The organism is Methylovulum miyakonense HT12 (assembly GCF_000384075.1).
Lineage (GTDB): Bacteria > Pseudomonadota > Gammaproteobacteria > Methylococcales > Methylomonadaceae > Methylovulum > Methylovulum miyakonense.
In genome coordinates this window covers 983,356-1,214,041 of record NZ_KB913025.1, presented here as the reverse complement: position 1 = coordinate 1,214,041, position 230,686 = coordinate 983,356, and the positions used below count along the sequence as shown (strand labels likewise).

Sequence of the window (230,686 nt, the reverse complement as noted above, 5' to 3'; positions counted from 1 at the left end):
CCAAGCGTTGCTGGAAACCGCCGGGCAACCTTTGTTTATATTTGTTATCACTATGGAAAACCATGGGCCGCTGCATTTGGAACAACCCGGCCCCAACGCGCACGAACAGTGTTACCACAAGCCACCAGAACAAGGCTGTGAGGATTTGACAGTCTACCTGCAGCATTTGCAAAATGCCGACCTGAAGATAAGGAAGCTGAAAGATAGCCTAGTGGCAAGCCGACGCGAGGGGGTGTTATGCTGGTACGGCGACCATGTGCCGATCATGGAAAAAGTCTACCAAAAGTTTGGCGAACCCGACGGGTTGACAGAATATTTCGTCTGGCGGACTCCGGGGGCAAACAAAGCGCCGCCCGTACAGGAAAACTTAGCGGTCAACGAATTGGCGGTGGCATTGCTTAAGTACGCTGATTTGCATCAATCAAATCAGTCCTAATAGCGCATATGGCGTTTTCTAAACAGGATGGCGCTAGTTTGGCTGGACAATGGAAGCCAAGCAGAATAGCCACCTTGTTTGACGCCAGCAAACCGTTATCGGCCTATTTACACCCATCCCAGAAAAAGCTTCATAATTGAGGGCATCCATGAAAAAACCACTATCCAAACCGCTAAAAACCTCCCTCGGCAGTGCTTTGGTCATTGCCAACGCCTGGGCATTTTCGGGCATGGCCCATGCCGTAGGCGAAACCGTTTCTCTTGGCAGTAAGGCCGGGGACCAGAATGCTTACGCCAGCACAGGCTGGTCATCGCTTTCCGCCGATGGCCGCTATACGACACTAACGGCGGCGGCCAATTTTATCCAACACATATTCCTTTATGATCGCTTTACCAAAACCACGAAAAACTTGACTGCGGCGGGCAACAGCGCGTCTTTTACGGCAGACATTTCTGCTAATGGGCGCTTTATGGCCTTTCGTTCAGCGGCGACTAATTTGGTTGCCAACGATGGCAATGGCTTTACTGCGGATATTTTCGTCCAAGACATCCAAACTGGAAAAAACGAACTGGTTAGCAAGGCTTTTGACGGCACTTCTGCCAATGACATGAGTTATTTTTCCGCCATTTCCGCTGACGGGCAATTTGTCGCCTTTACTTCAGCGGCCAGCAATCTGGTCGCCAATGACGGCAACCATTACGCCGACGTGTTTGTCCGCAACCGTAAAACGGGCAAAACCACCCGCGCCAGCGTGTCTTCGGCAGGCACAGAAGCGGTGACGGGTGTCGGTAGCAGCGGCCTTGTCGACATTTCCGGCGATGGGCGGTATGTGGTGTTCAGTTCTGGCTCGAATAATCTGGTGGCGGGCGACGACACCACCGAAGATGTGTTCTTGCACGACACCAAAAACAAAACGACGGCCAAAATCAGCCAAGCCGTCCGCAGCACCGGATTTAGTGGTGGCAGCAAAACCCCCAGTATTTCCGCCGACGGGCGTTATATCGCGTTTTTGTCAGGCTCTAGCCAATTGCTCGCCAATGATACCGATGATTTCAATGCCGATATTTTTGTCTATGACCGCGTCGGCAAAAAAATGAGCAAAATCACCAATAACGCCACAGGCAGTTCGGTCTATCCGGTCATTTCCGCTGACGGGCGGTTTGTCAGTTTTATGTCCCAAGCTGACAATTTGGTGCTGAATGATAACAACGGAGCTTGGGACACCTTTATCCATGACCGCAAGACCGCCAAAACTTCCCGGATTAACCTCACTCCCCAAGGACAGCAAAGCCTAGGTGACAAGCAATTGCTACAGGCAAGGCCATCGCTTTCTGCGGACGGGCGTTTTGTCGGTTTTGAAAGCGCCGCCAAAGACCTGGCCACGGATGACACCGACTCTGCCGCCACCGACGTGTTTTTACGGGACACCTTGTTAAACAAACAAAAAACCGCCGATGTCGCCTTAGCGGTTAGTGCGCCAACAAACGCTTTACAAGGCCAAGCCTATGCTTATAAGTTTACGGTTTCAAACAAAGGCACGGCAATCGCAAGCCAACCCAATGCCATCATCAACTTGCCAACCAGCTTAACCATTAATTCTGTGGTGCCGTCACAAGGCAGTTGCGTCAAAGGGATGGTGACGGTGTGTCGGTTGGGCGGGATCGGTGTCGGTTTGAATGCGGCAATCCAAGTCAATGTGACACCGTCCGTTAAAGGTGGCATCAGCGTTTCCGCCACGGCCGGATCGGTCGAGAAAGACACGGTATATACCAATAATGCGGTCACTAAGGCGCTTACGGTGAATTGATGGCAACTTAGGTTGTTGTGGGATATAGGGGAAGCGGTTAAGCGCAAAGAATGGAAACCACAAGCATTCCAATAAACCCTATTCAGGCCGGTTTTCCGCTTCCCGTTGACGGTAAAATTCCTTAACAAACGTCCCCAACGCCTGCCGCTCAATCGCATCCCGTAAACCCTGCATCAAACTCAAGTAATAATACAAATTGTGGATAGTATTCAACCGCGAGCCGAGCATTTCCTGGCATTTGTCCAAATGCCGCAAATAGGCGCGGGAATAATTTTGGCAGGTGTAACAGCCGCATTCTTCATCTAACGGGCGATTGTCGAATTCGTATTGGGCGTTGCGGATTTTCACCACGCCAAAACGGGTGAACAAATGCCCGTTGCGGGCATTGCGGGTGGGCATGACGCAATCGAACATGTCGATGCCACGGCATACGGCTTCGACCAAATCTTCCGGTGTACCCACACCCATCAAATAACGCGGTTTGTCGACGGGCATTTTGGTATGCACCACATCCAAGGTCGCCATCATTTCGTCTTTGGGTTCGCCAACTGAGAGGCCGCCAATCGCGTAGCCGTCAAAGCCAATATCGACCAAACCTGCGATGGATTCCTGGCGCAGGTGTTCGTACATGCCGCCTTGGACGATGCCGAACAAGGCGTTGGGATTGTCACCGTGCGCGGCTTTGCTGCGTTGCGCCCAGCGCAAAGATAGGCGCATGGAATCGGCGGCTTGGTCAACGGTGGCGGGGTACGGCGTGCATTCGTCAAAAATCATGACGATGTCCGAGCCTAACTCGCGCTGCACTTGCATGGACTCTTCCGGCCCCATGAAAATTTTGCTGCCGTTGATGGGCGATTGGAAGGTCACGCCTTGTTCGGTGATTTTCCGTAATGCGCCAAGGCTGAACACTTGGAAACCGCCGGAGTCGGTGAGGATGGGTTTTTGCCAGCGCATAAAATCGTGCAAATCGCCGTGCGCTTGGATCACCGCCGTGGTCGGGCGCAACATCAGATGAAAGGTGTTGCCGAGGATGATTTGTGCGCCGATACTGGTCAGGTCTTCCGGCGTTAACGATTTTACCGCTCCGTAAGTGCCGACGGGCATGAAAATCGGCGTTTCCACTACGCCACGGGCAAAGGTCAGCCTGCCGCGCCGGGCGTAGCCGTCGGTGTTGAGTAAGTCAAATTCCATAAATGATGATAGGTTCCGAAGTTTTGCCGGGTGATGGCCTTAACCCAAGGTTAAAAGAGTGTATGCTCAAAGCCATCGCCTAGCGGCTTATGTAGGGATTTTACCGTTGAAGTATAACATTAGTAGGCTGGGATGAAGCGATAGCGTAATCCCAGCTACGAGTTGCCATGATAAAATGCCCCGGATTATCCCAAGCCGCGTTTTGTTGCCACAAAAACACCTCAACTTATTTGGAGCAAGGCCATGTCAGCCGTAATAAAACCTAGCGAATTCATCAGCGTGGAAGACTATTTAAGGGAAGAGTTAGCCAGGCAAACCAAACATGAGCTGATCGACGGCCATGTCTACGCCATGGCAGGTGTCAGTGCCAACCATGAACGGATTGCGGGGAATGTGTATAGAAAATTTGGCGACCATTTGGAAAACTCCCCGTGCGAACCGTTCGGTTCGGACATGAAACTGCGTGTCAAAGACAATTTCTTTTACCCGGATGTGATGGTCGATTGCCAGTTTGACGAGTCCGAACCTTATTACACCGAAACGCCCGTGCTGATTGTCGAAGTCTTGTCCCGGTCAACCCGGAAAAAGGATGAGACATTAAAATTCATGACCTACATCAACCTTCCCAGTGTGCAGGAATATGTCCTGATCGAACAAGACATTGCCGATGTCACGGTGTTGAGAAGACGTGAGGGCTGGTTGCCCAACCATTATTTTTTAGGCGACGGCATCACCTTTGAATCAATCGATTTGACCCTGCCAGTCGCAGACATTTATCGGCGCGTACAAAACCAAGATGTGGCGGCGTTTTTGAGCGGCGAGGCCGAACCGCTGTTATAAATGACGGCGGCGCACCCTGATGGGCGGGTAGCCGTGGCGGGTGATGCGGGCAACGGGGGCTTTAGCACGACAGGGATTACGCCATCGCTTCATCCCAGCCTTATAAGCCGCTGATTTTATAATTCAAACTGAATACTGTTATGTTGAACATCGTCCAAATTCCGGTCTTAACCGACAACTATATTTACCTCATCCATGACCCCGTTTCGACGGAAACCGCGGTGGTGGATCCTGCCGTGGCCCAGCCTGTGCTAGATGAACTGGCGAAACGCGGCTGGCGGTTAAACACTATCTTCAACACCCATCACCACGGCGACCATGTCGGCGGCAATCTGGAATTACAAGCCAAAACCGCTTGCCAAATCATTGGCCCGGCGGCTGACAAGCACCGCATTCCCGGCATAGACCGTTGCGTCAATGACCAGGATATTGTGAGGATAGGCAACCATAGCGCACAAGTGCTGGAGACCCACGGGCATACCAGCGGCCATATTGTTTATTATTTTGCCAGTGAAAACGCGCTGTTTTGTGGTGACACTTTATTTGTCATGGGTTGTGGACGTTTGTTTGACGGGACGATAGCAGACCTTTGGCAATCTTTACAAAAATTGCAAACCTTGCCAGCCACGACACAGATTTATTGCGCCCATGAATACACGCAAAGCAACGGACGTTTTGCCTTGACTTTAGAACCTGAAAATCCGGCCTTGCAGGAAAAAATGGCGTGGGTTAACCAGCTCAGGGCAAACGGACAGCCGACCGTGCCATCGACAATCGCCGAAGAACTGGCGACCAATCCGTTTTTACGTACCGACAGCGTGGAATTGCAAAAATCGCTAGGCTTGCTGGGGAAAAGTTCGCTGGAGATATTTACCGCGATACGGGCATTGAAAGATCGGTTTTGACACATTTATCCACGAAAAACACTAAAAGCACGAAAGGATGAGAGGATAAAAAGCAGAACTTCGAACTAGGACGGGATTGAACGCTGGTTACCAAGCTCCTGCTTGGTAACCCAAGTTTCAGAAGCTCTAGCTTCGAGAGTGACAGGAAGCAAGAGCTTCCCATACCGCATTCCCAAGCAGCAGCTTGGGAACGAGTGCAAAATTAATCATTATTTTTTAAGGTATCCAACATGCGTTTATTCATTTTTCCCCTATTTGTCCTTGCACTACTATCCGCCCGTCCCGCATTTTCTGCACAGGCGTATTGCAATGGCGTGGACTCTTTTGAAACAGTGTTGTCATTGCTATCAAAGCGTTTGGATTTGGCGGCAGATGTGGCACGCTACAAATGGAACCAGAAAGCCGATATTGAAGATAGTGCGCGTGAGCAATTGATTATTAAAAAATTAGTAACTGATGCCACAGCTAAGGACTTGCCTGCCGATTGGTCAGAGCAATTTTTCCGGGCGCAAATTGAAGCGTCGAAAAGTGTGCAACGGCAATTGTTCGGCGATTGGCAAAAAAATCATGCCGGGACATTCGCCGATGTGCCGGATTTAAACAGCCAAACCCGCCCTAAGCTGTATGCGCTGATGTCCGATTTGATTGATGCATTGACCAAAGCTTGGCAGCCCTTGCATCAATCAGAATGCAAAAGTGTATTGGATAGGTTGGTCAGGGAAAAACTGCTTAAGCCGGAATATAAGGCGGCTAGTAAGCCTTTGTTTGAGGTGCGTTGATTTATCTATGTATTTACGAGAAGCCTAGCCATGACGAATATGAGTTATCGTAACTTAATCATTATTGTTCCAATATTATTACTAAGTGTATCGCTAGCTCATGGTTGCAAAAAGCTAGCTTTGGATGCTTGGCTGGAGATGACTCCAGAAGAGTTAAGTCAACATGGCTGTGTAAAAGATCATGTAGAATTAGAAATATTTAGTCTAAAAGGCAATGCGCTGTCATTAATCAAAATTGCCAATAGACTGGATCAAAAAGGATTGCTAGATAAATCTTCACTTCAACGCAAAGCTGAGGCACTTTATAAGCTTGGAAGATTCCAAGAAGCCTTGGATGTTCGTATATTATCCTTAAGCAAACCTAAAAAATGCGAAGTTTTTGTTGAATGTCTTTGGGAGTTTACAGATGCTGTCGTGCATTATGAAAATGCTAGATATTATCGGGCTGCTAAGTATTTATATAAAGCTGAAGAAGAACTGAATGCAGGTGATTTTGAATTCGATAAATCATGTCCTCGATCAGGTAAAAGTGCCAATTATTGCATTGGAATGCGGGAACGCTTACTCGAAGAATTTATTCCAAAACATTAAAGTTTCATTTTATAAGCATTACTATCAAAAACTCATCGAAGCCGTCACCCTGACCATGCGTGGTTCGACCGGATGTTTGATAATACCATCGGTGCTGCCGTCGGCATTCGGCCCCGCCGCTTCACCTTGTAAATGGTAGCCGTAAAAGTAGGCGATATCGTTATTGGTCGATCCAAATAAATTGAACACATCCACTTCAATCTTGTAGGCTTTGTGCTGATAGCCCGTGCCGAAATTGACGATGCTGGTGTCGCCACCCCAAGCACTGCCCGACTCGTTTAGCGGCACGTCGCCAAAATGCCGCAATCTGAGCGAACCGAACAATCCTGATGGCATGTCCACCACCGCACCTACGCTGATCACGCGGCCTACTGAATTGGGGATGTGGTTTTCCGATGCGGGTACGCCAACAAAATGCGAGGCGGTGAAGGCAAAATCAGCATCTAAGGTCAGCCAATCGGTCGGCTTATAATAATTGGTCCACTCAACGCCGTAACGCTCGGATTTGCCGGACGGTTCGGTCGTGCCACCATCGCCGACAAACACCAATTCCGATTGGCTTTCCAGCCACCACACCGCCAGCGTCGAATTCAAGCCTTGCACCGCTTGGCTGCGCACACCAACTTCCGCACCGCGTGAACGCACCAAGGGCGTGACCGAATTTGCCGATTCGCCCGTCGCCGGATCAATCTTTATCGTCGTGCCACGCGCATCGTTGGAATGGTAGCCGTAACCCAGATTGATGAAAAAATCGGTGTCCAACCAGGGTCCGGCAACCAGGCTGAGTTTGGGGCTGGCTAAAGACGCAGCTTGGCTACCGGAATTTGCCGCCAGCGTTTGGCTATGCACATCAAAGCTAAAAAAATCACCGCGCAAGCCAGCAATGGAGCGGAATTTTTCCAGCCAATGGGTTTCGTTTTTGATGTAGATGCCGACACTGGTTTCGGTGATGTCATCTTGGCGCACAGTGTTTAATAACTGGCGTTTTTGGGTGTGGTTTAAGGCGACACCATTAATGTCATCATGGCGAATCTGGATGCCGAGGGTGTTGTCCATTTCCAAGCCGAATAACTGGTCGTAACGGGTGTGTTCGCCCGTACCGCCGACTTGGACGCGGCGTTCTTTTTGCTGGATTTGGTCGCCGTGGACGGTGTCGATATAGCCTGTGAAATTGGAGTACAAGTCCAAATCACTGTACAGCGCGTAAATGCTCAGGTCATTTTTGGCGTGGGCGTTGCGGTTCCAAAAATTGCCGGACAGGCTGTAACGGCTGGTCACGCCACCGTCACTGGGATCGCCTGTGCCGTATAAACCAATGATGCCCGCATCAATCGCCCGCTCCGGTATCTGGTTGGTCGCCGTCCAGGTGTTATGGTAGGCCTTCCCGTTGATCGACATGCCCCAGTCATCTTTATCTATGGTGTAGCGCAACATGCCGTTGTATTTGTTGGTGGCTTCCGGTTGCTGCCAAACGCCATCATAGAAATTCACTTCCGAACCAAACAACAAATCGCCATCGCCCAGTTTGAGCGAGTTTGCCAACACGCCACGGTAATAGCCAAATTCACCGCCCGTAAACTTGAGCAAACCTTCGGATAGCTTATGTAGGGTGTGCATTTTGGCATAACCCGCCGCCGAAAAATCCCCCGCTTCGGCGTAATACGGGCCCTTGCCGTATTCAACCTTATCCACCAATTCAGGGATGACGCTGTTCAAATCCAGATAGCCTTGCCCGTGGGCGTGGCTGGGCATGTTCATCGGGATACCATCGACGTTGACGGAAAAATCCGTGCCGTGGTCGAGGTTAAAGCCGCGTAAGAAATACTGGTTCGCCTTGCCGGAACCGCTGTGCTGGGTCGCCAATGCGCCCGGCACGACTTCCACCAATTCCCCGACCCGCGACAAAGGCCGGTATTTGAATTCCGGCTGCCCGACCACGCCTTGCGATGCCGACGAAGCGATGCCGATCAAATCGGTGGCGCGGCCTTCAATTTCAACCGTTTCCAGTTGTACCGGTTCCTCTTTGCGCTCTGGATCAGGTTGCGGGTGGGCCTGCACGATAATGCAATGCAAGCTGAGATAAACCCCAATGCCAAATGCCAGTGAGCCGGGTGTGATCGCCAAATCCTGAGTTATTTTTTGCATGTGCGTACCTTGGGGTAGATGTGGGATACAAATATCGCACAGGGATTTTAATCCATATATGCGTCAGCCTGTTTGTCAACGATACGGGCAAAAGGATACTTTGGATGCAAATTGGCTGGGTGGCCAAGTATTGGCGTTTAAATGCTTGCTAGGCGATTGCCATAAACACAGGGATATTAATATTTAAAAATAACGCTCAAAATGATTTTATTTTGGCATTTGCAGATTATGTTAGGCGTTAAAAATAATGTCTAACATAAAAAATAAGTATATTTTTATTGACCTAACATATTTTCTCATGATAAAAATTATACCGTTGTTTATGTTTTATAAAACAACCAGCCCACAACTTCTGTTTTGGGTTGCCCCTTAGAGGAAAGGGAAATAACAAAATTAATTTCAATAACCGAGAGAGGATTTAAAAATGAACGAAGTTATTAAAGAAGACAATTCACTGTGGTATATCGTTGGCGGCTGTATTGTTGCCATTATCGCTGTTGTTATTTTCCTAAGAGGCGAAAAATCTGAACACTTAAAAAGTGGTGCCGTTGCCCAATTACAAGCAGAAACTTTTTCTAACTTAGAAAAAAGAAAAACCAGCAACAGCGTTACTGAAGACCAAAAAGCCGGCAAATAAAAACGGCCCTCCGATGACAAGCTTATCGGAGGGTTTTTTTATGCTAAACAAAATTTTTTATCTTGTTCTATTGGGCCGCTGTTTTGCCAGTAGCCAACAGGGGATAGCCGCTAGCATTGAAGCGCTGCGTCCCTATTGCCCCTGGGACACTCATAAAGCTTGGGTGGCTGAAAACCTATTTTAATGGCTTCCGTATGCGGATTATCCTGCTACACGCCTTAAGCGGCTGTCCTAAAAATCAAAATCCTGCTTGTCCCGTCAATTACATCGCTTTGATGTCGGGCTTGCCTTTGTTTGGCTAAGCGGCAAAAAACATTAAAGCGACTTATCCCCAAACCACCGCAAGGTGTCAATGTCTTCTGCCTTCAGCCAGGTAGGGTGGGCAAAAATTTTGCCCACCCATTTTTTGGCATTCCAACCAATCTACATACGGCCTGAGGCGCCAGGCCATTAGGGCTTTTTGATGGAACCCTATTGTGCATAGGTTGCTACAAAAGCATCTTAAAGCGCCATAAGCCAATGCCGACATGTTTTGGTATGATGGCGAACTCAGGCACCATTATGACTTACCCGACCATGCCAGCCATCATCCGATTCGATCAGGTAACCGTTACCGTCCGCGATAAAACCATTTTGTCGGGCATCAGCTTTACGCTCCGCCTTGGTGAAAAAGCGGTGTTATGTGGCAAGTCCGGTTCTGGTAAAAGCACCGTGTTGAAGACCTTGCTGGGCTTGCAAGGCTTAACTGGCGGCAGTATTTTTTTTCAGGAAAAACCGCTGGATGCCGTCACCATCCAAGCTGTCCGGCGCCAAACCGCTTACATTGGCCAAGAACCCGTCCTGGGTGCGGACACGGTACGTGACGCGCTGTTATTGCCCTTCCAATTCAAGGCTCATCGCGGGCATAAACCAACGGACGGGCAACTTAAGGCCGTATTGGCGCAATTGCATCTTCCCGCCGCTATTTTGGATCAAGAAAGCGGCCGGATTTCTGGTGGCGAAAAACAGCGGGTTGCGTTGGCGCGCGGGCTGCTCTTAGGGAAAAATCTGTATTTGCTTGATGAAGTCACCAGTGCCTTGGATTCCGAAAGCAAACAGGCGGTGTTTGCCGTTTTTGCGGATCCCAAGCTGACCGTGCTCTCGGTGGCCCATGATCCGGAGTGGCTGGAACGTTGCGATAGGGTTTTAGCGCTTGAAGAAGGCCGCTTAACCCAGGAGGCTTGTCATGGACACGCTTGATATTGCCTTGCCGCAAATGGCGGTGCTCTACGGCCTTTGCCTGGCGCCTTGGCTGTTGCTTTGGCTAATCGGCCTACGCCTTAGCCGCGATATTGTCATCAGTATCCTGCGCATGGGCGTCCAGTTGGCGTTGGTCGGGTTCTATCTGAAAACCCTATTCAGCCTTAATGAGCCTTGGCTCAATGCCTTATGGATATTGGTCATGCTGGCTGTTGCCGATTTAAGCATTTTGCAAAGGGCGGGGCTGAAGCTAAGGTTTTTTGTGTTGCCCACCTTTATCGCAATAGCCTTGAGCACTTTGTTTGCGACTTTTTATCTGGTGGTGCTGGTCATCCAGCCGCCGCACTTCTACGATGCCCGTTACATTGTGCCCTTGGCGGGCATGATCCTTGGTAACTGCCTGCAGGGCAATGTCATCGCCTTGGAGCGTTTCTATTCGACATTGCGTAAAAACGAGCAAGAATACATGACTTTTTTGCTGCTAGGGGCGACCCGTTGGGAGGCGGTGCGTCCTTATTACCGGGTTGCGGTCAAGGCCGCCGTCAGCCCCAGTATCGCCAGTATGTCGACCATGGGCTTGGTGTCCCTGCCTGGAATGATGACCGGCCAAATCCTTGGCGGGAGCGAACCTTGGGTGGCGGTGAAGTACCAAATCGCCATCATGATCTGTATTTTCACCAGCACCACGCTGGCTTGCGTCATCAACTTGAAGCTCAGTTTGCGGAACGCCTTTAATGCTTATGATGTGTTGAAGGATGAGGTGATGGAACTCCGTAAGTAAGGCGTGCATAATGGCTGCCGCCCTCTTTTATTGCCGACGTTGTCGGGTGGTTTTAGAGGGGGCAACCCCTTTAACTCACAGGAGAATCATCATGGGCTGCTGCGACGATCCCACCGAATCCAATAAAATAGACCCACGGCAATTAGTCCGCGAACAACAGCATTACGGCGAATTGGTACGCGACCTCTTTACCGATGACCCTGAAAAAGTCCTGCTCAGATTGCTCCATGAAGCCAATGCTTATCTAAGGGAATTGGCGGCCTTAAGGGCGCATTACCCTTCCGTGCGCCTGCACGCCATTGAGTTGTTGGACAAAAAAAGCCTGACGGTGCTGAACCAGCTTATCCAAAAAGAACCTGATTCGCCCTTCGGCTTGGCGGCCAAGGCGCGGCTTGGGCATTTGAGTGACGGTACAGGTTTTTTTAAATAAGGCTATGTCGACAAAATATGGGGGCCGAAAGCCTGGCAGATAACAACCCCGTATCTGGCAATTAAATTAGCCCGCCTAGCAGGAAAAATCGTTTCCTGGCCGCTTACCTATTTGTTAGCCATTTATATTTGCCCCGCTAGGCTTCAAGGCGTGATTTTAAATTCTAATCAATAGCCTAAGCATGTATCATATAGGCATCAGCTTTATTATAGCCCTTACCATTATTTCATTATTAAATGCCCTCGAAGTCTAAAAAAGACGTTGATTTCAGTTCAACAAAAGACCCATACGCCCAGCGCGAAGCTGAGAAGTATGAAAACCCCATACCCAGCCGCGAACTCATCCTCCAGTTAATCGAACATGCCGGCAAGCCTTTGTTACGCAAAGAAATTGCCGAAGCGTTCACGATGGAGAGCGAAGACCAGCTGGAAGCCTTGCGCCGCCGTTTGCGGGCGATGGAACGTGACGGGCAATTGCTGTTCAACCGCGAACAACGCTATTGCCTAGTCAACAACAAAGACTTGATCGTCGGGCGCATCATCGGCCATGCCGACGGTTTCGGCTTTATCCGGCCTGATGACGGTTCGGACGATTTGTTTTTATCCCCCCGCGAAATGAACCCCTTGCTGCACAATGACCGCGCCATGGTGCGCATTGTCGGCATCGACAAAAAAGGCCGCCGTGAAGGTGCGGTGGTGGAAATCCTCGAACGCAACACCCACCAAATTGTCGGGCGGCTGTACAAAGAAGACGGCTTCACTTATGTCATCCCTGACAACAAGAACATCTCCCAAACCGTCCTGTTGCAAAAAGACGGGGTCGGCAAAGCCAAGCAAGGGCAAATTGTCATTGCCGAAATTGTCGAACAACCGAGCAAACTACGCCAACCCATAGGCCGCATCATCGAGGTGCTGGGCGACCATCTCGCCCCCGGTATGGAAATCGAGATGGCGATCCGCTCGCACGAGCTGCCGCACATCTGGCCTGATGAGCTGACGGAGGAAATCAAGCGATTAAGCCCCGAAGTGCCGGAAGCGGCAAAAGCCGGCCGTGTCGATTTGCGGGACACGCCATTAGTCACGATTGACGGTGAGGACGCCCGCGATTTTGATGATGCCGTGTATGCCAAGAAAACCCCGAAAGGCTGGAAGCTGTTGGTCGCCATTGCCGATGTCTCGCATTATGTGCAAGTCAACACCGCCCTGGATAATGAAGCCAAAAACCGCAGCACGTCGGTATATTTCCCAGCCCAAGTCATCCCCATGTTACCGGAGATCCTCTCCAATGGCTTGTGTTCGCTGAACCCCCATGTTGACCGTTTGTGCATGGTCTGCGAAATGCTGATAGACGCCGACGGCGAAGTCACCCGCAGCCGCTTTTTTGAAGCCGTAATGCGCTCCCATGCCCGGTTGACTTATACCGAAGTGGCAAAAATGCTGGTTGAAGGCGATACCGAACTGGCGGAAAAACACCAAAAATTAATGCCACATTTGCGCGAGTTGTACGCGTTGTACAAAGTCATGCGCAAACAGCGCGAGCTGCGCGGGGCGATGGATTTTGACACCCAAGAAACCCGCATTATTTTTGGCAAAGACCGGAAAATCGAAAAAATCGTCCCCGTCACCCGCAACGATGCCCATAAATTGATTGAAGAATTTATGATCACCGCCAACAGCACGGCGGCGAAGTATCTCAATGGCAAAAAAATCCCCAAACTGTTGCGTGTCCACGAAGGCCCCAGTGCCGATAAACTGCTCAATCTAAAAACTTTTCTGGGTGAATTGGGCTTGAGGTTTGGTGGTGGCGCACAACCGACACCGTTGGATTACATGCACTTGGTCGAATCCATCCGCGACCGCCCCGATGCGCATCTGATCCAGACCGTGTTGTTGCGCTCGATGTCGCAAGCGGTCTACAGCCCTGAATTGAAAGGCCACTTCGGTTTGGCCCTTGAAGCTTACGCCCATTTCACCTCACCGATCCGCCGTTATCCCGACTTGCTGGTGCACCGCGCCATCCGCCATTGCCTGCAAGGCAAAAACGTCGCCAGTTTTGTCTATGGCGTGCCCGATATGGTCATGCTCGGCGAGCATTGCTCCGCCAACGAACGCCGCGCCGACGATGCCACCCGCGACGTCGTCAGTTGGCTGAAATGTGAATACATGATGGACAAAATCGGCGAAGAATTCAGCGGCATCATCTCCGCCGTCACGTCGTTCGGTTTCTTCGTCGAATTGGCGGAAATTTACGTCGAAGGCTTGGTGCATATCAGCAACCTAGGCCAAGATTATTTCCACTTCGACCCCACCAGCCACCAGTTAAAAGGCGAACGCACCAACACCAATTTCCGCTTGGGTGACACGGTGAAGGTCAGGGTTGTCCGCGTCGATTTGGATGAGAAAAAAATAGATTTTGAATTGGTGCAGAAAGAAAGCTCGGTTAAAAATGCGGTCGCCACCACCGACAAACCTAAGAAAAAACGGCGCAAAAAAGCTAAGCCAAAATCTGACCGGAACACATAGCCAAGCTGATGAAATCCTCTAAACTCTACGGCCTACATTCGGTGCAGGCCGCACTCGATTATTCCCCTAAATCTATCAATAAAGCGTGGATAGACGCGCAACGCCAAGACAAACGGCTGGTGCAAGCGATCGGGGCCTTGCTCGATTTAGGTATAGAACCCGAAAAAACCGAACGCAAAAAACTCGACAAACTAGCCGAAGGCAACAACCATCAAGGCATTGTCATTGAAGTGGACATGCCCGCCGAGTTATCAGAGAGCGATTTGAAAACGGCGGTGCAAAGCTTGGGGGAAACCGCGCTGTTTTTGGTGCTGGACAATGTCCAAGACCCGCATAATCTGGGCGCGTGTTTGCGTACCGCCGACGCCACGGGCGTCCATGGCGTGATCATCACCAAAGACAATGCCACGGGCATCACCCCGACGGTATGTAAAGTGGCGAGCGGCGCGGCGGAAACCGTGCCAGTTTATCAGGTCACGAACTTGGCGCGGACGTTACGCTGGCTGAAAGACCAGGGCATTTGGGTGTTCGGGGCGGCGGGCGAAGCGGAACAAAGGGTTTATCAGGCCGATTTGACCTGGCCGCTGGCGTTGGTCGTCGGTGCCGAAGAAAAAGGCATGCGCCGCCTGACCCGCGAACAGTGTGACGTGTTGGTGAAGCTGCCGATGCTGGGGCAGGTGGATAGCCTGAATTTGTCGGTGGCGACTGGCGTGTTGCTGTATGAAGTTGTCCGGCAGAGAATGACGTGATGGGTGCGGCACGTCCTTTAGTGCTGGAAGGCCAGGGGTTGGGCTGCATCCGGGATGACCGCGTCTTGTTCAGCGGTTTGGATTTTAGCCTGCAAAACCAACAAGCCTTGCTGTTGGAAGGCCGTAATGGCAGTGGCAAAACATCATTATTGCGGATTTTATGTGGTTTCCGTGAGCCGGATGCGGGGGAAGTGCGCTGGTGCGGTGAACCGATAGCCGCCGGGACATATCGCGCCGATATGGCTTATATCGGGCATTTGGACGGCATCAAAAAAGAACTGACCGTATTGGAAAACCTGAAATTTTCTTTGGCCGTGGCGCAAGCGGGCGCGTGCAGCATCGGCGAAGCCTTGGCGCGGGTGCAATTGGCGGGTTTTGATGATGTGCTGGCGCAAGCCTTGTCGGCCGGGCAAAAACGCCGTTTGTCCTTGGCGCGTTTGCTGATGACACAAAACGCGCTGTGGATACTGGATGAGCCTTTCACCGCGCTGGACAGGCAAGGCATTGCTTTGACCGAACACTTGATGTCGGAACATTGTGACCAAGGCGGCATGATTGTGCTAACCTCGCACCATGAATTGAATATCCCTACCGTAGACGTGCAACGTATCCGTTTATCCTGATGTCTTTAACTGCCGCATTTTTTGCCATTATCCGCCGTGATTTAATTCTGGCCTTGCGCCGCCGTTCCGAAATTGCCAATCCGCTGTTCTTTTTTGTGTTGGTCATCACCCTGTTCCCGCTGGGTGTCGGGGCAAAGCCACATTTATTGCAAGCGATTGCCCCTGGCATTATCTGGGTGTCGGCTTTGCTGGCGGCGATGTTGTCGTTGGACAGTTTATTCCGTTCGGATTTTGACGACGGTTCGTTGGAGCAAATGCTGCTAAGCCCCCATCCCATCTCCATCCTAATCCTGGGCAAAGTGTCCGCACACTGGTTAGTGACGGGCTTGCCGTTATTGTTGGTTGCGCCGTTATTGGCGATTTTTTTGGGGATGCCCGGCCAGTCTTTAGGGGTCTTGCTGCTGACGCTGTTGTTGGGTACGCCGGTTTTGAGCCTGATCGGCGCGATTGGTGTCGCGCTGACCGTTGGCTTGCGGCGCGGCGGCATGATCTTGTCGCTGCTGGTGTTGCCGCTGTATGTGCCAGTGCTGATTTTTGCCAGCAATGCCGTGGAAATGGCGGCGGGCGGATTGCCTATCGCCCCGCAAATCAATATTTTGATCGCCATGTTGTTGATGGCGCTGGTGCTGGCCCCGTGGCCTACGGCGGCGGCGTTGAAAATGAGCATCAGTTGAGCGGAAGGCACCACCAACGGGGCTGGTGGTGCGTAAAGGGCTTGGAAACAATTACTGGGCGCAATATTGCCAAGTCGGTACCGCCCTATCTACGATGTAAGGCGTTGATGGCGATAGGATAAACTCGCTAGCCCCTTTTTCTAAAGCCCCGGCGGTTTTAGTGGCGTTTTTCCAGTCGTAGGTATAGCCCAAACCTGTCCAAGGCACTTGGGATGAAGTGCGGAAACTTTTGTAATAGGTGTTTTTGTAAAAAGCCGGGTAGTCCTTGATATTTTTCACTACGGGCGGGGTGCCGCCAAAATCAAGGTTACAACTGGTGTCGGTTGGTTCCGGATCAACGCAAGGACGGAACAGGTCGGACGGGCTGACCCATAATTCGACAAAGACATCGTATTGCCAATCTGGATTCAGCCCTAAGCGTTGTTTAAGGCGGTAATCAAGGGCGGCTTGGTCAGCGTCTGGATGCAAAGTCAAAAAATTGTGACAAAAATTATGTACTTTGGGGGCTAAAGTCACCCAAATCACAAAATCTTCATTGGAAGAGGTTTGGGTATAGGGCAGCAGGAAGTTTTGATAGGCGCTTTGTGATTTCCAAGTGACGACTTTTAACATTGTTTTGTCGGCATTCCAGACTAGCGTACGGTTGTTGGGCGAGACCGCATCAAGGGTGCTGACCAGTTCGTCGGGCGAGGCAATCCCTGCATCTTGGTTTGCCAAATTATATTTGGGCGGAGGGGTCGCCACCGCCGTGTGTGTCACTAGCAAACCAATCAGGACGGATAGCAATAATGGCTTTTTCATAAGTTAATCTCTGGATTAAGTGGAAGGGACTACGCTAAGAACCCGGCAGGGTTCGCCGTCTAGGGTAATAAAAAGGGATTGACAATGCTATGAACTATTACCACTTAACCCGTGTGCAGCTTTATCTACCTTGATAACATTGATCTGGAGCATAGTTTTATGGCATCACCGAAGTATCTGTCCATTTTTACACCCGCAAACAAACAGCAGCGGCAGGAAAATTTTGCCAATTACTGGGAATTTACCCAAAACCATGGTGGCGAGCTTTTCGAAGCGGAAAAGGATTTGGCAAAAAAACGCGCTAAGTTACAAGCCTTTAAAGACAATCCTGTTAGGTTGAGGACACCGCTGGCAAACCCCGATGCGTTTTACCGCAATTACATTGATATGAAGGATGACCCTAAGTCATTGGATCGCTTGACGTTGATGCTAACCAGCATGTATAAGTTTGCCCGCCACGAATGGGTCGGCATCAAGGGCGCGTGGGATGTGGTGCCGGATATGGCCCACTCGCACAGCATCGAAGATAAAATTAGCCGTGTGCATCTGGCGGAAGAATTCTGCCATTGGCGGCTGTTCGACGAAATGCTCCGCACTTGCGGTTTGGACAAGGTTGAATGGGTTCCGTTAAGCCCGCTTAAGGAATGGATTTACGAACAATTCCCTAAAGTGCCAGGCGCGTTCATGGATCCGCCCGCCTTTGTCACCGAACTGATGGGGGTGACGTATTATTTCCATCTACATGGTTTGTTTGACGACATTTTGGCGGACGAGCCGGAAGTCCGCCAACGTTTGCATGAACTGCTGGACGAAATCACCATTGACGAAATCGCCCATGTCGGCCAACGCCGCAATTTCATCGGCCCCATCGGTATGAAAGCCTCAAAAATGATGGTGCGGCCTTTGTATAAAATGTTCTTCGCCGACATCCCTGAAGTCGGGGTGCTGTTTGATGTCGAGCAAATGGTCAAAGATGGGGAAGCGTTTGATTTTAATGAAGTGCCTGAGTATATGGTTGAAAAAAGCTGGATCCCGTCTTATTGCAAAGCCTAAGCAAACCGATGGCATCCACGAAAGGTTCAACGTAAACTGTGGGTTTGCTTTGAACCTTTCGCAGTTTAGCGGGTAATACGTTTCCAGTGGCTATGTCTCCGTTAATTGTACAAAGCTTAAATGATGCGGCTTTGAGCGAAAGCCACAATCCTTAATTAAATAAGGCTTTGCGCCGAAAATAAAAACTTTTCAAATAACGGTGACATAGCCTTTCCAGTAGATTTCACGACTTATTTAAAAACACACTATTTTTATGTCCCTAATTCCTGATCCGGTAGGCCGGTTCTTTCATCGTATGGCATCGCCGCCGTATTTTTACGCTTTCACCGAAAAGCTCATGCCTTGGTTGACCGGTATTTTTTTAATCTTGCTGGCTGGCGGCTTGTATGGCGGCCTTTACCTTGCCCCCACCGACTACCAGCAAGGCGATAGTTACCGCATCATCTATATCCATGTGCCTAGCGCATGGATGTCCTTGTTCATTTATATGGTGATGGCGGCCGCCGGGGCAATCGGCTTGGTCTGGCGTATCAAACTCGCCGAAATCGTCGCCATCAGCAGCGCGTCAGTTGGCGCGAGTTTCACTTTTATCGCTTTGGTGACAGGCTCGCTGTGGGGCAAGCCGATGTGGGGGACCTGGTGGGTTTGGGATGCGCGCCTGACTTCGGAATTGATCCTGCTGTTTTTGTATCTGGGCGTGATCGGCCTGTACAACGCCATCGACGACAAACGCACCGCCTCCAAAGCCGTGGCGATTTTGGCTTTGGTCGGCGTGGTCAATATCCCGATCATCCATTACTCGGTCGAATGGTGGAACACCCTGCACCAAGGCCCGACCGTCACCAAAATGGACAAACCGTCCATCCACGTCAGCATGTTGGTGCCGTTATTGCTGATGGCGGCCGCGTTTAAGTTCTATTATGTCATCGCCATGCTGCAACGGGCGCGGTTGGAATTGCTGCAACGCGAACGCACCGCGAATTGGGTGAAAAAGATGGTTACGGAGCAAAGCCAATGAGCGCACAAGAATTTTTTGCCATGGGCGGTTACGCCTTTTATGTCTGGACTAGTTACGGGCTGTGCTTTGTTGTCCTGCTGGCAAATATCGTCTTGCCCATCATCCAGCGCAGACAATTTTTACGCCAACTCGCCTTAAAACAGAAACGCCAAAACTTATGAAGCCGATAAGAAGACAACGCTTAATCCTGATTATTTTGATGGTGCTGGGCATAGGCACTGCCGTCGGTTTCGCGCTGAAATCGTTTAACGAAAATCTGATGTATTTTTTCTCCACCACCGACGTGCTGGCAGGCAAAGCCCCCAAAGACACGCTGTTCCGCTTGGGCGGCATGGTCGTCAAAGGTTCGGTCGATCGTCCTGGTGATGGCTTGACTGTCCACTTTACGCTCACCGATTTCAGCAAGGAAGTGGCGGTGGAATACACCGGCATCCTGCCGGACTTGTTCCGCGAAGGCCAAGGCATTGTCGCTAACGGTAAATTGGATGGTCGCGGCGTGTTTGTCGCCGAGGAAGTGCTGGCGAAACATGATGAAAATTACATGCCGCCGGAGGTTAAGGCGAGTTTGAAAAAGCAGGTTGAAGGTAAGCAAGCGGACTAAACACCAAACTCACTGGAGGCGTGATGAATTTTCATATTGAATACGAACTCGAAACAGATGGGCGCTGGTTAGCGGAAGTGCCTGAAATTCCTGGTGTGCTAACTTACGGCATGACCGCAACCGAAGCGATGGCTAAAGCAGAGGTTTTGGCGCTTCGCGCCCTTGCCGAGCGGATTGAATCAGGCGAAAGCCAGCCTATGGCTATTAATATTGAACTTGTTGCCGCATGAGCCAATGGCCTTCGGTAAAAGCCAAACGGGTTCTTGCGGCATTATTGGCTATTGGTTGGGAAATCAAGCGTCAATCGGGTTCGCACCGTACCTTATCTCGTGATGGCTGGCCTAATTTTGTGTTCGCCTTTCATGATGGTGAAGAAATTGGGCCGCGTATGTTGGTTCGTATTGCCAAGCATACGGGCTTAACGCCAAATGATTTATAAAGACAAAGACGCAGGACCAGAAAAACTCAACGGAACCCTACCATGATCCCCGAATTAGGCCACTTTTCCCTCATCCTCGCCCTGTGCATGGCTTTCGTGCTGGGGACAATGCCGATTATCGGCGCGTTCCGCAATATTTCCGGCTGGATAGCCATAGCAAAACCCGCCGCCTTCGGGCAATTGTTGTTCATCGCCATCGCCTACGGCTGCCTCACTTACAGTAGCCTAGTCCACGATTTTTCCGTTGCCTATATCGCCCATAATTCCAACACCGCCTTGCCGACGCTATACCTGGTTTCCGGTGTCTGGGGGGCGCATGAAGGCTCGTTGCTGTTGTGGGCTTTAGTGTTGGCGTGTTGGACGGGCTTGGTGGCGCAGTTTAGCAAAACCATCCCCGAAACGACAGTGGCGCGGGTATTGGGCGTGATGGGTTTGGTCTCCATCGGCTTCTTGCTGTTTTTATTGCTCACCTCCAATCCGTTCGAACGGCTATTCCCCGCCCCGCCTGAAGGCCGCGATTTGAACCCCTTGCTGCAAGACCCCGGCCTCGCCATCCATCCGCCGATGTTGTACATGGGCTATGTCGGTTTTTCCGTAGCTTTTGCCTTTGCCATCGCCGCCTTGCTGGAAGGCCGTTTGGATGCGGCATGGGCACGCTGGTCGCGCCCGTGGACGAATATGGCGTGGATGTTTTTGACGTTGGGCATCGCGCTGGGCAGTTGGTGGGCGTATTACGAACTGGGTTGGGGCGGCTGGTGGTTTTGGGATCCGGTCGAAAATGCCTCGTTCATGCCTTGGCTGGTCGGTACGGCGTTGATGCACTCGCTGGCGGCGACCGAAAAACGCGGCGTGTTTAAAACCTGGACAGTGTTATTGGCGATTTTTGCCTTCTCACTGAGTTTGCTCGGCACCTTCCTCGTCCGTTCCGGTGTGTTGACTTCCGTCCACGCTTTCGCCAGTGACCCGACGCGCGGCTTGTTCGTGTTGGTGTTTTTAGCCATCGTCGTTGGCGGCTCGCTGTTGTTGTACGCCATCCGCGCTCCTTATGTCAAAAGCAGCGCGACGTTTGAACTGGTATCCAAAGAATCGGCGATTTTGCTGAACAACGTCCTGCTGGTTGTCACTGCGTCCAGCATTTTGTTAGGCACACTGTACCCGCTGGTTATCGACGCGCTGGGCTTGGGTAAAATCTCCGTAGGCCCGCCGTATTTCAATGCCGTGTTCATCCCGTTGATGGCTCCCTTGTCGGTTGTGGTGGGTTTGGGCGTGTTGATGCGCTGGAAAAAAGACAGCTTGGCGGCCTTGGGTCTTCGTTTGCGTTGGATTATCAGCGGCTGTGCCGCAGGTGGTCTAGCCATCCCTGTGCTGATGCCGTTTTATTCTTGGGGCGCGGTGTTAGGTTTGACGCTAGCTTTATGGACTGTAGCCATCGCTGTACTGGCATTTATTGACCGCGTGGGCAGCCAGGGTTTTTCCATGCAACGTTTGGCAAGCATTCCATCTGGTTTTTATGGCATGACTATCGCCCATCTAGGTATTGCCGTTTTTGTCACGGGCATTACCTTAACCTCCGTGTACAGTGTCGAAAAAGACGTGCGCATGGCCCCTAACGAAAAACTGGACATGTCCGGTTATATTTTTGAATTCCACGGCGTGAAAGAAACCCAAGGCGTCAATTACGTCGCCCAACAAGCCTTCCTGACCGTCAGCCACGACGGCAAACAAGTCGCGCAATTGGAACCGCAAAAGCGCGTCTACCAAGTGCAAACCATGCCGATGACCGAAGCGGCGATTGATGCCGGATTGTTCCGGGATTTATTCGTGGCCATCGGTGAACCGCTAGGCGATGAAGGCGCGTGGAGCCTCAGGATTTATTACAAATCCTTCATCCGCTGGATTTGGCTGGGCGCGGTGTTTATGGCGGTGGGCGGACTGTGCGCGGCTTGTGACCGGCGGTATCGGCTTGCCAAAATACCTACAGGTGGATGATGAACATCAATGAAAACAAAAGGTTTGCCTTATTGATTGACGCCGACAACGCCCAGGCAAAAGCGATAGATGCGATATTGACCGAAGCCGCCAGATACGGGGATGTCACTTCCCGGCGTTGTTATGGCGATTGGACAAACACACGGCTGGGCAGTTGGAAAACCGTGCTGAATAAACATGCCATCCAGCCCATGCAGCAATTTGCCTACACCTCAGGTAAAAACGCCACCGATTCGGCCTTAATCATTGATGCGATGGATTTGCTGTATACCAGTAAATTTGACGGATTTTTCCTGGTTTCCAGCGACAGCGATTTTACTAAATTAGCGACCCGTATCCGGGAAGCCGGGCTTGAAGTGATTGGCATTGGCAGGCGCTTAACGCCCGAGGCTTTTCGGGCGGCGTGTAATAAATTTATTTTTACCGAAACCATCATGGATGAGAACCCCGCTGATGATGCCAAGAAACCAGCCAAGCCCATTGCAACCAACGCCACCGTATCAAAAAAAGCAGATAACGCGGTTGTTTCCACTAGCCAAACTGATAAGAACATCCAATCCACCAAGATTGCGAACCCATCCAAAGACGCCATCTTAAAGAAATTGCTTAAAGAAGCGATAGAGTCCGCCTCTGAAGAAGACGGCTGGGCGAATCTAGGTGGGGTAGGCTCCTATATCCCGCGTGTGGACAGTTCATTTGACCCTAGAAATTACGGCTTTGACAAATTGGGCAAATTGATCCGGTCGCTTGATTACATCGAGGTGCAACAAAAAAACATTGAAAGCGGGTCGAATATTTATATCCGCTATAAAGATACCAATGGGTGAAAATATTTGAGATGGCAAAACTCCAACTGATTTAGCCGACGATTATGACCATTATTTGTACGACATCAAAAAATAACCGCAATGCTTAAATACCTCCTCCCCCTAATCCTTTTCATCGTCATGGCAATCTTCCTTGCCATCGGCCTGGGCCTAAAACCCAACGAAATCCCCTCGCCCTTGCTGAACAAACCCGCGCCCGCTTTTGCCGCGCCCAAGTTGCAAGCCCCAAACGAAAAGCTGGCGGCCGCCGACCTGAAAGGCCAGGTCTGGCTGTTCAATGTCTGGGCTTCGTGGTGCGTGTCCTGCCGTGAGGAGCATCCGGTGCTGAACCAATTGGCGCGGCAACAAGCGGTGGTGATTATCGGCTTGAATTACAAAGACGACCCTGCCGCCGCGAAAAATTGGCTGGATACTTTGGGCAACCCCTACAATGTCAGCATTATGGATCAGGACGGGCGTATCGGTTTGGATTGGGGTGTTTATGGTGTGCCGGAAACCTTTGTGATGGATAAAAAAGGTATTGTGCGTTACAAACACACGGGGCCGGTGATGCCGGATGATGTCCAAACCATTTTCCTGCCCTTGATCGCCCAACTACAAGCGGAGGCTCCATGAAACCCGGCATCCTGATGTTATTACTGCTATTATCGCCATTTGCCGCCCAAGCCATAGATTCGCGGCAGTTTGCCAATCCTGAACAGCAGGAAGCTTATGAGACCTTGACTTCGGAATTGCGTTGCTTGGTCTGCCAAAACCAAACCATCGCCGATTCCAACGCAGAACTGGCGGCGGATTTGCGCAGGCAAGTCCAAGAAATGCTGGAGCAAGGCAAGTCGCGCGAGGAGATCGTGCAATTTATGACCGACCGTTACGGGGATTTTGTGTTGTACAAACCGCCGTTTAAATTAAAAACGGGCTTGCTCTGGTTGGGGCCGATAGTGTTTTTGTTGCTGGGTTTGGTGGCGGTATTTTTTGTCATCCGCCAGCGCCAGCCCCGTTCCCAACAGGGCTTTGGCATACCCACCCTCCCTGGCGATAAAGAAGTGGCGGCCGTAACGGAAAACGGGCAAGCCGAAAAATTGGCGAAAATCCGCCGTTTGTTAGATGAAGGGGATGTTTCTTGACTACGCTATTTTGGCTGCTGGTTGGCCTATTGATTTTAATCGCTTTGGCTTTTGTGTTGCCGCCATTATGGCGGCAACGTCCGGTAGCCGCCGCTGACATGGACAAACGCAATATCGCCATTGCCAAAATGCGGCTGGCGGAACTGCAGGAACAATTGCAATCCGGCGCCTTGACCCAAGCCCAATACCAAGAACAACGCACCGAGCTGGAATTGGCCTTGGGCGATGATTTGGATATTGCCGGAACGGACGCCGTATCGGCGCAAGGCCGCTGGATGGCCTATGTGTTAGTAGTCGCCCTGCCGCTGTTGGCAGCGGGTTTGTATGCGGGGCTGGGCACTTATCAGGCGATTGAACCGACCTCTGAAATGTTGGGTACGGCCCAACCTGCCCAACCGAACATCGAAGATATTAAAAAAATGGTCGCCAAACTCGCCGAGCGCATGAAAACGAACCCTACCGATGCCGAAGGTTGGATGATGTTGGGCAAGTCTTATAAATACCTGAAACAATTCCCCAAGGCTGCCGATGCGCTGGCGAAGGCTTATGCCTTATTGGGGGATCAGCCGGAGATTATGTTGCAATATGCCGATGCGTTGGCGTTTGCCAATGACGAGCAAATGGCGGGCAAGCCAGCGGAACTGGTGTATAGGGTATTGGAACGTGAACCGGACAACATTACCGCCTTATGGTACGCCGGCATGGCGAAAGCGCAGGCTGGTGAAGCCGCAGAAGGCGTCAAATTATGGCGCAAGTTGTTGGCCTTATTGCCGCCTGAATCACAGGCACAACAGGAAGTGAAGCGTTTATTAAGCCAATTGGAAGCGTCACTGCCTAATGGCGTTGCGGGCGGCGCGGCGACCGAAACAGGGTCTGCCGCCCAAACGCCTGCCGTCGCATTGGAAGTGCAGGTCAGCCTTGCCCCTGAGCTTAAAGCTTCGGTTGCTCCGGCCGATACCGTGTTCATTTACGCGCAAGCGTTATCCGGGTCAAAAATGCCGTTGGCGATAGTCCGTAAGCAAGCTTCGGATTTGCCGTTGGCCGTGACCTTGACCGATGCCCAGGCCATGATGCCGAAGATGACATTATCGGCTTTCCCTAAGGTGAAATTATTGGCGCGGGTGTCCAAATCCGGCAATGCCATGTCCCAAGTCGGGGATTTGATCGGCGCGGTGGAACCGGTGGCGACATCCGGCAAAAGTAGCCATACCATTGTCATCAATTCCCAGGTCAAATGACGATGGAAGAACGTATTATCGAGTTGGAAATCAAAGCCGCGTATCAGGAAGATTTGCTACAGGCTTTGAATAATATCGTCAGCCAGCAACAGCAACAGATTGACCGTTTGGAAATGACTTGTACATTGCTTAATGAGCGCATCAAAAGTGTTTCCAATCAGCGGCAAGAGGGTGAAAACACCAGCAATGCCCATGAAATCCCGCCGCATTATTAAACCGTGAAAGCAATGAAAAAAATCCCTATCGGTATCAGCAGTTGTCTGTTAGGCCATCCTGTCCGTTTTGATAGCGGCCATAAACGCGACTCTTATATCGTCGGTACGTTAGGTGAATTTTTCGAGTTTTATCCGTTTTGCCCTGAAGTGGCGATTGGCTTGGGCGTGCCGCGCCCGACACTCCATTTGGTCAAGGCCAATGGCGAGATCCGCTGTGTCGGTGTTAAGGATGCGGGCCATGATGTCACTGGCGATTTGCGGGCTTACGCCACGCGGGAGCAACCCGCATTTGCGGAGTTATGCGGTTATATCTTAAAAAAGGATTCACCCAGCTGCGGCATGGAGCGCGTGAAAGTGTACGCCACCGGACAACCGAACCGCGAAGGGGCAGGGATTTATGCGGCAGAGATGATGCGCAACAATCCCCTGCTGCCCGTGGAAGAAGAAGGCCGTTTGGGTGATGCAGGTTTACGCGAGAATTTCATCCAGCGCGTGTATGTTTTTTACCGCTGGAAACAATTGCTGGCGGAAGGCCTGACCGCCAATGGCCTGATGACGTTTCATGCCCGCCATAAACTGATCATCATGAGCCACGCGGATTACCGCGAATTGGGGCAGTTGTTGGCGGGTATGACCAAAGACAATGTTGCCGAAATGGCCGGAAGTTATATCCGGCAATTGATGGCGATACTGAAAATCGTCGTCAATCGCGGCAATCACGTCAATGTCTTGCAGCACATCCAAGGGTATTTGAAGAAGGAGTTGTCCGCCGATGACAAAGCCGAATTATGTGAAATTATTGAACGCTACCGCGACGGTGAAGTCCCGTTGATAGTGCCATTGACCTTGCTCAAGCACCATTTCCGTAAATCACCTGACACTTATATTGAAAACTCTTACTATATGTCACCTTATCCGCAGGAATTGAGCCTGGTTAACCAGTTGTGACGTTTATTTAAAACCAAATGATTATTGTGAGACATATCACAAAATATTCACTGGATATTCTTCTACGTCGGCCCATGGCCCTTCGGCAGGATACATTCCCTCCCATTATTACCCTCCTTTTAGCAAAAAACCTTTCAATATTATGAACATACAAAACAAAGCCCATCCTTGGCATGGCATCAGTTCGGGCGACAACCCGCCGATCATTGTGACCGCGTTTATCGAGATTGTCCCCTCTGATACCGTCAAGTATGAAATTGACAAAATCAGCGGTTACCTGAAAATTGACCGCCCGCAAAAATTTTCCAATACGGTGCCGACGCTTTACGGCTTTATTCCGCAAACCTATTGCGCGGAACAAGTTGCCGAATTTGCAGAATTAAAATCAGGTAAGGCAGTGGCTAAAGGGGACGGCGATCCTCTGGATATTTGTGTCCTCAGCGAACGCACGGTCACACACGGCAATATCATTTTGCAGGCGATCCCCATCGGTGGGTTCCGTTTATTGGATAAAGGCGAAGCGGACGACAAGATCATCGCCGTTATGAAAGGCGATGAATTTTACCGGCAATGGAATGATGTTTCGGATTGCCCGGAGTCATACATCAACCGCCTGAAACATTATTTTTTGACGTATAAAAATTTGCCAGGTGAACACAGCACCTGTGAAATCACCAACGTCTACGGGCGTGAAGAAGCGCACGAAGTGATCAGGCGGTCCATGCAGGATTACCAAAACCACTATGGCACCAGCCCTTGGGTCAAAAGGCGTTCCACCGATAGCGTGATCTGATGGCCACCCACAGGAAGTGACGTTTTGTCGGGCCACATTGTCGTTGGCCCCGGCATTGTACCGCCCCACATTCCCGCCAAACTGTAAATTCCATTGCGGTTTAACAGCACTTGCGTTTCCTGCCAAGTTAAGATGAAATAGCCAGGATATTCCTTGTCCCTGATTTTGTTAATCCTGCAATGAACGAAAAACATAAAATAGTTGTTGAAGCAACACCGCACTACATAGCGGCCCAATCCGCGCCGCAGCAGCATCGCTATGTTTTTGCCTATACCATCACTATTTCCAACCAAGGCACGGAATCCGCCAAGTTGATAAGCCGGCATTGGCTGATCACCGATGCCAATGGCAAAGTCCAAGAGGTCAGGGGGGAAGGTGTGATTGGCGAGCAACCTTATCTGAAGCCAGGGGAAACCTTCCAGTACACCAGCGGTGCGATGTTGGATACCCCGGTCGGCACGATGCATGGCGAATATACGATGCGCTCCGATGATGGCGGCGAGTTCGATGCGCCTATCCCCAAATTTACTTTATCTATCCCCAGGACACTGCACTGACAAATGGCCATTTATGCTATTGGCGATGTCCAAGGCTGTTTTGATGATCTATTAAAACTCTTGGATTTGATCGCATTCGATAAAACAAAGGATCAATTATGGTTTGCCGGGGATTTGGTCAACCGCGGCCCCAAGTCTTTAGAAACCTTGCGTTTTGTCAAAGGCTTGGGTGATGCGGCGGTCACTGTTCTGGGCAACCACGACATGCATTTGCTGGCGGCTTCTTGCACCCAAAAAATAGCCAACAAAAAAGACGCGCTGACGCCGATATTGGAAGCGCCTGATTGCGGGGAATTGATAGACTGGTTAAGGCATCGGCCGCTGTTCCATTACAACAAAGATTTCTGCATGGTGCATGCCGGGTTGCCACCGCAATGGGATTTTAAAAAAACCCAAAAGATGGCGTTGCTGGCTGAACAGACCTTAAAAAGCCCTGATTACGCCCAATTTTTGAAACAAATGTATGGCAATAAACCGAATATTTGGTCAGCCAACTTAAAAGGCATGTCACGCTTGCGCTTTATCATCAATTGCTTTACGCGGATGCGCTATTGCGATGAGGACGGCCGCTTGGATTTTACCAACAGCGGCCCGATGGGCTCGCAACCTAAAGGCTTGATGCCTTGGTTCCAAGTCCCGAACCGGAAAAGCGCGGGTTTACGGATTATCTGCGGGCACTGGTCGACCCTGGGATATTATGAAGGCGACAACTGTTATGCCATCGACACCGGTTGCCTCTGGGGAGGGCAACTGACCGCGATCAAGCTCGGTTCTCCGGTTGAGCGTTTCAGCATTGATTGCCCGGGTGAAAAAAAGCCCAATAAATTACGCACCATGAAACGGCCTGCACCTGCTTATGCCAGTGAGCCGCCGCTCACGTCAATAGCCGCTCCAGTGAATTAAGTTGTTCATTTTGATGCGCTAAGGAATTTGCGGTAATCAATAGAAATTTTAAGCCCGGCGAAATTGCCCGCCATGATAATCAAGTCCTGGTTCTTTTTGTCGAAACTCAATTTCACTTCATTTAAGGCATGGTCTTCGTAACCTTTTTCAATATGGTGCGTGTCGAGCAGGAATCGGTAGATATACACTTCCTGTTCGGGTTCGTCCTGGATTGACAGCGGTTCGCCGAGTTTCGCCAACACGGCTGATTTTTTCGGCAACTCCGCATTGATCTTGCCAACCAAATCCGCATTGGCTTTAAGCGTCTGTTTCTCTTTGTCAATGTCGGCGCCTGCGATTGAGCGTAAAGAAACTTCCAAAAATTCCGGCGGGGCGATTTGCAAAAATAACGATGAAAACGACCATGCGGTGAGTTTCTTTTCCGCATTAAACGCCATATCTGAATAAAACTTGATTTCCGGTTGGATCAGCATGTTGTCCTTATCAACTTTGCGGAACCAATACCGCCAACGCCTGCCGTTTTCAACGCGGTCATCTTCGCTGGGATAAAGCTTGGCCAGCGAAATAAAATCTTCGCTGTACATTTTAGGTTCTTTAAATTGTAGGGTGAATTCATCGGCGGCCACCACTTTAAAATAATGGTCGAATTCACCCATTTGCAAATAGGTCTGGTAAGCATGCACCCAATACATGCACCCCGTTAGGGAAGCCGCCAGAATTAATAATCCGATGACACGGAACGGTCGTTTAATTTTGTTGGCAGGCATCATAACGGTGGCTCATAAAGGGAAGTTAATGGCGGGTTTCTGAAGTGGTGCCCCAGCCATCCTGGCTCAGGATGCTTTCCACATCGACTTTGTCAAACAAATAATGCGCCCCGCAAAACTCGCAGATCACTTCAATCTGATGTTGCTCCCGGAGAATATCTTCCAGCTCTGGCCTGCCCATGGCGCGTAATGTACGCCCTATGCGTGGGCGCGAACAGGCGCATTGGAAGGCGATCGGTTCGGGATCGAATAAGCGGACTTTTTCTTCATTGAACAAACGGTGCAAGACTTGTTCGCAATCCAGCTCCAATAGTTCCTTACGGGTGATGGTGTTTGCCAACATTTCGATACGTTCCCAGTCAGCCTGGAAATGTTTTTGTGCGGGCAATTCCTGCAACAATAATCCGGCGGCATGGTGTTGGTCGGCAAATAACCACAAACGGGTTTTGAGCTGTTCCGATTGCAGAAAATAGGTTTCCAGTGCGTTTGCCAGATTTTCGCCTTCCAAGGGCACAATGCCTTGGTAAGGGTCGCTATCCCCCATTTCTATTGTCAGCACTAGACGGCCTTGGCCAAACAGCGTGGTCAGGGAGCCTCCATCAACATCCTTATGGCTGCGCACCAAGCCACGGATTTTCCGGTCATGGGTCGCTTGGGCCACCAAGGTTTTGATATTGCCATCACCTTGTGCCTGCAAAATCATTGACCCGCTAAACTTGACGGTGGCGGACAACATTGTCACTGCCGCCAACGCTTGCCCCAAAAGTTCCTGGACAAAGTGCGTGCCCTGCTGGTGCTGGCGGGCGGCTTGCCAGCTGGCGCCCAATTTAATCCATTCCCCGCGTACGCCCAGTTCTTCAAATAAAAAACGGTGTAAAATATCTTGCTTGATCATGTCGGTCTCATAAAAGGTTCAACCTTTATTATAATGCAAATTCCTGATAATCTTGGGATAAACCACAGCCACCCTATGGGGTTCTTATGATTTTCTCCAACAAAAAACAGAGCTTGCCAGATTCTGGCGAAGCCTTGCCGGGCCGGGATACCCCCATGCCCATTTATAACCGGCATTTTGTCACTGGCAATCCGATTGCCCCGCCCTTTCCCGCGCATTTGCAACAGGCCGTTTTCGGCATGGGCTGTTTTTGGGGGGCGGAACGGAAATTCTGGCAACACCCTAATATTTTCAGTACGGCGGTCGGTTATATGGGCGGTTACACGCCGAACCCGACGTATAATGAGCTATGTACCGGGCTTACGGGACATAATGAAGTGGTCAAAGTCATTTACGACCCTGCAAAAACGCTTTATCTGGATTTGTTGAAGCTGTTCTGGGAGTCCCACAACCCCACCCAAGGGATGCGCCAAGGCAATGACATCGGCACCCAATACCGTTCAGGCATTTATGCTTATACGGAAGAACAATTGGACTTGGCGTTAGCCTCCAAAGACCGTTATCAGGCGCAGTTGAGCCGTGCAGGTTTGGGATTGGTCACCACCGAAATCATGCTCGCCAGCGAATTTTATTATGCCGAAGATTACCACCAACAATATCTTGCCAAAGACCCGCAAGGCTATTGTGGCTTGGGCGGATTAGGGGTTTTGTGTGAGTAAATGCAAAAACGGCGGGCAAAAAAAAAGGCGGTCCGCAAAAACCGCCTTAAGAGTATTAGGAAGGATATAACGCAACTTTCAGCCAATTAAGCTCTAAGAGCTTTAAAAGTTAGGTTAATAATATCAACAGATAGTGCAAATAAAAATGTGACATATTGTCGCAGGTTGTTAATTAGGGCTGTTAGGATGGCGGATTTGGGTGAAACAGTGCCTGTTCTGCGAAACTAAGCCCGTGGCGGCGGCCGGGCTTATACCAATAACTTGGTCGGGCGCTCAGTCTCGGTACTGAATTTGGCCACAAACACCGTGGTCGCCCGCGGTATTGAATCGACCCCGTTGCCTTTATTGGGCAGTTTCGGGCATAACCTGTTAATTGGATGGGGTTCCTCCCTTCCCGCTACCTGTCATCGGTTTTGGGTAGTACTTGGATAGGAACTGTTTCTGAAAACTTACCTCAATGTGGACCGGATCCGCTTCGTGGCCTAACGGCCTCGGCAACCCTTGCCGGAAAATAGGGGTCGCGGGTGGACAGCTGTTTTGTAAACACGGCCCTTTTTAGCCTACTATTTGACCATGCTGATTAAAACTTCTTTCAAACCCGCTTGGTGGTTGCGTAACGGCCATTTGCAAACCTTATACCCCGCCCTATTACGCCGAAAAACGGCTGTGCCGCAATTATGGCGTGAACGTTTGGCGACACCCGATGGTGACTTTTTGGATATTGACCATTGCGGTACGGGCACCGGGCCGTTGGTGATTTTATTGCATGGCTTAACGGGCAGCTCTGATTCAGGTTACATCAAAGGCCTACAAATGGTTTTTTTGCGTCAAGGGTGGCGTAGCGTGGCGCTGAATTTTCGCGGTTGTAGCGGAGAACCGAACAACAAGGCGCGTTGTTACCATTCGGGCGAAACTGAAGACATTCAGTTTGTGTATGAAACTTTACGGCAACGCGAACCTAATACACCGTTTGCGGCCATCGGTTTTTCCTTGGGTGGCAATGTCCTGTTGAAATGGCTGGGCGAACAAGGCGGGCGTTTAGCCTTGTCGGCGGCGGTCGCGGTGTCGGTGCCCTTGCTGTTAAACCTGTGCGCCAGCAAATTGGACAAGGGCTTTTCCAAGCTTTACCGCGCCAATTTACTGGATGGGCTAAAAACCTATATGCGCCTGAAACTAGCGCATCTGGAGCGTAACGGGCATCACGCCGAAGCTGAAAAAATCAGGCAGTTAGGCGATTGCTCAAAAATTAGCTCGTTCTGGCAATACGATGACGTTGTCGTTGCCGGGCTGCATGGTTTTAAGGATGTCCACGATTATTACCAACGTTCCAGCTCGCGGCAATTCCTGCAACACATCAAAGTCCCGACTTTGGTGATCCAGGCCGACGATGACCCGTTCATGACCCCGGCGGTGCTGCCCGCTGTAGACGAATTGTCCGGCCACGTCCGGCTGGAAATCACCCGTGGGGGAGGGCATGTCGGGTTTGTCGCCCAGCAGGGGTTGTTTAAGCCGCGTTACTGGTTGGAACAGCGTATCCCGGCGTTTTTGGGCCAGTATTTGTGATTGTGGCATTGTGTGGTCAGCGAGTTCCGCATGGCAAATGGCGTTGCCCGTTGACGCACGGTTTCCTTGCTCCCTGTGTGGCGGGGAATTGCGCTTCTGCGTTGAATCAACGTATGCTGTGCGCAGTTTTGCCAACAGACAGTAAGCTTGATACGGGATAGAAAAATCACATGCAACAGTACCTCGAATTGCTCGACAAAATCCTGGCCGAAGGCCATCAAAAAGGCGACAGGACCGGGACCGGGACCTTGTCCATCTTTGGTCATCAGCTGCGTTTTAATTTGGGGGAGGGCTTCCCTTTGGTGACGACCAAAAAAATCCATTTAAAATCAGTTATCCATGAATTATTGTGGTTCCTAAAAGGCGATACCAATATCGCCTATTTGCAGGGGCATAAGGTCTCGATTTGGGATGAATGGGCTGATAGGCGGGGGGATTTGGGGCCGGTGTATGGCAAGCAATGGCGTTCCTGGCCTACGCCTTCGGGCGAGTCCATCGACCAGATCAGCCAGGTGATGGCGCAGCTTAAAGCCACGCCCAACAGCCGCCGTATGATTGTTTCCGCCTGGAATGTGGCGGAGTTGCCGGATGAACGCGTCAGCCCACAAGAAAACGTCGCGCAGGGCAAAATGGCCCTAGCCCCTTGCCATGCTTTTTTCCAGTTTTATGTCGCGGATGGCAAGTTGTCGTGCCAGCTTTACCAACGGAGCTGCGACACGTTTTTAGGGTTGCCATTTAATATCGCCAGTTACGCACTATTGACGCACATGGTGGCGCAACAGGCTGATTTGCAGGTTGGCGAATTGGTCTGGACTGGCGGTGACGTGCATTTGTACCTGAACCATTTGGAACAGGCTAAATTACAGCTGGCCCGCACACCCTTCAGGATGCCGGAATTAATGCTGAAACGCCGGCCCGAATCCCTGTTTGCCTATGGCTATGACGATTTTGAAATACGCGGTTACCAATCCCACGAGCCCATTAAGGCGGCAATTTCGGTATAGCGGGTGCACGAATTTAAATTTGGGGAAGTTTGCCAGCGCGTGGAAAAACGCTGGATACGGCACAAACTCAGGAAAATTGACATCTACACAGTCCTGTTTTACAGTTCGCCCACTTTAAAACGCATGCTGTTTAAACGCCATACCCATGAAAGCCGATGCTTTGGCCGTGGTTGGTTTATAAAACCGTCAGACATGGCGTTTTATTTTTTGACCGTCCTGAACTTCGCGCCCTTAGTGGTTCTATATTGACGTGGCTATATAATTATAATTAAAAGAGGAGTAACACTCATGGCTAGACCCTTAATACAACTGGCATTGGATTCGCTGGATTTTGACCAAACCCTCAGCCTTGCCGAGCAGACGGCGCCGTATATCGACATTTTCGAAATTGGCACCCCCTGCATCAAGCATAACGGCGTGGAATTGCTGAAAGCCCTACGTGCCAAATTTCCTGACAAACTGATTTTGGTGGACTTAAAAACCATGGACGCGGGCGAATATGAAGCCACGCCGTTTTATGCCGCCGGAGCCGACATTTGTACCGTTTTGGGCGTATCCGGCATGGCGACCATCGCCGGGGTCATCAACGCGGCCAAAGCCCACCGTGCCGAAGCACAAATCGACCTGATCAACGTCCCGGACAAACTCGCCTGTGCCAAAGCCGCCGCAGAATTGGGCGCAAACATCATCGGTGTCCATACCGGATTGGATGCGCAAGCGGCCGGACAAACGCCGTTTGAAGACCTGCAAGCCATTGCCAGCTTAGGCCTGAAAGTGAGGGTTTCCGTCGCCGGTGGCATCAAACAATCCACCGTCAAACAAGTGGTGGAAGCGGGCGCGGACATTATCGTCGTTGGTGCGGCAATTTACGGTGCGGCCTCACCCGCCGAAGCGGCGAAGCAAATCCGCGACATCGCCGATGGCAAATCCACCCATCAACAAATGGTCATCAATAAAATTGGTTCAGTGCTTAGCGCGACTGACCAGGCCAACGCCGTAAGATTGACCCGCATTTTGGACAAAGCCAAGCGCATTTTCTTATCTGGCGCGGGTCGCTCTGGCTTAATCGCCAAATTCTTCGCGATGCGCCTGATGCATAGCGGCTACACCGTCAGCGTGGTCGGCGAAATCGTCACGCCCAGCATCAAGCGTGGCGACTTGCTGATCATCATCTCCGGTTCCGGCGAAACCGAGCAATTGATCGCCTTCACCAAACGCGCCGTTGAACTTCGCGCCGATATTTTGTTGATCACCACCAAAGCCAGTTCAACCATTGGCGATATGGCGGATGACGTGTTCCAAATCGGTGTCCCTGAGCAATACGCTAAAGTCCAAGGGATGCCGATGGGTACGGTGTTTGAACTGTCCACTTTGTTCTTCTTGGAATCCTATATTTCGCAACTGATCCACGAAAAAGGTATCGCCGAAGAAGAAATGCGTTACCGGCATGCAAACCTTGAATAAATAGTGTCAGTCTATTTTTCAATGGCTTAGCAAAGCCAATGATGAAGGGCGCAAAGTTTATGGGCCGATAAACCCGTAAACTTTGTGCCCTTCGTCGTTTTTAAGCTATCTGCACAACCAAGATTGATTTTCCCTAAACTGCCAAATAACTCATGATAACGCTTGAGCTTTGGGTGAAAGTTATTTAGTATTGACCCGATACCAACTGGAGTTCTTGATGATGAAAACACCGACCGCCTATACACGTTTGACCTTGTTAGCCGCAATTACTGCGGTCTTATTGCCTTTAAGCGCTGCCGCCAATGAAGCGGCATTCAATCCGCACCAACTATACGAAGACAATTGCGCCAGTTGCCACGGCTCCGACCACGGCGGTTACCTGGCCCCCGCGCTGAACGCCGATACCTTGAAAGGCCGCAGCCCCACCGCATTGCGTACCATCGTCATGGCGGGCAGTTTCGACACCTTAATGCCTCCGTTCTACGGCAAACTCACCGACGACGAGATTCGCGGGGTCATCAAGCACTTGCAAAGCACACCCAAATTGCCTAATCCGCCGTTCACCATTGACGATATGAAAGCATCGTTAAAAGTCTACGTGAGCGACGAAAGCAAACTGCCGGAAAAGCCCGCTTACGCCATCGACAACATGGATGACGTGATCGGCGTGGCAGCCCGCGGCAAATACGGGCGCGGTGAAGGCTCACGGGCGATTTTTATCAACAGCAAAACCCACCAAAAAATTGGCGAAGTGCCAACCGGAACTGCCGCGCACATCATCGACTACAACCCCGCTAACCCACGTTGGGCTTACGTCAAAACCGACACGGCGGAAATTTTTAAAGTCGATTTATACTCCATGCAAGCCGTCCGCAGCATCAAAACGGGCTGGAATGGCCCTGGCATGGGCGTATCACGCGACGGCAAATACATCATGGCGGGCTCCTTCGTGCCGCACAACGCCGTCATCCTGAACGCCGACACCTTAGAGCCATTAAAAACTTTTGAACTCGAAGGCATAGACCCTGACGGCAAACAAGTCTCGTCTGATTCCGGCATGATTATCGGCACGCCGTTCGCCGACATTTTCGCCATTGCGCTGGAAAACGCCGGACAAGTCTGGGTGGTGGATTTGACTGAGGGCTTCCCTGTCACCCGTATCACCGACGTGGGTCGCCATTTGCACGACGCGTTTTTGACACATGGCGGACAAAAACTGATGATCGCGTCTTACGATGACAGCATCGTCGCCGCCATTGATTTGAAAGAACGCAAAATCATCAAAAAACTCGAAGCGGGCTGTGTGCCACACGTTGGCGGTGGTTCAGCGGTTGTTGTTGATGGGCGTACTTTAGGTTTTGGCACCAACTTTGGCGATTGCGACAAAACCGTCGTCAGTGTTTGGGATTTGGACAAAATGGAAGTCGTTAAACAAGTGCCCGTCGCTGGCGGCACCGAATCGCCCGCCGCCCACGCCAACGCGCCGTATGTCGCCGTGGACATCATCAGCAAAGACCGCCGCGCCCGCACTATCCAATTGATTGACAAGAAAACCTTGGAAGTCGTCAAAACCCTCGATGTTGGCGGCCACGCGTACTTCCCTGAATACAGTGCGGATGGTAAGTTCCTGTACGTCAGCGCGGGCTACAACGGCGATGAAGTCGTGGTTTACGATTCCACCAGCTTGGAAAAAGTCGCTTCGGTCGGCATGGAAAGCCCAGCGGGAATTTTCTCGCACGGTCGCGTCCGCTACATGACCCGTGGCCTGTCGCCTGATGATTTGGCGGCGCGTGACGGTGGCTTGCCAGGAGCAAAAAAATGAACCGCTGGCTACTTTTAGCAGTGCTAAGCTTAGTGGCACACACCGCCCACGCCACCAGCATCTACGCCGGACAAGCACGGGCGGCGGCAGTGTGTTCACAATGCCACGGCATCCGCACCCCATCCAACGATTCGGTATTCCCTACCCTAGCCGGACGCGATGCCGATTACCTGAAAACTGCGCTAGAGCAATACCGCGACAAAACCCGAAAATCTGACATCATGAACTCCATTGCAGGTTCATTGACCGATGACGATATAGCCAATGTCGCGGCGTATTATGCCAAGTTGAAACCGTAACACCGCAAAGACTGCGCGTCCTAACGAGTCCTCAGTCAATATGAATGGTTGGTATTATTTGCGTAGGGGCGAGCGGTTGCTCGCCTGATGGCGTCGGGTTTCGGTACGGACCCTAAAAAAGGCGGACAACCGTCCGCCCCTACACGGTTTATTGACCCAACAAAAAATCATTGACTGAATAGCCCCTGTGGGTAAAGGGCGGGCAATCGTCATACAACCGTCAGGTTTCGACTATCACCAAAAAAATCATGATAAAAAAATTGCTGTTAACAGGCTGCTTAATTGCTACAAGCTTTATCCATGCCAGCCAGGCAGAACCAACCTCTGCACGGCAAACGGAACTGCATAACCTGCTTAAAAATGATTGCGGAGCTTGTCATGGCCTAACCTTGCAAGGCGGCATGGGGCCAGCGTTATTGCCAGAAAAACTCGCCGGAAAACCGGACGAATTATTGGTGACGACGATTTTGGAAGGGCGGAAAGGCACGGCAATGCCGCCCTGGAAACCGTTTATGAATCGGGATGAGGTGGTTTGGTTGGTTGGGGTTTTGCGGAATCGGTAGGCTGGGGTGAGGTACGAACCTCAGCCTACGAGCTGAGGCGTTGAAAATGTTTACTGTCATTTCCATGCTGGGGCGTGGAAATGATGAAAAGAACTTATTAATTTCTCGTCCGACGGGAAGCTAACCGAAATGCGCCCATGCCAATGGCAAACAGGGCCAATTCGCTTGGTTCAGGAACCGAGCTTGATCCTGACACGTCCGCAACAATGTTATCGAGGTATTGGTAAGGTGTGGTTCCCGCGCCGATAGTAAAATGGCGGGTCATGAGAATTTTAAATTCATGTGTGCCTGCGGTTATCGCTGTACTGAATGCCAATGAATTACGAAGTATTGCACTTGAACTGATAGAACCAAGATTAATGCTATTTAAAAGTACGTTGTCCAACAATACGCTAAAAGTCCCTGCGTGGTTATTGCCTCCTGTAAAAAAGTCTTGCACCGAGATATCGAAAGCACCGCTAAATGTTCCGGTTGTACTGGAGAAGTTTTGGAAAATACCGCCACCTTCTTCCGCTCCTGAAACAAAAGAATTTTGACCAACTTGAAAGCGGGCTGCATTGGATGCGCCGCTTCCTGTAACATCAAAGGAAGTAACTGTGGGAGAGCCAATTGTGCCATTTGCAGTAGTAGTGAACGTTGTCCACCCGCTTAGGTCGCCTGTTGAGAAATCGCCATTAGTGATTAAGGTGGCACTTACCGAAGCTGATGTTACTAACAGTAAAAATCCTAGGCTAGTTAATATGCGTTTTTTTGTATTCATTTAGAATAATCCCCCCAAACCTTTAATAAATTAGAGTCAAATTGTTAATAATTAAAACGAAGCTGATTTTTGATGATAGCGTATTAGGGTGAAAATTAAAATTGAATTTATATTGGTTTTCCTTAGCAGGACGGGGTTTGAAGCCTCGTCCTTAAAGTTTCAACATGCGCACATGTTCTAAAATTGTTACGAAACGGGTTACAAACCCGTTCCGGCAAGTGAGCAAGTGAATACAAACTACACCACCATAATAATGAAAACCGCCTATTTCCTGCTATTAATGGCCTTGTCAATCGCCCCAAGCCAAGCCGAAACCCGCATTGCGGTGTTGGATTTTGAGCTGAACGACTTGACCATGAAGCCGCGCATCCCAGAAGAAATGGCGCGGACAGCCGGCATCAAACCGTTGCTGGAAAGGGAATTGCAAAGCGCGGGCTACCACATCATTCCGGTGGCGGCAGAAAAGCAACAACGAGCGGCCAGCGGTTTTGGTTATTTGTTTGACCATGACGAGGTGGTGGCGGAATTGGGTAAAAGCGCCGGGGCGGATTATGTGTTGGTTGGTCGCTTGCATAAACCCAGTTTTTTGTTTGCGTACCTGATGGGGCATTTAGTTAGGGTGAAAGACGGACGTTTGGTTGGCAATTACATTTCCGAATCCAAAGGCGGCGATAAGAAATTGACACGCAAAGCCGTTGAAAGCCTGACGGTGAAAATTGATGCCGATTTGGATAAACGCTATGCCCCACCGCCACCTGGGCAAAGCCATTAAACATCCTCACACACGGAAAAAGCCATGCTGGAAAAAACCATTGATATTTCCTTCCCTATCAACGAAAACATTTTGTTTTCATTAAAAGAGAGCCAGGAACAATTCACCCAAAACTTGCGTTTTTTATCCGCATTGATGCTGTATAGAAAGCGGCGTTTATCTCTAGGTAAAGCTGCCGAATTGGCGGGCTTTTCCAAGCTTGATTTTATTGAAAAACTAAAAATTGAGCAGGAAGCAATTTTTGATTACAACGAGATGGAAATGGACGAAATTTTTGCCGATGTCCAAAAATTGCCATGAAAGTGGTCGCCAATACCACCCCAATTATTTCCTTGGCAGCTATTGGCCGGTTGGATATTTTGGAGAAACTATTTGGACAAATCATCATTGCCGAAGCTGTTTACCAAGAGATAAAAGCCAAAAAAAACCATGCTTATCAAGAAATTGACAGCCATTTTATTCTCGTGCAGACCATTCAAGGCCATTTATACAAGGATTTGTTACTAAGCCAACTTGATCTGGGCGAGGCTGAAACGATTATTTTAGCGAAAGAAATTAACGCTGATTTTGTCATCATTGATGAAAATCTGGGTTATCAATTCGCCAACAGCGTTGGTTTGACGACCATCCGTACCTTGTCAATACTGCTTAAAGCAAAAGAGCAAGGCGAGATTGTTGCCATAAAACCTTTACTGGATGACATGATTGCAAAAGGCCGCTGGTATTCCACATCCGTTTACCGTGCTTTTTTAACGCGCATTGGTGAATTGTAAAGCCGAATAAAAACTAACTTGAATAATTCAGAATCATGAACAAATTATTACTGGCTTCAAATAATGTAGGTTGGGCTGACGATAGGAAGCCCAACAAACTAATGTTGAAAATGTTGTACCCTCTAGGGCATAAAGGCTTCCTATCGTCAGCCCAACCTACGATTCTTGCGTTAATGCTATCTTTCAATGTGCTAGCCGAACCCCGCGCCACGGGCGACTTAGGCTTAATCATCGAACGCGAAGACAGCACGGCCTTGATTATCAACACCACCGAACACAAGCAACTGGCAAAAATCACTGGCTTAGGCGATTTGTCACACGCTACGGTCGTGTTTTCGCGTGACCAACGCTATGCCTATGTGTTCGGGCGCGATGGCGGTTTGAGCAAAATCGATTTGCTGCAAGACCAACTCGCCAAACGTATCGTGCAAGCGGGCAACAGCATCGGCGGGGCGATTTCACAAGACGGCAAATTGATCGCCGTGTCCAATTACGAACCGGGCGGTGTGAAAGTGTTCGCTGCTGACACTTTAGAATTAGTCGCCGATATTCCCGCCGAATATGCGCCCGGCAAACGTTCTAAAGTGGTTGGTTTGGTCGATGCACCAGGGCAAAAATTTGTCTTTAGCCTGTTTGATGCCGGAGAAATTTGGACGCTGGACATGAAAAACCCGCAAAAGCCCGCCATCGCAAAATTCAAGAACATCGGTAAAGAACCGTATGACGCGCTGATGTCGCCGGAAGGGCGTTTTTACATCGCCGGATTGTTTGGCGAAAGCGGCTTGGCTTTGCTGGATTTGTGGGACACTGCCGCTGGCGTGAAGCGCATCTTGCCGACGTATGGCAAAGATGACGACAAATTGCCCGTGTACAAAATGCCGCATCTGGAAGGCTGGGCAATGGCGGGCGATTTGCTGTTTGCACCCGCGATAGGCAAGCATGAGGTGTTGGTCATCAACAAGCGCGATTGGACGTTATTGAAAGCCATTCCCGTGCTTGGTCAGCCTGTGTTTGTCATGGCGCGGCCTGATGCCCGGCAAGTGTGGGTCAATTTCGCCATGCCGGACAACAACCACTTGCAAATCATTGATGTGAAAGACTTGGCGGTCACGAACATGCTCACGCCCGGCAAAGCCGTGTTGCACATGGAATTTACCCCACGCGGCGAACAGGTTTGGGTGGCGTTGCGCGATGACAATCAAGTGGTAGTGTATGACACGGCGACCTTGCAAGAAGCCGCGCCGCGTTTAGCCGCCCAACATCCGAACGGGATTTTTTTCAGCTCACGGGCGCATAAAATTGGTTTTTGATCATGCTGACGGATTTGCATAAACACTTGTTAAATGATTTCCAACGTGATTTCCCGTTGTCGCCCACGCCTTACCGCGACATTGCCGACACGCTGGGCGTGACGGAAACCGACGTGCTGGCCGCGTTGGCAGAATTGAATGAGCAACAATTCATCAGCCGGATTGGCGCGGTGATCCCGCCCAACCAAATCGGCGCGAGCATGTTGGTGGCAATGGCTGTACCAGAAAACGAATTACAGAGGGTCGCGGACCAAATCAGCGCATTTCCTGAGGTCAACCATAATTATGAACGTGAGCATCGCTTTAATGTGTGGTTTGTCGCTGTCGCCGCTACCGTCCAACAATTGCAGGCCGTTATTGAACGCATCGAACAACAAACAGGTTATGCCGCTTTGCGGCTACCGTTGGTGGACGATTTTTTCATTGATTTAGGTTTTAAATTGGATTTACAACATGCTTGAAGCACGGGATTTGGCGGTATTGGCGCAAGTATCGGCGGGCTTGCCTTTGTGTCCGCGTCCTTACGCGCAAATCGGTATGGAACTAGGCATGGACGAGGCGGAAGTCATCAGCCGTGTCACGGCATTGAAAGCCCAAGGCTTGATTAAACGCTTAGGTGTCATCGTCAAACACCGCCCGCTAGGCTATCGCGCCAATGCGATGGTAGTTTGGGATGTGCCTGATGAATTGATTAAGGAATTGGGTATGTACATCAGCCATTTCAGTTTTGTGAACCTGTGTTACCAACGCCCCAGACAGCCGGAATGGCCTTATAACCTGTACTGTATGATCCACGGCAAAGACCGCGCCACGGTGCTGGCGCAATTGGAGCAGCTTAACGAAGCGTGCAGTTTGGCGCGTTACGGGCGGCAGATTTTGTTTAGCCGCCGCTGTTTTAAGCAGCGCGGGGCGGTTTATCAAGCGATGCCAATGGCGGTTGTTGCCAATGGGTAGGATGGGCTGACGTAAGGAAGCCCATCAAAATGTATAAAAAACGATGGGCATCCCTTCGTTCAGCCCATCCTACCTTGCTGTTCGTATAAATACCGTAGCGGCGAGCGGCTGCTCGCTGACAAGCTTTAAGGATTCCAACTGCTAAAAAAGGCGAGCAGCCGCTCGCCCCTACAACATCCGTGTAACAAAATGGACGATACCGACCGCCTGATTATCAATACCTTACAAACGGGCTTCCCGATTTGTGATGCGCCGTATAACAAAGTAGCGGAATCCTTAAGTCTCAGCGAAAGCGACTTATTGGCGCGTCTGCAAGCCTTATTGGCGAACGGCACGCTGACCCGTTTTGGGCCGCTGTACAACGCCGAGCAAATGGGCGGCGCATTAACGTTAGCAGCGGTAAAAATTCCTGCCGAACGTTTTGATGAAGTGACTGAGATCATAAACGCCTTCCCCGAAGTCGCGCACAATTATGCGCGTAGCCATGAATTGAACATGTGGTTTGTGTTGGCGACGGAAACGCCGGAACAACAACAGCACACCATCAACGCGATTGAACAGCAAACAGGCTTGACCGTTTACAACATGCCTAAATTGAAAGAATATTTTGTCAACCTAAGATTGGAAGCCTGACATGGACGACACCGACCGCCGTATCATGCACGCCACCCAAGCGGGTTTGCCGCTCACGCCCGAGCCTTATCAAACCCTAGCCGAACAATTGGGTTTAACTAAAGAAGAAATTATGCAGCGCATGGCGGCGATGCAAACCAGCGGCATTATCCGCCGCATCGGCGCCGTGCCTAACCATTACCAACTCGGCTACCGCTTTAACGGCATGACGGTGTGGGATGTACCGGACGATAAAATTGACGGACTAGGCCAACAAGTCGGGCAACTGCCGTTCGTCAGCCATTGCTACCACCGTCCACGGCATCTGCCCGCTTGGCCTTACAACTTGTTTGCGATGGTGCATGGCAAAACGCAAGAAGAGGCGGATGGGCAAATCATGCAGATCGCGGAGGTGTTGGGTGAATATTGTCGCGGCAGGGATGTGTTGTATAGCACGAAAATATTGAAGAAGACGGGGTTTCGTAGCGCGTAATATAACGCTTCACCGACATTGACCTACCAAAGATTAATCCTTACCATTACGCCTTACTCAAATAAAAAAGTAAGGAATTGTCATGCAACAAACGACGCTCACCAGCAAAGGCCAAGTCACCATTCCGAAAAAAGTCAGGGATGCCTTAGGTTTACATTTTGGCGACAAAATTGAATTTGTCATGACCGACAAAAATGAAGTGTTGCTACGCCCGATCACTAAAAAAGTGGATGACGTGTTTGGCTTGCTCTTTCAGGCCAACAGAAAACCCGTGTCGGTCGAAGAAATGGACGCGGCGATCCGGCAAAAAATGCAGGACGGCTTCAAATGATGGCGTTGGACACCAACGTGTTAATACGCTTTCTGCTTAAAGACGATGAACCACAAGCCCAACAGGTTTACCAGCTCTTTAAGCAAACCGAAGCAAAACAAGCCGTTTTGTTTGTGCCTTTGTTGGTTGTTCTGGAAACGATTTGGGTGTTGCAATCGGCCTATGGCATAGCCGATGCCGCCATCTTAGCCACGTTGGGAGAATTGTTGCTAATGCCCGTCCTAAGGTTTGAAAAGCCTTCGGTCATCCAAGGCCTTATTGCTTCAGGACGGGATAGCAACTTTGATCTGGCTGATTTGTTAATCGCTTATTCGGCAACCTCTGCGAATTGTGATGGGGTTTATACTTTTGATAAAAAGGCGGCGAAATTTAAGTATTTTGAGCGGTTGGCGCTTTAGTATTTTGCTTTAGCTTAATTCGCTGGACTGTATTGATCCAAAATTAAGCCAGGCACAACACTAAAATGTTTGATATTGCCCGTACACAGCACTTCATCTTTCGCCAATGCTGTAGCCGCAATCAAAGCATCGGCCATTTCCATGCTATGGCTGAGGGCATATTGTTTGACCAGTTGGCGGGCTTGGTAGGAAATGTCCGCGTCGATTTCGTGGATGGTAACAGATAAGGCTTTGAGCATTTTTTCAAAAATAACCAGTTCCTGTTTGTTGCGGCAAAAAGGCACCTATTCCAAATAGGTTACGGCTGAAATGGCGCGTTGTGGCGTATTCATAAGCAAATCTCTGGCGGACGCTACGCCCTGGTCTGCATAAATGAAGATATTGGTGTCAAAGATCACGCAAACCCCGGCGATTGGAACGGATGGCCCGCAATTCATCTTCAACCGTATCAATGGAAGCATCACGGTGCATCCCAAAAAAATCTGCCATAGCAACTTCTTGAGCCTTAATATCAACCGCTGTAGGCAATGCCGGATGCACAACACCTAAAATGCGCCCGTGATAAGTGATTTCGACCTTCTCGCCGCGTTTAAGGGCGTCCACCAGTGCTTTATGTTTGGATTGTAATTGCGACGTTGTCAATTGCATGGCTATAAAAATAGTTATTTTAAAGTAGTTATATTTTAGCTACTACTTTGTTGTTCCGCCAGTTTATAAAAACCATAACAAATCATCATGTTCCGACTCAGCCAATACATGCGTGAACTCATCGCGCCCACGCCCTTAAAACCCACGCGCAAACCTGCCGCGCCTGTGGTGATTTGGAACCTGATCCGCCGCTGCAACCTTACTTGCAAACACTGCTACACCACCTCCGCCGATGTGGATTTTCCGGGTGAATTGACCACACCGGAAATTTACACGGTCATGGACGACCTGAAAGCCTTCAAAGTCCCCGTACTGATTTTGTCCGGCGGCGAACCGTTGCTGCATCCTGATATTTTTAACATTTCCCGACGCGCCAAAGACATGGGCTTTTATGTGGCCTTGTCGAGCAACGGCACGAAAATATCCCAAGACAATATCCAGCAAATTGCCGAGCTTAATTACCAATACATCGGTGTCAGTTTGGATGGCATAAAAGGCACGCATGATGAATTTAGGCGGGTCAAAGGCTCGTTTGACGAAGCGATGCGCGGTATCCATTTGTGTTTGGATAAAGGCATCAAAGTCGGCATCCGCTTTACGCTCACAGAAGACAATTACCAGGACTTTCCGGTGTTGTTAGCGTTGATGGACGAGCATGACATCGACAAATTTTACCTGTCACATTTGAATTACGGCGGACGCGGCAACCGCAACCGCAAAGATGACGCGCATTTTGACCGCACCCGCACGGCGATGGACTTGATGTTTGAAACCTGTCACCAGTGGCTCAGCGAAGGCAAGGACAGGGAATTTGTCACGGGCAATAACGATGCCGATGCCGTGTATTTTTTGCATTGGGTACGCCGCCGCTTCCCTGAACAAGCCGATCATATCCAAGCCAAATTGGCGCAATGGGGCGGCAATTCGTCGGGCGTGAATGTCGCTAATATCGACAATCTTGGCAATGTCCATCCCGATACTTTTTGGTGGCACTATCACTTAGGCAATGTCAAAAAACGCCCGTTTTCAGAGATTTGGATGGATGTGTCCGACCCGGTGATGGCGGGGCTTAAGCAAATCCCACGGCCTTTGGAAGGGCGTTGTGGCGATTGCCATTACCAAGCCATTTGTAATGGCAACACGCGGGTTAGGGCGATGCAGACTTCCGGCAATGTTTGGGCGGAAGATCCGGGTTGTTACCTAACTGATGAAGAAATCACTATTTCAACTTATTGAAATGCCGCAGTATCACGCCAATAATCACTACCGGAACCACCAAGGCGGTCGGTTCCCACAAACCCATCGTCACTAAAACCAGCTGGTTGACCAGCAACACCAGCGCATACACCCACGCCGCCCAACGGCGCAAAAACCATAAGCCGCCAATACACACTAAGCTTATTAAGGCGGCGGCACCAAAATACACCGCATATGCCAGACCCAATTGCTTGACCATCGGCGAGAGCAAGACATTGAGCATTTGGATCGCGTTAATCAGGCCGATGATGCAAATGGCGGTGATGGCAAGCGGTTTGGTGGGGTTAAGGTGGGATTCGGTCATGGTCATCTCCTTGTCTGAGTTTTTTTTAAATGGGATTTTTCCTGAAAACAGCTGTTGTGGCAAGCGCTCCCTTGTTGCGGTTGGCAAGCAGTTTATCCAGTGTTTAGCAGGCATAGGGTTAATGCCCGAGCAGTGTTGATGGATAATCAGCTGATTTTCGTGGATAATGGGCGCATTATTTGATTTAACCGTGCAGCGTGGCAATGAAACAAAAGATAGAGGAACTGATCCGGCAAGCCGTCAATACCCTGAAAAACCAAGGTGATTTAGCGCAGGACATCGCGCCCCAAATCGTCATTGAACGTACCCGTGATGCACAACACGGTGATTTTGCTTCTAATCTTGCCCTGATGCTGGCCAAGCCCGCCAAAGCCAATCCCCGGCAACTCGCCGAAAAAATCATCGCCGCCTTACCTGAAGATGCCGCCATCACTAAAGTCGAGTTGGCGGGCCCTGGCTTCATCAATTTTTTCGTCAATCCCAATGCCCAATACCAAATCATCAAGCAAATCCATGAGCAAGGCCCTGGCTTTGGCTTAAGCCAAATCGGCGTAGGTAAAAAAGTCCAAGTCGAATTCGTTTCCGCCAATCCTACCGGCCCATTGCATGTGGGTCACGGACGTGGTGCGGCTTATGGTTCGGTGCTGGCGGATTTGCTGGCGGCGGTGGGTTTTGAGGTGCATCGGGAATATTATGTCAATGATGCGGGCCGGCAAATGGACATTTTGGCGACCAGTATTTGGCTGCGCTATTTGGAGGAATGCGGTGAAGTGTTGCCGTTTCCGAGCAATGCCTATCGTGGCGATTATGTCCGCGACATCGCCCGGGACATCCATCAAAACGCGGGCAATGATTACCGGCGTCCCGCCGCGTTGGTGCAAGAGGAAATCCCCGCCGACGAACCGCAAGGCGGCGATAAGGAAGCGCATATTGATGCCTTGATCGCCCGGGCAAAAACTTTGCTTGGCGGCAATTTGTACCGCGATTTTTTCCAAATCGGCCTGAACAATATCCTGGGCGACATCAAAGACGATTTGCATGAGTTTGGCGTTGACTACCAGCAATGGTTTTCCGAACGGCAATTGATGGATGACGGGTCAGTTGAAAAAGCGTTGGACCGGCTGCGGGCCGGCAATCATTTGTATGAAAAAGACGGTGCGCTTTGGTTCGCCTCCAGCCAGTTAGGCGACGAAAAAGACCGGGTGGTGGTGCGTGAAAATGGCCAATACACGTATTTTGCCTCTGACATTGCTTATCATCACAATAAGCTGGAACGCGGTTTTGACCAGGTTATTGATATTTGGGGCGCAGACCATCACGGTTATATCCCACGGGTCAGGGCGGCCATTTTGGCTTTGGGTGCGGATGCCGAAAAACTGAAGGTGTTATTGGTGCAGTTTGCGACGCTGTACCGTGGTGAAGAGAAAGTGCAAATGTCCACACGCTCCGGCGAGTTTGTCACCTTGCGGCAATTGCGCAACGAAGTCGGTAAAGATGCGGCACGGTTTTTTTATGTGATGCGCCGCTCCGAACAGCACATGGATTTTGATTTGCAACTGGCAACCTCCAGAAGCAATGAAAATCCGGTGTTTTATGTCCAATACGCTTATGCGCGGGTGTGCAGCGTGTTGCGGCAACTGGATGAAAAAGGTTGGCAGCGCGACATTGATTTAGGCATGGACAACTTGCCACAATTGGTGGAAAGCCATGAACTTGCCTTGCTTGCCACATTGGCACGCTACCCCGAAATGTTGGCGAAAGCGGCGTTACAGTATGAGCCACATCAGATAGTGATGTATGTCCGCGAACTGGCGATGGATTTCCACACTTATTACAATGCCCATCCGTTTCTGGTTGAAGATGCCGTGCTGCGCAACGCGCGGCTGAATCTGGTTTGTGCCGTCAAGCAAGTGCTGGCAAACGGCTTGCGCCTTTTAAATATCACCTCCCCCGAAGTCATGTGATGTATGGCCAGAGATTACAAACACCGGGTCACCAGTAAAAAGAAAACTAAACCTAGGCAGGTTGTCGGCACCTGGCAGTGGATGTCAGTTGCCGCTTTGGTTTTGGCTTTTATCCTGTTTTTGATTTACTTGCGGATTACCGCGCCTGATGAAAATGTCAGTCCTGATCCTAAGGAAGCCGCCACTAAACCGGATAAATCAGGCACTCAGGCTAACGCCAAAAAAGCTGAGTCTGCCAGTGCTGACAAAAAAGCCGAGCCGGCCAAACCCAAAGCCCCCCACTTTGAGTTTTATACCGTTTTACCGGACAAAGAAAAAATCGTCCCTGATTATGAAATCAAAACCCGTGAACGCGAAGAACGTATTGGTAAAGCCAAAGAAGCCAAATACATCATGCAGGTCGGTTCTTTTAAAACCTTTAAGGAAGCCGACCAATTACGGGCGAAACTGGCGTTGATGGGAATCGCGTCAAAAGTGGATAAGGCAAAAATTGATGGCGTCCCTTTACATCGCGTCAAGTTGGGGCCTTTTACGCAGATGAAAAGCGTTAACGACATACGGTTACGCTTAAAGTCTATGGGCGCGAATGTGATTGTCACCGAAATTGCGGCGCCCAAGCCGGTTGTCGTACAGCCTATCAAGCAACCCCGTCAACGCGATCCTAAGCCTAGCCAATAGTTGTGACAAGCATTATCGTACGCCAAGCGGTACTGTCAGACCTTGCGGCATTGGCGGTTTTATTTGATGGTTATCGCCAGTTTTATGGCCGTCCAAGCGATGTCGATGCCGCAAAAGAATTTTTGGCGGCACGTTTTGACCATGGTGAATCTGTCTTGTTTATTGCCTTTGAAGAAGGCGTCCCTGTCGGTTTTACGCAACTTTATCCCAGTTTTTCTTCCGTTTCGCTCGCCCGGACTTTCATCCTCAATGATCTTTTCGTTGTTGGTCATGCGCGAAGAAAAGGTGTTGCCTCCCAGCTAATCTCCGCCGCCGTTGACTTTGCCCGCACATTAGGCGCAGCCCGTCTCTCGCTAGCGACGGCAATAGGCAATGAAATAGCCCAATCTCTGTATCAAGCGATTGGGTGGCAGCGTGATGGGCAGTTTTTCGTCTATCATTTTGCTATTCCGGTATAAACCTTTATTTGATGTGGCCGAACTAATTATGGCATCTGTTCTAATCATCGGCTGTGGCGCTATGGGTACTGGCTTGGCAATGGCTTTAGGCGCACAAGGCCATATTGTGACAGGGTTAAAACGAAATCCTCCAAAGGGCGGATCTGGCATTAATTATCTGGCCGCTGACATAACCTCGCCAGAATCCATAAAAACCCTCAATTTAGCCGTTGACGTGGTTTTTTTCATCGTTTCCGCTGACGGGCGTACGGAACAAAGTTACCGGGACATTTACGGGTACGGCTTACAGAATATGCAGGCAAAATTTCCCAGGCAGCCGTGGTTTTTCGTGTCATCGACCAGTGTTTACGGACAAACACAAGGCGAATGGGTTGACGAAGGCTCGCTTGCGGAGCCTGAAGCGGTCACTGGCCAACTCATCCGCCAAGCCGAGCGGCGTGTGCTGGCGTTAAATCCTGATAATGTCGTTATCCGGTTTTCGGGCATTTACGGGCCAGGCCGTGGGCATTTATTGCGTATGGCAGGCCAAGCGCCTAGCATCCAGAAAACCCCGCCGTATTTCACTAACCGTATCCATCAACTGGACTGTATTGGTGTCCTGGCTTTTTTATTACAAAAACGCTTGGATGGTTCTTGCTTGCAACCCTGCTATTTGGCCAGCGACGACGATCCTGCGCCGATGTGGGATGTCATTTCCTGGTTGGCGGAAAAACAGGGTTGCGCCCCTCCGGTTATAAAAATAGTCGGGCAGGACGCCATTAGCAATAAGCGTTGCCGCAACCAACGCTTGAAAGACTTGGGTTACCAGTTCCATTATGCTAGCTATAAAGATGGGTATGGCGAATTAATCCTATGAGCAAAAAAATCAAAACGGCTTTTGTGTGCAGTGAATGCGGTGCCGATTTTCCGCGCTGGGGAGGGCAATGCACGAGTTGCGGCGAATGGAACACCATTAAGGAAGTGCGCTTAGGTACGGCGGCGAATGACCGCAGCAGCCGTGTGGCCGGTTATGCTGGCAGCTTGTCGGAAGTGAAGCTCTTGTCCGAGGTCAATTTATTGCAGGCCGAGAGAATTTTGACCGGCATATCGGAATTTGACCGGGTGCTTGGCGGCGGTATCGTCTTGGGTAGCGTGGTGCTGATTGGCGGCGCACCTGGAGCCGGTAAGAGCACCTTGTTGTTACAGGCCATTGCCAATATTGCCGACCGCAATATCAGCGTGCTGTATGTGTCCGGTGAGGAATCCTTGCAGCAAATCGCCGAGCGGGCGCAGCGGTTGAGGCTGCCCGCCAGCAATATCATGATGGTGGCCGAAACCTCCGTGCAACGGATTTGCGATGTCATGGACAGCATCAAGCCGCAGATTTTGGTGATTGATTCGATCCAGGTCATGCACACCCAAGATGCCGATTCTGCACCGGGTTCGGTGTCGCAAGTGCGCGAATCGGCAAGTTACCTGACCCAATATGCCAAAAAAAATCAAGTCAGCATTTTCATGGTCGGGCATGTCACCAAAGACCAATCTTTGGCGGGGCCGATGACCTTAAGCCATATTGTCGATACCCAAGTGATGTTGGGATCCACCGATGATGCCCGTTACCGGGTGTTGCGGGCGGATAAGAACCGTTTTGGCAGTGTTGGTGAGCTGGGCTTTTTTGCGATGGACAGTTCCGGGCTAAAGGAAGTCAAAAACCCTTCGGCGATGTTTCTTAACCGTGCGGAAATACCTGCATCCGGTAGCGTGGTCACGGTGTTATGGGAAGGCACCCGCCCGTTGTTGGTGGAAATCCAGGCCTTGGTGACTGACTGCCAATACGGGAACCCGCGCCGTTTGGCGGTAGGTTTCGATCAGAACCGGCTGGCGATGTTATTGGCGGTGTTGGCGCGGCATGGCAATATTATGACGGCCCAAGATGAAATTTATGCCAATGTCGTGGGCGGCATCAAGGTGACTGAAACGGGGTCAGATTTGGCGATAGTGATGAGCGTGGTGTCCAGCTTAAAAAACAAGGTGATTCCGCAGGATGTGCTGTTTTTTGGTGAGATTGGTTTGAGCGGGGAAATCCGGCCTGTGGCCAATGGCCATGCGCGGCTTAATGATGCCGCCAAACATGGTTTTAAAAAGGCGGTGGTTCCTAAAGCGAATGCGCCCAAACATAAGCTTGCCGATTTGCGCGTTTATCCGGTGGCCACGTTGGCTGAGGCGCTGGATATTCTGGCGGATTTGGGTTAGCTCAGAAAAAACTGCAAGGAGGTGCCGTTGATGACAATGACGTCATTGTTGTTTAGCTTGATGTTGCTGTCTGCAAAAGGCAGGTCATTCACTTTTAAGGTGCCTTTGTTTTCCAGGGCGGAGATGTAATAAGCGTCTTTCCTTTTTGAAATGACCACTACGCCGCTACCCGCATTACCAAGGCGGGTCATGGATTTTTTTATAGGCAAAACTTTGCCGATATTAATCCCGTTTAAAACTTGCAGGTTAGCGGGGGGCAAGGTCGCTTCCTCTTCCATATCAAAGGTTGCGGGCGTTTTGTTGTAATCGAAATTCTCGTCTTTGGGGTGCGCCGCTTCAGGATCGGCAGATTCGGTGACACTGTAGACAATGTCGTGCTTGCCTATGGTTATGGTGTCATTATGGTTCAGCTCGCATTCTTTGACTTTTTGGCCATTGACAATCAATGGGAAATTTTCATTTAATTGTTTAATGGAGCTGACATTTCCACGGTTAATGATCGCCGCATGGGCAGGAGCGACTGCGAGGCTGTCAATAGTCAAGTCGTTGGTTTCATCACGACCAATATGGACAACACCTTTTTCAAACAAATAGGAGTCGATTGCTTTATATTTAAAAAAAACAGTGAGCTTAGCCATAGATTGGTTTTTTTAGCTTTTAAACAGGTTTTAATTATAGACGTTATTTTTTTAGATACTAAAAAAAACTCAATCTTAAATGGCTAAAACGTCACTGTTTTGATAAATATTAGGGTTTGGGCAAAAATTTGACGAGCTTCACCGCATTTTTATTGCGTTTTATGACTTCCAGATAGTAACCGTGTAAGTCGATGCTGGTGCCGGGTTCCGGGATGGTTTCCACGATTTCAATAATAAGGCCATTAAGCGTTTTTGGCCCTTCGGTGGGCAAAGACCATTGGGTGAGCCGGTTTAGCTCCCTAATGGTGATGCCCGCGTCGACTAAATAGCTGCCATCGCTTTGCAGTTGTGCGGGGGTGGCTTCATCCGTGATCAGCTCGCCGACGATTTCCTGTAACAAGTCGTCTAAGGTGACCAGCCCCTGCACATCCCCGTATTCATCAACGACCAAGCCTATGCGCGTTTTTTCGTTTTTAAAACTGAGCATTTGTGTATGCACGGGAGTGCTTTCAGGAATGAACACCGGTTTGCTTACCAAGTTGATGATGGATTGTTTGTCAAAATGGGCATGGTTGACCTCGACTAACACTTTCCGTAGATGTAAAAAACCAATTATCCGGTCGATGCTTTTTTTGTAAACAGCCAATTGGGTATGGGGGCTAGCTTTAATTTGCCCGATGATTTCTTCGAGCGGGTCTTCCAGGTCTATGCCGACAATTTCATTCCTAGGCGTCATGATGTCTTCAACGGTTGCCGATTCCAAGTCAAGTATGCCCAGCAACATTTTTTGATAACGCGGTGGCATGAGGCTTTCGGCTTCCGTGATAATGCTTTTTAATTCATCGCTATTAAGCGAGTCAGGACTGTTCTTGTTCACATCAACGCCTACGATACGCAGCAACAGGTTGACGAACAGGTTGACGAACCAGACGACGGGGTAAAATATTTTTAGCAACGGCTCATAAATCCAGGCGGCAGGGAAGGCTAGCAGTTCAGGTTTGATGGCCGCCAGTGTTTTCGGTGACACTTCTGAAAAAACCAGCATGACAATCGTTAGGATGCCCGCCCCGATGGCTATGCTGGATTCGTCTTGGGGGAACAGGCGGATGGCGAGGACTGTGGTGATGGAGGCGGCAAAAGTATTGACGAAATTGTTGCAGAGTAGGATCAGGCCGATAAGGCGGTCGGGCCGTTGCAGTAATTTATGGGTCTTAATCGCGCCGGGATTTTTTAGCTTGACCTGGTGCCTTAAGCGATAACGGTTAAGGGACATTAAAGAGGTTTCCGATCCGGCGAAGAAGGCGGAAAGGATGAGCATAAGTGCAAGTATGCCAAATAGCATACTCAGGGGCATTTCGTTCAAAGATGGTACTCTTTAGTTGTTAAAACCGTTTTAGTTTCTACTATGCAGATTTTTTGTCAAGCCTCAATGTCATCATGGTTAATCATTGCCCCTCCATTTTCAGAGTCGTTTAGTATCAATGGTATAGATAATGCTTTGATGAAAGTGGAAAAAACTTTATAATGCGCGGTTCCACGGAGCAATAAGCTCCTCCTTGCTTTACCCTTACCAAAAGGGAAGGCTTTAACCGAAAGGAAAAATAATGCGACATTATGAAATTATCTTTTTAGTTCACCCTGACCAAAGCGCCCAGGTCCCCGCGATGATTGAGCGTTATAAGTCAACCATTGAAGCGGCGGCCGGAAAAATCCACAGGCTCGAAGATTGGGGACGCAGGCATTTGGCTTACCCTATCAAAAAAATCCACAAAGCCCATTATGTGCTGATGAATGTTGAGTGCGACCAGCCAACATTGGAAGAGCTGGAAAGCGGTTTTCGTTTTAACGATGCCATTTTACGGAGCATGACCCTGTTGCAAAAGCATGCGGAGACCGAGCCTTCGCCGATCGCTATCGCAACAGCTGAAGGGAACAAGCAAGCTGAAACTAAGGCCAAAGACTTGGCCGCCAAGGAAGCGGCGGTGACGGATGAGCTGGATATGGATGACATTGACGAAGAGTTCGATGCTAACGAAAGCATTCCTGAATAAACATTAACCATTTATATTTAAGAGAATTACCATGGCTCGTAACATCAGACGCAAAAAAGTCACCCGTTCCTCAGAAAACGGTGTCCAGGTCGATTATAAAGATCTGGATTTGTTAAGCGATTACATTACTGAAACCGGCAAAATCGTCCCTAGCCGCATCACCGGAACCACTGCCAAATATCAACGCGAATTGTGTGTGGCGATCAAGCGTGCGCGTTTTATTGCTTTGCTGCCTTTCTGCGACGCACACAAATAACCGGTAAGGTCGGGCGATGAATTTTTTGGCGGCATACATCATGAAAGGAAGGTTGCAGGCCATGATGGTGGCCTCTTCCTTGGCCTTGTTGTCGCTGATGTTCCCGCCCGTTAGTATCGTAAGTTCAGCCTCGGTGGCTTTGGTCACATTAAGGCTAGGGGCAATTGAAGGCTTGTATGTTTTGGGTTGCTCCAGTTTGGCGGCGGGTTTGCTGGGCTGGCTGTTGTTGGGGCATTTCCAGTTTGCCTTGATGTATGTGATGGTGCTTTGGCTGCCCGTTTGGCTGATTGCAATCGTCCTGCGCGAAGGCCGGCATTTGTCATTGGCGGTGGAAATCGCCATATTCCTCGGTGTGCTGGCTGTTGTGGGGGCTTATCTGTACAACCCTGACCTGGCGGCAATGTGGAATGCCTTGTTTGTGCAAATGATGCCTGCCAATTTGCCTGCTGATGCGTCCCTTGATGATTTTAAGAAGGCGGCGAATGTCTGGGCGCATTATATGACAGGTGTGGTCGCCGCCGGTTCTGTGTTTGGTTTGCTGTTTGGCCTTTTTTTGGGGCGCTGGTGGCAGGCTAATCTCTATAACCCTGGTGGCTTTAAAACCGAATATCTGTCATTGGGCATGCCGCCGCGCTTGGCCATAGGCACACTGGCTGTCATGGCGACCGCAATGGCGGTCACTGGCGTGGTGTCGGAAGCGGCTTGGAATATCACTATCCTGCTAATCGCCCTGTACAGCGTGATCGGGACTGCGGTCATGCATACCCTATTTGCTGGCATGAAACTGGCCCGTTTTACTGTGCCAATGCTATACATCACCTTGTTTTTGATACCCCACGCCATTTTATTGGTGGCGGTGGTGGGCTGGGTCGATGCGTGGTTTAACTTACGAAAATATCAATCTACACATAATACGCCGAAAGCGTAAATAATGGGTTAACCCCCACTGACGAGGATTAAAAGATGGAAGTCATTCTTCTTGAAAAAGTAGCGAACCTAGGTAACCTGGGCGATAAAGTCAACATTAGGTCTGGCTACGGCAGAAATTACCTGATCCCACAAGGTAAAGCCGTCCCTGCCACCAACAGCAAGATCGCTGAATTTGAAGCACGCCGCGCCGAACTTGAAAAAGCCGCTGCGGAAAGGCTGGTTGCCGCACAAGCGCGTGCGGACGCCCTCAGCAAACTGGAAATCATTATCGCCCACAAAGCGGGTGACGAAGGCAGGTTGTTCGGTTCTATCGGCACACATAATATTGCCGAAGCGATTTGTGCGGCGGGCATTGTTGTCGGCAAACACGAAATCCGCTTGCCACACGGCGCAATCCGCCATATCGGTGAATTTGACATCGACATCATGGTGCATTCCGATGTCGTTGTGACCGTCGCCATTAAAGTTGTCGCTGAAGCCTAGGCCCCACTGAGGTGCATTTGCAGTAGAGACTGTGAAAGAATTATTTTATGTCCACGAAAATCACGAAAAAACACGAAAGTGTAAAACCAGATTAAATATAACTTATTGAAAGTTATTATTTAATTGTTTTGTGTTTTTCGTGTTTTTTGTGGATAATCATTAATTCTTAGAGCATTTTGCAATACTTTCACAGTCTCAGTAGCATAATGCGCCTCAACCTGCGGATCTGCCATGTTATTCCGCGACAGGTTGCTAGCTAAATTGGGTTAACGCCATAAAACCAGTCTTGTACGATGGTCAACCTAGTTCATTGGGCTACTGTTTTTATGCGTATCCTTTACACCGTCCTGTTTTACCTGCTGGTGCCCTTTATTTTGTTGCGCTTATGGTGGCGGGGCATTAAAGCCCCTGAGTACCGCCGCCGTTGGCATGAGCGGTTCGCCTTTTATTCGCAACGTTATCCCAATCCGGTGATCTGGTTCCATGCCGTTTCGGTTGGCGAAGCCGAATCCTTGTTCCCGCTGATTAAACGCCTACAACACGCTTACCCCCAAGAACACCTGCTGATCACCACCACCACCCCGACCGGATCGGCGCGGGTGAAAGCCGTGCTGCAAAACACGGTCAGCCATGTTTACCTACCTTATGATTTACCGGATGCCCTGCACCGCTTCACGCGCTGTTTTAAACCTAAGCTGGCGGTCATTATGGAAACGGAAATCTGGCCGAATCTCTACGCCCATTGTGGCAAACAACAAATCCCCCTGTACCTCATAAACGCCCGGTTGTCTGAACGTTCGGCGCGTTCTTACCGGCGCATACCGTGCTTAGTCCATCCCGCCTTGGCGCAGGTCAAACACATAGGCACACAAACCCCTGAAGACGCCCAACGTTTTGCCGCCATCGGTGCCCGTAACCCGGTCACCACAATGGGCAATATCAAATTTGATGTGGAAATTGCCAAAGATACCTCCGAAAATGGCTTGCAGCTAAAAGCCGGCTTATTTTCCGGACGCTTTGTTTGGCTGCTGGCTAGCACCCATAAAGGTGAAGAGGCTTTATTTTTGCCGCTTTACCGGCAGTTAAAGGAGCAGATCCCTGAATTATTGTTGCTGATAGCCCCCCGCCATCCTGAGCGCTTCGAGGAGGTCAAACAATTAAGCAGGCAGCAGCAACTGGATTGCGTCACCCGCACTTCCGGCATGGCTTGCAAGAAGGGCGCTGATGTCTATTTGCTGGATACCCTGGGTGAATTGAAATTGTTTTATGCCGCCGCCGATGTGGCTTTTGTCGGTGGCAGCATGGTGCCAACTGGCGGCCACAATGTCTTGGAGGCGGCTGCGGTGGGTGTGCCCGTATTGTTCGGCCCGTACATGGCGAATTTTAAGGCCATAGCTGCAGGTATCTTAAAACAAGATGCCGCGATCCAATGTCTGACGCTAGGCTCCGTACGCCAAACCATCCTAACGTTGTATGCAGACCCTGCTTTCAGGACGGCGTTGATTGCCAAAGGCCAAGCCTTTGTCCAAGCTAACCAGGGGGCGACCACCCGCGTTTTTGATTTGTTAAAAGAAGCGTTGGCCCAAACGCCATAAACAGGGGTTAACATTTTCTATTAAAACCAAATAAAAAGCCCCGTCCCACGCTTGCTATTGCCCAAGACGGCGGCAACCCCTATCATGTGCCGCTAGCCCGACCCTAAACAACTCAACATCCCTGCTAAGGAGAAACCCGTTTTGAATACCGTGCAAGACATCACTAGCCCCATGACGCCTTCAGAACGCTATGCAACGCTGTCGCTGGCGGGTATTTATGCCCTGCGGATGCTGGGTTTGTTTATGATTCTGCCGGTGCTGTCATTGTTTGCCCAGCAACTGGAAGGCTCCACGCCTGCCTTGCTAGGTTTGGCGATGAGCATATACGGCTTGCCGCAAGTGCTGTTACAAATCCCCTTTGGCTTGCTGTCCGACCGTTTTGGCCGCAAAAAAGTGATTATTTTGGGCTTGCTGCTGTTTTTTGTCGGTAGCGTCATTGCTGCGCTGTCGACCAGCATTTACGGCGTTTTGGTAGGCCGCGCATTCCAAGGGGCGGGCGCGATTTCGTCAGCGGTGATGGCCTTGGTCGCCGATTTGACCCAAGAAGTCCACCGTACCAAAGCCATGGCGACCATCGGCATCAGCATTGGTTTGTCGTTTGGGGTCGGCATCGTCGCCGGCCCCATCCTATCCGGTTTTGGGGGCGTACAAACGGTCTTTTGGGCTACGGCAGGCCTCACCGTGCTGGCGATGGCGACACTCGTGTGGGTCGTCCCTAATCCTGGCCGCCCCAGGTTGCACCGTGATGCGGAATTCGTTCCTGGGCAAATGTTGGACGCCTTGAAAAACCCGGATTTGTTAAGGCTGGATTATGGGATATTTATCCTGCACATGATCTTAATGGCGATTTTCGTGGTAGTGCCTACCGACATGCGTGCCGCCGGTTTACCCAAAGGCAATGAATGGATGGTGTATTTGCCGGTCTTTGTGCTGTCCATGGGGCTTGCCGTGCCGTTCATCATCCTGGCGGAGAAAAAACGCAAGATGAAGCCAGTGTTCTTGGGTGCAATCGCCGTGATTGCCTTGGCGGAATTGGGTTTATCGCAGGCAGGGCCGAACCTGTACACGATCATCGGTGGCCTGGGCGTGTTCTTTTGTGGCTTTAACTTGCTGGAAGCGACATTGCCGTCGCTGGTGTCAAAAACAGCCCCCGCCGATTTAAAAGGCACGGCAATGGGCGCGTATTCCAGTTGCCAATTTATGGGCTTGTTTATCGGCGGGCTGGTGGGTGGTTGGTTTAAGGGGGAGTATGGCGAAACCGCCGTGTTCCTGTTTTGCGCCGCCGCCGCCTTGAGCTGGTTCCTGGTCGCCATGCGCATGAACCCGCCACGCTATCTCGCCAATATGCTGGTTTCCTTGATGGCTATGGATGAAGAAAAAGCCAATGAAATGGCTGAAAAAATGCTGGCGATCAACGGTGTGGCGGAAGTGACATTAAATTTCGCGGATGCGGTGGCGTATCTTAAAGTTGATAACCAACAGCTGGATAAAACGCAGTTGCAGGGTTTGTTGGCGCAGTACAGCTAGCTTAAATAAAAAACTATTGGGTAGTGCGTTTTCCCTTTTATTGACGTTGGTAGGCCTGGGGTTGTCTCTGGAAAAGGGCGGGTTGGTTATGGGAAGAAGGCGTTTAAGGATAGGACGCCGCCCGCCATTTTAGGCGTGTCCCTGGTGGGTTGCCCAGTGGCAAGGCATTGCCCACGCCAACTACCCTATTTTCAAAACCTTGGCGCCCCGGATCGGGCCGTCCTTTAATGCCATCAACGCTTCGTTGGCTTGTTCCAAGCTAAATTCCTGGATTTCTGGCTTAAGCCCCATGTCCGCCGCCAAGCTTAAAAATTCGGTGACATCGGCCTGGGTGATGTTGGCGACACTTTTTATTTCCTTTTCCTGCCACAGATGTTGCGGATAATCCAAATCCAGCAAACTTTGCTTGCCGCCCTCCTTGCGGATCGCGTTGATCACCAACCTGCCACCGGATTCCAGGTTCGCCAGGGCCTCGACGATGGGTTGCCAGGCGGGCGTGGTGTCGATGATGCTGTCCAGCTTATGCGGCGCCCGCTCCGCAGTGCCGCCCGCCCATACCGCGCCCAGTTCAAGGGCAAATTGCCTTTCCACGGCGCTGCGGGCAAACACATAAACGTCAGTGTCCGGATAACGGTGTTTCACCATTTTCAGCACCAAATGCGCGGATGCGCCAAACCCCGTCAAGCCAAGGCGTTGCCCGTCCTTGAGCCCGGTCAGCCGTAATGAGCGGTAACCGATAGCCCCGGCGCATAGCAAAGGTGCGGCTTCCACATCGGAAAATATATCCGGGATGGTGTACGCGAAACCTCTGGCAACCGTCATGTACTGGGCATAGCCGCCATTGGCATCCCGCCCGGTTGCCTGGAATTCAGGGCAGAGGTTTTGCATTCCTGCCAGGCAGAATTTACAGCGCCCGCAAGCGGAAAATATCCAGGCGACACCCATCCTGTCGCCGATGCCAACGTCGCTGACCTGCTTGCCTATGGCTTCTACCCTGCCGATGACTTGATGCCCCAGAATGATAGGCAAGCGTGGCGGTGGTGTCCGGCCTTCAATTTCATCCAGTTCGGTGTGGCAAACCCCACAGCTTGACACTTTAAGCAGGATGCCGTCTGCATCGGGAACCGGGACGGGGATTTCCATAAGTTCCAGCGGGGTTGGGTTCTCCTTGAGGTTGCAGGGCTTGTTCAATACCATGGCTTTCATTAGAGGCTGCTCCTATCCGTTTAAGGTGATGGTGGTGCCGATAATGGGTCAGGCGGCCAACCAAAAGAAGGCCGGTATGGGTGAGGCTATCGGATATGGGGCAATTGAAACATTGATGATGTTTCGGAGGCGACGGGCCGGACGTTTTTGGGCCCGATTAAGTGTGGATATTGCCACATTAAAACCCATCTGGTGAGTTTGGTTGACGGGTTTTGCTTTATGCTCCACCCGTCTTTGGGGCCGGATAAAACGGCAATCAATGGCCCGGCAAATAGTCGGGGAGATGTTTGCGGATATCCGCCGCACTTTCCATTGTGATATTTTTATCGAGTTCGAAACTGACTTGCTTTTTCACTTGTTCCGGTAAGCAATGGCGCAGTAAGCCCAGAAAAGACGGCTCCGCAATAATCAGCAATTGGGCAAATTGCTTGTCGTTGTATGCGGCTTCCAGATGTCGGGCTATTTGGTGGGCAAAATTGTCGGATTCATGTTGTTTGGGATCGGTGGGTTGTTCAAAAGCATGTCCGCCACCGTCAGAACTTTTAATCTTTCCTGGCAGGTCAGAAGTCATTTCCCGGTCATGTAAACGGCCTTCCAGATGGGCCAAGCCTTCGATTTCTTCTAAAGCAGAGGAGGGCGTGTCGGCAGTAAAGATGCGTGCACGGCTGTTATCAGCAACGAGTATCCAAGTTGATTTCATAAGTTTCTCCGGAACAGGTTCAGTTTAATGAAGGCTTGATATGTTCTAAGTGCCAGTCAAGCCATTGGTTTTTATATCCATTTAAGTGGGTGCTAGTCATCGGTTTATTCGGGTCACGGCAATCCGGCCATTATTTTAGTGTTTGGCGGCTGTTTGAGGCCGCCAGAGCTTGGAAACTGCCGTCCGTGTATTCTACGCGCCGTGATGGGTCGATAAAAGGGCTTCATCGTCCAAGTTATAAATCTGGGCTGGAGAAGGTATGGATGGGATGTGTTGGGGTTACGGGTTCCCAAATGCCATTTTAGGAATCCGGATTGTTTGTCCGCTTCATTATTGGCGGCGCGGTCTTCTTTTTGTATATGCACCCATCAGCGAACCCCCCTTATAAGTTTCAGGTAGTCCCGTCAATGCCCAAGCTATTTATTGGCTTTTTGGAGCAACCAAGCGGTTTCCGTGGCTGCAACGCCCCCCTTGAATCCGCCCGTGAGGTTCTGGCTTTCAACAGCTTTCAATTGATAAATATCACCATAATGTTGCTTCACTTCATCCCCGCTAACGGAAAACGGCGGGCCATCCATCAACCCTTGGTCGTATTGGTAAGTAACCAGCAATTGCGGTGCGCTGCCAGTTATGTCCATCAGGTGTGACGTATATGGCCCTCGTATGCCAGCAGGCAAGGCAACTAACGCCGCGCGGTCATATATCGCGTTGACGGGCCCCAAATATTCAGCAGACACGGCAAAAATATCACCCACGAAAATGTCGATAGAGTTGGCACGGTAGCGGGCCAATTCTCCAACTGGGGATATTTCTGGCTCTAAGCCAAGGTCATTAAACAAATCCTGAATGGCGAGTTCGCTCAATTCTGCGCCAACCACCCGATAACCCTTAGCAAGCAACCAGGCAAAATCCCGCGTCTTGCCACACAAGGGCAAAAAGACACGGCTGCCTTGCGGCAGTTTTAATTGTCCAAAATGGGCGGCTAGAAACGGGTTCGCCTCACTTTGATGAAAACCAATCTCACCGCGTTCCCATTTTTGATGCCAAAAATTAGCGTCCATATTTACTCCTTACCGTTTTAAAAATGAATAACAGCCATTCGATTGAATGGCTTTGGTGTTGTATAAAATGGCGTACCCAGCTAGGATACAAGCTCAAGCCAACTTGAAGTCAAGCATTAATTACGGCAGGTGAAATCATGGATATAGCTGAAGTCGCAAAAGCATCGGGATTACCTGCGTCAACCTTGCGATTTTATGAAGAAAAAGGCCTGATCCAGTCCATAGGCCGCAACGGTTTGCGCCGATTATTCAACGCCAATGTGATAGAACGGCTGGCGTTAATATCGCTAGGGCGTAATGCGGGTTTCTCGCTGGATGAAATTGGCGACATGTTTAGGTCTGAAGGGCTGGATATTAACAGAACGCTGCTGTTAGCCAAGGCAAACGAGCTGGACAGCAAAATTAAAGAACTGACCGCCATGCGTGATGGGCTACGTCACGCCGCCGCTTGTAACGCACCCAATCATTTTGAATGCCCTAAATTTCTTCGGCTGCTTCGGGTTGCGGGTAAGAATCGGGTTAGGCTGGTCAATAAATTGAAGGAAAACAAAGTGAAGCATACATAGACCATGTAGGGCGCATTAGCGATAGAGACTGTGAAAGTATTCAAAAATTTCCCGAATACCATATTGTAACGCATTGATTTTTATTAGTAAGCGGAGTAAAAAAACATGTTTTTTTACTCCAAAACCGAATACTTTCACAGTCTCGATAGAGTAATGCGCCGGATGTTTAAAGCCAACATGCGGCTTACGAGTTACATTAGCGCACGTTACGGGTTAAACGTGATAAAACCACCAAAATATAAGCCAGCAAGAGCAATACATATCTCACCGATTGAAAAAATAAGTAGGCATAATTTTTCACGGATTATCTGATCATTCAGATCCCTTTTTCTTAGGAGATGCAAACTTACCGATACACTAGGTCGAAGTGTCTCTACTATTCCCAATACAAGTGCAGCCTCAAATAACACTAACAAAAACAATCTCCACATCATCAGAGAGTTGTCAGAAGACAAACCAACTCCGCTCTGTATTGCAAAAAACACTGGAATACATGCAAAGCATACAAGCACTAGGATATGTGTGAAAAAAGCCTTAATTAGTATGGTAGTCATTCAATACTCCCAGCCCTGTGGGCAAACAGCCTTATCGTTTGCCCACCATTAACCGATAAAAATGGTGGGCAAAAAAGCGTTGCCCACCCTACATAGCTTAACCGTTATCACATTAAAAAAACCGCCGTAAATAAGTCCCCGTATGCGAAGCTGGATCGTCGGCGACGGTTTGTGGCGTACCTTCGGCAACCAACGTACCGCCGCCATCGCCGCCTTCCGGCCCCATGTCTATCAGCCAATCGGCGGTTTTTATCACATCCAGATTATGTTCGATGACGATGACGGTGTTGCCGTGGTCGCGTAGGGTGTGCAGCACGGTGAGCAGTTGTTTGATGTCGTGGAAATGCAGGCCAGTGGTGGGTTCGTCGAGAATGTATAGGGTTTTTCCGGTGTCGCGTTTGGATAATTCTTTCGCCAGCTTGACCCGTTGCGCTTCGCCGCCGGATAGCGTGGTGGCGTTTTGGCCTAGGGTGATGTAGCTGAGGCCGACTTCCACCAGGGTTTGTAATTTCTTCGCCAAGCTCGGCACGGCCTTAAAAAAATCCGCCGCGTCTTCGACGGTCATGTTCAGCACATCGTTGATGGTTTTGCCTTTGTAGCGGATTTCTAAGGTTTCGCGGTTGTAACGCTTGCCGTTGCACTGTTCGCAATGCACGAAAATGTCCGGCAAAAAGTGCATTTCCACCTTAATCACGCCGTCGCCCGTGCAGGCTTCGCAGCGTCCGCCTTTGACGTTGAAACTAAAACGCCCTGGCGTGTAGCCGCGTGAACGGGCTTCCGGCGTGGCGGAAAACAGCTCGCGTATCGGCGTGAACAAGCCTGTGTAAGTCGCCGGATTCGAGCGCGGGGTGCGGCCTATCGGGCTTTGGTCGATGTCCACGACTTTGTCGAAATGCTCCAAGCCTTCAATCGCATCGCAGGGCGCGGGGATGATGCCTGCGCGGTTGATCAGGCGGGCGGCGTGGGCATACAGCGTGTCGTTGACCAGCGTGGATTTGCCGGAACCGGACACGCCCGTGACGCAGGTGAACAAACCCACCGGAAAGGCAATATCGACATTTTTCAGGTTATTGCCGTGGGCGTTGCGGACGATGATTTGTTTGTCGGGGTTGACGGGCGTGACGGTTTTTGGCACGGTGATTTCGGTTTGACCGGATAAATACTGTCCCGTCAAGGAATCGGCGTTGCCCAAAATGTCCGCCAAGGTGCCTTGGGCGATGATATTGCCGCCGTGTATGCCCGCGCCCGGGCCGATGTCGACGATGTGGTCGGCGGCGCGGATCGCGTCTTCGTCATGTTCGACAACGATGACGGTGTTGCCCAAATCCCGCAAGCGGAACAGGGTGCTGAGCAGGCGTTCATTGTCGCGCTGGTGCAGGCCAATGGACGGCTCGTCCAGCACATACATCACGCCGACCAGGCCTGCGCCGATTTGGCTGGCAAGGCGTATGCGTTGCGCTTCACCGCCAGACAGCGTGTCGGCGCTGCGGTCTAAGGTCAGATAATCCAAACCGACATTCACTAAAAACTCCAAACGTTCTTGGATTTCCTTGACAATCTTCACGGCAATTTCGCCGCGTTTGCCCGCCAGATGCAGTCCGGAGAAAAACGCCAAGCTTTTGCGTATCGGCAAACGGGTGAGCTGGTTGATCGGCAAATCATCAATAAACACATTGCGCGCGGCGATATTCAGCCGCGCCCCGTCACAGGCATTACAGACTTTTTGCGACAAGTACTTCGCCAGTTCTTCGCGCACCAAGCTGGAATCGGTTTCGTGGTAGCGGCGATCCATATTGGCAATGATGCCTTCAAACGCATGGCGCTTGGTCTTCATCGGGCCTGTGCCGATGGCGTATTTGAATTCTATGGTTTCATTACCGCTGCCATACAGGATAATGTCCTGAATTTTTTGCGGCAGTTCGGAATACGGCATTTCAGGGTCGAAACTGTAGTGTGCCGCCAAGGACAAGATGAGTTGGTAATAATAGCCGTTACGCCTGTCCCAGCCGCGTATCGCGCCACCCGCCAGGCTAATGTCGGGGTTATGGATAATCAGTGTGGGGTCAAAATGTTGGCGCACACCCAAACCGTCGCAACTGCCGCACGCGCCTTTGGGGTTGTTGAAGGAAAACAAACGTGGCTCCAGCTCGGTCAGGCTATAGCCGCAATGCGGGCAGGCGTAACGTTCGGAAAACAGCAATTCCGTGCCGTCGTCTTCCAGGCTGGCGGCGATGGCGATGCCGTCGGCAATGCGCAAGGCGGTTTCAAACGATTCGGACAGGCGCAGGGCGATGTCGTCGCGGATTTTGAAACGGTCAACGATCACCTCTATCGTGTGTTTCTTTTTTAAATCCAGCGTCGGCGCGTCGTCCAGGTCATACACCACGCCGTCAATCCGGGCGCGGATAAAACCTTGGGCGCGGCAATCGTCCAGCAATTGCACATATTCGCCTTTGCGTTGGTTGACCACGGGCGCGAGCAACATCCAGCGTTGGTCTTGTGGCTGGGCGAGGACTTGGTCAACCATTTGGCTAACGGTTTGTGCTTCCAGCGACACCTGATGCTCAGGGCAGCGCGGTGTCCCGGCACGGGCAAATAATAAACGGAGGTAATCGTAGATTTCGGTGATCGTGCCGACGGTGGAACGGGGGTTGTGCGAGGTGGATTTTTGTTCGATGGAAATGGCAGGGGACAGGCCTTCGATATGGTCGACGTCGGGCTTTTCCATCATCGACAAAAATTGCCGGGCATAAGCCGATAGCGATTCGACATAGCGTCGCTGGCCTTCTGCATAAATGGTGTCAAAGGCCAATGACGATTTGCCGGAACCTGACAAGCCGGTGATGACGATAAGCTTGTCCCTGGGCAAATCCAGGTCTATGTTTTTTAGGTTATGGGTCCGCGCACCGCGTATGCTGATCGTATCCATCAAAAAATCCTGCCGTATAAAGAAGGGCATGATACGTTTAAAAAGGGGCGGGGTGCAAATGCCAGTGTAAGGGGATGGATTGGCTTGGTGTTTTGGGTGCAGCGGCGTTGGCTGTAATTGACTTCCCGAAAACTGAAGGTCTTAGCGTATTGATGGAGCGGGTTAGTAATCCCGGGCAAATTTGCTATCGAAGCGTTTGGGACGGCTTGTCGGAACGGGATTAAAGACGGTTTGATGGTGTTTTATTAGAACAAAGCACACTGTGGCCTCAACGTAATATGGGCGCGAATCTAATCGTGCCCACAAATCATGGCCGGATGGATGTGCTTAGACTAACCAAATTCCACCCGCAGCCAATCCGTTGGTGTTGAGATTGGTTGCTGTCACGCCATTTAGCTGCACTACCATATCATTGTCAGGAATAATGCTTGCTTCATGAAAACTTCCGTCATCTTGGTATAAATAAGTGTTGCCTGCGGCAGTAAAGGCAAAGGTTTCCCCTTTGCCAAAATTATTCTGTAGATACTTAAATACCCCTCCTAGGTTCTCTGCCGTTAAGTCCAATGCGCTGCTGTATGTGTTGGCATCATCAAAACTGATGATGCCGTTTTTGATGGCGTGGCTGCGTATGATGCCAGCATTTACACCATCAACACCTGTGGTGTTAGCTGCAATATTTATGGATTGTATGTCAAGTTGGTCTGCCCCTTTAGTAATTACTCCATTGCTGAGGGTGAAGCCAGTAATGGTATCAACGCTATTGACGTATTTGCCCACAAAAGGGTTGAATACCTTAAGCAGGCTATCCTGTAGGTTAATAATGACAGTATCGGTTGCTGCTATAGTTTCGGTTAAGATGATATTGTCTTTATTAAATCCCCCACTAAAGATATCTTTACCATCACCACCAATCAAAGTGCATCTGCTAAAACTATTACTGAAAATATCGTTGAGAATATCATCCCCTTCACCCCCATATAGCCTGTCATTTTTACCTACTCCGAAACCATCCCCGCCATAAAGGGTATCGTTACCTTTTCCTCCATAAAGCACGTTGTTGCCAGCAAGATCAAAAAGAAAGCCTCCGTACATAATATCATTGCCATCGTCGCCATATAACGTGTCGCTCCCCTCGCCTCCGTACAAGATGTCATTTCCGTTGCCACCATGTAGGATGTCATGGCTGTTATCTTCTGCATCACCGCCGTAAAGGGTATCGTTTCCATCTAAACCAAATAATTTGTCGGTTCCGTCATTGCCGTACAATGCATTTGCACCCCCATCACCAGTCAGTGTATCGTCAAATTGACTGCCCTCGATGTCTTCAATAGTTTTGAGCGTGTCTAAACCTTGGCCAAAGGCCTTACCCATTGTTAGGTTTGCAGTGATTCCATTGGTGGCAGAAGAATAATCGGCATAATCTGCACCGTTACCTCCAATCAGCGTGTCGTTCCCTTCTCCGCCTTCAAGACCATCATTGCCATCACCGCCATCAATATAATCTGCCCCGCCCAAGCCAATGAGCTTATCGTTCCCTGCGTAACCATAGATAAAGTCAGCATTAATGGAGCCAGTAATGGTGTTGTTCGTGTTATCGCCTTTATAAATCGCCATGATGAGATGCCTTTAAATAAATTGGTTTTTGAGAAACAGGAAGGCCATTTAACCGACTTATTCCAGTCATTCGGTTAAATGGCCTTCTGATTGTACTAAAGCAATTAAGATAAAGATGTTAACCCGTTCACTTTTTGTATCAGGTTTGACAATTTAAATCATATTGGCCTACCGTATGCGCCCATGTCTACTTAAGAAAGGTGGCCTACACCACCAAAAAATCCCGCATCATGCCCATATCCTCATGTTCAAGGTTATGGCAATGGTACATGAACAGGCCTTTGAAATCCTGGAACGGTTTGATGATGCGGACGCTTTCGCCGGGCATGACCAGCACGGTGTCTTTTAGGCCGCTGTCGATGAAGCCTTCATGCACAGTGGCGTAATCGGCTTCGTTTCCGTTGGCAATGCTGCGGCTGGCGATTTGGAATGATTGGCCGTGCAAATGGATAGGATGGGCCATGGCCATCATCATGCCCATGCCTCTCATACCGCCACCCATACCACCATGGCGCATACCGCCCATTCCCATGCCGCCGCCCATGCCGCCGTGGCGCATACCTCCCATGCCCATGCCCCCCTGATGCCCGGCTTCTTGCCCCTCGTTTGCCGTGGTTTGGCCATGCCCGCCGCCATGCGCATGGAAAATCTCCATCAGTTGCACGGTGTTGACCGGAATGCGTTCAATATCCTGGACGTCGTTGTAAGCATAAGGCCGCCCATTCAACAACATCGCCATGTGCGCTTCGGAAATGGCGATGGGCACGGGTTTGTTGGGGTTGGCGGTGTCAGTGATGGCGTAGCGGCGGAAGCTGGATAAGGTGTTGGGCAGTTTGGGGCTGTCGCTGACTTTGCGGGTCACTTTGGCGGTAAAGATGGGGTAATCGCTACCGACCGGCAAGCCGCCATGGTTCATCATCATGCCCATTTTGGGCAGCACGCCGCTGAAAGCCAAGCTGCGCATGACCAATTGCGAGCCTTCGGCGCGGCCTGAGAAATCCGCCCAGACATCCAAACGCTCGCCTGGGGCTAGCATCATATAAGGCTTGGTTTCGGGTTTTTCCAGCAACCCCCCGTCCACGCCGATGACGGTGATCGGTGTGCCGTCATCCCATCCTAATTTATAAATCCGTGCCGTGGAGCCGTTCAAAAACCGCAGACGGTAAGCGCGGCTATCGACATCCATCTGGAAATCCGCCCGACCATTGACCAAAATACGGTCGCCGTAAAACCCTGTCATGCGGTCATGCATGTGCCGCACGTAGACCAGCTGGTTTTGGGCATCAAATAAACGGTCTTGGATGACGATGGGTATTTCATAATCCCCCGATGGCAAGCCCAGTGCGGCTTCTTCTTCGTCATTAACGAATAAAGCGCCCGCCAAACCGTGATACACCTGTTTGGCGGTGGTTTCATGCGGATGCGGATGGTAAATGTTCATGCTGGCGCGGTTCAGCACCTCAAATTCATAAACCAATTTTTCGCCGGGATCAATCGCGTACAAAGGATGGCCGTCCTGCTCGGCGGGGACATGCAGGCCATGCCAGTGCGTCACGGTCGGTTCGGACAGGCCATTATGCAAATGGATGCGGACTTTTTGGCCTTTTTGCAGGCGGATGATGGGACCCAGATACGAGCCGGGGATTTCTGTCACCGCCTCTTTCGGGCCGTGTAGCAAGCGGGCGGAATATTGCAGCACTTGTGTTTGCTGCCCGACCAGGATCGCCACTGAGGTGGGTTTGCAAAACAATTCAATTTCCACATCCGCTTTAAAATTGGGGTTGGCGGTATGTGGCGGCAATTTTGGCATGGCCCCCATCCCTTCCATCGCATTTAGCAGGTTTGGCATGCCCGCAAACGCCAATAAGCCTAAGCCAGATTGGGCCAAAAAACGGCGGCGGGAATAGTTGTTATTATTTTTGTTAAACATAAAACCTCCTCAGGCGACAATGTCTTATTTAAGCATCAAGCATAAATACTTAATGTTAGTAGGGATTCTATATTAGCAAATTTTTATATTCAAGCTATTGGGCCGATACTTTTTGGGGGTATTCCTACACCCTGCAAGCGCCGGGCAAGGGAAGCAAAATCGGCAACATTTTGATAGGGGAACACCCCCATTAACGGCGCAGTTAATGCGGCAGCCAAGGTGGCGATATTTTCCTCCGGCATCAGCATGTGTGCATCATTACAAACCGCTATCCAGCCCGCACAGGCCAAACCGGAGGCGGCAATCGCCTGATGCGTGAGTTTGGCGTGGTTGATACAGCCTAAACGGATGGCGACCACCAAAATCACGGGCAATTGCAAGGCTTTTGCCAAGTCGCTGATGTCCTGATGGGTGTTGATGGGCGCGTACCAGCCGCCCGCACCTTCGACCAACAGCACATCGGCTTGGGTTTTAAGCTGATGGCAGCAAGCGAGGATTTTCGCCAAATCGGCCGGATTTTCTTTGCCCGCCAAATGGGGTGACACGGGCATTTCGTAAGCGTAAGGGTTGACCCATCCATAAGGCAATGGCCGGGAAGCGTGTTGTTGCAGCAGCAGGGCGTCTTCGTTTTGCCAATGGCCGTCTTGCATGATGCAGCCTGCCGCCACGGGTTTCATGGCGGCGACGCTTTGCCCTTGCTGTTTGAAATAATGCATCAGCGCGACGGTTGCCCAGGTTTTGCCGACGTTAGTATCGGTTCCGGTGATGAAGTAGCCCGTGTTCATCGTTTCGCGCTGACCATGATGACATCGAAAGTCGCGCTGATGGTAGGCTCCTGCGGGTTGCGGGGATAGGCCGCCATCATGCGCTGTAGTGCGGTTTTGCCGGTCACGCCCTTATTGCGTCTGGGCAGCACATTATGCGCCCCGAGGTGTTTCAGTTCCCGCATCAGTTCCAGCACCGAGGCATAACGCGGCTGGTGATGTTGCCGTTGGCTGTGGATGGCCCTGAACCCCGCCTGTTGCAGGCCATCAATAAGATAGGTTTCATCATGAAAATCATTGACATGTTGGTAGTTGTCTTCCGTAGCCCAAGCATTTTTTAATTCCTGCAAAGTTTCCGTGCCGAAGGTGGCAAACACCAATTGCCCGTCCGGCTTGAGCACCCGCCGGATGTCAGCAAACACGGCTCGAAGGTCGCCGCACCATTGCAGAGCCAGATTGGAAAACACGCCGTCGACGCTTTGGTCGGCCAGCGGCAAGGCTTCGGCATCGGCGCATAGGTAATGCACGTTGGTGTGGCCGCTGAGCTTTTGCCGCGTGGCGTGCAGCATAGGCAAGGCCATGTCCAAAGCGATTAGCTCTTGGCAAGGTGATAAGGCCAGCAATTCGCCCGTCAAAAACCCCGTGCCGCAGCCGATGTCCAACAAGGTGCCATGTTGGTTTGCCAAATCTGCCGACTGCAACAAGGCCGTGCCGACACTGCGTTGCAACTGCGCCGCGCCGTCATAGCTGGCGGCAGCGGCGGAAAAGGCTTGTTTGATTTTGCGTTTGTCCATCAACGTTGGTTTTCCATAAAATCTTTGAGCAAGGCGAGCATCTCCTCAGGATGTGACAAGAAAGGGGTGTGTGCGGCCTGTTCCAGCAAACATACTTGTGCGGCGGGTTGGCAGTGCGGTAAGGCGTGGCTGAGCGCGGCGGGGACGAGGCTATCTTTTTTGCCCAACACCACCAGCACGGGGACGGTGGCCGCCGCCAACGCGGGCCGCAAATCGGTGGTTTTGAGGATGTCCAAGCCGCCTTGTAAAGCCGTGTTGTCTGGCATGGGGCGCGACAGCACGGCGGTTTTTAAGGATTTCGCCAGGGCTTTGGCATTGGCTAAGGCCATGACCTGGATTGCCAAGAACCGTGTCAATGTGGCTTGCGTGTCTTGTTGCAGGTTGGCGGCGAATTTGTCCAGCACGTCCGGCTTCATGCCAGGCCAGCCATTTTGTTGCAGGAAACACGGGTTGCCCGCCACCAACACCAAGCGGTCGACGCGTTCAGGAAACCGCCGCGCCATCTCCAGAACCACCGCAGCACCCAACGACCAGCCTAGCCAACAACAGGGTTTATCGGGCAAGGTTTGCGCCAGCCTATCGGTGATGTTCTCTAAAGTGAACGGCGTGAGCGGGCCGCTATGCCCATGTCCTGGCAAATCGACTAGCGTGACTTGGTAATGCCCGGCGAGTCGTTCGGCAAAATCCTGCCAGATGCCGCTGTGCATCGCCCAGCCGTGGATGAGGACGATGGGTTTGCCGGCCCCTAGGGTTTGGTGGTGGAGTTTTTGCAAGGGATTAGAATCCTTTCGTGGTTTTGCAAGCGGGATATTCTATGGGTTTAGGTAATGCCTAATGCTGGACAGTTTGGATTATTTGGCACAAATCAGGCGGTGTATAAACAGGGGATTCGGCTGAACTAAAGTCTTTGACGTTACGGGTCACCAAACCGTCAACACCTACATAAATGCCAGCCTGATATAAAACAGCGTCTTCAAAATCGGCAAACGATGAGTCAAGTGCCGCCACCAGAATTTTTTGGTTGACCTCGGCAATAAGAAACAACTCAAGCAATGATTTGATAGCCTGCTTGGCAAGTGTGCCGCCGATACTTTTGGCGCACAAATAATCAATGGTGGTGATGGTTGTTGCACACAGAACCCCTTGAATTTTACAGCTTTCCACAGCATTAAACAGAATCGCCGCATCCTTGGCAAAAGGCTCACGATTAAGCAGCAAATCAAGCACCACATTGGTGTCAAACAGGATTTTCAAAGATATTTGTCCTTTAAATACTGTTTATAATCGGTTTCGTCCACTTCGCAATGTTGTAATATGCCCAGTAGTGATTGGGTGATTGGCAGTAAGGGATTGGCTTGTTTCTGCTGGGTAAGCTCTTGAAAATAGTCAATGACAATGTCTGAAACTGATTTGTTTTTGGTTTTTGCGTAGGCTTCAACTTGATGGATTAAGTCGTCCTCTATATCTAAGGTCAATTTAGTGTGCATAATAATTCCAAAAAATGTTCAAGTTATTCACGGGGCATGATTAAGCGGACACTGGGAAAATAAGTGCTAAACCTGCCTTTATCGCGCGTCACCAAACCATAGCCAGACACGGCGGCATGGGCGCCGATGAAAAAATCAGGTAGCACGTTGCCTTTTTCCCCCTTACGCTTTTTGTAATCCAAATAGGCTTTCCCTGCAAGGAACAAGGCTTCTTTCGGAAGCGGCTTTATGGGTAAGCGCAAATGCACAAACAATGCTTCAACGTCTTCAATACGTTGGAAACCGATTGAGCATTCGGCGTAAATAATGGGATTGATGACCATTTTGTTATTGCCGTCCAATTTTTCCAAGGTTCCCGCACTCCATTCATGCCAATCGCTGGAAGGATCGGCAAGGTCGGTGATGATGCAACTGTCAATTAGGATGACGGCCACGGTCCGCCCCGTGTCAGTGCCATGATTTCCTCCGTGGACAGGGTTAATTTTGCGGTTTTATGGGCGGTACGGAAACGGCTAGCTTGTTTATCGGCGGCTTGGCTTTTTTCGATATACCAGCGGCCCTGCTCGTCTTGCCGGAAATCTATTTCGGTTTCGGCGGGCAATATGCCCATGCTTTCCCGAACGTTGAGCGGAATGGTCACTTGGCCTTTTGTGGTTACGCGCATGGTGGCAATCCTGTTTGTGGGTAATACTTTAATGGTAATACTCGGTGGCGGGAAAATCAACGGCAAGCAACGGGTGCGGGAGTGCTATGTTTGTGCTCCGAATAAAAAGCCATTTCTAATGGCTATCTATAGGGCAGCTTGTCCCAACTTACCGTTAATAGCATCAAGCGCGTCTAACAAGCCATCAACCATCGCCTCTTCATGTGACGCCGATAAAGTCACCCGCAACCGTGCCGTACCCTGCGCCACGGTAGGCGGACGTATCGCGCTGACCAAAAATCCTGCTTCTAATAAGGCGTTGCTGATTGCCACGGTGCGTTGGCTGTCGCCAACTAGTATCGGCTGAATAGGTGACGATGAAGGCATCAGTTGCAAACCCAGTTGCTCCGCGCCGGAGCGGAACCTCGCCACTAAAGTATTGAGCTTTTCCCTACGCCAATTTTCGGTCTTAATAATTTGCAAACTGGCGCGGGTGGCTTCAGCAATGGCGGGTGGCAAAGCGGTGGTGTAAATATAAGTCCGGGCGGATTGGATCAAGGTTTCGACCAACACCTCAGACCCTGCGACAAACGCGCCGAAGGTGCCGAAGCCTTTGCCCAATGTGCCCATCAGCACAGGCACATCCTCTTGGCTCAGGCCGTAATGTTCCAGCAAACCGCCGCCGTGTTTGCCAATCACGCCCAAGCCATGCGCATCATCGACCATCAGCCAAGCCCCCTGGTTTTTTGCCGCCGCCGCCAATTCTGGCAGTGGGGCAAAATCACCGTCCATACTGAACACGCCATCGGTCACGACCAATTTATTGCCCGTGGCTAGGGCCAGCAATGGTTCCAGATGCGCGGTATCGGCATGGGCATAGCGTTTGAATTTCGCCCCCGATGACAAACCGCCATCCAATAAAGACGCATGGTTCAGGCGGTCTTCAAACACCGCATCACCGCGACCGACCAAGGCGTTGATAACGCCGATGTTCGCCATGTAGCCCGTGGAAAACAACAGCGCCCGTTCGCGTCCGGTAAACGCCGCCAACTCGTCTTCCAACGCGTGGTGTGCGGTGCTGTGCCCGCAAATCAAATGCGCCGAACCGCTGCCCACACCATAGCTGTCGGCGGCATCCTTAAACGCCTGCGCCACCGCCGGATGGTTCGCCAGTCCTAGGTAATCGTTGCTGCAAAAATTGACGGCAGATTTGCCACCCAGTTGCAGGTGGATGCCTTGCGGGGAAGTTATGGTGCGGCGGGAGCGGTATAAGCCTTGCTGTGCCAGCTTATCGAGGTTATCGGTCAGATGTGAAAAAGGCATGGTTGGATTGGGTTTGTGGTAACGCTAGAGTGGCCCGGCATTGATAATAAAGGGCAGCCGTGTAGCCGTAGGGTGGGCAATGCTTTTTTGCCCACCATTTGCCGAATAATCGGTGGGCAGAAAAGCGTTGCCCACCCTACTTATCTATTCGCTTGCTTATTAAAAATCAGGCTCTCCCCATGTTTCTTTATAAAGCTCTTTCAAGTTCTCTGGTATCAAACTCCAGCCCCATTTTAATTTTTCCTTGTCTTTTATGTCCCACATTAAAGATTCAACGTAATAAACATCAATAAACTCTTCCTCGATTTTTGATGCTATTTTTAGTTTTTCAGAAACGAAGCTCAAATGGGATAGCGCTAACTGCTCATCAGAATTTTTAATAGCATCGGTTGTTGCTTGCGAAAAAGCTTCCATCATATCCCAATACCATTTATCTTCTGGCTCCAATCCCTGACGGAGCATCCATTTATCAATTTGTATTGAAACATCAGGAAATTTATCCCTGATTTCATCAATGAATTTAGCTATTTCTTGATCTTTTTGCATTTTTCGTTCGTAGATAACGCAACGTTACATTATCGCATTTCCCAAAGCTTGGCTTCCTAAAGTCAGCCCAACCTAGAAAAAATCTCAATTCGCATAACTAGACCCACCCGAATGCAGCCCTAAACGGCCAAACAAAGCCACATCATGATTAGTCATCGGGTTATCGGTTGTCAGCAATTTATCGCCATAGAAAATCGAATTAGCCCCCGCCAGGAAGCATAAAGCCTGCATTTCATCGCTCATTTCCTTGCGGCCTGCGGATAAGCGCACACGCGAAGTTGGCATCAGGATGCGGGCGACGGCGATGGTGCGGACGAAGACTAGCGGGTCGAGTTTTTCTGTGCCCATCAGCGGTGTGCCTTCGACTTGCACCAGCATGTTGATGGGTACGCTTTCGGGATGTTTAGGCATGTTTGCCAGTTCGATCAATAACTTGGCGCGGTCTTGTTCGCCTTCGCCCATGCCGACGATGCCGCCACAGCAGACGTTAATGCCTGCATCGCGTACCCGTGCCAAGGTGTCCAATCTATCTTTATAAGTGCGGGTGGTGATGACTTCTGAGTAGTAATCTTCCGAGGTGTCCAGATTGTGGTTGTAGTAATCCAGGCCGCCTTCTTTTAGCCGCGCGGTTTGCGTGTCGGTCAACATGCCTAAAGTCACACAAGTTTCCATGCCTAAGGCTTTGACGCCTTGCACCATCTCAACGACGCGCTCGATGTCACGGTCTTTCGGTTGCCGCCAGGCCGCGCCCATACAAAACCGTGATGCGCCTTGGTCTTTGGCCTGTTGTGCGGCTTGCAGGACTTTATCTATCGGCATCAGGGCTTCGGGGGGCAGGCCGGAATCGTAACGCGCACTTTGCGGGCAATAACCGCAGTCTTCAGAGCAGGAACCCGTTTTGATGCTCAGCAAACTGCTGATTTGCACTTCGTTCGGGTCGAAATGTTCGCGGTGGGTGCTTTGGGCCTTGAAGATCAGGTCGTTGAAGGGTAGGGCGAACAGGGCTAGCACTTCGGCAAGCTGCCAGTCATGGCGTAATACAGACATTTTTGAAGACTCCGGCTATAGTTATTGCTAAGCGTAAAACCACACTTATCAACTTGTTATTATGAAAATAGTAAACAACTGGATGGATATTATACAGGATTACCTGTTGCCGCCTACCTGTCTGTTATGCGGAAATAAAGGGACGCCACATCGTGACTTGTGCCAGCCGTGCCATCGGCAATTACCGCGTAATCGCCAATGTTGCTACCAATGCGCCGCGCGGTTGGAAGTGCAGTCCGACGCGCCCATGCTGTGTGGCCGTTGCCTAAGCCGCCGCCCGGCATTTGATGACACTTACGCGCCGTTTGTTTATGGGGATGCTTTGCGTTACTTGGTCACAGGCCTAAAATTCGGCGCACAGTATAAAAACGCCCGGTTGCTGGGGCATTTGTTGGCGGAACATCTGCAAGAAACCGCCGAAAAACCGGAATTGGTCTTGCCCGTGCCGTTGCACAATAGCCGTTATCGGCAACGTGGATTTAACCAGGCGATAGAAATTGCCAGGACGGTTGCCGAGGACATGCGGCTGCCACTGGATTTGCACTCTTGCCAGCGGCGGCACGACACGCCGCACCAAACCCGTTTGACCGCCAAGCAGCGCAGGAAAAATCTGAAGGGCGCCTTTGCCGTGGTCAAGCCCATCAAGGTTGGGCATGTGGCGATAGTGGACGATGTGATGACGACGGGCTCAACCGTGCATGAGCTGGCGAAGGTGTTGAAAAAGGCGGGGGTGGCTAAGGTGGATGTCTGGGTTTGTGCGCGGGCGTGATGGGGTGGCCGCCACAGCGGGGCATTTAAAATACTGCAAGAATCGTAGGGTTTATACCGCAAGTTTTGTAGATGCCACGACTTTTTGCGCTATCCATCATGCAAAGAGTGCCTTTATTTTTTTATGCTATATAACTGATTTTATTGCTTAATAACCTGGTATTTTAGCGTTGGCATAGTTTTGGCACTTCCCATGCGAATAAGCGTTTATCACTTATTTGCAAGCCAAAAATTACTGGGGATTTCTTGCCCGGTATGTCCGTGTTGTCCAACAACTTTATTGGGAAACAATAATATGAGAAAAAACATAATTGCATTTTTAGCGCTATTCGTGCTGTTGGGTTCCGCACATGCCGGGCCTACAGATATTTTAAACCCGCCGCCGCTGCCTGCTGGTGGCTGGGGTTTGGCGCACAATAACATTGGCCAATCTTTTAATGCCGTTGCGGGCGATGTGACAATTGGTGTTTATGTCGCCGACCAAGAGACTTATAACCAAGTATTACAGGCTTGGGCCAACACCTGCGCCCCTGCTTGCGGCGTGAGCGCTTGGGATCCTACTTTGGTGGTAAGCCCTACCGTTTCTTTAGATGTGACCGTTTATGAAGGCGAAGGTTTGGGCGGTCGGGTCATCTATACATCGCCTGCCCCGATAACGCTCGCCAAACCTTTCAATGGCGTTGCAAGTGTTGATTTGGGCGCGGCGGGTGTATTTTTAACAGTGGGCCGGCAGTACACGGTGATCTATAACGAAGCCACCGGAACGGGCACTTATTGGCAGTTTTTCGCCACCATTGACCGTACCCCGACCATTAACCCGGTAACGGGCCAGATTGACCCGAATTATAATCACGGCGCTTATTATGGAGGTTGGGCTTATATCCAAGGCGTCCAGCAAAATCCTGACAGCAATATCGGTGATGTGGCGTTCCAAGTCATTGACAATAACCCGCCAGTGATCCCCACAGCGTGTCAAGGCACTTCTGCGATTGTCGCCGGCCTTAACAGCAGCAAATTATTCATGACGCTGGCCAATGGGCAAAAAGTGGCGTACAGCAATGTATATGGTTCGCCAGGAACCACACAATTTACCTTTAACGGGGTTCCGTATGGCAGTTTTGCAATAGGTAATGTTGTCACTTATGTCGGTGCCTTGGATGCCTCCACCATTTGTGTGCCTAGTTCATTGACCGTTGACCCGCCAGTGGTGGTCACGCCACCGCCACCCTCGTGTGTCAGCCCTCAAGTATTGCAAGGTAATGTGTGTGTGACACCAACGCCAGTAGTTCCAACTTGCACCGGTTCTACAGTATTGGATCCAATAACTAACACTTGCGTTACGACAGCCACACCAACGCCTCCACCTGTTGCTTCTTGTGTTGTCCCAAGCGGTGCCAAAAAAGTGGAAGGTCACGCTAAGATAACGGCGGTGGGCACAAACAGCATCACCGTTGGCAAAACCGTGGTCTATTTTGCAGACTGTACGGTACGTGAAATGAATGGAGGCGCAAGCTCTTTTGCTATTGGCCAAATTGCCGAGTTCAAAGGCTTTAAGGCTAACGGCAGCATCACTGCAACCAAGATTACCATAAACTAGGCTTTGTTTTATCGCCCATGCGTTTCGGCATGGCATGTTTAAGTGTTGAAAGGCATTTTACTTGGAGCCCAAACCTAGGTTTGGGCTCCGGTATTTGCTCCTAAGCAAAGGCTGGCCACGCAACGTGTTGGCGGGCATATCCCGGCCGATTTCTTCCCAAATCCGTTTACAAAATATTCGCGTAATCTTGCTCCAGTTGCCGGAAATTCAGCGAGGTCATAAAACGGCTGAAGCTCATCCAGGCCGACAAGCCGTTCAAATCCTTAAATTGTGGCGGCAGAAAGCGCGGTGGTGACACGGTGCCTTCTTCGACCAAATCCGCCATCACTTTCATGTCTTCAATCATGGTCTTACCGCAAAACAACAGCGGGATACGATCGGGCTTGCCTTTGTGGACGGCCAGACGCATGAAGTTGTAGGTCAGCACAAAGCCTTTGATGTACGTCAAATCCTTGGTGAACGGCATCCCCGTGGAGCTGCTGCCTCGGAACACGCGGCTGCTAAAGGTGTAGCTGTCATCTTCATCCAAACCTTTGGCGCGGAAAAATTCGAAAATATCCAAAAAATTAGCGCCTTCTTCCACCAGCGTGGTGGCGCGGACGCGGTTAATCAAACGCATCAGCCGCTCCGGTGTCGAGCTGAAGGTCAAAATCTCCATCAACACCGCCAGTCCTTCTTGGGTGATGGTCGCGGATGGCGGCCCTTTGCCCAGGAATGTGCAATACGGCTGTTCCATCCCGTTCAAGGTCGTCCCCAAATGTACCCAAACCTCATGCACTTCGAGAATGCGCAAATCCCGCATATTGAACATCGCGTCGGCGCGGATTTTGATGTAATCCGTGCCAGCTGCGGCATCGGAGACTATGCCGTCACTGAGCATGGCGCGTAAGCCTTCGCCAGGGAAAACGTCTTGGATTTTAGCGTTAAGGATGTCAACCGCGTCCTTGGCATTGATGGTTTTGGGTTCCTCGCCCAAGAAATCCAGATCTAGCAATTGCTGCAAGGTCGATTCCATCATGCTGCCCAAATCGGCGATGGTCGGGTCGCCGACATGGAACACGTCTTGCGACGAGCCGTACAGCTCTTGGGAAATATTGGAAAACACCGACGTGCCGCGTCCTTCCAGCATGGTCACGACATCCTGATATTCGCGGCAGATGCGGCGCATGATGACGCTGAGCGGGTTCAACTGCCCCAGCTTGCGCACCAGATCACGTTCGATTTGGTGGAATTCGTCTTTTTTGTCGCCAGGGTCAAAACCTAAAGGGCGTTGGCGGTAATAGTCGGCATCAACGGCGGGCAATTCCTTGCAACCGCTTTGCATAAACGCTTGTTTGATACTGTCATCCCATTTGATGGCATCCAAGATGCGGATAGGTTGTTGTGCCTTGACGATGCGGTCGGACAGGGTTTTGACTTCGGTAAGATAAGTCGAAGGCTTTGGGATTTTACTGCTGTTCATAGCGTGGTCTCAGATGGGGGCGATACGCGCTTGGTAATATAGGGTTTTTGTCCACGAAAAACACGAAAATTGTCTCGTTAATAAAGCCGATATTTTAGGGAGGAGTTATCCGTTTCGTAATGTTTTGGGGTATCTGCGGGTAAATTGAAATGTTTATAGTACTGGGAGTGGAAGCCCCGTTCGGCATCCACGAGAATTGGAGTCAAAAAAACATGTTTTTTGTCTCCAAACGCTAACAGTGCCTACAGGTATTTTGAAACGTTAAGGACGGGGTTTCAAACCCCGTCCTGCTCTTGTACATATTGTTAAATTCTTCATGAATAGTGCCCCCAACGATGAGCGAATGGTAGGCATTCTTCACATAGATTTTTACCATCATGTGTACCACCATCCAGCACTACATATGAGAGGTCATCATACAACCCATTTGAATCAAATTTCGTGGGGTTCATATCTCTGTTGACCATAAGCTGGTTACACTGCTCGCAATGAAAGATTGATAGTTTTTGAATAGGTAAAAATTGTGTTTGTCTTTCTACCATCTCAAGACCATATTTTTTGAAAACAGCCCTTAGCTCTTCATCAAGTTGATCAAGTTTTTCGTCAAAAGAGTTGCTTTGGATTTCTTCGCTATTCGTTTTGAAATAGCTAAAGTGCTTCCGAATTGCAATTTGCTTCACCATTCCTCCAGTACTTTTACGTCAAGACGGGATTTACAAGGCCATACTTAAGACCGAGCAAATCAAAACTTTACTGAACAGGTTTATATCCGTTCTGTAAAGTTTATGTAGCGACTGCGAATTATCTAATAGACTTAAGCAATTGAAATGCCAATTACAAAATCTCCGACGCATAATCCGCCAAACGCGACCGTTCGCCGCGCCGCAAAGTGATGTGCGCACCGTAAGGCCAGTGCTTGAAGCGGTCGACAACATAGGTCAAACCTGAGGTTGTCGCGGTCAGGTAGGGTGTGTCGATTTGCGACAAGTTGCCGATGCAGATGATTTTTGTCCCTGGGCCGGCGCGGGTGATGAGGGTTTTCATTTGTTTGGACGTGAGGTTTTGTGCTTCGTCGATAATCAAAAAACGGTTCAAAAAGGTGCGTCCGCGCATGAAATTCAGCGAGCGGATTTTGACGCGGTTCATCAGGATATTTTTGGTCGCACCCTGTTCCCATTCGTTTTGTCCCGAACGGCTACCGAGCAATTCTAAGTTATCCATCAATGCCCCCATCCACGGGGCCATTTTTTCCTCTTCGGTGCCGGGTAAAAAACCAATGTCTTCGCCTATCGGCACGGTCTCGCGGGTCATGACGATTTCATTGAACATTTTCTTTTCCAGCGTCATGGTCAGGCCCGCCGCCAAGGCGATCAAGGTTTTGCCCGTGCCTGCCGTGCCTAGCAAGGTGACAAAATCAATTTCAGGGTCAAGCAAGGCGTTCAAGGCAAAGTTTTGTTCGCGGTTTTTCGCGGAAATGCCCCAGACATTGTTGTGTTTCGAGCGGTAATCACGGGCCAGTTCCAAAATGGCGACTTCGCCCTCGCAATCGCGGACTATCGCCTCAAAATTGCTGTCATTGTCGATGTACAGGTATTGGTTGGGATACCATTCGGCAACCAGCGGGTCTTCAAGCCGATAAAAGGTGCGGTCTTTTTCTTGCCACACTTCCATTTTTGAGCCGTGGTTGTCCCAAAAATCCTCGTCCAAGGCAGTCGCCCCGCTGTACAGCAGGTCAATATCATCCAGCGTCTGGTCATTGTGGTAATCCTCGGCGGTCAATTCCAACGTCGCCGCTTTGATGCGCATGTTGATGTCTTTCGAAACCAAAATGACTTTGATGTGCGGGAATTTCTTCGTCAACGCCAGCACCACGCTGAGGATGGAGTTGTCGGCAAGATTGCCCGGCATGCTCTCCGGCAACATCGCGGTCATCGCGCTGGTTTGGAAATACAAACGCCCTGAGCTGGTCAGGCTTTCGCTATTGGGCCCGTGTTCGATGCGGGATAACAGCAAGCCATCATTGAGGGTTTGCTGGTTGGCATCACGGATCAGTTCATCCAAGAAGCGGCTGACTTGGCGGACGTTGCGGGCCACGTCGGTCAGTCCCTTTTTGCCGTGGTCCAGCTCTTCCAAAACGACCATTGGGATAAAAATATCATGCTCCTGAAAACGGAAAATCGCCGCAGGATCGTGCATCAGCACATTGGTATCTAAAACAAACAGTTTTTTATCCGGTGTGGTCTGAATATTCATGTTGGTCTTTTGAGGTTGGGGAAAGAGAGAGGAATGATGTGAGGTTTGTCCACGAAAGACACGGAAAGCACGAAAAAATCGGGTTATTACTTAAAAAATGAATTTATTATTGCTTTTTCAACGAGCTGACTTATGACGTGATTATGCTGACCACGAAAGTTTTTCGTGCTTTCCGTGTCTTTCGTGGACAATAATTTAATTGGCTGGCACCAACGTCCGCAAAACCGTCAAAACCTCCTCACAGTGCGTCTTGACTTTGACCTTGCGCCATTCGTGGACGAGCACGCCATTGGGATCGAGCAAAAAAGTGCTGCGCTCAATGCCGCGCACTTGTTTGCCGTACATATTTTTTTGTTTGATGACATCAAACAGGTTGCAGAGCTGTTCTTCGGGGTCGGACAACAAATCAAACGGAAAGGCCTGCTTGCATTTGAAGCCTTCGTGCATTTTCACCGAATCCCGCGATACGCCCAAAATGACGGTATTGAGCGCGGTGAATTGGCCGATCGCATCACGGAACGCCTGGCCTTCCGTCGTACAGCCTGGCGTGTTGTCTTTCGGGTAAAAATACAGCAGGACGAACTGGCCTCGGTAATCACTGAATTTGACCGTTTTCGCGCCCGTGGCCGCAAGTTCCAAATCCGGCACGGCTGTGCCAATACTGGGTGATGTCATAAGCTACCTAACGTTTAATGGGTTCAAGGATCGCATCAATGTTAAGCTGGTCGCAGAATTCCATAAACTCTTCTCGCAGCGATAACAAATGCAGTTGCGGGGGAATCAGGATGATAAATTTACTGGCAAATACGGGGTTTTGGATATAGGGGGCTGGGTAACAACTGCCGCTGATGTCTTCGATTTCAATGTCACGGTCTATGAGGAAGGAACTGACCGATTCGACTATGCTTTCATGGTTCAGCGATAGTGTTTCCAGCATATAAGGCATGCAGTCTTTGCCTTTTTCCTTGCCTTCTGGGCGTAAGGTCTGGATTTTTATTTCAATGCGGCGCTGGATGACTTCCAATGTGCTTTCCAGCTTGGCGATCTGGTTCCAGTTGCCTTGCACCAACAAATAAGTGGCGGTCGCTTGCGCCAGCCGCGAAGCGCGGATTTCCATAATATTGCATTTGCAATCGCGGATGGCGGGCAATATTTCGGCAATGAAATTGATCTTGTTGTTGCCTAAGGCGGTGATGGCGAGTTGCATGTGAGTTTCTGAATAATTTTTTGGAAGTTTATCACTAAATGGGTGAAACTTTATCTACATTGCTTGGGATGCTGTTAAAAGTTATGGTTAAGGCAGCCTCAATGTGCGGCATCTTAAAATATTAAGGGAACTGTCGGGTTAAAACGAATCGGGTGTGGTTTTGCCGGCCCAGACCCTGAATGGCAGGCGGGCACAAGGTTCTGGCCGGTACATTGTGTCCGCCTGGCCTGTCATTTGGCGCTAGCCAGTATTTTTGCCGCCATCAAAACCCCAATCACCGTCAAGCTGTCCTTGACTTCATTCCTGTAGACCATTTCCAGCAAATCGCTAAACAGGATTTTCTTCGTTTCCAGTTCTTCAGTTTCTTCCGGATGCGCCTCGCCAAATGTCAGGCCGGTCGCCAAGAAAACAAACGCGCATTCATTGGTGACGGAGTTGCTGGTGTTAAATTCGTAAATCATTTCCCAATTATCAGCGCTGATGCCAGTTTCTTCCAATAATTCGCGCTGGGCGGATTCCAATAATGTGGAGCCCTTGTTGCCGCCGCCTTCAGGGATTTCCCAACTGTATTCCTGGAGCGGGAAACGGTATTGCCCGACGATATAAGTGTAGCCTTCGTCATCTACGGGGATGATGCCTATCGCCCAATTTTTAAAATCCACGGTGGTGTAAATGCCAGGTGTGCCTGCCGGGGTGATGACATCGTGGTGGTCTATACGTATCCACGGGGTTTCATGAAGCATTTTTTCGTTAAGGATTTTCCAAGGGCCACGTGTTGACATGATGGGGTTTTCTGGTTGGGTTTGATGGGATACAGCCTTCTTTATGCTGTGGTTAGTGGGCTTTACGTATAAAATAGCGCGTTTCCCATGAGTCCTTCGCTTTGCTAGGGGAGCGTGTAAGGGCTGATGGGAAATTAATATTGTCCATCGCTTATTGGGTCTTCATGAAAATCGGCACACTTTACATTATTTCGGCACCATCGGGTGCCGGCAAAACCAGTCTAGTCAAACAATTGGTGAAAGATACGGCAAACCTGACGGTGTCCATCTCCCACACCACCCGCCAGATGCGTCCGGGCGAAGAACATGGGCGGGATTATTATTTCGTGTCCGTCGCCGAGTTTCAAGCCATGCTCGCACAGCAGGCCTTTTTGGAACATGCGCAGGTGTTTGATAATTTTTACGGCACGGCGCAACAGACGGTGCAAGATAACCTAAACCAAGGATCGGATGTGATTTTGGAAATAGACTGGCAGGGCGCTAAGCAAATCAAACAGTTGTTACCGGACAGCATCGCCATTTTCATTTTGCCCCCGTCGATTGCGGTGCTGGAACAACGGCTGCGCTCGCGCGGTCAGGATGATGAGCCAGTCATTGCCCGCCGTATGCAGGATGCGGTGGCGGAGATGGGCCATTACTGGGAATTTGATTATCTGGTGGTGAACGATGATTTTGCCACCGCTTTGGCGGAGCTGAAGAGCATCGTCGTTTGCCACCGTTTGCTACGCGGAAGGCAAGTCGTTGAGCATCGGGCATTATTGGCTTCTTTGTTGGCCTAAAATTTTTCGAAAACCATCCTACACTTCATGTTTAACTTTTACTATTTATGACACATACACCTACAGTAGGCTTTATCAGTTTGGGTTGTCCGAAAGCCTTGGTCGACAGCGAGCGGATTTTGACGCAATTGCGCATCGACGGTTACACCATTTCACCGACTTACCAAGATGCCGATTTGGTTGTCGTCAACACTTGCGGTTTTATTGATGCCGCCGTGGAAGAGTCGTTGGACAGCATCGGTGAGGCTTTGGCGGAAAACGGCAGGGTCATCGTCACGGGCTGCTTGGGTGCGCGTGAGGATGAAATCCGTGCCCGTCATCCTCAGGTTTTGAAAGTCACCGGAGCCCATGCAATTGATGACGTGGTCGCGTCAGTGCATGAACATTTGCCGCCACGCCATGACCCGTTCACCAGTTTGTTGCCGCCGCAAGGCGTTAAGCTGACCCCCAGCCATTACGCGTACTTAAAAATATCCGAAGGCTGCAACCACCGTTGCACATTCTGCATTATCCCGTCCATGCGTGGCGATTTGGTCAGCCGTCCGGTCGATGACGTGTTGTTGGAGGCCGAACGCTTGGCGCAAGCTGGCGTCAAGGAATTGCTGGTGGTCTCGCAAGACACCAGTGCGTATGGTTTGGATTTGAAATATCAGCCGCGTGATTGGCGTGGCCGTCAGGTGCAGACGCGTTTTTATGATTTGGCGGAAGCCCTGGGCGATTTGGGCATTTGGGTGCGGATGCACTATGTCTATCCCTACCCTCATGTCGATGAGGTGATCCCGTTGATGGCGGCCGGCAAGATATTGCCGTATCTGGATATTCCGTTCCAACATGCCAATAGCCGCATTTTGAAGCTGATGAAACGTCCGGCGGCAAGCCAGAACAACTTGGAGCGCATTAAGGCGTGGCGGGCGGTGTGCCCTGACATCACTTTGCGCAGCACGTTTATCGTCGGTTTCCCGGGTGAAACGGAGGCGGAATTCGAAGAGTTATTGGCGTTTTTGAGTGAGGCACGGTTGGATAGGGTGGGTTGTTTTGCCTATTCGCCCGTTAAAGGGGCGGCGGCTAACGGATTGCCGGATGCCGTACCAGAAGAAGTCAAACAAGAGCGTCTGGCGCGTTTTATGGCGCATCAGGCGGACATCAGCGCGGAACGCTTGCAACAGCGTATCGGCAGGATAGAAACCGTGTTGGTCGATGAGGTGGTCGAGGAAGGTGCGGTGGCCAGAAGCCGTGCGGATGCGCCAGAGATTGACGGGCAGGTGTTTATTGATGGGGCAACCCACTTGAAGGCCGGTGAGTTTGTGCAGGTCGAACTGGAAGAGGCGGACGATTACGATATGTGGGGGCGGTTGGTTTAAATAGCGGTAAGCCGCATTTTCGATAGGCAACAAAAAACCCAGCCATAAGACTGGGTTTTTTGCTTCAAAGCATTGATTTACAGTTCGATTGAACTAGAAACTTTTTGTTTTGAACCATCTGGATCATCCATACAGCCAGATAAGCCAACAACCATTAATGCCATAGCCAAAAGTGCTAGAATTTTTTTCATAATATTATCCTCCAAAGGGGTTTAACTTATTTTATTTATTGTGCGTCAATGAATGAAAGCACGGGCAATTTATATCATGGCTCAGACATGGATGCAATAATTAAAGTCATCCGGCGTTTAGCTGCAATCATAGCGAATTGATATTATTGGGCAAATCGTAAGTGATTACATTGTTGGTCCACTTGGCCGTTCCAATGGTGACCCATGGGGATGCGAAGTTAAGGTGCAACTGGTCATGCACCCAAAGGGTCGGGGCGTCAATCTTCTTAAGCTGGATATGGAACACGGTGTTGTTCAGGTTCAAGCCAATTTTATGCCCCCAAAAAGCGGTCACTTTCATGATGAATTTCTGTAACCGCACATTGTTGATGGTTGGGGTGACGGCGATGTTCGCCCACATCGAATGTACCCGTCCCCAATTGGGGGCCAATAACCGTCCTTGCCCGTTAACGAATGGCAGCCATTGTTCGTTACCTTGCGGGTCGGTGTAGGTGATGGCCAAGATCCGGTCATAACCGGCAAAATGGTCATGCAAATACAGCGCGTGGGGGGCGATCCCCAAGAAGGTCTGGGATAGGGCTAGAAGCGCGTTGCTGCCTTTCGCCAGCGCATCTGTGAACTGGTTTTGTTTGGTGTCTATATCGAGGCGATAGACAATGCCATAGTGGATGGTGCTGTTCAATTGCAGCACTAGGATGGCAATAAGGATTTTGCTTAGCCGCCGGGCAACGGCTTTCGGTTTTTGAGCCGCCATTTCGACAAAATAGCGTTGATACCAAGTGCCGTTAGGTAGTGGCGCAACCACCAGGCATTCTGTATCGCACCCAACGCGGCTACGGGCGTCGGCAATGGCGCGGTACTTGTTCTTTGCCAGCGTGTAAATGCCAGGTAGCCGTAAAATTGCACCGACAATCGCCAGCCACCGCATTTTCAGGCAAATTTGAATGTAAGTGTCAACACCGGAATAAATGCGCTGCTGCGTATCCAACGCGTACAAATCGGTCAGCAAGGTTTGCGGGCTGATTGCCGCCATTGCCGGGTATTGTTCGGCATAGTCCTGGGCATTTTTAAAGTCAATGCACTTGAAAATATCAAAGTGGTTCAAAATAAGCACGGTGCGGTTGCATAGCGGGCACTGTTTGTCATAAAACACCGTGAGCGCCGGTTGTTTGGTTGCCAACAGCCGCCCGATTGCCCGCCAAAAACTAAATGGGACAAGCAGGATATAAAATACCAGCATCCCCATGCCAAACGGATAAATGTTCAACGATAAGGTGATGCCCAGATGCAAACCCATGCCGATGAGCAAATAAACAACACGTAGGCGGCGATGGGTAAAAAAGAACATGAATGTAAACTGGAAAACCAAGATTGTGTAGCCTATGATTTTTTCCAGCAGTTCGTTATTCAATAACCAAGACATGTCCAAAGCCGATACATAATAAGGCTGGGTCGATGGTAGCCAAGAGCCTAGGCCATTGCGCCAGTGTTCGGCAAACATTTTATGTATCGCGGAATCAAAATACAAAAATCCCAAGCAAATCAAAACAGGCAGGTAGTAAGCCAAAACCGATACGGTGGTTTGCGGGTAACGGCTGTAATGCGTGAATGGGGTGCTGAGTTTATATCTGAGGTTGTCCAGGGAAAAAGCACGGTCTCCAGGCATAAACAGCAAAAAAAAGTTTGTGCCGATCATGAACAAATCGAAGCCGCCGTCAAAATCCCGTTGCATGGGGGTGAAATTGATAAAAACTAACCAGAAAATATAATTACAGATCAGCGCGGATTGATAACGGTAACCTAAAACTATAAAGCTGGCTATGATGCCCCAAAGGCATAAAAACAGGGTAATGGTCGGAAATTCGACATCTATGAAGGGTATAGGGTCGAAAATCAGGTGGTTGAAATAATAGAGGAAAATTATTTCTTGTAAGGTCACTAAGCCATAGGCCGCACGGAACAGGCCAATGCCAGTAACGGGGACTTGTTTGCCAAGCAAAACAAGGGTCTTTGAGTAGATCAGATTATACATTTCGGCATTTTGAAAAAATGTACGAATTGTAAGGTAATTTAGGGGAAAATGTGGAAAATCTTTAAAAAACTAAGGCCGCTAACATCTCAATGATTGTTAGCGGCCTTAAGTTATTGGGCGGGCTTGTAACGGCTTATTTTTCGTCGTCTGGGTGTTCAGCAAATACCCATTTTACTAAGAAATAAACAGCAGCGATAACTACAACCGCGCCCACCATGCCAGCTGGCTCTTTTAACATTGAAGTGAGATCTAAGATGAACCCCATGGATGTCCTACCTGTAATTTTTCGTTTTTAGAAATTGCTAGATTCATAGCAAATGGAAGCTACATAATACTTTAGGAGCAATTAATGTCAAGAGCTAATTGCCACTTATTTAGCCTAATTAGCTCATAAAACCTATAGGGTTACATGTGGCTTGCGCGTTTGGGTTGGGGGTGGTTGTGGAATAACCTTGCCTGGATAAAGGTTGTCGTCGGTGATCACCCGGCTTGGTGGATATTCGCCCAGATTGGGAATTTAAAGCTCGATAGCAAGTGTGGTATAGTTTAAACTTCTTGTTTCACGCAGATCATGTTATGAGGACAAGAATAATGATAAAAAAATACATTAAAATACTTCCATTTGTAGCGATGTTATGGGCTTTTTCAGTGCATGCCGAGGTTGCCTTAAAAGATAATTCGGAGATACTGGGGAAATGGAATTTATACGCTGAAGCATCGAAATTGGATGGTGAAAAAAAAGCGGTAAAAATTGAATGGGATTTCAAGGCTGACGGGATGTTGCACACCACGGCAACTGATTCTGTTGGACGGACCAAAGAAATGAAAATAGCCATTAAATATGCGGTTGAAAATGGTGAAATTAAAAAACAGACAAAACTTGGGCAAGAAAAATACGAATCATGCAAAGTAATTAAAAAAGAAGGTTCGGAGATGATTCTTAAGTGCCCGTTTCTGTTCTATTTTTTAACAAAAATATAACTTTATTTAAGAGAAGGGTGTAACTATGATTGGTGCTTTAGTAATGATTCTTGCGGCTATATGGGTTTATCAGTCGGGGATAAAAGCGAAAACAGGTAATATTTTTTTATGGGTAGGTGGTTGCGCGGCGGTTTTCTTGGTGTCGCAAGTCCTGCTGATTGATGCTAACATCTATTTTTTAGAGCTTTTTAGAGGCAGCGAAGGCGATGCCAATTATGAACGCGATATCACCAGTGTCGGCGACCGTAAAAATGAAGGCGGGTTCCAAAGTGGCGGCGGCGTTTTATTGTCTTTGTTCATGGAGCTGATGCCACCTCTTGTTGGTTTTTTGATCGTGGCGGTTATCCGTCTTAAATTCGTCACTAAAGAAAGTTTTTCCGTAGGCAATTTGTTCAGCGGCGTCAGTGAAATGTTCGTAAGCACATTTAAAAGCGTGATGGATACTGTCAAACAAGGCGTAAAAAAATAATTTTTCCAAAACTTGACGTAAATTAAAAGCTCAAGCTTTCTGCTTGGGCTTTTTTTATAAGTATCAGCCGCCCTGTTAGCCATGCAAACAACTATGCCAGCACTGTTGAAACGACAAAAATGATTAAGCCGATAAAAAGTATAGTAAAAGCTACTCCGGCGATGATATAACTTTTTAGCGAGCCTTGGGTAAAGTCCGTTTTCCGGTTCGCCTCGCTTTGTACCCCTATAAAAGCCGCCAAAACACTTTTAATAACTTGGATCATGGTGGGTTTGGTCATGTTTATCTCCGGTAATTGAATCGAAAATAATAGTGTTTGCCTCCCGTTTACGCAATGATTTTATTCAGTCTGCCAATCACCTTAATTTACCCAGAATGAACAAAACAAAATTACTTAAGCAGTTGCTTTCCCAACGCATCCTGTTCCTAGACGGCGCAATGGGCACGATGATCCAAAGCTACAAATTAGAAGAAAAAGATTATCGAGGCTCGCGGTTTGCCAACTGGGACGTGGATCTGAAGGGTAACAATGACTTGCTGACCCTGACCCAGCCCGACATCATCAAAGCCATCCACAGCGCGTATTTTGAAGCGGGCACCGACATTGTCGAGACCAACACCTTCAACTCCAACAGCATCGGCATGGGCGATTACGGCATGGAGGCCTTGGTTTACGAACTGAACGTGGAGGGCGCGAAACTGGCCAAACAGGCGGCGGACGAATACACGCAAAAAACACCCGGCAAGCCCCGTTTTGTCGCGGGCGTGTTAGGCCCGACCAGCCGCACCGCCTCCATGTCGCCCGATGTCAATGACCCTGGTTTCCGCAACATTTCCTTTGACGAATTGGTGGTAACCTACACCGAAGCCACCCGCGGCCTCATTGACGGCGGCGCAGACATTATCCTGATCGAAACCATTTTCGACACGCTCAACGCCAAAGCTGCGGCCTTTGCTGTCGAAAACGTTTTCGATACTTTCGGTTACAAACTGCCCGTGATGATTTCCGGAACCATCACCGACGCCTCAGGCCGCACACTCTCAGGCCAAACCGTCGCCGCATTCTGGCATTCGCTGAAACATATCAACCCGATTTCCTTTGGCTTCAACTGCGCTTTGGGTGCAAAAGAACTGCGCCAGCACATCGAAGAATTGTCCACTATCGCCAACACCCATGTGTCCGCGCACCCGAACGCCGGCTTGCCCAACGCCTTTGGCGAGTACGACGAATCTCCCGAAGCAATGGCGGCGGAAATCGAAGATTGGGCGGTGAGTGGCTATTTGAATATCATCGGCGGCTGTTGTGGCACGTCGCCCGCGCATATCAAGGCGATTGTCGAAGCCGTGCAAAAACACCCGCCGCGTACCATTCCTGACTTACCGAAAAAATGCTTGCTGTCCGGTTTGGAAGCCATGTCCATCGGCCCGGACAGCCTGTTCGTCAACGTCGGCGAACGCACCAACGTCACGGGTTCCGCCGTTTTCAAACGCCTGATTATCGAAGGCAACTTTGAAGCGGCCTTGGACGTGGCGCGGCAGCAAGTCGAAAACGGCGCACAAATCATCGACATCAATATGGATGAAGGGATGCTCGAATCCAAAGAAGCGATGGTGCGCTTCTTGATGCTGATCGCCTCCGAACCCGACATCGCCAAAGTGCCTATCATGCTCGACTCGTCGAAATGGGACATCCTGGAAGCGGGTCTCAAGTGCATCCAAGGCAAAGGCATCGTCAACTCCATTTCCATGAAAGAAGGCGAAGAAGCCTTTATCAAACATGCCAAATTGGTGAAACGCTACGGCGCGGCGGTCATCGTCATGGCCTTTGATGAAGCCGGCCAAGCCGACACCCAGGCCCGCAAAGTCGAAATTTGTACCCGTGCGTATAAGATTTTGGTTGGGCAAATCGGCTTCCCGCCCGAAGACATCATTTTCGACCCCAACATTTTCGCGGTCGCCACCGGTATCGAAGAACACAATAACTACGGCGTGGATTTTATCGAAGCCACCCGCACCATCAAACAAACCCTGCCGCACGCGCTGGTGTCCGGCGGCGTGTCCAACGTGTCGTTTTCGTTCCGGGGCAACAATCCGGTGCGCGAGGCCATCCACGCAGTGTTTTTGTACCACGCCATCCAAGCGGGCATGTCGATGGGCATAGTCAACGCCGGACAATTGGCGATTTATGAAGACATCCCGCTGGATTTGCGCGATGCGGTTGAGGACGTCATTCTCAACAGGCATGACGGCAGCGGCACGGAAAAACTGCTGGAACTCGCGGAAAAATACCGGGGTGACGGCAGCACCAACGAAGCCAAGCCGGAAGAACAGGAATGGCGCAGTTGGCCTGTCTCCAAACGCCTCGAACACGCGCTGGTCAAAGGCATTACTGATTTCATCGACGAAGACACCGAAGCCGCCCGCCAAGAAGCTGAACGCCCCTTGCACGTCATTGAAGGCCCGTTGATGGATGGCATGAACGTAGTCGGCGATTTGTTCGGTGCAGGTAAAATGTTCCTACCGCAAGTGGTCAAATCCGCCCGCGTCATGAAAAAAGCCGTGGCCTATCTAATGCCGTACATGGAAGCCGACAAAGTCGCGGGCGATAGGCAAACCAACGGCAAAATCCTCATGGCGACCGTCAAAGGCGACGTGCATGACATTGGCAAAAATATCGTCGGCGTGGTCTTGCAATGCAATAACTACGACGTGATCGACTTGGGCGTGATGGTGCCGACTGAAAAAATCCTGCAAAGCGCACGGCTGGAAAATGTCGATATTATCGGCCTTAGCGGCCTGATTACGCCGTCGCTCGATGAGATGGTGCATGTCGCCAAAGAAATGCAGCGCCAAGGTTTTACCATTCCCTTGATGATTGGCGGCGCAACGACGTCCCGCGCCCACACTGCAGTGAAAATCGAACCCAACTACACAGGCACAACGGTCTACGTCACCGATGCTTCCCGCGCGGTGGGTGTCGCCAGCAACTTGTTAAGCACGGATTTAAAAGCCGAGTTTGTCGAAGGCCTGCGCGGCGAATACGCCGAAGTGCGCGAACGCCACAAAGGCAAAGAATCGAAAACCAAACAACACAGCATCGAAGCCGCCCGCGCCAATAAATTTAGGGGCTATCATCAGCCAGTAAAGCCTAAATTTTTGGGCGTGAAAGTGATTGATGACGTGAGTTTGGCAACGCTGGCGGAATTCATCGACTGGTCGCCGTTCTTCCAAACCTGGGAAATGGCGGGCAGCTACCCGAAAATCCTGCAAGACGAAGTCATCGGCAGCGAAGCCCGCAAACTGTTCGCCGACGCGCAAGCCATGCTCAAACAAATCGTCGCCGAAAACTGGCTAGGCGCACGCGCCGTGGTCGGCTTCTTCCCCGCCTACAGCGATGAAGACGACGTCATTTTGTACACCGACGAAAACCGCAGCGAAGTTTTGGAAACCCTGCACCACCTGCGCCAACAAAACGTCAAAGCCCCAGGCCGCCCAAATTACTGTTTGTCCGACTTTATCGCGCCCAAATCCAGCGGCGTGGCGGACTACCTCGGCGGCTTTGCCGTCACCACCGGCATCGGCATCGAAACCAAACTGGCAGAGTTTGCCGCTGACAACGACGACTACAGCAGCATCATGCTCAAAGCCCTGGCAGACAGATTAGCGGAAGCTTTCGCCGAATACCTGCATTTGCGCGTCCGTAAAGAGTTCTGGGGTTATGTGGAAGACGAAAACCACGACAACAGCCAACTCATCAACGAAGCTTACCAAGGCATCCGTCCCGCCCCTGGCTACCCGGCCTGCCCCGACCATACCGAAAAGGCGAAGTTGTTTGAATTGCTCAAGGTCACCGAACACACCACGATTGAATTGACCGAAAGTTACGCCATGTATCCTGCCTCAGCCGTCAGCGGTTGGTATTTTTCGCATCCTGAATCGCAGTATTTCAACGTCGGGAAAATTGATAAAGACCAATTGCAAGATTACGCGCGGCGTAAAGGCATTGCCGAAGAAGTTGCGGCGCGGTGGCTGGCGGCGCATTTGCACCATTAAAGGTTTAGGTGGGATGTGCTGGATGTGGATGGCAAAGTAGGCAGGTCAGGAAGGCTCCATCCATATTGTGGCGTTGCCGTGTGGATATTCTGCTGTAGCATTGCGGATGCGTTGAATCCAGTGTTTTTGGGGGCGGGAGATTATTCTGTCCTGCCCGATACAAAACAAGCCTCAATACATATTGTTTACAAATAAGCTTTGTCCCTATGTGCTGATCCTGTTTATTATAGGGTCATCCGAAACGGCATAAAAATTGATGGGCGGCATGATGATGGCAAGCGGTTTGTGTTTATGAGCCTGTTGTTACTGGTGGTTAATGTAGGCAGCACATCGGTAAAAACGCAGGCGTTCGATGTCGGGTTACAGGCTAAAGCCTTACTGGCGGCGGATTATGGGCATGCCGGGTCTGTTGTTATGGATGGCCATGATCTGCATGGCAGGCCAATTGCCGAGCGGTTTGGGCAGGGCATGGATGTTGCCGCAGTATTGGCGTTGGTGCTAGGCCGTTGGCAGCAATGGTTGCAGGCAAGCGGTTCGGTGTTAATTGCGGTTGGGCATCGTATCGTCCATGGCGCCGATTGGTTTGATGCCTTAACGCCCATCAGTCCGGACGTATTGCAGCGGCTTGCCGGGCTTGACCCTTATGCACCCCTGCATAATCCGTTTAACCGCATGGGTGTGGAGCAATCGCTTGACCGGTTTCCGGATGTTGCCCAGTTCGCCTTATTTGATACTGCGTTTCATCGTAATCTCCCCGATGTTGCAAAGCGTTATGCCATCCCTGAATGGTTGTCATCGGCAGTGGCTTTTTATCGCTACGGGTTCCATGGGCTTTCTTGCCACCACAGCTTAATGGCCGCCGCGCAATTATTGGCTACCGAACCCTCTAAGCTTAATTTGATTGTCTTGCATTTAGGCGGGGGGAATAGTGTCACCGCCATTCGTGAGGGGCGCAGCGTGGACACTTCCATGGGGTTTTCCCCCACTGAAGGTCTGATGATGGCAGGCCGTTGCGGGGACATAGACCCGATGATCCTTTTGACATTGCTGAGGCAAGGCATGCCTTTGGATAAATTGGATGATGTGCTGAACCATCAAAGCGGATTGCAAGGCATTTGCGGGGATGGGGACATGCGCAGCATATTGCAAAGGTCAGGGCAGGGCGACCACCAAGCGGCATTGGCCATCGAGATGTTTTGTTACCGTATCAAAAAATATATTGGCGCCTATTGCGCGATCTTGGGGGAAGTGTCCGCGCTGGTTTTTACGGGCGGAATCGGCGAACATGCCGCAGAGATCCGCCAGCGGGTAGTCGGCGGTTTGGAGCCGCTGGGGTTTGCCTTGAATGACGTTGCCAATAAAAATATCAAGCACAACGGCGACATAAGCGATGCGGCCAGCCGCTCGCGCATTTTGGTGATCCATGCCGAAGAAGAGCGTGTTTGCGCCAGACAGATGTTAACATTTCTGGGCCAAGTGTCCGACGATAAAAACGAGGAAGCATAATGGAATCTAACAATCACGACCTGAGTTTGTCGGCTGAAATGCTGGAACGCATGAATGCATATTGGCGGGCCGCCAATTATTTGTCAGTCGGGCAGATTTACCTATTGGATAACCCGCTGCTGAAAGAGCCATTGAGGCTGGAACATATCAAAACGCGTTTGCTGGGGCATTGGGGGACGACCCCCGGGTTGAACTTTATTTATGTGCATATCAATAGGCTGATCAAAACGCGTGACCTGAATATGGTTTTTATCTGCGGGCCCGGCCATGGCGGCCCTGCGATGGTGGCGAACAGTTGGCTGGAAGGCACGTACAGCGATTATTATCCGAGCATATCGCAAGATAAAGACGGCATGAAAGCGTTGTTTAAGCAGTTCTCTTTTCCGGGTGGTATCCCTAGCCATGTCGCGCCGGAAACCCCAGGCTCCATCCACGAAGGCGGCGAGTTAGGCTACGCTTTAAGCCATGCTTACGGCGCGGTGTTCGACAACCCTGATTTGGTCGCCTGTTGCGTGGTCGGTGATGGCGAGGCTGAAACAGGCCCGATGGCGGCGGCCTGGCATTCCAATAAATTCCTCAATCCTAAGCGTGACGGCGTGGTGTTGCCGATCCTGCATTTGAACGGCTATAAAATCGCCAATCCGACCATTCTGGCGCGAATTGAAGAAGACGAGCTGATCCAGCTGTTTGCCGGTTACGGTTACCGGGCTTATCTGGTCGAAGGCCATGACCCTGAAATAGTCCATACCCGCATGGCCAGCGTCCTCGACCAATGCATGGCGGAAATTGCCGCCATCCAACACCAAGCCCGTACGGGCGATTTGCCGATTACCCGGCCTATTTGGCCGATGGTCATTTTACGCACGCCCAAAGGCTGGACGGGGCCCAGCGGTGTCGATGGTAAAAAAACCGAAGGTTTTTGGCGGTCGCACCAAGTGCCGTTGGCCAATTTGGCAGAAAACCCAGAGCACATTGAACTGCTCGAACGTTGGCTGAAAAGTTACCGTCCTGAAGAATTGTTTGACGACCAAGGCCGGCCCATGCCGGAATTGCTGGAACTTGCGCCTATCGGGCAACGGCGTATCGGCGATAATCCCCATGCCAACGGCGGTTTGTTGTTACGCGATTTGCGCCTGCCGGATTTCCGTAATTACGCGGTTGACGTGCCTTCGCCAGGTGCCGTCAACGCCGAAGCCACGCGGGTGATGGGTCGGCTATTGCGTGATGTCATGCGCAATAATTTGGAACAAGGCAATTTTCGGGTTTTTGGCCCCGATGAAACGGCATCAAACCGTTGGGATGATATTTTTGATGTGACTTCACGGGTCTGGATGGAAAAAATCTTGCCGGAAGACACAAACCTTAGCCAAGACGGGCGGGTCATGGAAATCCTTAGTGAACACACCTGCCAAGGCTGGCTTGAGGGGTATTTGCTGACCGGGCGGCACGGCTTTTTTTCTTGCTATGAGGCGTTCATCCACATTGTCGATTCCATGTTCAACCAACATGCGAAATGGCTGAAGACCTGCAACCGTATCCCGTGGCGGCGGCCCGTCGCATCCTTGAACTATTTGCTGACGTCACACGTTTGGCGGCAAGACCACAATGGTTTTTCCCATCAAGACCCTGGTTTTATAGACCATGTCATCAATAAAAAAGCTGAAGTCATCCGCGTGTATCTGCCGCCTGATGCCAACACCTTGCTGGTTGTGACCGACCATGTTTTGCGCAGCCGCAATTATGTCAATGTCATTGTGGCCGGCAAGCAGCCCTCGCCGCAATGGTTGACGATGGATGCGGCGGTCAAGCATTGCGAAGCCGGGATCAGCGTTTGGGAATGGGCCAGCAATGATTGTGGCGTCGAGCCCGATGTGGTCATGGCCTGCGCCGGCGATGTGCCGACCTTGGAAACACTGGCGGCGGTGGATATTTTGCGTACGAAAGTGCCCGATTTGAAAATCCGCGTGGTCAATGTCGTCAATCTGATGCGCCTGCAACCCACCAGCGAACATCCTAATGGCTTGTCCGACAAAGATTTTGATGAAATCTTCACCAAAAACAAGCCGATTGTGTTCGCTTATCACGGCTATCCTTGGCTGATACATCGCCTGGCTTACCGGCGCACCAATCACCAGAATTTACATGTCCGGGGCTATAAAGAAGAAGGCACCACGTCCACGCCTTTTGACATGGTGGTCATGAACGACATGGACCGCTTCCATCTGGTGGCCGACGTGATTGACCGTGTGCCACGCCTTGCCCCCCAATCGGTTTATCTCAAACAATACATCCGTGACAAGCTGATCGACCATAAGCATTATATTTACAAGCATGGCGAAGATATGCCGGAAATCCAAAACTGGCAATGGCCGGATGGCTTTGAAAAAGAGCCGGAGGCATAGCCATTGTGGCAATACTGTGCAAGCCAAAAGCATTAAGCCGTCATTAAGAATCGGCAGCCTATGATTTGCCCGCATTGTCTGTTTACGCAAGGCGTTTACGGGCATTTGGACAAATCAGTCACTTTATTTTAAGGAAGGTTGTTATGAAAAAACTATTATTGTTGGCGTTAGCAGTCACTGCGTTATGGTTTAGCGCGGCATACGCCTCGGGTGGGTATGGGTACGGTGGCGAATGGGGGGAGCACCATGGGCATCATCACGGGAACCCTCATTGGCGTCCCCAATATCGGGAGGTCATCCAATATTATCCCCCGCCCCGCCCTTATTACCGCGAGGTCATCCAATATTACCCGCCGCGTCCCCGGCCTTATTACCGCGAAGAAATCCGTTACTACCAGGAGCCCCGTCCACAACCCTACCCTTATTACCAACAACATTACCAACCCAATGATCCGCGTTCGGTTTCAGGTTTGGCGGCCGGGGTGATTGGTGGGGCCATGGGTTACCAGTTCGGTGGCGGTGACCCGTTGGCGGCAGGGATCGGTGCGGCGGCGGGGGCTTATCTTGGCAATGGCATGGACGGCAGGTAATGGCTCATGGCAACCTGTATCCCGTGGTTAGGTTATGGCACTGTTTTTGTGGTTAAAGGAAACTATTGCTATCGGTTATTTCAAGTGGCTTTGCTGCCGGCTTTTGCCGTACACGCCAATAATTAAAAATATCAATAAAAGCATTGAATTTTTCGGCCAAATTCCATATTCTTTACGGGTTTAACTTTCCGCCGGACTGTAATCACTTTTAAAGCAATACAGTTCTTTTTTAACATAAGAGAGGTCACCATGAAAAAAACACTAATAACAGCAGCTGGTATTGCTTTAATCGCGTTGAGCGGACAAGCTATGGCCGATGAGCAATTGGAAATCGGTAAAAAAATCTATGAACGCGCGTTTGGCCGTGGTTGCGGCACTTGCCACGACATCGCTTCAAACCCACAATTGACCGCTTTGATCAAAGCTGGCCAATTGGATCGGGCAAAGTTTGAATCAGTATTGAAAGAAGGCAAAGGCGGCATGCCAAAAGCCATCGCAGAAATCATGAAACAACCTGCGGTTGCTAAAGCGGGTTATGGCGAAGACCAAGCGGTTGACGCGTTGTACAAATATCTGGAATCAAAATAAGCCACGCTGGTTGTTGGCGTAAAAAAAAAGCCGCCCCAGTCATCCTGGGGCGGCTTTTTTATGCGAAAAAACTAATGTTAATGTTTGCCCAGATAACGGATGATGCTTTCTTTTAGAGGCAGTTTTTTTATGTTCCTGATCCAGATGCCTACCACGGCGGCTATCATTAAGCTGCAAGAAGCCAATGTCCAGTAGATCAGGCGTTTCAATTGGGACATTTCTTGCATGAGCTGCAAATTTGAAACGGTGGCGGGGGCTGGCTTGACGGGTTCTGAATAGGTACGGAGGATTTTTATCTCGCTTTTGAGATCCTCAATAGTCCCTAAGGATGCGTTCAGCGTACCTGACCGTAGGCTTTCTTCCAACATCCTGAGTTTGCTTTCTATCGAACCACTGACCAATCCCACCATTTGGCCCTTAAGGGCATTAACCTCGGCCGACAATTGCGGGTTGGCGGTAGTGGCGTCCGTTTCCGTAGCGGTCACCTTTTCATAATTGGCTAAAAAATCATTACCAGGAAGCAATAAAAAGCCAGCGATAAAAATAACCGTCATGAGGAAAAATACGCCTTTCAATAACCATCGGTTGGCTTTCATCAACTGTTGGTGTGACGGGATATTTTGCAAGACAACAAGTTCTGACGGTATTTTCTGTTTCTGGCTCATTTTTAATTTCCTCTCGGAGCGGACAAAATCCGCTCCGGACAAATATTTTATTATTATGGCTCTTATTTAAGGATATAACTTGGCTGGCGGGCAATTATACAAGTTTAATGGGAATTGTTCCGGGTTTTATTTCAGCCGTTTGGCGGCGGCGATACGCATCCGCAAGGCGTTCAATTTAATAAAGCCTTCCGCATCTTTTTGGTTATAAGCCCCGCCGTCCTCCTCAAACGTGGCGATGCTTTCATCAAACAAACTGTCAGTGGCGGACGCACGGCCGACGACAACCACATTGCCTTTGTAAAGTTTCAGCCTGACTTTGCCGTTAACCGAGGCTTGTGAGGCATTGATCATGGTTTGCAGCATTTCACGCTCGGGGCTCCACCAGTAGCCGTTATAAATCAACGAGGCGTAACGCGGCATCAATTCGTCTTTCAAATGGGCCACTTCGCGGTCTAATGTCAATGATTCTATTGCCCGGTGGGCTTTCAGCATCACGGTGCCGGCCGGGGTTTCGTAGCAACCGCGTGATTTCATGCCGACATAACGATTTTCGACAATATCCAAACGGCCAATACCGTTTGCGCCTGCAATTTTGTTCAATTTTGCCAAGACTTCAGCGGGCGAGTGCGGCACATCGTCAATCGCCACAATATCGCCCTGTTGGTAAGCCAGTTCAATGTACGTTGCTTGGTCAGGCGCGGCTTCTGGTGACACGGTCCAGCGCCACATGTCTTCTTCCGGCTCCGCCCAAGGATCCTCCAGGACTCGGCCTTCGTAAGAAATGTGCAGCAAGTTGGCATCCATGGAATACGGTGAAGATTTGCCTTTTTTCATTTCGACAGGGATGCCGTGTTTTTCGGCATAATCCAACAATGTTTGCCGGGAAGTCAGGTTCCATTCCCGCCAAGGGGCGATGACATGGATGTCAGGGCGTAACGCGTAAGCACCCAGTTCAAAACGCACTTGGTCGTTGCCCTTTCCGGTCGCGCCGTGGGAAATGGCATCCGCCCCTGTTTCGTTGGCAATCTCAATTAAACGCTTTGCGATCAACGGACGCGCAATGGAGGTGCCTAACAGGTATTCGCCTTCATAAATGGTGTTGGCGCGGAACATCGGGAACACGAAATCACGGGCAAACTCTTCGCGTAAATCGTCAATGTAAATTTCTTTGATGCCCATACTTTGGGCTTTGGCGCGGGCGGGTTCAACTTCTTCGCCTTGGCCCAAATCGGCGGTGAAGGTGACCACTTCACAGTCATATACGTCTTGTAACCATTTCAGGATCACGGAAGTGTCCAAACCTCCGGAATAAGCTAAAACTACTTTTTTAATATCCGACATAAAATTTTCTGGCCTTGTGTTAAAAATGCCACAAATTATACCGGAAAATGCGCTTTTCAGCAGGAAGGAGTTTTTAAGGGCAACTTAATGAACACGGCTGCCTCAGGCTAGTCATATTATGTTAATATTGACGGCTATTTTTTTAAGATTTTGTTATGACCTCTGCCGCTACACCACAATTGGTAGACCGTTTTGGCCGGACGGTGAATTACCTGCGTATTTCCATTACTGACCGCTGTGATTTTCGTTGTGTCTATTGCATGGCGGAAGACATGGTGTTTTTGCCGCGTGCGCAGATTCTGACGTTGGAAGAGATTCATACTTTGGCGCAGGCGTTTACGGAATTGGGTGTTGGCAAAATCCGTATTACCGGCGGTGAACCTTTAGTGCGCAAAGGTGCGTTGGAATTGCTGCAAAACCTAGGCCGTTTGGACGGGCTTAATGAGTTGGTTTTGACCACCAACGGTTCCCAACTGGTGAACATGGCGGAAGCTTTAAAAGCTGCCGGGGTCAAGCGCATCAATGTCAGCCTTGACACTTTGGATGCGGATAAATTTAAGGCGATTACCCGCACGGGCGATTTGCAGCAAGTCGTGAATGGCATCAAAACCGCTGCCGCTGTCGGTTTTGAGCGCATCAAAATCAACGCCGTAATCCTCAAAGGCCGCAACCATCAGGAAGTGGGCGATTTGGTCGCTTTCGCCGTTGAAAATGGCGTGGACATCAGTTTTATCGAAGAAATGCCCTTGGGCGTGGTTGCACAACATGACCGATCGGACGCTTATTATTCCAGCGACAGGATTAAGGCCGATTTGGCGCGGGAGTTTACGCTGATGCCCAGCACCGCCAACACGGGCGGCCCGTCCAAATATTTTAATGTCGTCGGCACCCAAAGCCGCGTTGGTTTTATCTCGCCGCATAGCGCAAATTTTTGCAGCGCCTGCAACCGTGTGCGCCTGACCGTGGAAGGCCGTTTGCTGCTATGCCTAGGCAATGAGCATTCAGTGGATTTGAAACAGGTGTTGCGTAGCCACCCTGGCGATATGCAGGCCTTAAAGCAGGCGATTATTGAAGCCATGTTGGTCAAACCTGAGAAACATGAGTTCAATATCCACGAACAACCGGTCATATTGCGTTATATGAATATGACGGGCGGCTAACATAGCGTACAATTACGCTGTTTTGTGATTTGGCTTAAGGCCTTCATTGTATGGCTGCTGATGGTTTTGGTGGAATCCATACACGGCAGTCTCCGCGAATTTATCATTACGCCACTTATCGGCGACTCCCTGGCGCGTCAACTGAGCTTTTTTTCCGGCATTTTTTGATACTCATCATCACTAGCCCGCCAGTGCCAATTGAAGGTTGGCGCACTATGGATGGCGCTGATGTCCCTATTTGAAGTTGGCTTAGGCCTGGCGCGTGGCTTTGGGTGGGAACGCATGGTTTCTGGATACAACCCTGCCAAAGGCGGTTTCATGCTTATCGGTATGATCATCCTTCTATTGGCCCCGGTTTTCGGCGCGTGGTTACGTTCCCGAATCCGGCGTTCTACAAACCACTAAGCAAACCAACGGTTTTACCCGCTGGCTGATTGCCCGCCACCGTCCGGTTTATCCGCTGAATTTTTATCTGATTTTTACCCATTATTTTTACCTGAGGTTTTTAATGTCTTTCGACCAACTCGGTTTATCCGAAGCCCTACTTAAAGCCGTAGCCGAACAAGGTTACACCCTACCTACACCCATCCAGAAACAAGCCATCCCGATCATTTTGCAAGGCAAAGATGTCTTGGCGGGCGCACAAACCGGAACTGGCAAAACCGCCAGTTTCACCTTGCCCTTGTTGCAGCTTTTGTCTGATAAAGATGTGATCCACCACAAACCACGCCGTGTGCGTGCCTTGATTTTGACCCCGACCCGCGAACTGGCGGTGCAGGTGCAAGAAAACGTCGCCATTTATGGTAAATATCTGCCCTTGCATACCGAAGTCGTGGTGGGTGGTGCAAGCATCAAGATGCAGATGCGCAACTTAAAGCACGGTTGTGACATCGTCGTCGCCACCCCTGGCCGTTTGATCGACCACGTCCAACAAAAAAATGTCAGCCTTGCGCATGTCGACATTTTGGTGTTGGACGAAGCTGACCGTATGCTCGACATGGGTTTCTTGCCCAGCATACGCCAAATCATGGCGTATCTGCCCAAACAACGCCAAAACCTGCTGTTTTCGGCCACCGTTTCCAACAGCATTAAAGCCCTTGCCGCGCAACTGTTGAACAAGCCTGTCGAGATCGAAGTCGCCCGGCAAAACGCCACCGCCGACACCGTCACCGAGCGTGTCTACGGCATCGCCCGCGAACACAAACGTGAATTGCTGTCGTATTTGATCGGTAGCAACAATTGGAAACAAGTCCTGGTGTTCGTGCGCACCAAACATGGTGCCGACCGTCTGGAAAAACAGCTGGTCCAAGACGGCATCCGTTCCGCCGCCCTGCATGGCGACAAATCCCAAGGTGCGCGCACCAAAGCCTTGGATTCGTTTAAGGAAGGCAAGGTCGCCGTCCTGGTCGCCACTGACATCGCTGCGCGGGGCTTGGATATTGACACCCTGCCGCACGTCGTCAATTACGACTTGCCGCAAGTCCCGGAAGATTATGTGCATCGCATAGGCCGCACCGGCCGTGCGGGCGCTTCCGGCGAAGCCTTGTCGTTGGTCAGCCCTGAAGAATCGCAACTGCTCGCGGACATTGAGAAATTGCTGAAACGGCAAATCACCCGTGTCGCCGATACCGGCTATGAACCCGTTTCATTAAACGTGAATGACGCGCCCAAAAAAGCCGCACCTAGCAAAACCACGGGCAAAAAAGATTTCCGCCATAAACCCAAAGCCCCGATAGGCCGTGACACGCGCCCCAAAACACCACGCAGTTCAGAGAAGACAGGACGCCGGACGGGCAGGGTTTAGGATTTTGGTGTTGGGTTTCCCAATCTTTCAGAAGAAAGGCTATGTCATAATCGTCCAACGCCCACAATAGCCATCAGTGCAGGAAACTTTACGGAGCGGGTACAAACCCGTTCCGGTTTGCTGGGTCAAACGGGTATGTATATTGGAGTGCAGCGTTTAATTGATGCCCGATACTTATGCCCCGTGCAATATAATCAACCTCCGTTTCCCTAGATCCAAGAATCCACCATGGAATTAGTTTTGATAGGTACCGCCTATATGGCGGGGTTGGTCACCAGCAGCTTATATTTTCCGCCTTTGGTCGGCTACCTGATCGCCGGATATGCCTTACATGCCTTGGGTGTCCATCCTGACAACACGCTCGCGCATCTTGCCGATATTGGTATCCAGCTCTTGTTGTTTACGGTCGGCCTGAAGCTCAAGCTGCGTTCCTTGTTAAGGCGTGAGGTGTTGAGTGTCGGCGGAATGCATTTGCTGATAGTCACCGCCGTTTCGGTGGTCATATTCTTTGCCTTAGGCGGTTATATTTCTGGCGGCTTAGTGTTGGGTATCAGCTTGGCTTTTTCCAGCACCGTGTTGGCCATTAAGGTGTTGGATGATAGCGGTGAACTGTCGACGATGTATGGACGGGATGTCCTGAGCATTTTAATCTTACAAGACATTGTGGCTATTGGCCTATTGGCGTTTACCAGCGGCAAGCAACCGACCCCGTGGGCATTGGGTTTGTTATTGTTACCATTGCTCCGGCCTCTCATGTACCGTTTGCTGAATGCCAGCCATGCGGATGAATTAAAATTGCTGTTAGGCGTTTCCCTGGCGTTGGCGGGCGGGATGCTAGCGGAACAAGTGGGTATTTCCAATGATATAGGCGCGTTATTGATGGGCGTGACCTTGGCCGGGCACGTTAAAACCGACGAACTGTCAGATAAATTATGGGGCTTGAAAGAAACTTTTTTGGTGGCGTTTTTCCTGCAAATAGGGCTCACCGATTTGCCGGGTTATGACGAAGTGTTGCAGGCATTCCTGTTATTGGCGTTGTTGCCTTTACAAGGCGGGCTGTTTTTCGCGTTGTTTTTAGTAGTGGGTTTACGCGCCCGCACCGCGTTCATTTCCTCATTGGCGTTGATGACCTATAGCGAATTTGCCTTGATCACATCTAGTTCAGTGATTGATGCGCATTTGCTGCCGCCTGTTTGGGAAGCGATCATTGGTCTGGCGGTCGCGCTGTCGTTGGCGGTTGCCGCGCCTTTGAACCGATTTTCCCACCGTATTTTTTCGTTTTTGGAGCCATTTTTAACCCGTTTTGAACGTAAGGTGAACCATCCTGACAGGTTGCCTAGCAGCATAGGCATTGCCGAATGGTTGGTCATCGGCATGGGGCGTACGGGCTTGTCGGCTTATCAGGCTTTCTGCCAACAAGACAAGCGGGTGTTGGGTTTGGATGCGGATCCGACGGTTTTGGAAGCCCTGCTCGCGGACGGGCGGCGCGTGGTTTATGGCGATGCCGAAGACAACGCGTTGTGGGAAAAACTGCCCTTGTCAAAAGTCAAGGGCGTGATCCTCGCCATGCCAGAATTCGATGTGCGGGCTTCGTCAATTATGCAGTTGAAGACTAGGCGGTTTCAGGGGCACATCGGTTCGATATGTTTTCAGGAGGATGAAGAAGCCAAATTGTACGGTTTAGGGGCAAGTTTTGTGGTTAACCCTTTAATCGAAGCCGGCAGGCAACTGGCGGAACAGATGTTGGACGGTAATCCGCAATTCACGTTGGAAGCCTTGCCTAACCAAGGCCATTAGCCATAAGGCGTCTTGCCGCCATTATGGGTTGGGCCCTTCTAAGGCCTAACAATAGCTTGCCTTGGCCAGTTGGGCCTGCCGCGCTAACGCAGGGGCCGGCCTGCCAAAGGGGCCGGGCGTTATAGTGGGGTTCACATGTGTGTCATTTTGGGTTGATAGACTTTGCTTAGTGGCAAAGCCGCTTAACTAGATAGCTAGTTATTTCATTAACCTAAAATGTACAGGAGCTTCCCAATGATTAAACAAACCCGGAGAGAATTCCTTTCCACCCTTGCATCCGCTACCAGTGCAAGCCTAGCCCTTTCTGTATTCCCTCCTGCCATTCAACGGGCCCTGGCTATCGAAGCCAACAACCGCACCGGCACCATTAAAGATGTCGAGCACATCGTTATCCTGACTCAAGAAAACCGTTCTTTTGACCATTATTTCGGCACCCTAAATGGTGTGCGCGGCTTTGCCGACCCTTTCCCGATTCCAGTGGCAAACAAAGACGGTATTGAAGGGAAAAACGTTTGGTACCAGCCCAATTATTCATCAACCGACCCTGTTAAAGTGGTTGCACCGTTCCGTTTGAATACCGTCCAGCATTTTGAGTACATGCGCGTGACAGGAACCCCCCATTCATGGACAAATGCCCAATATGCTTGGGATAACGGCAGGATGAATGCTTGGCCAAAAGCCAAATATAACCACTCAATGGGCTATTTCACTGAAGAGGACATGCCTTTCCAATACGCGCTTGCCGACGCGTTCACTATTTGTGATGCTTACCATTGTTCGTTCCAAGGCGGCACCAATACCAACCGCCTATTTTTGCAAACGGGCAGCAACGATCCCTTGGCGTTAGGTAACGGCCCGGCGACATATAACGATTACGACTGGTTCGATTCCAACCCTGGCAACGATGGCGGCTACACTTGGACCACTTACCCGGAAAGGCTGGAAGCTGCCGGAATCACTTGGCAAGTTTATGAAAACATGGATGATAATTTCACTGATAACTCATTGGCCGGCTTCCATAGTTTCCGTGATGCTTGGTTCCAAAATCCAGGATATTCACAAAACTTGCGTGACCGTGGTGTCAGCACGCGTGATTTGGACAAACTTAAGGAAGACGTGTTGGCCAACAAACTGCCGCAAGTTTCGTGGATCGTTGCTACCGCTGAAGGATCGGAGCATCCTGGCCCGTCTAGCCCTGCGCAAGGCGCTGATTACACGGCTATGGTTTTAGACGCACTGACTTCTAATCCTGAAGTTTGGAGCAAGACCGTATTCATCGTTAATTTCGATGAGAACGACGGTTTCTTCGACCATGTCCCGCCTGCCGCCGCGCCATCTTATACAAAATGGGATGCCGACCCCAGTAAGGCAAAATTGGCAGGCGCATCGACTGTCGACACAACCGGCGAGTATCATGAGCACCTTGTCAGCTACCATAACAACGCCGAAGAAGAACAATTATTGCACCGGACTTACGGCCTTGGGCCGCGTGTGCCCATGTATGTCATTTCACCTTGGACTAAAGGTGGCTGGGTCAACTCGCAAGTATTTGACCATACTTCAATTATCCGCTTTATAGAAGAACGGTTTGGCGTGGCGGAACCCAATATCAGCCCATGGAGACGTGCTGTTTGTGGCGATATGACTTCGATATTCAACTTCAAAGACCCCAATGACAACGAGTTTTTCAGCTCATTGCCAAACACGGCGGATCTTGCCAATTTAGCGCGTGCGTTACCTGGGCAAACCCTGCCTGCCACACCCGATACGATTTCATTGCCAGTCCAAAAAGCAGGTGTGCGTCCAGCCCGTAGCTTGCCTTATGAATTGAAAGTGGGCAGTACCATTAAGCTCAGCCCTGTAACGGGCGAGCCTAAAGTAAGTTTGCAATTCTCCAATACCGGAAAAGCGGCGGCGGTGTTCCATGTTTATGACAGGCTGAATTTAGACGCCATTCCACGCCGTTATACCGTTGAGCCTGGCAAAAAATTGGCGGGTTCTTGGAAGCTAAGCAGCACCGGCGCATACGATTTATGGGTGCTGGGCCCCAATGGTTTCCATCGCCATTTTATGGGCAACGCCAAACAAGCCCTAGTGGCTGGCCATGCCAACCCTGACGTTTCGGTTTCATATAATAAATTATATGGCGAATTAGTCATCAAGTTGACTAACCAAGGTGATGCCCCTTGCGTGTTTAAGCTGACCGCCAATAAATATTATAAGTCTGAGTTTAATTCAGCCCATCAGGTTGGGGCGTTTAGTGAATTCAAACTATACTTGCCGATGAGGAAAAGTGCTTATTGGTATGACTTTTCTGTCAAAGTGAAAGGCCAAGCCACGTTCCTCCGCCGCTTTGCTGGCCATATCGAAACCGGCAAGCATTCATTTAGCGACCCGGCAATGCACGGTAGTGCGGTAAGTGAACAATACTGACCCATTGGTTTTGCTGTCCTTAAGCTAAGGCCCATGCAAAATTAGTGTCTTTGATAGCCCCGTAGAGCATAAGTGCGTTACGCCATCTTATCTGATACGGGGCTTGAGGACAGGATCAGGTTATTTCCGGCAGTTTTCGATCCGTAATGATTAGGCGGAAAATTTATTGGGATGGCCGGGCTAATCTTATCCTTGCACCAAAAGCCAAGGTTTAACCACGACCGCCCACACCGCCGTGTCATCCTCCCACCAAGCCAACGCCTGTTGGTCAGTCACTAAACCTATCTGCTGGTTTGCCAGCCATTGTGCAACTTGGGATTTGTTGTCATTAGAAAATTGATAGGCAACTTCGACCAGATCCAATTCTGGCGCGACATTAACCGCGAGGCCTTGGGCGAAAAAGCGTTGCAATCCGCGCCAGGCAATTTGCGAAGTTTCCAGGTTGATTTTTTCTTTTAGCGTCGTGTCGATAATTTCGTTCATGCTTGGTTTACAATAGCGCCTGTCGTTATAAGGATGAGCTGTTATTCTATAACGGTTTTGACCATAAACCCTTTAGCCCATAAACCATTCAGCCGGAGCCGTCATGTCATTATTATCATCGTTCACTAAAAAATCCAAGCTGTCCGCCACCATCAAGCAAACCCAGCAAGCGCGTAATAGCGAAGGCAACACTGCCGACCAGCTGTTTAAAAGCGCTTATGCGGGCTATGCCGAGGTGTTGTTGGATGATCCTATCCGTGCCGATGCTTTATATAACTGGGGTTTCGCCTTGTTGAACCAAGCCAAAACGAAAGAAGGTGAGGTGGCGGCAGGCATCTATCAGGATGCGATCAACAAGTTTGCTTTTTGTTTGCTGATTAACCCGGACTATTTGGGCGCGGCGATTAACGGCGGCGTGGCTTATATGGATTTGGCAAGGCTAAAAAACGTTGGGGCGGATGATGTGTTATATACGTTGGCCCAACAACAATTTGAAACGGCCAATAGGATCCAAGCGGGTACGGCTTCGTATAATTTGGCATGTATTTATGCTTTGCGCAGTGATTTTGACGCCTGCCTACAAGCCCTGGAAAATTCCAGGAGCCGCGGTAGCTTGCCCGAAGCCGGCGATATTTTAAATGACCCTGACCTTGACAATGTTAAGGGGCAAGATTGGTTCATCGCTTTTATTGAGCCTATGGTGAAGCCAGAGCCTGCACCAGTTGAAGCCGCAGCAGCGGAAGAAGAGGCCGCCCCTGTCGGTGAGGAAGTTGCTGAAGCAGCTGCCGCAGAAACAGCGGCTGGGGAAAAGTAAGCGGGCCGTTTAAGAAGGCGGGACGGGTTTTAAAGGCCCGTCCCAAATAGGGCTTATTAAGTTGGCCAATAATGCCCGCCATGAAACCGCCCAATTGTCCTTGGTTTTGGTAAACTGGCGAAGGGTTTACGGACGGTTAAATTTCAAACGGTCCCGTGCTTTCCAGTATTCCATGGCCAATTCATGTGCCTGTTGTTGGGTATCCGCCTTGCCCAATAGTTTCAGGGCAATTGCCGCTGTGCCTATCACCGATGCGGTGGCGAATTCATCAATGAAACTGCCTTGCCAAAGTTGGCCCAGTTGTTCGGGGTCGAGCCCTTCGGGTTTGACATGGCGGCGCGGAAACAGGGCGGGCCAGTTTTCATCGGATAGCTCGCCATGATGGACGCTTTGCACCAAGCATTCCATATCCGGGTTGCGTTCGGTCTCGCCGCCTTCGCCCTTCAAAACCGCCATGTGCGGTTGTTGCAATAACGCGGCGGCTAGTTGGTGGACGGGCCGGTAACTGGGGTGGAAGATGCCTTGGATGCTGTAGGGGGCGTTGAACGGGTTTAACAACCTGACCAGCGTGTGTACCGGCGAGCGCAAACCGAGTATCGGCCGCAATTCAATGATTTCATGCAGCTTTGGGCAGAAATGTTCCAATGACAAATAACTGAACCGCCGCTGTTCCAGTTGTTGCCTGGCCTCCGCCACCGAATTGGCGCAGCTTAAGCCCAAGTATTCCAACATGTTTTCGGTGTATAGACGGCCTGCCGAATGGCCGCTGGCGCCGTGCATGAACACGGTGACGCCGTTCTCGGCGAGTAGCAAGGCGGACAGCAAAAACCACGGCAAATGGCGGCGTTTGCCCGCATACGACGACCAATCCAAATCCACTAGGCCGCCATTGTCAATTTGGAACGATTCCCACGCGGCTTGGACAAAGCCCGCCAATTCGTCCGGCGTTTCTTCCTTCACCCGCATCAGCATCAGAAATGCGCCTAGCTGCACGGGCAAGACCTCATCCGCCAGAATCATTTTCATGGCACGGTGGGCTTCCTCTTGCGTCAATGGCCTGGAGCCTTTTTTGCCTTTGCCGAGGATGCGGACGATTTCCGCGAAAGGATGTTCAGGATACGGGGTTTCTTCGTGATGGGTGAAAGTCATAGCGTCAGGAAAACATAATGGTCGATGAGTAGGGCCGCAAACAATACGGTGATATAGACGATGGAAAAGCCAAAGGTTTTCATCGCGGTCTTGTTATCTTTGGTGCGCATCATCAAGACCGCCAGATAAATGAAGAAAATCCCTAAAGGCAACGTCACGCCTAAATAGATCAGCCCGCTCATGCCCGTCAAATAAGGCAATATCGTGACGATGAGCAGCAATACGGTGTACAGCAAAATTTGTAAGCGGGTGAATTCCACGCCATGCGTGACCGGCAACATGGGGATATTGACCTTGGCGTATTCCTCGCGCCGGGCAATGGCCAATGCCCAGAAATGCGGCGGTGTCCAAACGAAAATAATCAGCACCAACAGCAGGGCATAAGGGTGGATGCTGTTGGTCATCGCGCACCATCCCAATAATGGCGGGGTCGCGCCAAACGCACCGCCGATGACGATGTTTTGCGGGGTGGCGCGTTTCAGATACAGCGTATAAACAACCGCATAGCCGAACAGCGACAAAAAGGTCAGGATCGCGGTCAGGACATTGACCATCAGCACCAGGATCAGCATCGAGGCGGCCCCCAGCACAATGGCGAACGCCATGACATTGGTTGCCGTTAAATTGCCTTTAGGTAAAGGGCGGTTTTCGGTGCGGGCCATTTGCGCATCGGCCTTGCGGTCGATGAAATGGTTGATCGCGGCGGCTGACGAAGCGGCAAGCGCGATGCCTAACGTGGCATAAAAAACGGTTGCAATCGCTGGCATCCCGGGTACGGCAAGCAACATGCCGACCACGGCTGTGAACAGCATTTCCAAAACCACATTGGGTTTACAGAGTGTGAGGTAGTTTTTCCAGGAAATATCAAGGGTTTGGTTAGACATGATTTAAGCGTCAACAAGGTGATGATTTTTTATAGAATACAGGGAAGCGGGGGTTATGGAAAGTGGCTGCGGAGCCCAAACGGTGCATAACGTTACGTTAAGGGGGCACGTCGCCTCTGCGTGCTTAAGCGAAGTCGCAGAACCTTGATAAAAACAAACCCCCAAAACCGCCAACGGGCGGCGCATCCCTTTGAACGGTTTGTTAGGCTGGACGGAACACCGCTACACGGATTATGGGTTAAGAACTACTTGCTTAACAATATCAGTAAACTTTGATAGCTGCTCTGTTATTTCTTTTATAGTAGTTTGAGATTTGACACCTTGTCTATTATGCCCAATTTCGTTTCTTAGGCGGGTATAAATAGTTTCAGGTTTATTATCTTTGGGGCTTGGTTTACGTTCTACATTCGTATCAATCTTAGCAATGAATTTATCAAGTTCTTTTTGCTGATCAGAATGTATAAAAAGCAACAGATTGTATAAGAGCAAATATCTAGTTACCGGATCTTCTTGTGATATTGAATTTCGAAAAAGCCTCATATGTACATTGTGAGAACCCCAATAATTTTCAACTTGCATTTTTAATGAATCCAAGCTTTTTGGATTAGGGAAAACTTGAAGCTGGATATTTTCTATAAATTGTGCTTGATACATGTTATGTACAGTCAAACGAACTTCTGACTCAAATTCTTGAGGAAGTGAAATACGAATTTGACGTGGTTCACCAGTTTTTACTAAAAACATCAGGCAAATATGGTCTAGTAATTTACAGACCGAATCATAAGCCAACTTATTTGCTGTTGATTCATCAAATATATCAACTAATTCCACATCTATTTCCAAAAGAGAGCCGTCTGCTTTAATTGCAAAGCCCAATAAAGGAAGTGCGTCAATTTCAATTTTATAATCATTGAAATTAATACCTACACATGAACATTGATATGAAACCACACCTTTATTCATCGTTGACCTCCTTTAGCGCCTAACGCAAAGCTCCGCTGGAGCGTTGGGTTAGACATTTAATTTTCTCTGCCAGTTATTTCGGGTTTAATAAATGCCTTGTTTGGCAATATGTATTCCTCTTTTTCGGTAACTGAGACTATTTTCAAATCACTATCTACCAATAGTAGAAAAAGAGAAGTGCCTGCAACAATAGAAAGCTTATAGCCATGCTTGAAACCTTTTTTATGTGGCTTTGCCTCACAAGACAACCTAAGTTTCATTTCAAATAAGCCTCTTGAGTTTTGTGAAATACCTCTCTCAATAAAAAAACTGTAAGGTTGCTTTCTCAAAGATGCATTGAGTATTTGGTCTTTTAATCCATTGGGCAAAAATGATGCATCAGGATTTTTGGATAATAGTCTATCTATAAAAATCATATTCTGTTTTTCATCCACCCAGAATAACTCAACTTTTCCTGATTTTAAAATGTCATGGATATTTTCAAGTAAATCATTTTCAAGTACTCGTTCAATCAACTCTTTTGAGACACATACTGGAAGTTGATAAAAGGAAGTTTGAAGATAACAATTTCCATTTTTTTCTTGGATTGAAGTCAAGTTATAGTTATTCATGGATTCCTTAACGACTATTGTCTAACGTTGGCTTAAGCCGAGTATGCGCATCCATTCTTAGGTGTTCCTTAATGCTGTTTCTGATCTGTCCACGCTTTCTTTAATATCCCAATCTGGTATCTTTGTGGCTGGCTTTTTTTAAGCCTGATTGCTTTCGCTTGAACCCTTCAATTTTAATAAAACCTACCCTAGAGGATATCAGCTTATGGCACAGTTTACCGTTACTGGTGATGTCGACCCATTTTTGCATGTCAGCATGCAACGCGGTGAAAAAATCTATTGCGAATCTAATGCGATGGTCATGATGGAAAGCGCCTTGGACTTGAAAGGCAAAATCACGGGCGGCATTGGCAGTGCGTTGATGCGCCGCTTTGCCAATGGCGAATCGTTCTTCCAAACCCATATCGAAGCAACACGCGGTGATGGCGATTGCCTGTTGTCACCGACGTTGCCGGGGGCGATTGAAGTGCTGGAAGTCGGCCATGCCAGCTATAAGCTCACCGATGGCGCGTTTGTCGCGGCGGAAAGCGGGGTCAGCCTGAACGTCCGTACCCAAAATGTCGGTTCGGCCTTATTTGGCGGCACTGGCGGGTTTTTTATCATGGAAGCCACGGGCATGGGCAAGTTGGCGGTGTCAGGCTTTGGCTCCAGTTTTGCGATTGATGTCGAGCCGGGCAAGGATGTGGTTATCGACAACGCCCATGTGGTGGCCTGGGATAGCCGTTTGCATCATGAAATCACGGTCGCCACCAGCAACAGCGGCGGTTTTTTTGGACAAATCGTCAACAGCGTCACCAGCGGTGAAGGCATGGTGCTGAAGTTTTCGGGGCAAGGCAAGGTCATTATTTGCTCACGGAGCCGTGAAAGCTTTGCCTCTTGGCTGCTTAAGTTGATGCCCGGTAATGGTTAGGGCAATGCTGTTTAGTTGAAGTTACGCGGTTTCCAGCCCATGATTGCAACAGTAAAACGCTTGCCATAGGCTAGCAAAACTATGCCACAAGGCATGCCGTATGGGTTGCCGGTAGTAGTTGATAAACCCCGGCCATTACGGTTTGTTTCAACCAATCGCCCTCCGCTATTTTTAGGGGATACGGTCTATAAAACCCCCTTCCCTTTGAATTTGTTGCTGTTTTAATAAATGGCATGGAATTGGCTGATAACCTGTTGATGCTTGTTACGGGCATCGGCAGGCCCAAGCTAAATTCTTAGAGGAAATTTTATGATGAAACATATCCACAGGTTGGCCCGGTATACGGCGTTAATTTTAATTTCGGCGGCGCCTATACCGTTTGACGATGCTTACGCGGAAACGACCGAACAACAAGTCGCTGCCGAAACGGTAGTCAGCAAACCTTCTGCAAACCACAAACCTAAAACTGAACAAGACCAATAAGCGGGATATTTTTAGCCACTATTGGGGGGTTAAGGGAAAGCCCAAGATGTGTCCGGGGATTGTCATGTCCCTATTTGCTAAAAATCCCTTGCCAGCCCCCTGAAATTTGCCGGGTGATCGCCATTAATGTGCGGGGCATGGCTAAACCTGCCGGGGCAGCCAGATAGCGCGGTTGCCATTGCGGTAAAAATTTCGCCTTGTATTCGTACAGCCCTTCAAAATTGTAGAATTGGTCGCCCATGTCGAAAATAGTGGCGCCAATCTTATGCCACAACGGCGCCAAAGGCCGGCGTTCCAGCCCGGCCAACGGTGCCATGCCTAACGAAAACCAATGGTAATTTTCGGCCTTACCCCATAGCAACAGCTCGGCAAACAAAAAATCCATGATGCCTTTTGGACTGTCCGGGTCATAACGCATCAAGTCGATGGATAATTCCTGATGGCTTGCGGTTTGCCAGAGATTGGCAAACGCCTTGATGTGCCCCGACCCGTTTTTTATCACGGCAACATCGGTCCGGCGTAAATAATCTTCGTCGAAAAAACCCAGCGAGAACCCTTTTTCGCGGGTGTTTTTGTTCGCCAGCCACGCATCGGAAATCTGCCGCAAGGTTGGTAGCGCGGCATCCACGGCCGCCCCGGACAATATTTCAAAGACATAACCGGTTTTGCCGAATTTATTGCGGGCGCTGCGCTGGGCGTCATGCCGCTTACCTTGCAGGCTAAAGGTTGCCAAATTTACGCGCGCCTCTTCCCCCAGTTTGAACAACGACAGGCCTAAATCAAGGTAATGCGGCAACCATTCCTGGCTGACCTGATAAAACACGGCTTTTGCGCCAAAACGGTCGGCCTGCTCCTCAAATTGCCAAAGTAGGTTTGCACAAGCCAAGGGTTCACCGACCGGGTCACCCATGGCTATCCAGAATTGCGGCGTTATTGCATACATGATGAAAGCGTTACGCCCAGGATTCCAAAACAGCTGCTTATCGCCTAGCAAGGCCAGGAACCCTTGGGTTTGCTGGCCTTGCCAGACCAAGCGCTGTGCTTCAGCCAGCTCGGTTGCCGATGGCTTTGTCGGCAAGTGGGGCGGGGCGACACTGAGCAACCGCGCCAAACCCAAGGACACCGTCACTACCGCTATCAGCAGCAATGCCCGTAAAAACCTTGGCGCGTTGTCTTCATAGGAAAACTGCCACCATAATTCGTGCGCGTAGCTGGCATCCCGGTAAGCAAAAAAACCTAACCAAATTGAGCCCGCCAGCACCATCACAATGGCTGCCGACCAGGATTTTGAAAAAGACATGTGCAACAACGATGACTGGCGTTGAAAATAACTGCGCGTTGGCGACATCAACAGCAGTATCAACAATAACACCGAGGCTTCCCGCCAATCAAACCCCTTGAGCAGCGAAGCAACGGTGCCCAAACCCAGCAGCAACATACTGCCGTACCAAGCCGCATCAATCTTGAGCCGGATGCCCCGTGCTAAGAATAACAGCAGCACGCCAATCAGGCTGCCTGTAAGATGCGACAGCTCGATGACGGGCAAGGGCACCAGTTTGCATAGCCAGCCCATTGCCGCCGAGTTTGCAGGCATCGAACCGGAAGCCAGCAAAATACCGCCGGCCAGCAACAGCAATAGCGAATAGAGTTGTGGCACGATGGCCGTTATTGCCTGCCGCAGCGCCGTACTGCCTTCGGCTATCCTCTCCCGCCGGCTGTAAATCTCGTAACCCAGCAGGCCAACGCCGGCCAGCAGCAACGGCACGAAGTAGTAAATAACCCGGAACAGCAGCAATGCGCCGATTAAAATTAAATGTTGATCAATCGCTTCGATATCCGACATGAGCCATAGAAAAGTGCTTTCAAACACGCCGATACCGCCAGGCACCTGGCTAATCACGCCCACGGCCTGCGCCACCACAAACACCACCAGGAAGGCGCCAAAACCAATATTGACCTTACCGAGCAACAATGCCCAAAGCACCAGCGCCGACAGGATAATATCGAGGCTGGACACCACTGTTTGGGATAGTGTCATCGCTGGCGACGGTAAAACTAATTCGAAGCCCTTAATGGCGAGCGGTTTGCGCCACAGCAGGACAGCCGCCCAATAGGCCAGTAATGCCGCGGCGCAAACCAAACTGACCCAATGGATGGCTTGCGGCTCTTGAATTTTGGTTGATAAATAGTGCGGCAAGAGCAAACTGCCGGCCAACCCCAAACTCAATGCACCTAAAAGATAGGTGGCTGTTTGGAATAATGATATTTTTAAAATATCCCAGCCCGCCACCCCCCATTTTGAATAAAACCGGTAACGGATCGAGCCGCCTGCCGCCCAGGCATGCCCGGTGTTGTTACTGATCGCATAACTTAACATGGCCGCCGCAATCATTTTGGGCACCGGGACTTGGCTGTAGCCTGTGAAACGTAAGGCCAGCCAGTCATAACCCGCCAGCACCAGGTAATTAATCACTGTCAGCGCCAAAGCTGCGCAAATAATCCGCGCAGGCATGGTTTGCAACGATGACAGGATGTCGCCCAAGTTATGCGCTTTCAGCTGGGTATGGACGATGTAAAGCGCGCAAGCGAATAAAACGACGGGCAATAAGTGAACGGTTTTTTGGGTAATCCTGCTTAATGTTTCGCGGGTCATAGGCTAGATGAAGTGTGGTGAAAGGCTCAAGTCAATTGATGCCATGTTGGCGGTAGACATCCAGAATTTGCCGGGTTAGTTTGGGATAATCCTGATCAAAATGGTGGCCGCCGGGCAGTTCCAAAATGTTAGCGTCGCTATTTTGCAAACCGGTACAGGCCGTTTCAGATTTTTCTTCCTTGCCATAGATGCATAAAATCTTCGTTTTCGGTATTTTCGCCAATTCAGGCGCTTGGGGAAGTTCACCCGCGTTTTGCCCTAGCCAGCCCGAGACATGGATTTCAAAATCGGCGTTATTCGCCAATGCCAGCAATACCAATAACCTGACACTGTCTTGGTCTTGCTGCGGCAAACGGTTGTAAACGGCAGGCAAGATGTCGGCGCCGAAAGAATAGCCTGCCAATACGAAAAATTTTATCCCCCGGTTGTTCCGGTAATAAGCCATTGTTGCGGACAGATCGGCGGCCACCTGCCCCGGTGTTTTTCGTTCCCAAAAATAACGCAACGCGTCGACGCCCACCACCGGATAGTTCTGGGCCGCCATTTCCCCGGCCACGGTTCTGTCCAAATCACGCCAGCCACCGTCGCCGGAATAAAAAACCGTAATGGTGCCGTTGGGCTTGGCGGCAGGCACATCGACTAAGGGCAACGGCTGCGAAGACGGGTCGGTTTGGCCTAGGCTTGCCTTTAGTTCTTCAAGCAATACGGCGTCTAGCGGCGTGTCATAAGCCGCAATCCGCGTATTGGTGTTGCCTATGGCCTTAATAAATACCGCAGTTTGCCCGGCAGGATGATCTGTCCAGACCGGTCGCCAATGGCCTTTCAGCGCAGTGGACGCAAGCAAGGTATTTTTTGGGTCTTGGCTGGCTAGGGGCGGGCACACAGCCAAACCGTCAGGTAAGTTGACCGAAAAATCAATGGCGAGGTTAGTTGCCGTATCGGCCTGGCTTGACTGGGCATTGAGAAATGGCAGCAATGCCCCCTCGGAGATGCCGGCAATTACCAGCGGTTTTGTTGAGGTTGGCGGCAATCCTTTTAACAGGCTGGCTATTGATGTCGCGGCGGCGTTGGCATCAAGGCACTGCCCGGTTGCGGCGTTAAAGCGCTTGAAAAATGGCCATGGATTGATAATGGCCGTGGCCATCCCAAGGGCCGCCACACGCCGCCCCAAAACGCTTGCCGGAAACTTTTTAGTATCAGCAAAAACTATCGCCAGGCCTTGCGATCCCCATAGCGGCCGTGTAACCGTTAGCTCGCCAAAGCTTTCGGTGCGGGAAAGTTCCTGCACAACCGGCGGCTTGACATAAACGGCTAGAGCTATGGCCAAGGCCGTGAAGCCGAACAAAAGGAAGGCAACCGTGGTTTTGTTGGTTTTCATAGGCTGGTCCACTTTAAAATACGTCAATGGGATTTTACCCGGTCGGTTTGATGCCCAAAAAGGCTGCAATTAATGCGTTGATTTGCCGGGCATGGGTGACAGGGGCTGCATGGCCTGCCCCTGAAACCAATTCAAGCTTTAGTATTGCCCAACAGGGCCGCCAATTCATTCGAAGACATCGTCAAAGAAACCCCGTGGGCGTGCCCAACGGCATAGGCCGCATGGGTATATAAACGGTTGAAATAAACCTTTTCCGATTTATTTTTTAATTGTTATTGGGGTGAAAATTTAAATTTATCCATTATTGATAATGCAACTAAATGAATATAAAAACAATTGTTATTTTAAGGGTGCGATGGCATGAAAATGGCTATATCAAGAAACAGGTGTCTATTAGAAACTAGTGTTTAACGAGTTTTTAAGATGCCCAAATGCTTAACAAACGAAGAGAAGAAGTCCATGAAAGTTATTTTCCATAAAATAGCGGCTTACACCGTAGTTATTTTCATTTCTACCCAACCTGTTTCCATAGACGTACTGGCTGCCGAAAAAGAATCCACCCAAGATATCGCCTTTTGGGGGGATGATAAAAGCACAACGACAAGCAAACGCAAGGGGCCTTCGGAATCCAGCCCGCACCTTTGCCCAAATGCCGGAAATGCGCGTCCAGACGCCCCTAGGGTATTGCGTGAAAGTGGAAAAACCGGCACTAAAGCGATGTTTCCTAGGCCTGCGTATCTGGCCAAAAAAGCGGCGGATTTTTGGGCTTGGTTTAACACGGACATTGAAGCGGATTTGCATTGATGCTACAACCGTGGCTGATTTAACAAAGCCTATGGGCCTGGCATTTTTGGCATCGCTGAAACGAATGAAAAAAATTTATTTGAAGCTAACGGCTTTCCTGCTGTTGTCCAGTTCACTTGTCGTTATTGACGCCCATGGCGCCAACAAGGAATTGTCCATAGACGAAGTGATGGCCATTTTCTACCAACGCAATCTTGACCTGATCGCCGCGCAATACAATATCGGCCAATCCCAGGCCGATGCCGTGATCGCCTCGGCGATACCTAACCCCACTTTCAGTTTCCAGCTTTCCGAGCTCAGCGGGAACCTCAATAATGGCGCCAGCGCGACCGGTTGCAGCCAGAGCCCTGGTGTTTCCTGCGGGCCTGCCGAGTATTTCTCTTTCAGCCAATTGCTTGAAGTTGCGGGCAAACGCGGTTTGCGTGTCCAAAGCAGCGGTTTCGCCACCCAAGCCGCTGAAAGCGATTTCCGCGATGCGCTGCGGATATTTTCCAATATGGTCAGGCATGCCTATTATGGCCTGTTGCAAGCCCAAAAAAATCGTTGGCTGGCGCAAGAAATCACCGGCCATTACCAAACCATAGCCAAAGCCAACCGCTTGCGCCTGGACAGCGGGGATATAGCCGAATCGGATTTCCTGCGGGTCAAAATGGAAGCCGTGCGCGCCGAATCGGATTTGGATAATGCGCAAGCGGCGGTGGAGCAGGCGAAGGCCCATTTGGCGATGATCCTGCGTTGGCCTGAACAAAGCTTAACCTTTGAGGCTAAAGAACAGTGGCCTGAAGTCAAAGACATCGGGCAGAACCTTGGCAACGGGCAGTTGATCGCCAAAGCCTTGCAACAACGCCCTGATTTGCAGGCTGACCAACTCCGTGCCGCCCAGGCTGATAAGGAACTGGAATTGGCGCATCGGCTTAAATATCCCGATGTCACCGTCACGGCGGGTTATGCGCGTGACCCCAGCAACAACGCGCTGAATTCCGGCTTTGTCGGTGTCAGTGTGCCGCTGCCCTTGTTTTATCAATATAAAGGCGAAGCTGACAAAGCGGCGGTCAATTTCAGCCAAAGCCGTTTAGCGGCGGAACAAACCGAACTCGGTATCCGCACTGATGTGGCCAGTGCCTTGGCGACTTGGCACAGCACCGACAGAATCGTCCGCCGTTTCGAAGACGGTTTGCTCAATGATGCCGTGGTGGTGCGCAATAGTGCCGAACTGGCCTATAGCCGGGGCGCGACCAGTGTCCTGGATTTTATTGAAGCCCAGCGCAGTTATAAGAATGTCATGCGGGATTATTATTCGGCACTGATTGCCCGTACTAATGCCTATTATGATTTGGCCAAAGCGGTGGGCGTGGAACCTGCTAACGATAAAACATATTTTTCACACAATAACTTACCTGACTGATGCGGTTGTCCACGAAAAACACGAAAGGCTTAAAGCCGGAAACGTTTATTACCGTTATGGGTATTTTGAATGCCCCGCCCCGCATTGGGCAAATAAGACAATGGGGTTACTTTTCGTCCTAGTTCCCACGCGCCGCGTCACTGCCATTAAGTTAAGAGTTTAATGTAATTTAACAATGTATTACGAATTCGTAGGTCGGCTTAGCGTCAGCGTAACCCGACATTTTGGATGCTGGTCGCGTCGGGTTACGCTATCGCTAACCCGCCCTACATCTGAGTTATATTATTGATAATAAATATAAAGTTCTTAACTGTGGGCAGTGATGCGCCGCGTGGGAACGGGAGATAAATTGGGTTGCCTTTTATAGGCTCTTAATAACCCTAAATTGAGTTTGTATAAATATTAAAAAAATGACCCATAAAATTCAAAGCAAATCCAGTTTCTTAGCGGGGCTGTTGATGGCTGCGCTGTTGACAGCCTGTTCCGGTCCAGCCGAAGCCCCCCGGCCCTTGCCGCAACCGCCAAAAGTGGCGGGGCAAGTGTATTTGGCGGCGGATTCACCGAAAAAAGCCTACATCAAAACCGCCCGTTTAAGCCTGTCCCAACATCCTTTGCTAGAACCATTGGCGGGTAAGATCACTTATAACGAAAGCCTGACCTCACGGATCAGTTCCTCCGTTTCAGGGCGTGTGACAGGCAAGCCCGTCGCGCTGGGCACACCAGTGCAAGCGGGCTCGGTATTGTTGGAATTGGACAGCCCTGATGTCGCCAATGCCGAAGCCGATTTTGCCAAGGCGCAGGCGGATTTGATGTTCGCGAACCATGCTTTTAACCGCCAACAAGAGCTTTATGCCGGAAAAGCCGTGTCGCGCAAGGAACTGGAACAGGCGCAAGATGATTTAAGCCGCGCCAGCAGCGAAGTGCGCCGCGCCCAAGATAGGCTGAAAAATTTGCATATAGCAGCGGGGCAAAGCGACGGGCATTTCGCCTTGCGTGCGACCGTTCCGGGCATTGTGGTCGAACGCAATGTCACGCCCGGCACCGAAGTGCGCCCCGATCTGGACGCGCCCTTGTTCGTGGTTTCCGACATCAAAAGCCTGACCGTGCTGATGGAGGTTTTTGAAATCAATATCGGCAAAATCAAATTAGGGCAAAGGCTCTCGATCACCGTGCCCGCCTATCCCGATGAACGCTTCCCAGCGACGGTACAGTACATTAGCCAAGTGCTGGATGAGAACACCCGCACGGTACAAGTACGTTGTGATCTGCCAAACCCTGACGGACGCTTGTTGTCGGGAATGTATGCCAATATCACGGTGGAAAGCGGGCCAGATAACAAGGCGGTGATGATCCCTTTGACCGCCGTATTCACTGAAGGCAATGCCGATTATGTGTTTGTTGCTTTAGACGAAAACCACTACCAACAACGTCCGGTGAAAATTGGCTTACGGTTGAAAGACACCGCCGTCATCGCCCAAGGCTTGCAGCCTGGCGAGCTTTTGGTGACAGAGGGCGCATTGATGCTAAGGGCGGAAGAAGAGCTCGAAACCGACGGCGGCAACCCATAACAGCACAAAGGGATTATTGACATGATTGAACAGCTCATCGCGTTTTGCTTGCAACAACGCCTGATGGTCATTGGCACGACGGTGGCGATCATTGTTTCCGGCATCATCGCTTTTGAGAACTTGCCCGTGCAGGCTTTTCCCGACGTGCAGAATGTTTTTGTCCAAGTGGTGACCCAATATCCTGGGCAAGCACCTGAAGAGGTGGAAAAGCAGGTGTCCTTGCCGATAGAGCGGGTCATGAATGGCTTGCCGCATCTGATGAACATGCGTTCGGTGTCGATTTTCGGCTTATCGGTGGTGACGCTGACTTTTGACGACAAAGCCGAAGATTATTTTTCCCGGCAACAGGTCTTGGAGCATCTGCAAAACGCCGACATCCCCGCCGACACCAGCCCTAAGCTGGGGCCCTTATCGACAGGGGTTGGCGAAATTTACCGTTATGTGATTGACGCCAAGCATTTGCCGCTGATCGAACAGCGCGCGCTCCAGGACTGGGTGATAGAACCGCATATCCGCACCGTCCAAGGGGTTGCCGACGTCACTTCCAATGGCGGCGGGGTCAAGGAATACAAAGTCTCCGCCAAGCCTGACCGCCTGAAAAACTACCGGCTTGAATTGACCCAAGTCTTTGCCGCCATTGCCGCCAACAATGCCAACACTGGCGGCGGTTATATCGAACACGGCGACGAGGCCTTGGTCGTGCGCGGCAGTGGCTTGTTGAAAACCGCCGAGGAAATTGGCGAAATCGTCGTCGCCAGCAATGACGGCGTGCCAGTCCGCATCAAAGATGTCGCCGACATTAGCGTCGGCCCGCAACCCCGCACGGGCATCGTCGGCATGGGCCAGCGCGACGATGTCGTCGAAGGCACGGTGTTGCTGATCAAAGGCCGGGATGCCGTGGATGTCATCGGTGGGGTTAAACAAAAAATTAAAGAATTAAACGATTTTGGCCTGCCGCCTGGGGTTAAAATCACCCCGATTTATGACCGCACCGAGCTGGTCGGCCATACCGTGCATACCGTCATGCACAATATGCTCGAAGGCGCGGTGCTGATTATGACCATCTTGCTGGTGTTCCTGCGGCGTTTTCTGGCGGCGTTTTTGGTGACGCTGATTATCCCCATCTCGCTGCTGTTCGCGTTTATCCTAGTGGATATAGGCGGCATTTCCGCCAACCTGATTTCGTTGGGCGCCATCGACTTCGGCATCATCGTCGACAGCGCCGTGGTCTTGGTCGAGGCGGTCATGGTGCAGGTCACCTTGGATTTACGCCACAATGCCGACATCCGCCATCTGCGGCAATCTTTGTTGAACACGGCGACGGAAATGGGCCGGCCGATTTTGTTTTCCAAGGCCATTATCATCATCGCCTTTTTGCCTATTTTTACCTTCCAGCAAGTCGAGGCGAAAATTTTCTCGCCGATGGCGTACACGCTCAGTTTCGCGTTGGTCGCGTCGATGCTGTTCAGCCTGACTTTCGTCCCGGCGATGCTGACGTATTTATTGGGGCCAAGGCTTGCCGAAAGCCATAACCCGTTGGTGGCAGCGATGGAGCACCATTACCGGCGCATCCTCGAAGCGGTGCTGAGGCATTCAAAGCTGGTTTTTGCCACGGCGGTGGCGGCCTTGGTGTTGAGTTTCCTGTCGGTGCGCTTCATTGGCACGGAATTCATGCCCAAACTGGACGAAGGCAATATTTGGCTGACCATTACCTTGCCAACGCCTGTGTCATTGAAAACTTCGAAAGCCTTTGAGCAAAAAATCCGTGCAAAACTGGAAACCTTTTCTGAAGCCAGGACTATCCTGACCCAGCTTGGCAGGCCGGAAGACGGCACTGACCCCAAAGGCTTCAATAACTTGGAAGTGTTGGTTGACCTTAACCCCAAAGACACTTGGCGGTACAAGTCCAAAGACGCGCTGGTGCAGGCGATGGACAAGGAACTGGCGATTTTCCCTGGCATCCTGACCAACTTTTCGCAAGTGATCCAAGATAACGTCGAAGAAGCCATTTCTGGGGTGAAAGGTGAGATTGCCATTAAAATTTTTGGCAGTGATTTAAACACCTTGCAGGATCGTGCCGACCAAGTCACGCATATTCTGGCGGGCATCCAAGGTGCGACGGATGTCGCGGCGGAACAGCAAGCGGGCTTGGCGCAGGTCATTGTCGACATTGACCGCGCCAAAGTCTCACGCTACGGCATCAATGTCGCCGATGTTGAAAAGGTGATGGAAATTGGTATGGGCGGCAAGGCGGCTTCGCAGTTTCTGGAAGGGGAGCGGCGTTTCGACATCACCTTGCGCTATGAAGAAAACGCCCGTAATTCCGTGGCGGGCCTGGAAGCGTTGACCGTGAAAACCCCGACAGGGCAACTTATCCCCTTATCCGAACTGGCAACGATCAAGGTCAACCAAGGCGCGTCACGGATTAGCCGTGAAGACAATATGCGCAGGATTGCGATCAAATGTAACCTGATCAACCGCGACCAAGGCAGCTTCGTCGCCGAAGCGCAGCAAAAAGTCGCCGCCCAAGTTGATTTGCCGCCCGGCTACCATATCGTCTGGAGCGGGCAGTTTGAAAACCAGCAACGGGCGATGAAACGCTTGTCGATTATCGTGCCGATTAGTCTGGGGCTGATTTTTATATTGCTGTTCTGGGCGTTCATGTCCGTCAAAAATGCGCTGTTGATTGTCATGAACGTGCCGTTTGCGATGATCGGCGGCATTTTGATCCTGTTGGCGACAGGCATAAACCTTAGCGTGTCCGCCGCCGTCGGTTTTATCGCCCTGTTCGGCATTGCCGTACAAAATGGCGTGATTTTGGTGTCGCAATTGAATAAACTCCGCAAAGAAGGCCAATCCTTGCATGATGCGATTGTCAATGGCTCGGTTAGCCGCCTGCGCCCCGTGGTGATGACGGCAATGATGGCGATGTTGGGTTTGTTTCCGGCGGCGTTGTCCACCAGCGTGGGTTCAGAAACGGCAAAACCCTTTGCCGTGGTGATTATCGGCGGCTTACTGACGGCCAGTATTTTGACCTTGACCTTATTGCCCGCACTGTACCGCTATTTTGCCGAACCCGATGAAGCCTAAATAATCCCATGAAAGAAATACGCGCCTATATCCAACCCAACAAGCTCAGCCATGTGACGATGGCATTGATGGAAATTCCGGGATTTCCCGGGATGACAGTCATGGACTGCGAGGGGTTTGGGCGGGAACGCACCCAACACGTCCAAGATTACCGCCCGTTCATGCCTAAGAAACGCCTGGAGATTTTCGCGCCCGACCATTTGGTGGAAGTCATTTTTGAAGCCATCATGCGGGTGGCGCATAGTGGGCAACATGGCGACGGGAAAGTCTATGTCCTTGATGCCCTGGAAGGGGGACGCATCAGCAGCGGCCAAAGGCATGCCGATTTGGGGTGAGTGGCCATATTGTTCCTGTCAGGCCACTTTCTTTTGGCCCTTCAATAAAAGGTATCCGCGGGGGCGGCGGGAAAATGCCCTAGGGTAGGTTTTATGGGGAATTTGTAATCCCATGTGGCACATGGGCAGTCGTGACATGTTCCGCCGCGGATTCGCAGTGGGCTTTTTGGTCATCAAAGAAAATATCGGCATCAAAAGCCTGCAAAAACGGCCCCTTAGGCAGTCCACCCAGAAACAATGCCTCGTCGATGCGGATGCTCCAGGTGCGTAGCGTCCTGACTACACGTTCATGCGCGGGTGCGGAGCGGGCAGTGACCAGTGCCGTCCTGATGGGGGAGTTATCGGCGGCAAATTGATTCTGGATATGCTGCAACGCGCTTAAAAAGTCTTTGAAAGGGCCGCCGGGCAACGGGTTTTTGGCCTGGGCGCGTTCATTATCGGCAAAGGCTTTTAGGCCTTGCTGTTGGTATATATGCTCTGATTCATCGGAAAACAGCACCGAGTCGCCATCGAAGGCAATGCGCAATTGGTCGTTGGGATGGGCCGATGGGGAACCGCTTAAGATGGTCGCTGCGGCAAAGCCCGCCGCCAGGGTTTTGCTGACGTCTTCGGCATTGGCGGACAGGAACAAATGCGCCCCGAAGGGGGCGATATAAGAAAACGGCGACACGCCGCTGGTAAATGCGGCGCGGGTGATCTTCAGCCCGTAATGGTCAATGGAGTTAAAAATCCGCAAACCCGTGTCGGCGCTGTTTTGCGAGATCAGGATGACTTCAACCAACGGCCCGTCGGGGCTTTTCCCATTGATCGCCAGCAGTTTTTTCACCAAGGCGAAGCCATAGCCTGGCTCCAGGGCCACTTCTTCATGCTCGATCTGATAGCGGCAGAAAGCCTCTTTGCCTTCGGCCTCAAATATCGCATGGGAATCATCAAGGTTGAACAATGCCCGGGATGAAATGGCGACCACTAGCTTTTGTGCAGGTTTATTCACGTTTGGTAAGGTCATTCTTGGATTGGCGGTTCTTCGCGGTCCATTTGGATGTCTTCTTTCATAATTTCAATCATTTCATTGAGTTTGACCAAGTCGTGGCGCATGTCCATCAATATGAAGTAAAGCACGATGGTGGATAATGACGCGGCGATGCTCAAAATCAAGGTGATCAGGTTAATCCGTGCCAAGCCATGGTTATACGGGCTTGGTTCCGGCATTTGCCGGCTGTTTCCGGTATTTGTTTGCGGTATGGGTGGGGCATCTTGATCCTGCCCTTGCCAACGCTCATCCATGTCGTTGGTGACGGGCGCTACATCGTCATCGTCTTTCGAATCCAATAGAGATTCAGGTTCAATGGCAATATCCACTGGTGCATCTTCCACAGTGTGCACAGGCGTGTCGACAAATATGGGTTCAATGATAGGCTCCCTGCGTGCCTCAAATTGTCCGGGGATTTCTGTTGCCCTGCCCTCATCTGCAAGACCTTCAGCGGCAAACAAAACCGCTTCGGGTTCGGTTACGGGAGGTATTGTCTGTTCAATGCCCGCATTATGCACAGGCTCATTTTGTATACGGTTAAATTCTGGTTCGGCAATGGGAGCTTCCTGATCTGAATTTTCATTGACCAGAGGTTCAATCCCGGTAGGGATAACCTCAAGCCCATTTTCAGTAGCGCTGAATCTGTCCGTATCCTTGGCAGCCAGCGGTTGCACCAGTAAATGCGGGTCTTTTTCAATCGGCCCGACCATAAAAACCCTTTCCATGTCCGGTTCAAAATCATCCGCCGTGCTCATTAGCCCGTCACCTTGGCCTTCATCTATTAAAGGTTGCTGCAGAGCAGGGTCATTGACAGGATTATCAAAGCCCGTATTGGCCAATAAACGGTCAATGGCATCTTCTTCGTTGTCCTGCATTTGGGTTTGCGTGACCATAAAGGCCGCATCATCACGGATCGCCCGTAAATCAGCCAGCTCAATCTCTTCGGTGGCGTCGTTTAAACGGGTGCTTCCGTGCAGCGGTTTTTTGGGCAATTTTCTATTCGATGTTCTTTTCATGAAAGTGTTGGCTAGGAAATGTAAAATTATGGGTATGGCAATAGGTTACGAAACCTTTCAATTTTTGGGATAGTAATCTTTGCTACGGTTTTTAACCCGGTAATTTGGGTGGGTTTTGCCTTAAAAATTGTTCGGGCACACCTGCCCCTTTTTTTATTTGCTTAAAAACAGATACCAAATGGGTAACGTGATCAGGCTGGATAGGGTCGTTATGGTTACAATCATCGCATACAACGGGCTATCAAGCCGGAAGCGGTCACAGAACACGATGCCGAACAACATGCTGGGCATCGCCAAATCCAGCACGGTGGCGGCCCGGTGCTGTGCGTCCAGGGTAAGCTGGCTGGCGATTGACCAGGCGCATAGAGGCATGGCGAACATTTTAATCAATAATACGGGTGGCATGTAAGGCATATTGCGCCAGCTTATCGCCTGCCAATCGAGCGCCATGCCCAGCGAAACGATCATCAAAGGGGCGGCGGCAACGGACAGTTTTTGCAAGGCCGCCATTAGCCAGTCGGGCGCTATGACACCATTCATGTTCAGTGCCACGGCAATGGCGGCCGTCCAGAACGGTGGGGCGTTGAGCGCCAACCACGGCGATTTGTGCTGGTCCTCTTCGCCGTAATGGCGGGCGATGAGCAACCCGACGGTAAATAGGTAAGGGGTGGCGGAGAAGACATCCATCTGGATGACAACAGGCCGCGCCCAGCTGCCGAAAGTTTGTTCCAGTATCGGCAGGCCCAAATAGGTGATATTGGGGAAGGTGCTGCCGAGTATGAGTGTGCCAAGGCGTTTTTTTTCTAGTTTGAAAAGTCTGCCGATTAGCCAGGCGCAAAGGACGGCGACGGTGAGGCTGCCCCAGCCTAGCACCGTGTATTGTAAGGACTGGATGCCGAGGTCGGTTTTCCACAAAACCTCCAAAATCATGGCCGGCATGAGCAGGTAGTAGACTATGTTGGTCAGCACCACACGGGTATGCCTAGCGGAAAGCCCGGCTGGCCGGAATATGCCCCAAGCGACTCCGCACGCCATGAGCAAGGCCATTTGTATCAGGGTTGCGTTCATTATCTGAAGATTATTGTTAGCTTAAGGCATTTTAACATTCACCGATACATCAAGTTCCGGTAATATAGGCACATTTAACCGTTGCTTTGGGGGTGTCCATGCGTAATTTGGTAAGGTATTGTTGCTCAGGCGTTTTCGCCCTGTTGTTATGGGGTTTTAGCAATGCTGTTGTGCTGGCGGATGCCAGTGTGTCGCCGAAAGAGGCCGCCTCCATGCAGTCGGCCAAAAATGCCATTATTGTTGATGTGCGTGAAGATAGCGAGTGGCAGGAACAGCATATCCCGGGTGCTTTGCATATCCCGCTCAGCCAGTTGGACAGCCGTATGGGCGAACTTAACGGCTATAAGCATAGCGCGATTATTATGCAATGCCGAAGTGGCAAGCGTTCTGCTAAAGCCCAAGCCGCTTTGAAGGCGGCGGGTTTTACTGATGTTTATAATATGGAAGGCGGCCTTCTGGCTTGGCAACAACAAGGATTGTCCATCGAATAACTTTTTCTTATTTTGGCTTTTATTTTTCCCTATGTCGCGATTATTTTTGTCCAGTAAACCCATTCCCGTCCGTGAACGCCTCATTATGGCTTTGGATGTTTCCAGTATCCCCGAAGCACAGGCGCTTGTTGAAGAGTTGGGCGACTCTGTCATTTTTTATAAGGTTGGCATGGAGCTGTTCATGTCCGGTGATTATTTCGGATTTATTGAATGGCTGAAACGGCACGATAAAAAAGTCTTTGTCGATTTGAAATTTTTTGACATTCCCGCTACGGTAGGCCGTGCCATTAAGGCTTTGAGCGGCAAGGGTGTCGATCTGGCGACGATACACGGCAACGATGCCATTATGGAAGCCGCCGCCAAAGAAAAGGGCAACCTGAAAGTGTTGGCGGTGACGGCCTTGACCAGCCTAGACCGTGGTGACTTGGACGATTTGGGCTTCCAGTGCGATATCCGCGACTTGGTGTTGTCGCGTGCCAAACGCGCCTTGCAGATCGGTTGCGATGGCGTGGTGTCTTCTGGCATGGAAGCGTCCCTGCTTAGGGAACATCTTGACCACCATTTGCTGGTTATCACCCCAGGTATCCGCCCGGTCGATAACCGCGAAGAGGAAGACCAAAAACGGGTGGTGACTGTCGAAATGGCGTTTGAAAGCGGGGCGGATTATATTGTCGTTGGACGCCCCATCCGTGACGCTGAAAACCGCAAAGCCATGGCGGAAAAAATCCAAGGGCAGATTCTGGGCGTATTCACCCGTTCGGTTGCAAGTAATTAAATAATAATAAAAATATGTTGAATATTGACGTTGTAGTGATACGGGGCCTATATGCCTTTTGACCCCGCGTTCACTACGTCTTATCTGGTGGCGTTTGTCATGGGGCTGGTCAGTAGCTTGCACTGCATAGGCATGTGCGGTTCGATCATCGGTACACTGACTTTAAGCCTCAGCCCGGAAATCCGCCATAAAAAAGCCCTGCTGTTGCCGTTTGTGTTCAATTACAACTTCGGGCGCATCACCAGTTACACCATTGCTGGCGCGTTGGCAGGGCTAGTCCAGTCCCTCGCCACCCTACAGTTGGGCGAAATCCATGGCCATCGGCTGTTACAAATTTTATCGGCCATGATTATGGCGGGCGCAGGTTTGTATATCGCTGGCTGGTTCCCGCGTTTTGCCTATATCGAAAAGGCGGGGATGCATTTTTGGAAAACCATCGAACCGTTCGGGCGTAAGCTGATTCCGGTCAAGACCCGCAGCCATGCGTTTTTATTTGGAATGGTCTGGGGTTGGCTGCCGTGCGGTTTGGTTTATGCCGCCTTGGCGCTGGCGGCAACGGCTGGGGATGTCAGCAAAAGCGCGTTGACCATGCTGGCTTTTGGGCTTGGCACTTTACCCGCAGTGATGGGAGTGGGTATAATGACAGGGATATTGACACGGCTATCCCGGATGCAACGGTTTAAACAGGCGGTGGGTTTGTTTATGATCATTTTAGCCTTGTTAGCGGCATTGCCTTGGTTAAACCCCATGGCAATCATCAACCATTCAAGCTTACATTAAGAGGTCGTTATGGATCATTTCAGCACCATTATTGGTCGGTCCCCTGAGCTGGATTCCTTAATCCGTAGTGCCAAAATCGCCGCGTCCACGGACGTCACCATTTTGATCAAAGGCGAAACGGGCACCGGCAAAGAAGTCTTGGCGACCGCCATCCAAAAGGCCAGCCCCCGCGCCAACAAAAAATTCGTCACCATCAACTGTGCCGCGTTGCCGGAAGGGCTGATCGAATCCGAATTGTTCGGGCATAAGAAAGGCGCGTTTACCGGGGCGAATGCCAGTTCCCAAGGTTTGTTCCAAGCCGCTGACGGCGGTACGTTGTTCCTTGATGAAATCAATTCCCTGCCGCTGATTGTCCAAGGCAAATTATTACGCTTCTTGGATTCCGGCGAATGCCTGCCCGTCGGGGAAACCATGTCTTATAAAGTGAATGTGCGTGTGATTGCCGCCACCAACTCTGATCTGAACGAGCAAATCAAGTCGGGGCAATTCCGCCAAGATTTATATTACCGGTTGAATGTCGTGCCGATAGAGTTGCCGCCGCTGGCAAAACGTAGCGAAGATATTGAGCACTTGGTCAAACATTTCCTCAGGCAGTTTGCCGACCTGCATTCGATTAAGCCGCCGCAATTCAGCAAGCCTGCGTTGAAAGTGTTAAAAGCTTATAAATGGCCCGGCAATATCCGCGAACTGCGCAACCTTTGCGAGCGCTTGAGCATCCTGTTGTCAGGTAGGGTCATTGAGGTGGAAAACCTGCCTAGCGAGTTCCGCATTAATGCTACGGCCCATGCCAGTAAAATCACTGGTTTTGTCCTGCCGGAAGCGGGTTTGCAACTGGATAGCTTGGAAGCTGACTTGATCAACCAAGCCCTAGACCGCACCAAAGGCAACCGTAGCCAGTCGGCCAAATTGCTCGGACTCAGCCGCGACACTTTGCTATACCGCATGCAAAAACACGGCTTCACCGCCCACTAAGCCTTCCGTAGAGGCGTAGCCCGTACGTCTCTACAGCTTCCCCTATGAGTTTCCTCGAACCCGTCCCCATACAATGCCCTTATTGCGGCGAAGAAATCGGCATCATGGTTGATATGTCGTGCGCAAGGCAGGACTATATCGAAGATTGCCAAGTCTGTTGCAAGCCGATAGAAATTTCCGTCAGCGTTGAAAATAATGAAATTGTCGGGTTGTCGGCACGCCCGGATAACGGTTGACCCGCCGTAATCCCCAAAGGCTAGCTATTCCGCCCAAACAAGCGGTAAGCCACGTCCCCCGCCACTTTATCCTTCAATAAGCGCCAATTCTCCGGCAAGCCCGCCAGCGGCGCATGGCTTGCCGATTCCACATAGATTTTCGCCTGGGGGCTTAGCCAGCCTTTGTCTTCCAGCCATTGGCAGCTTTGCGCCGCCAAGTCCAGCGCGAACGGCGGGTCTATAAAAACGAGGTCAAATTGCTCTGCATTGCCTGAAAGGTAACGGAAGGCATCGGATTGCACGATCTTGATTTGGGCGGCGGCGAGTTTGTCGGCATTGGCCTTGAGGCATCGGCAGACGGCGGGATTTTGTTCGACTTCCACCACCGCTTTCGCGCCTCTGGAGGCCGCTTCAAAACCCAGCGCACCGCTGCCGGCATATAAATCCAGGCAGCGGCTACCGATGATGTCGTAATGCAGCCAATTGAACAGCGTCTCGCGCACCCGTGCGGGGGTCGGCCTTAAGCCATCGGCGTCGTCAAACAAAATTTGGCGGCTGCGCCACTCGCCGCCGATGATGCGGAGTTTATTTTGCACGCTTCCCTACCGTCACGGTTTGCAATAGCGGCAGGGGGACGCGGCGTTTCAGGGCGTCGGTGATGGAGGCGATGGTGACTTTGTCAATGTTGGCTTGGAAAGTGTCCAGATAATCCAAGGGCAATTCATAAAAACCAATCATGCCGACGTAAGTGGAGAGTTTTTTATTATTGTCAAAACGCATCGCAAAACCGCCGGTGATATTTTGTTTGGCGGCTTTCAGTTCGGTTTCGCTAGGGCCTTGGGCGATAAAATCGGCGAGGGTTTTATGCAGGACTTTGAGGGCTTCCGGGGTTTGGTCGTTGCGGGTTTGCAGGCTGACCAGAAACGGCCCCGGCCTTAACAAAGGCACAAACGCGCTGGAGGCGCTATATGCCAAGCCGCGTTTTTCGCGCACCTCGTCAAACAGTTTGGACACCAAACCCCCGCCGCCCAAAATATGGTTGCCAACATACAGGCTAAAATAATCAGGGTCTTTGCGGTAAGTGCCTGGCAAACCGACTAAAACGTGGGTTTGCGTGGACGGGAATTCGATATGCTGTTCCGTGCCTTTGGTAGGCAGGGCCACATCCGGCAAAGCGGGCGGTTTTGTGCCGATAGGCAGGTTTTTCACCAACGATTCGGCGGTTTGCTCGGCTTGGGCCTTGGACAAATCACCGACGATGACGATGACCGCGTTGGCGGCGACATAGTACTGTTGGTAAAACTGTTGCACATCGTCGCGGGTCAATGCCGCCACGGTTTTCAAGGTGCCGGAATCGGGGTGCGCATAAGGATGGTTGCCGTACAAGGCTTGGTAAAAGGCGATTTTAGCCAAATCGCCAGGGGATTCTTCTTCTTGCTTTAGCCCTGCCAGGGTGCGGTTTTTTTCGCGCTCAAAATCGGCGGCGGCAAAGCGCGGTTTGGCCAAGATCACTTGCATGGTCGCCAAGGCTTTGTCAAACAAGGGTTTGTCGGTCAAAGTCCGCAATGACACGCTGGCATTGTCTATCGAGCTGCCCGCGCCGAAATTGGCCCCGACACTTTCAAAACGGTCGGCAATGGTGTCGGCATCCCACCCGTCCGCACCGGTGTCGAGCAAACCGGCGGTCAGGGCCGAGAGGCCGAATTTTTCGCCATCCCGGGCGCTGCCGGCATCGAACAGCACTTGCACATCCACCATCGGCAAGCCTTCGGTGCGCACATAATAGACGCGGCTGCCTTGTGGCGTTTGCCAATGCTCGATTTTCGCGGCCGCGCTGGCAGTCTGGCTAACCATCAAGATGATGATGCTGAAGAATAAAACGCGCATAAGTTTAGGTTTCCTTAAGGGTAATGCGGTTAAATGACATTATATTTTCTGGGTAAATTTTTGTAGGATGGGCTGGATGAAGGGAAGCCCATCGCTTAAGGGCGTTTGGTGGCGGCGCTACCATTCTATGGTTATCCCATCCACCCGTCCTGAAGTTTCAATCCCGTACCAAACGCACCGCACACGGCAGGTTTGGGTTGTCATTGATCGCCAGGCCTTCAATAAAGTTCACTAGCCAGGCACCGCCGCCGTATCCCGCGTAAGGCGAGGATGTCCACAACCAGCGCGGGTTGTTGGGGAAGGCGTAAGCGTTGATATAGCTTTTATGGCCTTCTTGTGGATTAATCAAGGTTTTTAGTTCATTGACCGAAGGCAGGCGCCAATCGGTGTGGCCCGCATAGCCGCCTTGTTTGTTGAACAAGGCCACGGCTTCTTGCGCGGCTTGCCAGGCATACAAGGCGGCTTCGCCTTCAACCTGCCCCGCTTGCCAACGCTGGCCTAGGGCGAACCGGCACCACAGCAGGCGGGATTGGGTGTCTTGGGCAAGGCCGTTGCTCAAGAGACGGTAATGCCCGACTAGCTCTTCGCTGACGGGCGGTTCTTTGGGGCCGTGTTTTTTGGGGGCGGTTTGGTCGGCATGGGAGCTTTCGAAACCATGGTGTTTGTGCTTGCGTTCCTGCTCCTTAATCCAAAGGTCATGCTGTTTGCGTTTGGCCGGATCGAGCAACACTTCCCGTGCATCGTTCAAGATACGGGTGATGCGCTCTGCGGCGGCTTTATCTTGGGCTTTATCGGGATGGTGTAGTTGTAACAGGGCTTTGTGTGCCGCCTTAATGACGATGTCGGGGGCATTGCGGGCGACCTTTAAATTGTCGTAATGGGTGCGTAGTTTTGCCATAGCGTTTTTATAATTTTTAGATGGGGTTCATCTTGCCTTCTCTCTCAAGGCAAGATGTCAGCATCTTATTTTACCGCCTTCTTCTGGGCGGTTGCTGGGTTTATCGGTTGCGGCTCAAGATAAGCGATATTCAAATGATCATCAAGCAAGTATTTGCGTGCCACGTCACGCACTTGTTCCGCGGTCACTTGGTTGATCTTGCCGACATATTCGTCGGCTTTTTGCCAACCTAGGCCAATGGTTTCCAGTGTCCCCAATTGCATGGCCTGATAAAAGTTGGAATCGCGCTCATACACGGCGCTTGCCAACACTTGGGCTTTGATGCGCTGCAATTCGTCTTTTTTGATCAATTCCTGCTGTAGGCGCGTGATTTGTTTTTTCAGCTCCAATTCCAGTTCCCAGACGGTTTTGCCTTCCGCCGGGGTCGCTTCCAATTCAAACAAGTCTGATAAACGCGAGCTAAAGTTGTAACCCGCACCCGCCGACACGGCAAGCTGTTTGCCGCGTACCAATTCCTTGCTCAAGCGTGCGCTGGAGCCGCCGTCCAACACCCCCGCCAGCACTTCCAGCGCATAGGCTTCCCATTCCTGTCCGGCGGTTTTTAGCGATGGCACTTTGTAGCCCAACACCACCGACGGCAATTTGGCGGGGACTTTCACGGTCATTTTGCGCACGCCCAGTTGCGGGGATTCGGTTTGTGGTTTTAATGCCTTGAGCTCGCTAGGTTGCAAGCCGCCGAAATACTGTTCCGCCAAGGCAAAAACCTTGAGGGTTTCGACATCGCCGACGACGACCAGCGTCGCGTTGTTGGGTGCGTACCAGCGTTGGTACCAGGCTTGCAAATCCTCGACTTGGTAATTGGCAATATCGACAGGCCAGCCGATGATCGGGTTTTTATAGGGGCTGCTGGTGAAGGCCATTGCGGAAAATTGCTCGGACATTTTCGCTTGCGGGTTGTCCTCGGTGCGCATCCGCCGTTCTTCCGTGACCACTTCCAATTCCTTTTTCAGCTCATCCGCCAGCAAATGCAAATGGCGCATCCGGTCGGCTTCCAGCTCAAAGCTCACCGCCAATTTGGAGGCCGCCATGGTTTGGAAATAGGCGGTGTAATCGCGTCCGGTAAAGGCGTTTTCATCACCGCCGTTTTCGGCAATGATACGCGAGAATTCCCCGGCGGGATGCTTGTCCGTGCCTTTGAACATCATGTGTTCCAGCATGTGCGAAATGCCCGTGATGCCGTTAGGTTCGTAACTGGAACCGACTTTATACCAAACTTGCGACACCACCACGGGCGAGCGGTGGTCTTCCTTCACCAGCACTTTTAGGCCGTTACCCAAAACCTTTTCGGCAACCTTGGGTTCGGCATGGCTGGCAAACGCAGGCAAACACAGTAACAGGGTGTGTAGTATCCGATGCTTCATAATTCCTCACGGTAAATTGTAAAAATCCGGCTGTAAGCCCAATGGATTGGGAGACCTTTTTGGGCTGCCATTGTTCAATGGGATTGTACCGCAAGATATCTTAAGCGGTATTTAAAAAGGGCCGCACGTTAAGTGCGCGTGATCTTACCGGTGGGCGGCGGCGCTCTGCGGCCACCGTAGGATGAAGGTGCCTATCCGGGGCTTTTGGCGGTGCTGGCCGCCGTAATAAAATTGCCGGGATATTTTGCCATTGAATGGTTCTGGTGGTTTTAATTTGCCTAAAAATTTCAATTGCTTACTTTTAGCGGGTTAAGGATAAAAAAGCTGGATTAGCACTTGCTTTGGTCGTTAAAATAGCCAGTTTTATCAGGAAGCACGCCCTGTGTTTTCTGCTTCTGCCGGCACCTCTTGAATGCAAGATTTATCAGCGTAATGCGTAAACAGACCATCGTTGCCATTCTGGCCGTTCTGAGCGGCCAAGTAAATGCCAAGCATTCTAGTGTTGATGAGGATTTGACAAACCTATCCATCGAAGAGCTGTTGAACGTTGAAGTTATTAGCGCACCCAGATTGGGGCAAAAAACCAATAAATCACCTTCCTCCGTATCCGTGTTGAACGCCAGCGATATCCGCACCTTCGGGTGGAGGACGTTAGCGGACGCGCTGAACGGTATGCGCGGGTTGTTTACCGCCAATAACCGCAATTATAGTTTTTTGGGGGTCCGCGGCTTTATCCAACCTAACGATTACAATTCGCGGGTGCTGGTCATGATTGATGGCATGCGCATGAATGAAAATATCTATGACACGGGCAATATCGCCCAAGAATTCATGCTGGACACCGACCTGATCGAACGGATTGAATTTATCCCCGGTTCCGGCTCGACAATTTACGGCGCCAATGCCTTTTTGGGCCTGATCAACGTGGTCACTAAGAGCGGCAAGGCAATTAAAGGCGCACAAGTTGCGGGTGAGGTAGGTAGTTTTGACACCTATAAAGGCCGGGCCAGTTATGGCAAAAAACTGGAGAATGGGGCCGATATGCTCTTTTCCGCTTCACATTTTGAGAGTGCCGGGGCGGGCAATTTGTTTTTTCCGGCTTACGATAACCCGGCCACCAACAACGGGGTTGCCCATAACATGGACGCCGAGCGTGCCGACCGGTTGTTCGGGAAAATCCAATTTCAAGGGCTGACCGTAAGCGGCGGTGTGGTTGACCGCTTTAAACGGGTACCGGCGGCGGTGTCGGGCGATATATTCAATGACCCTGGCAACTATACGGATGACCGCCAATTTTTCGGCAACGTCAAATATAACAAAGCCATAAATGAAAAAACCACGGCCCTTTTCCAGGGCTTTTTTCAAGGCTACGATTACCAGGCCGAAGAACCTTATCTTTTTGGCCAAACTGGCCAACGGCGTGTCTTCCACGATGCCACTGTAGGCCGTTGGCTTGGGGGGGATGCGCAACTGACCACCCGTGCATTTGACCGGCAACGGCTCATGCTAGGCTTGGAATATCAATATGATATTCGCCAACATCAGTTCTCTTACGATGTGGCGCCCTACACCCTGTATGCCGATAATAACCTTAACGGGCATCGTGTGGAGGTTTATGCCCAGGATGATATCCAACTGTCGGACAGTTTGCTTTTAAGTGCGGGTTTGCGTTTCGATTACCATCATATGATCAAGGCTTTGCCGCTCAACCCGCGCCTGGGGTTGATATGGAACCCGTTAGCCAGCACCACGCTGAAACTGCTTTACAGCTCCACTTTCCGCGCCCCCAATGCGGCGGAACTGGCTTATAACCCTTATTATTTCGACATAAGCCCGCCGATAGCCGAAGAACAGATACAAAGCTATGAAAGCATCATGGAGTGGAATTCTCCAGATGGGCTTAAGTTGTTCGGGTCACTGTTTTTTAATGACATTTCACGGTTTTTACAGGTGTCCCCGGACACCGGCTTGCTTGAAAACACAGGTCAATTCCACATTTATGGCACCGAGTTGGAGGCCGAAAAACGTTGGGGAAGCGGCAGGCTGTTAAAAATTTCCTATACCTACAATTTTGTCAGCGATCAAACTAACCAGGGGACAAGGGCTTATGGCGCCCCTGAACATCTCATCAAACTGCATTATGCCGAGCCGCTGTTTAACAATTTTGCAAGGCTTGGGGTGGAAAGCATTTTTATCGGCGACCGTAAAACCCAGCAGGGGGGGCTGGCGGATGCTTATGATCTGGTTAATGTCAATTTGACCTCAGACCGGCTTGTCCAGGGTTTGGACCTCTCGGCCAGTATTTATAATTTGCTGGATGATCACTATCAAGTGGTGGGTGATGGCGTTAACAATATTTTGTTAATGAACGGGAGGGAGTTCCGCTTTAAGTTTGTGCTTACTTATTAGTGTGGGAGCGATGATGCCGACCGGCCGTGCGCTAAGCGTCCCCCAATTAATCCTGGCGATAATGGCGCTAACCGCCTTTGCGCCCATTGCTTTTGCCGCCAATCAAGTTCCCGAGGAGCAAGATGTGCCGGATCTGACCGGATTAAGCATGGAGGAATTGTTGGACTTGGATGTGACATCCATCACCAGGACGTCGACGGATTTGAAAAATGTCCCTTCGGCGATTTACGTCTTAAACAGCGATGCAATCCGCCGTTCCGGTGCGACCAGCATCCCCGAGGCCTTGCGTATGGTTCCGGGTATGCATGTCGCCCGTATCGACGGCAATAAATGGGCGGTGTCGACGCGCGGGTTCAACAGCCAATTTGGCACCAAATTACTGGTCCTGATGGACGGGCGCACCCTTTATACGCCGATGTTTTCGGTCGTTTGGTGGGATCAGGAAGACGTGCTGATGGAGGATATTGAGCGTATTGAAGTTATCCGTGGCTCCGGCGGCAGTTTATGGGGCGCGAATGCCGTCAATGGCGTGGTGAATATCATCACCAAAAAAGCCAAAAATTCCCAAGGCGGCTTGGTGTCCGGGCAGGGTGGCAGCATGCGCCAGGGAGGCGGCTTGCGGTATGGTGCGGATCTTGGCAAACAAGCTTACCTTAAAGTCTATGGCCGCTATAGCGAATATGACGGATCCGGCAAGATTGGGGCTGTGGCGGCTGGCAACGCGGGTGATGAAAGCCGTTTAGGCAAAATTGGTTTCCGTTTCGATAAAGATATTGGCATCACCGACAAATTGACCTTGCAAGGCGATGCCTTTTCGGGGTTTAGCGGCGGCGCGGAACAGGACCAACCGAAGGCCAGCGCTATCCGGACACCGGTCGTAGCGCCACCGTATTCGCGCGCCATAGCGACTGACGCGGACCTTTCAGGGCATTATTTGCTGGGGCGTTGGGAGCATCGGCCCGGCAATGCGTCCAGCACCCTGTTAAGGCTATTTTGGAACCGTAATGAACGTAAAGCCAATGCCCTGCATAGCGGCTATCAGATAGACAGCGTCGATGTTGACTTCCAACACAATATACGGCTAAACGGCCAGCATAGCTTGGTTTGGGGCAGTGGCGCCAGATTGAACCACAACCAGACCGAAAATAGCCTTGACCTAAGCTGGACACCCAGTCAGCGGCTAGACCAAATTTACAGCTTATTTGCCCAAGACGAGATCACCTTGATCCCCGGACAATGGAAACTTACCTTAGGTGGCAAACTTGAGCACAACCCGGTCACCGAGTTTGAATGGCAGCCTAGCGCACGGTTGTCGTGGACCCCTGTCAAAAAGCATGCCTTTTGGGCTTCGGTTTCGCGTTCCGTACGGACACCGAATTGGATAGAACAAGATTTTGGCTACAACACCGCCGTGCTTCCGCCCGTCGGTGGGGGGGCGGCATCGCCCGGCAATCCGGTCACGTTACTATCGCTTGTTGGCAATAAGCAGATGCGTTCGGAAACCCTGTTGGGATATGAATTGGGTTGGCGTGGCGAATTAACTGAAAAATTGGCTTCGGACATATCGCTTTACTATTACGATTATGATGATTTGTGCAGTTTTGCCCCCAAATCGCTAGACCTTTCCCATCTTGCTTCAGGCTATGCCGTACAAATTGCCAATTTTGCCAATTATGGTTCGGCTACGGTATATGGCGGTGAAGCCACGGTAGACTGGCAGGTCGCCGATACCTGGAAACTCCGTGCCAGCTATGCCTATGCCGGGCAGCAATTCAGGCTTGCGGGCGATGCCCCTGCGGGCGCCTTTATATTGTTTAAGGACAGTTTCCCCACCCATCAGGCCATGCTCTGGTCCATGCACAAGATCACGCCACAGCTCAACCTGGATTTGAACTGGCGTTTTGTTGATGGCATAACCGTTGAGCCACAATCGGTCGCCGCTTATCAGGAGCTGGACGCCCGTTTGGCCTGGGATGTGGGCCATGGGCTGGAGTTGGCCTTAGTCGGGCGCAACCTGCTGGACAAGCAACACGCCGAATTCGGTAATTTTATCTATTCGGTACCGACCACCGTGCAACGCGAAGTGTACGCAACCGTACGTTGGAATTTTTAAGGCTATGTCAAAAAAAACCTCCTTTATTGTCCGAACATTGTTGGCCGTGATGCTGGTATTGGCCATTAATGGCCAGGCGGGGGCCAGCGGCGAAGCGGCGGTTAAAACGGCTTTTTTATACAATTTTTTTAAATTTATTGAATGGCCGCAAGCCGCCAGCCAAGTGGCTTATAACTTGTGTACGACGGAAAACGACCATTTAGGCGATAGTTTATTGGTATTGGAAAACAAGACCATTTATGGGAAGCCGATGCTGGTCCGCCGCGAAGTGGGCAATGACGAGCTGAAAAATTGCCACATTGTCTTTATTGGCGCTTCTGAAAATGCCCGGGCCATTATCGGGGTTTTGAAGGGGTTGCCCATAGTGACCGTGAGCGACCAGCCTGGCTTCATCGCCTACGGTGGCATGATTGGCTTGGTCCAGGATGGCAGCCGCCTTACTTTTGAAATTAATCTTGAGCTGGCGAACGCTGAAAATGTGCATATTAGTGCCAAATTGCTTAAACTGGCGAAGAATGTTAACACTGCAAAATAATGTGATGATGGCCAATAATTTATGAGACGACAACACTTTGCCGATTTACCGATCACTAGCAAGCTGCGCCGCTTACAAGCGTTGACCGTCGGTATGGCCTTGGTGTTTACCCTGTTGGTCAGTAGCTTCACAGAATTTTGGAAGGAGCGCGGGCAAATAGTGGCCGACATTAAAACCACAGGAAATATGATTGGTTTTAATGCTGCCGCCGCTTTGCTGTTTAACGATAGCCGGTCGGCAACGGACATTCTTGCGGCGTTGCGCAGCAAACCGAATATCATCGCCGCCGAGCTATATACCAGCGAAGGTGTCCAGTTTGCCGACTATGTCGGCGAACGGTTTGCCGATTTCATCACCAAAAACCATTTCTCTACGGTTCCGGGGACACTTGTCGAGGCCCAGAGCCAACTCCAAGAGAACCGATTCGAGTTATTGACGCATACGGAAGTCCAGCCCGTCTACCAAAATGGTGAGGCGGCAGGTTATTTGTATATGGTGGTGGACCTGCGCCCTATGTGGTGGGGGCTGTTTTATAATTGGGGGCAAATTTCCCTCGTCACGCTGGCGGCTTTTCTGCTGAGCTCTTTTTATGGGCGGCGCTTGGCCACTTTGATTTCGGCACCCGTGATACGCTTATCCCAGTTGGCCCAACAAGTGTCACGGGAAAAAAATTACACGGTCAGGGCGGAAGGGGAAGGCCAGGACGAAATAGGCCAATTGGTGAAAAGCTTCAACCAAATGATAGGGCAGATACACGAACGTGACGAGCAACTGGAGCGGCAACGCGGCCAGCTTGAACATGAGGTGGAAATCAGGACAGCGGACTTACGCCATTCGGTGGAAGAAGCCCATGCCGCCAATCTCGCCAAATCCCAGTTTTTGGCCACTATGAGCCATGAAATCCGTACCCCGATGAACGGGGTGCTGGGCATGACGGAATTGTTGTTAAGCACGGAATTGACGGAGACCCAAAGGCAATACACCGAAACGGTGTTCAGCTCGGCGGATGCGCTGCTGACATTGATCAATGACATTTTGGACTTTTCTAAAATTGAGGCCGGTAAGCTGGAATTGGAGGAAATCGACTTTAACTTGCCGGAGTTGATCGACCATTTGACCGGACTGTTTTTCGATAGGGCGCACAGCAAAAATATTGAGCTAAGTTGCACTTTGGAAACCAACGTCCCCCATTCCGTCAGGGGCGACCCTTACCGGTTACGCCAAATCCTGACCAATTTGCTTTCCAATGCCGTCAAATTCACGGATGTCGGCTCGGTCAGGCTGCATGTCAGCAAATTGGAAAACGAACATTATGGCTTAGGTGACAGCTTCTACCTGAATTTCCGCATCAGTGACACGGGCATAGGCATCAAGCCTGATGCGATGGCGAAACTGTTCAAATCCTTTAGCCAAGCCGATGGTTCGACCACGCGTAAATACGGGGGCTCCGGGTTGGGGCTGGCGATTAGCAAGGAGCTTACGGAGCTGATGGGGGGGACGATCAATGTGGAATCCAAGGTCGGGGCGTACACGGCGTTCATTTTGCATTTGCCGTTGCGTAAGGCGTTGGCCGCCGTTCCCAGCCAAACGTTGCAAAAAACCGATTTGCTTGGCAAACGCGCCCTGATTGTTGAAGATAACCCGACCAATGCCAAAATCCTTACCAATTACCTGTTGAATCTGGGCATGAATTCCCGGCTTGCCGAAACCGGGATGCGGGCTTTGGAGATCCTTGACCAGTCCGTCCGTCTGGGCCAAAGCTACGATTTTGCTTTGGTGGATATGAAAATGTTGGGCATGAACGGTGCCGAACTTTGCCAACAAATCCGCAATGACAGCCGCTTTGCCAAGATGCGTATTGTCATCATCACGTCCAGTGCCTATGATGACGAGCTGGACAGCTTCCGCATCAGCGGCTGCGACTTGTATTTGCACAAGCCGCTGCGTAAACGTATCTTACAGGAGGCGTTGCTGAAGCTGATTGCCGAAAACCAAACGGACACGAGCCTGGAAACCGGTTTGCAAGATGCGCATATCTTGCTGGCTGAAGACAACCCGATCAACCAGGAAATTGTTAAGGCCATACTGAAGGTGATCGGTTGCCATGTTGAAGTGGCCGTTAACGGCTATGAAGCCCTGGACATCTTCAAAAGGGGGAACATTGATTTGATCCTCATGGATTGTATGATGCCGGAAATGGATGGTTACACGGCAACCCATGAAATTCGCGTCCTGGAACAAAAATCAGGGGAGGGGCCGGTGCCCATAGTGGCATTGACAGCGAATGCCATGGAAGGTGACCGGGAGAAGTGTTTGGATGCCGGTATGACCGATTATTTGGCAAAACCGATTTCCATTGAAGTTTTGCGCGACAAGGTGATCAGTTTATTGAAAGCCAAAAAAACCGCGATTAAGCGAGAATCAGATAAACTATTTTCCCAACAGGCTTATACTGATACCGGCCGGTTCGACCCGACACCCTTGAACACGTTGCGTAAGATGGGGGGGGACACGTTGGTGGCTAACCTATTGCAAATGTTCCAGAGCAGCTCGGCGCAGTTAATCGAAAAATTGCGGGTAGCCATGATTGAACAGGATGGGGAAGCGGTGCGCCAAGCCGCCCACAGTTTAAAATCGGCTGCCGCCAATGTCGGCGTCCTCTGTCTTGCTGAAATGGCCCGTAATTTGGAACATGGCGCGCGCGATGGCTCGTTGGAATTCGATAAAGGGCTTGTTGAGAACATGAATAACGAATTCCAGCAGGTGTTACCCATATTATTACAACAGGATTTATCATGAGAGAGCAGCAACCCTCACGCAGCCTTATTTTGACGATTGACGACGATCACATGATAGGCTTGATGTTGCATGATGTTTTGGACAGGGAGGGGTTTGAGGTCCTAAGCGTCGCCAATGGGCGTGATGGCATTGGCATGATCAACGCCCGGCGGCCGGAGCTGGTGTTGCTGGATGTCATGATGCCGGAAATGGACGGTTTTGAATGTTTGCAACTGATACGCAAAATCCCCGGAATGGAATTGTTGCCGATTGTGATGCTGACGGGCGCGGACGATACGGATTCGATTAACCGGTCTTTTGAATTGGGCGCCACCGACTTTATTGTCAAACCGATTCACTGGCCGACGTTGCCGCACCGCTTACGTTATTTCCTGCGTGCCAGTTCGGCTTTAAGCGAATTGGCAAAAAGCGAGGCGGATTTACGCACCGCCCAAAAAATCGCCCGTCTTGGCAGTTGGGATTGGGTGGTGGAAGAAGACAAGATGGAGTGGTCTGACGAGGTTTTTAATGTGCTGGATGTGGCGCCCGATGAATTTGACGGGCAGTGCCGGGACATTTATAAAAGGCTGGTCAATGCCGATGCGGAAAAGCTCCTTCAGGCAATCGGACGCTGCGCCAAAAACAAGCAAAATTTCCACTTGGAATGCCAAATACGCCACGCCAACGGTTCTGACAATGTCTTGCTGGTTCACGGCGAGCCTATTGTTGTGGGTAATGACGTGACGCGTATCCATGGCACCATCCAAGATATTACGGAACGCCGGAGGATTGAAGAGCAGATACGCTTCCTGTCCTATTACGACCCTTTGACACATTTGCCAAACCGTAAGCTCTTCAAAATGATCCTCGGCCAGGCGATGGCTTACAGCAACCTCAACAATGCCGAGATGTCGGCATTGTTTATCAGCGTCGACCGGGTAAAGCGCGTTATCGAAACCTTGGGGCCGAGCGTGGGGGACCAGATCGTTAAATTGTTTGCTGACCGGCTCGTCGCTAAGGTTCAGGAATGTGCTTATGTCCCGGTCAATGTCGGCTATGATGCAAACCACGATTACGACATCAACCAAATGCTGGTGTCCAGGGTGGGCGGGGACGAATTTGTCATCTTGGTCAGCAACATAAAAGACACTAGCGATAGCATAAAAATAGCCAAAAGCGTTTTCCAAGTTATCGAACAGCCGTTCAGTATTGAAGAGCACGAAATTTTTCTCAGCATGAGCATCGGCATCGCTGTCTATCCGGGGGATGGCGTTGATGAGGATGGCTTCATCAAAAACGGCAAGGTTGCCATGAGCCATGCCCGTGAGCAGGGGCAAAATGACTACCAGTTTTTTAGGAAGTCGCTGAATGTCGCCGCATTCCATAAGCTATCAATGGAAAATAACCTCCAACGTGCGATTGAACGTGACGAATTGCTGCTTTTCTATCACGCCATTGTCAATATGCGCACCAAGACAGTGATCGGTTGCGAAGCCCTGATCCGTTGGCAGCATCCTGAATTGGGCCTAGTGCCCCCGTCACAATTTATACCGATTGCTGAAGAATCCGGGTTAATAAACTACATTAGCCATTGGGTGTTGGAATCGGCCTGTACGCAAATGCGCCAGTGGCAACAGCAAGGGCTGCCGTTGCAGGTCATTTCAATTAACGTTTCCTCCACCCAGTTCCGTAAAGACACGTTTGCCGATGAGGTCAGCCAAATATTGGCGCGTTTGAATTTAGCCCCCGGGCATCTGAAATTGGAGCTGACGGAAAGCATTTTGCTTGATGGCATCAAAGATGTGTTGGGCACCGTAAAACAACTCAGGGCATTAGGCGTACAAATTAGCATTGATGATTTTGGTACGGGGTATTCTTCCCTGTCATACTTAAAAAAATTGCCCATCACGGAGCTAAAAATTGACCGTTCCTTCATCCGCGACGTCCACCTTAATGACGATGACAAGGCGATCACCCAAGCCATATTGGGGCTCGCCAAGTCATTGTCTTTGGATGTGGTGGCGGAAGGGGTCGACCATCAGGAGCAAGTCGCCTTTTTGCTGCAACAAGGTTGTGAATTCGCCCAAGGCTTTTTGTATAGCAAACCATTGCCTGCCGCAGAGTTCGCAAAGTTTGTGCTAGGTTTTGGCCGGTAACCTGCCAAGAAGAACAGGCATGACTGATAAGCCACGGGTCCTGATTATTGATGATGATGCGATGAGCCGGATGTTGGCATCTGAGGCTTTGGGTAGGAATGGTTTTGAAATCATGGAGGCCGAAAATGGCCGGCAAGGCATAGCCTTGTTTATGGCTAAGCCACCTGACTTGGTGCTGCTTGATGTCATCATGCCCGAAATGGATGGTTTTGAGTGTTTGCGCCTGCTCTGTGGCGAGCTGCACAGCGAGGTGCCGATAGTCATGATGACCGCCGTTGAGGATATCCAGTGTGTGGAACTGGCTTATCAGTTAGGGGCGACCGATTTTATCGGCAAGCCAATGCAATGGATGCTGCTGCCTTATCGTGTCCGTTTCGTCTTGCGGAACCGTTTGATGAACCAATTATTGTCCGAGAAACAGCGGCAATTGCGGCAAAGTGAAGAACGCTTGCGTTTGTCGTTGTCCGCCGCAAAGCAAGGGATGTGGGATTTTAATATCCAAACCGACCAGGGTGTCGTGAATGGCGAGTTCGCCAACATGTTGGGCTATGACCCTCAAGAATATACGGCGATCACGCTTGATAATTGGTCCTCGAACATCCACCCTGGCGATTTTGACCTGATCAATGCCACTTGCCAAGCTTATTTGGCGGGTGAACTTCCTGAGTACCGGGTTGAATTTAGGCAGCGTTGTGCTGACGGTTCTTGGAAGTGGGTCTTATGTTTGGGCAGTATTGTGGAACGGGATCATGATGGCCGACCCTTGAGGATGTTAGGCACTTATACCGACATCAACGACAGCAAAATAGCCGCCGACAGGTTGCAGCTGTTGGCGAAAGTATTTGAATACAGCGGTGAAGGCATCATCCTTTGTGACGCCAACACCAGGATTTTATCCAGCAACGAGGCCTATAGCAGGATCACCGGTTATCTGGAAAGTGAGGCGAGAAACAAGACGCCTTATATCTTGTCCACCCAGCAACATGACCAGGCTTATTACCAAGGCATGTGCAAAGCCGTTAAGGAAAATGGTTATTGGCAAGGTGAAATCTGGGATGTCCGTAAAAATGGTGAAACCTATCCCGTGTTGCTGGGGATTTCTGTCATCCGCAACTCCCAAGGTTTCATCACCAACTATATCTGCATTTTTTCCGACATCACAGGCCGGAAAGCCGCAGAAGCCAAAATCGAATATCTGGCTCATCACGATGCATTGACTAAGTTGCCTAACCGCACTTTACTGAACGACCGTTTCGACCAGGCCAAGGCCCAGGCATTACGGAACAATACCTTGGTGGCGGTATTGTTCCTTGATTTGGACCGCTTCAAGCAGATCAACGATACCCTGGGGCATAATGTCGGAGACCTTTTGCTGCAAGGGATCGCGGGCCGTCTGTCGCATTGCGTCCGGCAGGTGGATTCGGTATGCCGCCAAGGCGGTGACGAATTTATCATTATCCTTACCGATCTGCCTGACGCCAAAATAGCGACACGCATTGCCATGAAAATCCTCGAACAATTGCATAAACCGTTCGCCATCGAAGGGGTTACCGTTTCCACCTCGTTCAGCATTGGCATCAGCCTGTTCCCTATAGACGGCATATCTTTCCAAAAGCTGCTGACCAAAGCTGACACCGCGATGTACGCGGCGAAAAATAAAGGCCGGAACACCTTCAAATTTTTTGCCGAAGATATGGACCAAGCGTCAATCGAACGCGTCACCATCGAAAGCAAACTGCTGGTGGCATTGGAAAAAAAGCAATTCCAATTATATTTCCAACCCATGTTTGCTTTACATGACAACCATATTATCGGTGTGGAAGCCCTGTTACGGTGGCAACCTGATAAGCTCACCAGCATACCGCCTAAAAAATTTATCCCTATCGCAGAAGACAATGGCATGATGCTGCCGATCGGCAATTGGGTCTTGCAACAGGCGTGTTTACAGAACCGCCACTGGCATGATGTGGGCTTAAAGCTATTGGTCACTGTCAATATATCGTCAGTGCAGTTCAGGCGTGGTGATTTGGTGGAGTCGGTGAAAGCGGCGTTGGCCCTTTCCGGCTTGGAGCCTAAGTATCTTGAGCTGGAGCTGACTGAATCCGTGCTGATGGTTGACAGCCATTCGGTGATTAAAGTGATCCATGAACTGAAGGCGCTGGGCATCAGTTTTGCCATAGATGATTTTGGTACCGGCTATTCTTCGCTAAGTTATCTCAAACAATTTCCAATCAACAAATTAAAAATCGACCAATCTTTTACCCGGGGGCTTAGTTCCGGCAAAAGCGAAGATAGCGCTATAGTCCAGGCCATCATACAATTGGGCAAGACGCTCGAATTGCAGACCTTGGCAGAAGGCATAGAAACCCATGAGCAGGCCGAGCAATTGACCCAATTGGGCTGTGAGAATGGCCAGGGTTTTTTTTGGCACCATCCGATGGCGGCGAAAGATTTTGAAGCCTTATGCCTTAAAGGGCACCAGCCTAAACCGCAAAGCATTTAGGTGTTGTCCAGAGCTACGTATGAAGTAAAAACGACGGCTTTGGCTGGTTTTTGCAGGGCTATAGCCGTTGGGGAGGTTTTACCGGAAATTAAACGGGGTTCTTGGTGGTAGGTAGTTGACAGATAAGACTTTTACAATCACGATAATTCTTTTTGGGGATGATATTCATGAAATCTGCTATGAACTGTAATATGTTTTCTTCGGGGCCGTTGCATTGGGTCCGCCGTTGCCTGGCCATGTCATGTCTTTTAATGGTGGCCGGGTGCGCTACGGTCGGGCATGAATTCCCTGCGGGCCAAGTGCAGTCGATCCGCATTGGCGAAACGACGCAAAACGATGTCTTTACCACCTTCGGTACCCCATGGCGTACGGGCATTGATAACGGCCTGAAAACATGGACCTACGGAAATTATTACCTAACGGCATTTGGCGAAAACCAAGCCGAAGATTTAGTGATCAAGTTCGACAAGCGGGGGGTTGTGAGCTCTTACAATTATAACTCCACAAAACGTGCCAAATAGGTTTTCCATTTCCCTTCAAATTTGCTTGCAGCTAAAGCCGCAGGCTAGGCTCCTGTCCGTCACCTAGCCCATGTTTTGCCCAGCCTGCGGCGTGGCGTTGATGCCGATGTTAACTACCAACCATTGCCAACGCCACCGCTTCGGCAACTTTAATGCCGTCCACCGCCGCCGATAAAATGCCGCCCGCATAACCCGCGCCTTCTCCGGCAGGGTACAAACCCTTGGTGTTGATGCTTTGGTACTGCCCGTTGCGTTTTATGCGGATAGGCGAAGACGTGCGCGTTTCCACCCCCGTCAAAAGCGCGTCGTCCATTGCAAAGCCTTTGATTTTTTTACCGAAAGCCGGTAAAGCTTCGCGGATGGCGGTAACTGCATATTCGGGTAGGGCGGTGGACAAATCGCCCAAATGCACACCTGGCGTGTAAGAGGGCAAAACGCTGCCGAACCGGGTGGACGGGCGATGGGCGAGAAAATCACCGACCAATTGCCCGGGTGCATCATAAGTCCCGCCCCCCAACACAAAAGCCTGGGCTTCCAATTGGCGTTGGAAATCTATGCCAGCCAAGGGATGGCCTGGATAATCGTCAGGCGTGACGCCAACGACGATACCGCTGTTGGCGTTGCGTTCATTGCGTGAATACTGGCTCATGCCGTTAGTCACCACATGCCCTGCTTCGGATGTGGCGGCGACAACCGTACCGCCAGGGCACATACAGAAGCTGTACACCGAACGCCCATTTTGGCAATGATGGACCAGTTTGTAATCGGCGGCGCCCAGCAAGGGATGCCCGGCGTGTTTGCCATAACGGCAGGCATCTATCAAGGACTGTGGATGTTCGATACGGAAACCCACAGAAAAGGGCTTGGCCTCAATATAGACGCCACGCCCATAGAGCATTTTGAAGGTGTCCCGGGCGCTGTGGCCAACCGCAAACACGATATGGCGGCTGGCTAGGGTTTCACCGCTGGCCAGCGTCACGCCCCGCACTTCATTGTCAACAATTTCCAGGTCATCAACCCGGCTTTGGAAACGGATTTCCCCGCCCAAGGTTTCAATGCTGGCGCGTATATGTTCGACCATGGACACCAGCCGATAAGTGCCGATATGCGGCTTGCTAACGCGCAATATTTCCGGTGGGGCGCCTGCTTTGACAAACTCGGTCAACACCTTGCGCCCGTAGTGGTTGGGGTCTTTGATTTGGGTATAAAGTTTGCCGTCAGAAAACGTCCCCGCCCCGCCTTCGCCAAATTGCACATTTGATTCAGGGTTGAACACCCGTTTGCGCCACAATCCAAATGTGTCTTTCGTGCGTTCGCGGACTTCCTTGCCGCGCTCCAGGATCAGCGGCCGGAAGCCCATTTGGGCGAGGATCAGGCCGACAAACAACCCGCAAGGGCCAGTGCCGATGACGATAGGCCGTTCGGCCAGATTTTCCGGGGCTTGGGCGACGAAACGGTAAGTGGTGTCTGGGGTCAGCGAAATCTGCGGGTCATCGTGAAAACGTACCAGCACTTCGGCTTCGTTAGTGAGTGACACATCCAGTGTGTAAACCAGCAATATGGCATCCCGCTTACGTGCATCGTTACCTTGGCGGAATATCGTAAAGCCAGACAATTGCTCAGGTTTGACCGCCAACCTTTGCAGGATGGCGGTGGACAGCATGTCTTCAGTGTGGTCTAAGGGAAGTTTTAATTCAGTGATTCTTAGCATGTGTTTAGGTTAATGGGGTGCATGTCGGCTGGACAGGGCTTTGTAAATGCCTGTTTAAGGCACGGGCGATGGGTGAAAATAAATCCCGTTAAATTAATGGCAACATCTTGTCAGGGTTCAAAATGCCTTTCGGGTCGAACTGATGCTTGATGTTACGCATGAGCTCCAGCGAATTGGCATCCAGTTCCCTATCGACAAAATCACGTTTTTCTAAGCCCACACCATGCTCGCCCGACAGCGTGCCGTTCAATTTGAGCACTAGCGAGAACACTTCATCCAAACATTGGTGCGCCCGTGCGCTTTGTTCGGGGTCGTCTGGGTTAAGCAATAGGTTGACGTGGATATTGCCGTTACCCGCATGGCCGAAATTGATGATCGGCAATTGGTATTGTTTGGACAGTTCATCCAATCCAGCGATCAGCGTCGGGATTTCCGTGACCGGGACGACGACATCTTCATTGATTTTCTTAGGCGCGACTTTGCGCAATGCGGGGGACAAGGCTTTGCGGGTTTGCCACAGGGCGGCGACTTCTTCCTTGGTTTGGGCGACGCGGATGTCCAGCAAACCGTCATTTTTGGCACTGTCGGCGACTTTTTGCGCGGCGTTGTCCAAGCCTTCAAGTTGCCCGTCCACTTCCATCATCAAAATCGCGCCTGCGTTTTCGGGCAAGTCGCAAGTGGAATATTGCCGGATCATGTTGATGGCGTTGCCGTCGATGAATTCCAAGGCGCACGGCACCACAGGCTGGGCCATAATCGCCGCGACGGCTTTGGCGGCGGCGAACACGTTTTGATAAACGGCGCGTAAGGTTTTGGTGGCTTCCGGTAGCGGCGTGAGCTTTAAGGTGGCTTCGGTGATGACCGCCAATGTGCCTTCCGAGCCGATAATCAGCCGTGTCAAATCGTAGCCCACCACGCCTTTGCTGGTGAACACGCCGACTTTGATTTCCTTGCCTGCCCCGGTGACGGCGCGTAAGCCCAGCGTGTTTTCGCGCGGCGTGCCATATTTTACGGCGCGGGGGCCTGCGGAGTTGTAGGCGAGGTTGCCGCCGATGCTGCAAAACGCCGCGCTGGTCGGGTCAGGAGGCCAGAAAAAGCCTTTTTCCTTCACAATATCCTGCACTTGCTGGTTGGTGATGCCGGGCTGCACGCGGATGTAGCGGTTGTCGGGCGAAAATTCCAAAACTTGGTCCATCCGCTCCAGCGACATGACCAAACCGCCTTTCAGCGGCACGGTTGCGCCCGTCGTGCCCGTACCGCGCCCGCGCGTGGTCAGCGGCACTAGGTAGTCATTACAGACGGTGACAGTGGCGGCGACTTGTTCGTGCGTGGCCGGGAACACCACGGCTTGCGGCAATACGTGGCGGCGGCTGTTGTCGTAACCATACGCCCAGCAATCTTCCGGCTTGGTCAGCAACCCGTTGGCGGCAAAAACCTGCGCCAAGGCCGCGATGAAGCCAGCGGGCAAGGGCGGCAGGTCAATCGAGGTATTCAAAGACGGTGATGATTTGTTTGACATTAGGTTGGTATCTGACCAAGTTAATAACGACAGTCCCTTCATTGCGGTGGACTTTACCCATCAGGTAAACCACGCCGTTTTCAACGTAGGCCTTGACCATTGCAGGGTTGAAGCCTTGAAGGGTGCGGATTTTATCTAGTGCGGAGCGGATGTTGTCCGCCAGCTCCGCATCCCTGGCGCGGGACTGCAGGTCGCTAGGCTCGGCGACGGCGACTTTGTTGTGCACCAGTTTGACATCGTCAACTAGACGGATAATGCCGATGATTTTGCTGCGCAGGGCTTCGGTGGGCGCCTCGCCCGTCACCAAGGCCGCGCCATTAAAAGCATGGACATTGATATGGGTTTGTCCAAAGAGTTCTTTGTCGCCACTGAGCTCATCATAGCTATCGGCTTCAATGGCTTGGTCTATGATAAGCGCCTCGCGGCTGCGGCGGCCTTGCGCCAGTTCGGCAGCCAGTTCCGCCTCATTCACGGGCGTGGTTGTGCAGCCGTTGAGGCTAAATAGGGCTATGGGCAGGAGTAAATATTTTTTCATGGCTCACCTTAAGCAGGTCTTGTGGGGGAAGTTAACCAAACAATTGATGGTCGATCAGGTCACACAGGCAATGGGTGATCAGGATATGGATCTCCTGGATATGGGCGCGGGAATCGCTAGGCACACGGATATCTATGTCCACTTCATTTAATAATTGCGAAAGCATCCCGCCATTGCCCGTCAACGCCACTACGGACATGTCCTTATCGTGCGCCACGGCAATGGCTTTGGCGAGGTTGGCGGCGTTGCTGCTGTCGCAATAAACCACCAAAATATCGCCGCTTTGGCCTAGGGCGCGAAGTTGCTTGGCAAAAATCTCATCAAAATGGTGGTCATTGGCAATGCCCGTCATCGTCACCACATCGGTGCTCAAGCCAATCACAGGCAAGGACGGGCGGTCGCGTTCGTATTGGTTCAACAAGGCCGAAGCCAGCAGTTGCGCACTGGCGGCGGAACGCCCATTCCCGCAGGTGAAGATTTTTTTATCATTTAATAGCGTGGAAACCAGCCGTTGCGAAGCGTATTCGATCAGCTCGCACAACAACCCCAACGTTTCCTGTTGGGTTTGGATGCTATCGGTGAAATGGTTGATGATGCGGTCTTGTAAGCTCATGGGGCGGTTAGGTGAAATGATGGAAATCTAGCGGTAAGTAAGCGATTATAAATGGGGAATGCGCTAAAGCTGTAATTTAGGGTGGTGGCCTGGAAATACAAGGCTTGGCCGCCTTATGGAAATCGCCATGGAGCTTGGCAAATAGGCGTGCCCCGGCTTAATTATGTTGGCTTGAAGCTTGAAAATGCTAACGTGATAAAAAGCATAACACAGAATGGTCCGTTGCGATGTTGGGCGACGAAATAGATTCGTAGGTCGGGTTAGCGTAAGCGTAACCCGACATTTGGGTGCTGATTCGTCGGGTTACGCTATCGCTAAACTATGATTGGCCTCCCTTCGTTCAGCCCATCCTGCCTAAGCCATACGCATCAGAACGCATTCTTCACCCATTCCAACCGTCCATCCCCCGATAGCGCAACCACGTCAAACCGTAGTGGCGGATTGATTTTGTTTGCCATCAAATAAGTTTGGGTGGCGGCGATGATGCGGGCTTGTTTGGTGGGGGTGATGCTTTCGGTGGCGGAGCCGAAGCGGTCGGTTTTGCGGTAGCGGACTTCGATAATGACCAAAGCTTGCTGGTCGGTCATGATTAAATCCAGTTCGCCGTGTTTGCAACGGAAATTGCGGCAGACTAATTTCAAACCGTGTTTGAGCAGGTGTTTTTCTGCGTGTTGTTCGGCTTGTTCGCCCGTGGCGAGATGCGCGGCTTTGGTTTTGTTATTGGCGAAGAGCATGTTGCTTTCCGGTTGTGGCAAGCCGTGGGCTGAGGAACGGGGCCAAGCCTGTGGGGTTGATGCTGTTATAATCGCCTGACGGTCTGCGGTGTTTGGGCAGGTGATTAGTACGGCTCATGGTCGTGCCTACAGTGAGTGGAGAAAAATACATGGCAAATCAATGCGGTAAATTATACGTGGTTGCCACGCCGATAGGTAACTTGGGCGATATTAGTTTTCGGGCGATTGAGACCTTAAAGCAGGTGGATTTGATTGCGGCGGAAGACACGCGCCATGTCGGCCTATTGCTAAGCCATTACGGCATCAGCAATAAAAAAGTGTCTTTGCATCAGCATAATGAAGATAAAGCCTCGCTGATGCTATTGGAAAAATTACGCGAAGGCTTGTCTATCGCGCTGGTGTCGGATGCGGGAACGCCGTTGTTAAGCGATCCGGGAATGCCCTTGGTCAAGTTGGTGAAAGACGCGGGGCTGGATGTGGTGCCAATCCCTGGCGCTTGCGCCTTGATTGCGGCCTTGTCGGCGGCGGGTTTGCCTGTCAGCCAATTCACCTTTGAGGGGTTCGCGCCGCGTACGTCTTCGGCGCGTAAGGCATTTTTCAGCGAACGGGTTTTAAGCCCGGTGACCTGGGTGATCTATGAATCCAGCCACCGCATTCTGGCGTGTTTGGAAGATATGGCGGCGGTGTTGCCATTAGATAGGGAAATTGTCATCGCCCGCGAGTTGACCAAATTGCACGAAACCATCGTCAAAACCAATTTGGCGGACGCGCTGGCCTTGGTGGCGCGTGAAGAAAACATGCGTAAAGGCGAGTTTGTGGTGATTGTCGATGGGGCGGTGCTTGAAAAAACCGAGCAGGAAGTTTCACCGGAACAATTAAGGGTTTTGGGCATTTTGCTGAAGGGATGCCCGCTGAAAACGGCGGTGGCCTTGGCGGTGGAAATTACCGGGGGACGGAAAAAATTGCTATATCAGGCCGCTTTGGCGATGCAGGAAACGCAATAAAATCGCCATATTAGACCTGAAAGGTTTACAAAACCTTTCAGGTCTTGCAAATTTATGAAAGTCGTCCAACGCCAAGCGCTTGAATGTGTTACACTGGCGGATGGAAGAGTCGACTGAGCAGTCGCTGTTTTATCCTTGTGATGAAATGGAGGAAAGTCCGGGCTCCACTGGGCAGGGTGCCAGGTAACGCCTGGGAGGTGTGAACCTACGGAAAGTGCCGCAGAAAATAAACCGCCTGTCAGTAGACCGGTAAGGGTGAAAAGGTGCGGTAAGAGCGCACCGCGCGACTGGTAACAGGAGTGGCATGGTAAACCCCACCCGGAGCAAGATCAAATAGGGGGACAGACGCGTGGCCCGCGCGGTCCCTGGGTAGATTGCTTGAGCTGCAAGGTGACTTGCAGCCTAGATGAATGGCTGTTCTCGACAGAACCCGGCTTACAGGTCGACTCTTTCTTCTTACTAGAAAATCCTGGTTTTTTCATACCCCGGCTTGTGATTTATTGCCAAATTTGAGTGTTATTACGCACTTCATTTCCCCAGCAAAATACAGTGGCTAGCCCTGCGCCGCGTGCCATCTGGCCTCATCCCTAATGACCCCCTGTAACAAATCCATCCACTTTATTGATAAATCATAATATTTATCAATGCGGCTCCCGCATGCTCTGAGGCATCCTTAGGTATTTTGTAAGTTATTGTCGAGAAAGCAACATTTTATCTAAAAACCTGCTTGACTAACGGCTGATTGAATTCTATAGTGCGCCTAACTGTGGAAAAAAGTGGGTTAAAAGTGTAAAGAAATGGATTTTTTGGGATATTAGGTGGCTCTTGTTTCGTGGCATAAGTACAATCAATCTTGATGACAAAGGCCGTATTGCTATCCCTACGCGTTACCGGGAAACACTGCAACAATGTTGTCAACGCCAAATGGTCGTCACTGTCGCTGTCAATGAGCGCTGTACGGGTGAGGGCGGCTGTTTGTGGTTATATCCTCTGCCAGAATGGGAAAAGCTTGAACAAACCATTATCAAATTACCTACCTTAAATAAAGCCGCAGGCAAGTTGAAACGGTTTCTTATCGGCAATGCGTCCGAGTGTGAAATTGACAGCCAAGGCCGTTTACTGTTACCCGAAAAACTTCGGACGTCCGCCGCCATGGATAAGAAAATCATGCTGGTGGGGCAGCTCAACAAGTTTGAGCTATGGAACGAGGCCGCCTGGAATTCAAAAGAACAGGATTGGATGGACAGTGATGACACCGAAGGTGTCGAAGAATTAGGGAATTTATCTTTTTAAGGCAATTTAATACTGGGGGAATGTAGTGGAGCATTTGCCCGTGATGTTGGCAGAAGCATTGGAGCAACTGGCAATTAAAGAAAATGGCCTTTATCTGGATTGTACATTCGGGAGAGGTGGGCACAGCCAGGGTATTCTGGGGCGATTAGGGGAATCGGGCCGGTTATTGGCATTAGATAGGGATCCGGATGCCATTGCTTCAGTATATGCCCGGCAGTTACAAAGCGACAAACGGTTTAGGTTAATACATAGTTGTTTCTCAGGCTTGAAAGACATTGCCACCTCCGAACAAATCTTAGGCCAAGTTGATGGCATCTTAATTGACTTAGGCGTTTCATCACCACAACTGGATAATCCCGAACGGGGATTTAGTTTTTTGCATGACGGCCCGTTAGATATGCGTATGGACTGTTCAGTTGGCATCTCTGCGGCACAATGGCTAGCGAAAGTGGATGAGCAAGAGCTAGTGGATGTCTTGTTTGATTACGGCGAAGAGAAGTTCGCACGACGGATCGCCCGCGCTATTGTCGGGCATCGCCAGCAAACGGCGATCACGACAACCCGGCAGCTGGCAAAATTAATCGAAGACGCGGTTCCGGTCAGGGAAAAGCATAAACACCCGGCAACCCGGTCTTTCCAAGCCATACGCATAGCTATCAACAGCGAACTGGACGAGCTCAAAAGCGTTTTGGCGCAAGCTTTGGAATTATTGAAGCCGGGAGGGCGGCTAGTCGTGATTTCTTTTCATTCACTTGAAGACAGGATAGTTAAGCGGTTTTTCCGTGACGAATCCGGTGCCAAATACAATCCGGGCAAATTCCCGATCAAAGAAGCGGATATCACCAAAGGCGTTTTAAAAAAAATGGGCAAGGCGTTGAAAGCGGGGCCGGAAGAAGTCGCCCGAAATGCCCGGTCGCGTAGCGCCATGATGCGCGTTAGCGAGAAAGTTTAAATGGCCGCTTTGCGTATTTGGGCAATTGGTGCGCTGTTTATGGCATTACTGGTGTCGGCCATTGCGGTGGTCTATTTCCAATACCGTGCGCGGTTAATTTTTATTGAAATCCAGCAGCAGCAAAATGCCTTGGACCAATACGAGATAGATTGGGGGAAGACGCAGTTGGAGATCACTATGCTCCTGGAACAAAACCATATTGAATCCGCGGCGCTCAATCAATTAAAGCTGGTCATGCCAAAACACGAAGACATAATTTATCTCAAGCCTTAATCTGCCCATGATTGATTTTAGATTAAAAAAAGCAGGACGCGAACCCACGACTGACTTTACTGGCCGAAGGCGGGTTCTGGTTGCTTTTATGATGTTTTGTATGGTGGCTTTGGTGGCCCGCGCAGTCTATTTGCAGGCCATACACGAATGTGACCCCAAGTTTGAAAACGCTTACCAGCATATTGATGTGGTGCCGATTATGGCGTCACGGGGCATGATAAAAGATAGGAACGGTGCGCCACTAGCGGTCAGCACCCCTGTCCATTCCATCATCATCAATGCCAGGGAAGTCAAAAAAGATGACGATGCCCGCATCAAACAAATGGAAAAGGATTACCGCAAGCATAAAAAGGAAGAGCTGCACCTTGATAAAGCGATGAAGTTGACCGAAGCGGAAAAACTTCAGATCTATGCGGAATATCAAAAAGAGAAGGCTTATAAAGTCCAACAAATCGAAAGGCTTTTGGATTTGCCAATAGGGAAAGTGTCGGCTTTGTTGGATGTGGAAAAACCAAGGCAATTTGCCTATCTGGCGCGCCGGATAGACCCCGCGATTGGGGAGCAGATTAGAGGGTTGAAACTGGCGGGTATTTTTATTGAACCCGAATACAAACGTTTTTATCCGGCTAAAGAAGTTGCCGCGCATTTGCTTGGGTTTACCGATGCTAAAGATGTCGGCCAAGAAGGTGTCGAGGCCGGATATGAAAAAGTCTTGCAAGGCATTTCCGGCAGTAAACGGGTTATCCGGGACGGACAAGGGCATGTCGTTGCCGTAACCGACACCAAAGAAGCGGTGAAGGGTAAGGATATTGAACTGAGCATTGACGGGCGCATTCAATATTTGGCCTATCGTGAACTGGAACGGGCGGTCAACGAACACAAAGCCAAATCGGGCGTGCTGGTCATCTTGGATGCCAAAACGGGTGAATTGCTGGCCGCCACTAACCAGCCTTCCTTCAACCCCAACACCAAAGCAAAAAGCAATTACCGCAACCGGGCCATCAACGATGTGTTTGAACCCGGTTCAACCGTCAAGCCGTTTGTGGTCGCCGCGGGTTTGGATAGCGGATATGTCAAACCCAATGATATGTTTGTCACCAATGGCGCTTACTCGATAGGCCGCCGTACCGTTAAGGATGTGCATAATTACGGCACGATGGATTTGACCAAGGTGATAAAAAAATCCAGCAATATCGCCGTTAGCCAAATGGCGTTAAGGATGCCGCCCAAATATTTCCGTGGCGTTTATCACAACCTTGGTTTTGGCGAATCGGCGGCCTCCGGATTTCCGGGCGAAGCCGAGGGCAGCTTAATTGACCACCGCCGCTTAAATGATTTTGCCCGTGCAACCCTCTCGTTCGGCTATGGCGTCAGCTCCTCCGCATTGCAATTGGCTAGGGCTTACACCGCTTTGGCCGATGACGGCATCCTCCATTCAGTCAGTTTATTAAAGCGTGACGAAGACATTGACGCTAAACGCGTGTTCTCTGCCAAAACCGCAAAAAGTGTCAGGGCCATGATGGAACAAGTTGTCACCAAAGACGGCACGGCTTACGAGGCCAGGGTCGATGGTTACACGGTGGCGGGCAAAACCGGCACGGTCAAAAAATCCGGCGGAAGGGGCGGGTACATCGCTAAAAAATATTTCTCGGTATTTGCCGGTATCGCCCCTGCGAAAGACCCGCGCCTAGTGATGGTGGTTATGATTGATGAACCTTCGGCGGGACAATATTACGGTGGCTTGGTTTCCGCGCCGGTCTTCTCTAAGGTCATGTCGGGCGCTTTGAGGATACTGGATGTGGCGCCTGACCAGATAGACACCATGCCGATTTTATTAACCCAGCAATTCCAATAAATTTTCAGATGAACCTGCAAGCTTTATTAAATGGATTGGCACCTAACCCGCAGCAGGGGCTTGAAAGCCTGACGGTCGAGGGTTTGGCGTTGGATAGCCGTTTGGTCCGGCATAACGATGCGTTCATTGCCTTGAACGGCAGCCAACAACATGGTTTGGCCCATGCGGCGCAAGCCATCAGCAAGGGTGCCGGCGTGATCATTTATGACCCTGCCGGTAATGGCGCGGAGTTGGCAAAACAGGTTCTGGGTGTACCAGTGATAGCCATCGACGGCTTAAGCGATGCCCTTGGGGAAATGGCCGCACGATTTTATGGTGACCCGTCCCAAGCTATGGCCGTGATAGGCATCACAGGCACGAATGGCAAAACCTCATGCAGCCAGTTTTTGGCGCAAATGCTTGACGCGTGCGGGATTATCGGCACGCTGGGTTGGGGTGAATGGGGCAAATTAAAAACGACCGCCAATACCACGCCTGATGCGTTGTCTGTACAGCAAATGCTGGCTAGCTTGCGGCAAGATGGCAAACAAGCGGTGGCCATGGAAGTCTCTTCGCATGGCTTAGATCTGGGCAGGGTCAATGGCGTCAAGTTTACCGGTGCCGTTTATACCAACATCACCCGCGATCATCTGGACTATCACGGCACGATGGACGCTTATCTGGAAGCCAAACTCCTGTTATTAAAGAAATCATCGCCCGCTTTTGTGGCGGTGAACCTTGATGCCGAAGGTAGCGACGCGGTTATTGCCTCAATCCCCGGATCGGCCAGCATTTGGGGCGTGAGCAGGCAAGGCAAGGTGGTGGCAAAAGGTGAGACGCTACAAGTCAAAAATAGCCGTTCCCATGCGGGCGGATTGGAATTTGATGTCCAATACCGTTTAGTTGCACAGCATATTAGCGTCCCTTTGTATGGTGATTTCAATATCGAAAATGTCATGCTGGTGTTGGCGGTCATGCTGGCAATGGGCATGGAATTTTTGCCGGCGGCAGAAAAACTGCGGCAATTAAAGCCCGTTGCGGGACGCATGGAATGTTTTGGCGGCGATGCGCAGCCATTGGTTTTTGTTGATTATGCCCATACCCCAGATGCCTTGGACAAAGTCCTGAGTAGCGCCCGTAACCATTGCCGCCAATCCTTGTGGACGGTGTTTGGCTGCGGTGGCAACCGGGATAGCGGCAAGCGCCCGCTCATGGGGGCGGCTGCGGGGCAATGGGCGGACCGCGTGATCGTCACTGATGACAACCCGCGCAATGAAGATAGCGCCGCGATTATCAAGGACATTTTAAGCGGCTGTGACAGCAGCAAAACCGAGGTGGTGCCTGACCGTGAACAAGCCATACACACGGCGGTAGCCAGGGCCGGCCATAAGGATTGCATCGTCGTGGCCGGTAAAGGCCATGAGGACTATCAAGAGGTAAAAGGCGTGAAATATCCGTTTAGTGACCGGCAAGTGGTGCTTGAAGCACTGGCAAGGAGGGCCTGAACCATGCCCATGATGCTCAGTGAAATCGCCATGGCCGTGAAGGGCCGGCACATCGGGGATGATGTGGCCATCACCTCGGTGGGCATAGACACCCGCACACTAAAAACCGGGCAGCTTTATGTCGCGATCAAAGGCGACCGTTTTGATGGCAATGAGTTTATGCTGGCCGCCGAGCAAGCCGGGGCGGTGGCCGCAATCGTCCATGCCGGAACCCAGACTAGTTTGCCGCATATCGTTGTCAGCGATAGCCGTTTGGCGTTGGCGGAACTGGCGGGGGCTTGGCGGCGTAAGTCTCCTGTCCAAGTGGTTGGCATTACCGGCAGCAACGGTAAGACCACGGTTAAGGAAATGACCGCCGCCATCTTGGGTGTCGCGGGCGAAACGCTGTTTACCCAAGGCAATTTGAACAATGATATCGGCGTCCCGCTGACCTTGTTGCAGATTAATGAAACGCACCGTTATGCAGTGATTGAAATGGGGGCTAACCATCCGCAAGAAATTGCTTATACCAGCCGCTATGCCCAGTCTGACGCCGTTATCTTGAATAACGCCGGGGCTGCGCATATCGAAGGTTTTGGCAGCTTGGACGGGGTGGCACGGAGTAAAGGCGAGATTATCGAAACCCTAAAACCGGAAGGGATCGCCGTCCTCAACCGTGATGACCGTTATTTCGATTATTGGCTAGGCCTCGCCGGCAACAAGAAGGTATTGTCCTTCGGTTTCCATGAAAATGCCGATGTGACCGCCAAAGGCATTAAGTCCGAATTCTCAGCCCAAGCCTTCCGCACCGTTTTCCAATTGGCCACGCCACAAGGGCAAATTGAAGCCGCCATCAACTTGGCGGGCCGGCATAATGTCATGAACGCCTTGGCGGCGACGGCGGCGGGTTTGGCGTTAGGCTTAAGCCTGGCGCAAATTGTCCAGGGCTTGGCGATTGTCCAGCCTGTAAAAGGCCGTTTGCAACCATTGGTCGGCTCGGTGGGCAGCCGGATCATTAATGACACTTACAACGCCAATGCCGCATCGCTGAAAGCCGGCTTAGACGTGTTGCGGGAGTGTGGCGGCGAACCCTGGCTAGTGTTAGGCGCGTTCGGTGAGCTAGGCCCGGAAAGCGTGGCCATACATGCCGATGTCGGCAATATGATTAAAGCCAGTGGTGTGGTGCGTTTATTGGCGACTGGCGACCACGCCCGTTTTGCCGTTGAGCAATTTGGCGCGGGGGCGGATTTTTTCCCCTCCCAAGCCGATTTGATCACCGCCTTGCGGCAGGAACTGCAAGGCGGTGAAACCATTTTGATTAAGGGCTCGCGGGCGCAGCACATGGAATATGTCGTTGCCGCTTTAGTCGGGCAGTTCGGAAATTAGGCTAGGAAACAGCTATGTTACTTTATCTGGCGGATTATTTGATGAGCGTTGACGGCGGGTTTCGGGTGTTCCATTACCTGACTTTCCGCGCCATTTTGGGCGTGCTGACCTCATTGATGATCTCTCTCATGATTGGCCCTTGGATGATCGAGCGTTTGCGTGGCAATAAAATTGGCCAAAGCATCCGTGAATTGGGGCCGCAATCGCATTACGAAAAAGCGGGTACACCAACGATGGGCGGCACCTTGATTTTGGTCGCCATCGCCATCAGCACCCTATTATGGGCGGATTTGAGCAACCGTTATATCTGGGTCATCTTGCTGGTGACGTTGGGTTACGGCGTGATTGGCTTTATTGATGATTACCGCAAGGTGGTCAAACGTAACAGCGATGGCTTGTCGGCAAAAGCCAAATATTTGGCGCAATCCGTCATAGGCCTGACCGCCGCCGTTTTTTTATATAAAACCGCCGTAGTCCCCGCCGAAACGCAATTTATCATCCCGTTTTTTAAAGACGTGATGTTGGACATGGGGCCCATGTACGTCATCCTCACCTATTTTGTGATTGTGGGGACCAGCAACGCGGTCAACTTGACCGATGGCTTGGATGGCTTGGCGATTATGCCGACAGTGATGGTGGCGACGGGATTGGGCGCGTTTGCCTATTTGTCAGGCCATGCGACGTTTGCGCAATATCTGGCGATCCCGTACTTGCCCAATTCCGGCGAGCTGATCGTTTTCTGCGCCGCCATTGTCGGTGCAGGTTTAGGCTTTTTATGGTTTAACACCTATCCCGCCATGGTGTTCATGGGGGATGTCGGTGCCTTGGCGTTAGGTGGTGCATTGGGGGTGCTGGCGGTGCTGGTCAGGCAAGAAATCGTGTTGGTCATTATGGGCGGTGTTTTTGTTATGGAAACGCTGTCGGTCATCATCCAGGTCGCGTCTTTCAAAATGACCGGAAAACGGGTGTTCAGGATGGCGCCGATACACCATCATTTTGAACTGAAAGGCTGGCCGGAACCACGGGTTATCGTGCGGTTCTGGATCATCACCGTAATCCTGGTCCTGATCGGTTTGGCGACATTAAAATTGAGATGACAATGCAGACTCAAACAATTACCGGCTTATTAACCAAGCATTTTGCGCTGGATCCGCAAAGCTCCAAAGTCTTAGTGGTAGGGCTTGGCCACACCGGCATGTCGGTGGCGCGTTATTTACAGAAATTGAATTACCAGTTCGCCATTATTGATAGCCGCGACAAGCCGCCATTGATAGATGAATTTATTGAGCAGATGCCTGATACCCCGGTCTTTACGGGTGGCTTTGACGATGCCGCCTTTAAGGTGGCCACCCATCTGGTGGTTAGCCCCGGTTTGTCGTTGAACGAAAAGGCGATCATGAAAGCGATCGCCAATGGCTCAAAAATCGTCAGTGACATTGATTTGTTCGCCTGTTCGGTGACCGCGCCGATAGTCGCCATTACCGGCTCCAATGGTAAAAGCACCGTGACCACGATGGTTGGCGAGATGGCAAAAGCAGCCGGTAAACAGGTTGCCATGGGTGGCAATTTGGGGGTTCCGGCATTGGATTTATTGGCCGGCCCTGCGGATCTGTATGTCTTGGAATTATCGAGCTTCCAATTGGAAAGGACATCCCAATTGAATGCGGCGGCGGGAACGGTGCTGAACATCAGTGCCGACCATCTTGACCGCCATGCCGACATCGCCGAATACGCCCAGGAAAAGCAGCGCATCTTTAGGGGCAATGGCGCGATGGTGATCAATATTGATGACCCGATGGTCAAGGCCATGCAGGATAAAGGCCGGGTTAGCTACACTTTTTCCATCAATGCCAAAGCTGATTTTTATCTGGCCGAGGCCGATGGCGTTGAGTACCTGATGCACAAGGATGAGCGCTTGATGCCGCTTGCCGATTTGCCGCTTGAAGGCCGCCACAATGCCGCCAATGCGTTGGCCGCCTTAGCGTTGGGCGTATCGGTGGGATTGGATAAAGCCGCGATGTGCGCGGCATTACGGAAATTTAAGGGCTTGGAACATCGGATGCAGCGGGTTGCCGAAATACGCGGCGTGACCTGGATTAATGATTCCAAGGCCACCAATATCGGGGCCTGTGTCGCCGCCTTGCAAGGTTATGTCCGCAAAGTCATCCTCATTGCTGGCGGGCAAGCCAAAGGTGCGGATATGAACGAACTGGTCCCGGCGATCATGGAAAAAGCCAAAAGCGTGGTGTTGATGGGCAAGGACGCGCCGTTGATAGAAAAAGCCTTACAAGGCACGTCGGTGCCCGTGTATTCGGCAGAAAACATGACGCAAGCCGTGCAAATTGCTGCCGGTTTGGCTACCAGTGGCGACAGTGTCTTATTGTCGCCGGCATGCGCTAGTCTTGATCAATTTAAAAATTATCAAGACAGGGGCAATAAATTTACTAAAGCCGTCTTGGGGTTATCCACATGAACAGAAGAAACAGGGCCTTAGCGGCCGGAGCCTTTCATTTTGATTCCATGCTCGTCACTGTGTGCGTGTGTTTGCTGCTGATCGGTTATGTCATGGTGACCTCTTCCTCGTTGCATTTGGACAGCAAAGCCTCGGTGGCGGCAAGCGCTTTAAATGTGTGGGGCTACCCCATCAAGCAGCTTGTCCATATTGCCCTGGGTCTCGTCATGGCAAGGTATATTGCCATGATACCGATGCGGAACTGGCAAAAAATTGCCCCATGGCTGTTTATAGCCGGGCTGTTGTTGCTGGTCGTGGTGTTGTTTTTCGGTGTCAATGTCAACGGAAGTACCCGTTGGCTGTCGTTGGGCGGTATCAGGATCCAGGTGTCCGAGTTGGTCAAATTTGCCGCCGTTGTTTACATGGCGCGGTATGTCAATCTGCATCAGCAATCCATACGCGAATCGGCTTTTGGTTTGCTCAAGCCGTTATTGCTGTTTTCTGTGGCTAGCGTCTTATTGTTGTTGGAGCCGGATTTTGGCTCGGCTGTCGTCATTTTAATCATTGCCATGGGCATGATGTTTTTGGCCGGTGCCAGAATGCGGCAATTCGCATTGCTGCTTGCTGTGGTCGCCGTGTTGGCAGGGTTGTTGGTATACCTTGAGCCTTACCGCATGAAGCGGGTGACCAGTTTCATGAATCCTTGGGCTGACCCGCGTGATACCGGATTCCAACTGATCCAGGCCTTGGTTGCTTTTGGGCGCGGCGAATTGTGGGGCGTGGGTTTAGGTGGCGGCCTCCAGAAACTGTTTTATCTGCCGGAAGCCCACACCGACTTCCTGTTTTCGGTGATCGCCGAAGAATTGGGGTTGTTGGGCGTTTTGGCGGTGATTAGCCTGTTCGCGTTGTTGGTTTGTAGGGCGTTTACGATTGCCGTGGCGGCGGAAAAGGCGGGGGAGCAATTTTCGGCTTTTGTCGCGTATGGCCTAGGCATTTGGTTTGGTTTTCAGGCCTTCGTCAATATGGGGGTCAATATGGGCTTGCTCCCCACCAAAGGTTTGACCTTGCCGCTCATGAGTTACGGTGGCGGCAGTATGATGATCATGTGTTGCGCTGTGGCCTTGCTATTTAGGGTGCACACCGAGGTGACCGAAATCAACGCCAGCACCTTGCCTGAACCCCGTTTCAAAGCGAAGGCCAAAGTCGCATGAAGCGGATTGTGATCATGGCGGGCGGGACAGGAGGCCATGTGTTCCCGGCCTTGGCGGTCGCCGAGTCATTAATTGAAAAGGGCTGGCAAGTCAGCTGGTTGGGTACGCAAAAGGGGCTGGAAAGCCGTGTGGTTCCGGAACATGGCATCGCCATAGACTGGTTGTCGGTGGCGGGCGTGAGGGGCAAAGGCTTGTTGTCAAAGGCCACAGCCCTGGCCAAGTTATTAAAGGCCTGTTGGCAAGCCGCACACATCCTCCGTGAACGCAGCCCTGATGTGGTTTTAGGGATGGGCGGGTTTGTTGCGGGGCCGGGCGGGTTGATGGCGAGGTTATTAGGCATCCCCTTGGTCATCCATGAACAAAACCGGGTTCCGGGCACAACCAACCGCTTGTTGGCGAAATTGGCAAGCCGGGTGCTGGAAGCGTTTCCTGGCAGTTTCCATAAAAAAGTCCGGGCGCAATGCACGGGCAACCCGTTAAGGAAGCAGTTTATGCAAGTCCCGGCAGAAAAACATCCAAGCGCCGACCATATCAATATTTTAGTGGTCGGTGGCAGTTTGGGGGCGCAAATTTTAAATGAAATTGTCCCGGAAGCGATTGCCTTGTTGCCAGGGATAAAAATTAAGCATCAGACTGGCGCGGTGATGTGCGGGCAAGTGACGGAACATTATCGGGCCTTAGGGATTGAAGCGGAGGTCAGCCCCTTTATTGACGATATGGTCGCCGCTTACCAATGGGCGGACATGGTGATTTGCCGCGCGGGGGCCATGACCGTGAGCGAAGTGTCGGCAATGGGGGTTCCGGCCATTTTTGTGCCCTTGCCCAGTGCGATTGACGACCATCAGACCGCCAATGCCCGTTATTTGACCGAAGCCCAAGCAGGATTATTGTTAATGCAGAAAGAACTGACCGCCCGGCATTTGGCGGAAAAAATCACCCAAGCCAGCCAACAGCTACAGGCGATGGGTTATGCCGCGCAACAATGCGCCCGCTTGGACGCCACTGAAGTGGTGGCGAAAGCGTGTATGGCGGAGGCGGGCGTATGAGCTTCCCACATATCCGCGCCATGGTGCAATCGCTCGGTAACATCGAGCGTATCCATTTTGTTGGCATCGGCGGCACGGGCATGAGCGGCATCGCCGAGGTTTTGTTCAACCTAGGCTATCAAGTGTCCGGTTCGGACATTAAAGAAAGTGCCGTGACCCAACGCTTGGCAGGCTTAGGGGCCAACATCCTGATTGGCCATAGCCGTGAGAATATCCTCAATACCGATGTGGTGGTGGTGTCCAGCGCGATAGACCGCAGCAACCCCGAAGTCGATGAAGCCTATCTGAACCGGATCCCGGTCATCCCGCGCGCCGAAATGTTGGCCGAGCTGATGCGTTTCCGCTTTGGCATTGCCGTTGCCGGAACCCATGGCAAAACCACAACGACCAGCCTGACCGCGAGCATTTTGGCGGAAGGCGGTTTGGATCCGACGTTTGTCATTGGTGGCCGTTTGAATAGCGCGGGCAGCAATGCCAAACTGGGGTTGGGGCATTATCTGGTCGCCGAAGCCGATGAAAGTGACGCGTCCTTTTTGTATTTGCAGCCGATGATCTCGATAGTCACCAATATTGACCAAGACCACATGGCGACTTACCAAAACAGTTACCAACGGCTGAAAGAGACATTTATCGAATTTTTGCACCATCTGCCTTTTTACGGGTTGGCGGTGTTGTGTTTGGACGATGATGGCATTAAGGAAATCCTGCCGGACATATCTAAGCCTGTGGTCACCTATGGGGTCGATGAAGAAGCGGATGTGCGCGCCATCGACATCCAACAGGAAGGGATGCACACCCGCTTCAATGTCTTACGGCGCGGCGGCCATCCCGAATTGGCCGTGACCTTGAACATGCCGGGTTGGCATAATATGTTGAATGCCCTGGCGGCAATTGCGGTCGCCACCAAGTTGAACATTGATGACCAGGCGATCATCAGGAGCCTTGGGGCTTTTAAAGGGGTGGGCAGACGTTTCCAGATCAACGGCGACATCACCTTGGGTAATGGCAAACTGACCTTGGTCGATGATTATGGCCACCATCCGCGTGAAATTGCGGCAACCTTGGAAGCCTTACGGCAAGCCTGGCCTTCGCGCCGTTCGATTGTCGTCTTCCAGCCCCACCGTTATACCCGTACCCGTGATTTGTTTGAAGATTTTGTGCAAGTCCTGTCAACGGTGGATGTGCTGATTTTGATGGAAGTTTATGCCGCAGGGGAAACGGCAATTCCAGGCGCGGATGGCCGGGCATTAAGCCGTGCGATCAGGGTGCGTGGCCAAGTTGACCCGGTGTTTGTCGAAAATTGGGAAGAATTGCCATCCATTTTGGCGGGCATCGTTAAGGCTGATGATGTTGTCTTAACGATGGGCGCAGGGAATGTCGGGGCGATTGCGGCACAGCTTCCGCAATTATTGGCGGCGGCTTTGGCAGGTTAAGCCATGCAGGGACGTTTGTTAATTGATGAGCCGCTGGCCAAATACACCAGTTGGCGGGTTGGCGGGATCGCTGACCGCTTGTACATCCCGTATGACAAAGCGGATTTGGTCGCATTCGTTAAAAGCCTGCCGGCAACGGAACCGCTGTTTTGGATGGGCTTGGGCAGTAATTTGCTGATCCGCGATGGCGGCATCCGCGGGACGGTGATCAATACTAAAAACCGTTTGAAAGAGATGGGCTTCACTGCGGAAGGCTTGTTGTATGTCGAGGCAGGAGTCCCGTGTGCATTGGTTGCCCGTTTTTGTGCGGAAAGCGGCTTTCTTGGTGCGGAATTTCTGGCGGGTATCCCAGGGACGATGGGGGGCGCGTTAAAGATGAATGCTGGTGCGTTTGGCGGGGAAACCTGGCCGATAGTGCATCAGGTGGAAATGCTCAACCGCCAAGGACAAGTCAGTTTTCGGGAACCACCGGAATTTAAGATTGCTTACCGTAGCGTCAAAGGCCTTGATGGGGAATGGTTTTTATCGGCCCTGTTGAAACTGGAAGAAGGCGACACTGCCGCCAGCCAGCAAAAAATCAAGGCCTTGCTGGAGCAACGGGCGAAAACCCAGCCGACCAACCAGCCCAGTTGCGGTTCGGTGTTTGTCAATCCGGTCGGCGATTATGCCGCCCGTTTGATCGAGCAGGCGGGTTTAAAAGGCTTTACGCTAGGCGGGGCGCGGGTGTCTGAAAAACACGCCAATTTTATCGTCAACACCGATAATGCCTCGGCGGCGGATATAGAAAAATTGATTGCGATAGTCCAACGCAAAGTTAACGAAATACACGGTGTGCTTTTAAAGACAGAGGTTTGCATGGTAGGCGAAGAAAAAACAGCAACGGTCATCCCGGCGCATCGTTATGATAATCCTGAAAAATTCGGGCGGGTTGCAGTTTTGATGGGCGGCTCGGCAGCTGAACGCGCGGTCTCGTTAAGAAGCGGCGCGGCGGTTTATGAAGCCCTCAAACGCGCCGGGGTGGACGCCATCGCCATAGATGTCACGGATAGCCCGATAGACGCCTTGGCGGGTGTCCAGGTTGAGCGGGTTTTTAACATCATCCATGGCCGTGGCGGCGAAGATGGCGTTTTGCAAGGTGTTTTGGGCGTCATGAAAATCCCGTACACGGGCAGTGGCGTGATGGCTTCGGCATTATCCATGGACAAATTGCGCACCAAATTGTGTTGGCAAGGTTATGGGTTGGTGACCCCCCGCTGGCAGCTATTGGACAGCGAAGCCGACATTGATGGCTGCATTGAAAAATTAGGTTTTCCGGTCATCGTCAAACCGGCGCAAGAAGGCTCCAGCCTAGGCATGAGCAAAGCCCATAACCGTGACGAATTGGTGAAGGCATTGCAAATTGCGTCAGAATTTAATTGCGACGTTTATGCCGAACAATGGGTGGCCGGCAAAGAATATACGGTGGCGATCCTAAATGGTGCGGCACTGCCCGTCATCCGCCTGGAAACACCGCACAGTTTTTATGATTACGAAGCCAAATACTACGCCAACACCACGCAATACCATTGCCCTTGTGGTTTGGATGACGCGCAGGAGACAGCCCTACAAGACATTGCGGTGACGGCAAGCAAGGTGGTCGGCGTTACAGGATGGGCCAGGGTCGATGTGTTCATTGACAGCCAGGGGCAATACCAGTTGATAGAAATCAACACCGTGCCGGGAATGACCGACCATAGCCTAGTGCCGATGGCGGCTAAGCAGGCGGGCTTAACGTTTGATGAGTTGGTTTGGCAGGTGTTGGAAACCAGTCTGGCGTAATGGGCAAAGTTGGCGTAAAACTATCACTGTTGGCGTTGATATTGCTTGCAATCGGCATCTGGTTATTGGGCAATAAAGGCGCAGGATTGAAATGGCCTGTTAAAATAGCTTCATTACCGGTCAAATATGTAAGGACTGAGGGCGTATTCCAAAATTTGGCCAAAGAGGACATCAAGGCGGTTTTGGAGCCCTTGGTAACCGTTGGTTTTTTAGAAGCGGATATGCAGGCGATACATCTTGCTGTTGCGGCGTTGCCTTGGGTCGGCACTGTTGCTGTCAAAAGGATCTGGCCGGATACCATCGACATTAAAGTCACGGAAAAAAAGCCTTATGCCCGTTGGGGTAAAGATAGCCTCATTACCGAACAGGGCGTTATTTTTACACCAAAAACAATTGCCGCACATCAGCATTTAATCATCCTTAGCGCACCGGAACAACGGAGGCTGGACGTTCTGGAAATTATGAAAGGCATTAAAACGGCTTTGGCCGATGAATCGTTACAATTGGCAGAATTTACCATCAATAACCGCTGGTCGTGGGACATTAAGGTGACCAGCGGATTAAAGATTTTATTAGGGCGTGATGAACAATTAAAAAAATTACAACGGTTCTTAAAAACATTGCCCCTGTTAGGACAGCAACAGGTTGATTCAATGGCGGTAGTGGATTTACGTTATCCTAATGGTTATGCTGTTTCTTGGAAAGCCGAAGCCCCGGCGATTGATTGGGGGGCGGTTAATTTCCTGGAGGATGGAAGCGGCATTGGCCAAGAAAATGTAATGAACGGGCACATTAAAAAGCAATAGAGTAAACAATGGCAAGAAAATCAGAACGTAATTTAATAGTCGGGTTGGATATTGGCACGTCCAAAGTCGCCGCTATCGTAGGTGAGCTCAGTAGTGATGGTAGTCTCGAGATCATCGGTATTGGCACCACACCTTCACGCGGGCTTAAAAAAGGCGTGGTGGTCAATCTGGAGTCCACCGTGCAATCCATACAACGGGCCATTGAGGAAGCGGAACTGATGGCGGGATGCCAGATCAAGTCAGTATTTGCCGGTATTGCCGGTAGTCATATTAAAAGCCTAAACTCCCATGGCATTGTTGCCATTAAAGATAAGGAAGTCACCCAATACGACATCGACAGGGTGATAGATTCCGCCCGTGCCGTAGCCATCCCGGCGGATCAAAAAATATTGCATATTTTGCCGCAAGAATTTGTTATAGACTTACAGGATGGAATAAAAGAACCTATCGGCATGTCCGGCATAAGATTGGAAGCGAAAGTCCACATGGTCACCGGTAGCGTCAGCGCTTCGCAGAACATCGTCAAATGTATCCGCAAATGCGGCTTGGAAGTTGAAGACATTGTGTTGGAGCAACTGGCATCGTGCAATTCGGTGCTGACCGAAGACGAGAAGGAACTGGGGGTTTGCCTGATCGATATGGGCGGCGGTACGACCGACATCGCCATTTTTGTTGAAGGCGCCATCAAGCATACGGCGGTCATCCCCATTGCGGGCGACCAAGTCACCAATGATATTGCCGTTGCTTTGCGCACGCCCACGGTCAACGCCGAAGACATCAAGCGCAAATATGCGTGTGCCTTAACACAGCTGGCAAGCATAGACGGGGTGATTGAAGTGCCCAGCATTGGTGACCGGGCGCCACGCAAGATTTCCACGCAAAACTTGGCGGAAATCATTGAACCGCGTTATGAGGAACTGATGTTGCTGGTGCAGGCGGAAATCCGCCGTAGCGGCAATGAAGAGTCCATTGCGGCCGGCATTGTCCTAACGGGCGGCAGTTCGAAAGTCCGGGGCCTGATAGAATTGGCAGAAGAAATTTTTCACATGCCCGTGCGTATGGGGGGGCCGGAAAATGTGACGGGCTTATCGGAAGTCGTTAAGAATCCGGTTTATTCGACTGGCGTGGGCTTGCTTATGTATGGTAAAGAACATCAAAACATTGTCAGAAGCAATGACTCTGAACAGGATGGTTGGTTTGCTAAAATGAAGAATTGGTTTCAGGGTAATTTTTAATAACTTTGTAGATTTATTGTTTAAGGGGTAGTGTTGTGAAATATGAATTAGTCGATATGTATAATGAGACTGCCGTCATCAAAGTTATTGGTGTAGGCGGTGGGGGCGGCAATGCGGTCAATCACATGGTGGGTTGCCACATTGAAGGCGTGGAATTTATTTGTGCGAACACCGATGCACAAGCACTGAGAAAATTAAACGTCAATACGATTATCCAATTGGGTGTCGAACTGACCAAAGGTTTAGGCGCAGGCACTAATCCAGAAATTGGTAAAAATGCCGCGCAAGAAAACAAAGACCGCATCAAAGAAGTGCTGCAAGGTGCGGACATGGTGTTCTTGACTGCCGGCATGGGCGGCGGCACAGGCACCGGCGCGATTCCGGTCATCGCCGAAATCGCCCGCGACATGGGGATTTTGACCATCGCCGTGGTCACCAAACCGTTTTTGTTTGAAGGCAAAAAGAAACAAGCCGTTGCCGAACAAGGCATTTTGGAACTGGAAAAATACGTCGATTCCTTAATCACGATCCCTAACCAAAAACTGCTGCCTGTCTTAGGCAACAACGTGTCCTTGATGACCGCGTTCAAAGCCGCGAATGATGTGTTGCTGGATGCCGTGCAAGGCATCACTGAACTGATCGTCCACCCTGGCATGATCAACGTCGACTTTGCCGACGTGCGTACCGTCATGTCCGGCATGGGCGCGGCGATCATGGGTAGCGGCAGCGCCTCCGGCGAACACCGTGCGCGGGAAGCGGCGGAAAAAGCCATCGCTTGCCCGTTGCTGGAAGACATCAATTTGCAAGGTGCGCGTGGCATTTTGGTCAACATCTCCGCATCCGACATGGGCATCGCCGAATTCGACGAAGTCGGCAACATTGTCCACGAATTTGCTTCCGAAGATGCCATCATCAAAATCGGTATGGCGGTTGACCCGTCATTGGGCGACGAACTGAAAGTGACCGTGGTCGCCACTGGCATGGGCCAAACCGCCGCCATGGCGGCAGGCAAATCCAATGTCAAGCCACTGCATAAAAGTGCCAACCCTTACGATGAGCTGGACAAACCCACCGTCATGCGCAACAAAGGTGACGGCAAATCCGAAGGCCGCGAAACCCGCTTCGGCGCCCAACCCGCCAAAAAAGAAACCGACCTGGATTACCTGGACATCCCGGCGTTTTTGAGACGGCAAGCTGACTGACGTTGTCCGTAATGGGCAGGATGAAAAGGCCGGGGCGCACTCCGGCCTTTTTTATGCGTGTTGGAAAGGGCTTTAGGAGCCAAAAAACAGGTTTTTGGCCCATTGCCGGAACGGGTTTATTCCAACAGTAGGCGCCTTAAGCGACCCGTTCCGTAACGTTTTGGATACTCATGGATAAATTGAAACGTTAAGGACGGAATTGCGAAACACCCCGTCCCGTTCAGGTTTTGACCTTCCCCCGATAAAATGGGCTTGCTGCCGAATACCCATTGGTAAATTGGTAACCTTAACGTTTTTGTGGGCGTAGCGCAGGTTGGGGTTAGTGTGTGAACCCCAACATTTACAACGCTGATGTGTTGGGGCCCTCACGTCACCCCAACGCGCTGTTTTTTATATGGTCGTTAGGCGATTAAAAAATCCGCGGCTGTCAAGGTTGGGACACCGACGATGGTGGCAAATTGGATTGCAGCCCCAGCTCCGCTTCCGTCGGCATCATAAGATAATGCGCCCGATGTGCTGTTGTAGATCAGAAAATCGTTGGCATCGGCAGCAGCGCCAATCACAAAATTATCAGCGGCAATCGCGCCGGGTGTGGCAAACTTTGTGAAAATGGCATTTTCCAGGACGATAGTGTCATCAGCAATGTTGAAATCCAGAATGCTGTCTTTGTTGCCCGCTCCCAGCAGTGTGTCAAACAAAAATTTGTCAAGGCCGCCACCGCCAATTAACTTATCGTTACCCAAGCCGCCATCCAGTATATCGTTGCCGCCATGACCATTGAGGGTGTCATTACCTGTCAAACCGGATAGGGCATTGGTTTTGTCGTTGCCGTTCAGGGTGTTGTTGAGGTTGTTGCCGACGCCATCTATTGCCTTCGCGCCAGTCAACGTCACGTTTTCAACAAAGTCTCCCAAGGTGTAGCTGATTGACGCATTGACGGTGTCGATACCGCCGCCGTCTGCTTCGATGATGCCTTCGATGAAGTTATCGGTAGTATAGGTGTCGTTACCCAAGCCGCCGTTCATCCAATCTAAACCGGCTCCGCTATTTAATACGTCGTTGCCGTCACCGCCGAACAACAAGTCGTCTCCAATACCACCATTTATGACATCATTACCGGCACCACCGTAAAGGTCATCCCCTACATTGTCACCTACGGCACCGCCATTCAAAACGTCATTGCCATCGCCACCATACAAAATGTCGTAGCCAGCACCGCCCGTCAATACATCATTGCCCGCATTACCGTATAGCTCGTCGCTGCCTGCTCCACCGCTAAGTTTATCAACATCTGCGCCGCCCTCAAGATGGTCATCAAACTGAGTGCCTGTCACAATAAATTTTTCAATGCCATCGAAATTTAAAATGGCAGTACCCTGGGAGCGTTCAAAAATAGCCGTTATCCCATTCAAGCTACCCAGATGAACACCACTTCCTTTATAATCCAATAGGCTGTTGTAGTCGGCTTGGAGGGTATCGATGCCCGCGTCACCGGAAACCTTGCCTTCGGTATCAATCAACAGGTCGTTCCCTAAACCGCCATTTAACCCGTCGTACCCTGAACCACCGAAAAGAACATCATTGCCAGCACCACCACTCAGAAAATCATCGCCGGAATCTCCATAAAGCTTGTCATTGCCATCGCCTCCACTGAGGTTATCGTTACCTAAGCCTCCAGATAAGTCATCATCGCCGGCCCCGCCATCTAAAATATCATTGCCATCTTGACCATAAAGCTTATCCTTACCATAACCGCCTTTTAGAATATCATCCCCCGTACCACCATACAGTGTGTCATTGCCGGCGTATTTAAAGGTGCCGTCGGTTTTTTCAAAATCACCAATCAGGGTGTCGTTGCCGGATTCGCCATACAGCTTGTCATCGCCATTGCCGCCGACCAAAATGTCATTACCATCATTGACATACATCTGCTCAAATTTACTGACAAATAGCCCGTTGGAGCCGCCATACAGCTTGTCGTTCCCGCCATCGCCCATAATGATGTCATCGCCATAGTAACCAAAGACGGTGTCGTTACCGCCTTTTGGGTTATCGCCAACGAAATCCCCCTGATTGTTAAAAATCCCGCCGTCAGCATAAATCCTATCGTTGGCAAACGATATATGGTAATTACCAAGCCCCATTATGTCGCCGGCAGTGGTGCCCAAGATGTCAGTCCGGGTGAATTTGCCAATCTGGTTACCATTCATAAGTTCTTCAATGGTTTCTTTAAATTTTGCATCGGTTAGGCCAGCCAGATCACCGTAAGTGTTGGCAATAAAGGCAACGTCTTTGAAGGCTTCTGGCCCTGCCTGATGGATTGAGATCGTCACACCATATTGGTGGGTCGTGGGATTGTTTTCAAATCGGGTGGTGAAGGTATAGTTGGGGTCGGATAATTTGGGCAGCAAGATGGTGTCTTTGCCAATTAAAAAATCGTTGATGTAGAGTTTATCCCGCTCCCCTTGTAAGGAAATATCGCCCCAATGGCTATTGTTGTATTTGTCGGCGGCAAGCACGGCCCGATCTTTCTGGGCGGCAATGTTGGCTTCAAGCTTGTGTTGGTTATCGGCGGCCTGGTAGCCTAGTTTACCGACGGTGGTCAAGAACTTTAACCATGGCCCGACGCCGGGCGCGGTACCGACATAAGTGCCGACGGCTTCAAAGGCAATATCAGCCCCTAGCCTTTGAAAATCAATGCTGGTATTGGGGTTTATGGTGACGGCGTTGACAAAGTCACCTAAGGTTTTGGTGTCAAAACTAAAACCAAACGTGATATCGCCTGAGACATCCAGGATAAAATGGTCGTCACCCGCTCCGCCATAAAGCTGTTTGGCGGCACCGTTAATGTCGGCGATGGCATTGATGACATCATTGCCATCGCCGGCATAGACCGTGTCAGAGCCGGTAGTGACTTGCAGTTGGTCATCGCCGGTCCCTCCCGATAGCACATCGTTGCCCTTGCCATCAGTTATATTGTCGTTGCCCTCGCCGCCAATAAGAACATCGTCATCACTGCCACCATTCAATTTATCATTTCCCGCCCCACCATTGAACCGCGCTTTATGGTCATAATAAACAGTAAACTCATCGTCAAACTGAGTGCCGGTAATGTCATAGTGGCCAATGGAGGCATTAAACTTCATCAGCATGGCGTTGTTTGCACCGGTGACGCTTAATTTAGTGTCCGGTGTTTTCACGCCAAAATGGATGCCACTGCTATAGTTGCCTTGGCTATAGTCTGCCATTAGCAGATCAGAAGAATCTCCTGTCACTAACGCCGCTTCCGTGACGATAAACGTATCAGCACCCACGCCAATACCCGAATTGTTTTGATCAATAATAGTGTCGCCAACACCTCCCACTATCGTATCGCTACCCATTCCACCCGCTAAATAATCTGCGCCAGCCCCGCCTTCTAAATAATCATCGCCATTGCCACCCTGCAACTCATCATTGCCTCCGTTGCCGAATAACGTATCATCACCGTCATTTCCGGCAAAATGATCATCGGAAGAGCCGCCTTCCATGACATCATTGCTTTGTGTCCCTCCAATGGAGAAGGCCTCAATGCTTGAAAAAGTCAGGATTGGCTCGCCAGTCAACCGGCTCCTAATATCCTGTGAACCTTGATAACCCAAATGAATTCCCTTGGGGTATAAGGCGGTGAGCTGGCTGTAATCAGCGAATAATCTGTCAAAGTCTGCAGTTCCAACAACATCTCCAGTAGTTTGGGTAAAATTAGCCATCGTATTGATTCCTTAAGTTTAATATTTTCATGAGGTTTCGCGTAAAGGAAAGCTCCAGCAATTACGCATAGACTTTAAACGGTCAAGTTTTCGGCTTTTATTAAAGGGAGGGCAAATTCGCCAAGCCGCCGGCCAATCGGAGCGCGCCCAAAAAACCGAAAACTTGACCGTTTAGAATATAGATTGCCAAAACGGAATAGAGGTAAAAGTTACGCACCGACGTGTAACGATTATCCGTCCATCTCTTTTTCATTCCATTCATAAACTTTCCGTTTTGAAGCGGGATGCAATATAGGTTGTTTTTGACATAAAACGTTATGCGTTATTAACCGGAATATTCGTGAATTAATTACAAGGTGACCCCATAATTATAGAAACTAAAAAAATATAAAAGGATGGTTTACGACCCGCCATTAGGGTATGGCGGTGGTACGCGTAAGACGCGTTCCGTAGGGCAATAGGCTTCAGAAAAACCGGGACTTCCATACAGCCAGAATTAGTGGCTTTGTTAAGCCAGTTGCCCCAGTTACACCGATAACCAGTTAAAATATGTGGCATTTTTATGCTTTTATTAGGGATTTAAAACCAGTAGGTTTTTGGGTATCTGCAGTAAAATTTATCGTTGTACGCTTTATCGAACGCCAATAAAAACAATTAACTACGAGGAGATAAAACTATGGGGCCCTATTCCAGAGGCACATCACACACAACTGGCGTATTTTTCGAAACGTTTTATGAACAACCTTTGTTAATGGTAGGTTTAGTGCTTGCAGTTACGGGGATTGCCTATTATTTTTACCGTAAGAATAAATAATCACCATGTAGGATGGTGGTTGCGCTTACGGTAATCGCGTTGCTTAGCCATTAGTCCACAAGGAAAATCTCATGAATGCCATTTTGAAACCAACACTTTACGAGCAATTGATGGATTTGCCGGAGCATGTCACCGGAGAGATTTTGAATGGTGAGCTACAGGCTATGCCGCGCCCATCTGGACGGCATGGTTTGGTAGGACGCGGATTGGGGTTCAATTTGTCCGGGCCATTTGATTTCGGACGCGGCGGCCCCGGTGGCTGGTGGATAATTACCGAACCCGAAGTGCATTTCATCCGGGACATGGAAGTCGCCGTACCGGATTTGGCAGGATGGCGACGCGAGCGTATGCCTAACGTACCTGATGACCATCGTTTTGAAGTGGTTCCCGATTGGGTGTGTGAAATTCTATCGCCGTCCACCGCGAAGAAAGACCGCGTAGTGAAATTGCCGATTTATGCCCGTTACGGTGTGCAGCATGTGTGGATAGTCGATCCCTTGGCGCAAACTTTAGAAGCGTTTGAATTGCAAGAAGGCCGCTGGATGTTGATCGCCACGCTCAAAGATGATGACCAGGTTGCCGTGCCGCCGTTTGATGCCGTGGCGTTTTCTTTGGCGGATTTGTGGGCTTAGGTTAAGGCAAAGGCAAATCTTTAAGTGCCCGTCCTTCACTGCTACATTAAAAACAATTGCTTGGATGAGTCGACGGAGTCTAAAAACCTATTTTCGGACTCCAAACTACCGACATTAATTATTGCTGTCTTGGACAATAGGAAAGCCTCATGAACGCCATTTTGAAACCAACGCTTTACGAGCAATTGATAGGCTTGCCGGAGCATGTCACCGGAGAGATTTTGAATGGGGAGCTGTATGCTATGCCACGCCCATCTGGAAAACATGGTTGGGCTGCCAGTGCTTTGAACATTGATTTAGGGGCGCCATTTTCTTATGGGCGAGATGGAGGCCCAGGTGGTTGGCGTATTGTTGCCGAACCCGAAGTGCATTTCATCCGTGATGTGGAAGTGGCAGTACCTGATTTGGCGGGCTGGCGACGCGAGCGTATGCCTAACATACCTGATGACCATCGGTTTGAAGTGGTTCCCGATTGGGTGTGTGAAATTCTATCGCCTTCCACCGCGAAGAAAGGCCGCGTAGTGAAATTGCCGATTTATGCCCGTTATGGTGTGCAGCATGTGTGGATAGTCGATCCTTTGGCGCAAACCTTGGAAGCGTTTGAATTGCAAGAAGGCCGCTGGATGTTGATCGCCACGCTCAAAGATGATGACCAGGTTGCCGTGCCGCCGTTTGATGCGGTCGCGTTTTCTTTGGCGGATTTGTGGGGTTAAAAAGCTAACGAAATCCCAAAACGTGTTTTTAGATTCAAAAATCAAGCCGTCCAAATCAAAATCCATTAGCTATAAGGCGGGCGATGAATGTTTTTCTGCATGCCGTTTTCAGCCATCTTCCAATCCCACAAGCCATTAGCGGTGGCAAAAGTCACTGTTTTTCCTTACAATAGCCCCCTTTTCCCCTCCCTTTCAGCTCTTGCCCGAAGGACATCCGTGTCCCCGCATGGGCGATTCAAACTCAAGGCTTATGGAACACAACACATTTACCCCTGGAATTCCTGGATTTACTTACGCAGACTTGTACGATGCCAACCGCTTGCAAGATTTGGCGGTGGTGTTTGACGAATCGGTAGGGCGCCACGACCCTGAATTGTTCGGGCAGTTTGCCGCTTACCGCCAAAACCAAGGCGAAGGTTTCACGCCGGAAGCCATTTCCCAATTGCTGGTCGATATGGCCCCGTATGTCGGGCAATTTGTCGCAAAGTTGTTCAATGTCAGTGCCCAACGCGACGCGCAAGCGAATTACATCAAGCAGGAAATCGACACCATTTTCACCTATAAAAATGAAGTGGTGGACAAGCTGGGCGTGTATTTCAAAGGACAGAACACCGATGACTGGAATATCCCTGAGGTGTTGAACAACTTCGATTTGTTGATTGCCGCCGCTTTCCCCGATGCGCATCAGGACGAAGATGCCGAACGCCGTGTAGCGCGGGCGGGTGCGGTGATTGGATTGTTGTCCAGCCATTACAAAAACCTCGCTAAAGGCAAGCCCAGCGATTACGCCAATGCGGACGAGCAAGTTGCCTCTATCCGTAGCAAACTCGCCGCGCATGAAGAAGCGTCTGAAACCTTCAAAGACTTATTGGCGATTGCCGACACCACGGAATTTGTCGCTGGCCTGATGGACATCGTGCAACGCTGGAGCTGGATTGCCCAACAAGACAATGATGTCGTGGCGGATTGGTTGAGCTTTAAATTCCCTGGCAAACGTGATTTTGAGCATTTGGTCGAACACGACACCATTGATAAAGGTGAATTCAGCGTTTGGATGGGCGAGTTGGAACATCGCCGCCGTCGTGATGGTTTCAAATTGACCGATCCGCGCTATAACGAGCGCCAAGTCTTGTCCGAAGTCAACCACTGCATCTACTGCCACGAGCGCGATACCGATTCTTGCTCAAAAGGGATGCGTAACAAGAAAAACAACACCTTCAAAACCGACCCGTTGGGCGAAGTCACCACGGGTTGCCCGTTGGATGAAAAAATCTCCGAAATGCATTTAGTCAAACGCGGCGGCGACAACATCGGCGCGTTGGCGATCATCATCGTCGACAATCCGATGTGTCCAGGTACCGGCCACCGGATTTGCAACGAGTGTATGAAAGGCTGTATCTACCAAAAAACCGATCCGGTCAACATCCCGCAAATCGAAACCAACGTGCTGACGGATGTGTTGTTCATGCCTTATGGCTTTGAAATTTATAGTTTTTTGACACGTTGGAACCCGTTAAACATCAAACGCCCGCACATGTTGCCTTATAACGGTAAAAATGCGCTGGTTGTGGGTTTGGGGCCGGCGGGTTACACCATGAGCCATTATTTGCTCAACGAAGGTTTTGCGGTCGCAGGGATTGATGGTTTGAAACTGGAGCCATTGCCCGTAGCATTGACAGGCGATGCCAACACCTTACCTACGCCGATTGTCGATTTCAAAGAGCTTTACGAAGATTTGGACAAACGTATCCTGGCAGGTTTCGGTGGCGTTGCCGAGTACGGCATCACTGTGCGTTGGGATAAAAACTTCTTAAAAGTCATTTACTTGACATTGCAACGCCGCGCCGCATTCCGCAGCTACGGCGGCGTGCGTTTCGGTGGCACCTTGACCATTGAAGATGCTTGGCAGTTGGGCTTTGATCATATCTGTTTGGCATCCGGCGCAGGTCAGCCGACCATTATTGATTTGAAAAACAACTTGATGCGAGGTATTCGCAAGGCTTCAGATTTTCTAATGGCCTTGCAATTGACGGGCGCGGCAAAATCCTCATCCTTGGCTAACCTGCAAGTGCGTTTGCCAGCAGGCGTGATCGGTGGCGGTTTGACGGCGATAGACACCACCACGGAATTGACGGCGTATTACCCTGTGCAAGTGGAAAAAATCTTGCACCGCTACGAAACCTTGGTGCAAACCTATGGTGAAGAAACAGTACGCCGCCGTTACGATACCGAAGAAACCATCATTTTGGATGAGTTTTTGGCACACGGTAAAGCCATCAAAGCCGAACGCGCCCGCGCCGAAGCTGAAGGTGAGTTGCCTAATTTCCAACCGTTAGTCGAAAGCTGGGGCGGCGTGACTTTGTTCTACCGCAAAGGTATCAAAGACGCGCCTGCCTATCGCCAAAACCACGAAGAAATTTCCGAAGCCTTGGAAGAAGGCATTGCCTTAGCCGAAGGCATGAGCCCTATCGCGGCGCAAGCGGATGAATTCGGGCATTTGAACGCTGTTGAATTCGACAAACTGGTGTTGGAAGAAGGCCGCTGGAAATCCAGCGCAAAAATCACCGTACCCTTACGCAATTTGTACATCGCGGCTGGCACATCGCCGAACACGATTTACCAAAGTGAATTTCCCGACACGTTTGTTATGGACAAATGGTTCTTCCAACGTTATGAGCCGCAATGGATGGAAGACGGCGCAGTCGAATTGGTGGAAATGCACGACGAAGCCAAACCTAAACTGGGCAAACCGGCACCGCTGACGTCGTACCAAAAAGACGGCAAATACATCAGCTTCTACGGTGACAACCATCCGGTGTTTGCGGGCAACGTCGTTAAGGCGATGGCGAGCGCAAAAAATGGCTACCCGTATGTTGCCAAATTGTTCGAGAAAGAACTGGCAACCCTAGACCCCGCACAGCAACCTGCGCGTGATGCTGCCTTGAAAGATTTGTTCGCCCGTTTGGATGAGTCTTTTAAAGCTACGATTGTCGCCATCAACCGCCTGACCCCAACGATTATCGAAGTGGTCGTTAAAGCGCCATTGGCGGCAGAAAAGTTCGAACCCGGCCAGTTCTACCGCGTCCAAAACTACGAAGCCTTCGCGCCTGTGGTTGAAGGCACGGTGTTGGCGGCGGAAGGATTGGCGTTGACGGGTGCGGAAGTTGATAAGGAAAACGGCACAGTGTCGTTGATTGCCTTGGAAATGGGTTCATCATCAAGATTATGCGCCAACTGGAATGTCGGCGACCCTGTGGTGTTGATGGGCGTAACCGGAACTCCCACCGAAATTCCAAGCGGACAAACGGTGCTATTGTTAGGGGGTGGCTTGGGCAACGCGGTGTTGTTCTCGATTGGTAAAGCCTTACGCGCCGCAGGCAACCGCGTGATTTATTTCGCTGGTTACAAATTCCCGCAAGACCGTTTTAAAGTCGAAGACGTGGAAGCCGCCGCTGATGTTGTGGTCTGGTCAGTGGATAAAGCCGAAGGCGTTCAGCCATTCAGCACCAACCGCCCACAAGACAAATCCTTCGTCGGCAATATCTTGGAATGTATGATCGCTTACGCGAAAGGCGAATTGGGCGAACAACCCATCTCATTGGCGGACGTGGATCACCTGATCGTCATCGGTTCCGACCGTATGATGGCAGCCGTCAAATCCGCCCGTTTCGACGTGCTGAAACCCTACCTGACCAAAGCCCACCACGCCATCGGCTCCATCAACTCGCCGATGCAGTGCATGATGAAAGGCATCTGCGCCCAATGCTTATGCAAACACGTTGATGCGGACAGCGGCAAAGAATATTTTGTTTATTCCTGCTACAACCAAGACCAAGATTTGGACAAAGTGGACTTCCCGCATTTGAATGCACGGTTGCGGCAAAATACCGTGCAGGAGAAATTGTCTAACCTTTGGTTGGATTATTTGTTGACTAAGCAATAAGGCTGTCACTAGCTGAATAATAAAAAGCCGGATAGGGCAACCTTTCCGGCTTTTTTTGTAGCAGCTAAATTGCGAATCTTTTTAAAATCTTAAAATATTTTCCGTATTAGCTCACAAGGCACTAAAATCTGGAAACAGATTAAGCCATTCACAAAAATGAATTTGCTCAAAGAGGATGATCCCATGAATATTGCTGAACGCATTTACGAAACAGTAAAAACATTGCCAGAAGATACTGCTTGTGAAGTGTTGAGCTTCGCCGAAAGCCTACAAGCCAAACAGATGGAAGATCAGGTTGCCCGCAGAAAGGCCGCTTTGGCTACATTGGCGAAATACCAAGGCCGTTTTAAGGCCGAGCCGTTTAAACGTGAAGATTGTTATGATCGTTAAAGTGTTTGCTGATACCAATTTGTTTGTTTACGCGGAAGCGCAAGACCCTGTCAAAGCAATGAAGGCGTTGGCAATAATTGAAAATTCACCCGTTATTAGCACGCAAGTCATCAATGAAACGGTAAGTGTACTGACTAAGAAATACGCGTTTTCCTTATCCGAAGCCCATGAAATTGCTGAAAGTTTATTGGATTTGTGCGAAGTGGTTGCCGTTGATGCACAAACTATCCGTAAAGCCATTACTTTGGCAAAACAATATTCATTATCGCATTGGGATAGTTTGATTGTCGCCGCTGCTTTACTTGCCGATTGTGCAACGCTTTATTCCGAAGACATGCAACATGGGCAGATATTTGAAGGCACTCTTACCGTGGTCAATCCGTTTAAATCAGGAAATCCAACATGAATAAAAAATCATCCAAACTACCCAAGCGATAGAAGGTTACAAACCTGCCAGCGCAGAGGTTGTTGAGAGAGTGCAAAAATTACGGCAGCAATATGGTATTCAAGTATTACCTCAAAAAATCTGAATTAGTTGGACATGGATTAAAAAAACGTATGAAGTCTTATGAAGCCTGACAATTTACATAAAAAAGAGCGGCTTTTTAATAAGGCTGTCAAAAAAGCAGAAGAGCGCAATGATAAGGGTTTTTTTGAAGGTGCCGCATTGGCCTATTTGGAAGCTGCTAAGTTATTTTCAGAAAAAGAGCATCCAGAATTAGTTGCCGTTTGTTTCAATGATGCAGGGCTTGTGTATACCGAAGCCAAAAAATATATACAGGCAGAGAAGTGTTTAAAACGAGCCTTAGCAATTAGAGAAAAAAAACTAGGGAAAGATAACTTAGATACTGCTAAAACTTTAAGTAGTCTGGGTGTTGTTTTTTCTGAAAAAAGAGAATTCGATATAGCAGAGGAATATTACCAGCGGGTTTTAGAAATTAGATTAAATGCACTAGAAGAAAACCATCCTGATATAGTTGGAGCTTATAACAATTTGGGAAGTCTTTATGGTGAAAAAGGAGAATTTGATAAGGCAAAAAAATATTATGAACTAGGTTCTGTTGACGTTTGTCGAATAGGTTAAGATTATCCGATTTGGATGGCATGAACCGAATAGAGCTGAGTGATGACGAGTGGGGCCGCTTATTGGCGTTCTTAAAACAATTGCCGTGCATCCATGTCGGCTGTCCCGAGCAATGCAAGCGGTTCGTTGGGGCTTGCCTGTGGATATTACGTTCGGGGGCGCAGTGGCGGGTTTTGCCGCCAACGTACGGCAAATGGAACACCATCTTCAAACGTTTCTCGCGCTGGTGCGCGAATGGGGCTTGGGAGAAACTCCTCGGATATTTTTCCGAAGCCGCTGATTTACAGGATGTTTCCATGGATGGGTCGGTAATCAGGGCACATGCCTGTGCGGCGGGGGCGGCAAACAGCTCCGCCAAGGAAGAGGCGTTGGGGGCGTTCCAAAGGTGGCTTTGGCTGCAAGATCCATGCGGTCTGTGATGCCTTGGGGCTACCGGTCAGATTCATCCTGACGGGCAGCCAAGGGGCGGAGTGCAGGCAGGCTATCCCCTTGTTGGAAAACCTCAGTGCCCGCGCCGTTTTGGCGGACAAGGCCTACGACACCAATGCCTTACGGGAGTGGTTGGAAATACGGGGGATAAAAGCCGTCATCCCGCCCAAATCGAACAGGAAAGAAGAAATTGACTGCGATTATTGCCATTATAAGGAGCGGCACGTCATCGAATGTATGTTCGGCAAGCTCAAGCACTACCGCAGGATTGCCACCAGATATGAGAAAAAAGCCATTAATTACAGGGGGATGTTGTCATTTGCCTCCGTGCTCTTATGGCTACGATGAAACGTCAACAGAACCTAGCAAATAATTCTGTCGAAATATCCCCTTTTGAAATTAAGAAGGATATTGTTGAAATAGTTACTCATAATAATCAAGTTCTACAAAAAAAAATAGAACGCCTAGATTTAGAAAACCGAGAAATCCAAGCAGCCCTCTACCAAAGTAAAAAACTCGAATACCTAGGCCAAATGGCAACCCTAATGGCGCATAATATCAACCAACCGATAGCCGTACTGCGTATGGCGGCGTCTGGCGCGTTGAGCGATGTTAACGAAAACTTATTCAATTCTGAAACTGAACTCAAACCCCTGCTGGAAAAATTGCTCGCCCAGACTGAACGTTTAAGTGACATGATGGGCAATTTTAGGCATTTTGCCCGTGGTGACCGGACGGTTTTATCAGCGGTCAATTTGAACGATGTCATCGAAGCTATTTATCAATTGCTGTTTGTCGCCCAATACCAATTGGAACAAATCGACTTGCAAAAAGAATTCAGCGCATCGCCGATTGCCTATGCCAATGAATGGGCTTTGCAGGAAATGTTGATTAGCTTATTAAGCAACGCCAGGGCGGTGGTCAAGGATAAAGCCCAGAAACAAGTCGCAATAAAAACTTGGCAACAAGACCAGCAAGTCGGCTTTTGTATTGAAGACAGTGGCGATGGTATTGCCGCAGAAAATTTGCCAAAACTATTCACACCATTTTTAAGTTCCAAAGAAGAAGGCATGGGTTTGGGGCTGTATTTTTGCCGGCAAATCACCCATGATTTAGGTGGCAGTATTGACTATTACCCTTCACCGTTAGGCGGTGCAGGTTTCAAAATTACTTTACCCGCACAGCAGGAATGACGATGGCCCAGAAATATAATTTGCTAGTGATTGACGATGAACAGCCGATTATGGATGAAATCAAAAGTTATTTTGAAAAACGCGATTTCACGGTCACAACGGCTTTAAGTGGTGAGGAAGGTTTGGAGAAATTGCGCCATCAAGCCTTTGATGTTGCGTTGATTGATTTATGTATGCCAACGATGAGCGGGCTTGAAGTGATTGAAACCATCAATGCCGAGCTAATTCCTGTCAACATTGCCATTTTGACGGGTCACGGTGGCGAGAAGGAAGCCATTGCCGCGCTGAATATGGGCGGCATCGTCCATGCGTGGTTTGCCAAAGGTAAATATGGTATGGATGAGCTTTACCAACGTGTTAAAAGGTTGGCGCAAGTGATTCCAGACGACAAATTGGACGATTTTTTCTCGATGTTTGAAACGGCGGCATAACCATGCCGAAACTGTATTATCTGGATGCCAACGCCATCATCAAGTATTCGTTTTATCAGGAATATCTGGCAAGGCATTCCCAGCAAGAAGATGGTGTGGAAATGGTAAGGTCATTGATACAAAGCGGGGAGGGGATTTTTTATTGTTCCAATTTTGCTTTGCTGGCACACGCTGTTGAAAAAATACCGCGATAACCAAAAATGTAAAATTTTTGGGGAGACATTGGCAGACCAGCAACGCAATATCGAGTTGATTTTGAAGAAACTCAGAAGAGCTCTAAAAGATTCTGGGTTGCACTTGGAAACAACGCCACTAACCGCCCATGTATTAGTCGTCGCCCAAAAGCTTACTTATAAATACGGCATTCAAAAACAAAAAATTGATTCCCTTGATGCGGTTCATTTGGCGTTAGTGTGCGAGTTATCTGATAAAAACCGACAGCCTGTGACATTAGTCACGTCTGATGAGGCGATGATAGCAATCTGTGAAATTGAAAATATCGCTGTTTTCAATCCTGTGAGTGAAACGTCTAAGTTCTGAGCAATTGGTAAGATTGTTTTCGATAAATCAATAAAGCCCAAACCCACAACGCCAACTCCAGCGCAAATGACCAATGCAGGATGAAATTTAGCCACCACGGCTGGTATAGCGCAGGTACGGTGAAGAGCGTGAACGGGCGGTCAAGGAAGGGGGCGAACCACCAGATGTCGCCGACGATGCTATCCAGGACGATATGCAAGGATCCGCCAAGACAAAACATGAAAGCCAGTGCGGCGGCTTTGCTAGTTTTGTTAAGGCGTAAATAAGCGCTTGATGCGATTAACAGGCTTAACCAAACGATAGGGAAATGGCTTGGGTAGGTGTGATGGTGGTGTTGGCGATGGTCTGCGAGATGGAAATAAAGCATATCCAAGTCGGGGGCTAACGCGCCGGCCACGCCCACAATGGATAACTTGGCCGAAATGCCCCGCGCTGAAAACTTGCCACCCAGCAGCGACGCCATGATGTATCCTGAAGGGGCGTGGCCGATGATCATTGCTAACCTAACAAAGACATAAACTCTTCCCGCTGCACCACTTCCTTTTCCTGCAACAAGTTCGCCAAGGCATCCAACACGCTACGGTTGTTGTTGATGATTTCAGTGGCGCGTTGTTCGCCTTCTGTTATGAACTCCAGGGTTTCATTGTCCAGCATACGGGCGGTTTCGTCGCTGTAATTGCGGTATTCGGAAACTTCGTTGTCCAAAAATTGCATTTGTTGGCGTTTGCCGTAGGTCACCGCGCCCATGCGTTTGCTCATGCCTAGGCTGCACACCATGCTGCGGGCGATGTCACTGGCTTTTTCCAGGTCATTTTGCGCGCCCGTTGACACGTTGCCTAGGGCAATCCGCTCGGCGATACGTCCGGCCAGGAGGATGGCGAGTTGGTCTTTCAGCTCGTTTTCCGTCAGCAAAAACTTTTCCTCGATCGGCAATTGCAAAGTAAAACCTAAGGCTGAAACGCCACGCGGGATGATGGAGATTTTGTGGACGGGTTGGCCCGTGGGGACACGTTCGGCGACTAGCGCGTGTCCGGCTTCGTGATAGGCGACGCGGCGTTTTTCTTCGGTGTTCAAGGCGCGGTTTTTCTTTTCGGGCCCGGCCAAAATGCGGTCTATCGCCGCTTCAAAATCCGCCATTTCGATTTGTTGATGATCCAAACGGGTGGCGATAATCGCTGCTTCATTGGCGATATTGGCCAAATCTGCGCCGACCAAGCCCGGTGTGCGTTTGGCGATGACCGTCACGTCAATGTCTTTTGCCAAGGTCATGCCTTTGATATGCAGTTTGAGGATTTCGATGCGGTCTTGCAAATCCGGTTTGTCGACGATGATTTGGCGGTCAAAGCGTCCGGCGCGCAATAGGGCTTTGTCGAGGATTTCCGGGCGGTTGGTCGCCGCCATGACGATCACGCCTGAAGAGGTGTCAAAACCGTCCATTTCAGTCAATAACTGGTTAAGGGTTTGTTCGCGTTCGTCATGGCTGCCTATTGCCGTTGGCCCGCTACGCGAACGGCCTATCGCGTCGAGTTCGTCTATGAAAATAATGCACGGGGCTTTACTGCGGGCTTGTTCAAACAGCTCGCGCACCCGCGCCGCGCCGACGCCGACAAACAGCTCGATAAATTCGGAACCGCTGATGTTGAAAAAGGGCACGCCCGCTTCGCCCGCCATGGCGCGGGCCAACAAGGTTTTCCCCGTTCCTGGCGGGCCGACCAGCAACACGCCTTTGGTCATGTGCCCGCCTAGTTTTTGGATTTTTTCGGGCGATTTTAAAAATTTGATGGATTCTTTAAGCTCTTGCTTGGCGCTATCGGCGCCCGCCACGTCCTCAAACGTCACTTTGGGCAAGTTATCCGCTTGGATACTGGCTTTATTGCCTAAATTTAAAAAGCCTTTTTGCATACCGGTGGTGCGGCGCATCATCCAAGACCAGAGCGCGATCAGGAGCAAAATCGGCATAACCCAATTCAAAAAGAAGTTGCCCAGCCAGTTTTCGCCGCTCCTGACGACATATTCCACGTTATTTTCTTGCAGCAATTTTGCCAGGTCGTTTTGCCACAGTGGTATGGTTAAAAATGGCCGCGGATTTTGATCGGCTTTGTCGGGTTTGATGGTGCCGGAAATGTAATGCTCGGTGACAACTGCCTTGTCGATTTTTGCTGATTTAACATCATTTAGGAACTGGCTGTAGGAGATTTCATCGCCATCCATTGCGTTGAAGGTGTTGAATATCGACAGGATGACGAAAAACAGCAATACGAAAGCAGGTATCCGCCATGGGTTGGAAGGTGGATTGCTGGTTGATGGGTTAGCTACGGGTTTGGAAGATGGCCCAAACAGCACGTTTAGCCAATTTTTTAGGGTGCGGTAAACATTACCCAATAAAGTGGTAATGAAATCAACGCTATTGTTTTTATCCATAGAACTTGTCCTCTCGCATTAGTTTGAAGAAACAATCATGAGTTGATAAGTGATCAGGCCGGCGTTTTTAATCTACGCGGTTTATACCAATCGGAGATAGGGGCTTTAATAAAGCGGCGCTTAATCTATGTTAGGAAATTTACTTATCTTCTTGACTATACCTGCCGTAAGCAGCGGGGACAAGCGTTATTGCATTGGAAATTTATGGGTTCGCTAATTTGGAAGCCAAGCTCCTGTGTACGGCAAGAAACAGCTTGCACCGCTACTGTTTTATCGTTAACAGCTATGGCCAGATTATGGCTTGCTGGTGGTTTGGCATGAAAATGCCCATTGTTACAAAAAAAACGACTATACTTCATCGCTCAGACCCATAGGGACGATGGATGTGGCTTATAAAAGCAAATAAAGGTACGGGGCTCGATTTCTGAAAATCTAAAATCCCGTGGGGAAATGGGGCTTTTGTCGGATGCGTGATTTTGGTTATTAGCCTAAATCAATGCTAATGGGTTAGCCCGATGGGGAATGGCTGGCTCAAAAAACGCCCGGATATTTCCAGAAAACCGCAGGCCGGAAGAGGGGGTCTATGGCGCCCTGTTAAAAGTGCCATGACGTATAATCCGTCACCCGCACAAAATTTTATCCAACAACTTATTAATCAGGAACCAATCAGATGCTGACAAAAAACCGTTTGGCTATTCTTGCTGGCTTGTGTGTGGCAACTTTAAGCGCCAACGCCGGTACGCTTAAAAAAGATGGCTGGACTTCCAGCAGTTGTGGGGATAAGCCAGAAACACCTGACTTGAATTTCGATTCCATTGCCGAATTTAACGATAGCATTGCCGCGTTTAACGCTTGGCAGCGGGAAGAGGCGGCAACCTACTTTGAATGCCTGACAAAAGACGCCAATGCGGATATGAAAAAAATAACCGATTCGGTCAATGCCCAGAAGAAGGAGCATGACGACATGGTTGAATACCTCAACGGGCAAGCCGCCGAATTTAAGAAACAGGCCGAGGACAAGAAAACCCCGCCTGGCCAGTGACCATTGGCGTCAATATGCACCGGTACGTTGTAGCACCATGGCGACGGCGGCGGCACGGGTGGTGACACCGAGCTTTTCATAAATATGTTCTAAATGTTTATTGACAGTCCGGTGACTGCTTTCCAGGATCAAGCCGACTTCTTTGTTGGTTTTTCCGCGTGAGATCCACATTAATATTTCTGCTTCACGGAACGTCAGCCCCAACGCATCTTTTAACGATTCCAGATTCCATTCGCCAGAGCATTTTTTTAGCAACAGCAAATATTCGCCTACATTCTGGCAAGCGGCCATTCTGATGCTAAAACCGGTATGGGTGCGGTACTCATCGGCTAGCCCGTCGGCATTTTGGCGGCCATTTTTAAACCATTCGAGCAAGGGTTTCGGCAAATGGCCACCTACGTTTATGGGGGCGTTCTGTATAAAATCTGCAAGCATGGCCCGCGCCGCCGGTGTCAGCCAAGTAATTGAACCGTCATGGTCCACTGCAAGTGCGCAAAAGGGGCTTTGGTTCAAGGCGTTTTCCGCCCGCTGCCTATCCCTCGCCAGCGCCAAGTGCACTTCTATGCGGGCCAACACTTCAGGCGGGCGTATGGGTTTGACAATATAATCCAAACCACCCTCATCAAAACCGCGCAATAAATTATCCAGTTCGCTCAGGCCGGTCATGAACAATACCGGGATGCTTGTTGTGGTGAGGTCGGATTTAAGGCGGCGGCAGGTTTCAAAACCATCTATACCGGGCATGACCACATCCATGAGGATAATGTCGGGTTTTAAATAGCCGATTTGTTCTATGGCCGCCAGGCCATCGGTTGCAACCAACACCCGGTATCCGGCTTCCGACAGCGTGTCAGACAACAACGCCAGATTGCCTGGCGTGTCGTCGACAATCATGATGGTGCCGTTAGATGAGGTGGTTGTGTCCATGACATGTGACTGGCAAATGGATTGGCAAGCTTGAAACCAACTACAGGCTGATGATTTAAGGGTATCTAGCGTTTCAGGAAGTTATCCAACAAGTCATGGCCATGCTCGGTCAAGATCGACTCAGGATGGAACTGCACCCCTTCTACATCCAAGGTCTTATGGCGCACGCCCATAATCTCATCAATATTGCCCCCTTCGTCTTGAGTCCATGCCGTAATTTCCAGACATTCAGGTAGGCTATCTTGTCCGATCACCAAGGAGTGGTAGCGTGTGGCGGTGAATGGGTTGCTCAGGCCTTTGAATACGCCCACATCATGATGATAGACCAGGGAGGTTTTGCCATGCATGATGCGTTTGGCATGGATGATCTGGCCTCCAAACGCATAGCCAATGCTTTGATGCCCTAAGCAAACGCCCAGCACAGGGATACGCCCCGCGAACTTAAGGATGGCCTCAACCGATACGCCCGCTTCTTTAGGTGAACAGGGGCCGGGCGAAATGACGATTTTGTCAGGGCATAACCGTTGGATTTCATCAACGGTCACTTGGTCGTTACGCACGACGGTGACATCGGCCCCTAGTTCGCCAAAATACTGCACCAAATTGTAGGTGAAGGAATCGTAATTATCGATCATGACGACTTTTATTGCTTGCATAACGTCTCCTTATAATCCGGCTTCCGCCATCGTGGCCGCACGGAAAATAGCGCGTCCCTTATTCATGGTTTCTTCCCATTCGCTAGCCGGCACCGAATCGTAGACGATGCCCGCACCGGCTTGTATATACAGGGTATTGCCCTTAATCACCGCCGTCCTGATGGCAATCGCCGTGTCCAAGTTGCCCGACCAGGAAATGTATCCGACCGCACCGGAATAGACGCCACGCTTGACGGGCTCCAATTCATCAATGATTTCCATTGCCCTAATTTTGGGGGCGCCGCTTACCGTGCCTGCCGGGAAGGTCGCCGCCAAGACATCAAAAGCGGATTGCCCGGCCTTGAGGGTTCCGGTCACATTGGAGACGATGTGCATGACATGCGAATAACGTTCGACGATCATTTTTTCGGTCAATTGCACGCTGCCGATTTCCGCCACCCGTCCGGTGTCGTTGCGGCCCAAATCAATCAGCATCAAATGCTCGGCAATTTCTTTCGGGTCGGCCAACAAATCTTTTTCCAAAGCCAAATCTTGTTCAGGCGTTGTCCCACGGCGGCGGGTTCCGGCAATCGGGCGCACGGTCACGGTGTTGTCTTCCAGCCTCACCAAAATTTCCGGCGACGAACCCACGATATGGAAATCGTCCAGGTTCAAATAGAACATATACGGCGAAGGGTTCAGGCAGCGTAAGGCACGGTAGAGGTTCAGCGGGGTTGCGGTATACGGTATGGACATGCGCTGTGATAAGACCACTTGCATGATGTCGCCATCGGTGATGTATTCTTTGGCTTTGCGTACGGCATCCTCATAACCTTGCTGGGTAAAACCCGAGACAAAATCGGCCTCATCAACCGTTTTTGGCTGATGGGACGGAGCGGTTTTGATTTGCAAAGTGCGGAGCCTTACGGCCAGGTCATCCAGCCTCGTGGCCGCTTGCCCATAAGCGTCGCTTGCTTCTGGGTTGGCATGGGTCAGGAGCAGCATTTTGCCGGACAAATTATCAAACACCAGCATATCCTCCGACACCATCAGGACAATATCAGGGCAATTGATCGGGTCTGGCTTGGTGGCTTTACAAACCCTGGGTTCAATGTAAGCAATGGTCTCATAACCGAAATAACCGACTAGGCCGCCATAGAAACGGGGCAGCCCTTCAACATCGGGGACTTTATAATTCGATTTAAACTGTTCGATCCACACCAGCGGATTATCATGGCTTACGCTTTCTGACAACATGCCGTTTTGTTCCACACGGATGTCTTTGCCAGTGATCTTGACGACGGTTTGGCAAGGCAAGCCGATAATTGAATAACGCCCCCATTGCTCACCACCATGGACGGATTCAAAGAGGTAGGAATAAGCACCATCCGCCAATTTAAGGTAAGCGCTTAATGGCGTATCCAAATCGGCGAGGACTTCACGGCTAACCGGGATGCGGTTATAGCCTTGTCGGGCGTAAATAGCGAATTGTTCTGGGGTCATGGTTGTTGGCACAGGCTGTTATTGCTGGAACCCAAGCATAGCAAGGTGTGGTTAAGCGTTGGATTATAACCGAAAGCCATTCCATTTAGCCTGTGCAAATGTATGAAACCATCAAACTAAAATTTTGGGGGGGTATTGCCGGAATTAATGGGGGAAATATTATTATCAATAAGGCGCCATTAATATGGGGTTAAGCCGTTTTTCTGATAATTTGCTGAATCTCTTCTTGCTCAAACAATTTATTGATCTGTGCGGTCAGTTGCCTTCCCTGCTTTTCAGTCTGCTGTTGCATAAATGACACTTGCTTTAAGTCGTTATTTTTGTCCCTAATTATGCTGCCGTACAGGCTGTCTGCCCGTGCCATTTCATCCGAAATACGATTAAATTGCCCTTGGAGTTGTTGCCCGTCATCTTTATGCGCGGACCATTTATCCAGAATCTCAAAAACCTGCGATACCCAACCTGGGAAATCCGCTTCGCTTAAGTCCGTGTCAGTTATCCGCTGATGATAATGTTGCCCGTCAAGAAACCCTTTAACTTGTTTTTCACTTTCTTGAATATTAGGTGCGTCTATTTCGCATTGCCCGGTGATGGTTTGGATCACTTTTTCAGGGTTTGTTAATGCTTGGGAATAACTGACAAAGCACCGTTTGATCCCGCGGGTATGCCGCTCGGCATTTAAGATGTGCCGTAACCATAATAAAAATGATTTTTCTAGCGTAAACCCTTCCCTATTTTGTAAGGATTTTGCAACTTCAAGAGGGTGCCTATAAGGCATGATGACCCTTAGCTCCACATTTAAGCCTTCCAATACTCCAAGCCATAAAGGCATTAGATTGCACATTCGCGGGTCTTTGATGACAAACCGCTGTGAGCCGCTAAAAGTTCTAACAATATAATCGGTTAAAAGGAATTTATAACGGTCAATTTCAGGCGTTTGAAAAATATCGGCATTGATTGGCAATATATCATCCCAGCTAGAACCCAATGCAGAAAGTATTTCATCATGTAATTCCCTTAACTCGACAGATTCCCAATAACCTGTCGGATTAGCGGGTGTAGGGGGCATCAAGTCAGTTGTCACGTCTAAACCCAATAGATTTGTCATCCGGGTTACCGCCGAAGTCCCGCTACGGTGCATACCTAAAATTAATACCGCCAGCTTTCTGTTAGCCGAAAATTGTTCGACCATGGACGGGGATGCCATATTTTGGCACAACCAAGGATGGCCTTTTCTGCCCTCTTTATTTCCTGTAACGGAAAAATGATGAAATGGGTCGAGGCCGTCCGTCTCGTTGGCAATTTTTATATCCTGGTAATTTGCCAAATAAAATGCCCTATCGAAATAGGGGCACGGTGAAAAACCATGGCGCCGGAACTCAACGCCTTGGCGTTGTAATTGTGTAAGATAATAAGCTAACGGATCTATATCTGCGGGTAGGCTTTGGGATTGACGCACATGCTCATTGCTAAAATGTTCAATAGGCTGGATATTTTCCTCATGAAAATGTGCCAGATAATGTAGTAGCGGATTTTTGAAGGGCTGGTCTTGGAGATAATTTTTCCGATACCAATCACAATCAAATAAATAGTTTGGGGTCGGTGATTTGTCACGGTAACCGTTGGAATGCCTGAAAAAATGCACTAAGGGATGGTGCGGATGCAGATCAAGCTTTTCGATATTTTTATAACGGGTAGCATTAAATAGACGGTGTGGGGATATTTTTTTGCTATTAGGATGCGCCAAAAATTGACTTAAGCTACTTATCTCAATTTTAATGCCCTGTTCGTGCAAATACTGACAGTCCAATAAAGGAAAGTGCTGGTCGAAATCAACAACCAACTGCCAACAGGCCAGTTTTTTCAAGGCGGCAAAGGATTCTTCAATGGCATCCTTTTGTTGTGCGGGCAGTTCGGAATGGCACAACTGTTGTTCAAACTGAACTTTCATCCAGATAATTTCTACTGCCAGCCAATCCGGCAGAGGATTAATATCCCCTGATATTGCCATTAATTCTAATTTTTCTAATGGCTCAGACCAATTTTCAATCATTTCCGCAGTATCAAAAATTGCCGTCAACTCTACCATTATTAACCGTTCTTTACTGTTATCTCGTTCCATATACAGACATATTTCTACTGGTCGTTGTATGTATTGCGAACAAACCGGATTGCTTCAGTTACGGATTTAATGGGATCAGAGCTTTCCTTCATTTCTATGGATAACCAACGATCATAACCAACATTATTTAAAGCGCTTGCCGCAGAAGTATGGGCTGCTTTGGGTGATGAAAAATCTGCCAATTCAGGCTCTGCAATATGAAAATGTATCAAATGTACGGCACCCTCACGGATTGCATCATCAATGGCGTCTCCACCAAGAAATACACAACCGGTATCTAAATGCAAACCGATAGCGGGATGGTTAATGGCCTTGACGAGTTCCAAATCCTCACGGGCGGTTAGAATGAAATCCGAACCATAAAAGGGAGGGACTGGCTCAATGCCTATTTTCATCCGCCCCTGGCAAATGTCCCCTAATTTTGCGAACCGCTCAGCGGCCATTTGCAAGGCAACCTCCATTTCTATTTCACCCCGCTGACGATTTTTGGGGGCTCCAAACACCGCCACTTCGGCACCCAACTCGGCGGCGATATCAGCAAGTTTGTCAACATGTGCGCACATGATGTCAAAGCCGCTGGCATTACCTAATAATTGCGCAGCTGGGTTGCCAAAGAAAATGGCTTGCAATGAGCTAACAGACAAACCGATGCCATTAAGTTTTTTTCGGAAATCGGCAAGCATGGGTTGGGTTATTGAATCCCAGCTACCAATTTTGGTCGGAGCAACCTCCACACCCGAAACACCTAAGGCAGGCAACATTGAAAATATTTCATCCTGTTCTGCTTGCCCCCAGGCAAGATTAGATATTGCCAGTTTCATTCGCCATGACTCCTTGCGCTTTCAATAAAACGAAATAACTCAAATAGGATTTCATCATGCCCAACCACATAAGGTGAGTTGCGGCCAAATAAATGCCCGTATTTTGTATGCATATCGTAATGCATTTCCGGAGCCGGGTTGCCGCCGATTTCAATCGAGGGGAAATAATTATCTTTAATCGTTCCTGTTGCTATCGGTTCGGCGGCCAGGTTTATCAAAGGGACATCGGCTTTTTCAATAATAGCCATGTCATCAGGCAAACGTCGCAATGGATACCACTGAAAAGACGATTTTGGATTAATAACGTCAAGCCCATTGGCATTCATGAAATCATAAATGACATTTTTCTTAAGTCCCGAGCCAAATAGCGCAGGTAACCGGATAATGTGATATTTTGGAAAATGTTGTTTAACAAATTCTTCTACATATAAGCGATGGCGTCCATAAACATGCAAACCATCAGGATTGGGATCGGTGTCTTCGTTGACGCCATTGATTTCACGATAAACATCTATCGTGGAAATTAGTACAAACACATCAGTTTTGACCCTTTCAAGGTAGCCTAGCAAGCGGTCTATTTGCGCTTTATCTTGTTCCGGGTTCTGGTTAGCCCACCATTTGACGGCACTCACCCCGGCGCAAACAACTTTATCAAAAGTTTTTCCAGCAATATTTTCAATATTTTTGGAATTGTAGTGCTCATTGAACGGCATGGCCTGCGCAAGATTAGAGCCGACAAATCCGGTGTGTCCGATAAGTGCACTTTTATAATCATTAGTCATTATATTACCCTTGAAAATATTCAGCAGAACCAATTTCTTGTCTTAACATACTAGGTACTTTAGCAAATTGTAAATTTTCTAAAGATTCAAGCATCGATAAGATACGTTCCGTTGCAAAAAATACGGTATCAATTTTTCCAGACATTACCGAAAAAACCCGGCCTTGCTTAAACACATGGCATGAGCGGTCATCGTAACTGGCGATAGGTTTGGTCTTAATGGAAAATTGTGGCGCAACAAACCTAAAGCGTTCATTAAAATCAGGCACATAATGGGCAATTTGTGCCTCCATTTGTTTGACTTTCGAAGTTACGAATTCTTGGTTCAGTTGATTTCTTACCGCCCTTGCTTCTGAGGAAGAAGAAAATCGACCTATTGGCGTGTGCGGCACACTGGAAAGGGTGTAAAGGGAAGCTTCTTCAGTCGGATAGATTGAACACAAAGGGCCGTCAACAAAAGTCAGCGCGGGGAAAATTTCCCTAGTGTCTTTTGATTCGTAATACAACAAAATAGTTGGCTCATAAAACACTTCCATGGGCGGCTTTCTGAAATGCCCCCAGGTCGCGTCAATGACGTAATCAAAGCATTCACCATTGACGTAAACCTTATCCGCCTTTTCTTCAATGGACTCTATCTTTTGGTTGAAGATTAACCGATCGCCTAATCGTTGCTTAAAATAAACCCGCGCACTTTCCGTATGTAACACCCGTTCTTCAGTGACAAGATAACCTTCGATATTGTTTATCTTAAAATCAATGTCAATCGCTTCGGAAAAATCAATCCCCGAAGCCGTCATGATTAACCGATAGGTCAGAAAATCCATCAATGAATCCTGCTCAGGGACGGCATAAATGTTATTAACGACTTGTCCGCTCAGTGATGGATAACGTTCCATAAAGCGCATATAACCGTCACGCGATTGCATTCGGGTGTTGTAATGGCGGGCATAGTGAAACCCTAAGTGTAATCGAAACTGATTATTACCAGACGCCTCATGTAATGGTCTGGCATTCATTTCAAATACTTTGGTCTCCATACCCAACGCATCAAGTGATGACGCGAGATGACAGCCGTACCAACCTGCACCGATAATAGCTATAGAATATGACATTATGCTTTCCCTGTTATCTGAAGAATAATCTTACAACCCATTTAATCGCCCATACCGTTCGGTCATTTCACTGGTTTTTTTATATAACGCATCAATTGATACGTTAAAGTTCGCTCGCGGCCCATGTATAATGCTAACCTCGTCTATATCCTCTATTTCTGTTAGGTCAATATATTCGCAAGGCATCGCGCCTTCAAGGTATTTGGGGTCATCATAAATATGTAAGTCTCCAGCCGTATGCGCTAACATTTTTCTATTAGAAAACACTATCCCTGGCATGTTAGCTACCCATTTGCATTTTGCCAGCCCAGCTCCCCATGGGGCTACGAAAAAATCACTTTGCAAACACCAGCTAATACTTTCTCTGACACTACAACCTATCGTATTGAATACGGTTATGGCATTTGAAGTGAGTGCTTCTTTAATGCGTTCTGCGGTTTCATATTCAGTATCAAATAAGTCAACACCTTTGCTTGATTTAATCAAAGATTCTGAATGGCTTTTCATTTTGCTACCTGAGCTATTAACATTATGTCCGTCAATTACTAGCGCAATGTTGCCATGATGGTTTTCGGATAATTTGGTGATAACTTTACAAATGCCACTTTCTTGGTCTATCCAACTTCTATTATCGAATCTCAATGTGAACAATATGACAATACTAAAATGCTTTTTTGAAAAACAACTAAATTCATCGGAATATTCTTCATATCCAAGTTTTGAATAATCAATAATTTTTTTAGTAAGGCTTTTACTTATATATTGATCGCCTGGTTTAACCAATAAATGGAGGTCTTTATAAATGTGATGGGCTAACATATTGGAGCCTATTTTATAATTTTTTCCTTTTAATGCGGGGAATAAAATATCGATAGGAGCATAAATTTCACTATTTTGAAATATGTAAAATTTATCCAGTTTATCTAAAGCATGACGCTTGTCCATCCTTTCTATGGCAGATAATTCGTTCCATAGATTGTGGCCTACATGGCTGTATTCACAAAAGCTTACTGGCGTTTTTTCCGACTCGCTTATGAGATAAGGTTTTATTAAATGCCAATCCTTTAAAACTTTTAACAAACCTGCGTCTATAATTTTTTGGTTTATATAAATTCCCTGTTTTACCCCCCGAAAAAAAATTACATGCTGTTTTGGAAAAAAAATAGCATACTTAACATTAAAATGAGAATGGCATATTAAAAAAAAGATTTCATTTTCAGCCTGAAATCTGTACATAACAGTGGAGGTTGATAGAAGAAGTGAGTCATTACTTTGAATTAATTTACCCGTAAACGGGCATTTTATTTCAACATGGCCGTTTATTATGGCTTCGTCTTGCCAATTTTCAGTATAGGAAGAAAAAGATGATAGCGCATCCATCAAATAATTTTTTGTAATTGATGGATAAACGTCATTAAATAAATCGGTTTGGTCGTTTGCCGCTGAAAGATCTATAAACTGACAGGGAAAGGTAAACGGATTGACGATTAGATTTATATTTTGAATAACATTATTAGAAATGAATAGTTCAGATGGCGAAAAATCAGGATTGTTTTGAAGCAAATTTGGCGTAATTAAAGAATACCAGACCCTATATAACACATCGCTAAGATATAGTGACCATAACTTAGCGTATGGTGTATCGTTGTATTTGCTATCATTAAGTAAATTTCCGTTAGCGAAAAATGTCAATTGATCATTTAAAAACCAAAGATCATCACTGCCATTTATATGCGTCCATAAGACAATATACAATGTGCCATCACCTAGCTTTAGAACTGATTTTGCTTCCCATCCATTATTGGGCGCGACATTATTCCCCTTGTTTTGTAAATAACAAGGCAAACCTGTATCGTGTTTTATAAAAAAATAACCGGAACCAGTGTCCTGTAATGGGTAAGTAGGATATAGACCGGATTTTATGAATAAATCGGGTTGGACGGCATCTAACATATTTTTGTTCTCTATATGTGTTTTGAGGTCTTTTGATAAAATGGACAAATGGAAACATCAATCATAACTGTCAAGCAATAAGTAAGCGAAGAGTCCCGTTCGCCTGTATCCGGCAGTTACATTGTGCCGACGAATTCATTTGTGCACATGGCGACAGGATCCGGAGTGGCATGGCAGCCACAACCACTTGTCCTGGTTATCAATGCGAGGCTTGCAGCAGGCGCTCTGGAACCTCGGCGGGATCTTTTTAGGCAGGCCCCTAATCGAGACATTTTGCTTGTTAGTCCGTAATATGAAAAACGACTGGTTTCTAGTGGCTTTTTAGCTTGGGGGTTATCATTTATTTCAATATTTAAGGTTAAAACCACCGGCTTTAGCCGGTTAGCTTTAGCATCAAGGTTCAAAAAAACAACTCGACAGCGCGGGACACAATGTGGGTGGACTTTAGTCCTCTGTGTCCCGCGCTAACCCACCTACTTTCAGTAGGTGGTTGTTAAGTTTGGGTTTTTTATGAATGCCATTTATGACAGGTAGAGAATATTTTTTAGAATTGTGACATCCAAGTTATAAAAATATCCTTTCCAATCTTGGACTTCAGTCCATTGGCTAATAAAAAGAAAATCCAGCCCCGCCCTTGTTGATGACTCATAATCATAGCGGCTATCGCCAACAAAAACCGCTGGGCTCTGGATGTTTCCACCGCTAAGTTCACGGGCGAGTATTTCATCCTTATTATCTGGTGCGCCATAGATTCCGCCGTCAAAAAGCTGGCTAAGATTCCTTTCCATAAACACCTGCCGCAATTCACCCTGGTCGCCGCCTGAGACGACCAGCCAGCGGGCATCAGGTGTTGCCGCACGTAGTTCTGTTAAGCCTTCGGTCACCGGACAGGACAATAAACCGTCTCTGACAAGCCTTGCATATTCCGCAAGCAGATTATCCGTTTCCCCTTCGCTAGGGTCTCGTCGCAGGATGTCACTAAAAAAATATTCAAATTTCCGGTATCTGGAAATTCCACCATGCTGGCGATGATATTCTACAAAAACATCAGCGGCATCTTTTCCATACGGGAGGGTTGTTTCGTAAAAAGCGTCGGTTTTGATGCGGTTGGAATCAAGGATGACGCCATCGCAATCAAAAACAATAGTCTTATATGCTTTGATATTTTTGATCGCCATCACAAACCTAAGCTTTTAATCACTGCTTCAGCTTTAATGACATCTTCAGGATGATCAACCGAAACAGAGTTTTCTGACATCAATATCATTTTCACATCCCAACCGAGTTCGAGAAATCGTAAGATCTCAATGTCTTCGATCTGTTCCAATGGGGTTTTTTTATGCTGCGCGGTAAAAGCAAGCAAGGCCGCCTTGGGGAAAGCATAGGCACACACTTGCCTATGGGCGATATCAAAACCATGGGCTTTATTCGTGGGGATGGGGGCTCGTGACATGTAAAGCAAGCGCCCATCCGGCCTTAGTACGACTTTGGGTGTGTTGGGGCTCCTAAATTGTGCTTCATCTTTAATCCGGCAATAACCATTAATCACTGAGTCCGGATTTTTGCCGGCTTCAGCTATGAGTGATTTTATATCGTCCGGGTTAAATACAGGTTCATCGCCTTGGACATTGATATAAGTGTCCGCTTCCACTAATTTTACGGTTTCAGCGACCCTGTCTGTTCCGGTTAAGCAAGTCGAGGATGTCATCAAGACATTAATGCCATATTGTTCGCAAACTGATTTGATGGTGTCATCGTCGGTTGCGACAAAAACAGCCTCGGCAGGCACCGCTTTCAAACACTGTCTGTAGGTCCGTACGATCATGGGTATGCCGCATAAATTTACGAGCGGCTTGCCAGGCAATCTATTGGACTGGTGCCGGGCTGGGATGATGATGGCATATTTCATGTGATGCCCTATAAAGCATAAATGGAGGTTGATGGGATTTTATAGCGGGTGGGGGTGACTGCCAAAATAGGCGAGGCACCCTTAGCGCTTTGATAGTTGGCAAGCAGTTCTTCCATTTCGGTTGTTCTGGGGTCATCCGCACTAAAACCGTCAAAGCCAGCCATCAGGACTCGCGCGGCTTTGCCGCTAGTTGCTATGGCCAAGGCATAGGCAACCACCAACGAGGTTGGGGCAATGGCGTAAGTATCATGAAATTCAAATCTTGCGGGTTCTACGGAAAGGCCAAAATCAAATTGGTTGACCCCTTCCATTGAAGCTTTGATCACCTCTGGCAATCTGGAGCTAGGCACCACTAAGGGTTGTTTTAAATTGGGGTACTGGTCACAGTCGGCCAGTAGCCTGAATGGATGGCAGGCTGCACGCACATCAATTAGATTTTCATCAATCGTTTTTTGGGTGTTCAGACCGATGACAAAGGGACTGGCTTTAACGATGTATTGCTCTATGGCGCGACGATGATTGCCAACACTAGGCCCTGCCGCGACAATCAATACTTCCCGGCCATTGATAATCTTTTCTGGGGCCCAAGAGCCTGTTTGTTCACCGCCATAAACTTGGCGGCCCGCTTCCATGATTTCAGTGCTAAACTTTTTTCCGCCGACGGCCTTGAGATGGTCAATCACCGATAAGATTTCAGCTTCGCCAAAACGCGAATCGCTGAGCATTTTCTGGATATAAGTGGGATGGATGCCGTATTTGCCAGCCAAGTAATAGTATGGGTTTGCCCCCCATCCATAGTGGTCTTGCATAGGCTTGAAATGCTTGCGGATCAATTCAAGTAAGGGCGACAAATTAATATGTTTTGCTCGTAGGTTGGCCAATTCAATCAGGACATATTCCGTTTGCACATTACCCGGCCCTCGCCCCATGCCTGTGACTGTGGAATCAACCCACGTCACGCCTTCGTTAATGGCGCTCAAGGTGTTGGCCATCGCCCGCCCCATATTGTCATGGGTGTGTATCCCCATGGCTCCCTGCCAATGCCGCTTGAGTATTTTAACAATTGCCGCAGCCTGATGGGGTTCCAAGCTGCCCATGCTGTCGGCGAAATAGAGCGCGTCAAGGTCATAATGGCTTGCAACTTTACCAATATGTTCTATCTCCGTTTCACTGCGGTCAGCCACTTGCATTAAATTGATTCCCACTAGGTAGCCTTGTTGCTTCAACCAAGCGCACATCGGCAATGTGGCTTCGAATTCGTGGACATGGCACGCAAACCGGATCAACGTGACAGGGGATTCTTTTGCTGGAACAAACTGTAATTTGATGGCCGCTAAAGGGCCATCAGGATGGTTAATCAATTCGGATGCGTTCATCATCACGCCAATTTTTATGTTAGGCGGGATAGTTAAGCTGTTAATAAAATCGTCTGTGGTGTATGCGCATGCACCACGAAAACCATTTTTATCAAACGAACGGAAACCTAATTCAACAAAATCTACGCCTGCCGCTTCCATGGCATCAAGATAAGCATGGATTAACTCTTGCGAAAAATCCCACTGATTGTAATAACCGCCATCACGTAAGGTGCAATCAATGTTTATTAATTTAAAATCCAGTTTCATATGTGTATTTATGTTGATTTGCCTACGGAAGGCTTAGTGAAAACGGATGCATCGTGTCAACTCCCATATGTTATTTACCAACAGAACCCAAGCACGGAAGCTTTGTTGGGCAATTTTTGATAGGGACTAATTTGCCATTACTTTTCTTAAAATGCTGTCCAATATCAATCTCCCGCCCTGTTCATTCATGTGATATCTATCATGTCCTGCAACTTGGCTAGCGGATCGGCCATCTATCCCAACCGAACCACTATAATAAATATCCTTTGGTACAAAGGTGTTATCAAATAACTCTTCAGGGAAGGCGTGATAGATATTATCACCCAATATTTTCTCAAGCGTGTTTAAGGCTTTAAAATACTGCTCATTATTCAAGTACAATTTAGTCTGCTGCAATATATTATGCGACATAAGGTATACAGGAGCCTGCGTGATTTTTATTAATTTGTTATAGATTTTAAGGGTGCATGACGAGCTTATGTCGTCAGTAACAGTACAGCCTATTACTTGCTTAGAGTATGCCGATCGTGTCAATTCACGTTCCAATTGGATGACGCCATGTGGGGATAGCATGTCCCCATAAATAAAATAAGCATCGTATGAGTTTATATTGTCGTATTCTTTTCTATTAGAAAATTTCACATTAACAACTGCGTTGTCGACAATATCAAGGAGAGGAAAATCTCGCCCGGCTGCTGTATAAAAATGAATTTTAAAATCAGGATATTCGCTTTTATGATTTTCATAAGCCTTGTATACCGCGCCGACATAGCTATTTCCTATAATGCAAACCGATTTGGCGGGGTTGGTTGTTATTTCTTGCATTTATTTGCCTCCACCAAATGCATTGAGAAGCTCTTCTTCACATACAACATCAGCGTCTGATTTCTTTTCGTTTATCTCTGCTATATTGGGGCTTAGACTTTTTGTCGGAAGTCCACCATATTTTTGGGCCAAACAAGTAAAAAACTGATCCATGACGAAGTCTACCCCATAGTGGTTTACACTTCTTTGATTAGGCTCAAAAAATATACCTTTAGATGTAGGGCTGTTTATCAATTCATAGGATGGAAAATAATCCACATTATCCAAAGATTTTGCAGCCTGACCAGCGACAGCACGTAAAATGGATTTAGATTCCATTGTCGCCACTACGACATGGTTTCCCGAACAGGTCGCGGTCAAAGGTACAGGCGATACCGTCAATATAAACTTTATATTATTATTAAGCTCAAGCATAAGCTTAATTGAAGCATGCAGGCCATTGATTATAGAAATATAATCTTGATTTTCGTAGATATGCTCCGCCGCATTAAAAGCCCCGGCTGCCGTTCCTGGACACATAGGATATTCATATCCGGCTTTGTTTTTCCAGCTTTCGGTTAAACCCAATGTGAACACAAAATAATCGGCCGTTTCTATACATTTCTTAAATGCCCCGATTGCAACATCCCGTGATAACTTCATTTCCTCTGCTGACGAGAAACCGTTGGGCTCAATAACAGGCCTAAAAGGGTCATAAAACCTACCGTCTTGCTCCCATACTTCTTCAGGGCAACCTGTCTTACCCAAGGCCCATTGGGTCCACTGATGTAGCAAAGATGTAGTGTAGATATTGCCGGTTCTGGATGAAAAAACATCATAATTAAACCGTGTGGCATTAGCCTTGGAAAGTGCAGCAGGTGCATTCTCTGTACTTATCCAAGAGAACCCGCGGTCATTTAAGGCCCTGCCAATGTGTTGCGCGAAGCAAGAGCCAAATGTCACTACTTTCTGGTCTGGCTCTATCCTAAATTTAGGGTTCCATATCCCCTCTATGTCAAACATGCTTTTCTGGGCAACGGCCAGTTTCCAGAAAGCTGAACTTGGTAAATTCTCATATGGGTTAGTCATGTTACAGATTTCCTTCGGTGGCGATTGGCTTGGTTTTGTCTTCAATAGTTGACTCAAACACACTACAAACATATTTTGAAAAAGCGTCTTCATCAATAGAATAACTAATGAAATCGAGCCTGTTATTATCTGGGTCAGGAATATCGGTAATCAATTCGTCAGGAACGGTAAATGTTTTGTAATGTATATGAATATCGCGAACAATGGCCATCATCGCTTTACTTAAATGCGCCACTCCCGGCAAATGGGTAAATCGGGCTGGATACATTGAGCCAGTTGAATAATTGGCGATATAAAAATCTGCTGCATTGGCTAATATTAATTTTTCTTGGCTATTTAGGCCTACAGTGCTTACAGCCGTTATTTTGGGCGGTAGCATTGCTTTAATTGCTTCCACTAACTCATGGTCTTTGGAAAAATCTTGTGCGTCCGCACTGGCTTTAAAAATATTACTCGTCATGCCATCAAATATGATTGCCATGTTAGGGTGCATGGCATATATAGATTGCAATGCCTTGATGAGAGCTTCATTTTGGTTTATCCAAGAACGTTTTTGGGCACTAATTCCAATCCATAAAATCGGATAGCAACCTTCAAGGCTATTCGTGACAGAGGTCATTTCATCAGGACTGCTTGCTATGGCGTGGCAGGTAATTTGCCTGTCCATTTCGGTTACCTGGAGGGCGCCCTGCTGTTTATATGATGCCCCGGCAACAATAAAGAATTGGTCTGTTTCAGCTTGTAAATTGATAAACTCAATATGGGTATATTTTTTATTTGTTGCTTCAAGATTAAATAATTTTTCTACGGGATAATAACACTCCCCTTTAATGGAGAAGAAAGCGTTTACTCCTTTTAGGGCATCACATTTATTGGCGGCATAAAGTGACGGGATACAATCATAGAAAAAATGATATGGGCTCATGCCATTCAATATCAGTCCACCCAAGATTGTATTAGCAGATTTTTTCAATTTCTTTAGCAGTGCTTTGGGATTTCTTAAGCCGTGGCTAATGAGCGCGATTAAGTGCCTTTGTTCATAATGTGAATTATTAAAACGCAAAAGTAACGATTTTTCAGGGAAATACACAAAATCCAATGTATGAAGGTATTGGCCGATATAAAAATGTGTATTACCGTATCTAAATATCAAAAAGTTCGCGTCGACTATAAATACCGTACTTACTAAAACTGCAAAATCCGATGAAAATGGCGAAGGGATTCCAATGCCTGATTCAGCTGAATGGCTTAATAACAGTCGCGATAAAAAATCCGCAGAGTCAATATATTTTATAAATTTGTTAAACCAATCTTTTTCGGTCGCCCCTAATGATGCGGGTATTCTGGAGGGGTTAATTACGTTAGTATTTGTAGCCTCGATATCAACTACTTTTTTCATAACCTCAGGGCCAAGCAACTCTAATTTATTTAATTTACTATTTGAAACTTGACCTTTACTCAAAAATTGGCGTAACACAGAAAAAACATCAAAGTCAATTTCAGCAGTTGAAATAGTTTGCCAAAGCACTTCCTTATTATCAATTTGAACATAGACCGATATTGTATCGGATAACGGAAAATCGGCTTTAAATCCAAAAAAATCGGAATCCCCTGTTAATGGAGCAACATCTTTTCTTCTGTTAACAACGTCTGGTCTAGGCACATTTGGCGTTACTATCACCTCAATACCAGTAGCAGATACTATTTTTAACGTATATCTCCTATTTTCATTTTTTGGATTAATCCAACCAGAAAAACATAATATTGATGACCCTAAAACCAATCCTGGCGCAGGCGCATCAAGTACCCCTTCAAACAGCTCCCCAATGCCCGAAGGGGTTGTGTTCCTAGAAACTAATCTTAATCGATTCCCCATAAAAATTTATAACCACTGATCTTGAGTTTAATGAAACCTATAGCCCATTGTTTCGTCTTCTATAGTCAACCATGGCGAATAAAATGGATCATTATCCAAGCTTTTGCCCCACCGCTGCCTCATAAATAAAATTTCCTTTTCAAAACGCTCTTGCTTCTTGGGTGTGTCTTCATAACCCCTTGATTTTGATTCGTAGTGATACAGTTCAACAAAGGGTAAAAAGACATTGTACAGACCTTGCCGCCGAACTTTAAGGCAGAAATCGACATCGTTAAAAGCAACTTGCAAATGTTCTTCAAATCCTCCGGCAGCATTAAATTTTTCGCGGCTAATCATCAAACAAGCCGCAGTGACTACCGAATAATTGGTGACGAATTCCAAATTACTAAAATAGCCAGGAGCGTCGCGTTTAGCATGTTTCATTGCATGTCCGGCAATTCCAGAAATTCCAGTTACAACCCCCGCATGTTGTATCGTATCATCTGAATAATAAAGCTTTGTTCCAACGGCACCCACTTCTGGCAATTGTGCGTAACCTAGCAGGCCCTCTAACCAATCTTCGGTGATGATTTCAGTATCATTATTTAAAAAAACCAAATAATCACCCTCTGTTTTTTGGACAGCCAAGTTATTGATGGCTGCAAAGTTAAATGGGCTTTCATCACGTGAAACTTGAAAACGTAATGGCTCTTGTTTTTTCCAATGATCAACTAACACGAAAAAGCTATTTTCGTCAGAGTTGTTGTCAATAACGGTGACCTTAAAATTTTGATACGTTGATTTTTCAAAAATTGATTGCAAACACGTTTGCAAGAAATCAGAACCGTTACGGCTAGGGATAATTATATCGACTAAAGGTGAATCGATGACCGAAGGTTTAACCCAAAAAGCAGTTCTCTGTTTGCCCACAAAGTCGACAGTCGCTTCTAGGCCTCGGCGTGCCAAAGTGTCTGTTACGGCCATATAACCGGCGTCAGAGCAATAATCTTTAGCGCCTTCCCCACTTGCAGTTGATTCCGCATGGTTGCGCCAATGATAAAGCACTTTGGGAATATGATGGATATGCTTAGTTTTTTCACTGCACCGCAACATTAAATCATAATCTTGGGAGCCTTCAAAACCGACCCTGAATCCCCCGACACTATCCATCAACGATTTGCGGTAAACCGTCAAATGACATGTGTACATACGTGACCATAAGGAATGCGGCGACCAATCAGGCTTGTAATAGGGTATGGAAAACACGCCCCATTCATCAACCTTATCTTCATCGCTATAAATGATATCCAAATCAGAATTATGATTTATGGCCACTACCATTTCATAAAGGGCGTCTGGCGTTAGCAAGTCATCGTGATCAAGCAATGCAATATATTCACCTTGCGCCAGTGCTAGACAATCGTTAGTTGTGTTGCAAATATGGCCATTTTTCTCGCGGACACTATAAGCAATACGCTCATCTTTTGCGGCATATTGTTTCAACATCTGATGGATTTCTTGCTTATATCGTTTTGACGCATCATCCACTAAACATAACTGCCAATTATCGTATGTCTGGGCAATGACGGACTCAATCATCTTTTCAAAAAACAGAGGTTTTACTTGATAAACGGGCACTAATATACTCACTAGGGGGCGATAGGCCAATTGTTTTGCCAAAACTTGTTGTCCTAAAAAATAAGCTACCTCTGCTTTTTCCCCTTTCATATGGGCCAAACTACCGTTTATCCCCAAACGTGAATGCCAGTTAAATGGTTCTAAATGCAATTGTTGATGCCTTACAAATTCATTGTAACGTTGCCATGCATGGATTTGACGTTTTTCATTGACACCATGTCTGATGTAATGCAGGAAAGGGTCCAATTTATTTTGTACGGCACGCAAAATGTCTTGATTATGATTCAAGTAGAAGTTGCGATCAAAAAATGGATTGGGAGAAAACCCTTTCAAACAAAAATCTGCGCCTATGTTTTCAATTTGCGTCAAGTAATAGGTTAAAGGGTCTTCATCCCAAAGCAGGCCTTGGGTTTCACGGACATAATGGTTATCAAAAAATCTGTTTGGCCGGATACCTGGCTCATGGAAGTGGGACAGATAATGTAATAGGGGGTTGTCTATTTGGTTGTCTTCCAAGTACTCTTCTCGATACCACTGGCAATCAAAATAAGCCGATGGATCAGGGGCTTTTTTTGAATAACCATTTGAGTGTCTGAAAAAATGCACTAAAGGATGCTTTTCTTTTGGGCTTAATTTCTGCGCGTTGATATATCCAATCGTATCAAATAAAACATGGGGGGAAACGTAAGGGCTTTCAGGATGTGCAAAAAACTCACTCAGGGTATAAGGCTCTGAAATTTTCCCCCAATTTTGCTTATATTTTAGACGTGCGACGTTCAGTAGGGGAAATTGCCTGTCAAAATCAACCGCCTTTCTCCAGAAAGTTAACTTTCTAAGTTTGCTCAATTGATCTTTAAAAGTCTTGACTTTTAGTTTTATATCCTCTAACAAGCTGATTTCTAATATTTTCTTTAACTGTGCGGCTATCCACAAAGATTCTACAGCAATCCAATCAGGTAAGGGATCCAGCAATTTTAATCTGTCTAATGTCCCAAGCAGCTCTAATGGGATTGTCCAATCTTTAGCTGCCTCAGCGTTTTCAAGCCAATGGGGCAGTATTGAAATTAGTGAGCTTTTTTGTGTTGTATTTTTAAACAGTTCAACAAGCATATCCTGGTCAATCAAGTCAATCAGTCGGTATAGTTGTTCTGGCTGTTCTTTTAGCAGGACATCAAATAGCGATAATACAAGTTCGGAATATGTTTCAAATAAATTCTGTTCGTTACCGATTTTTAGTAAATGGCTTAATATTTTCTCATCGGGATCGGCGGTAAACCCTTGCAAATAAGCAGTATATGCTTTTTCGTATTCATAAAGATGTTCAAGGGCTTCCCCTAGGCGGTAGTGGCTTTCACAATCGAGTTTCTGTAATTTTGCAAGCTCATAGTAGGCATCACTGGCTTCTTTCCAGCGGCTGAGATTGTGCGCAATATCTCCTAGAGACTGCCAAATAAAAGGGTTTTCCGGTGTTTGCTGTGCTAGCTCCCTAGTTAACTGCAGATCTTTTATTGTTGGCTTACCAATTTTCCAACTCAGGGTATTGTCATTTAGTCCGCTAGGAATCGCAGATTGGAAGTTATCGTTTTTTCTAAGTTCAATTTCGGGGGTTTTAACGTGGATGGGGATACCTCTTTGTAGCCCATCGAGTTTTTTGCTTAAGCTATCAATCCGTGATAACAATTCTTCTTTATTGTCAATAATGTCGACGGCTTTTCTGAAATAAGTTATCGCCTCTTGTAAATCCCCAATACTTTCTAGCGCGTTGCCTAACCCAATGTAAACCCAGCTGTCCGGTGTGGCCTCATTTTCAATAATTTTATGGAATAAGCTAATTGCCGCTTGATGGTTTCCCTTTCTTTGCGCGAGGTCACCTAGGCGGCCTAATGCGGCGCAATTGGACTTATCAATGTCAAGGATTGCCCGATATGTCATTTCGGCTATATCCGACATTTGCTGTTCGTTAAACAAATCGGCCGCCCGAAACAGGGAAACGCTACTGACTTCTTGGGAAAGCAAATATGTCCGCAGTAATGATTCTGCTTCAACCAATTGGGTCTTATTGAGCAATTCCTTTATATTTTCTACTTGTTGTTCACCTATGCTTTCTACAGCCTTTTCGAGCCCAATGTAAACCCACTTTTCCGGTGTGGCCTCGTTTTCGATAATTTGTTGGAATAAGCCAATGGCGGCCTGATAGTCCCCCTTTTCTTGTGCCAGATCACCCAAGCGGCCTAAAGCGGCAGTGTTGTTTTTTTCAATTTCAAGGATTGCCCGATACGTTGTCTCAGCTAAATCTTGCACCTGGTGTTCCATAAAAAGCTCGCCCGTCTGAAAAAGGCTGACGACTGTAACGTCCGGTGAAGATAAAAACGATTCTAATAGTTTTTGTGCTTCTATTTCTTTGTTGGTTTTGATCAATTCTTTTAGGGCATCTAAGTCGGTCGGTTTAACTTCATCTTGCTCAATAATTACTTTGTCTTCTACTTGGTTTTGCATAGGGGCTTCGTTAATTGAAGTAACGCTTTGGTCTGTACTATTGCTATTCATCGCTTATCCAACGTTAATTTTTAAAGGACAATTGTCAAAATGAAAATGGGGGATGTGATTTATTTCCCCCTCGTCCACAAGCAGAAGCAGGGAGAGGGGGAAAGAAGGGGGGGTATAAAACGGATTGTTCTAACTCTTGTCGCTTTATCCTGCCAACGCGAGTTCCGCTCTCATGTCAGCGATGACTTTCTTATAATCTGGCTGGCCAAATATCGCTGAACCGGCCACAAAAGTGTCCGCTCCGGCCGCTTTAATGGCGCGTATATTGTCGGTTTTAACACCGCCGTCAATTTCCAAACGGATATTCAAGCCGCTGTCGTCAATAATTTTTCTGACCTGGCGTAATTTGTCCAACGCGGAAGGGATGAAAGATTGCCCGCCAAAGCCTGGGTTAACCGACATCAGCAGGATCATATCCAATTTGTCCATGACATATTCAAGATAATGCAACGGCGTGCCAGGGTTAAATACCAAGCCGGATTTGCAGCCGTTGTCGCGGATCAATTGCAGGGTGCGGTCAATATGTACCGAAGCCTCAGGATGGAAGGTGATGATGCTGGCGCCTGCTTTGGCGAAATCAGGGATGATGCGGTCTACGGGTTCAATCATCAAATGCACGTCTATCGGCGCGGTCACCCCGTGTTTTCTTAAGGCTTCACATACTAATGGCCCAATTGTCAAATTGGGGACAAAGTGATTGTCCATAACATCGAAATGCACAACATCGGCACCGGCTGCCAATACGTTATCGACTTCTTCACCCAGTTTGGCGAAGTTAGCGGATAGGATGGAAGGGGCAATCCAGTTTGGGTTCATTGTTTATTCCTCGTCATTAAAAGCCAGCTTATCAATTGTTTTGCGGGCTATTCTTGGTTATAGTCTATGGTAGTTTTTGACCCGCATCCATCCGCATTTGACCCGCAGATTATTGCCTGCAAGCCGCGAAGGGAGCGGCACTCTCCGCTAACAAAGAGTTTTACGAACGATAGCATTGCTCGCACAATACCGTCAATGTTAATAATTCCCTTGTCCCGCCAGGCTTAAAACCAATCAGGATTTTTGATGAAATTGATCACTTTTTCGCACCAAAATAAAACCCGTATCGGCGCAGTTGTTGATGGCTATATCGTTGATAGTTCTGGCTGTAAAAGTATTCCTGCACAAATGATTGATTTTCTGGCGGCGGGTAATGGTGCGTTGGCGGCTATGCGGGAACTGATGGCCAGCGGATCTGGGGTGCGCATCCCCTTATCTGATGTTTCAATAGCAGCCCCCGTGCCAAGGCCAGGCAAGTATTTGGCAATCAGCCTCAATTATGCCGACCACATCGCCGAAACCGGCCGGGAACGCCCTGAGTATCCCAGCTTTTTTACTAAACAAAGCACTTGCGTGATTGGGCATGGCACCGCCATCCAGCGCCCGAAAGTATCGGATAAGCTCGATTATGAAGGGGAGTTGGCTTTTGTTATTGGGCGGCGTTGCCGCCATGTGCCGATGGACAAAGCCCGCGAGGTCATTGCCGGATTCACCATTGCCAACGACGTGTCGGTGCGCGACTGGCAAATGCATGCGCCGACCATGATGGTCGGCAAGTCCTTCGACACTTGCGGCCCATTAGGCCCGTGGCTGGTGACCGCCGATGAGTTGCCTGACCCGCATAACTTGGCCATCAAAACGTGGGTGGACGATGAGTTACGCCAAAATGCCAACACCTCACAAATGCTATTTAACTGCTACGAGATGGTTGCTTATTTGTCACAAGCGATGACTTTAGAGCCCGGTGACGTGATTTCCACCGGCACACCCGCCGGTGTCGGGGTTAAAATGAAGCCGCGTGGTTACTTAAGGCCAGGGCAAACCGTGCGCATTGAAATTGAAGGTATTGGTATCCTGTCGAATCCTGTGATTGCCGAACCTGAAGCGGTTTTTTAATCTTGTGCTTTTAGCTTGTCGCTTAAGTTATTAAAAAAACTAAGTTTTTTCTGCCAAGGCTGCTCCTGTCCATTGGTGGGCAATGGGAAGCTTATGGTCACCTTCAATCCGCCAAGTTGGGAAACGCCCAAAATCAAATCGGCGTTATGGATGGCGGCAATCCGTTCCACGATGGAGAAACCTAAGCCTGTGCCTGGTGCGGTATGCGCTGTCTCGGTGCAGCGATGGAAGCGTTGTAGGGATTTTTCGTATTGGTCAGGTGAAATGCCGGGGCCGGAGTCTTCCACCGACAATTGCAGTTTGTTGTCTTTGCCAACCAGGCTAATCAGCACCGAACCTTTAGCGGGCGTGTATTTGATGGCGTTGTCCAGGATATTGCGGATCAGGATCGCCATCAATTGCGGGTTAACCAATACCGGCACCGGATTGGTTTCGACAAACTCCATGGAGATGCGTTTTTTATAAGCTTCGGGTTCCAGTTCTGCGACGATTTGCACCACTTCGCGCCCTAGCTGGATCGCTTCCTGGGTCAAAAACTCCGAGCTGGATTCAATCCGCGAGAAGGTCAGCAATTGCTGCACCATGTAGGTCATGCGGTTGACCGCCTGCTCGATGCGCTTTAATGCCTGCTTGCGCACCTCGTCGTCATTGGTGCGCAACGCCACTTGCGCCTGGGTCAACAGCCCCGCCAGCGGTGTCCGCAATTCATGCGCGGCATCCGAGGTGAACCGGCGCTCATGTTCGAACGCCTGCTCAAGTTGGGCGAACAGGTTATTGATTTCGTTAACCACGGGCACGATTTCATTCGGTAACTTGCGTGTTGACAAGGGTTTTAGATAGCTCGCCTCACGTTTGGATAATGACCGCTCCAACCTGTCCAGCGGCTTTAGGCAATGCCCGACAATAATCCAGATCACCAAACCCAAAAACGGCAAGCCCAATAACAATTGCAGTGCGGTATGGGATGAAATTTCATCGGTCAGTTCGGCGCGTATCTCTTCTTTTTGCCCGACATGCACCACGTACTGGCCTGTCGAATCAGAAATGCTGAACACATGCCACAAATGCCCGTCAATATTGGCATTACTGAAGCCTTCATCCGCTTTCGAAAAGACAAATTTCGGTGCGCTTTCTGAACGCAACAGCAAGCCATCTTTTTTCGACCATAACTGGAAGGCAATTTTCCGCTCGTAATCACGCCCCAAGGCATTGGCTTGCAGCACATCGTCAAAGACATACCATAACTGGCTGTCGATATGGTTTTTATCGAAACCATGCACGGCGACATTCGGTGTGTCGTCAGGTTTGGCGAAAAAATCATTGTCGCCCGACCACAATTGGAAGCTGTTCTTGCGTTTGAACTTATGTTTCAAGGCATAATCATGCAGGTTTTTGTCGAGATGCTCCTGGCTCCCAAAAGCCGATAACGATCCTTCGCGCAGCAAACTTTCGACAAACGCGTGCAGGACTTTGGCTGATTGCGACAATTCCGCATCGAACAAATTGGCGACTTCATCGCGGGTTTGTTTGTAACTGACGTAAGCGGCAATGCCCCAAATCAGCATCGCCGCCGACAGCAAACTGACCAGCAACAATTGGCGTAAGGAGTAGTTCATTGCCCGTCGTCGCTATCAATAATGTAACCCACCCCGCGCACCGTGCGGATCAAACCGGAATCCAGCTTTTTGCGCAAATGGTGGATGTGCACCTCCACCGTATTGCTTTCGATGTCGGAGTTCCAGGAATACAGGCTTTCCTCCAAGCGGGCGCGGGAAATCACCTTGCCGATATTGCCCATCAAAAAATTCAGGATTTCAAATTCCTTTTGCGACAGCTCGACTTTCTCGCCGTTGTACGTCACCTGATGTGCCGCCGGATCCAACACCACACCTTTATATTCAATCGTCGGCACACTGCGCCCTTCATTGCGCCGGGCCAAAGCCCTAAGGCGTGCACACACCTCATCCAAATCAAACGGCTTGATGACAAAATCATCCGCGCCGCTGTCCAGCCCCAGCACACGGTCAGGCACGGTGTCCTTGGCGGTCAGCACCATCACCGGGGTTTCGTCCTTACGGCTACGCAAATTGCGCAAAATGGTTAAGCCGTCCATGTCCGGCAAATTCAAGTCCAGCACGATCAGTTCATAACTGTTCAGCTTCAGGGCTTCATCAGCCAGTTTGCCATTGGTCAGCCAATCCACCGCATAGCCTTCCATTGTCAAACCGGCGACCAGGCCGTCACCGAGGATTTCATCGTCTTCTACTAGCAAAAGTCGCATAGGGTCATTTTTGTCATGATTTAGGGTAGGGTAAGTGGGCTAACAATAGCAGGCACACGCTAAGTTAACGTATCTTCTCCAATGGGGGCGGCCTCGGGTGCGGTATCCAAACCCGCCAAAAATTTATCACGCCGCCCCCCACGGGCTGCTTGCATCAAGTCATTTTCGGCCATCAATGCCGATGTTTTATGCGGCATGCGGGTCAACCGAATGCCCTTATTGGCGGCTGGTGCATGTATGCCGTTAATAGGAAGGGAGACCGCAATGTTTATTTTGGTGCTGATGAGGATATTGTAAGGCATTGTAAAAATTCTATATCAAGAGAGTGTCGGGGTTGTAAAAACATGTCATTCGGTACCGCTGGATTCCGGCAATCCATGCTGGCTTTCGGCAAACCATTGCCTAACTAACCATGGGCCTGGATTGAAGTGCAGCCTCTGGATGTTTTTGTGTTTTTGGCTGGGTCACAGCCAATTCATGGCTTAATGTAGTGACAATAAAATAATCCTGCAATTTTCTTGTTCACTACATTTCACTCGCCGGTTGTGCAAGTAAAGCCTAGATAGCTTAGGATATGCGCTGATTGAACTGAAGCCTACAAAACCCAATGCCCCAAAACGACCCAACAAATCCCCTGCCCAGCCAAACAAAATCCCCCCGGACCTTCTGCATTGCGCCAATGCTGGATTGGACTGACTAAAAGGACATGTACAAACAAATCAATATATTAGATGCCGATGAGTTTTGGAAGGTGCAGATACGGTGCGGAGGGTGTCAATTTATGAAGTTACGGCTTTAAACTCCTTGGTTGCTTTGTCCCTGGCCTGGTCAATATATTGGGCTAGGTCCGTAATGGAAACCATCCATTCCGACTTATTGCTGCCCAACCTGAAGACCGGGAAAGGGTAACCCTGGCGCAGGCACTCTTGTTTGGCTTTCCTCTCGTCATGGTTGAAATATTTCTTTGCAACCACCGCTACAGGCACTACGGCGGTTTCATACTCTGCCATCAATGCGAAGAATGTGTTAGCCACGGTCGCCCCCTCAATGCAGGCCAAGGTTATCTGACGGCTTACGGAACCTGTCCTTAAACGCCAGCAACCCTTGATCCGCCCACGCCGTCGCCACGCCTACGCACTGGCATCCAGGGTGTGTGGATACGGAGTTGAACATCCCCAACCAAATTTCTTCGTCAATCAGCGGCTGGTCAAAGAACTGCGCCGCTACGTCTTCAATATCGTCCATCTCTGTCTCCGGTAAATACCCGCCAGGTGCTGCCGGCGGGGATATGTGAATTATCTGTTAGCCCTTTCCCAAACGGAAAAGGCGCAATCACCCCACCAGTCCCGCGCTACCACCATAAAACATGTCTTGAAATCCCTAGGCATCCTGTATTTTGTAGTGGCACCCCCTCTAGGTATCTCCTTACTTACTTCAGTTAAGTACACCTTGGTCACATACGGCCACCAAGCGTCATATATTTGTGCTCCCCCGATAATAAATATTTCTTTACCTGGAGCGAAAGTTTCGGCATACATAAACACACTATGAATGTCCATACACTGTATAGACAACGGCTGCAATATCTTTGCCGTGAACGGTTCAAGACACTCTTTGGACAGCACAATGTTTAGCCGATTTTTTAATGGCTTTGATGGGAGAGATTCCCAAGTGGCTCTCCCCATCACAACGACAGCCCCGTCCGTAATATACCGGAATCGTCTCAGGTCTTCCGGGATGTGCCAAGGCAGTTTCCCGTCTACACCGATGACATGGTTTTGGCCGATGGCCACGATCATTGACACCGCTACCGGTTTGGGGATAGGTAGCTGTGGGCACAGTGCCTGACCAATGCGGGCGAATTTGTTTGGGTTTATGGGCACTCTCATAAATTACCATCCCCCATCTTATGATCAGTTGCCTCATCAGGCCACACATTTGCCCCAACAAATTCGGTGACCTCTGTCCAGCCTGTTAGGGGATGGTCTATACCATACCGTAATCCAGATGGGCACGGGTCATGTATTTCAAATGTTTGATCCGCTTTGGCTTTGGCAACGATACGGTGTATGCCACCTCTGGTGTTTAGAGACGGCACAGTTAACAGATATGTTCGGCCAAGGATGAGTTGGTTGGTAAGGCTGGAAACCTGAACGATATTATTTTCCCAACCTAACTGCGCCAACACCCTTAATTCATCCACCCCTGACATCCCTATATCCGGGTTGATTCCCAAACCTGCCGCTGTGGATAATATTTCTTCAAGGGTACAGCAAAGGATTGTGGCAATACACGCCGCCACGCAGTGCTTTGAATTTTCACCTTGATAAACCATCATACCGCCACCTCCGCCTTAATGGCGTCATAAGGGATGTACCCGGAAATGACGAAGTCCTCAGGCTTGTAGTCGTCTATTGAGTCGGCCTTGTTCAAGACCAGTTTTGGTAATGGCTGAGGGTCACGGGTTAGCTGCAGTTTAGCCTGTTCGATGTGGTTCAAATACAGATGGGTATCTCCTCCAGTCCAAATAAACTCCCCAACGTCTAGGTCACATTGTTGGGCAATCATGTGGGTAAGGAGAGCGTAGCTGGCAATATTAAACGGAACCCCTAAAAACGTGTCCGCCGAACGTTGGTAGAGTTGGCAGGATAACTTGCCGTTGTGGACGTAAAATTGGAATAGGCAATGACACCAATGTAGCTTTACCTTATGGGCATCCGATGGATTCCATGCAGTGACAACAAGGCGACGGGAGTCTTTGTTGCGTTTGATTTCGGCAATCGTGTCGGCAATTTGGTCAATACATCCGTCCCAGTTACGCCACTGTTCACTGTAGATTGGTCCCAAATCCCCATTTTCGTCAGCCCACTCATCCCAAATTCGGACACCGTTGTCATTCAAGTACTTGATATTGGTGTCGCCTTTAAGGAACCACAGCAACTCGTGAATCACCGACTTCATGTGGATCCGCTTCGTCGTCACTAAGGGAAAACCCTTCGACAAATCAAACCGCATCTGATGACCGAACTTAGAAAGCGTTCCAGTGCCAGTACGGTCGCCTTTTTGGTTGCCGCTATCTAGCAACTCTTGCAATAGATCTAAATATTGTTTCATTGGTCGCCTCCGTTGTGGCCTTTACAATTGAATACCTGACGGGTTGGGGTGGAGTTCGTGGCATTGCAGTACAGTTTCCTGCCTTCAGGGGTCAACTCCCCAACTGCCCCACGACCATGGTCTTTCGCCTTCCCTTCGGCAATAGTTTGGTATTGCATGTTGATTGGCGCATCGACCCCGCCTTGCTCCAAAGGGCAGATATGGTCAACCACGTAGCCTTTGCGGCCATAGGGGTAACCTTGCTGGACATCGAAGTGGTGCTTTTGCGTGGCACTGCGGCAACTCGCGTCAGATACTACAGGCAATAATAACAAAGTGGTTATAATGATCCGTTTCATTGCTGTGCCCCTACCCCAGCTGCTGCTACCAGCAAGCACGCTTTATCTTCCCCTGGTGAGGACATCGAGGCGCACTTGGCTTCCAGCGGAGATTTTCCGGCTTGGATGGCTTTAGCAATCAAAGCCTGTTGGCCATTTGTGGAATTTACACTGCTGTAGCAGAACATTCCTGCTATACCTAGGATTACTGAGCAGATAGCGGAAGCTACAGTGATGGTGGTTACAGCTTCTTCGTTTAGTTCTATACGTTCATTCATTAATGTCTCCGGTCTTTATCAAAATAAACCCTCCAACCGTGCTGGGTTGGAGGGTGGTTACACTCTTAAGGGTCTTGCAAGGTGTTTAAAGTGTTTTGAAATATGGAAGGTATCACCGACGGAGTCGGTACTATCGCTAAAGCTTCTCTGAAGTGTTTGTAATTCATCACAGCTGTGGCGCACTCCGCCCCTGTTGTGGCCTGCTCGATACGTCGCAGTAAGCTAATCTCGATTGTTTGTCTTAATTCTTCCATCTCAATTCTCCAATTAAAGGTATTTGGCTTGCATCATATGCCAGCGGGCTTTGTCGTACAGGGTCTGGCCATCCCACAACCGGAAAGGAACTTCACCTCTCAGGATGGACCTGGCCCGGCACCGGTGCTCGCGGCGGCGCTTGCGTTTGTCTTTGCTGTATTCCAGGTTGGCGGCGGCTTTTTCGGAAAGGACGCGTTTATTTGCCATTGGACACCTCCAAAGCCACCCCGGCACCTGCTTTCGAGTTTTGTTTTTCCCGGAAAAACTTAGGGTCTTTTGCCAGGATACGGTTTAATTCATGACGCTCACACTCATCTATCGACAAACGAAGCCGCTCCCCCAATGCCATTAAAGACACCGCCACCCCGCCAATCTCTTGGGCGGTGTCGCCAATAGGCCGGCCATAAACGTAGTTGAGGATGTTTATCACATGGTTCTGGCTCAGCCCCACTGCCTGCGCCAACTCCAACGCCTCTTCAGTGAACCTCGCTGCCCTCTCTGTAAGAGAGGTGGCCGTTAATTCCCCAAAAGTGTCTATAGCCCAACCCAGTACGACTTTTTGCCGTTCGTCCCTGGACAGGTTGTCACAGGTTTTACTTACATCTGCACAAGCTGCATAATCCAACACTGGCTTTTCAAACGCCATTTTAAGTTTATGTATCTCATCTTGTAGGTCGTCCACCGAACCCTGTACTAGCTGTACGGGATTTTCAGTAATTCCGGTAACACCCCCACCAGCATCGTAGTAAACTTCATGGATACCAAACCAAGGATACTCCCCTTTGTGTTCAATAACCCGGCAGTTCCAGTAGCTTCCTTTATTTTCCGTCATCACACACCTCCGAAATGTCGTAAAACTCCACTTGCCCGATCACATCTCCTGTACAGATATGGAGGTCGTGGTGGGAGAGCGAGTTGTTGATTTCCAGACGGAATGGTTGCACATCATTATCAGTACCGTAATTCCACCCCGGCTTCATAATTAAGGAAGCGGTCTGCCCTAAGCCCGATTTTGCGGCGAATGACCGCAAGTTAAGGACACCTTTGATGTTTTGAGGGATGCAGAAATCTTCAAGAGAATTTACTACTATAAACTCTCCGGCTTTAAGAAAGAATCCTTGTGGGCCAATGGTAGCTTTATCGTATAGGTTTTCCCACGGTTCTTCCCCTAAGCGGTGTATGCGCTGGGTACGGTGGGGCTCCTGCTCCCTATATATATATATTGTCAGGCCGACTCGGATATCCAACTCTGAGTATCCAGGAGTGAGCGGATCACTGACAAATTTGCTTACGAATTCCGCTAACCTTACACCAGTTAGTTGCTTCATTCTGCGCCTCCTTTACCATAGTTAAGGACGTTATCCCGTAAATCTATTTCCGGTAGTGTGGGTTTAGGGATGCCACGGTCGTCGAATTCAGACCGTGTCCGAGTCAGTTCGGACAGGAACAGCGCATTACAAAGGATGTGGTCCACGTGGGGCAGACCGCTGTCCGCGTCGTTGTCATCGCCATTCATGAAGTCCTTCAAGTGGCGGCACAAGCTGTCCACCAATTCCGTGTAAGGGAACCCTTTTTTCCAGTTGTCACGCGCATATTTGTTGGCGCCGAACTCCAGGACACGGGATACCCCTTCCAGGGCGTGAGGTGCAGAGAATATAAAGCTGAGAGGGGCTTTCCCTGCGTTGTGGCGCAGAGCTTGGGTAGGTGTTTCTGTTTCTGTTTCTTGAATGATCTGGTTTAGTTCACTCCACTTAGCCCAACAGCTGGTGATATGTTCGTAAGTTCCCTGATCTCTGAACACCACTCCCACAATGGTGTTAGAAGGCTGAGGACTTGGTACTACTTTTACAACTCTCCCCACTGCAATGTTTTCATTAAGAGTTAGAGAAAACAAACCCCTATCTGAACAAGCTTCTACATACTGCCCCAACAACTCATCTGTGTTAGGAGGTTCTGAGGTTAGGTTCCCGTAAACAACCGGCCCCGTAAATTCGGCGGTTGTTGAGCCTTTAACCAACCTCAGCGTCACTCTCCGCCCATGTACTCCGGCACGGCTGACCTTACTTGCATGAGTTCCGACTATATACGCGTCCGCCAAGTTTGGGTTGGAACAGAGGCTGTACTCATCAAGGCCATTAATAAATAAGCCTTTCGACTTTGTCTTAGACACCATTCGGCCATTGAGATTTTTCGGGAGTGCTGCTATAGATATCAATACCGCATCAATCACCGAACCTTTCGCTTTCGGTAGGGATTTTCCCGTAAATTTTGGGGAATATACACTAGCCGCTATACCTTCTTCATATGATGGCAGGGTGTGGTTATTGGCAGCTCTCATGGCTTCAGCTGTCCCAAGCATCACAGATTGGTGGAGTGCTTCCATAACTGAAGGATATGGCTCAGCAGATAACCAGCTAACAATAGCTTTGCTGTGCCCACTGGCCGCTTCGATAGAGTCGCTGCGGTCTGGGATAATTTCCCTGACAACGGCGTGGGGATTTTCGTGGGATCCACAAACCCGGCAAAAGCCTGCATGTTCGAATCGGACAAATTTACCTACCAAATCCTTATCTGTCCTTTCAATGGTTACAGTAATACGGTTATCAGCTGGGAGCTTAAATTCAGTTTTCATATTGTCTCCGGTAATAAAGGCCGGAAGCCGTGCTGGGCTTCCGGTTTAGGTTAGTTAATCACATGAGCAGGAGGGGCTCGAATCACAGCTGCTTGAACTGGAACTTGAGTCGCAGCTAGAGTAGTCAGAAGTGTAGGAGCTGTCGGAGGAGCCCACCCACGATGGGGCAGACGTGGTGACGCTGTTGTGTTGGTTGGGGGAGCTACTTTGTAGCGACCGCAGTCCGTACTCCCGCATCCGTTTAGCCCGCACTTCTTCATATACCTTCTCAGTCTTCCGGTCCCGAATCACCACGAACGCGATAATGGCGGCAGCAAAGGCGACTCCCGAAAATAAGATCAGGAACAAAATATTTTCAATTTCCATGTTCATCTCCCTAACGGGTCTTCGGTGACAAAGTTCGCACAATCTTCCGGCTGCATCTCCCCATCCGCACAAGATTCGCCATCATGGACAAAGCAACCTTCCTTGGTGCAGTGTCCAGCCACCTTCGCCAACGCACCTTCCGTCACTTCTCCAAGGATGTCATCCTCAGCCGACATGGTGTCGAAGTCAGACCCAATGTGAGGGTTGACATCCACACGGGCCAGGGCCGCCACCGCATTGAACTTATCCCCGTACCGCGCCTTCAGCTTGGCGATGTTCTTTTCGTGGATTTCTTCCTGGGTAATGCCGACCAGCCGTAACAGGATGGCCTCGTACCAGCGGTGGTCGCCTAATTCTTTCACAAGGGATTCGCGGTTCGCGCCGTCCATGTTGTTACTAAAGCAGTCCACCATTTCGGCGGTTTCTCCGACCATACCTAAAACAGCGTGCAAGGTTTGGGCTTGCTCGTCGGACAGGTGTCTGCACATCGCGCTGTCGGCTGGCTCATCACCATAGAAAATGGTTTTCTTCAATGCTTCCAGTTGCAGAGCCGTGTCCCGGAAGTCCATCAGCAAGTTTTCAATCTTGTTGACCAGGTTGTGCGGGATACGGATGCCGTCAGGGGTTGGTTTGGCGGTGACGGCGGCCAGGGTGAGGTAGTCGGCATTGGACATGCCAGCCGACTGGCGAAGACGGTTAATAGCCTCACTGACAATAGGAACCTGAACAAGCCGAACGTCGTGATGCTCAACTGCCCAGCGTTCCAACATGTAGGATAGGTCTGAGTTTGGTATTTCGCGTAACTCCACAGGCTGGTCGCAAGTGGTTAATGTAGTTAAATCCATATTTTGTCTCCGGTTAATTTATTTCAATCATCACCAGCGATGCTGCGCAGGCGACTCAATTGCTTTTCCGACAGGACCGTCCTGTCACCGTACTGCTTGTAGCGGACTTTAATCCCCGCCACGAACTCCATTTCCCAATTGCTGGATGCTTGCCTTTCGGCGTCATCCAACAACTCTTCCAGTTTCTTATCTTCTGCAGAAGCCATCGCTTATACCCCCAGTGTCAGAGTTAGTGTTACATAATGCCCATACCCATGTGATTCCGTGTCATATATATATGAATCCAGCATCATGAGTTGTTTTTCTATACCTTCGATGGTTTTTTCAATACCTTTGATATACACCAACCCGATATCAATATGGTTTTGTATTCCAATAGCCAGAAGGTTTTCGCCGGAGTCGCAACGCATCCGGCACAATGCCCGCTGATACTTGCTTACCTTATTGTTCGCGGTCCGTATTGCTTCTCGGTTACGCCGGATAACCGTGTTAAGATCTCGTCTCGCCATCTTAACGACATCGGTACCGTCAACATCAAGCACTTGGTCAAGGATTCCCAGGATAAGTTGGATCAGCTCTTGCCTGAGGCGGGCTTCATCTTGAAGTTCCGTGTCATCGACTTGCCCGGTTTCGTCATACTGCTTGCGGCGGGCTTGGTTACTCAGCACTTCGTAAGCGGCTTTGACTTGTTTGAATAGGGCTTCATCACCGCCTTTGTCTGGGTGGTGTTGTTTGGCTTTGCTGCGGTAAGCTGCTTTGATTTGGACAGGGGTGGCATCTTTATTAACGCCTAATGTTTCATAAAGTGTTGCCATTATTTCAACTCCACCAAGTTCCCAGCATTCACAGAATCCCCACTGCGGTGGCTGACCATTACGACTTGCATATTCAAGGAAGCCAACATACCTGCCACGGCGGCGGCGTTCTCGTCGTTGGCATCTGCCGTCGCTTCATCTAACAGCAAAAATAAGTTGTCTCCGTAAAACACTTTCGACAAGGCCACTCGAAGGGCGGTACCGATCAGCGATTTCTGAAACCCTGACGACTCCTCCACCGGCACAACCCTGCCCAACTCCTCAACCGTGAATTCGCCTTTAGAAGACCGGGCCAGGTTGCCCAGCTCGCCGCTAGTCGTGTTGGATACTAGGGCTGACGCATATTGCAGCAACCCCTCCCAGATATCCCCTGCCCACTTGCTGCGGTTGCCTTTTAGGTATTTTTGGAAAGACTGCAGATGGGACTGCTCTTTGTCCAGTTCTTGTCTTTCGGCTTCCAATTGTTTCAGCTTGAACAGTTCGGTCTTCGTATGTCCGATTTCTGAATCACAGCGGGAGATTTCCAAACGGTAGTCCTGGATTTGCTGTTCACATTTGGACAGCCTCATATCCAGCTCTGTGATGTACTCTTGTAATGAGGGGATGGCTGACGTGTCTGGGACGGCATTTAACTTATCCGACACCGTGGCCACTTTCAAGGTGGCTGCGTGTAGCTGGGCTTCCAGCCCCTTCACCTGCTTTTCAATTTCTGAGATTCTGGCAAGGGTGGCCGTGGTTGAGTTTATGTCGGCTACTAAGGCGTTAGTAGCCATTGCCAATTTTTCAACGTGGGTCAAAGCCTCAGCCATTGCTGATTCCGAAACTTCCGGTATCTCAGCAAGCCGGGTGCGGCGGGCATCAAGGTAAGCGGCGGCGCCGGGGTTGAGGCTCTTTTTTAAGTTTTTTTCCTGGTTGCCCAACGCCGTATACTCCACCCATAGGGCAGATGCTTCTGTATTTAGGGTTTGCCACCTTACGGACAACTTTTGGGCTTCCAGAGATATTTCGTCAAAATTAACCCCGTCAAAGTTTCTCTTACAGACCGGGCATTTGGCGTTATGCAGCATCTCCTCGACGCGACGTAAATCCGATTCCACTGTGGATTTTTCACTGGCTAATGTGGCATGTTTTGAGCCTTTTTCCGCAATTACTGGTTGTAGTGTATTCAATTCCTCCTCAGCCGCTGTGTGTTCTTCAAGAAGTTTGGTATACCTCTCAATGTCATTACGGCATTGTTGCCGCTCGGACGCCTCCGCATTTAGCTTATGCATATATCGGGCCGCCTCGTCATACGAGGCTTTACTGGCTGAATATTCAAACTTCAGCTCTTCGATATCCACCGGGTTGCCTGCACCTTCGAGTGAGTTAAGGTTACCCATAGCTACGGTCACCTGTTGCCATAGATTAGCCACGTTTTGTTCTTCACGAAAAAGTTCGGCGCTTAGCAGCTGGTGCTGGTGCTGGTGCTCTTGTAAGGTTTTAGTATCTCTCTCGACAAGGGTTCGCTGGTCGGTAAGGTTGTCTTTAATGCCTACAGAAACCGCGATGTCCTGTTCAGTTTTTCTTTTTTTATCAGACAATATCTGGAGTCGCGTCTCCAACCCGGTAATGTCAAAATCAGCTGGAATACCTTCCAACCGGCCTTCAATTTTCGTCAGATCCGTACTGAGGTGGCTTAACACCCTGTCCAATATATCGACACGGCTCAAACCTTCCACTTTCTGCTGTAATGCTGTTGGCCCCATCGTCAGGATATTTTGTGTTTCTCCTTGGGGAGAATATGTAATAGTTTTCAAATCTTTCGCCAACATCCCCAAAGACGCCTCAATAAACTGGGTTCCGGCAGCGTTGCCGCTGGCCAGGTTACGGCCATCGTCAACGGCAGTGACAGTGGCCCCTGAAGGGGTGCGGCTGATAATCACGTCGCCGTAAACAGGCAGGGTCATTTGAAGCGCTACGCTGCGCTTGTCCTTGGAACCCCAAGACCAAATGTGATCCTTTGCCCCGATGGCAGCAGATCCGAATAAGGCGAATAAAATGCCTTTTAAAACTGTGGACTTGCCTGCCGCATTGTTGCCAGTGATAGAGGTTAGACCACCGGGGAACGATAAGGCCAGTGCTTTATGTTTTTTGAAGTTGTTTAATGTGAGTTGTTTTAACATAATGGTAGTGTCCTTAAATACGGCTTAGGTAGTTGGCCCAGGTGTTGGCGAAAGGAGATCCTTGTAATTCCTCAGTAATACGGGAGGGGATATCCAATGCCCGGTTCATTTCTTTGGCTTCGACTTGCACGGCTTCGGACTTGACGTTGTTGCGGATCATCAAGGCATCAGGAGCTTGGCTCCACAATTTCTGCACGGCTTTGGCTATCTCTGGCAGTTTGCGGGCGGGGGCGGTGCCGTTGATCTCGATGAATTGCATACCTGCAAAAACCAACTCCATGTCTAGGGTAGTAGGGGCGGTTGAAGTTTCGTTTAACAACCATTCCCAATCTTTAACCAAGTGAGAGTCTTTGCTCCAAATCTTTACAGGTGATAGCTTTGTGCCATCGAATTCCCATATAAATTTATCGGAAATATCCGAAAAGGATGTCGGATGGGTATTTCCTAGAATCTGCAACTTGCCGCCGAAATCAGCCCTAGGGATGTGTTCATGGCCAATCAAGATGTAATCTACGGTTTGTTTGGTGTCATGGTCATCCCCTAGCAACAGCCCTGCTATATCCCGCGTCAAATTCAGAGATGAGTCGTCAGTGGCGAAAGGGGATTCGTAGTTGCAGTGCAACACTAGAATGTTAACCTTAGTTGGTATCCGGCGTACGTGCAGGCCTATTTCTTGCAAAGTCAAGTCAAACAAGGTTTGGGTGCGTTTATGTGGCACGACAATGACATTCGCCTCAGGAAATTCAACAACAAAATAGTCAGATGTGCTGTCCGCCAATGCAACCGAGCTATCCGGCGACAAATGCCCTATCAATTCCAGCGAGGACATTTTGCCGTCGCGGTTAGCGAGATCATGATTGCCTGATAAAACCAAAGCACAGCGGCCAGCTATCGAAGCCCCTTGGGCGATGACGGCTTCTTCATTGTCGGTGGTGTCAAACAGGTCTCCCAAGCAGATAGCCGAGTGGCCCTCTATATGGGATCGGTTCAGGATATTATTTGCTTGGGTATATAAAGCGTCCCGTAATTTTACACGGGAGACAGGGGTGGTGTGGGAAGTGCGGTTCAGACCCAAGTGCGGGTCTGTCCAAAATAATAAGGACATGGTTGTCTCCGGTTTTTGTTAAAAGGCTGCCGGTGCTGCGGCAGCCTGTGGTTAGTTATGGGTTGGTAACACCCATGAAGCCCTCCCTGACTTTAACAACTTCCCTTCCTGCATGAGGCGTTTGGCCCCTTCCTGAAACGACCGGGGGGAATCCCCCGCCAGCCGCTGCAGGACATACGTTGGTATCTTTATTTCGGTACCTGCTGGGTGGGGGGTTCCTACGATAGGCCTGACGTGCTCAAACACATCCAATACCCTATCCTCTGGCGCCGCCTTGGCCTGCCGCTCCAACTGCAATTGCAGGGAGTTAAAATAATCCGCCAGTTGCCTGGCAATCTCCTCGAAGATGAAAGTCTTGATACTTGCAAGTTCTGTATCCAGCAGGCTGGCGAATTTTTTCCTGGTCATTGTCCGTACGTCGGAATCGGTGACAGACCTCACTGAGGCGGGATATCTTAGGGTCTGCGGAACAAAGAAGAATTCCAGTCCGATCATCGACCCTTCTGGTTTCAACACCCCTACGGACACGTCATATTTGCCGCGTGCCTTTGCAGATTCCCGGCTAGTCTCCACAAGGCAGATGCCTTTATCGACAATAATTAGCCCGTCGAATTGGGCCAGGTTTATGGTTATGTTTTCCCCTTTTTTGTAAGTCCCCGGTTTCATGTATTGGCTAAGCTTCTTAGTTAAATCACTCATTTACAGCTCCTGATATGTTGGATAATGTTGTCTAACAGCCCACCTGTAGACGACATATCTGCTTTTGAAATTATTACCAAGTCCTTTTTCTTTTCATTAACCGCAGCCACCACGGACTCCCCGTCGTATGCGGTTATTTCATCGTTTAGTAAGTCCCCATAAAGATAGACGCTGGGATGTCCTGACAAATGGTGCAATCTGTGCCGTGGTATCTGGTCTTTACTGTGTTTAGACGACCGTACCAGCGATAGTAGCGGCTTACAGATTGCAGTTGATTTGCATTCAATCAAAATTGCATTACCAGGCACAAACCAATAGAAGTCCCCAGGCAACGCGAACCCTCTACCTCCTGTCGATGTCTGGTCATATAGGCGGACGAAATTAGACCTATTATGCAGGTGGTGTTGCTGTAGGGCTGCCTGTATGGTTTGCTCTAACCTCTTGCCATCATTTCTGCTGGGGTTTCCCATAGCTTACACCAAACTCCTGCCGTAAATCTAACATCCTGATCCATAGCACTGCCTTGATCCACATACCAACGCAGGGCTTTATACGGGATCTCAGAGAACGGGCGGCCTTTATTTTTGCCGAACGGCATCGTCTCAAGCTTCATAGGGAGCTTGAGTTCGTCAGCGATTTCAAGTATTGACAGGTCAGGGCGCTGGGACAGCCAGTGATTCAGCAGCTCATAACTCATCCACACGTCACATAGCGCATCGTGCGCGGTTTTTGTTCGTGGGGATTGCAGGGAGTAGTGGTTTCTGTAGAGGTGTTCGAGTTGGTG

At 49.8% G+C, this 230,686-nt stretch carries 222 protein-coding genes, 1 other RNA gene and 2 pseudogenes (2 of these 225 running past the window's edge); 127 read left to right on the top strand and 98 right to left on the bottom strand.

The window, feature by feature from the left end; genetic code table 11:
- Window positions 1-436 carry the 3' end of an LTA synthase family protein gene (locus METMI_RS0106370; RefSeq protein WP_232215186.1) on the top strand. It extends 1,052 nt beyond the left edge of the window, so 436 of the gene's 1,488 nt are visible here — the last part of the coding sequence; its start codon lies off the left edge, out of view; its stop codon occupies window positions 434-436.
- Between the two features lie 148 nt (window positions 437-584).
- Window positions 585-2,243, top strand: a complete 1,659-nt coding sequence (locus METMI_RS25335; RefSeq protein ID WP_019865437.1) for a DUF11 domain-containing protein — start codon at window positions 585-587, stop codon at window positions 2,241-2,243.
- A gap of 78 nt (window positions 2,244-2,321) precedes the next feature.
- On the opposite strand, the gene tgt is transcribed toward METMI_RS25335, so the two are convergent.
- Window positions 2,322-3,434, bottom strand: a complete 1,113-nt coding sequence (gene tgt, locus METMI_RS0106360; protein ID WP_019865436.1) for a tRNA guanosine(34) transglycosylase Tgt — start codon at window positions 3,432-3,434, stop codon at window positions 2,322-2,324.
- A 243-nt stretch (window positions 3,435-3,677) separates the two neighbouring features.
- Here tgt and METMI_RS0106355 point away from each other — a divergent pair, with 243 nt between their 5' ends.
- The 4 genes from METMI_RS0106355 to METMI_RS0106340 all read left to right on the top strand — a co-directional run bounded on the left by METMI_RS0106355 (window position 3,678) and on the right by METMI_RS0106340 (window position 6,549).
- Window positions 3,678-4,274 (top strand): Uma2 family endonuclease, encoded by a 597-nt coding sequence (locus tag METMI_RS0106355; RefSeq protein ID WP_019865435.1) that lies wholly within the window; start codon window positions 3,678-3,680, stop codon window positions 4,272-4,274.
- Between the two features lie 140 nt (window positions 4,275-4,414).
- A complete protein-coding gene (gene gloB, locus METMI_RS0106350) occupies window positions 4,415-5,179 on the top strand; it encodes a hydroxyacylglutathione hydrolase (protein WP_019865434.1) in 765 nt (254 codons plus the stop codon).
- 230 nt (window positions 5,180-5,409) lie between these two features.
- Window positions 5,410-5,958, top strand: coding sequence for a gamma subclass chorismate mutase AroQ (gene aroQ / locus METMI_RS23280; RefSeq protein ID WP_019865433.1), 549 nt, complete (start codon window positions 5,410-5,412; stop codon window positions 5,956-5,958).
- 39 nt (window positions 5,959-5,997) lie between these two features.
- A complete protein-coding gene (locus METMI_RS0106340; protein WP_040572769.1) occupies window positions 5,998-6,549 on the top strand; it encodes a hypothetical protein in 552 nt (183 codons plus the stop codon).
- A gap of 24 nt (window positions 6,550-6,573) precedes the next feature.
- On the opposite strand, the gene METMI_RS0106335 is transcribed toward METMI_RS0106340, so the two are convergent.
- Window positions 6,574-8,694: a TonB-dependent receptor gene (locus METMI_RS0106335; protein WP_019865431.1), complete on the bottom strand. Its 2,121-nt coding sequence runs from the start codon at window positions 8,692-8,694 to the stop codon at window positions 6,574-6,576.
- Between the two features lie 424 nt (window positions 8,695-9,118).
- Here METMI_RS0106335 and METMI_RS0106330 point away from each other — a divergent pair, with 424 nt between their 5' ends.
- The 8 genes from METMI_RS0106330 to ccmB all read left to right on the top strand — a co-directional run bounded on the left by METMI_RS0106330 (window position 9,119) and on the right by ccmB (window position 16,349).
- Entirely contained in the window at window positions 9,119-9,331 is a 213-nt protein-coding gene (locus METMI_RS0106330; RefSeq protein ID WP_019865430.1) for a hypothetical protein, read from the top strand.
- 576 nt (window positions 9,332-9,907) lie between these two features.
- Window positions 9,908-10,570 (top strand): ABC transporter ATP-binding protein, encoded by a 663-nt coding sequence (locus METMI_RS0106315; protein ID WP_029151514.1) that lies wholly within the window; start codon window positions 9,908-9,910, stop codon window positions 10,568-10,570.
- The gene (locus METMI_RS0106310) at window positions 10,557-11,351 is read left to right on the top strand and encodes an ABC transporter permease (protein WP_019865426.1); all 795 of its coding nucleotides are present in this window, start codon (window positions 10,557-10,559) and stop codon (window positions 11,349-11,351) included. Before METMI_RS0106315 ends, METMI_RS0106310 begins: the two co-directional genes overlap by 14 nt.
- Before the next feature lie 91 nt (window positions 11,352-11,442).
- A complete protein-coding gene (locus tag METMI_RS0106305) occupies window positions 11,443-11,781 on the top strand; it encodes a hypothetical protein (RefSeq protein WP_019865425.1) in 339 nt (112 codons plus the stop codon).
- Between the two features lie 236 nt (window positions 11,782-12,017).
- Entirely contained in the window at window positions 12,018-14,303 is a 2,286-nt protein-coding gene (gene rnr / locus METMI_RS0106300) for a ribonuclease R (RefSeq protein ID WP_019865424.1), read from the top strand.
- Between the two features lie 8 nt (window positions 14,304-14,311).
- Entirely contained in the window at window positions 14,312-15,052 is a 741-nt protein-coding gene (gene rlmB, locus METMI_RS0106295; protein ID WP_019865423.1) for a 23S rRNA (guanosine(2251)-2'-O)-methyltransferase RlmB, read from the top strand.
- A complete protein-coding gene (gene ccmA / locus METMI_RS0106290) occupies window positions 15,052-15,675 on the top strand; it encodes a cytochrome c biogenesis heme-transporting ATPase CcmA (protein WP_019865422.1) in 624 nt (207 codons plus the stop codon). Before rlmB ends, ccmA begins: the two co-directional genes overlap by 1 nt.
- On the top strand, window positions 15,675-16,349 hold the full coding sequence (gene ccmB / locus METMI_RS0106285) for a heme exporter protein CcmB (protein WP_019865421.1): 675 nt from the start codon (window positions 15,675-15,677) through the stop codon (window positions 16,347-16,349). The genes ccmA and ccmB overlap by 1 nt, the downstream gene beginning before the upstream one ends.
- A 51-nt stretch (window positions 16,350-16,400) precedes the next feature.
- On the opposite strand, the gene METMI_RS23275 is transcribed toward ccmB, so the two are convergent.
- Window positions 16,401-17,150 carry a hypothetical protein gene (locus tag METMI_RS23275; protein WP_019865420.1) on the bottom strand — a complete coding sequence of 250 codons (750 nt, stop codon included), beginning with the start codon at window positions 17,148-17,150 and terminating at the stop codon, window positions 16,401-16,403.
- Between the two features lie 159 nt (window positions 17,151-17,309).
- On the opposite strand from METMI_RS23275, the gene METMI_RS0106275 reads away from it, so the two are divergent.
- The 16 genes from METMI_RS0106275 to METMI_RS0106200 all read left to right on the top strand — a co-directional run bounded on the left by METMI_RS0106275 (window position 17,310) and on the right by METMI_RS0106200 (window position 28,855).
- A complete protein-coding gene (locus METMI_RS0106275; protein WP_019865419.1) occupies window positions 17,310-18,203 on the top strand; it encodes a hypothetical protein in 894 nt (297 codons plus the stop codon).
- A 253-nt stretch (window positions 18,204-18,456) separates the two neighbouring features.
- Window positions 18,457-19,221 carry a heme ABC transporter permease gene (locus METMI_RS0106270; RefSeq protein WP_029151513.1) on the top strand — a complete coding sequence of 255 codons (765 nt, stop codon included), beginning with the start codon at window positions 18,457-18,459 and terminating at the stop codon, window positions 19,219-19,221.
- The gene (ccmD, locus tag METMI_RS0106265) at window positions 19,218-19,382 is read left to right on the top strand and encodes a heme exporter protein CcmD (protein WP_019865417.1); all 165 of its coding nucleotides are present in this window, start codon (window positions 19,218-19,220) and stop codon (window positions 19,380-19,382) included. Before METMI_RS0106270 ends, ccmD begins: the two co-directional genes overlap by 4 nt.
- Window positions 19,379-19,822 carry a cytochrome c maturation protein CcmE gene (ccmE, locus tag METMI_RS0106260; protein ID WP_019865416.1) on the top strand — a complete coding sequence of 148 codons (444 nt, stop codon included), beginning with the start codon at window positions 19,379-19,381 and terminating at the stop codon, window positions 19,820-19,822. Before ccmD ends, ccmE begins: the two co-directional genes overlap by 4 nt.
- A 23-nt stretch (window positions 19,823-19,845) precedes the next feature.
- Window positions 19,846-20,052, top strand: coding sequence for a type II toxin-antitoxin system HicB family antitoxin (locus tag METMI_RS0106255; protein ID WP_019865415.1), 207 nt, complete (start codon window positions 19,846-19,848; stop codon window positions 20,050-20,052).
- Complete coding sequence (locus METMI_RS0106250) at window positions 20,049-20,261, top strand: type II toxin-antitoxin system HicA family toxin (protein WP_019865414.1); 213 nt, start codon at window positions 20,049-20,051, stop codon at window positions 20,259-20,261. Before METMI_RS0106255 ends, METMI_RS0106250 begins: the two co-directional genes overlap by 4 nt.
- 42 nt (window positions 20,262-20,303) lie before the next feature.
- Entirely contained in the window at window positions 20,304-22,250 is a 1,947-nt protein-coding gene (locus METMI_RS0106245; RefSeq protein WP_019865413.1) for a heme lyase CcmF/NrfE family subunit, read from the top strand.
- Window positions 22,247-23,077 (top strand): NYN domain-containing protein, encoded by an 831-nt coding sequence (locus METMI_RS0106240; protein WP_232215185.1) that lies wholly within the window; start codon window positions 22,247-22,249, stop codon window positions 23,075-23,077. Before METMI_RS0106245 ends, METMI_RS0106240 begins: the two co-directional genes overlap by 4 nt.
- Before the next feature lie 81 nt (window positions 23,078-23,158).
- Window positions 23,159-23,692 (top strand): DsbE family thiol:disulfide interchange protein, encoded by a 534-nt coding sequence (locus tag METMI_RS0106235; RefSeq protein ID WP_029151512.1) that lies wholly within the window; start codon window positions 23,159-23,161, stop codon window positions 23,690-23,692.
- Window positions 23,689-24,201 (top strand): cytochrome c-type biogenesis protein, encoded by a 513-nt coding sequence (locus METMI_RS0106230; RefSeq protein ID WP_019865410.1) that lies wholly within the window; start codon window positions 23,689-23,691, stop codon window positions 24,199-24,201. The genes METMI_RS0106235 and METMI_RS0106230 overlap by 4 nt, the downstream gene beginning before the upstream one ends.
- Window positions 24,198-25,439 (top strand): c-type cytochrome biogenesis protein CcmI, encoded by a 1,242-nt coding sequence (gene ccmI, locus METMI_RS0106225; RefSeq protein ID WP_019865409.1) that lies wholly within the window; start codon window positions 24,198-24,200, stop codon window positions 25,437-25,439. The genes METMI_RS0106230 and ccmI overlap by 4 nt, the downstream gene beginning before the upstream one ends.
- A 2-nt stretch (window positions 25,440-25,441) precedes the next feature.
- Window positions 25,442-25,654, top strand: coding sequence for a SlyX family protein (locus METMI_RS0106220; RefSeq protein WP_156829781.1), 213 nt, complete (start codon window positions 25,442-25,444; stop codon window positions 25,652-25,654).
- Between the two features lie 12 nt (window positions 25,655-25,666).
- On the top strand, window positions 25,667-26,602 hold the full coding sequence (locus tag METMI_RS0106215; RefSeq protein ID WP_019865407.1) for a YbgA family protein: 936 nt from the start codon (window positions 25,667-25,669) through the stop codon (window positions 26,600-26,602).
- 142 nt (window positions 26,603-26,744) lie between these two features.
- A complete protein-coding gene (locus METMI_RS0106210; RefSeq protein ID WP_019865406.1) occupies window positions 26,745-27,395 on the top strand; it encodes an inorganic pyrophosphatase in 651 nt (216 codons plus the stop codon).
- Between the two features lie 179 nt (window positions 27,396-27,574).
- Entirely contained in the window at window positions 27,575-27,952 is a 378-nt protein-coding gene (apaG, locus tag METMI_RS0106205) for a Co2+/Mg2+ efflux protein ApaG (RefSeq protein WP_019865405.1), read from the top strand.
- Window positions 27,953-27,955: 3 nt separating this feature from the next.
- Window positions 27,956-28,855 (top strand): symmetrical bis(5'-nucleosyl)-tetraphosphatase, encoded by a 900-nt coding sequence (locus tag METMI_RS0106200; protein WP_019865404.1) that lies wholly within the window; start codon window positions 27,956-27,958, stop codon window positions 28,853-28,855.
- A 5-nt stretch (window positions 28,856-28,860) separates the two neighbouring features.
- Here the strand turns inward: METMI_RS0106200 and METMI_RS0106195 are convergent, their stop codons facing one another.
- Both METMI_RS0106195 and hslO read right to left on the bottom strand, forming a co-directional pair.
- Window positions 28,861-29,625 (bottom strand): hypothetical protein, encoded by a 765-nt coding sequence (locus METMI_RS0106195; protein WP_019865403.1) that lies wholly within the window; start codon window positions 29,623-29,625, stop codon window positions 28,861-28,863.
- Between the two features lie 22 nt (window positions 29,626-29,647).
- On the bottom strand, window positions 29,648-30,517 hold the full coding sequence (gene hslO / locus METMI_RS0106190; protein ID WP_019865402.1) for an Hsp33 family molecular chaperone HslO: 870 nt from the start codon (window positions 30,515-30,517) through the stop codon (window positions 29,648-29,650).
- An 86-nt stretch (window positions 30,518-30,603) separates the two neighbouring features.
- On the opposite strand from hslO, the gene msrA reads away from it, so the two are divergent.
- The 8 genes from msrA (at window position 30,604) to METMI_RS0106150 (ending at window position 37,951) form a co-directional block, all read left to right on the top strand.
- On the top strand, window positions 30,604-31,236 hold the full coding sequence (msrA, locus tag METMI_RS0106185) for a peptide-methionine (S)-S-oxide reductase MsrA (RefSeq protein ID WP_019865401.1): 633 nt from the start codon (window positions 30,604-30,606) through the stop codon (window positions 31,234-31,236).
- Between the two features lie 573 nt (window positions 31,237-31,809).
- Complete coding sequence (locus tag METMI_RS0106180) at window positions 31,810-32,799, top strand: hydrolase (protein WP_019865400.1); 990 nt, start codon at window positions 31,810-31,812, stop codon at window positions 32,797-32,799.
- 170 nt (window positions 32,800-32,969) lie between these two features.
- Window positions 32,970-33,803, top strand: a complete 834-nt coding sequence (thyA, locus tag METMI_RS0106175; protein WP_019865399.1) for a thymidylate synthase — start codon at window positions 32,970-32,972, stop codon at window positions 33,801-33,803.
- A 3-nt stretch (window positions 33,804-33,806) separates the two neighbouring features.
- Complete coding sequence (locus METMI_RS0106170; protein ID WP_019865398.1) at window positions 33,807-34,052, top strand: hypothetical protein; 246 nt, start codon at window positions 33,807-33,809, stop codon at window positions 34,050-34,052.
- A gap of 39 nt (window positions 34,053-34,091) precedes the next feature.
- Window positions 34,092-35,267 (top strand): bifunctional 3-hexulose-6-phosphate synthase/6-phospho-3-hexuloisomerase, encoded by a 1,176-nt coding sequence (gene hxlAB / locus METMI_RS0106165; protein WP_019865397.1) that lies wholly within the window; start codon window positions 34,092-34,094, stop codon window positions 35,265-35,267.
- Window positions 35,268-35,484: 217 nt separating this feature from the next.
- A complete protein-coding gene (locus METMI_RS0106160; RefSeq protein WP_019865396.1) occupies window positions 35,485-37,089 on the top strand; it encodes a nitrite reductase in 1,605 nt (534 codons plus the stop codon).
- Window positions 37,086-37,388 carry a c-type cytochrome gene (locus tag METMI_RS0106155; RefSeq protein ID WP_019865395.1) on the top strand — a complete coding sequence of 101 codons (303 nt, stop codon included), beginning with the start codon at window positions 37,086-37,088 and terminating at the stop codon, window positions 37,386-37,388. The genes METMI_RS0106160 and METMI_RS0106155 overlap by 4 nt, the downstream gene beginning before the upstream one ends.
- A 248-nt stretch (window positions 37,389-37,636) precedes the next feature.
- Entirely contained in the window at window positions 37,637-37,951 is a 315-nt protein-coding gene (locus METMI_RS0106150) for a c-type cytochrome (RefSeq protein WP_019865394.1), read from the top strand.
- A gap of 97 nt (window positions 37,952-38,048) precedes the next feature.
- Here METMI_RS0106150 and METMI_RS26780 read toward each other — a convergent pair whose 3' ends face one another.
- On the bottom strand, window positions 38,049-38,711 hold the full coding sequence (locus tag METMI_RS26780; RefSeq protein ID WP_156829780.1) for a PEP-CTERM sorting domain-containing protein: 663 nt from the start codon (window positions 38,709-38,711) through the stop codon (window positions 38,049-38,051).
- A 253-nt stretch (window positions 38,712-38,964) separates the two neighbouring features.
- Between METMI_RS26780 and METMI_RS0106140 the strand changes: the two genes are divergently transcribed.
- The 10 genes from METMI_RS0106140 (at window position 38,965) to METMI_RS0106095 (ending at window position 44,354) form a co-directional block, all read left to right on the top strand.
- A complete protein-coding gene (locus METMI_RS0106140; RefSeq protein ID WP_019865392.1) occupies window positions 38,965-39,483 on the top strand; it encodes a DUF2380 domain-containing protein in 519 nt (172 codons plus the stop codon).
- Window positions 39,484-39,507: 24 nt separating this feature from the next.
- Window positions 39,508-39,783 carry a UPF0175 family protein gene (locus tag METMI_RS0106135; RefSeq protein WP_019865391.1) on the top strand — a complete coding sequence of 92 codons (276 nt, stop codon included), beginning with the start codon at window positions 39,508-39,510 and terminating at the stop codon, window positions 39,781-39,783.
- Window positions 39,780-40,256: a DUF3368 domain-containing protein gene (locus METMI_RS0106130; RefSeq protein ID WP_019865390.1), complete on the top strand. Its 477-nt coding sequence runs from the start codon at window positions 39,780-39,782 to the stop codon at window positions 40,254-40,256. Before METMI_RS0106135 ends, METMI_RS0106130 begins: the two co-directional genes overlap by 4 nt.
- Before the next feature lie 101 nt (window positions 40,257-40,357).
- A complete protein-coding gene (locus tag METMI_RS0106125) occupies window positions 40,358-41,566 on the top strand; it encodes a cytochrome D1 domain-containing protein (RefSeq protein ID WP_269634422.1) in 1,209 nt (402 codons plus the stop codon).
- 2 nt (window positions 41,567-41,568) lie between these two features.
- Window positions 41,569-42,027: an Lrp/AsnC family transcriptional regulator gene (locus METMI_RS0106120; protein ID WP_019865388.1), complete on the top strand. Its 459-nt coding sequence runs from the start codon at window positions 41,569-41,571 to the stop codon at window positions 42,025-42,027.
- Window positions 42,020-42,520 (top strand): siroheme decarboxylase subunit beta, encoded by a 501-nt coding sequence (gene ahbB, locus METMI_RS0106115; protein WP_019865387.1) that lies wholly within the window; start codon window positions 42,020-42,022, stop codon window positions 42,518-42,520. Before METMI_RS0106120 ends, ahbB (METMI_RS0106115) begins: the two co-directional genes overlap by 8 nt.
- 189 nt (window positions 42,521-42,709) lie before the next feature.
- On the top strand, window positions 42,710-43,153 hold the full coding sequence (locus METMI_RS0106110; RefSeq protein ID WP_019865386.1) for an AsnC family transcriptional regulator: 444 nt from the start codon (window positions 42,710-42,712) through the stop codon (window positions 43,151-43,153).
- 1 nt (window position 43,154) lies between these two features.
- A complete protein-coding gene (ahbB, locus tag METMI_RS0106105) occupies window positions 43,155-43,625 on the top strand; it encodes a siroheme decarboxylase subunit beta (protein WP_019865385.1) in 471 nt (156 codons plus the stop codon).
- A gap of 82 nt (window positions 43,626-43,707) precedes the next feature.
- Entirely contained in the window at window positions 43,708-43,956 is a 249-nt protein-coding gene (locus METMI_RS0106100; RefSeq protein ID WP_019865384.1) for an AbrB/MazE/SpoVT family DNA-binding domain-containing protein, read from the top strand.
- Complete coding sequence (locus METMI_RS0106095; protein ID WP_019865383.1) at window positions 43,953-44,354, top strand: PIN domain-containing protein; 402 nt, start codon at window positions 43,953-43,955, stop codon at window positions 44,352-44,354. The genes METMI_RS0106100 and METMI_RS0106095 overlap by 4 nt, the downstream gene beginning before the upstream one ends.
- Window positions 44,355-44,368: 14 nt before the next feature.
- On the opposite strand, the gene METMI_RS23270 is transcribed toward METMI_RS0106095, so the two are convergent.
- Window positions 44,369-44,638, bottom strand: coding sequence for a PIN domain-containing protein (locus METMI_RS23270; protein WP_019865382.1), 270 nt, complete (start codon window positions 44,636-44,638; stop codon window positions 44,369-44,371).
- Between the two features lie 103 nt (window positions 44,639-44,741).
- Window positions 44,742-45,002, bottom strand: a complete 261-nt coding sequence (locus METMI_RS0106085; RefSeq protein WP_029151510.1) for a hypothetical protein — start codon at window positions 45,000-45,002, stop codon at window positions 44,742-44,744.
- Between the two features lie 87 nt (window positions 45,003-45,089).
- Here METMI_RS0106085 and nirJ point away from each other — a divergent pair, with 87 nt between their 5' ends.
- Window positions 45,090-46,238 carry a heme d1 biosynthesis radical SAM protein NirJ gene (nirJ, locus tag METMI_RS0106080; RefSeq protein WP_040572768.1) on the top strand — a complete coding sequence of 383 codons (1,149 nt, stop codon included), beginning with the start codon at window positions 45,090-45,092 and terminating at the stop codon, window positions 46,236-46,238.
- Here the strand turns inward: nirJ and METMI_RS0106075 are convergent.
- Window positions 46,222-46,563, bottom strand: coding sequence for a hypothetical protein (locus METMI_RS0106075; RefSeq protein ID WP_019865379.1), 342 nt, complete (start codon window positions 46,561-46,563; stop codon window positions 46,222-46,224). The genes nirJ and METMI_RS0106075 overlap by 17 nt on opposite strands.
- Before the next feature lie 203 nt (window positions 46,564-46,766).
- Here METMI_RS0106075 and argS point away from each other — a divergent pair, with 203 nt between their 5' ends.
- Genes argS through radA form a run of 5 tightly spaced genes read left to right on the top strand, consistent with a single transcriptional unit; the run spans window position 46,767 to window position 51,895 of the window.
- Entirely contained in the window at window positions 46,767-48,527 is a 1,761-nt protein-coding gene (gene argS / locus METMI_RS0106070) for an arginine--tRNA ligase (RefSeq protein ID WP_019865378.1), read from the top strand.
- A 3-nt stretch (window positions 48,528-48,530) separates the two neighbouring features.
- A complete protein-coding gene (locus tag METMI_RS23265) occupies window positions 48,531-49,205 on the top strand; it encodes an SPOR domain-containing protein (protein WP_019865377.1) in 675 nt (224 codons plus the stop codon).
- Window positions 49,206-49,207: 2 nt separating this feature from the next.
- Window positions 49,208-49,663: a GNAT family N-acetyltransferase gene (locus METMI_RS23260; protein ID WP_019865376.1), complete on the top strand. Its 456-nt coding sequence runs from the start codon at window positions 49,208-49,210 to the stop codon at window positions 49,661-49,663.
- A gap of 28 nt (window positions 49,664-49,691) precedes the next feature.
- Window positions 49,692-50,519 (top strand): NAD(P)-binding domain-containing protein, encoded by an 828-nt coding sequence (locus METMI_RS0106055; RefSeq protein WP_029151508.1) that lies wholly within the window; start codon window positions 49,692-49,694, stop codon window positions 50,517-50,519.
- Window positions 50,516-51,895, top strand: a complete 1,380-nt coding sequence (radA, locus tag METMI_RS0106050) for a DNA repair protein RadA (RefSeq protein ID WP_019865374.1) — start codon at window positions 50,516-50,518, stop codon at window positions 51,893-51,895. Before METMI_RS0106055 ends, radA begins: the two co-directional genes overlap by 4 nt.
- On the opposite strand, the gene METMI_RS0106045 is transcribed toward radA, so the two are convergent.
- Both METMI_RS0106045 and METMI_RS0106040 read right to left on the bottom strand, forming a co-directional pair.
- Complete coding sequence (locus METMI_RS0106045) at window positions 51,892-52,533, bottom strand: FHA domain-containing protein (RefSeq protein ID WP_019865373.1); 642 nt, start codon at window positions 52,531-52,533, stop codon at window positions 51,892-51,894. The genes radA and METMI_RS0106045 overlap by 4 nt on opposite strands.
- 109 nt (window positions 52,534-52,642) lie before the next feature.
- Window positions 52,643-53,851, bottom strand: coding sequence for an HlyC/CorC family transporter (locus METMI_RS0106040; RefSeq protein ID WP_019865372.1), 1,209 nt, complete (start codon window positions 53,849-53,851; stop codon window positions 52,643-52,645).
- Between the two features lie 286 nt (window positions 53,852-54,137).
- Here METMI_RS0106040 and rpsF point away from each other — a divergent pair, with 286 nt between their 5' ends.
- The 6 genes from rpsF to METMI_RS0106010 all read left to right on the top strand — a co-directional run bounded on the left by rpsF (window position 54,138) and on the right by METMI_RS0106010 (window position 59,375).
- A complete protein-coding gene (rpsF, locus tag METMI_RS0106035) occupies window positions 54,138-54,584 on the top strand; it encodes a 30S ribosomal protein S6 (protein ID WP_019865371.1) in 447 nt (148 codons plus the stop codon).
- 31 nt (window positions 54,585-54,615) lie between these two features.
- Window positions 54,616-54,840: a 30S ribosomal protein S18 gene (rpsR, locus tag METMI_RS0106030; protein WP_019865370.1), complete on the top strand. Its 225-nt coding sequence runs from the start codon at window positions 54,616-54,618 to the stop codon at window positions 54,838-54,840.
- A gap of 16 nt (window positions 54,841-54,856) precedes the next feature.
- The gene (locus tag METMI_RS0106025) at window positions 54,857-55,768 is read left to right on the top strand and encodes a YybS family protein (RefSeq protein WP_019865369.1); all 912 of its coding nucleotides are present in this window, start codon (window positions 54,857-54,859) and stop codon (window positions 55,766-55,768) included.
- 35 nt (window positions 55,769-55,803) lie between these two features.
- The gene (gene rplI, locus METMI_RS0106020) at window positions 55,804-56,253 is read left to right on the top strand and encodes a 50S ribosomal protein L9 (protein WP_019865368.1); all 450 of its coding nucleotides are present in this window, start codon (window positions 55,804-55,806) and stop codon (window positions 56,251-56,253) included.
- A 326-nt stretch (window positions 56,254-56,579) separates the two neighbouring features.
- On the top strand, window positions 56,580-57,848 hold the full coding sequence (waaA, locus tag METMI_RS0106015) for a lipid IV(A) 3-deoxy-D-manno-octulosonic acid transferase (protein ID WP_019865367.1): 1,269 nt from the start codon (window positions 56,580-56,582) through the stop codon (window positions 57,846-57,848).
- A gap of 141 nt (window positions 57,849-57,989) precedes the next feature.
- Window positions 57,990-59,375: an MFS transporter gene (locus tag METMI_RS0106010; RefSeq protein WP_019865366.1), complete on the top strand. Its 1,386-nt coding sequence runs from the start codon at window positions 57,990-57,992 to the stop codon at window positions 59,373-59,375.
- A 180-nt stretch (window positions 59,376-59,555) separates the two neighbouring features.
- Here METMI_RS0106010 and METMI_RS0106005 read toward each other — a convergent pair whose 3' ends face one another.
- From METMI_RS0106005 to tmpT, 3 genes are all read right to left on the bottom strand, one after another.
- On the bottom strand, window positions 59,556-60,581 hold the full coding sequence (locus METMI_RS0106005) for a zinc-dependent alcohol dehydrogenase family protein (RefSeq protein WP_019865365.1): 1,026 nt from the start codon (window positions 60,579-60,581) through the stop codon (window positions 59,556-59,558).
- Between the two features lie 256 nt (window positions 60,582-60,837).
- Window positions 60,838-61,281, bottom strand: a complete 444-nt coding sequence (locus tag METMI_RS0105995; RefSeq protein WP_019865363.1) for a host attachment protein — start codon at window positions 61,279-61,281, stop codon at window positions 60,838-60,840.
- 416 nt (window positions 61,282-61,697) lie between these two features.
- Window positions 61,698-62,342, bottom strand: a complete 645-nt coding sequence (gene tmpT / locus METMI_RS0105990; protein ID WP_019865361.1) for a thiopurine S-methyltransferase — start codon at window positions 62,340-62,342, stop codon at window positions 61,698-61,700.
- Window positions 62,343-62,479: 137 nt separating this feature from the next.
- On the opposite strand from tmpT, the gene METMI_RS0105985 reads away from it, so the two are divergent.
- The gene (locus METMI_RS0105985; protein WP_019865360.1) at window positions 62,480-62,908 is read left to right on the top strand and encodes a helix-turn-helix domain-containing protein; all 429 of its coding nucleotides are present in this window, start codon (window positions 62,480-62,482) and stop codon (window positions 62,906-62,908) included.
- Between the two features lie 666 nt (window positions 62,909-63,574).
- Here the strand turns inward: METMI_RS0105985 and uvrA are convergent.
- The 13 genes from uvrA to bioB all read right to left on the bottom strand — a co-directional run bounded on the left by uvrA (window position 63,575) and on the right by bioB (window position 76,539).
- Window positions 63,575-66,391 (bottom strand): excinuclease ABC subunit UvrA, encoded by a 2,817-nt coding sequence (gene uvrA / locus METMI_RS0105975; protein ID WP_029151506.1) that lies wholly within the window; start codon window positions 66,389-66,391, stop codon window positions 63,575-63,577.
- Window positions 66,392-66,718: 327 nt separating this feature from the next.
- On the bottom strand, window positions 66,719-68,005 hold the full coding sequence (locus tag METMI_RS25330) for a calcium-binding protein (RefSeq protein WP_019865357.1): 1,287 nt from the start codon (window positions 68,003-68,005) through the stop codon (window positions 66,719-66,721).
- Between the two features lie 205 nt (window positions 68,006-68,210).
- Window positions 68,211-69,935 (bottom strand): multicopper oxidase family protein, encoded by a 1,725-nt coding sequence (locus tag METMI_RS0105965; RefSeq protein ID WP_019865356.1) that lies wholly within the window; start codon window positions 69,933-69,935, stop codon window positions 68,211-68,213.
- A gap of 89 nt (window positions 69,936-70,024) precedes the next feature.
- On the bottom strand, window positions 70,025-70,720 hold the full coding sequence (bioD, locus tag METMI_RS23250) for a dethiobiotin synthase (RefSeq protein ID WP_019865355.1): 696 nt from the start codon (window positions 70,718-70,720) through the stop codon (window positions 70,025-70,027).
- On the bottom strand, window positions 70,717-71,493 hold the full coding sequence (gene bioC / locus METMI_RS0105955; RefSeq protein ID WP_019865354.1) for a malonyl-ACP O-methyltransferase BioC: 777 nt from the start codon (window positions 71,491-71,493) through the stop codon (window positions 70,717-70,719). The genes bioD and bioC overlap by 4 nt, the downstream gene beginning before the upstream one ends.
- Window positions 71,493-72,266: a pimeloyl-ACP methyl ester esterase BioH gene (gene bioH, locus METMI_RS0105950; RefSeq protein WP_019865353.1), complete on the bottom strand. Its 774-nt coding sequence runs from the start codon at window positions 72,264-72,266 to the stop codon at window positions 71,493-71,495. The genes bioC and bioH overlap by 1 nt, the downstream gene beginning before the upstream one ends.
- Before the next feature lie 58 nt (window positions 72,267-72,324).
- Window positions 72,325-72,747, bottom strand: coding sequence for a PIN domain-containing protein (locus tag METMI_RS0105945; RefSeq protein WP_019865352.1), 423 nt, complete (start codon window positions 72,745-72,747; stop codon window positions 72,325-72,327).
- Complete coding sequence (locus METMI_RS0105940; protein WP_019865351.1) at window positions 72,744-72,980, bottom strand: DUF6364 family protein; 237 nt, start codon at window positions 72,978-72,980, stop codon at window positions 72,744-72,746. Before METMI_RS0105940 ends, METMI_RS0105945 begins: the two co-directional genes overlap by 4 nt.
- Before the next feature lie 23 nt (window positions 72,981-73,003).
- Window positions 73,004-73,414 (bottom strand): type II toxin-antitoxin system VapC family toxin, encoded by a 411-nt coding sequence (locus METMI_RS0105935; protein WP_019865350.1) that lies wholly within the window; start codon window positions 73,412-73,414, stop codon window positions 73,004-73,006.
- Window positions 73,399-73,644 carry an AbrB/MazE/SpoVT family DNA-binding domain-containing protein gene (locus METMI_RS0105930; protein ID WP_019865349.1) on the bottom strand — a complete coding sequence of 82 codons (246 nt, stop codon included), beginning with the start codon at window positions 73,642-73,644 and terminating at the stop codon, window positions 73,399-73,401. Before METMI_RS0105930 ends, METMI_RS0105935 begins: the two co-directional genes overlap by 16 nt.
- Before the next feature lie 126 nt (window positions 73,645-73,770).
- Window positions 73,771-74,946: an 8-amino-7-oxononanoate synthase gene (gene bioF / locus METMI_RS0105925; RefSeq protein ID WP_019865348.1), complete on the bottom strand. Its 1,176-nt coding sequence runs from the start codon at window positions 74,944-74,946 to the stop codon at window positions 73,771-73,773.
- A gap of 159 nt (window positions 74,947-75,105) precedes the next feature.
- A complete protein-coding gene (locus METMI_RS23245; RefSeq protein WP_019865347.1) occupies window positions 75,106-75,492 on the bottom strand; it encodes a DUF7674 family protein in 387 nt (128 codons plus the stop codon).
- An 84-nt stretch (window positions 75,493-75,576) separates the two neighbouring features.
- Entirely contained in the window at window positions 75,577-76,539 is a 963-nt protein-coding gene (bioB, locus tag METMI_RS0105915) for a biotin synthase BioB (protein ID WP_019865346.1), read from the bottom strand.
- A gap of 82 nt (window positions 76,540-76,621) precedes the next feature.
- Between bioB and METMI_RS0105910 the strand changes: the two genes are divergently transcribed.
- Window positions 76,622-77,308, top strand: coding sequence for a ComF family protein (locus METMI_RS0105910; protein ID WP_332248657.1), 687 nt, complete (start codon window positions 76,622-76,624; stop codon window positions 77,306-77,308).
- A gap of 294 nt (window positions 77,309-77,602) precedes the next feature.
- A complete protein-coding gene (locus tag METMI_RS0105905) occupies window positions 77,603-78,904 on the top strand; it encodes a DUF5666 domain-containing protein (protein WP_019865344.1) in 1,302 nt (433 codons plus the stop codon).
- A 166-nt stretch (window positions 78,905-79,070) separates the two neighbouring features.
- Here METMI_RS0105905 and METMI_RS0105900 read toward each other — a convergent pair whose 3' ends face one another.
- The 6 genes from METMI_RS0105900 to METMI_RS0105875 all read right to left on the bottom strand — a co-directional run bounded on the left by METMI_RS0105900 (window position 79,071) and on the right by METMI_RS0105875 (window position 84,608).
- Entirely contained in the window at window positions 79,071-80,366 is a 1,296-nt protein-coding gene (locus METMI_RS0105900) for a flavohemoglobin expression-modulating QEGLA motif protein (protein WP_019865343.1), read from the bottom strand.
- 314 nt (window positions 80,367-80,680) lie between these two features.
- A complete protein-coding gene (locus tag METMI_RS0105895; RefSeq protein WP_019865342.1) occupies window positions 80,681-81,049 on the bottom strand; it encodes a hypothetical protein in 369 nt (122 codons plus the stop codon).
- Window positions 81,050-81,200: 151 nt separating this feature from the next.
- Entirely contained in the window at window positions 81,201-82,619 is a 1,419-nt protein-coding gene (locus METMI_RS0105890) for a PhoH family protein (protein ID WP_019865341.1), read from the bottom strand.
- Window positions 82,620-82,814: 195 nt separating this feature from the next.
- Window positions 82,815-83,294: a peroxiredoxin gene (locus METMI_RS0105885; RefSeq protein ID WP_019865339.1), complete on the bottom strand. Its 480-nt coding sequence runs from the start codon at window positions 83,292-83,294 to the stop codon at window positions 82,815-82,817.
- 7 nt (window positions 83,295-83,301) lie between these two features.
- Entirely contained in the window at window positions 83,302-83,826 is a 525-nt protein-coding gene (locus tag METMI_RS0105880; protein WP_019865338.1) for a glycine cleavage system protein R, read from the bottom strand.
- 230 nt (window positions 83,827-84,056) lie between these two features.
- Entirely contained in the window at window positions 84,057-84,608 is a 552-nt protein-coding gene (locus tag METMI_RS0105875) for an NUDIX domain-containing protein (RefSeq protein ID WP_019865337.1), read from the bottom strand.
- Window positions 84,609-84,772: 164 nt separating this feature from the next.
- On the opposite strand from METMI_RS0105875, the gene gmk reads away from it, so the two are divergent.
- A complete protein-coding gene (gene gmk / locus METMI_RS0105870) occupies window positions 84,773-85,387 on the top strand; it encodes a guanylate kinase (RefSeq protein WP_019865336.1) in 615 nt (204 codons plus the stop codon).
- 47 nt (window positions 85,388-85,434) lie between these two features.
- Window positions 85,435-86,748, top strand: a complete 1,314-nt coding sequence (rimO, locus tag METMI_RS0105865; protein WP_029151503.1) for a 30S ribosomal protein S12 methylthiotransferase RimO — start codon at window positions 85,435-85,437, stop codon at window positions 86,746-86,748.
- A 318-nt stretch (window positions 86,749-87,066) separates the two neighbouring features.
- On the opposite strand, the gene METMI_RS28390 is transcribed toward rimO, so the two are convergent.
- Together METMI_RS28390 and METMI_RS28120 are read right to left on the bottom strand one after the other, a co-directional pair.
- The gene (locus METMI_RS28390) at window positions 87,067-88,971 is read right to left on the bottom strand and encodes a DCC1-like thiol-disulfide oxidoreductase family protein (protein ID WP_019865334.1); all 1,905 of its coding nucleotides are present in this window, start codon (window positions 88,969-88,971) and stop codon (window positions 87,067-87,069) included.
- A 133-nt stretch (window positions 88,972-89,104) separates the two neighbouring features.
- Window positions 89,105-89,236 carry a hypothetical protein gene (locus METMI_RS28120; protein WP_019865333.1) on the bottom strand — a complete coding sequence of 44 codons (132 nt, stop codon included), beginning with the start codon at window positions 89,234-89,236 and terminating at the stop codon, window positions 89,105-89,107.
- A gap of 326 nt (window positions 89,237-89,562) precedes the next feature.
- On the opposite strand from METMI_RS28120, the gene METMI_RS0105850 reads away from it, so the two are divergent.
- Together METMI_RS0105850 and METMI_RS0105845 are read left to right on the top strand one after the other, a co-directional pair.
- Complete coding sequence (locus tag METMI_RS0105850; RefSeq protein WP_019865332.1) at window positions 89,563-89,952, top strand: hypothetical protein; 390 nt, start codon at window positions 89,563-89,565, stop codon at window positions 89,950-89,952.
- A 25-nt stretch (window positions 89,953-89,977) separates the two neighbouring features.
- Window positions 89,978-90,421, top strand: coding sequence for a hypothetical protein (locus METMI_RS0105845; RefSeq protein ID WP_019865331.1), 444 nt, complete (start codon window positions 89,978-89,980; stop codon window positions 90,419-90,421).
- Window positions 90,422-90,512: 91 nt separating this feature from the next.
- Here METMI_RS0105845 and METMI_RS0105840 read toward each other — a convergent pair whose 3' ends face one another.
- Complete coding sequence (locus METMI_RS0105840; protein WP_019865329.1) at window positions 90,513-90,701, bottom strand: DUF2970 domain-containing protein; 189 nt, start codon at window positions 90,699-90,701, stop codon at window positions 90,513-90,515.
- 95 nt (window positions 90,702-90,796) lie between these two features.
- On the opposite strand from METMI_RS0105840, the gene metH reads away from it, so the two are divergent.
- From metH to METMI_RS0105810, 5 genes are all read left to right on the top strand, one after another.
- Window positions 90,797-94,474 (top strand): methionine synthase, encoded by a 3,678-nt coding sequence (gene metH, locus METMI_RS0105835; RefSeq protein ID WP_019865328.1) that lies wholly within the window; start codon window positions 90,797-90,799, stop codon window positions 94,472-94,474.
- A 291-nt stretch (window positions 94,475-94,765) separates the two neighbouring features.
- Window positions 94,766-95,980, top strand: coding sequence for an acetate/propionate family kinase (locus tag METMI_RS0105830; RefSeq protein ID WP_019865327.1), 1,215 nt, complete (start codon window positions 94,766-94,768; stop codon window positions 95,978-95,980).
- On the top strand, window positions 95,980-98,382 hold the full coding sequence (locus METMI_RS0105825; protein WP_019865326.1) for a phosphoketolase family protein: 2,403 nt from the start codon (window positions 95,980-95,982) through the stop codon (window positions 98,380-98,382). The genes METMI_RS0105830 and METMI_RS0105825 overlap by 1 nt, the downstream gene beginning before the upstream one ends.
- Window positions 98,383-98,525: 143 nt before the next feature.
- Window positions 98,526-98,972: a hypothetical protein gene (locus METMI_RS0105820; protein ID WP_019865325.1), complete on the top strand. Its 447-nt coding sequence runs from the start codon at window positions 98,526-98,528 to the stop codon at window positions 98,970-98,972.
- 249 nt (window positions 98,973-99,221) lie between these two features.
- Window positions 99,222-99,560, top strand: a complete 339-nt coding sequence (locus METMI_RS0105810; protein ID WP_029151502.1) for a c-type cytochrome — start codon at window positions 99,222-99,224, stop codon at window positions 99,558-99,560.
- Window positions 99,561-99,637: 77 nt separating this feature from the next.
- Here the strand turns inward: METMI_RS0105810 and METMI_RS0105805 are convergent, their stop codons facing one another.
- Window positions 99,638-100,225, bottom strand: coding sequence for a hypothetical protein (locus METMI_RS0105805; protein ID WP_019865322.1), 588 nt, complete (start codon window positions 100,223-100,225; stop codon window positions 99,638-99,640).
- 126 nt (window positions 100,226-100,351) lie between these two features.
- A complete protein-coding gene (locus tag METMI_RS0105800) occupies window positions 100,352-101,566 on the bottom strand; it encodes an argininosuccinate synthase (protein WP_019865321.1) in 1,215 nt (404 codons plus the stop codon).
- Between the two features lie 155 nt (window positions 101,567-101,721).
- On the opposite strand from METMI_RS0105800, the gene moaA reads away from it, so the two are divergent.
- On the top strand, window positions 101,722-102,726 hold the full coding sequence (gene moaA, locus METMI_RS0105795; protein WP_019865320.1) for a GTP 3',8-cyclase MoaA: 1,005 nt from the start codon (window positions 101,722-101,724) through the stop codon (window positions 102,724-102,726).
- 137 nt (window positions 102,727-102,863) lie between these two features.
- Here moaA and METMI_RS26775 read toward each other — a convergent pair whose 3' ends face one another.
- Complete coding sequence (locus METMI_RS26775; RefSeq protein ID WP_156829779.1) at window positions 102,864-103,064, bottom strand: hypothetical protein; 201 nt, start codon at window positions 103,062-103,064, stop codon at window positions 102,864-102,866.
- Window positions 103,065-103,234: 170 nt separating this feature from the next.
- On the opposite strand from METMI_RS26775, the gene METMI_RS0105780 reads away from it, so the two are divergent.
- The 3 genes from METMI_RS0105780 (at window position 103,235) to METMI_RS0105770 (ending at window position 108,760) form a co-directional block, all read left to right on the top strand.
- Window positions 103,235-104,530, top strand: a complete 1,296-nt coding sequence (locus METMI_RS0105780; protein ID WP_019865317.1) for a DEAD/DEAH box helicase — start codon at window positions 103,235-103,237, stop codon at window positions 104,528-104,530.
- Between the two features lie 228 nt (window positions 104,531-104,758).
- Window positions 104,759-106,327: a cation:proton antiporter family protein gene (locus tag METMI_RS0105775; protein ID WP_019865316.1), complete on the top strand. Its 1,569-nt coding sequence runs from the start codon at window positions 104,759-104,761 to the stop codon at window positions 106,325-106,327.
- Between the two features lie 234 nt (window positions 106,328-106,561).
- Window positions 106,562-108,760, top strand: coding sequence for a phosphocholine-specific phospholipase C (locus METMI_RS0105770; protein WP_019865315.1), 2,199 nt, complete (start codon window positions 106,562-106,564; stop codon window positions 108,758-108,760).
- A gap of 186 nt (window positions 108,761-108,946) precedes the next feature.
- On the opposite strand, the gene METMI_RS0105765 is transcribed toward METMI_RS0105770, so the two are convergent.
- A complete protein-coding gene (locus METMI_RS0105765) occupies window positions 108,947-109,243 on the bottom strand; it encodes a DUF2288 domain-containing protein (protein WP_019865314.1) in 297 nt (98 codons plus the stop codon).
- A gap of 103 nt (window positions 109,244-109,346) precedes the next feature.
- Here METMI_RS0105765 and METMI_RS0105760 point away from each other — a divergent pair, with 103 nt between their 5' ends.
- Window positions 109,347-110,057: a TPR end-of-group domain-containing protein gene (locus METMI_RS0105760; protein WP_019865313.1), complete on the top strand. Its 711-nt coding sequence runs from the start codon at window positions 109,347-109,349 to the stop codon at window positions 110,055-110,057.
- A 126-nt stretch (window positions 110,058-110,183) separates the two neighbouring features.
- Here the strand turns inward: METMI_RS0105760 and METMI_RS0105755 are convergent, their stop codons facing one another.
- From METMI_RS0105755 to METMI_RS0105740, 4 genes are all read right to left on the bottom strand, one after another.
- Window positions 110,184-111,206 carry a glycosyl transferase family protein gene (locus METMI_RS0105755; protein ID WP_019865312.1) on the bottom strand — a complete coding sequence of 341 codons (1,023 nt, stop codon included), beginning with the start codon at window positions 111,204-111,206 and terminating at the stop codon, window positions 110,184-110,186.
- The gene (cyoE, locus tag METMI_RS0105750) at window positions 111,203-112,090 is read right to left on the bottom strand and encodes a heme o synthase (protein ID WP_029151501.1); all 888 of its coding nucleotides are present in this window, start codon (window positions 112,088-112,090) and stop codon (window positions 111,203-111,205) included. Before cyoE ends, METMI_RS0105755 begins: the two co-directional genes overlap by 4 nt.
- A gap of 231 nt (window positions 112,091-112,321) precedes the next feature.
- Window positions 112,322-113,053, bottom strand: coding sequence for a hypothetical protein (locus tag METMI_RS0105745; RefSeq protein ID WP_019865310.1), 732 nt, complete (start codon window positions 113,051-113,053; stop codon window positions 112,322-112,324).
- A gap of 56 nt (window positions 113,054-113,109) precedes the next feature.
- Window positions 113,110-113,664, bottom strand: coding sequence for a hypothetical protein (locus METMI_RS0105740; RefSeq protein WP_019865309.1), 555 nt, complete (start codon window positions 113,662-113,664; stop codon window positions 113,110-113,112).
- A gap of 205 nt (window positions 113,665-113,869) precedes the next feature.
- Between METMI_RS0105740 and METMI_RS0105735 the strand changes: the two genes are divergently transcribed.
- Both METMI_RS0105735 and METMI_RS26770 read left to right on the top strand, forming a co-directional pair.
- Entirely contained in the window at window positions 113,870-114,574 is a 705-nt protein-coding gene (locus METMI_RS0105735) for a TIGR00266 family protein (RefSeq protein ID WP_019865308.1), read from the top strand.
- Between the two features lie 309 nt (window positions 114,575-114,883).
- On the top strand, window positions 114,884-115,057 hold the full coding sequence (locus METMI_RS26770) for a hypothetical protein (protein ID WP_019865305.1): 174 nt from the start codon (window positions 114,884-114,886) through the stop codon (window positions 115,055-115,057).
- Window positions 115,058-115,127: 70 nt separating this feature from the next.
- Here the strand turns inward: METMI_RS26770 and mprF are convergent, their stop codons facing one another.
- Window positions 115,128-117,710, bottom strand: a complete 2,583-nt coding sequence (gene mprF, locus METMI_RS0105720; RefSeq protein WP_019865304.1) for a bifunctional lysylphosphatidylglycerol flippase/synthetase MprF — start codon at window positions 117,708-117,710, stop codon at window positions 115,128-115,130.
- 31 nt (window positions 117,711-117,741) lie between these two features.
- Window positions 117,742-119,088 (bottom strand): virulence factor family protein, encoded by a 1,347-nt coding sequence (locus METMI_RS0105715; protein ID WP_019865303.1) that lies wholly within the window; start codon window positions 119,086-119,088, stop codon window positions 117,742-117,744.
- A gap of 459 nt (window positions 119,089-119,547) precedes the next feature.
- Between METMI_RS0105715 and METMI_RS0105705 the strand changes: the two genes are divergently transcribed.
- The 5 genes from METMI_RS0105705 (at window position 119,548) to METMI_RS0105685 (ending at window position 126,290) form a co-directional block, all read left to right on the top strand.
- A complete protein-coding gene (locus METMI_RS0105705) occupies window positions 119,548-119,892 on the top strand; it encodes a hypothetical protein (RefSeq protein ID WP_019865301.1) in 345 nt (114 codons plus the stop codon).
- A 64-nt stretch (window positions 119,893-119,956) separates the two neighbouring features.
- Window positions 119,957-121,297, top strand: coding sequence for a TolC family protein (locus tag METMI_RS0105700; protein ID WP_029151500.1), 1,341 nt, complete (start codon window positions 119,957-119,959; stop codon window positions 121,295-121,297).
- 410 nt (window positions 121,298-121,707) lie between these two features.
- Window positions 121,708-122,865 (top strand): efflux RND transporter periplasmic adaptor subunit, encoded by a 1,158-nt coding sequence (locus METMI_RS0105695; protein ID WP_019865299.1) that lies wholly within the window; start codon window positions 121,708-121,710, stop codon window positions 122,863-122,865.
- A gap of 21 nt (window positions 122,866-122,886) precedes the next feature.
- Complete coding sequence (locus tag METMI_RS0105690; RefSeq protein WP_019865298.1) at window positions 122,887-125,955, top strand: efflux RND transporter permease subunit; 3,069 nt, start codon at window positions 122,887-122,889, stop codon at window positions 125,953-125,955.
- Window positions 125,956-125,963: 8 nt separating this feature from the next.
- Entirely contained in the window at window positions 125,964-126,290 is a 327-nt protein-coding gene (locus tag METMI_RS0105685; protein WP_019865297.1) for a P-II family nitrogen regulator, read from the top strand.
- 91 nt (window positions 126,291-126,381) lie between these two features.
- Here the strand turns inward: METMI_RS0105685 and METMI_RS0105680 are convergent, their stop codons facing one another.
- From METMI_RS0105680 to METMI_RS0105670, 3 genes are all read right to left on the bottom strand, one after another.
- Entirely contained in the window at window positions 126,382-127,296 is a 915-nt protein-coding gene (locus METMI_RS0105680) for a 5'-nucleotidase (RefSeq protein WP_019865296.1), read from the bottom strand.
- Window positions 127,293-128,336, bottom strand: a complete 1,044-nt coding sequence (locus METMI_RS0105675) for a hypothetical protein (protein ID WP_019865295.1) — start codon at window positions 128,334-128,336, stop codon at window positions 127,293-127,295. The genes METMI_RS0105680 and METMI_RS0105675 overlap by 4 nt, the downstream gene beginning before the upstream one ends.
- A gap of 153 nt (window positions 128,337-128,489) precedes the next feature.
- A complete protein-coding gene (locus METMI_RS0105670) occupies window positions 128,490-129,404 on the bottom strand; it encodes an AEC family transporter (protein WP_019865294.1) in 915 nt (304 codons plus the stop codon).
- A gap of 98 nt (window positions 129,405-129,502) precedes the next feature.
- On the opposite strand from METMI_RS0105670, the gene METMI_RS0105665 reads away from it, so the two are divergent.
- From METMI_RS0105665 to METMI_RS0105645, 5 genes are read left to right on the top strand one after another with little or no spacing between them, the layout of a single operon-like run.
- Window positions 129,503-129,895, top strand: a complete 393-nt coding sequence (locus METMI_RS0105665) for a rhodanese-like domain-containing protein (RefSeq protein ID WP_019865293.1) — start codon at window positions 129,503-129,505, stop codon at window positions 129,893-129,895.
- A 31-nt stretch (window positions 129,896-129,926) separates the two neighbouring features.
- On the top strand, window positions 129,927-130,670 hold the full coding sequence (gene pyrF / locus METMI_RS0105660) for an orotidine-5'-phosphate decarboxylase (protein WP_019865292.1): 744 nt from the start codon (window positions 129,927-129,929) through the stop codon (window positions 130,668-130,670).
- A 51-nt stretch (window positions 130,671-130,721) separates the two neighbouring features.
- Window positions 130,722-131,450, top strand: coding sequence for a sulfite exporter TauE/SafE family protein (locus tag METMI_RS0105655; protein WP_019865291.1), 729 nt, complete (start codon window positions 130,722-130,724; stop codon window positions 131,448-131,450).
- 9 nt (window positions 131,451-131,459) lie between these two features.
- The gene (locus tag METMI_RS0105650; RefSeq protein ID WP_019865290.1) at window positions 131,460-132,422 is read left to right on the top strand and encodes a sigma-54 interaction domain-containing protein; all 963 of its coding nucleotides are present in this window, start codon (window positions 131,460-131,462) and stop codon (window positions 132,420-132,422) included.
- 44 nt (window positions 132,423-132,466) lie between these two features.
- Entirely contained in the window at window positions 132,467-132,658 is a 192-nt protein-coding gene (locus METMI_RS0105645) for a CPXCG motif-containing cysteine-rich protein (protein ID WP_019865289.1), read from the top strand.
- Window positions 132,659-132,678: 20 nt separating this feature from the next.
- Here the strand turns inward: METMI_RS0105645 and rsmD are convergent, their stop codons facing one another.
- From rsmD to METMI_RS23235, 4 genes are all read right to left on the bottom strand, one after another.
- Window positions 132,679-133,233: a 16S rRNA (guanine(966)-N(2))-methyltransferase RsmD gene (rsmD, locus tag METMI_RS0105640; RefSeq protein WP_019865288.1), complete on the bottom strand. Its 555-nt coding sequence runs from the start codon at window positions 133,231-133,233 to the stop codon at window positions 132,679-132,681.
- On the bottom strand, window positions 133,223-134,524 hold the full coding sequence (locus tag METMI_RS0105635; RefSeq protein WP_019865287.1) for a M16 family metallopeptidase: 1,302 nt from the start codon (window positions 134,522-134,524) through the stop codon (window positions 133,223-133,225). The genes rsmD and METMI_RS0105635 overlap by 11 nt, the downstream gene beginning before the upstream one ends.
- Window positions 134,525-134,681: 157 nt before the next feature.
- Window positions 134,682-135,422 carry an Lcl domain-containing protein gene (locus tag METMI_RS27405; protein WP_019865286.1) on the bottom strand — a complete coding sequence of 247 codons (741 nt, stop codon included), beginning with the start codon at window positions 135,420-135,422 and terminating at the stop codon, window positions 134,682-134,684.
- A 65-nt stretch (window positions 135,423-135,487) separates the two neighbouring features.
- Window positions 135,488-136,843: a M16 family metallopeptidase gene (locus METMI_RS23235; protein ID WP_019865285.1), complete on the bottom strand. Its 1,356-nt coding sequence runs from the start codon at window positions 136,841-136,843 to the stop codon at window positions 135,488-135,490.
- Window positions 136,844-137,275: 432 nt separating this feature from the next.
- On the opposite strand from METMI_RS23235, the gene METMI_RS0105615 reads away from it, so the two are divergent.
- The 7 genes from METMI_RS0105615 to bamE all read left to right on the top strand — a co-directional run bounded on the left by METMI_RS0105615 (window position 137,276) and on the right by bamE (window position 149,858).
- A complete protein-coding gene (locus METMI_RS0105615; protein ID WP_019865283.1) occupies window positions 137,276-139,252 on the top strand; it encodes a TonB-dependent receptor plug domain-containing protein in 1,977 nt (658 codons plus the stop codon).
- A gap of 61 nt (window positions 139,253-139,313) precedes the next feature.
- Entirely contained in the window at window positions 139,314-141,365 is a 2,052-nt protein-coding gene (locus METMI_RS0105610) for a TonB-dependent receptor plug domain-containing protein (RefSeq protein ID WP_198007890.1), read from the top strand.
- A 4-nt stretch (window positions 141,366-141,369) separates the two neighbouring features.
- The gene (locus tag METMI_RS0105605) at window positions 141,370-141,900 is read left to right on the top strand and encodes a YfiR family protein (protein ID WP_019865281.1); all 531 of its coding nucleotides are present in this window, start codon (window positions 141,370-141,372) and stop codon (window positions 141,898-141,900) included.
- Window positions 141,901-141,921: 21 nt separating this feature from the next.
- Entirely contained in the window at window positions 141,922-144,699 is a 2,778-nt protein-coding gene (locus METMI_RS0105600) for a hybrid sensor histidine kinase/response regulator (RefSeq protein ID WP_019865280.1), read from the top strand.
- Window positions 144,696-146,834 (top strand): putative bifunctional diguanylate cyclase/phosphodiesterase, encoded by a 2,139-nt coding sequence (locus tag METMI_RS0105595; RefSeq protein WP_019865279.1) that lies wholly within the window; start codon window positions 144,696-144,698, stop codon window positions 146,832-146,834. The genes METMI_RS0105600 and METMI_RS0105595 overlap by 4 nt, the downstream gene beginning before the upstream one ends.
- 19 nt (window positions 146,835-146,853) lie before the next feature.
- Complete coding sequence (locus tag METMI_RS0105590; RefSeq protein WP_019865278.1) at window positions 146,854-149,337, top strand: two-component system response regulator; 2,484 nt, start codon at window positions 146,854-146,856, stop codon at window positions 149,335-149,337.
- A gap of 236 nt (window positions 149,338-149,573) precedes the next feature.
- The gene (gene bamE / locus METMI_RS0105585) at window positions 149,574-149,858 is read left to right on the top strand and encodes an outer membrane protein assembly factor BamE domain-containing protein (RefSeq protein WP_156829777.1); all 285 of its coding nucleotides are present in this window, start codon (window positions 149,574-149,576) and stop codon (window positions 149,856-149,858) included.
- Between the two features lie 109 nt (window positions 149,859-149,967).
- Here the strand turns inward: bamE and METMI_RS0105580 are convergent, their stop codons facing one another.
- From METMI_RS0105580 to METMI_RS0105560, 5 genes are all read right to left on the bottom strand, one after another.
- Window positions 149,968-151,569 carry an NAD(P)/FAD-dependent oxidoreductase gene (locus METMI_RS0105580; RefSeq protein ID WP_019865276.1) on the bottom strand — a complete coding sequence of 534 codons (1,602 nt, stop codon included), beginning with the start codon at window positions 151,567-151,569 and terminating at the stop codon, window positions 149,968-149,970.
- A gap of 88 nt (window positions 151,570-151,657) precedes the next feature.
- Window positions 151,658-153,088, bottom strand: a complete 1,431-nt coding sequence (locus METMI_RS0105575) for an FAD-binding oxidoreductase (RefSeq protein ID WP_019865275.1) — start codon at window positions 153,086-153,088, stop codon at window positions 151,658-151,660.
- Window positions 153,048-153,623: a BON domain-containing protein gene (locus METMI_RS0105570; RefSeq protein ID WP_019865273.1), complete on the bottom strand. Its 576-nt coding sequence runs from the start codon at window positions 153,621-153,623 to the stop codon at window positions 153,048-153,050. The genes METMI_RS0105575 and METMI_RS0105570 overlap by 41 nt, the downstream gene beginning before the upstream one ends.
- A gap of 31 nt (window positions 153,624-153,654) precedes the next feature.
- A complete protein-coding gene (locus METMI_RS0105565; protein WP_019865272.1) occupies window positions 153,655-154,236 on the bottom strand; it encodes an SIS domain-containing protein in 582 nt (193 codons plus the stop codon).
- A gap of 368 nt (window positions 154,237-154,604) precedes the next feature.
- Complete coding sequence (locus METMI_RS0105560; protein ID WP_019865270.1) at window positions 154,605-154,970, bottom strand: YraN family protein; 366 nt, start codon at window positions 154,968-154,970, stop codon at window positions 154,605-154,607.
- Window positions 154,971-155,119: 149 nt separating this feature from the next.
- On the opposite strand from METMI_RS0105560, the gene rsmI reads away from it, so the two are divergent.
- From rsmI to ftsZ, 18 genes and pseudogenes are all read left to right on the top strand, one after another.
- Window positions 155,120-155,974 carry a 16S rRNA (cytidine(1402)-2'-O)-methyltransferase gene (rsmI, locus tag METMI_RS0105550; protein ID WP_019865269.1) on the top strand — a complete coding sequence of 285 codons (855 nt, stop codon included), beginning with the start codon at window positions 155,120-155,122 and terminating at the stop codon, window positions 155,972-155,974.
- Between the two features lie 105 nt (window positions 155,975-156,079).
- Window positions 156,080-156,428: RNase P RNA component class A (gene rnpB / locus METMI_RS25900), an RNA gene on the top strand.
- A gap of 371 nt (window positions 156,429-156,799) precedes the next feature.
- The gene (gene mraZ, locus METMI_RS0105545) at window positions 156,800-157,267 is read left to right on the top strand and encodes a division/cell wall cluster transcriptional repressor MraZ (RefSeq protein WP_029151497.1); all 468 of its coding nucleotides are present in this window, start codon (window positions 156,800-156,802) and stop codon (window positions 157,265-157,267) included.
- Window positions 157,268-157,292: 25 nt separating this feature from the next.
- A complete protein-coding gene (rsmH, locus tag METMI_RS0105540; RefSeq protein WP_019865267.1) occupies window positions 157,293-158,219 on the top strand; it encodes a 16S rRNA (cytosine(1402)-N(4))-methyltransferase RsmH in 927 nt (308 codons plus the stop codon).
- Entirely contained in the window at window positions 158,220-158,492 is a 273-nt protein-coding gene (gene ftsL, locus METMI_RS0105535; RefSeq protein WP_019865266.1) for a cell division protein FtsL, read from the top strand.
- A gap of 7 nt (window positions 158,493-158,499) precedes the next feature.
- Entirely contained in the window at window positions 158,500-160,347 is a 1,848-nt protein-coding gene (locus METMI_RS0105530) for a peptidoglycan D,D-transpeptidase FtsI family protein (RefSeq protein ID WP_029151496.1), read from the top strand.
- An 8-nt stretch (window positions 160,348-160,355) separates the two neighbouring features.
- On the top strand, window positions 160,356-161,831 hold the full coding sequence (locus tag METMI_RS0105525; RefSeq protein WP_019865264.1) for a UDP-N-acetylmuramoyl-L-alanyl-D-glutamate--2,6-diaminopimelate ligase: 1,476 nt from the start codon (window positions 160,356-160,358) through the stop codon (window positions 161,829-161,831).
- Between the two features lie 3 nt (window positions 161,832-161,834).
- On the top strand, window positions 161,835-163,196 hold the full coding sequence (locus METMI_RS0105520; protein ID WP_019865263.1) for a UDP-N-acetylmuramoyl-tripeptide--D-alanyl-D-alanine ligase: 1,362 nt from the start codon (window positions 161,835-161,837) through the stop codon (window positions 163,194-163,196).
- Between the two features lie 14 nt (window positions 163,197-163,210).
- Window positions 163,211-164,293, top strand: a complete 1,083-nt coding sequence (mraY, locus tag METMI_RS0105515; RefSeq protein WP_019865262.1) for a phospho-N-acetylmuramoyl-pentapeptide-transferase — start codon at window positions 163,211-163,213, stop codon at window positions 164,291-164,293.
- The gene (gene murD / locus METMI_RS0105510; RefSeq protein ID WP_019865261.1) at window positions 164,290-165,669 is read left to right on the top strand and encodes a UDP-N-acetylmuramoyl-L-alanine--D-glutamate ligase; all 1,380 of its coding nucleotides are present in this window, start codon (window positions 164,290-164,292) and stop codon (window positions 165,667-165,669) included. Before mraY ends, murD begins: the two co-directional genes overlap by 4 nt.
- The gene (ftsW, locus tag METMI_RS0105505) at window positions 165,666-166,859 is read left to right on the top strand and encodes a putative lipid II flippase FtsW (RefSeq protein WP_019865260.1); all 1,194 of its coding nucleotides are present in this window, start codon (window positions 165,666-165,668) and stop codon (window positions 166,857-166,859) included. The genes murD and ftsW overlap by 4 nt, the downstream gene beginning before the upstream one ends.
- Window positions 166,856-167,905 (top strand): undecaprenyldiphospho-muramoylpentapeptide beta-N-acetylglucosaminyltransferase, encoded by a 1,050-nt coding sequence (murG, locus tag METMI_RS0105500; RefSeq protein ID WP_019865259.1) that lies wholly within the window; start codon window positions 166,856-166,858, stop codon window positions 167,903-167,905. The genes ftsW and murG overlap by 4 nt, the downstream gene beginning before the upstream one ends.
- Window positions 167,902-169,338 (top strand): UDP-N-acetylmuramate--L-alanine ligase, encoded by a 1,437-nt coding sequence (murC, locus tag METMI_RS0105495; RefSeq protein WP_019865258.1) that lies wholly within the window; start codon window positions 167,902-167,904, stop codon window positions 169,336-169,338. Before murG ends, murC begins: the two co-directional genes overlap by 4 nt.
- Window positions 169,339-169,341: 3 nt before the next feature.
- Window positions 169,342-170,205, top strand: a pseudogene (murB, locus tag METMI_RS27400) (UDP-N-acetylmuramate dehydrogenase); the annotation flags it as partial.
- Window positions 170,194-171,156 carry a D-alanine--D-alanine ligase gene (locus METMI_RS26760; protein WP_156829959.1) on the top strand — a complete coding sequence of 321 codons (963 nt, stop codon included), beginning with the start codon at window positions 170,194-170,196 and terminating at the stop codon, window positions 171,154-171,156. The pseudogene murB and the gene METMI_RS26760, both read left to right, overlap by 12 nt.
- Window positions 171,156-171,962: a cell division protein FtsQ/DivIB gene (locus tag METMI_RS0105480; RefSeq protein WP_019865256.1), complete on the top strand. Its 807-nt coding sequence runs from the start codon at window positions 171,156-171,158 to the stop codon at window positions 171,960-171,962. Before METMI_RS26760 ends, METMI_RS0105480 begins: the two co-directional genes overlap by 1 nt.
- An 8-nt stretch (window positions 171,963-171,970) precedes the next feature.
- The gene (gene ftsA, locus METMI_RS0105475; RefSeq protein ID WP_019865255.1) at window positions 171,971-173,197 is read left to right on the top strand and encodes a cell division protein FtsA; all 1,227 of its coding nucleotides are present in this window, start codon (window positions 171,971-171,973) and stop codon (window positions 173,195-173,197) included.
- A 35-nt stretch (window positions 173,198-173,232) separates the two neighbouring features.
- Window positions 173,233-174,399, top strand: coding sequence for a cell division protein FtsZ (gene ftsZ, locus METMI_RS0105470; RefSeq protein ID WP_019865254.1), 1,167 nt, complete (start codon window positions 173,233-173,235; stop codon window positions 174,397-174,399).
- Window positions 174,400-174,800: 401 nt separating this feature from the next.
- Here ftsZ and METMI_RS0105465 read toward each other — a convergent pair whose 3' ends face one another.
- Window positions 174,801-178,148 carry a calcium-binding protein gene (locus METMI_RS0105465; protein WP_019865253.1) on the bottom strand — a complete coding sequence of 1,116 codons (3,348 nt, stop codon included), beginning with the start codon at window positions 178,146-178,148 and terminating at the stop codon, window positions 174,801-174,803.
- 885 nt (window positions 178,149-179,033) lie between these two features.
- On the opposite strand from METMI_RS0105465, the gene METMI_RS0105450 reads away from it, so the two are divergent.
- From METMI_RS0105450 to METMI_RS0105395, 11 genes and pseudogenes are all read left to right on the top strand, one after another.
- On the top strand, window positions 179,034-179,594 hold the full coding sequence (locus METMI_RS0105450) for a Uma2 family endonuclease (protein ID WP_019865250.1): 561 nt from the start codon (window positions 179,034-179,036) through the stop codon (window positions 179,592-179,594).
- Between the two features lie 149 nt (window positions 179,595-179,743).
- Window positions 179,744-180,307 carry a Uma2 family endonuclease gene (locus METMI_RS0105445; protein WP_019865248.1) on the top strand — a complete coding sequence of 188 codons (564 nt, stop codon included), beginning with the start codon at window positions 179,744-179,746 and terminating at the stop codon, window positions 180,305-180,307.
- Between the two features lie 226 nt (window positions 180,308-180,533).
- On the top strand, window positions 180,534-184,250 hold the full coding sequence (locus METMI_RS0105440) for a hypothetical protein (RefSeq protein WP_019865247.1): 3,717 nt from the start codon (window positions 180,534-180,536) through the stop codon (window positions 184,248-184,250).
- Window positions 184,251-184,433: 183 nt separating this feature from the next.
- Window positions 184,434-184,640, top strand: coding sequence for a DUF2281 domain-containing protein (locus tag METMI_RS0105435; RefSeq protein WP_040572917.1), 207 nt, complete (start codon window positions 184,434-184,436; stop codon window positions 184,638-184,640).
- The gene (locus METMI_RS0105430) at window positions 184,630-185,046 is read left to right on the top strand and encodes a PIN domain-containing protein (RefSeq protein WP_019865245.1); all 417 of its coding nucleotides are present in this window, start codon (window positions 184,630-184,632) and stop codon (window positions 185,044-185,046) included. Before METMI_RS0105435 ends, METMI_RS0105430 begins: the two co-directional genes overlap by 11 nt.
- A 162-nt stretch (window positions 185,047-185,208) precedes the next feature.
- Entirely contained in the window at window positions 185,209-185,724 is a 516-nt protein-coding gene (locus tag METMI_RS0105425; protein ID WP_019865244.1) for a tetratricopeptide repeat protein, read from the top strand.
- Window positions 185,725-185,744: 20 nt separating this feature from the next.
- Window positions 185,745-186,501, top strand: a pseudogene (locus METMI_RS28385) (IS5 family transposase).
- The gene (locus METMI_RS0105410) at window positions 186,489-187,346 is read left to right on the top strand and encodes a sensor histidine kinase (protein ID WP_083930181.1); all 858 of its coding nucleotides are present in this window, start codon (window positions 186,489-186,491) and stop codon (window positions 187,344-187,346) included. The pseudogene METMI_RS28385 and the gene METMI_RS0105410 overlap by 13 nt, the downstream one beginning before the upstream one ends.
- Before the next feature lie 2 nt (window positions 187,347-187,348).
- On the top strand, window positions 187,349-187,777 hold the full coding sequence (locus METMI_RS25320) for a response regulator transcription factor (protein ID WP_019865241.1): 429 nt from the start codon (window positions 187,349-187,351) through the stop codon (window positions 187,775-187,777).
- 2 nt (window positions 187,778-187,779) lie between these two features.
- The gene (locus tag METMI_RS0105400) at window positions 187,780-187,971 is read left to right on the top strand and encodes a hypothetical protein (protein WP_019865240.1); all 192 of its coding nucleotides are present in this window, start codon (window positions 187,780-187,782) and stop codon (window positions 187,969-187,971) included.
- Window positions 187,952-188,317, top strand: coding sequence for a PIN domain-containing protein (locus METMI_RS0105395; protein ID WP_019865239.1), 366 nt, complete (start codon window positions 187,952-187,954; stop codon window positions 188,315-188,317). Before METMI_RS0105400 ends, METMI_RS0105395 begins: the two co-directional genes overlap by 20 nt.
- Here METMI_RS0105395 and METMI_RS0105390 read toward each other — a convergent pair.
- Together METMI_RS0105390 and ftsH are read right to left on the bottom strand one after the other, a co-directional pair.
- A complete protein-coding gene (locus tag METMI_RS0105390) occupies window positions 188,307-188,813 on the bottom strand; it encodes a metal-dependent hydrolase (protein ID WP_019865237.1) in 507 nt (168 codons plus the stop codon). The genes METMI_RS0105395 and METMI_RS0105390 overlap by 11 nt on opposite strands.
- 2 nt (window positions 188,814-188,815) lie before the next feature.
- Window positions 188,816-190,738: an ATP-dependent zinc metalloprotease FtsH gene (gene ftsH, locus METMI_RS0105385; RefSeq protein WP_019865236.1), complete on the bottom strand. Its 1,923-nt coding sequence runs from the start codon at window positions 190,736-190,738 to the stop codon at window positions 188,816-188,818.
- Between the two features lie 670 nt (window positions 190,739-191,408).
- Here ftsH and METMI_RS0105380 point away from each other — a divergent pair.
- Entirely contained in the window at window positions 191,409-191,780 is a 372-nt protein-coding gene (locus tag METMI_RS0105380) for a hypothetical protein (RefSeq protein ID WP_019865235.1), read from the top strand.
- A gap of 9 nt (window positions 191,781-191,789) precedes the next feature.
- Here METMI_RS0105380 and METMI_RS0105375 read toward each other — a convergent pair whose 3' ends face one another.
- From METMI_RS0105375 to rpe, 16 genes are all read right to left on the bottom strand, one after another.
- Window positions 191,790-192,707 (bottom strand): response regulator transcription factor, encoded by a 918-nt coding sequence (locus METMI_RS0105375; protein ID WP_019865234.1) that lies wholly within the window; start codon window positions 192,705-192,707, stop codon window positions 191,790-191,792.
- 65 nt (window positions 192,708-192,772) lie between these two features.
- Window positions 192,773-193,363, bottom strand: coding sequence for an anthranilate synthase component II (locus METMI_RS0105370; RefSeq protein ID WP_019865233.1), 591 nt, complete (start codon window positions 193,361-193,363; stop codon window positions 192,773-192,775).
- A gap of 9 nt (window positions 193,364-193,372) precedes the next feature.
- On the bottom strand, window positions 193,373-194,845 hold the full coding sequence (trpE, locus tag METMI_RS0105365; protein ID WP_019865232.1) for an anthranilate synthase component I: 1,473 nt from the start codon (window positions 194,843-194,845) through the stop codon (window positions 193,373-193,375).
- A 190-nt stretch (window positions 194,846-195,035) separates the two neighbouring features.
- A complete protein-coding gene (locus METMI_RS25315; protein WP_156829775.1) occupies window positions 195,036-196,967 on the bottom strand; it encodes a sulfotransferase family protein in 1,932 nt (643 codons plus the stop codon).
- Between the two features lie 14 nt (window positions 196,968-196,981).
- Entirely contained in the window at window positions 196,982-197,788 is an 807-nt protein-coding gene (locus METMI_RS0105355; RefSeq protein ID WP_019865230.1) for a sugar phosphate isomerase/epimerase family protein, read from the bottom strand.
- Window positions 197,785-198,570, bottom strand: a complete 786-nt coding sequence (locus METMI_RS23210) for an NAD-dependent epimerase/dehydratase family protein (protein WP_019865229.1) — start codon at window positions 198,568-198,570, stop codon at window positions 197,785-197,787. Before METMI_RS23210 ends, METMI_RS0105355 begins: the two co-directional genes overlap by 4 nt.
- A 4-nt stretch (window positions 198,571-198,574) precedes the next feature.
- Window positions 198,575-199,681, bottom strand: a complete 1,107-nt coding sequence (locus METMI_RS0105345) for an FAD-dependent oxidoreductase (RefSeq protein ID WP_029151493.1) — start codon at window positions 199,679-199,681, stop codon at window positions 198,575-198,577.
- A 30-nt stretch (window positions 199,682-199,711) separates the two neighbouring features.
- Window positions 199,712-201,634 carry a hypothetical protein gene (locus tag METMI_RS0105340; protein ID WP_019865227.1) on the bottom strand — a complete coding sequence of 641 codons (1,923 nt, stop codon included), beginning with the start codon at window positions 201,632-201,634 and terminating at the stop codon, window positions 199,712-199,714.
- Window positions 201,635-202,155: 521 nt separating this feature from the next.
- Complete coding sequence (locus METMI_RS0105335; RefSeq protein WP_019865226.1) at window positions 202,156-202,812, bottom strand: HAD family hydrolase; 657 nt, start codon at window positions 202,810-202,812, stop codon at window positions 202,156-202,158.
- Window positions 202,812-203,543 carry a 3-deoxy-manno-octulosonate cytidylyltransferase gene (locus METMI_RS0105330; RefSeq protein WP_019865225.1) on the bottom strand — a complete coding sequence of 244 codons (732 nt, stop codon included), beginning with the start codon at window positions 203,541-203,543 and terminating at the stop codon, window positions 202,812-202,814. The genes METMI_RS0105335 and METMI_RS0105330 overlap by 1 nt, the downstream gene beginning before the upstream one ends.
- A gap of 8 nt (window positions 203,544-203,551) precedes the next feature.
- Window positions 203,552-205,168 carry an aldolase catalytic domain-containing protein gene (locus METMI_RS0105325; protein ID WP_019865224.1) on the bottom strand — a complete coding sequence of 539 codons (1,617 nt, stop codon included), beginning with the start codon at window positions 205,166-205,168 and terminating at the stop codon, window positions 203,552-203,554.
- A 126-nt stretch (window positions 205,169-205,294) separates the two neighbouring features.
- A complete protein-coding gene (locus METMI_RS0105315) occupies window positions 205,295-205,993 on the bottom strand; it encodes a hypothetical protein (RefSeq protein WP_019865222.1) in 699 nt (232 codons plus the stop codon).
- The gene (locus METMI_RS0105310; RefSeq protein WP_019865221.1) at window positions 205,994-207,061 is read right to left on the bottom strand and encodes a GSCFA domain-containing protein; all 1,068 of its coding nucleotides are present in this window, start codon (window positions 207,059-207,061) and stop codon (window positions 205,994-205,996) included.
- A 1-nt stretch (window position 207,062) separates the two neighbouring features.
- Complete coding sequence (locus METMI_RS0105305; RefSeq protein WP_156829774.1) at window positions 207,063-208,937, bottom strand: hypothetical protein; 1,875 nt, start codon at window positions 208,935-208,937, stop codon at window positions 207,063-207,065.
- Window positions 208,938-208,964: 27 nt separating this feature from the next.
- Complete coding sequence (locus METMI_RS25310; RefSeq protein WP_019865219.1) at window positions 208,965-213,101, bottom strand: glycosyltransferase; 4,137 nt, start codon at window positions 213,099-213,101, stop codon at window positions 208,965-208,967.
- A gap of 144 nt (window positions 213,102-213,245) precedes the next feature.
- On the bottom strand, window positions 213,246-213,917 hold the full coding sequence (gene rpe / locus METMI_RS0105295) for a ribulose-phosphate 3-epimerase (RefSeq protein ID WP_019865218.1): 672 nt from the start codon (window positions 213,915-213,917) through the stop codon (window positions 213,246-213,248).
- A gap of 246 nt (window positions 213,918-214,163) precedes the next feature.
- Here rpe and METMI_RS0105290 point away from each other — a divergent pair, with 246 nt between their 5' ends.
- The gene (locus METMI_RS0105290) at window positions 214,164-215,033 is read left to right on the top strand and encodes a fumarylacetoacetate hydrolase family protein (protein WP_019865217.1); all 870 of its coding nucleotides are present in this window, start codon (window positions 214,164-214,166) and stop codon (window positions 215,031-215,033) included.
- Here the strand turns inward: METMI_RS0105290 and METMI_RS0105285 are convergent.
- The 21 genes from METMI_RS0105285 to METMI_RS0105180 form a co-directional block, all read right to left on the bottom strand.
- The gene (locus METMI_RS0105285; protein ID WP_019865216.1) at window positions 215,030-216,649 is read right to left on the bottom strand and encodes an ATP-binding protein; all 1,620 of its coding nucleotides are present in this window, start codon (window positions 216,647-216,649) and stop codon (window positions 215,030-215,032) included. The two genes, METMI_RS0105290 and METMI_RS0105285, sit on opposite strands and share 4 nt — an antisense overlap.
- Complete coding sequence (locus METMI_RS0105280; RefSeq protein ID WP_019865215.1) at window positions 216,646-217,314, bottom strand: response regulator; 669 nt, start codon at window positions 217,312-217,314, stop codon at window positions 216,646-216,648. The genes METMI_RS0105285 and METMI_RS0105280 overlap by 4 nt, the downstream gene beginning before the upstream one ends.
- A 59-nt stretch (window positions 217,315-217,373) precedes the next feature.
- A complete protein-coding gene (locus METMI_RS0105275; protein ID WP_019865213.1) occupies window positions 217,374-217,616 on the bottom strand; it encodes a hypothetical protein in 243 nt (80 codons plus the stop codon).
- A gap of 477 nt (window positions 217,617-218,093) precedes the next feature.
- On the bottom strand, window positions 218,094-218,348 hold the full coding sequence (locus METMI_RS0105270; RefSeq protein ID WP_156829773.1) for a pyocin activator PrtN family protein: 255 nt from the start codon (window positions 218,346-218,348) through the stop codon (window positions 218,094-218,096).
- A gap of 10 nt (window positions 218,349-218,358) precedes the next feature.
- A complete protein-coding gene (locus METMI_RS0105265) occupies window positions 218,359-218,559 on the bottom strand; it encodes a hypothetical protein (protein ID WP_019865211.1) in 201 nt (66 codons plus the stop codon).
- 50 nt (window positions 218,560-218,609) lie between these two features.
- Entirely contained in the window at window positions 218,610-219,113 is a 504-nt protein-coding gene (locus tag METMI_RS28275; protein WP_198007886.1) for a dihydrofolate reductase, read from the bottom strand.
- A gap of 86 nt (window positions 219,114-219,199) precedes the next feature.
- Complete coding sequence (locus METMI_RS0105255; protein WP_156829772.1) at window positions 219,200-219,652, bottom strand: hypothetical protein; 453 nt, start codon at window positions 219,650-219,652, stop codon at window positions 219,200-219,202.
- Window positions 219,649-220,428: a thymidylate synthase gene (locus METMI_RS0105250; protein WP_019865208.1), complete on the bottom strand. Its 780-nt coding sequence runs from the start codon at window positions 220,426-220,428 to the stop codon at window positions 219,649-219,651. Before METMI_RS0105250 ends, METMI_RS0105255 begins: the two co-directional genes overlap by 4 nt.
- Window positions 220,425-220,766 carry an HNH endonuclease signature motif containing protein gene (locus METMI_RS23195; protein WP_019865207.1) on the bottom strand — a complete coding sequence of 114 codons (342 nt, stop codon included), beginning with the start codon at window positions 220,764-220,766 and terminating at the stop codon, window positions 220,425-220,427. The genes METMI_RS0105250 and METMI_RS23195 overlap by 4 nt, the downstream gene beginning before the upstream one ends.
- Window positions 220,763-221,023: a hypothetical protein gene (locus tag METMI_RS0105240; RefSeq protein WP_019865205.1), complete on the bottom strand. Its 261-nt coding sequence runs from the start codon at window positions 221,021-221,023 to the stop codon at window positions 220,763-220,765. The genes METMI_RS23195 and METMI_RS0105240 overlap by 4 nt, the downstream gene beginning before the upstream one ends.
- 267 nt (window positions 221,024-221,290) lie before the next feature.
- A complete protein-coding gene (locus METMI_RS0105230) occupies window positions 221,291-221,485 on the bottom strand; it encodes a hypothetical protein (protein WP_019865203.1) in 195 nt (64 codons plus the stop codon).
- Window positions 221,475-222,110, bottom strand: a complete 636-nt coding sequence (locus tag METMI_RS25300) for a hypothetical protein (RefSeq protein ID WP_019865202.1) — start codon at window positions 222,108-222,110, stop codon at window positions 221,475-221,477. Before METMI_RS25300 ends, METMI_RS0105230 begins: the two co-directional genes overlap by 11 nt.
- The gene (locus tag METMI_RS0105220; protein ID WP_019865201.1) at window positions 222,097-222,606 is read right to left on the bottom strand and encodes a dCTP deaminase domain-containing protein; all 510 of its coding nucleotides are present in this window, start codon (window positions 222,604-222,606) and stop codon (window positions 222,097-222,099) included. The genes METMI_RS25300 and METMI_RS0105220 overlap by 14 nt, the downstream gene beginning before the upstream one ends.
- Window positions 222,603-223,910 (bottom strand): dATP/dGTP diphosphohydrolase domain-containing protein, encoded by a 1,308-nt coding sequence (locus METMI_RS25295; protein WP_019865200.1) that lies wholly within the window; start codon window positions 223,908-223,910, stop codon window positions 222,603-222,605. The genes METMI_RS0105220 and METMI_RS25295 overlap by 4 nt, the downstream gene beginning before the upstream one ends.
- A 368-nt stretch (window positions 223,911-224,278) precedes the next feature.
- The gene (locus METMI_RS23175; RefSeq protein ID WP_156829771.1) at window positions 224,279-225,121 is read right to left on the bottom strand and encodes a nucleoside triphosphate pyrophosphohydrolase family protein; all 843 of its coding nucleotides are present in this window, start codon (window positions 225,119-225,121) and stop codon (window positions 224,279-224,281) included.
- Between the two features lie 23 nt (window positions 225,122-225,144).
- The gene (locus METMI_RS0105205) at window positions 225,145-225,327 is read right to left on the bottom strand and encodes a hypothetical protein (RefSeq protein WP_019865198.1); all 183 of its coding nucleotides are present in this window, start codon (window positions 225,325-225,327) and stop codon (window positions 225,145-225,147) included.
- A 3-nt stretch (window positions 225,328-225,330) separates the two neighbouring features.
- Window positions 225,331-225,936, bottom strand: coding sequence for a DnaJ domain-containing protein (locus METMI_RS25290; RefSeq protein WP_019865197.1), 606 nt, complete (start codon window positions 225,934-225,936; stop codon window positions 225,331-225,333).
- On the bottom strand, window positions 225,936-228,098 hold the full coding sequence (locus METMI_RS0105195; protein WP_019865196.1) for an AAA family ATPase: 2,163 nt from the start codon (window positions 228,096-228,098) through the stop codon (window positions 225,936-225,938). The genes METMI_RS25290 and METMI_RS0105195 overlap by 1 nt, the downstream gene beginning before the upstream one ends.
- 13 nt (window positions 228,099-228,111) lie before the next feature.
- Entirely contained in the window at window positions 228,112-229,203 is a 1,092-nt protein-coding gene (locus METMI_RS0105190; RefSeq protein WP_019865195.1) for a metallophosphoesterase, read from the bottom strand.
- A 51-nt stretch (window positions 229,204-229,254) separates the two neighbouring features.
- On the bottom strand, window positions 229,255-229,902 hold the full coding sequence (locus METMI_RS0105185) for a Crp/Fnr family transcriptional regulator (RefSeq protein ID WP_019865194.1): 648 nt from the start codon (window positions 229,900-229,902) through the stop codon (window positions 229,255-229,257).
- A 433-nt stretch (window positions 229,903-230,335) separates the two neighbouring features.
- A protein-coding gene (locus tag METMI_RS0105180) for an exonuclease domain-containing protein (RefSeq protein ID WP_083930176.1) crosses the window boundary here: on the bottom strand, window positions 230,336-230,686 show its end. It continues 459 nt past the right edge of the window; the window shows 351 of its 810 coding nt (coding positions 460-810); its start codon lies off the right edge, out of view; it ends in the stop codon at window positions 230,336-230,338.

Coding starts and splice junctions, on each gene's coding strand:
- METMI_RS25335 (WP_019865437.1), top strand. CDS start 585: ATGAAAAAACCACTATCCAAACCGCTAAAAACCTCCCTCGGCAGTGCT.
- tgt (WP_019865436.1), bottom strand. CDS start 3,434: ATGGAATTTGACTTACTCAACACCGACGGCTACGCCCGGCGCGGCAGG.
- METMI_RS0106355 (WP_019865435.1), top strand. CDS start 3,678: ATGTCAGCCGTAATAAAACCTAGCGAATTCATCAGCGTGGAAGACTAT.
- gloB (WP_019865434.1), top strand. CDS start 4,415: ATGTTGAACATCGTCCAAATTCCGGTCTTAACCGACAACTATATTTAC.
- aroQ (WP_019865433.1), top strand. CDS start 5,410: ATGCGTTTATTCATTTTTCCCCTATTTGTCCTTGCACTACTATCCGCC.
- METMI_RS0106340 (WP_040572769.1), top strand. CDS start 5,998: ATGAGTTATCGTAACTTAATCATTATTGTTCCAATATTATTACTAAGT.
- METMI_RS0106335 (WP_019865431.1), bottom strand. CDS start 8,694: ATGCAAAAAATAACTCAGGATTTGGCGATCACACCCGGCTCACTGGCA.
- METMI_RS0106330 (WP_019865430.1), top strand. CDS start 9,119: ATGAACGAAGTTATTAAAGAAGACAATTCACTGTGGTATATCGTTGGC.
- METMI_RS0106315 (WP_029151514.1), top strand. CDS start 9,908: ATGCCAGCCATCATCCGATTCGATCAGGTAACCGTTACCGTCCGCGAT.
- METMI_RS0106310 (WP_019865426.1), top strand. CDS start 10,557: ATGGACACGCTTGATATTGCCTTGCCGCAAATGGCGGTGCTCTACGGC.
- METMI_RS0106305 (WP_019865425.1), top strand. CDS start 11,443: ATGGGCTGCTGCGACGATCCCACCGAATCCAATAAAATAGACCCACGG.
- rnr (WP_019865424.1), top strand. CDS start 12,018: ATGCCCTCGAAGTCTAAAAAAGACGTTGATTTCAGTTCAACAAAAGAC.
- rlmB (WP_019865423.1), top strand. CDS start 14,312: ATGAAATCCTCTAAACTCTACGGCCTACATTCGGTGCAGGCCGCACTC.
- ccmA (WP_019865422.1), top strand. CDS start 15,052: ATGGGTGCGGCACGTCCTTTAGTGCTGGAAGGCCAGGGGTTGGGCTGC.
- ccmB (WP_019865421.1), top strand. CDS start 15,675: ATGTCTTTAACTGCCGCATTTTTTGCCATTATCCGCCGTGATTTAATT.
- METMI_RS23275 (WP_019865420.1), bottom strand. CDS start 17,150: ATGAAAAAGCCATTATTGCTATCCGTCCTGATTGGTTTGCTAGTGACA.
- METMI_RS0106275 (WP_019865419.1), top strand. CDS start 17,310: ATGGCATCACCGAAGTATCTGTCCATTTTTACACCCGCAAACAAACAG.
- METMI_RS0106270 (WP_029151513.1), top strand. CDS start 18,457: ATGTCCCTAATTCCTGATCCGGTAGGCCGGTTCTTTCATCGTATGGCA.
- ccmD (WP_019865417.1), top strand. CDS start 19,218: ATGAGCGCACAAGAATTTTTTGCCATGGGCGGTTACGCCTTTTATGTC.
- ccmE (WP_019865416.1), top strand. CDS start 19,379: ATGAAGCCGATAAGAAGACAACGCTTAATCCTGATTATTTTGATGGTG.
- METMI_RS0106255 (WP_019865415.1), top strand. CDS start 19,846: ATGAATTTTCATATTGAATACGAACTCGAAACAGATGGGCGCTGGTTA.
- METMI_RS0106250 (WP_019865414.1), top strand. CDS start 20,049: ATGAGCCAATGGCCTTCGGTAAAAGCCAAACGGGTTCTTGCGGCATTA.
- METMI_RS0106245 (WP_019865413.1), top strand. CDS start 20,304: ATGATCCCCGAATTAGGCCACTTTTCCCTCATCCTCGCCCTGTGCATG.
- METMI_RS0106240 (WP_232215185.1), top strand. CDS start 22,247: ATGATGAACATCAATGAAAACAAAAGGTTTGCCTTATTGATTGACGCC.
- METMI_RS0106235 (WP_029151512.1), top strand. CDS start 23,159: ATGCTTAAATACCTCCTCCCCCTAATCCTTTTCATCGTCATGGCAATC.
- METMI_RS0106230 (WP_019865410.1), top strand. CDS start 23,689: ATGAAACCCGGCATCCTGATGTTATTACTGCTATTATCGCCATTTGCC.
- METMI_RS0106220 (WP_156829781.1), top strand. CDS start 25,442: ATGGAAGAACGTATTATCGAGTTGGAAATCAAAGCCGCGTATCAGGAA.
- METMI_RS0106215 (WP_019865407.1), top strand. CDS start 25,667: ATGAAAAAAATCCCTATCGGTATCAGCAGTTGTCTGTTAGGCCATCCT.
- METMI_RS0106210 (WP_019865406.1), top strand. CDS start 26,745: ATGAACATACAAAACAAAGCCCATCCTTGGCATGGCATCAGTTCGGGC.
- apaG (WP_019865405.1), top strand. CDS start 27,575: ATGAACGAAAAACATAAAATAGTTGTTGAAGCAACACCGCACTACATA.
- METMI_RS0106200 (WP_019865404.1), top strand. CDS start 27,956: ATGGCCATTTATGCTATTGGCGATGTCCAAGGCTGTTTTGATGATCTA.
- METMI_RS0106195 (WP_019865403.1), bottom strand. CDS start 29,625: ATGATGCCTGCCAACAAAATTAAACGACCGTTCCGTGTCATCGGATTA.
- hslO (WP_019865402.1), bottom strand. CDS start 30,517: ATGATCAAGCAAGATATTTTACACCGTTTTTTATTTGAAGAACTGGGC.
- msrA (WP_019865401.1), top strand. CDS start 30,604: ATGATTTTCTCCAACAAAAAACAGAGCTTGCCAGATTCTGGCGAAGCC.
- METMI_RS0106180 (WP_019865400.1), top strand. CDS start 31,810: ATGCTGATTAAAACTTCTTTCAAACCCGCTTGGTGGTTGCGTAACGGC.
- thyA (WP_019865399.1), top strand. CDS start 32,970: ATGCAACAGTACCTCGAATTGCTCGACAAAATCCTGGCCGAAGGCCAT.
- hxlAB (WP_019865397.1), top strand. CDS start 34,092: ATGGCTAGACCCTTAATACAACTGGCATTGGATTCGCTGGATTTTGAC.
- METMI_RS0106160 (WP_019865396.1), top strand. CDS start 35,485: ATGATGAAAACACCGACCGCCTATACACGTTTGACCTTGTTAGCCGCA.
- METMI_RS0106155 (WP_019865395.1), top strand. CDS start 37,086: ATGAACCGCTGGCTACTTTTAGCAGTGCTAAGCTTAGTGGCACACACC.
- METMI_RS0106150 (WP_019865394.1), top strand. CDS start 37,637: ATGATAAAAAAATTGCTGTTAACAGGCTGCTTAATTGCTACAAGCTTT.
- METMI_RS26780 (WP_156829780.1), bottom strand. CDS start 38,711: ATGAATACAAAAAAACGCATATTAACTAGCCTAGGATTTTTACTGTTA.
- METMI_RS0106140 (WP_019865392.1), top strand. CDS start 38,965: ATGAAAACCGCCTATTTCCTGCTATTAATGGCCTTGTCAATCGCCCCA.
- METMI_RS0106135 (WP_019865391.1), top strand. CDS start 39,508: ATGCTGGAAAAAACCATTGATATTTCCTTCCCTATCAACGAAAACATT.
- METMI_RS0106130 (WP_019865390.1), top strand. CDS start 39,780: ATGAAAGTGGTCGCCAATACCACCCCAATTATTTCCTTGGCAGCTATT.
- METMI_RS0106125 (WP_269634422.1), top strand. CDS start 40,358: ATGTTGAAAATGTTGTACCCTCTAGGGCATAAAGGCTTCCTATCGTCA.
- METMI_RS0106120 (WP_019865388.1), top strand. CDS start 41,569: ATGCTGACGGATTTGCATAAACACTTGTTAAATGATTTCCAACGTGAT.
- ahbB (WP_019865387.1), top strand. CDS start 42,020: ATGCTTGAAGCACGGGATTTGGCGGTATTGGCGCAAGTATCGGCGGGC.
- METMI_RS0106110 (WP_019865386.1), top strand. CDS start 42,710: ATGGACGATACCGACCGCCTGATTATCAATACCTTACAAACGGGCTTC.
- ahbB (WP_019865385.1), top strand. CDS start 43,155: ATGGACGACACCGACCGCCGTATCATGCACGCCACCCAAGCGGGTTTG.
- METMI_RS0106100 (WP_019865384.1), top strand. CDS start 43,708: ATGCAACAAACGACGCTCACCAGCAAAGGCCAAGTCACCATTCCGAAA.
- METMI_RS0106095 (WP_019865383.1), top strand. CDS start 43,953: ATGATGGCGTTGGACACCAACGTGTTAATACGCTTTCTGCTTAAAGAC.
- METMI_RS0106085 (WP_029151510.1), bottom strand. CDS start 45,002: ATGCAATTGACAACGTCGCAATTACAATCCAAACATAAAGCACTGGTG.
- nirJ (WP_040572768.1), top strand. CDS start 45,090: ATGTTCCGACTCAGCCAATACATGCGTGAACTCATCGCGCCCACGCCC.
- METMI_RS0106075 (WP_019865379.1), bottom strand. CDS start 46,563: ATGACCGAATCCCACCTTAACCCCACCAAACCGCTTGCCATCACCGCC.
- argS (WP_019865378.1), top strand. CDS start 46,767: ATGAAACAAAAGATAGAGGAACTGATCCGGCAAGCCGTCAATACCCTG.
- METMI_RS23265 (WP_019865377.1), top strand. CDS start 48,531: ATGGCCAGAGATTACAAACACCGGGTCACCAGTAAAAAGAAAACTAAA.
- METMI_RS0106055 (WP_029151508.1), top strand. CDS start 49,692: ATGGCATCTGTTCTAATCATCGGCTGTGGCGCTATGGGTACTGGCTTG.
- radA (WP_019865374.1), top strand. CDS start 50,516: ATGAGCAAAAAAATCAAAACGGCTTTTGTGTGCAGTGAATGCGGTGCC.
- METMI_RS0106045 (WP_019865373.1), bottom strand. CDS start 52,533: ATGGCTAAGCTCACTGTTTTTTTTAAATATAAAGCAATCGACTCCTAT.
- METMI_RS0106040 (WP_019865372.1), bottom strand. CDS start 53,851: ATGCTCATCCTTTCCGCCTTCTTCGCCGGATCGGAAACCTCTTTAATG.
- rpsF (WP_019865371.1), top strand. CDS start 54,138: ATGCGACATTATGAAATTATCTTTTTAGTTCACCCTGACCAAAGCGCC.
- rpsR (WP_019865370.1), top strand. CDS start 54,616: ATGGCTCGTAACATCAGACGCAAAAAAGTCACCCGTTCCTCAGAAAAC.
- METMI_RS0106025 (WP_019865369.1), top strand. CDS start 54,857: ATGAATTTTTTGGCGGCATACATCATGAAAGGAAGGTTGCAGGCCATG.
- rplI (WP_019865368.1), top strand. CDS start 55,804: ATGGAAGTCATTCTTCTTGAAAAAGTAGCGAACCTAGGTAACCTGGGC.
- waaA (WP_019865367.1), top strand. CDS start 56,580: ATGCGTATCCTTTACACCGTCCTGTTTTACCTGCTGGTGCCCTTTATT.
- METMI_RS0106005 (WP_019865365.1), bottom strand. CDS start 60,581: ATGAAAGCCATGGTATTGAACAAGCCCTGCAACCTCAAGGAGAACCCA.
- METMI_RS0105995 (WP_019865363.1), bottom strand. CDS start 61,281: ATGAAATCAACTTGGATACTCGTTGCTGATAACAGCCGTGCACGCATC.
- tmpT (WP_019865361.1), bottom strand. CDS start 62,342: ATGGACGCTAATTTTTGGCATCAAAAATGGGAACGCGGTGAGATTGGT.
- METMI_RS0105985 (WP_019865360.1), top strand. CDS start 62,480: ATGGATATAGCTGAAGTCGCAAAAGCATCGGGATTACCTGCGTCAACC.
- uvrA (WP_029151506.1), bottom strand. CDS start 66,391: ATGGATACGATCAGCATACGCGGTGCGCGGACCCATAACCTAAAAAAC.
- METMI_RS25330 (WP_019865357.1), bottom strand. CDS start 68,005: ATGGCGATTTATAAAGGCGATAACACGAACAACACCATTACTGGCTCC.
- METMI_RS0105965 (WP_019865356.1), bottom strand. CDS start 69,935: ATGTTTAACAAAAATAATAACAACTATTCCCGCCGCCGTTTTTTGGCC.
- bioD (WP_019865355.1), bottom strand. CDS start 70,720: ATGAACACGGGCTACTTCATCACCGGAACCGATACTAACGTCGGCAAA.
- bioC (WP_019865354.1), bottom strand. CDS start 71,493: ATGGACAAACGCAAAATCAAACAAGCCTTTTCCGCCGCTGCCGCCAGC.
- METMI_RS0105940 (WP_019865351.1), bottom strand. CDS start 72,980: ATGCACACTAAATTGACCTTAGATATAGAGGACGACTTAATCCATCAA.
- METMI_RS0105930 (WP_019865349.1), bottom strand. CDS start 73,644: ATGCGCGTAACCACAAAAGGCCAAGTGACCATTCCGCTCAACGTTCGG.
- bioF (WP_019865348.1), bottom strand. CDS start 74,946: ATGCCTTTTTCACATCTGACCGATAACCTCGATAAGCTGGCACAGCAA.
- METMI_RS23245 (WP_019865347.1), bottom strand. CDS start 75,492: ATGCAAAAAGATCAAGAAATAGCTAAATTCATTGATGAAATCAGGGAT.
- bioB (WP_019865346.1), bottom strand. CDS start 76,539: ATGTCTGTATTACGCCATGACTGGCAGCTTGCCGAAGTGCTAGCCCTG.
- METMI_RS0105910 (WP_332248657.1), top strand. CDS start 76,622: ATGGATATTATACAGGATTACCTGTTGCCGCCTACCTGTCTGTTATGC.
- METMI_RS0105905 (WP_019865344.1), top strand. CDS start 77,603: ATGAGAAAAAACATAATTGCATTTTTAGCGCTATTCGTGCTGTTGGGT.
- METMI_RS0105900 (WP_019865343.1), bottom strand. CDS start 80,366: ATGAACAGCAGTAAAATCCCAAAGCCTTCGACTTATCTTACCGAAGTC.
- METMI_RS0105895 (WP_019865342.1), bottom strand. CDS start 81,049: ATGGTGAAGCAAATTGCAATTCGGAAGCACTTTAGCTATTTCAAAACG.
- METMI_RS0105890 (WP_019865341.1), bottom strand. CDS start 82,619: ATGAATATTCAGACCACACCGGATAAAAAACTGTTTGTTTTAGATACC.
- METMI_RS0105885 (WP_019865339.1), bottom strand. CDS start 83,294: ATGACATCACCCAGTATTGGCACAGCCGTGCCGGATTTGGAACTTGCG.
- METMI_RS0105880 (WP_019865338.1), bottom strand. CDS start 83,826: ATGCAACTCGCCATCACCGCCTTAGGCAACAACAAGATCAATTTCATT.
- METMI_RS0105875 (WP_019865337.1), bottom strand. CDS start 84,608: ATGTCAACACGTGGCCCTTGGAAAATCCTTAACGAAAAAATGCTTCAT.
- gmk (WP_019865336.1), top strand. CDS start 84,773: ATGAAAATCGGCACACTTTACATTATTTCGGCACCATCGGGTGCCGGC.
- rimO (WP_029151503.1), top strand. CDS start 85,435: ATGACACATACACCTACAGTAGGCTTTATCAGTTTGGGTTGTCCGAAA.
- METMI_RS28390 (WP_019865334.1), bottom strand. CDS start 88,971: ATGTATAATCTGATCTACTCAAAGACCCTTGTTTTGCTTGGCAAACAA.
- METMI_RS28120 (WP_019865333.1), bottom strand. CDS start 89,236: ATGGGGTTCATCTTAGATCTCACTTCAATGTTAAAAGAGCCAGCTGGC.
- METMI_RS0105850 (WP_019865332.1), top strand. CDS start 89,563: ATGATAAAAAAATACATTAAAATACTTCCATTTGTAGCGATGTTATGG.
- METMI_RS0105845 (WP_019865331.1), top strand. CDS start 89,978: ATGATTGGTGCTTTAGTAATGATTCTTGCGGCTATATGGGTTTATCAG.
- METMI_RS0105840 (WP_019865329.1), bottom strand. CDS start 90,701: ATGACCAAACCCACCATGATCCAAGTTATTAAAAGTGTTTTGGCGGCT.
- metH (WP_019865328.1), top strand. CDS start 90,797: ATGAACAAAACAAAATTACTTAAGCAGTTGCTTTCCCAACGCATCCTG.
- METMI_RS0105830 (WP_019865327.1), top strand. CDS start 94,766: ATGAGCCTGTTGTTACTGGTGGTTAATGTAGGCAGCACATCGGTAAAA.
- METMI_RS0105825 (WP_019865326.1), top strand. CDS start 95,980: ATGGAATCTAACAATCACGACCTGAGTTTGTCGGCTGAAATGCTGGAA.
- METMI_RS0105820 (WP_019865325.1), top strand. CDS start 98,526: ATGAAAAAACTATTATTGTTGGCGTTAGCAGTCACTGCGTTATGGTTT.
- METMI_RS0105810 (WP_029151502.1), top strand. CDS start 99,222: ATGAAAAAAACACTAATAACAGCAGCTGGTATTGCTTTAATCGCGTTG.
- METMI_RS0105805 (WP_019865322.1), bottom strand. CDS start 100,225: ATGAGCCAGAAACAGAAAATACCGTCAGAACTTGTTGTCTTGCAAAAT.
- METMI_RS0105800 (WP_019865321.1), bottom strand. CDS start 101,566: ATGTCGGATATTAAAAAAGTAGTTTTAGCTTATTCCGGAGGTTTGGAC.
- moaA (WP_019865320.1), top strand. CDS start 101,722: ATGACCTCTGCCGCTACACCACAATTGGTAGACCGTTTTGGCCGGACG.
- METMI_RS26775 (WP_156829779.1), bottom strand. CDS start 103,064: ATGATCATACCGATAAGCATGAAACCGCCTTTGGCAGGGTTGTATCCA.
- METMI_RS0105780 (WP_019865317.1), top strand. CDS start 103,235: ATGTCTTTCGACCAACTCGGTTTATCCGAAGCCCTACTTAAAGCCGTA.
- METMI_RS0105775 (WP_019865316.1), top strand. CDS start 104,759: ATGGAATTAGTTTTGATAGGTACCGCCTATATGGCGGGGTTGGTCACC.
- METMI_RS0105770 (WP_019865315.1), top strand. CDS start 106,562: ATGATTAAACAAACCCGGAGAGAATTCCTTTCCACCCTTGCATCCGCT.
- METMI_RS0105765 (WP_019865314.1), bottom strand. CDS start 109,243: ATGAACGAAATTATCGACACGACGCTAAAAGAAAAAATCAACCTGGAA.
- METMI_RS0105760 (WP_019865313.1), top strand. CDS start 109,347: ATGTCATTATTATCATCGTTCACTAAAAAATCCAAGCTGTCCGCCACC.
- METMI_RS0105755 (WP_019865312.1), bottom strand. CDS start 111,206: ATGACTTTCACCCATCACGAAGAAACCCCGTATCCTGAACATCCTTTC.
- cyoE (WP_029151501.1), bottom strand. CDS start 112,090: ATGTCTAACCAAACCCTTGATATTTCCTGGAAAAACTACCTCACACTC.
- METMI_RS0105745 (WP_019865310.1), bottom strand. CDS start 113,053: ATGAATAAAGGTGTGGTTTCATATCAATGTTCATGTGTAGGTATTAAT.
- METMI_RS0105740 (WP_019865309.1), bottom strand. CDS start 113,664: ATGAATAACTATAACTTGACTTCAATCCAAGAAAAAAATGGAAATTGT.
- METMI_RS0105735 (WP_019865308.1), top strand. CDS start 113,870: ATGGCACAGTTTACCGTTACTGGTGATGTCGACCCATTTTTGCATGTC.
- METMI_RS26770 (WP_019865305.1), top strand. CDS start 114,884: ATGATGAAACATATCCACAGGTTGGCCCGGTATACGGCGTTAATTTTA.
- mprF (WP_019865304.1), bottom strand. CDS start 117,710: ATGACCCGCGAAACATTAAGCAGGATTACCCAAAAAACCGTTCACTTA.
- METMI_RS0105715 (WP_019865303.1), bottom strand. CDS start 119,088: ATGAAAACCAACAAAACCACGGTTGCCTTCCTTTTGTTCGGCTTCACG.
- METMI_RS0105705 (WP_019865301.1), top strand. CDS start 119,548: ATGAAAGTTATTTTCCATAAAATAGCGGCTTACACCGTAGTTATTTTC.
- METMI_RS0105700 (WP_029151500.1), top strand. CDS start 119,957: ATGAAAAAAATTTATTTGAAGCTAACGGCTTTCCTGCTGTTGTCCAGT.
- METMI_RS0105695 (WP_019865299.1), top strand. CDS start 121,708: ATGACCCATAAAATTCAAAGCAAATCCAGTTTCTTAGCGGGGCTGTTG.
- METMI_RS0105690 (WP_019865298.1), top strand. CDS start 122,887: ATGATTGAACAGCTCATCGCGTTTTGCTTGCAACAACGCCTGATGGTC.
- METMI_RS0105685 (WP_019865297.1), top strand. CDS start 125,964: ATGAAAGAAATACGCGCCTATATCCAACCCAACAAGCTCAGCCATGTG.
- METMI_RS0105680 (WP_019865296.1), bottom strand. CDS start 127,296: ATGACCTTACCAAACGTGAATAAACCTGCACAAAAGCTAGTGGTCGCC.
- METMI_RS0105675 (WP_019865295.1), bottom strand. CDS start 128,336: ATGAAAAGAACATCGAATAGAAAATTGCCCAAAAAACCGCTGCACGGA.
- METMI_RS0105670 (WP_019865294.1), bottom strand. CDS start 129,404: ATGAACGCAACCCTGATACAAATGGCCTTGCTCATGGCGTGCGGAGTC.
- METMI_RS0105665 (WP_019865293.1), top strand. CDS start 129,503: ATGCGTAATTTGGTAAGGTATTGTTGCTCAGGCGTTTTCGCCCTGTTG.
- pyrF (WP_019865292.1), top strand. CDS start 129,927: ATGTCGCGATTATTTTTGTCCAGTAAACCCATTCCCGTCCGTGAACGC.
- METMI_RS0105655 (WP_019865291.1), top strand. CDS start 130,722: ATGCCTTTTGACCCCGCGTTCACTACGTCTTATCTGGTGGCGTTTGTC.
- METMI_RS0105650 (WP_019865290.1), top strand. CDS start 131,460: ATGGATCATTTCAGCACCATTATTGGTCGGTCCCCTGAGCTGGATTCC.
- METMI_RS0105645 (WP_019865289.1), top strand. CDS start 132,467: ATGAGTTTCCTCGAACCCGTCCCCATACAATGCCCTTATTGCGGCGAA.
- METMI_RS0105635 (WP_019865287.1), bottom strand. CDS start 134,524: ATGCGCGTTTTATTCTTCAGCATCATCATCTTGATGGTTAGCCAGACT.
- METMI_RS27405 (WP_019865286.1), bottom strand. CDS start 135,422: ATGGCAAAACTACGCACCCATTACGACAATTTAAAGGTCGCCCGCAAT.
- METMI_RS23235 (WP_019865285.1), bottom strand. CDS start 136,843: ATGAAGCATCGGATACTACACACCCTGTTACTGTGTTTGCCTGCGTTT.
- METMI_RS0105615 (WP_019865283.1), top strand. CDS start 137,276: ATGCGTAAACAGACCATCGTTGCCATTCTGGCCGTTCTGAGCGGCCAA.
- METMI_RS0105610 (WP_198007890.1), top strand. CDS start 139,314: ATGGCGCTAACCGCCTTTGCGCCCATTGCTTTTGCCGCCAATCAAGTT.
- METMI_RS0105605 (WP_019865281.1), top strand. CDS start 141,370: ATGTCAAAAAAAACCTCCTTTATTGTCCGAACATTGTTGGCCGTGATG.
- METMI_RS0105600 (WP_019865280.1), top strand. CDS start 141,922: ATGAGACGACAACACTTTGCCGATTTACCGATCACTAGCAAGCTGCGC.
- METMI_RS0105595 (WP_019865279.1), top strand. CDS start 144,696: ATGAGAGAGCAGCAACCCTCACGCAGCCTTATTTTGACGATTGACGAC.
- METMI_RS0105590 (WP_019865278.1), top strand. CDS start 146,854: ATGACTGATAAGCCACGGGTCCTGATTATTGATGATGATGCGATGAGC.
- bamE (WP_156829777.1), top strand. CDS start 149,574: ATGTCATGTCTTTTAATGGTGGCCGGGTGCGCTACGGTCGGGCATGAA.
- METMI_RS0105580 (WP_019865276.1), bottom strand. CDS start 151,569: ATGCTAAGAATCACTGAATTAAAACTTCCCTTAGACCACACTGAAGAC.
- METMI_RS0105575 (WP_019865275.1), bottom strand. CDS start 153,088: ATGTCAAACAAATCATCACCGTCTTTGAATACCTCGATTGACCTGCCG.
- METMI_RS0105570 (WP_019865273.1), bottom strand. CDS start 153,623: ATGAAAAAATATTTACTCCTGCCCATAGCCCTATTTAGCCTCAACGGC.
- METMI_RS0105565 (WP_019865272.1), bottom strand. CDS start 154,236: ATGAGCTTACAAGACCGCATCATCAACCATTTCACCGATAGCATCCAA.
- METMI_RS0105560 (WP_019865270.1), bottom strand. CDS start 154,970: ATGCTCTTCGCCAATAACAAAACCAAAGCCGCGCATCTCGCCACGGGC.
- rsmI (WP_019865269.1), top strand. CDS start 155,120: ATGGCAAATCAATGCGGTAAATTATACGTGGTTGCCACGCCGATAGGT.
- ftsL (WP_019865266.1), top strand. CDS start 158,220: ATGGCCGCTTTGCGTATTTGGGCAATTGGTGCGCTGTTTATGGCATTA.
- METMI_RS0105530 (WP_029151496.1), top strand. CDS start 158,500: ATGATTGATTTTAGATTAAAAAAAGCAGGACGCGAACCCACGACTGAC.
- METMI_RS0105525 (WP_019865264.1), top strand. CDS start 160,356: ATGAACCTGCAAGCTTTATTAAATGGATTGGCACCTAACCCGCAGCAG.
- METMI_RS0105520 (WP_019865263.1), top strand. CDS start 161,835: ATGCCCATGATGCTCAGTGAAATCGCCATGGCCGTGAAGGGCCGGCAC.
- mraY (WP_019865262.1), top strand. CDS start 163,211: ATGTTACTTTATCTGGCGGATTATTTGATGAGCGTTGACGGCGGGTTT.
- murD (WP_019865261.1), top strand. CDS start 164,290: ATGACAATGCAGACTCAAACAATTACCGGCTTATTAACCAAGCATTTT.
- ftsW (WP_019865260.1), top strand. CDS start 165,666: ATGAACAGAAGAAACAGGGCCTTAGCGGCCGGAGCCTTTCATTTTGAT.
- murG (WP_019865259.1), top strand. CDS start 166,856: ATGAAGCGGATTGTGATCATGGCGGGCGGGACAGGAGGCCATGTGTTC.
- murC (WP_019865258.1), top strand. CDS start 167,902: ATGAGCTTCCCACATATCCGCGCCATGGTGCAATCGCTCGGTAACATC.
- METMI_RS26760 (WP_156829959.1), top strand. CDS start 170,194: ATGGTAGGCGAAGAAAAAACAGCAACGGTCATCCCGGCGCATCGTTAT.
- METMI_RS0105480 (WP_019865256.1), top strand. CDS start 171,156: ATGGGCAAAGTTGGCGTAAAACTATCACTGTTGGCGTTGATATTGCTT.
- ftsA (WP_019865255.1), top strand. CDS start 171,971: ATGGCAAGAAAATCAGAACGTAATTTAATAGTCGGGTTGGATATTGGC.
- METMI_RS0105465 (WP_019865253.1), bottom strand. CDS start 178,148: ATGGCTAATTTTACCCAAACTACTGGAGATGTTGTTGGAACTGCAGAC.
- METMI_RS0105450 (WP_019865250.1), top strand. CDS start 179,034: ATGAATGCCATTTTGAAACCAACACTTTACGAGCAATTGATGGATTTG.
- METMI_RS0105445 (WP_019865248.1), top strand. CDS start 179,744: ATGAACGCCATTTTGAAACCAACGCTTTACGAGCAATTGATAGGCTTG.
- METMI_RS0105440 (WP_019865247.1), top strand. CDS start 180,534: ATGGGCGATTCAAACTCAAGGCTTATGGAACACAACACATTTACCCCT.
- METMI_RS0105435 (WP_040572917.1), top strand. CDS start 184,434: ATGAATATTGCTGAACGCATTTACGAAACAGTAAAAACATTGCCAGAA.
- METMI_RS0105430 (WP_019865245.1), top strand. CDS start 184,630: ATGATCGTTAAAGTGTTTGCTGATACCAATTTGTTTGTTTACGCGGAA.
- METMI_RS0105425 (WP_019865244.1), top strand. CDS start 185,209: ATGAAGCCTGACAATTTACATAAAAAAGAGCGGCTTTTTAATAAGGCT.
- METMI_RS0105410 (WP_083930181.1), top strand. CDS start 186,489: ATGGCTACGATGAAACGTCAACAGAACCTAGCAAATAATTCTGTCGAA.
- METMI_RS25320 (WP_019865241.1), top strand. CDS start 187,349: ATGGCCCAGAAATATAATTTGCTAGTGATTGACGATGAACAGCCGATT.
- METMI_RS0105400 (WP_019865240.1), top strand. CDS start 187,780: ATGCCGAAACTGTATTATCTGGATGCCAACGCCATCATCAAGTATTCG.
- METMI_RS0105390 (WP_019865237.1), bottom strand. CDS start 188,813: ATGATCATCGGCCACGCCCCTTCAGGATACATCATGGCGTCGCTGCTG.
- ftsH (WP_019865236.1), bottom strand. CDS start 190,738: ATGGATAAAAACAATAGCGTTGATTTCATTACCACTTTATTGGGTAAT.
- METMI_RS0105380 (WP_019865235.1), top strand. CDS start 191,409: ATGCTGACAAAAAACCGTTTGGCTATTCTTGCTGGCTTGTGTGTGGCA.
- METMI_RS0105375 (WP_019865234.1), bottom strand. CDS start 192,707: ATGGACACAACCACCTCATCTAACGGCACCATCATGATTGTCGACGAC.
- METMI_RS0105370 (WP_019865233.1), bottom strand. CDS start 193,363: ATGCAAGCAATAAAAGTCGTCATGATCGATAATTACGATTCCTTCACC.
- trpE (WP_019865232.1), bottom strand. CDS start 194,845: ATGACCCCAGAACAATTCGCTATTTACGCCCGACAAGGCTATAACCGC.
- METMI_RS25315 (WP_156829775.1), bottom strand. CDS start 196,967: ATGGAACGAGATAACAGTAAAGAACGGTTAATAATGGTAGAGTTGACG.
- METMI_RS0105355 (WP_019865230.1), bottom strand. CDS start 197,788: ATGAAACTGGCAATATCTAATCTTGCCTGGGGGCAAGCAGAACAGGAT.
- METMI_RS23210 (WP_019865229.1), bottom strand. CDS start 198,570: ATGACTAATGATTATAAAAGTGCACTTATCGGACACACCGGATTTGTC.
- METMI_RS0105345 (WP_029151493.1), bottom strand. CDS start 199,681: ATGTCATATTCTATAGCTATTATCGGTGCAGGTTGGTACGGCTGTCAT.
- METMI_RS0105340 (WP_019865227.1), bottom strand. CDS start 201,634: ATGTTAGATGCCGTCCAACCCGATTTATTCATAAAATCCGGTCTATAT.
- METMI_RS0105335 (WP_019865226.1), bottom strand. CDS start 202,812: ATGGCGATCAAAAATATCAAAGCATATAAGACTATTGTTTTTGATTGC.
- METMI_RS0105330 (WP_019865225.1), bottom strand. CDS start 203,543: ATGAAATATGCCATCATCATCCCAGCCCGGCACCAGTCCAATAGATTG.
- METMI_RS0105325 (WP_019865224.1), bottom strand. CDS start 205,168: ATGAAACTGGATTTTAAATTAATAAACATTGATTGCACCTTACGTGAT.
- METMI_RS0105315 (WP_019865222.1), bottom strand. CDS start 205,993: ATGCAAGAAATAACAACCAACCCCGCCAAATCGGTTTGCATTATAGGA.
- METMI_RS0105310 (WP_019865221.1), bottom strand. CDS start 207,061: ATGACTAACCCATATGAGAATTTACCAAGTTCAGCTTTCTGGAAACTG.
- METMI_RS0105305 (WP_156829774.1), bottom strand. CDS start 208,937: ATGGGGAATCGATTAAGATTAGTTTCTAGGAACACAACCCCTTCGGGC.
- METMI_RS25310 (WP_019865219.1), bottom strand. CDS start 213,101: ATGAATAGCAATAGTACAGACCAAAGCGTTACTTCAATTAACGAAGCC.
- rpe (WP_019865218.1), bottom strand. CDS start 213,917: ATGAACCCAAACTGGATTGCCCCTTCCATCCTATCCGCTAACTTCGCC.
- METMI_RS0105290 (WP_019865217.1), top strand. CDS start 214,164: ATGAAATTGATCACTTTTTCGCACCAAAATAAAACCCGTATCGGCGCA.
- METMI_RS0105285 (WP_019865216.1), bottom strand. CDS start 216,649: ATGAACTACTCCTTACGCCAATTGTTGCTGGTCAGTTTGCTGTCGGCG.
- METMI_RS0105280 (WP_019865215.1), bottom strand. CDS start 217,314: ATGCGACTTTTGCTAGTAGAAGACGATGAAATCCTCGGTGACGGCCTG.
- METMI_RS0105275 (WP_019865213.1), bottom strand. CDS start 217,616: ATGCCTTACAATATCCTCATCAGCACCAAAATAAACATTGCGGTCTCC.
- METMI_RS0105265 (WP_019865211.1), bottom strand. CDS start 218,559: ATGGACGATATTGAAGACGTAGCGGCGCAGTTCTTTGACCAGCCGCTG.
- METMI_RS28275 (WP_198007886.1), bottom strand. CDS start 219,113: ATGATCGTGGCCATCGGCCAAAACCATGTCATCGGTGTAGACGGGAAA.
- METMI_RS0105255 (WP_156829772.1), bottom strand. CDS start 219,652: ATGATGGTTTATCAAGGTGAAAATTCAAAGCACTGCGTGGCGGCGTGT.
- METMI_RS0105250 (WP_019865208.1), bottom strand. CDS start 220,428: ATGAAACAATATTTAGATCTATTGCAAGAGTTGCTAGATAGCGGCAAC.
- METMI_RS23195 (WP_019865207.1), bottom strand. CDS start 220,766: ATGAAACGGATCATTATAACCACTTTGTTATTATTGCCTGTAGTATCT.
- METMI_RS0105240 (WP_019865205.1), bottom strand. CDS start 221,023: ATGAATGAACGTATAGAACTAAACGAAGAAGCTGTAACCACCATCACT.
- METMI_RS0105230 (WP_019865203.1), bottom strand. CDS start 221,485: ATGGCAAATAAACGCGTCCTTTCCGAAAAAGCCGCCGCCAACCTGGAA.
- METMI_RS25300 (WP_019865202.1), bottom strand. CDS start 222,110: ATGACGGAAAATAAAGGAAGCTACTGGAACTGCCGGGTTATTGAACAC.
- METMI_RS0105220 (WP_019865201.1), bottom strand. CDS start 222,606: ATGAAGCAACTAACTGGTGTAAGGTTAGCGGAATTCGTAAGCAAATTT.
- METMI_RS25295 (WP_019865200.1), bottom strand. CDS start 223,910: ATGAAAACTGAATTTAAGCTCCCAGCTGATAACCGTATTACTGTAACC.
- METMI_RS23175 (WP_156829771.1), bottom strand. CDS start 225,121: ATGGATTTAACTACATTAACCACTTGCGACCAGCCTGTGGAGTTACGC.
- METMI_RS0105205 (WP_019865198.1), bottom strand. CDS start 225,327: ATGGCTTCTGCAGAAGATAAGAAACTGGAAGAGTTGTTGGATGACGCC.
- METMI_RS25290 (WP_019865197.1), bottom strand. CDS start 225,936: ATGGCAACACTTTATGAAACATTAGGCGTTAATAAAGATGCCACCCCT.
- METMI_RS0105195 (WP_019865196.1), bottom strand. CDS start 228,098: ATGTTAAAACAACTCACATTAAACAACTTCAAAAAACATAAAGCACTG.
- METMI_RS0105190 (WP_019865195.1), bottom strand. CDS start 229,203: ATGTCCTTATTATTTTGGACAGACCCGCACTTGGGTCTGAACCGCACT.
- METMI_RS0105185 (WP_019865194.1), bottom strand. CDS start 229,902: ATGAGTGATTTAACTAAGAAGCTTAGCCAATACATGAAACCGGGGACT.